This window comes from Rouxiella sp. T17, assembly GCF_036663475.1.
Classification (GTDB): domain Bacteria; phylum Pseudomonadota; class Gammaproteobacteria; order Enterobacterales; family Enterobacteriaceae; genus Rouxiella.
The window spans coordinates 1-230,686 of sequence record NZ_JAWUEA010000028.1 but is presented as its reverse complement, the minus strand read 5'-3'; the positions used below and the strand labels follow the sequence as shown (position 1 = coordinate 230,686).

The 230,686-nt window shown below is 51.3% G+C and carries 184 protein-coding genes and 2 pseudogenes (1 of these 186 cut by a window edge); 110 read left to right on the top strand and 76 right to left on the bottom strand.

Annotated elements, in window-relative coordinates:
* Positions 1–228: the 3' end of a urocanate hydratase gene (gene hutU, locus SC206_RS10085; RefSeq protein ID WP_332736735.1), read on the top strand. Its footprint begins 1,458 nt before the window's first position; 228 of the gene's 1,686 nt are visible here — the last part of the coding sequence; the start codon falls outside the window, past its left edge; the stop codon is at positions 226–228.
* Between the two features lie 136 nt (positions 229–364).
* Here hutU and SC206_RS10080 read toward each other — a convergent pair whose 3' ends face one another.
* Complete coding sequence (locus SC206_RS10080) at positions 365–1,213, bottom strand: nitrilase family protein (RefSeq protein ID WP_332736733.1); 849 nt, start codon at positions 1,211–1,213, stop codon at positions 365–367.
* 190 nt (positions 1,214–1,403) lie between these two features.
* On the opposite strand from SC206_RS10080, the gene SC206_RS10075 reads away from it, so the two are divergent.
* From SC206_RS10075 to SC206_RS10060, 4 genes are all read left to right on the top strand, one after another.
* Entirely contained in the window at positions 1,404–2,408 is a 1,005-nt protein-coding gene (locus SC206_RS10075) for an ABC transporter substrate-binding protein (RefSeq protein WP_332736731.1), read from the top strand.
* A 9-nt stretch (positions 2,409–2,417) separates the two neighbouring features.
* Positions 2,418–3,122 (top strand): M24 family metallopeptidase, encoded by a 705-nt coding sequence (locus SC206_RS10070; RefSeq protein ID WP_332736729.1) that lies wholly within the window; start codon positions 2,418–2,420, stop codon positions 3,120–3,122.
* Positions 3,123–3,244: 122 nt separating this feature from the next.
* Positions 3,245–4,042 (top strand): ABC transporter ATP-binding protein, encoded by a 798-nt coding sequence (locus SC206_RS10065; protein WP_332736727.1) that lies wholly within the window; start codon positions 3,245–3,247, stop codon positions 4,040–4,042.
* Positions 4,032–4,847: an ABC transporter permease gene (locus SC206_RS10060; protein ID WP_332736725.1), complete on the top strand. Its 816-nt coding sequence runs from the start codon at positions 4,032–4,034 to the stop codon at positions 4,845–4,847. Before SC206_RS10065 ends, SC206_RS10060 begins: the two co-directional genes overlap by 11 nt.
* A gap of 888 nt (positions 4,848–5,735) precedes the next feature.
* Here the strand turns inward: SC206_RS10060 and SC206_RS10055 are convergent.
* Positions 5,736–6,077, bottom strand: a pseudogene (locus tag SC206_RS10055) (helix-turn-helix domain-containing protein); the annotation flags it as partial.
* 116 nt (positions 6,078–6,193) lie between these two features.
* Between SC206_RS10055 and SC206_RS10050 the strand changes: the two are divergent.
* From SC206_RS10050 to SC206_RS10030, 5 genes are all read left to right on the top strand, one after another.
* The gene (locus SC206_RS10050) at positions 6,194–7,042 is read left to right on the top strand and encodes an AraC family transcriptional regulator (RefSeq protein ID WP_332736723.1); all 849 of its coding nucleotides are present in this window, start codon (positions 6,194–6,196) and stop codon (positions 7,040–7,042) included.
* Between the two features lie 89 nt (positions 7,043–7,131).
* On the top strand, positions 7,132–7,830 hold the full coding sequence (locus tag SC206_RS10045; protein ID WP_332736721.1) for an alpha/beta fold hydrolase: 699 nt from the start codon (positions 7,132–7,134) through the stop codon (positions 7,828–7,830).
* 38 nt (positions 7,831–7,868) lie between these two features.
* The gene (locus SC206_RS10040; protein WP_332736720.1) at positions 7,869–8,633 is read left to right on the top strand and encodes an IclR family transcriptional regulator; all 765 of its coding nucleotides are present in this window, start codon (positions 7,869–7,871) and stop codon (positions 8,631–8,633) included.
* A 245-nt stretch (positions 8,634–8,878) separates the two neighbouring features.
* Positions 8,879–9,913: a ketopantoate reductase family protein gene (locus SC206_RS10035; RefSeq protein ID WP_332736718.1), complete on the top strand. Its 1,035-nt coding sequence runs from the start codon at positions 8,879–8,881 to the stop codon at positions 9,911–9,913.
* Positions 9,910–10,659: an SDR family NAD(P)-dependent oxidoreductase gene (locus SC206_RS10030; RefSeq protein ID WP_332736716.1), complete on the top strand. Its 750-nt coding sequence runs from the start codon at positions 9,910–9,912 to the stop codon at positions 10,657–10,659. The genes SC206_RS10035 and SC206_RS10030 overlap by 4 nt, the downstream gene beginning before the upstream one ends.
* Before the next feature lie 104 nt (positions 10,660–10,763).
* Here the strand turns inward: SC206_RS10030 and SC206_RS10025 are convergent, their stop codons facing one another.
* Complete coding sequence (locus tag SC206_RS10025) at positions 10,764–11,030, bottom strand: hypothetical protein (RefSeq protein ID WP_332736714.1); 267 nt, start codon at positions 11,028–11,030, stop codon at positions 10,764–10,766.
* Positions 11,031–11,848: 818 nt separating this feature from the next.
* Between SC206_RS10025 and SC206_RS10020 the strand changes: the two genes are divergently transcribed.
* The 5 genes from SC206_RS10020 (at position 11,849) to SC206_RS10000 (ending at position 16,945) form a co-directional block, all read left to right on the top strand.
* Positions 11,849–13,051: an MFS transporter gene (locus SC206_RS10020; RefSeq protein ID WP_332736712.1), complete on the top strand. Its 1,203-nt coding sequence runs from the start codon at positions 11,849–11,851 to the stop codon at positions 13,049–13,051.
* Between the two features lie 75 nt (positions 13,052–13,126).
* A complete protein-coding gene (locus SC206_RS10015; protein ID WP_332736710.1) occupies positions 13,127–14,146 on the top strand; it encodes an isopenicillin N synthase family dioxygenase in 1,020 nt (339 codons plus the stop codon).
* 230 nt (positions 14,147–14,376) lie between these two features.
* Entirely contained in the window at positions 14,377–15,150 is a 774-nt protein-coding gene (locus SC206_RS10010; protein ID WP_332736839.1) for a MetQ/NlpA family ABC transporter substrate-binding protein, read from the top strand.
* 119 nt (positions 15,151–15,269) lie between these two features.
* Positions 15,270–16,286, top strand: a complete 1,017-nt coding sequence (locus tag SC206_RS10005; protein ID WP_332736708.1) for a methionine ABC transporter ATP-binding protein — start codon at positions 15,270–15,272, stop codon at positions 16,284–16,286.
* Entirely contained in the window at positions 16,286–16,945 is a 660-nt protein-coding gene (locus SC206_RS10000; RefSeq protein WP_332736706.1) for a methionine ABC transporter permease, read from the top strand. Before SC206_RS10005 ends, SC206_RS10000 begins: the two co-directional genes overlap by 1 nt.
* Before the next feature lie 72 nt (positions 16,946–17,017).
* On the opposite strand, the gene SC206_RS09995 is transcribed toward SC206_RS10000, so the two are convergent.
* Both SC206_RS09995 and SC206_RS09990 read right to left on the bottom strand, forming a co-directional pair.
* Positions 17,018–17,800 (bottom strand): hypothetical protein, encoded by a 783-nt coding sequence (locus tag SC206_RS09995; protein ID WP_332736704.1) that lies wholly within the window; start codon positions 17,798–17,800, stop codon positions 17,018–17,020.
* Positions 17,801–18,457: 657 nt separating this feature from the next.
* Positions 18,458–18,889 (bottom strand): MarR family winged helix-turn-helix transcriptional regulator, encoded by a 432-nt coding sequence (locus SC206_RS09990; RefSeq protein WP_332736702.1) that lies wholly within the window; start codon positions 18,887–18,889, stop codon positions 18,458–18,460.
* 66 nt (positions 18,890–18,955) lie between these two features.
* Here SC206_RS09990 and SC206_RS09985 point away from each other — a divergent pair, with 66 nt between their 5' ends.
* Entirely contained in the window at positions 18,956–19,693 is a 738-nt protein-coding gene (locus SC206_RS09985) for a siderophore-interacting protein (protein WP_332736700.1), read from the top strand.
* 131 nt (positions 19,694–19,824) lie between these two features.
* Here SC206_RS09985 and ptrR read toward each other — a convergent pair whose 3' ends face one another.
* Positions 19,825–20,691 carry a putrescine utilization regulator PtrR gene (gene ptrR, locus SC206_RS09980; RefSeq protein ID WP_332736698.1) on the bottom strand — a complete coding sequence of 289 codons (867 nt, stop codon included), beginning with the start codon at positions 20,689–20,691 and terminating at the stop codon, positions 19,825–19,827.
* Between the two features lie 190 nt (positions 20,692–20,881).
* Between ptrR and SC206_RS09975 the strand changes: the two genes are divergently transcribed.
* Entirely contained in the window at positions 20,882–22,315 is a 1,434-nt protein-coding gene (locus SC206_RS09975; RefSeq protein ID WP_332736696.1) for an aldehyde dehydrogenase family protein, read from the top strand.
* A 779-nt stretch (positions 22,316–23,094) separates the two neighbouring features.
* Here SC206_RS09975 and SC206_RS09970 read toward each other — a convergent pair.
* From SC206_RS09970 to SC206_RS09960, 3 genes are read right to left on the bottom strand one after another with little or no spacing between them, the layout of a single operon-like run.
* Positions 23,095–24,480 carry an efflux transporter outer membrane subunit gene (locus tag SC206_RS09970; protein ID WP_332736695.1) on the bottom strand — a complete coding sequence of 462 codons (1,386 nt, stop codon included), beginning with the start codon at positions 24,478–24,480 and terminating at the stop codon, positions 23,095–23,097.
* 3 nt (positions 24,481–24,483) lie between these two features.
* Positions 24,484–27,603 carry an efflux RND transporter permease subunit gene (locus SC206_RS09965; protein ID WP_332736693.1) on the bottom strand — a complete coding sequence of 1,040 codons (3,120 nt, stop codon included), beginning with the start codon at positions 27,601–27,603 and terminating at the stop codon, positions 24,484–24,486.
* Positions 27,603–28,763 carry an efflux RND transporter periplasmic adaptor subunit gene (locus SC206_RS09960; RefSeq protein ID WP_442976060.1) on the bottom strand — a complete coding sequence of 387 codons (1,161 nt, stop codon included), beginning with the start codon at positions 28,761–28,763 and terminating at the stop codon, positions 27,603–27,605. Before SC206_RS09960 ends, SC206_RS09965 begins: the two co-directional genes overlap by 1 nt.
* A 705-nt stretch (positions 28,764–29,468) precedes the next feature.
* On the opposite strand from SC206_RS09960, the gene SC206_RS09955 reads away from it, so the two are divergent.
* From SC206_RS09955 to SC206_RS09940, 4 genes are all read left to right on the top strand, one after another.
* Entirely contained in the window at positions 29,469–31,277 is a 1,809-nt protein-coding gene (locus tag SC206_RS09955) for a tannase/feruloyl esterase family alpha/beta hydrolase (protein ID WP_332736691.1), read from the top strand.
* A 195-nt stretch (positions 31,278–31,472) separates the two neighbouring features.
* Positions 31,473–32,423 carry a metallophosphoesterase gene (locus SC206_RS09950; protein ID WP_332736689.1) on the top strand — a complete coding sequence of 317 codons (951 nt, stop codon included), beginning with the start codon at positions 31,473–31,475 and terminating at the stop codon, positions 32,421–32,423.
* 401 nt (positions 32,424–32,824) lie between these two features.
* A complete protein-coding gene (locus SC206_RS09945; protein WP_332736687.1) occupies positions 32,825–33,109 on the top strand; it encodes a hypothetical protein in 285 nt (94 codons plus the stop codon).
* A gap of 532 nt (positions 33,110–33,641) precedes the next feature.
* Positions 33,642–34,304, top strand: coding sequence for a glycosyltransferase family 25 protein (locus tag SC206_RS09940; RefSeq protein WP_332736685.1), 663 nt, complete (start codon positions 33,642–33,644; stop codon positions 34,302–34,304).
* 141 nt (positions 34,305–34,445) lie between these two features.
* On the opposite strand, the gene SC206_RS09935 is transcribed toward SC206_RS09940, so the two are convergent.
* The 3 genes from SC206_RS09935 to SC206_RS09925 are packed head-to-tail and all read right to left on the bottom strand — an operon-like array spanning position 34,446 to position 37,410.
* Positions 34,446–35,792: an LLM class flavin-dependent oxidoreductase gene (locus SC206_RS09935; RefSeq protein WP_332736683.1), complete on the bottom strand. Its 1,347-nt coding sequence runs from the start codon at positions 35,790–35,792 to the stop codon at positions 34,446–34,448.
* Between the two features lie 45 nt (positions 35,793–35,837).
* Positions 35,838–36,401 (bottom strand): GNAT family N-acetyltransferase, encoded by a 564-nt coding sequence (locus tag SC206_RS09930; RefSeq protein WP_332736680.1) that lies wholly within the window; start codon positions 36,399–36,401, stop codon positions 35,838–35,840.
* A 10-nt stretch (positions 36,402–36,411) separates the two neighbouring features.
* The gene (locus tag SC206_RS09925; protein ID WP_332736678.1) at positions 36,412–37,410 is read right to left on the bottom strand and encodes an LLM class flavin-dependent oxidoreductase; all 999 of its coding nucleotides are present in this window, start codon (positions 37,408–37,410) and stop codon (positions 36,412–36,414) included.
* A 214-nt stretch (positions 37,411–37,624) separates the two neighbouring features.
* Here SC206_RS09925 and SC206_RS09920 point away from each other — a divergent pair, with 214 nt between their 5' ends.
* The gene (locus tag SC206_RS09920; protein ID WP_332736677.1) at positions 37,625–38,065 is read left to right on the top strand and encodes a hypothetical protein; all 441 of its coding nucleotides are present in this window, start codon (positions 37,625–37,627) and stop codon (positions 38,063–38,065) included.
* 16 nt (positions 38,066–38,081) lie between these two features.
* On the opposite strand, the gene SC206_RS09915 is transcribed toward SC206_RS09920, so the two are convergent.
* Complete coding sequence (locus tag SC206_RS09915) at positions 38,082–39,101, bottom strand: LacI family DNA-binding transcriptional regulator (protein WP_332736675.1); 1,020 nt, start codon at positions 39,099–39,101, stop codon at positions 38,082–38,084.
* A gap of 419 nt (positions 39,102–39,520) precedes the next feature.
* On the opposite strand from SC206_RS09915, the gene SC206_RS09910 reads away from it, so the two are divergent.
* The 5 genes from SC206_RS09910 (at position 39,521) to SC206_RS09890 (ending at position 44,470) form a co-directional block, all read left to right on the top strand.
* Positions 39,521–39,841, top strand: coding sequence for a PTS sugar transporter subunit IIB (locus tag SC206_RS09910; RefSeq protein ID WP_332736835.1), 321 nt, complete (start codon positions 39,521–39,523; stop codon positions 39,839–39,841).
* Positions 39,841–41,151 (top strand): PTS sugar transporter subunit IIC, encoded by a 1,311-nt coding sequence (locus SC206_RS09905; RefSeq protein ID WP_332736673.1) that lies wholly within the window; start codon positions 39,841–39,843, stop codon positions 41,149–41,151. Before SC206_RS09910 ends, SC206_RS09905 begins: the two co-directional genes overlap by 1 nt.
* 53 nt (positions 41,152–41,204) lie before the next feature.
* Positions 41,205–41,504, top strand: a complete 300-nt coding sequence (locus SC206_RS09900; protein WP_332736833.1) for a PTS lactose/cellobiose transporter subunit IIA — start codon at positions 41,205–41,207, stop codon at positions 41,502–41,504.
* A 14-nt stretch (positions 41,505–41,518) separates the two neighbouring features.
* Positions 41,519–42,958: a glycoside hydrolase family 1 protein gene (locus SC206_RS09895; protein WP_332736672.1), complete on the top strand. Its 1,440-nt coding sequence runs from the start codon at positions 41,519–41,521 to the stop codon at positions 42,956–42,958.
* Positions 42,959–43,033: 75 nt separating this feature from the next.
* Positions 43,034–44,470: a 6-phospho-beta-glucosidase gene (locus SC206_RS09890; RefSeq protein WP_332736670.1), complete on the top strand. Its 1,437-nt coding sequence runs from the start codon at positions 43,034–43,036 to the stop codon at positions 44,468–44,470.
* A gap of 143 nt (positions 44,471–44,613) precedes the next feature.
* On the opposite strand, the gene SC206_RS09885 is transcribed toward SC206_RS09890, so the two are convergent.
* The gene (locus SC206_RS09885) at positions 44,614–46,935 is read right to left on the bottom strand and encodes a glycosyltransferase (protein WP_332736668.1); all 2,322 of its coding nucleotides are present in this window, start codon (positions 46,933–46,935) and stop codon (positions 44,614–44,616) included.
* Positions 46,936–47,485: 550 nt separating this feature from the next.
* Here SC206_RS09885 and SC206_RS09880 point away from each other — a divergent pair.
* The 5 genes from SC206_RS09880 to SC206_RS09860 all read left to right on the top strand — a co-directional run bounded on the left by SC206_RS09880 (position 47,486) and on the right by SC206_RS09860 (position 54,145).
* On the top strand, positions 47,486–48,946 hold the full coding sequence (locus SC206_RS09880; RefSeq protein ID WP_332736666.1) for an AMP nucleosidase: 1,461 nt from the start codon (positions 47,486–47,488) through the stop codon (positions 48,944–48,946).
* A 249-nt stretch (positions 48,947–49,195) separates the two neighbouring features.
* Positions 49,196–50,089, top strand: a complete 894-nt coding sequence (locus SC206_RS09875) for an ABC transporter substrate-binding protein (RefSeq protein ID WP_332736664.1) — start codon at positions 49,196–49,198, stop codon at positions 50,087–50,089.
* Positions 50,089–51,033, top strand: coding sequence for an amino acid ABC transporter permease (locus SC206_RS09870; RefSeq protein WP_332736662.1), 945 nt, complete (start codon positions 50,089–50,091; stop codon positions 51,031–51,033). Before SC206_RS09875 ends, SC206_RS09870 begins: the two co-directional genes overlap by 1 nt.
* On the top strand, positions 51,026–51,787 hold the full coding sequence (locus tag SC206_RS09865; protein ID WP_332736660.1) for an amino acid ABC transporter ATP-binding protein: 762 nt from the start codon (positions 51,026–51,028) through the stop codon (positions 51,785–51,787). Before SC206_RS09870 ends, SC206_RS09865 begins: the two co-directional genes overlap by 8 nt.
* Positions 51,788–51,847: 60 nt before the next feature.
* Positions 51,848–54,145, top strand: a complete 2,298-nt coding sequence (locus SC206_RS09860) for a molybdopterin-dependent oxidoreductase (RefSeq protein WP_332736658.1) — start codon at positions 51,848–51,850, stop codon at positions 54,143–54,145.
* Between the two features lie 38 nt (positions 54,146–54,183).
* On the opposite strand, the gene SC206_RS09855 is transcribed toward SC206_RS09860, so the two are convergent.
* From SC206_RS09855 to SC206_RS09845, 3 genes are all read right to left on the bottom strand, one after another.
* Positions 54,184–55,539, bottom strand: coding sequence for an MmgE/PrpD family protein (locus SC206_RS09855; RefSeq protein WP_332736656.1), 1,356 nt, complete (start codon positions 55,537–55,539; stop codon positions 54,184–54,186).
* The gene (locus SC206_RS09850; protein WP_332736653.1) at positions 55,536–56,687 is read right to left on the bottom strand and encodes an amidohydrolase; all 1,152 of its coding nucleotides are present in this window, start codon (positions 56,685–56,687) and stop codon (positions 55,536–55,538) included. Before SC206_RS09850 ends, SC206_RS09855 begins: the two co-directional genes overlap by 4 nt.
* A gap of 152 nt (positions 56,688–56,839) precedes the next feature.
* On the bottom strand, positions 56,840–57,415 hold the full coding sequence (locus SC206_RS09845; protein ID WP_332736651.1) for a GNAT family N-acetyltransferase: 576 nt from the start codon (positions 57,413–57,415) through the stop codon (positions 56,840–56,842).
* A 344-nt stretch (positions 57,416–57,759) separates the two neighbouring features.
* Here SC206_RS09845 and SC206_RS09840 point away from each other — a divergent pair, with 344 nt between their 5' ends.
* The 5 genes from SC206_RS09840 to msrA all read left to right on the top strand — a co-directional run bounded on the left by SC206_RS09840 (position 57,760) and on the right by msrA (position 62,841).
* The gene (locus SC206_RS09840; RefSeq protein WP_332736650.1) at positions 57,760–58,833 is read left to right on the top strand and encodes an iron-containing alcohol dehydrogenase family protein; all 1,074 of its coding nucleotides are present in this window, start codon (positions 57,760–57,762) and stop codon (positions 58,831–58,833) included.
* Positions 58,834–58,970: 137 nt separating this feature from the next.
* Positions 58,971–60,275 (top strand): LLM class flavin-dependent oxidoreductase, encoded by a 1,305-nt coding sequence (locus SC206_RS09835; RefSeq protein ID WP_332736648.1) that lies wholly within the window; start codon positions 58,971–58,973, stop codon positions 60,273–60,275.
* Positions 60,276–60,359: 84 nt separating this feature from the next.
* Positions 60,360–61,577, top strand: coding sequence for an aminotransferase class I/II-fold pyridoxal phosphate-dependent enzyme (locus SC206_RS09830; protein WP_332736646.1), 1,218 nt, complete (start codon positions 60,360–60,362; stop codon positions 61,575–61,577).
* Positions 61,578–61,688: 111 nt separating this feature from the next.
* Positions 61,689–61,922, top strand: coding sequence for a tautomerase PptA (pptA, locus tag SC206_RS09825; RefSeq protein WP_332736644.1), 234 nt, complete (start codon positions 61,689–61,691; stop codon positions 61,920–61,922).
* A 187-nt stretch (positions 61,923–62,109) separates the two neighbouring features.
* Entirely contained in the window at positions 62,110–62,841 is a 732-nt protein-coding gene (msrA, locus tag SC206_RS09820) for a peptide-methionine (S)-S-oxide reductase MsrA (RefSeq protein ID WP_332736642.1), read from the top strand.
* 85 nt (positions 62,842–62,926) lie between these two features.
* Here the strand turns inward: msrA and SC206_RS09815 are convergent, their stop codons facing one another.
* Complete coding sequence (locus tag SC206_RS09815) at positions 62,927–64,066, bottom strand: MFS transporter (RefSeq protein ID WP_332736640.1); 1,140 nt, start codon at positions 64,064–64,066, stop codon at positions 62,927–62,929.
* 198 nt (positions 64,067–64,264) lie between these two features.
* Here SC206_RS09815 and SC206_RS09810 point away from each other — a divergent pair, with 198 nt between their 5' ends.
* Both SC206_RS09810 and SC206_RS09805 read left to right on the top strand, forming a co-directional pair.
* Entirely contained in the window at positions 64,265–64,882 is a 618-nt protein-coding gene (locus tag SC206_RS09810) for a TetR/AcrR family transcriptional regulator (RefSeq protein ID WP_332736638.1), read from the top strand.
* Entirely contained in the window at positions 64,875–65,780 is a 906-nt protein-coding gene (locus SC206_RS09805) for a LysR family transcriptional regulator (protein WP_332736636.1), read from the top strand. Before SC206_RS09810 ends, SC206_RS09805 begins: the two co-directional genes overlap by 8 nt.
* Before the next feature lie 130 nt (positions 65,781–65,910).
* Here SC206_RS09805 and SC206_RS09800 read toward each other — a convergent pair whose 3' ends face one another.
* Complete coding sequence (locus SC206_RS09800) at positions 65,911–66,690, bottom strand: L-threonylcarbamoyladenylate synthase (RefSeq protein WP_332736633.1); 780 nt, start codon at positions 66,688–66,690, stop codon at positions 65,911–65,913.
* Between the two features lie 216 nt (positions 66,691–66,906).
* Between SC206_RS09800 and SC206_RS09795 the strand changes: the two genes are divergently transcribed.
* From SC206_RS09795 to SC206_RS09780, 4 genes are all read left to right on the top strand, one after another.
* Positions 66,907–67,842 carry a LysR family transcriptional regulator gene (locus SC206_RS09795; protein WP_332736631.1) on the top strand — a complete coding sequence of 312 codons (936 nt, stop codon included), beginning with the start codon at positions 66,907–66,909 and terminating at the stop codon, positions 67,840–67,842.
* 53 nt (positions 67,843–67,895) lie between these two features.
* Complete coding sequence (locus SC206_RS09790; RefSeq protein WP_332736629.1) at positions 67,896–69,425, top strand: MFS transporter; 1,530 nt, start codon at positions 67,896–67,898, stop codon at positions 69,423–69,425.
* Positions 69,426–69,535: 110 nt separating this feature from the next.
* The gene (locus tag SC206_RS09785) at positions 69,536–70,588 is read left to right on the top strand and encodes an HlyD family secretion protein (RefSeq protein WP_332736627.1); all 1,053 of its coding nucleotides are present in this window, start codon (positions 69,536–69,538) and stop codon (positions 70,586–70,588) included.
* The gene (locus tag SC206_RS09780; RefSeq protein ID WP_332736625.1) at positions 70,585–72,000 is read left to right on the top strand and encodes an efflux transporter outer membrane subunit; all 1,416 of its coding nucleotides are present in this window, start codon (positions 70,585–70,587) and stop codon (positions 71,998–72,000) included. Before SC206_RS09785 ends, SC206_RS09780 begins: the two co-directional genes overlap by 4 nt.
* Positions 72,001–72,067: 67 nt before the next feature.
* Here the strand turns inward: SC206_RS09780 and fucP are convergent, their stop codons facing one another.
* Positions 72,068–73,312 (bottom strand): L-fucose:H+ symporter permease, encoded by a 1,245-nt coding sequence (fucP, locus tag SC206_RS09775; RefSeq protein WP_332736623.1) that lies wholly within the window; start codon positions 73,310–73,312, stop codon positions 72,068–72,070.
* Between the two features lie 520 nt (positions 73,313–73,832).
* Positions 73,833–73,970 carry a hypothetical protein gene (locus tag SC206_RS09770; RefSeq protein WP_332736621.1) on the bottom strand — a complete coding sequence of 46 codons (138 nt, stop codon included), beginning with the start codon at positions 73,968–73,970 and terminating at the stop codon, positions 73,833–73,835.
* Between SC206_RS09770 and SC206_RS09765 the strand changes: the two genes are divergently transcribed.
* Positions 73,969–74,751, top strand: coding sequence for a Cof-type HAD-IIB family hydrolase (locus SC206_RS09765; RefSeq protein ID WP_332736619.1), 783 nt, complete (start codon positions 73,969–73,971; stop codon positions 74,749–74,751). The two genes, SC206_RS09770 and SC206_RS09765, sit on opposite strands and share 2 nt — an antisense overlap.
* Positions 74,752–74,875: 124 nt before the next feature.
* Complete coding sequence (dld, locus tag SC206_RS09760; protein WP_332736617.1) at positions 74,876–76,570, top strand: D-lactate dehydrogenase; 1,695 nt, start codon at positions 74,876–74,878, stop codon at positions 76,568–76,570.
* A 5-nt stretch (positions 76,571–76,575) separates the two neighbouring features.
* Here dld and SC206_RS09755 read toward each other — a convergent pair.
* Positions 76,576–76,746 (bottom strand): annotated as a pseudogene (locus SC206_RS09755) (serine hydrolase); the annotation flags it as partial.
* Positions 76,747–76,955: 209 nt separating this feature from the next.
* The gene (gene mntR / locus SC206_RS09750) at positions 76,956–77,405 is read right to left on the bottom strand and encodes a manganese-binding transcriptional regulator MntR (protein WP_332736615.1); all 450 of its coding nucleotides are present in this window, start codon (positions 77,403–77,405) and stop codon (positions 76,956–76,958) included.
* 208 nt (positions 77,406–77,613) lie between these two features.
* Between mntR and SC206_RS09745 the strand changes: the two genes are divergently transcribed.
* From SC206_RS09745 to SC206_RS09725, 5 genes are all read left to right on the top strand, one after another.
* The gene (locus tag SC206_RS09745) at positions 77,614–78,555 is read left to right on the top strand and encodes a metal ABC transporter substrate-binding protein (protein ID WP_442976059.1); all 942 of its coding nucleotides are present in this window, start codon (positions 77,614–77,616) and stop codon (positions 78,553–78,555) included.
* Positions 78,552–79,355 carry an ATP-binding cassette domain-containing protein gene (locus tag SC206_RS09740; protein ID WP_332736613.1) on the top strand — a complete coding sequence of 268 codons (804 nt, stop codon included), beginning with the start codon at positions 78,552–78,554 and terminating at the stop codon, positions 79,353–79,355. The genes SC206_RS09745 and SC206_RS09740 overlap by 4 nt, the downstream gene beginning before the upstream one ends.
* Positions 79,352–80,209 (top strand): metal ABC transporter permease, encoded by an 858-nt coding sequence (locus SC206_RS09735; RefSeq protein WP_332736611.1) that lies wholly within the window; start codon positions 79,352–79,354, stop codon positions 80,207–80,209. The genes SC206_RS09740 and SC206_RS09735 overlap by 4 nt, the downstream gene beginning before the upstream one ends.
* A complete protein-coding gene (locus SC206_RS09730; protein ID WP_332736609.1) occupies positions 80,209–81,081 on the top strand; it encodes a metal ABC transporter permease in 873 nt (290 codons plus the stop codon). Before SC206_RS09735 ends, SC206_RS09730 begins: the two co-directional genes overlap by 1 nt.
* Before the next feature lie 1,491 nt (positions 81,082–82,572).
* Positions 82,573–83,352 (top strand): transporter substrate-binding domain-containing protein, encoded by a 780-nt coding sequence (locus SC206_RS09725; protein WP_332736606.1) that lies wholly within the window; start codon positions 82,573–82,575, stop codon positions 83,350–83,352.
* A gap of 12 nt (positions 83,353–83,364) precedes the next feature.
* Here SC206_RS09725 and pdxR read toward each other — a convergent pair whose 3' ends face one another.
* Positions 83,365–84,840 (bottom strand): MocR-like pyridoxine biosynthesis transcription factor PdxR, encoded by a 1,476-nt coding sequence (gene pdxR, locus SC206_RS09720; RefSeq protein ID WP_332736604.1) that lies wholly within the window; start codon positions 84,838–84,840, stop codon positions 83,365–83,367.
* 137 nt (positions 84,841–84,977) lie between these two features.
* Here pdxR and SC206_RS09715 point away from each other — a divergent pair, with 137 nt between their 5' ends.
* Positions 84,978–86,246, top strand: a complete 1,269-nt coding sequence (locus SC206_RS09715) for a 4-aminobutyrate--2-oxoglutarate transaminase (protein ID WP_332736600.1) — start codon at positions 84,978–84,980, stop codon at positions 86,244–86,246.
* Between the two features lie 74 nt (positions 86,247–86,320).
* Here the strand turns inward: SC206_RS09715 and SC206_RS09710 are convergent, their stop codons facing one another.
* Entirely contained in the window at positions 86,321–94,933 is an 8,613-nt protein-coding gene (locus tag SC206_RS09710; RefSeq protein ID WP_442976058.1) for a GH36-type glycosyl hydrolase domain-containing protein, read from the bottom strand.
* A 580-nt stretch (positions 94,934–95,513) separates the two neighbouring features.
* On the opposite strand from SC206_RS09710, the gene SC206_RS09705 reads away from it, so the two are divergent.
* The 6 genes from SC206_RS09705 (at position 95,514) to SC206_RS09680 (ending at position 99,226) form a co-directional block, all read left to right on the top strand.
* Positions 95,514–95,684, top strand: coding sequence for a general stress protein (locus tag SC206_RS09705; protein ID WP_332736598.1), 171 nt, complete (start codon positions 95,514–95,516; stop codon positions 95,682–95,684).
* A 323-nt stretch (positions 95,685–96,007) separates the two neighbouring features.
* Positions 96,008–96,559, top strand: a complete 552-nt coding sequence (locus tag SC206_RS09700; protein WP_332736596.1) for a YciE/YciF ferroxidase family protein — start codon at positions 96,008–96,010, stop codon at positions 96,557–96,559.
* A gap of 83 nt (positions 96,560–96,642) precedes the next feature.
* Positions 96,643–97,158: a ferritin-like domain-containing protein gene (locus tag SC206_RS09695; protein ID WP_332736594.1), complete on the top strand. Its 516-nt coding sequence runs from the start codon at positions 96,643–96,645 to the stop codon at positions 97,156–97,158.
* Positions 97,159–97,259: 101 nt separating this feature from the next.
* Positions 97,260–98,477 carry a zinc-dependent alcohol dehydrogenase gene (locus tag SC206_RS09690; RefSeq protein WP_332736592.1) on the top strand — a complete coding sequence of 406 codons (1,218 nt, stop codon included), beginning with the start codon at positions 97,260–97,262 and terminating at the stop codon, positions 98,475–98,477.
* A gap of 56 nt (positions 98,478–98,533) precedes the next feature.
* Positions 98,534–99,025 carry a 2-oxo-tetronate isomerase gene (locus tag SC206_RS09685; RefSeq protein WP_332736590.1) on the top strand — a complete coding sequence of 164 codons (492 nt, stop codon included), beginning with the start codon at positions 98,534–98,536 and terminating at the stop codon, positions 99,023–99,025.
* Between the two features lie 72 nt (positions 99,026–99,097).
* Positions 99,098–99,226: a hypothetical protein gene (locus SC206_RS09680; protein WP_332736588.1), complete on the top strand. Its 129-nt coding sequence runs from the start codon at positions 99,098–99,100 to the stop codon at positions 99,224–99,226.
* Positions 99,227–99,252: 26 nt separating this feature from the next.
* On the opposite strand, the gene SC206_RS09675 is transcribed toward SC206_RS09680, so the two are convergent.
* The 7 genes from SC206_RS09675 to SC206_RS09645 all read right to left on the bottom strand — a co-directional run bounded on the left by SC206_RS09675 (position 99,253) and on the right by SC206_RS09645 (position 109,881).
* Positions 99,253–100,446 (bottom strand): zinc-dependent alcohol dehydrogenase, encoded by a 1,194-nt coding sequence (locus tag SC206_RS09675; protein ID WP_332736586.1) that lies wholly within the window; start codon positions 100,444–100,446, stop codon positions 99,253–99,255.
* A gap of 322 nt (positions 100,447–100,768) precedes the next feature.
* On the bottom strand, positions 100,769–103,195 hold the full coding sequence (locus SC206_RS09670) for a membrane-bound PQQ-dependent dehydrogenase, glucose/quinate/shikimate family (RefSeq protein WP_332736584.1): 2,427 nt from the start codon (positions 103,193–103,195) through the stop codon (positions 100,769–100,771).
* A 185-nt stretch (positions 103,196–103,380) separates the two neighbouring features.
* Positions 103,381–104,580, bottom strand: a complete 1,200-nt coding sequence (locus tag SC206_RS09665; RefSeq protein ID WP_332736583.1) for a CynX/NimT family MFS transporter — start codon at positions 104,578–104,580, stop codon at positions 103,381–103,383.
* Between the two features lie 192 nt (positions 104,581–104,772).
* On the bottom strand, positions 104,773–106,362 hold the full coding sequence (locus SC206_RS09660) for an ABC transporter ATP-binding protein (protein WP_332736581.1): 1,590 nt from the start codon (positions 106,360–106,362) through the stop codon (positions 104,773–104,775).
* Entirely contained in the window at positions 106,359–107,198 is an 840-nt protein-coding gene (locus tag SC206_RS09655) for an ABC transporter permease (RefSeq protein ID WP_332736579.1), read from the bottom strand. Before SC206_RS09655 ends, SC206_RS09660 begins: the two co-directional genes overlap by 4 nt.
* On the bottom strand, positions 107,198–108,202 hold the full coding sequence (locus SC206_RS09650; protein WP_332736577.1) for an ABC transporter permease: 1,005 nt from the start codon (positions 108,200–108,202) through the stop codon (positions 107,198–107,200). Before SC206_RS09650 ends, SC206_RS09655 begins: the two co-directional genes overlap by 1 nt.
* Before the next feature lie 56 nt (positions 108,203–108,258).
* Positions 108,259–109,881 (bottom strand): ABC transporter substrate-binding protein, encoded by a 1,623-nt coding sequence (locus tag SC206_RS09645; protein WP_332736575.1) that lies wholly within the window; start codon positions 109,879–109,881, stop codon positions 108,259–108,261.
* A gap of 572 nt (positions 109,882–110,453) precedes the next feature.
* Between SC206_RS09645 and SC206_RS09640 the strand changes: the two genes are divergently transcribed.
* From SC206_RS09640 to SC206_RS09615, 6 genes are all read left to right on the top strand, one after another.
* Positions 110,454–111,620: an FAD-dependent oxidoreductase gene (locus SC206_RS09640; RefSeq protein ID WP_332736573.1), complete on the top strand. Its 1,167-nt coding sequence runs from the start codon at positions 110,454–110,456 to the stop codon at positions 111,618–111,620.
* 69 nt (positions 111,621–111,689) lie between these two features.
* Positions 111,690–112,520, top strand: a complete 831-nt coding sequence (locus tag SC206_RS09635; RefSeq protein WP_332736571.1) for a transporter substrate-binding domain-containing protein — start codon at positions 111,690–111,692, stop codon at positions 112,518–112,520.
* Between the two features lie 32 nt (positions 112,521–112,552).
* On the top strand, positions 112,553–113,593 hold the full coding sequence (locus SC206_RS09630; protein ID WP_332736569.1) for an amino acid ABC transporter permease: 1,041 nt from the start codon (positions 112,553–112,555) through the stop codon (positions 113,591–113,593).
* Entirely contained in the window at positions 113,590–114,480 is an 891-nt protein-coding gene (locus SC206_RS09625; RefSeq protein WP_442976057.1) for an amino acid ABC transporter ATP-binding protein, read from the top strand. Before SC206_RS09630 ends, SC206_RS09625 begins: the two co-directional genes overlap by 4 nt.
* Positions 114,477–116,519 carry an oxidoreductase gene (locus SC206_RS09620; protein WP_332736565.1) on the top strand — a complete coding sequence of 681 codons (2,043 nt, stop codon included), beginning with the start codon at positions 114,477–114,479 and terminating at the stop codon, positions 116,517–116,519. The genes SC206_RS09625 and SC206_RS09620 overlap by 4 nt, the downstream gene beginning before the upstream one ends.
* Positions 116,520–116,527: 8 nt before the next feature.
* Positions 116,528–117,361: a transporter substrate-binding domain-containing protein gene (locus tag SC206_RS09615; protein ID WP_332736563.1), complete on the top strand. Its 834-nt coding sequence runs from the start codon at positions 116,528–116,530 to the stop codon at positions 117,359–117,361.
* 142 nt (positions 117,362–117,503) lie between these two features.
* On the opposite strand, the gene SC206_RS09610 is transcribed toward SC206_RS09615, so the two are convergent.
* The 6 genes from SC206_RS09610 to SC206_RS09585 form a co-directional block, all read right to left on the bottom strand.
* On the bottom strand, positions 117,504–118,307 hold the full coding sequence (locus tag SC206_RS09610; RefSeq protein ID WP_332736561.1) for a transporter substrate-binding domain-containing protein: 804 nt from the start codon (positions 118,305–118,307) through the stop codon (positions 117,504–117,506).
* Between the two features lie 22 nt (positions 118,308–118,329).
* Entirely contained in the window at positions 118,330–119,013 is a 684-nt protein-coding gene (locus SC206_RS09605) for an amino acid ABC transporter permease (RefSeq protein ID WP_332736559.1), read from the bottom strand.
* Between the two features lie 148 nt (positions 119,014–119,161).
* A complete protein-coding gene (locus SC206_RS09600) occupies positions 119,162–119,893 on the bottom strand; it encodes an amino acid ABC transporter ATP-binding protein (protein ID WP_332736557.1) in 732 nt (243 codons plus the stop codon).
* 142 nt (positions 119,894–120,035) lie between these two features.
* The gene (locus tag SC206_RS09595) at positions 120,036–121,223 is read right to left on the bottom strand and encodes a MalY/PatB family protein (protein ID WP_332736555.1); all 1,188 of its coding nucleotides are present in this window, start codon (positions 121,221–121,223) and stop codon (positions 120,036–120,038) included.
* 72 nt (positions 121,224–121,295) lie between these two features.
* On the bottom strand, positions 121,296–122,432 hold the full coding sequence (locus SC206_RS09590) for a hypothetical protein (protein ID WP_332736553.1): 1,137 nt from the start codon (positions 122,430–122,432) through the stop codon (positions 121,296–121,298).
* 199 nt (positions 122,433–122,631) lie between these two features.
* The gene (locus tag SC206_RS09585; protein WP_332736551.1) at positions 122,632–123,543 is read right to left on the bottom strand and encodes a LysR family transcriptional regulator; all 912 of its coding nucleotides are present in this window, start codon (positions 123,541–123,543) and stop codon (positions 122,632–122,634) included.
* A 212-nt stretch (positions 123,544–123,755) separates the two neighbouring features.
* Between SC206_RS09585 and SC206_RS09580 the strand changes: the two genes are divergently transcribed.
* The 6 genes from SC206_RS09580 to SC206_RS09555 all read left to right on the top strand — a co-directional run bounded on the left by SC206_RS09580 (position 123,756) and on the right by SC206_RS09555 (position 131,587).
* Positions 123,756–125,288: an ABC transporter substrate-binding protein gene (locus tag SC206_RS09580; RefSeq protein WP_332736550.1), complete on the top strand. Its 1,533-nt coding sequence runs from the start codon at positions 123,756–123,758 to the stop codon at positions 125,286–125,288.
* Between the two features lie 25 nt (positions 125,289–125,313).
* Positions 125,314–126,240: an ABC transporter permease gene (locus tag SC206_RS09575; protein WP_332736549.1), complete on the top strand. Its 927-nt coding sequence runs from the start codon at positions 125,314–125,316 to the stop codon at positions 126,238–126,240.
* Between the two features lie 40 nt (positions 126,241–126,280).
* Positions 126,281–128,224, top strand: coding sequence for a dipeptide/oligopeptide/nickel ABC transporter permease/ATP-binding protein (locus SC206_RS09570; RefSeq protein ID WP_332736547.1), 1,944 nt, complete (start codon positions 126,281–126,283; stop codon positions 128,222–128,224).
* The gene (locus SC206_RS09565) at positions 128,217–129,329 is read left to right on the top strand and encodes an ABC transporter ATP-binding protein (RefSeq protein WP_332736545.1); all 1,113 of its coding nucleotides are present in this window, start codon (positions 128,217–128,219) and stop codon (positions 129,327–129,329) included. Before SC206_RS09570 ends, SC206_RS09565 begins: the two co-directional genes overlap by 8 nt.
* An 88-nt stretch (positions 129,330–129,417) precedes the next feature.
* A complete protein-coding gene (locus SC206_RS09560; protein WP_332736543.1) occupies positions 129,418–130,608 on the top strand; it encodes an NAD(P)/FAD-dependent oxidoreductase in 1,191 nt (396 codons plus the stop codon).
* Between the two features lies 1 nt (position 130,609).
* Complete coding sequence (locus tag SC206_RS09555; RefSeq protein WP_332736541.1) at positions 130,610–131,587, top strand: succinylglutamate desuccinylase/aspartoacylase domain-containing protein; 978 nt, start codon at positions 130,610–130,612, stop codon at positions 131,585–131,587.
* A 92-nt stretch (positions 131,588–131,679) separates the two neighbouring features.
* Here the strand turns inward: SC206_RS09555 and SC206_RS09550 are convergent, their stop codons facing one another.
* On the bottom strand, positions 131,680–133,962 hold the full coding sequence (locus tag SC206_RS09550) for an FdhF/YdeP family oxidoreductase (RefSeq protein WP_332736539.1): 2,283 nt from the start codon (positions 133,960–133,962) through the stop codon (positions 131,680–131,682).
* A gap of 358 nt (positions 133,963–134,320) precedes the next feature.
* Between SC206_RS09550 and SC206_RS09545 the strand changes: the two genes are divergently transcribed.
* Positions 134,321–135,043, top strand: a complete 723-nt coding sequence (locus SC206_RS09545) for a hypothetical protein (RefSeq protein ID WP_332736537.1) — start codon at positions 134,321–134,323, stop codon at positions 135,041–135,043.
* 120 nt (positions 135,044–135,163) lie between these two features.
* On the opposite strand, the gene SC206_RS09540 is transcribed toward SC206_RS09545, so the two are convergent.
* The 4 genes from SC206_RS09540 to SC206_RS09525 all read right to left on the bottom strand — a co-directional run bounded on the left by SC206_RS09540 (position 135,164) and on the right by SC206_RS09525 (position 140,341).
* Positions 135,164–136,636: a pyridoxal phosphate-dependent decarboxylase family protein gene (locus SC206_RS09540; RefSeq protein ID WP_332736535.1), complete on the bottom strand. Its 1,473-nt coding sequence runs from the start codon at positions 136,634–136,636 to the stop codon at positions 135,164–135,166.
* Positions 136,637–136,653: 17 nt separating this feature from the next.
* Positions 136,654–138,039 carry a diaminobutyrate--2-oxoglutarate transaminase gene (locus SC206_RS09535; RefSeq protein ID WP_332736533.1) on the bottom strand — a complete coding sequence of 462 codons (1,386 nt, stop codon included), beginning with the start codon at positions 138,037–138,039 and terminating at the stop codon, positions 136,654–136,656.
* Positions 138,040–138,541: 502 nt separating this feature from the next.
* Complete coding sequence (locus SC206_RS09530; protein WP_332736531.1) at positions 138,542–139,303, bottom strand: glycosyltransferase family 2 protein; 762 nt, start codon at positions 139,301–139,303, stop codon at positions 138,542–138,544.
* A gap of 237 nt (positions 139,304–139,540) precedes the next feature.
* A complete protein-coding gene (locus SC206_RS09525) occupies positions 139,541–140,341 on the bottom strand; it encodes a MetQ/NlpA family ABC transporter substrate-binding protein (protein WP_332736529.1) in 801 nt (266 codons plus the stop codon).
* A gap of 267 nt (positions 140,342–140,608) precedes the next feature.
* Between SC206_RS09525 and SC206_RS09520 the strand changes: the two genes are divergently transcribed.
* Positions 140,609–141,391 carry a DUF3750 domain-containing protein gene (locus tag SC206_RS09520; protein ID WP_332736527.1) on the top strand — a complete coding sequence of 261 codons (783 nt, stop codon included), beginning with the start codon at positions 140,609–140,611 and terminating at the stop codon, positions 141,389–141,391.
* A gap of 93 nt (positions 141,392–141,484) precedes the next feature.
* Here SC206_RS09520 and SC206_RS09515 read toward each other — a convergent pair whose 3' ends face one another.
* Positions 141,485–143,554 carry a glycosyl hydrolase family 18 protein gene (locus SC206_RS09515; RefSeq protein ID WP_332736525.1) on the bottom strand — a complete coding sequence of 690 codons (2,070 nt, stop codon included), beginning with the start codon at positions 143,552–143,554 and terminating at the stop codon, positions 141,485–141,487.
* 340 nt (positions 143,555–143,894) lie between these two features.
* Between SC206_RS09515 and SC206_RS09510 the strand changes: the two genes are divergently transcribed.
* Positions 143,895–144,167 carry a LysR family transcriptional regulator gene (locus tag SC206_RS09510; protein ID WP_332736524.1) on the top strand — a complete coding sequence of 91 codons (273 nt, stop codon included), beginning with the start codon at positions 143,895–143,897 and terminating at the stop codon, positions 144,165–144,167.
* A 359-nt stretch (positions 144,168–144,526) separates the two neighbouring features.
* Positions 144,527–145,504 (top strand): hypothetical protein, encoded by a 978-nt coding sequence (locus SC206_RS09505; RefSeq protein ID WP_332736522.1) that lies wholly within the window; start codon positions 144,527–144,529, stop codon positions 145,502–145,504.
* Between the two features lie 155 nt (positions 145,505–145,659).
* Here the strand turns inward: SC206_RS09505 and exaC are convergent, their stop codons facing one another.
* On the bottom strand, positions 145,660–147,180 hold the full coding sequence (gene exaC, locus SC206_RS09500) for an acetaldehyde dehydrogenase ExaC (RefSeq protein WP_332736520.1): 1,521 nt from the start codon (positions 147,178–147,180) through the stop codon (positions 145,660–145,662).
* 315 nt (positions 147,181–147,495) lie between these two features.
* On the opposite strand from exaC, the gene SC206_RS09495 reads away from it, so the two are divergent.
* The gene (locus tag SC206_RS09495) at positions 147,496–149,250 is read left to right on the top strand and encodes a sigma-54-dependent Fis family transcriptional regulator (RefSeq protein WP_332736519.1); all 1,755 of its coding nucleotides are present in this window, start codon (positions 147,496–147,498) and stop codon (positions 149,248–149,250) included.
* 39 nt (positions 149,251–149,289) lie between these two features.
* On the opposite strand, the gene SC206_RS09490 is transcribed toward SC206_RS09495, so the two are convergent.
* The 3 genes from SC206_RS09490 to SC206_RS09480 all read right to left on the bottom strand — a co-directional run bounded on the left by SC206_RS09490 (position 149,290) and on the right by SC206_RS09480 (position 152,100).
* The gene (locus SC206_RS09490; protein ID WP_332736518.1) at positions 149,290–150,174 is read right to left on the bottom strand and encodes a glyoxalase; all 885 of its coding nucleotides are present in this window, start codon (positions 150,172–150,174) and stop codon (positions 149,290–149,292) included.
* A 166-nt stretch (positions 150,175–150,340) separates the two neighbouring features.
* Positions 150,341–151,663, bottom strand: coding sequence for a PQQ-dependent sugar dehydrogenase (locus SC206_RS09485; protein WP_332736517.1), 1,323 nt, complete (start codon positions 151,661–151,663; stop codon positions 150,341–150,343).
* A gap of 11 nt (positions 151,664–151,674) precedes the next feature.
* On the bottom strand, positions 151,675–152,100 hold the full coding sequence (locus SC206_RS09480; protein WP_332736516.1) for a DUF2231 domain-containing protein: 426 nt from the start codon (positions 152,098–152,100) through the stop codon (positions 151,675–151,677).
* 206 nt (positions 152,101–152,306) lie between these two features.
* Between SC206_RS09480 and SC206_RS09475 the strand changes: the two genes are divergently transcribed.
* Complete coding sequence (locus tag SC206_RS09475; RefSeq protein WP_332736514.1) at positions 152,307–152,606, top strand: hypothetical protein; 300 nt, start codon at positions 152,307–152,309, stop codon at positions 152,604–152,606.
* Positions 152,607–152,638: 32 nt separating this feature from the next.
* Here the strand turns inward: SC206_RS09475 and SC206_RS09470 are convergent, their stop codons facing one another.
* A complete protein-coding gene (locus tag SC206_RS09470) occupies positions 152,639–153,742 on the bottom strand; it encodes an oxidoreductase (RefSeq protein WP_332736512.1) in 1,104 nt (367 codons plus the stop codon).
* A gap of 179 nt (positions 153,743–153,921) precedes the next feature.
* Between SC206_RS09470 and yqfB the strand changes: the two genes are divergently transcribed.
* Complete coding sequence (yqfB, locus tag SC206_RS09465; protein WP_332736510.1) at positions 153,922–154,227, top strand: N(4)-acetylcytidine aminohydrolase; 306 nt, start codon at positions 153,922–153,924, stop codon at positions 154,225–154,227.
* Positions 154,228–154,260: 33 nt separating this feature from the next.
* Here the strand turns inward: yqfB and SC206_RS09460 are convergent, their stop codons facing one another.
* A complete protein-coding gene (locus tag SC206_RS09460; RefSeq protein ID WP_332736508.1) occupies positions 154,261–154,902 on the bottom strand; it encodes an HD domain-containing protein in 642 nt (213 codons plus the stop codon).
* 137 nt (positions 154,903–155,039) lie between these two features.
* Between SC206_RS09460 and SC206_RS09455 the strand changes: the two genes are divergently transcribed.
* Positions 155,040–156,005: a GlxA family transcriptional regulator gene (locus tag SC206_RS09455; RefSeq protein ID WP_332736506.1), complete on the top strand. Its 966-nt coding sequence runs from the start codon at positions 155,040–155,042 to the stop codon at positions 156,003–156,005.
* Positions 156,006–156,038: 33 nt separating this feature from the next.
* Here SC206_RS09455 and SC206_RS09450 read toward each other — a convergent pair whose 3' ends face one another.
* Positions 156,039–156,608, bottom strand: a complete 570-nt coding sequence (locus SC206_RS09450; protein WP_332736504.1) for a DNA-3-methyladenine glycosylase I — start codon at positions 156,606–156,608, stop codon at positions 156,039–156,041.
* A 306-nt stretch (positions 156,609–156,914) separates the two neighbouring features.
* On the opposite strand from SC206_RS09450, the gene SC206_RS09445 reads away from it, so the two are divergent.
* Both SC206_RS09445 and SC206_RS09440 read left to right on the top strand, forming a co-directional pair.
* The gene (locus SC206_RS09445; RefSeq protein WP_332736502.1) at positions 156,915–158,456 is read left to right on the top strand and encodes a glucosyltransferase domain-containing protein; all 1,542 of its coding nucleotides are present in this window, start codon (positions 156,915–156,917) and stop codon (positions 158,454–158,456) included.
* Positions 158,457–158,505: 49 nt separating this feature from the next.
* Positions 158,506–160,041 (top strand): glucosyltransferase domain-containing protein, encoded by a 1,536-nt coding sequence (locus tag SC206_RS09440; protein WP_332736500.1) that lies wholly within the window; start codon positions 158,506–158,508, stop codon positions 160,039–160,041.
* Here the strand turns inward: SC206_RS09440 and xdhC are convergent.
* The 6 genes from xdhC to SC206_RS09410 all read right to left on the bottom strand — a co-directional run bounded on the left by xdhC (position 160,038) and on the right by SC206_RS09410 (position 168,519).
* The gene (gene xdhC, locus SC206_RS09435) at positions 160,038–160,826 is read right to left on the bottom strand and encodes a xanthine dehydrogenase accessory protein XdhC (RefSeq protein WP_332736498.1); all 789 of its coding nucleotides are present in this window, start codon (positions 160,824–160,826) and stop codon (positions 160,038–160,040) included. The two genes, SC206_RS09440 and xdhC, sit on opposite strands and share 4 nt — an antisense overlap.
* 9 nt (positions 160,827–160,835) lie before the next feature.
* Positions 160,836–163,304, bottom strand: coding sequence for a xanthine dehydrogenase molybdopterin binding subunit (gene xdhB / locus SC206_RS09430; RefSeq protein WP_332736496.1), 2,469 nt, complete (start codon positions 163,302–163,304; stop codon positions 160,836–160,838).
* Positions 163,297–164,820 (bottom strand): xanthine dehydrogenase small subunit, encoded by a 1,524-nt coding sequence (gene xdhA / locus SC206_RS09425; RefSeq protein WP_332736494.1) that lies wholly within the window; start codon positions 164,818–164,820, stop codon positions 163,297–163,299. The genes xdhB and xdhA overlap by 8 nt, the downstream gene beginning before the upstream one ends.
* Positions 164,821–165,044: 224 nt before the next feature.
* Entirely contained in the window at positions 165,045–165,674 is a 630-nt protein-coding gene (locus tag SC206_RS09420; protein WP_332736492.1) for a TetR family transcriptional regulator C-terminal domain-containing protein, read from the bottom strand.
* Positions 165,675–165,783: 109 nt separating this feature from the next.
* Positions 165,784–167,148, bottom strand: coding sequence for a guanine deaminase (gene guaD, locus SC206_RS09415; RefSeq protein ID WP_332736490.1), 1,365 nt, complete (start codon positions 167,146–167,148; stop codon positions 165,784–165,786).
* Positions 167,149–167,346: 198 nt separating this feature from the next.
* Positions 167,347–168,519 carry an ROK family transcriptional regulator gene (locus SC206_RS09410; protein WP_332736488.1) on the bottom strand — a complete coding sequence of 391 codons (1,173 nt, stop codon included), beginning with the start codon at positions 168,517–168,519 and terminating at the stop codon, positions 167,347–167,349.
* A gap of 322 nt (positions 168,520–168,841) precedes the next feature.
* Between SC206_RS09410 and SC206_RS09405 the strand changes: the two genes are divergently transcribed.
* From SC206_RS09405 to SC206_RS09385, 5 genes are all read left to right on the top strand, one after another.
* On the top strand, positions 168,842–170,089 hold the full coding sequence (locus SC206_RS09405; protein ID WP_332736827.1) for an extracellular solute-binding protein: 1,248 nt from the start codon (positions 168,842–168,844) through the stop codon (positions 170,087–170,089).
* A 67-nt stretch (positions 170,090–170,156) separates the two neighbouring features.
* Entirely contained in the window at positions 170,157–171,065 is a 909-nt protein-coding gene (locus tag SC206_RS09400; RefSeq protein ID WP_332736486.1) for a carbohydrate ABC transporter permease, read from the top strand.
* Positions 171,062–171,919 carry a carbohydrate ABC transporter permease gene (locus SC206_RS09395; RefSeq protein WP_332736484.1) on the top strand — a complete coding sequence of 286 codons (858 nt, stop codon included), beginning with the start codon at positions 171,062–171,064 and terminating at the stop codon, positions 171,917–171,919. The genes SC206_RS09400 and SC206_RS09395 overlap by 4 nt, the downstream gene beginning before the upstream one ends.
* A 40-nt stretch (positions 171,920–171,959) precedes the next feature.
* Positions 171,960–172,928 carry a carbohydrate kinase family protein gene (locus SC206_RS09390; RefSeq protein WP_332736482.1) on the top strand — a complete coding sequence of 323 codons (969 nt, stop codon included), beginning with the start codon at positions 171,960–171,962 and terminating at the stop codon, positions 172,926–172,928.
* Complete coding sequence (locus SC206_RS09385) at positions 172,929–174,077, top strand: ABC transporter ATP-binding protein (RefSeq protein WP_332736480.1); 1,149 nt, start codon at positions 172,929–172,931, stop codon at positions 174,075–174,077.
* A 248-nt stretch (positions 174,078–174,325) separates the two neighbouring features.
* Here the strand turns inward: SC206_RS09385 and SC206_RS09380 are convergent, their stop codons facing one another.
* Positions 174,326–175,402, bottom strand: coding sequence for an acyltransferase family protein (locus SC206_RS09380; protein ID WP_332736478.1), 1,077 nt, complete (start codon positions 175,400–175,402; stop codon positions 174,326–174,328).
* 261 nt (positions 175,403–175,663) lie between these two features.
* Between SC206_RS09380 and SC206_RS09375 the strand changes: the two genes are divergently transcribed.
* The 3 genes from SC206_RS09375 (at position 175,664) to ydfG (ending at position 179,136) form a co-directional block, all read left to right on the top strand.
* Positions 175,664–177,133, top strand: coding sequence for an MFS transporter (locus tag SC206_RS09375; RefSeq protein ID WP_442976056.1), 1,470 nt, complete (start codon positions 175,664–175,666; stop codon positions 177,131–177,133).
* A 51-nt stretch (positions 177,134–177,184) separates the two neighbouring features.
* Positions 177,185–178,246 carry an aldo/keto reductase gene (locus tag SC206_RS09370; RefSeq protein WP_332736474.1) on the top strand — a complete coding sequence of 354 codons (1,062 nt, stop codon included), beginning with the start codon at positions 177,185–177,187 and terminating at the stop codon, positions 178,244–178,246.
* A 140-nt stretch (positions 178,247–178,386) separates the two neighbouring features.
* Positions 178,387–179,136 (top strand): bifunctional NADP-dependent 3-hydroxy acid dehydrogenase/3-hydroxypropionate dehydrogenase YdfG, encoded by a 750-nt coding sequence (gene ydfG, locus SC206_RS09365; protein ID WP_332736472.1) that lies wholly within the window; start codon positions 178,387–178,389, stop codon positions 179,134–179,136.
* A gap of 163 nt (positions 179,137–179,299) precedes the next feature.
* Here ydfG and SC206_RS09360 read toward each other — a convergent pair whose 3' ends face one another.
* Positions 179,300–179,626 carry a YnfA family protein gene (locus tag SC206_RS09360; RefSeq protein ID WP_332736470.1) on the bottom strand — a complete coding sequence of 109 codons (327 nt, stop codon included), beginning with the start codon at positions 179,624–179,626 and terminating at the stop codon, positions 179,300–179,302.
* 164 nt (positions 179,627–179,790) lie between these two features.
* On the opposite strand from SC206_RS09360, the gene SC206_RS09355 reads away from it, so the two are divergent.
* On the top strand, positions 179,791–180,159 hold the full coding sequence (locus SC206_RS09355) for a DUF1283 domain-containing protein (RefSeq protein WP_332736468.1): 369 nt from the start codon (positions 179,791–179,793) through the stop codon (positions 180,157–180,159).
* 65 nt (positions 180,160–180,224) lie between these two features.
* A complete protein-coding gene (locus tag SC206_RS09350) occupies positions 180,225–180,524 on the top strand; it encodes a DUF1161 domain-containing protein (protein ID WP_332736466.1) in 300 nt (99 codons plus the stop codon).
* 59 nt (positions 180,525–180,583) lie between these two features.
* On the opposite strand, the gene SC206_RS09345 is transcribed toward SC206_RS09350, so the two are convergent.
* From SC206_RS09345 to SC206_RS09330, 4 genes are all read right to left on the bottom strand, one after another.
* The gene (locus tag SC206_RS09345) at positions 180,584–182,062 is read right to left on the bottom strand and encodes an MDR family MFS transporter (protein WP_332736825.1); all 1,479 of its coding nucleotides are present in this window, start codon (positions 182,060–182,062) and stop codon (positions 180,584–180,586) included.
* A gap of 84 nt (positions 182,063–182,146) precedes the next feature.
* Positions 182,147–182,809, bottom strand: a complete 663-nt coding sequence (gene bioD / locus SC206_RS09340; protein ID WP_332736823.1) for a dethiobiotin synthase — start codon at positions 182,807–182,809, stop codon at positions 182,147–182,149.
* A gap of 209 nt (positions 182,810–183,018) precedes the next feature.
* The gene (mlc, locus tag SC206_RS09335; protein WP_332736464.1) at positions 183,019–184,236 is read right to left on the bottom strand and encodes a sugar metabolism global transcriptional regulator Mlc; all 1,218 of its coding nucleotides are present in this window, start codon (positions 184,234–184,236) and stop codon (positions 183,019–183,021) included.
* Between the two features lie 210 nt (positions 184,237–184,446).
* Positions 184,447–185,355, bottom strand: coding sequence for a LysR family transcriptional regulator (locus tag SC206_RS09330; RefSeq protein ID WP_332736462.1), 909 nt, complete (start codon positions 185,353–185,355; stop codon positions 184,447–184,449).
* 209 nt (positions 185,356–185,564) lie between these two features.
* Between SC206_RS09330 and SC206_RS09325 the strand changes: the two genes are divergently transcribed.
* Positions 185,565–186,866 (top strand): MFS transporter, encoded by a 1,302-nt coding sequence (locus SC206_RS09325; RefSeq protein WP_442976055.1) that lies wholly within the window; start codon positions 185,565–185,567, stop codon positions 186,864–186,866.
* On the opposite strand, the gene SC206_RS09320 is transcribed toward SC206_RS09325, so the two are convergent.
* A complete protein-coding gene (locus tag SC206_RS09320; protein WP_332736460.1) occupies positions 186,821–187,633 on the bottom strand; it encodes an alpha/beta fold hydrolase in 813 nt (270 codons plus the stop codon). The genes SC206_RS09325 and SC206_RS09320 overlap by 46 nt on opposite strands.
* A 116-nt stretch (positions 187,634–187,749) precedes the next feature.
* On the opposite strand from SC206_RS09320, the gene SC206_RS09315 reads away from it, so the two are divergent.
* Together SC206_RS09315 and tus are read left to right on the top strand one after the other, a co-directional pair.
* Positions 187,750–188,634: a LysR family transcriptional regulator gene (locus SC206_RS09315; protein ID WP_332736458.1), complete on the top strand. Its 885-nt coding sequence runs from the start codon at positions 187,750–187,752 to the stop codon at positions 188,632–188,634.
* A gap of 213 nt (positions 188,635–188,847) precedes the next feature.
* Positions 188,848–189,783: a DNA replication terminus site-binding protein gene (gene tus, locus SC206_RS09310; RefSeq protein ID WP_332736456.1), complete on the top strand. Its 936-nt coding sequence runs from the start codon at positions 188,848–188,850 to the stop codon at positions 189,781–189,783.
* Between the two features lie 111 nt (positions 189,784–189,894).
* Here tus and fumC read toward each other — a convergent pair whose 3' ends face one another.
* Positions 189,895–191,292: a class II fumarate hydratase gene (gene fumC, locus SC206_RS09305; RefSeq protein ID WP_332736454.1), complete on the bottom strand. Its 1,398-nt coding sequence runs from the start codon at positions 191,290–191,292 to the stop codon at positions 189,895–189,897.
* Positions 191,293–191,583: 291 nt separating this feature from the next.
* On the opposite strand from fumC, the gene manA reads away from it, so the two are divergent.
* The 3 genes from manA to add all read left to right on the top strand — a co-directional run bounded on the left by manA (position 191,584) and on the right by add (position 195,712).
* Positions 191,584–192,762 (top strand): mannose-6-phosphate isomerase, encoded by a 1,179-nt coding sequence (gene manA, locus SC206_RS09300; RefSeq protein ID WP_332736452.1) that lies wholly within the window; start codon positions 191,584–191,586, stop codon positions 192,760–192,762.
* A 94-nt stretch (positions 192,763–192,856) separates the two neighbouring features.
* Positions 192,857–194,428: a YdgA family protein gene (locus tag SC206_RS09295; protein ID WP_332736450.1), complete on the top strand. Its 1,572-nt coding sequence runs from the start codon at positions 192,857–192,859 to the stop codon at positions 194,426–194,428.
* Between the two features lie 285 nt (positions 194,429–194,713).
* Positions 194,714–195,712 carry an adenosine deaminase gene (add, locus tag SC206_RS09290; protein ID WP_332736448.1) on the top strand — a complete coding sequence of 333 codons (999 nt, stop codon included), beginning with the start codon at positions 194,714–194,716 and terminating at the stop codon, positions 195,710–195,712.
* Between the two features lie 100 nt (positions 195,713–195,812).
* Here the strand turns inward: add and SC206_RS09285 are convergent, their stop codons facing one another.
* From SC206_RS09285 to SC206_RS09260, 6 genes are all read right to left on the bottom strand, one after another.
* Positions 195,813–196,616: a hypothetical protein gene (locus tag SC206_RS09285; protein WP_332736446.1), complete on the bottom strand. Its 804-nt coding sequence runs from the start codon at positions 196,614–196,616 to the stop codon at positions 195,813–195,815.
* 335 nt (positions 196,617–196,951) lie between these two features.
* Complete coding sequence (locus SC206_RS09280) at positions 196,952–197,995, bottom strand: oxidoreductase (RefSeq protein ID WP_332736444.1); 1,044 nt, start codon at positions 197,993–197,995, stop codon at positions 196,952–196,954.
* A gap of 99 nt (positions 197,996–198,094) precedes the next feature.
* Positions 198,095–199,015 (bottom strand): arabinose operon transcriptional regulator AraC, encoded by a 921-nt coding sequence (gene araC, locus SC206_RS09275; protein ID WP_332736819.1) that lies wholly within the window; start codon positions 199,013–199,015, stop codon positions 198,095–198,097.
* 140 nt (positions 199,016–199,155) lie between these two features.
* Positions 199,156–200,160: an L-arabinose ABC transporter permease AraH gene (gene araH, locus SC206_RS09270; protein WP_332736442.1), complete on the bottom strand. Its 1,005-nt coding sequence runs from the start codon at positions 200,158–200,160 to the stop codon at positions 199,156–199,158.
* A 141-nt stretch (positions 200,161–200,301) separates the two neighbouring features.
* On the bottom strand, positions 200,302–201,867 hold the full coding sequence (araG, locus tag SC206_RS09265) for an L-arabinose ABC transporter ATP-binding protein AraG (protein WP_332736440.1): 1,566 nt from the start codon (positions 201,865–201,867) through the stop codon (positions 200,302–200,304).
* 66 nt (positions 201,868–201,933) lie between these two features.
* The gene (locus tag SC206_RS09260; RefSeq protein ID WP_332736438.1) at positions 201,934–202,926 is read right to left on the bottom strand and encodes an arabinose ABC transporter substrate-binding protein; all 993 of its coding nucleotides are present in this window, start codon (positions 202,924–202,926) and stop codon (positions 201,934–201,936) included.
* A gap of 486 nt (positions 202,927–203,412) precedes the next feature.
* On the opposite strand from SC206_RS09260, the gene SC206_RS09255 reads away from it, so the two are divergent.
* From SC206_RS09255 to SC206_RS09205, 11 genes are all read left to right on the top strand, one after another.
* Positions 203,413–205,092, top strand: coding sequence for a ribulokinase (locus SC206_RS09255; protein WP_332736436.1), 1,680 nt, complete (start codon positions 203,413–203,415; stop codon positions 205,090–205,092).
* A 145-nt stretch (positions 205,093–205,237) separates the two neighbouring features.
* Entirely contained in the window at positions 205,238–206,743 is a 1,506-nt protein-coding gene (gene araA, locus SC206_RS09250) for an L-arabinose isomerase (protein WP_332736434.1), read from the top strand.
* 390 nt (positions 206,744–207,133) lie between these two features.
* Positions 207,134–207,574 carry a DUF2569 domain-containing protein gene (locus SC206_RS09245; RefSeq protein WP_332736432.1) on the top strand — a complete coding sequence of 147 codons (441 nt, stop codon included), beginning with the start codon at positions 207,134–207,136 and terminating at the stop codon, positions 207,572–207,574.
* Positions 207,575–207,654: 80 nt separating this feature from the next.
* Complete coding sequence (gene rsxA, locus SC206_RS09240) at positions 207,655–208,236, top strand: electron transport complex subunit RsxA (RefSeq protein WP_045047916.1); 582 nt, start codon at positions 207,655–207,657, stop codon at positions 208,234–208,236.
* Positions 208,236–208,802 carry an electron transport complex subunit RsxB gene (gene rsxB / locus SC206_RS09235; protein ID WP_332736429.1) on the top strand — a complete coding sequence of 189 codons (567 nt, stop codon included), beginning with the start codon at positions 208,236–208,238 and terminating at the stop codon, positions 208,800–208,802. The genes rsxA and rsxB overlap by 1 nt, the downstream gene beginning before the upstream one ends.
* 1 nt (position 208,803) lies before the next feature.
* Positions 208,804–211,191 carry an electron transport complex subunit RsxC gene (gene rsxC, locus SC206_RS09230; protein WP_332736427.1) on the top strand — a complete coding sequence of 796 codons (2,388 nt, stop codon included), beginning with the start codon at positions 208,804–208,806 and terminating at the stop codon, positions 211,189–211,191.
* Positions 211,192–212,244, top strand: coding sequence for an electron transport complex subunit RsxD (gene rsxD / locus SC206_RS09225; RefSeq protein ID WP_332736425.1), 1,053 nt, complete (start codon positions 211,192–211,194; stop codon positions 212,242–212,244). It abuts the gene before it with no gap.
* 9 nt (positions 212,245–212,253) lie between these two features.
* A complete protein-coding gene (gene rsxG / locus SC206_RS09220; protein ID WP_332736423.1) occupies positions 212,254–212,886 on the top strand; it encodes an electron transport complex subunit RsxG in 633 nt (210 codons plus the stop codon).
* Positions 212,879–213,586 (top strand): electron transport complex subunit E, encoded by a 708-nt coding sequence (locus SC206_RS09215; RefSeq protein WP_332736421.1) that lies wholly within the window; start codon positions 212,879–212,881, stop codon positions 213,584–213,586. The genes rsxG and SC206_RS09215 overlap by 8 nt, the downstream gene beginning before the upstream one ends.
* On the top strand, positions 213,586–214,221 hold the full coding sequence (gene nth, locus SC206_RS09210; protein ID WP_332736419.1) for an endonuclease III: 636 nt from the start codon (positions 213,586–213,588) through the stop codon (positions 214,219–214,221). Before SC206_RS09215 ends, nth begins: the two co-directional genes overlap by 1 nt.
* Before the next feature lie 754 nt (positions 214,222–214,975).
* Positions 214,976–215,149 carry a hypothetical protein gene (locus SC206_RS09205; RefSeq protein ID WP_332736417.1) on the top strand — a complete coding sequence of 58 codons (174 nt, stop codon included), beginning with the start codon at positions 214,976–214,978 and terminating at the stop codon, positions 215,147–215,149.
* A 29-nt stretch (positions 215,150–215,178) separates the two neighbouring features.
* On the opposite strand, the gene SC206_RS09200 is transcribed toward SC206_RS09205, so the two are convergent.
* Both SC206_RS09200 and SC206_RS09195 read right to left on the bottom strand, forming a co-directional pair.
* Complete coding sequence (locus SC206_RS09200; RefSeq protein WP_332736416.1) at positions 215,179–215,700, bottom strand: DUF2501 domain-containing protein; 522 nt, start codon at positions 215,698–215,700, stop codon at positions 215,179–215,181.
* A gap of 117 nt (positions 215,701–215,817) precedes the next feature.
* Positions 215,818–216,729 carry a LysR family transcriptional regulator gene (locus tag SC206_RS09195; RefSeq protein WP_332736414.1) on the bottom strand — a complete coding sequence of 304 codons (912 nt, stop codon included), beginning with the start codon at positions 216,727–216,729 and terminating at the stop codon, positions 215,818–215,820.
* Between the two features lie 149 nt (positions 216,730–216,878).
* Between SC206_RS09195 and SC206_RS09190 the strand changes: the two genes are divergently transcribed.
* Entirely contained in the window at positions 216,879–217,319 is a 441-nt protein-coding gene (locus tag SC206_RS09190) for a hypothetical protein (RefSeq protein ID WP_332736412.1), read from the top strand.
* Between the two features lie 104 nt (positions 217,320–217,423).
* Here the strand turns inward: SC206_RS09190 and dacD are convergent, their stop codons facing one another.
* Positions 217,424–218,593, bottom strand: coding sequence for a serine-type D-Ala-D-Ala carboxypeptidase DacD (dacD, locus tag SC206_RS09185; protein ID WP_332736410.1), 1,170 nt, complete (start codon positions 218,591–218,593; stop codon positions 217,424–217,426).
* A 348-nt stretch (positions 218,594–218,941) separates the two neighbouring features.
* Between dacD and SC206_RS09180 the strand changes: the two genes are divergently transcribed.
* Positions 218,942–221,248, top strand: a complete 2,307-nt coding sequence (locus tag SC206_RS09180) for an FdhF/YdeP family oxidoreductase (RefSeq protein ID WP_332736408.1) — start codon at positions 218,942–218,944, stop codon at positions 221,246–221,248.
* 91 nt (positions 221,249–221,339) lie between these two features.
* On the opposite strand, the gene SC206_RS09175 is transcribed toward SC206_RS09180, so the two are convergent.
* On the bottom strand, positions 221,340–226,559 hold the full coding sequence (locus tag SC206_RS09175; protein WP_332736406.1) for a hypothetical protein: 5,220 nt from the start codon (positions 226,557–226,559) through the stop codon (positions 221,340–221,342).
* 247 nt (positions 226,560–226,806) lie between these two features.
* On the opposite strand from SC206_RS09175, the gene SC206_RS09170 reads away from it, so the two are divergent.
* Both SC206_RS09170 and SC206_RS09165 read left to right on the top strand, forming a co-directional pair.
* The gene (locus SC206_RS09170; RefSeq protein WP_332736403.1) at positions 226,807–228,744 is read left to right on the top strand and encodes an exoribonuclease II; all 1,938 of its coding nucleotides are present in this window, start codon (positions 226,807–226,809) and stop codon (positions 228,742–228,744) included.
* Positions 228,745–228,971: 227 nt separating this feature from the next.
* Entirely contained in the window at positions 228,972–230,186 is a 1,215-nt protein-coding gene (locus tag SC206_RS09165; RefSeq protein ID WP_332736402.1) for an FAD-dependent oxidoreductase, read from the top strand.
* Positions 230,187–230,313: 127 nt separating this feature from the next.
* On the opposite strand, the gene SC206_RS09160 is transcribed toward SC206_RS09165, so the two are convergent.
* Positions 230,314–230,595 (bottom strand): hypothetical protein, encoded by a 282-nt coding sequence (locus SC206_RS09160; RefSeq protein ID WP_332736401.1) that lies wholly within the window; start codon positions 230,593–230,595, stop codon positions 230,314–230,316.
* Between the last annotated feature and the right edge of the window lie 91 nt (positions 230,596–230,686).

Here is a 230,686-nt window from a genome sequence, read left to right as displayed (position 1 = left end):
GGCGCGACGTGGGTGAGTTTGCACCATGGCGGCGGCGTAGGCATGGGCTTTTCACAGCATGCGGGCATGGTGATTGTTTGTGACGGCACCGAAGCCGCCGATGAACGTTTGGCGCGCGTGCTGTTTAACGATCCGGCGAGCGGCGTGATGCGTCATGCCGATGCAGGATACGAGCAGGCCATCGACTGCGCCAAGGCGCACCATCTGAATCTGCCTATGTTAGATTAAGTGACGTTGTCACACTAAATTTGCTCCTTTTTGCCCTTAGCTAATCGCTTGTTTTCATAGTCAAAAATTTAACAAGCACGTGCTTAAGGGCAAAAAGGGTTGGGCAAAAAGGTTGAACAGAATTGTTCGAACAGAACTAGCCGAGCTGATAAGTTTCAGGTCGGCGGTCTTTCAGCACCTGATTAAAATCGTTCCAATTGCGATGACGTTTGGCGTCGGCAAGATTGATGGTCACCATGATTATCTCTGGATTAGTATCACTGGCTGGGCCAGCAACCGGCCAGCCGGTGTAACTGGTAATCAGGCTTTGACCAATAAAAGGCTGTTCGCGCTCAACGCCTACGCGATCGGCGGCGGCAATGAACAGCGAGTTACTGTGTGAAGCGGCCATCACCAATATGTTGGCCATCGCTTCTCGCGAAGGGTCCTGACCCGGAATCGGCACCCAGTTGGTCGGCACGCAGACAATCTCTGCGCCTTGTAATGCGGCCATTCTGAAACTTTCCGGAAACCAGCAGTCATAGCAAATCTGACAACCAATGGTCCCAATTCGAGTTTTGAACACCGGGAAGCCTAAATTTCCTGGTTCAAAATAGAGCGCTTCATCGCCCCATAAATGGACTTTCCGATAACGACCAATAAAGCCTTCGGGTCCGATGATAACCGCAGAATTATAAAGATATTCGCCGTCTCGTTCGGTGATGCCTGCTACCAAATAAATGTTAAGGCGCGCGGCGCAGGCGATCCACGCCTCCGATGACGGCCCCGCAGGAATATTTTCGGCCAAAGAAAAAGCCTCGGCGCGAGAGGCAAAAACATAGCCGGTATTGCACAACTCAGGCAGCACCATCAGGTTTGCACCCTGCGCGGCGGCCTGCTCAATCATCTTGATCGACTCTGCGACGTTATGTGACGTTTCACCAAATCGCGGTTGCGTTTGCAGACAGGCCACGGTGACGGGTGCTTCATGCTGACGTGCGGGCATATTTCCCTCCCGGATAAACCGGCTTAAGTTAAGCGTTGCAGTGCTGTTTCAGGAAATAGTGATCGCACTTATCCGCTCATTATTCAAGCACAATAATACTTAACAAATTGATTGACATAAAATATTGCCGCGCCTCAATATGCTGAAGCATTTGACGATTAATTCCTCTAAACCTGCCGGAGAAATGAACATGAAAAGACGTACATTTTTAGCTGGGACCGTTTTGGCGGGCGCAACGCTGCTCAGCACCTTATTACCGGCAGTGGGAGGGATTTCGACGGCCTCGGCGGCTTCCCTGACCAAAGTCACATTTATTCAGGAATGGCCGGTGGCCGATGGTTTCTGGATCCCGTGGATACTCGGCAAAGAGAAAGGTTTCTATGCGCAGGAAGGCATCGACCTTGATATCGTCGCGCCGCCAACCGTCGCCGATACCATGAAATTCCTCGGCACGGGCCGGGCCAACGTTGCTTTCACTACTGTAATGGATATCATTTTTGCCAAAGAGCAGGGCGCGCCCGTTCAGGCGATTGGTCGCTACGGCAAAGAAAATAACTGGGGCATTATTAGTGCCGAAGGCAAGCCCTATACCGTCGCCGAGTTGAAAGGTAAGAGCGTCGGCATTTATAACGATGCCTGGACCAAAGCCCAGCTGGCGCTGATGTTGAAAAGCGCAGGCCTCACGTTGAATGACGTGCAAATGGTCACTGCGGCCGATGATACCGTGCCGCTGCTGCTGCAAAAACGCGTGGATGTTATTACCGGTATCACCAACGCCGAAGGCACGGAAATGACCACCACCGGCAAGCAAAAGCCCGAATTCCTGCCTGCGATTGCCCACGGCGTGCCGAATACGCCTATCTTCATGCTGGCCGGTAATCAGGAGTGGTTGAAAGCCCATCCAGATTTGGCGAAAGCCTTTATGCGCGCGACCGTGAAAAGTATCGCTTACGCGGTGCAGCATCCTGACGAAGGGGTGCAGGCTTTCGCCACGGCGTACAGCAAAGCTTACGATCCGACTTATATCAAACAGCAGTGGGCCGATACCGTGCCATTACTCGCGCCTGCCGACAGCAAATCTTTAGCGCAGGAAGCCGCTACATGGCAGAGTCTGCTGACCGCCATCAAGGCCGAAGGTATTGTTAAAGCGCCTCTGCCTGCGGACCAATATTTTACTAACCAATATCTGCCATAAGGAGGTCGCATGTCGTCTTCCTCAATGGAACCGGCCTGGAACTATCGTCCCGGGCCGGATATTGCCTTTGACGCGCCCGCCGGTTTGCGGGCGGCTCAAAAGTTGGCAAAAGCGGCCGCGCTGTCGGCAGTGGCCGCTGCGCGCGCCGGGATCTCAGAGCGTGATGTCGAAGAAATCGTGCACGACTATTTTCGCCAGCACGGCGCGGATGGTATCTGGACCATCACTAACGTCGGGCTTGGCGAAAACACCCGCGTCTGCTTTCCGACTCAGGGGCCAAGTGACAAAACGGCGCAAGAGCGTGACGTGTTAATGGTCGACGTGCATCCCATTACGGCTGACGGGTCGTGGGGCGATTGCACACGCTGCGCTGTTATTGGCGATTATCCCGAAGCCACTCAGGCGCTGCATGACCTCGAGCGCATTCATTATGAAACGATTGCGCTTTGCCGCCCCGGCATGCCCGCCAGCGAGCTGTTTGGCCTCTCGCATGAGCGCCTGACGCAGGAAGGTTTTATCCTGCTCGATCTGCTCGGAAATATCGGCCATTCGCTTACGGCAGGCGCTGCTTATACCCACGGTTTTATCGATGCCGGAAACGCCACGCCAATGTGGGGCGCGTGGGCTATCGAGCCCTTTGCCCAGCGCGGCGAGGTGGCAGTGAAAGTCGAAGACTTGGTGTGGTTTGGTCGCGACGGCTGCGAGATTCTATGATTTTATCAATTACATTGTCTTATCAATCACATTGTTAAGTACTCAGTATTAGCTGCGCATATTATTCAGAACCGCACGGCGTCTGAATGGCCACGAGGCCGACGACAAGGAGAACGCGTTTAATGAGTTATCCCAAGCTGTCATTGCAGCAGGTGACAAAAAGATTTGGCGAAATGACCGCGCTGGCTTCAACCGATCTTGAGGTCGAAGCGGGTGAGTTTGTCTGTGTCGTTGGGCCTTCCGGTTGCGGAAAGAGCACGCTGTTCAACCTGATCTCGGGGGTATTAACGCCTGAAAGCGGCAAGATTTTGATTAATAATCAAGACGTCACGGGCAGCAGCGGCCACGTTGGCTATATGCTGCAAAAAGATCTGCTGCTGCCTTGGATGACGGTTATCGACAACATCGTGCTTGGCGCAATTTTGAAAGGCGGCGCGAGCAAGGCGCAGCGTGCGGCAGGCGCGGCGCTGGCCGAGCGTTACGGTTTAGGCGAGTTTATCCATCATTATCCGGCAGCTTTGTCAGGCGGTATGCGCCAGCGCGTGGCCTTAATGCGTACTTTGGCGATGCAGCACGAAATCATGCTGCTCGATGAACCTTTTGGCGCGCTGGATTCACAGACGCGGCTGTCGATGCAGCAATGGTTGTTAACGGTGTGGTCCGAACAAAAACGCACGGTGATTTTCGTGACGCATGACATCGACGAGGCGGTGTATCTAGCCGATCGCGTGGTGGTAATGTCGCCAAGACCCGGGCGGATCCGCGAAATTCTGAAGGTAGATATTCCACGACCTCGACCTCTTTCCAGCCTCACCAGCCCCGAATTTACCGCGCTCAAGCGCAAGATTCTTGACCTGATTTACAACGAAAACCTTCTCACCGAAAACGAACCACAGGAGCCTCTTGCTCATGGCGCTTGAACGAAAGACGGACCTTGTTCGCAAACTGTTATTTCCTTTGGGGGGTCCGCTGGCGGCGTTGATTCTCGTGCTGGTGGTGTGGGATTTAGCGGTAAGAATTTACCAGATTCCGGCTTACGTGTTGCCGTCGCCGGAACAAACCTGGGATCATATGCTGTCTGACCTGCCGGTACTGTTGCAGGGTTTTCGCATCACTTTTGTCACCTTTTTGATGGGTTTTGTGCTTGGCGCTGGTGCGGGATTTATCTTTGCCGTGCTAATGGACGCCACGCCGTGGATTCGCTCGGTGCTTTATCCGATTCTGATCGCCAGCCAGGCGGTGCCGGTCATTGCTATCGCGGCGGCGCTGACTATCTGGCTCGGCTTTGGTCTGGCACCGAAGCTGGTAATTGTCGCGCTGGTGGTGTTTTTCCCCGTGGTGGTAAACGTGCTCGACGGACTCAACTCGGTTGATAAAGACATGCTGAATCTAGTGAAGTCGATGGGCGGCTCGCGCTGGAGCATTTTTCGTTTCGTAAAATTGCCCGCGACCTATACGCCGCTGTTCTCGGCTCTCAAGCTTTCGGCTACTTTCAGCGTGACTGGCGCGGTCATTGGCGAATGGACCGCCTCGACCAGCGGTGGATTAGGGGCTTATCTGTTGCAGGCTAACTCACGATTGAACACGGCGGGCACCTTTTCAGCCATCGCTTTTTTGGCCCTGCTAGGGGTGGTGAGCTTTTTGCTGGTGATCCTGCTGGAATGGTTGATGACGCCATGGAGGAGCGCGGTGAAAGCTCGAAAATGGGGGTTCTTTAGATTTTGAAAATCTAGAGGCAAAATTTTTCATTTAAGTTTAAGGTCAAGGTCAAGGTCAAGGTCAAGTTCAAGTTCAAGTTCTAAAGCATGCGCTTTGCTTACTGCGCGGCGGCGCAGACCGCCTCAAGGATGTTCCTAAGCGAACACCCTTGAGAATCCCGCGCTTTTTTTCCACAGATGTAACTTGAGGACTAAAAAGTTAAATCTTTCCAGATGCCGCAGCGTGTGGCGTAGGTCGCGCGGCTTCGCCGTTCCTTCGCTACGTTCACAAGCCAAAAACGTCTTGTTCACCTCCGCTCAGCGCCGCCCTGATACCGCCAATTACAGCACTTAAAGCAAGGGCGGAAACTCTTAGGCGGTCAAGGACCGATCGTTCTAATAAATAAAAATTTTGTTTGTTTGAGATGCCAGCAAAATAGGTTTCTTATTTCTGATGATTGTCATCTGAGTTTTTCCTGATTTTTTATCTGATGTTGCTGATTATTCAAACCAAGCCTGACCAATCGGTCCTTGACCGCTTAAGAGTTTTCGGTGTTTCTTTTGAGGCTGTAATTGGCGGCATCGGGGCGGCGCTTAATGGAGTAATTTGAGACGTTTTTGGCTCAAATTCGTAATGAGGGAAGCGCGAAGCGCCGCGACCTACGCCACTCACCAATGTGCCTGAAAAGATCTCACTTTTTCAGCCCTCAAGTTGCAACTGTGGATAAAGAGCTTGGGATTCTCAAGGGGTGAGCGACTGCGACCCTTGAGGCGGTATGGGCCGCCGCCCATTGAGCGAAGCGAATGCAGTTGAACTTGAACCTGAATTCAAATTTGAATTTAAAGATTTTAAAGAAAAATTGCCTTTAGATTCCAAATCTAAAATTGCCTCATTTGCAATCTCAACCTTGGAAATCATTCCTTGTTCCGGCCAGCTTTCCAAGCGCCGATACACCGCTGGGGTAATTTTAAACTGCTTTTTAAATGTGCGGGTAAACGTCTGCTGAGAGTCAAACTGGTATTTATCGGCAATTCGCAAAACCGAGTTTTGTGTAAGACGCAGCTCCGTCGCCGCCATGGTCAAACGACGCTGGCGCGTGTAAGTCCCTAATGTTTGACCCGTAAATGTTTTGAAGAGACGTTGCAGGTGCCATTTTGAGTAGCCCGATTTCGCGGCAATGGTGTCTAAGGTCAAGGATTGATCCAGATTGTCTTCAATCCAATCCAACAGTTCACTGACAATACTTTCGTGATACATATTTTCATTCTCCCCGTTAAGCCCGATATTTAGCCACCAGAGTCGCTGGACTACAATGCGCAATTCGGCCATATTATTTACCGTTTCAGCCAAATCCTTACGGAGTCTTAATAAAGATGCCCATCATCCAATGTCATCCCGGCGACTGTAATAAAGTTTCAATCGATTCAATCGACAGGCCGATCATCGCTGTAGGGGCCTCGCGCGCCAACGGAGCGTGGGAGCTCGCGATGCACAGTCATCGCAAAGCGCAGCTGCTTTATACACTCGAAGGGATTATCAGCTGTGAATTGGAGCAGGGGGTTTGGGTGGTGCCGCCGCAGTGCGCCGTGTGGATCCCAAGTGGACTAATGCACTCTGCGCGCGGCACTGGCGTCAATCAGTGTTACAGCCTGTTTGTTGAACCCGACGCTAACTTGTCGTTGCCGACCACCTGTTGCACGCTTTCCGTGAGCCCGCTATTGCGTGAACTGCTGCTGCACGCGGCGCATTTTCCGCTGCTTTATGATGAGCAAGGTCCTGAGGGAAAAGTGGTAAACGTCTTGCTCGATCAACTGAGCGTAGCCCGAGTTGAAGATCTTTATCTACCTTTGCCGAGAGACAGTCGCCTGCGCCAGCTAACCGATGGAATGCTGAAAGATCCCGCTGATAAATCGACACTTTCTGAATGGGCAGCTCGGATTGGCATGAGTGAACGCAGCCTGAGCCGCACTTTTACCCATCAGGTAGGCGTAAGCGTGCATCGCTGGCGCAAACAGCTGCATGTCATTCTCGCCTTGCAGAAACTTTCTGAAGGGACCAGCGTGCAAACCGTCGCGCTGGACTTAGGATACGAAAGTGCCAGCAGCTTTGTGACCATGTTTCGAAAAGCACAGGGAAAACCGCCTGCGCGCTATTTGTCGGACTGCGCCAACAGCCCGGAATTTCCGATTCGCGGCTTTTCACTCACCGAAAATGTGGCCTAACGTTGTTTATCATTAAAGCTGATTGATTAATGGTGTAAGCTCAATTAATAAAAGCTTTGTATTTCAATCATCAAGGAATCGACTGCACGATGTCTATCGGTAATATGGTGTTAATCCCGGGTTATATGACAGATGACCAACTGTGGGATGAGGTAAAAGAACCTTTAGAACAACAGGGCGCAATTCTCACGCTGGCAACGCTGGATAAGGGCGAAACGATGGCTGAAATGGCCGAACGCATTATCGAATCATGCCCGCCAACTTTTGTTTTGCTGGGTTTTTCGATGGGCGGTTATGTCGCACGTCAAATCCTGCAACGCATTCCTGAACGTGTTTCTGCACTGATTTTAGTAGCAACCTCTAGCCGCGCTGATTCAGACAAGCAGCAGCGTATCAAAGCCGCTGCGGCCGACGCCGTGACCGCGACATCTTACAATGGACTGAGTAATCAATCGCTTGGATACTCGTTGCACATCGATCGCAGCCAAGACCCAGAGCTGCTACATCGTTTAAAATCGATGGGCCAGCGCTTGGGGTATGGGGTTTTTGTGCGCCAATCCAAGCTGGACCGCAGCAGTGATACGCATAATCTTGCGCAAATCAGCTGTCCAACATTGATAATCGCCGCGCAGGACGATCGGATGCGCAGTTTCGAAGAGGCAATCGAAATGCAGGAGCGTATTGCAGGCTCCGTTTTGCGGGTCATTCCTGATTGCGGCCATATGATCCCGATTGAGCAACCCACGGCAATGTGTCAGGAAATTATCGACTGGCTAACAGAACCCTAATAATCAAGTTGAATCGAGCTGTTCCCAGGAGCTGTACCATGTCAGATGTTGTGAGATCCGCTGCACGCGCGCTTGATTTATTGGAGTTTTTCTCTAATCAATCGCACAGTGTTTCGTTGGCAAGCGTTGCAGCTCGTTTTGAGCTGCCAAAAAGTAGTGCGCTAGGTTTGCTGCGAACCCTCACCAGCCGTGGCTATCTATTAAAAGATAATCAAGGTTGTTATTACATTAACGAGGCGTTTAAGCAGCATGGATTTGGCTGGGGCGGCAGTGCATTACGCCGGCTGACGGCGGTGGCGCGACCCGCCATGGAAGAGATGGCGACGCAGCTGGGTGAAACGATCAGCATGGGCGTGTTGACTGAAGAAGGCAATATCAAGCTGATTTTACAGTCTTTATCTCATCAGCCAATTCGCTACGAGGCCGATTTGGCGCAGATTTTGCCCGTTCACTGCACCGCGATGGGACGCATTTTACTTTCGTATAAAAGTGAAACCGAAAGTCAGGCTTTACTGAAGGACGCGACCTTAACGCGCTACTCAGAGTTAACTATTACAGAGCCTGAGCAGGTTATGCAGCGGATTCATGAGGCGCGGCAGCAAAAATATTGTCAGGTGATTGATGAGTACGATGTGGGCGGAACAGGCATTTCTGTTGCGGTTTTGGACGTATACGAAAATCCTATTGCAGCACTCAATGTCTCATGCGTAACGGCCCGTTTTGCCGATAAAAAAAACGCGATCCTTGAATCGTTATTTAGCGAAGCCGCTAAGCTTAGCGCCTACATGAAATTAACTGCCTGATAAACTGATTTTTTCCTGATTTCGTCTTAAACCTCGAGCTGTCTCTCATCTTTGCGCGCTCTGAATCCTTTTAGAGCGTCATAACGAAATCCTATTGTCTTTAATTCCCACTAAAATCCCCCGCTGGACGATAAATGACCTGTATGTTAGGTTTTATTCGTATATAAAAATAGTGTTCATATATATGAACAAGATGGTTTGGGTATTTACTCGAGTAATAGGGTCATGCAATTAACGAGGGCGAAATGAAGAAAGATATTTTGATTTGGGGAGCGGGAGCCATCGGCGGCACGTTGGGCGCGTATCTCTTACGTGCTGGCTATGATGTCACTTTTGTCGATATTGACGAGGCTCATGTTGCTGCAATGAACGATCCGCAACAGGGGTTAACTATTTCTGGGCCTATCGACAATTTTACCCAACATGCTGCAGCTTTTACGCCAGCAACGCTATTAAAGGCTCACCCTGATACCCGCTGGTCACGTATTTTTCTGGCCGTAAAATCGCATCACACTCTTATTGCCAGTGAGACCTTGCAGCCTTTTCTCGCCGAAGACGGTTTTGTGCTTTCTGTCCAAAACGGATTGTGTGAAAAAACTATCGCATCAGTGGTAGGCAAAGCGCGCACGCTAGGTTCGTTCGTTAATTTTGGTGCCGACTGGACCGCACCTGGCCAAATTACCTATTCCAACCGGGCTGCCGTGGTAGTCGGCGAGCTCGATGGGCAAATTACTCCGCGCGTGGTCGCCCTGCATCAAGACATCTGTCACTTTGAACCCGACGCCATTTTAACCAGCGACATTAATGCCTATTTATGGGGAAAATTGGGCTATGCCTCTCTGTTATTTGCGCAGGCGGTGGGCGAGGTCGGCATTGCAGACTCTCTCGCTCGTCAAGAATTGTGGCCGTTATGGCGTGAATTAGCAGGAGAGGTGGTCGCTGTAGGGCGAGCAAATGGCATCGCGCTGAAAAGTTTTAACGGTTTCAACCCAGAGGCTTTCGATCCTGAGGCTCCGCTTTCATTAAGCGAGCAGAGCATTATCGATATGGTGGAATTCAATCGCCCCAATGTGAAAACGCATTCGGGTATCTGGCGTGATTTAGCCATACGAAAACGTACCACCGAAGTCGACGGCCAACTGGGTGAGGTTGTACGCATCGGCGCAGAGTTTGGAATCAAGTGTCCGAAGACTGAGGGCCTTATCCAGCTGATTAAAGAAATCGAACAAGGAAAACGTCCGCAGTCTGACTGCAATATTTTGGAGTTACTCGAAAAATGATGAATTTCAAAGGCATGAACATTGCCATTAGCGGCGCGGCGATCGGTTTTGGACGCGAAATAGCACTGCGTTTTGCCGAAGCGGGTGCCACCGTTTTTGGTTGCGACATTCAACAGCAAAAACTTGAGGATCTTAACGCTTTCGGCATTCACACCACCGTCGTTGACCTCTGCGATCGCCAAGCCGCGCAGCAGTGGATCGACAGCGTTAGCGAGATAACCGGCGGTAAAATTGACGCTTTAATTAACAACGCAGGCGGTGTCGTGGGTCAAAGCGGGCGACCTATTGAAGAAATCACTGACGAACAGTGGGACAAGGTGGTTGCCATTAACCTTGGCGCAACGTTTGCACTTAGCCGCGCGGTGGCGCCGATAATGAAGCAAGCCGGAAAGGGGGCAATTGTTAACATCAGTTCTGGCGCGGCTTTAAAAGCTTCGTTAACCGGCGTACAGGCTTACTGTGCTTCAAAACACGCGATTTTGGGGCTAACTCGTCAGTTAGCTCACGAGCTTGGGCCTTTCGGTATTCGGGTAAACTCAGTGGCTCCCGGTTTCGTGATAACCAACGAAGCCACACAAAAACAGTGGGACGCCATGGGAGAAGAGGTACAAAAACGCCTGCTGGCGGGTATCGCGCTTAGGAGGCTAGGGACAGCGGAGGAGATAGCCTCCACAACACTATTTTTGGCGTCGGAATACGCCGGATTCATTAATGGAGAGATTATCAGTGTCAATGGGGGGCACTGAGCTTGAACAAGCTCTTAGTTTTTAGATTTGGAATCTAAAGGCAATTTTTTTAAGTTCAAGTTTAAGTTCAAGTTCGAGTTCGAGTTCAAAAGCATGCGCTTCGCTTACTGGGCGTCGGCCCAGAAACACAGAGGCTTAACCGAGCCTTTGCGGTTTTTAAAGTCAAATGCATGCGCTTCGCTTACTGGGCGTCGGCCCAGACCGACCAAAGGCCCGCAGTCGCTCGAGCCTTTGGAATCCGAGCTTTTTTTCCACAGCTGCAACTTGAGGACTACAAAGGGAGATCTTTCCAGCGACCACAGCGCGTGGCGTAGGTCGCGGCGCTTCGCGCTTCCCTCGCTACATTCACAAGCCAAAAACGTCTTGTTCATCTCCGCTCAGCGCCGCCCTGATCCCGCCAATCACAACCTCTACGGCAAGGGCGAATACTCTTAGGCGGTCAAGGGCCGATCCCTCAACCCTCTACGGCAAGGGCGGATACTCTTAGGCGGTCAAGGGCCGATCCCTCAAGCTATTACGGCAAGGGCGGGATCTCTTAGGAGGTCAAAGGCCGATTCCTCAACTCACTCTTTCTAAGTTTAAAGCTGGTTATATATTTGTGCTAAGGCACCGATTGCTTATCCTTCTATCAATATTTAGTATCAAATAATGCAAAATCATATAAATATCAGAAATTAAATATATAAATACTTGATTTAATAATCTCAATATCAGCTAAGAAATTTATGCTTATTCTGGTAAAACAAACAAAAAGATTTTTACCTTTAAGGGATCGGTCCTTGACCGCCCAAGAGTTTCCGCTTTTGTAGTAAAAGCTGTAATTGGCGGCTTCAGGGCGGCGCGGAACGGAGGTGAAGAAGACGTTTTTGGCTTCTGAGCGAAGTGACGGGAGTGCGGAGCACCGCGACCCACGCCACACATTGGAGTTTGTGGAAAGATGTAACTTTCTAGTCCTCAAGTTGCAGCTGTGGAAAAAAAGCTTGGGATTCCAAAGGGGCGAGCGACTGCGCCTCTTTGGGCGGTCTGCGCCGCCGCGCAGTAAGCAAAGCGCATGCCCTTGAACTTGAACTTGAACTTGAACTTGAACTTGAATTCAAAACTAAATTTGAAATTAAAAAATTAAACCCTTTTAAAAAACTTTGCCTTTAGATTCCAAATCTAAATAATTTACCTGTTGGAAATAACTATTATGTCCCAATGTTCAACATTAAACACCGACCCCATTACTACCTCACTTCAACGCTGGCTCGCGGTGCTCTCACTCGCTTGTGGAACCTTTGCGTTAGTGAATACCGAATTTCTGCCTATTGGCTTGCTCTCTCCGATAGCCCACGCGCTCAACGTCTCCGAAGGGCAGGCGGGATGGGCGATTATGTTGCCGGGATTAGTCGCCGCCGTGGCCGCGCCGCTGATTATGCTGATTTCCCGCCAGCTGAACCGCAAAACCTTACTGCTGATCCTGTCGGGCTGTATCATTCTTTCCAACGCTATCGCCATGTTTGCGCACAGTTTTCCTGCGCTGTTAGTTGGGCGGTTGATTCTCGGATTTGGCGTCGGCGGCTTTTGGGCATTTGCTATTCCGGCGGGTAGAAGGCTGGTGTCAGAGGCGCAAAGCTCACGGGCAATTTCATTGATAAGCGCGGGCGTGGCAGTCGGCACCGTCGCGGGCGTGCCTGCGGGCGCCTTTATCGGCGAACTGTTTGGCTGGCGCATGGCGTTTACGGTTAATACCGTGCTGGCAATTGCCGTTTTCGTTTATCAATGGATCGCGCTGCCATCATTACCGGCGCAAAATTCATTGGGACTAGGATCCTTGCTGACCGTCGCGAAAATCAAAGGTGTACGACGCGGGCTGTTCATCGGCATCTTTATGGCCGCCGCACAGTTTTCTGCTTATACCTATCTCGAGCCGTGGTTGCGTTTTCAGGTCAAACTTTCAGCCTCCGATATCTCGCTGTTACTGATGGGCTACGGGATTGCCGGGCTGGTCGGGACCTTCCTGACCGAAATTACCGTGCGTGAATTCGGCGTTAAACGGGCATTTCTGGGCAATATTTTGCTGCTCGCATTTTCGGTGCTTATCGCTTCGCAACTCAGTAGCAGCGTAGTGGCGGCCTCGACGCTTATCGTTATTTGGGGTTTGGCTTTCGGTGCATTACCGGTTTGTCTGAATATCTGGATTTATCAGGCTGCACCAGCGATGTTCGAAAGTGGATCGGCATTGATGGTTTGCGTTTTCCAAATCGCGCTGGCGGCGGGTGCCTTTTTTGGCGGCGTTCTGGCGGATACGCAGGGCACCTCGGCGGCATTCGTATTAGGCGGCGTGCTGGCATTGCTGGCTGGTTTTAGCATTTTCGTTTCTAAACCGCAGAACAAGCAGGATCCTGCATAAGTAATGCATTTTAAATCCTTAAGGAGCCAGGATTCGTGGTGATAGAGTGGAATCAGATTAACTAGGGAGTCAGTTATGTCTCATTCTACAGCCTCTTCAATTCCTGTTATTGACCTGTCAAAACTCGACGGAACCCCAGAGCAGCGCGCGGAATTTCTACAAGAACTTCGCGTAGCTGCAAGGGATATCGGCTTCTTTTATTTGATAAATCATGGCGTTTACCTTACTTTGCTGACTGAGGTGCAAAATACCTCGCGGCAATTCTTTGCACTTCCGGAAAGTGAGAAAGATAAGGTGGCGATGATCCATTCGAAGCATTTTCGTGGCTATAATCGCGCAGCATCGGAACGAACCCGGGGCCAGCCTGATTGGCGCGAGCAGTTTGACCTAGGCGCTGAGCGTTTGCCTATTCCGCAAAACGAAAATTCTCCAGCATGGTCGCGTTTACAGGGACCAAATCAATGGCCGGACTCTCTTCCCGAGCTCAAACCGCTGCTGCTCGAGTGGCAGAAGACCATGACCGGAATGTCGCTGAAAATTCTGCGTGCCTTCGCTGAGTCACTCTCACTGCCTATCGACGCCTTTGACCCGCTTTATGGCGATAAACCTAACGAACACATCAAGCTGATACGTTATCCTGGACGCAGCGAGGGTGAAAGCAATCAGGGCGTGGGTGCGCATAAAGATTCTGGTTTCCTGAGCTTCTTATTACAGGATAAGCAAAAGGGGCTACAGGTTGAAGTCGACGAGGGGCATTGGGTCGATGCATTGCCAATCGAGGGCGCATTTGTGGTCAATATTGGCGAGCTTTTGGAACTGGCAACCAACGGCTATTTGCGAGCCACGGTTCACCGTGTAATAGCACCACCGGCGGGTCAGGAGCGTCTTTCGCTGGCATTTTTCCTTGGTGCAAAACTTGATGCCGTCGTGCCGGTATTCCAGTTGCCCGCCGAGTTGGCTGCGCAGGCAAATGGCCCCGAAAGTGATCCACAGAATCCGTTATTGCGAGACGTTGGCTGGAACTATTTAAAAGGGCGTTTGCGATCGCATCCTGACGTCGCCGAGCGTTATTACGCCGACATCTTAGTTTCATAATGCTCTGACATTACCTGTTCCATTATTAATTTAACTGCCAATTCCACTTTCGCCAGAGTTAGATAATAAATGACTTAGCTATGCGGTTTTTATTGTTTAGCTCCGGCGAGTCAATATGATTGGATAGCCCTTGACGATTAACAATCAAAATAGGGCTATTTTTTATGTCGATGTTCAAGAAAAATTTGGTGGCAACTTTACTGTTTATCACTGGCGGTATTGCTGGAACTATGGCCTTTACCTCCGCCGTTTATGCTGCTGATTCTGCGCAAAAAACGATAACGTTGGGCTTTAATCCGGGTCCATATCAAGAGCAGTTTGCCAAAGGCGTGGGTCCCTTTCTGGAAGCCAAGGGATATAAGCTGGTTTATAAAGATTTCAGCGACGGTATTCAGGTCAATAACGCGGTAGACAGCGGTGAGATTGACGGCAATATCATGCAGCATCCCATCTATTTACAGTCAATCAACGACCGTCTCGGCATAAATAATATTGGTATCGTTCAGGTGCCTACGCCGCCAATGGGGTTGTACTCCAACAAACATAAAGCCGGTGATAAACCTCAGCCGGGGGAAACAGTTTCGGTGCCAAATCAGGCATCAAACGAATACCGCGCGGCTCTGCTGTTGCAAGATTTAGGGTGGATAAAAATCTCGCCGAAATCCGATCCGGCCACCTTCTCGCAGAAAAACATCACCGAAAATCCGTATAAGCTGATCTTTAAAGAGATGGATAACGCTCAGCAGGTTCGCGCATTGCCTGATGTAGACTATGGTGCAATTCAGGGCAATTTTGCCGTCTCCAGCGGTTTGAAACTCAACAGCGCGCTGAAGCTTGAGAATCCGGTAAAAGGCTTTATTAACATTGTGACAATTGCCGGTAAAAATAAAGACGCGCAGTTTGCCAAAGACATTGTTGCAGGTTATCACTCTGCCGAATTCAAAAAATATATCCTTTCCAATGCGCAGTATCAGGGGTATTTGCTGCCCGATTATTTGAAGTAATCGCGGACTCACTAAAAAGATAAATTGCCAAGAAATTTGCAGTTTACCAATAAGAATCCATCGGCTCACCGGATTATTCGGTGAGCATTAGGGCAGTTAGTAATTTTCGGGGCGAGGCAATGATTGAACTGCACGACGTTGATAAGGTATTTCAACGAAAAGGGAAAATTACTCAGGCACTCAAGAATATCAATTTGAAAGTCGAACAGGGCGATATTTACGGCATTATTGGTTACAGCGGCGCAGGTAAAAGTACCTTGGTCAGACTCATCAATGCGCTCGAAGCGCCCAGCTCGGGCAGAGTAATCGTCAAAGACAAAGTTATTAGCGAATATAATGCCAAACAACTGCGGGAAATGAAGAAAGATATTGGCATGATTTTTCAGGGTTTTAATTTGCTGGAGTCAAAAACCGTCTGGAAAAACGTGGCGATTCCGTTGATTCTTGCAGGCAAAAACAAAGCATTTATTCATCAGCGGGTTAATGAATTACTTGAGCTGGTCGGGTTAGCCGATCGCGGTGGGAGTTATCCGGCCGAACTCTCCGGCGGGCAAAAGCAGCGTGTCGGCATTGCCCGCGCTCTGGCAACTAATCCTTCTATTCTGCTTTGCGACGAGGCCACCTCCGCACTTGATCCGCAAACTACCGTGCAAATTCTGATGCTGCTCAAGCGTATTAGCGAGCAGTTTAACGTCACGCTGGTGCTTATTACTCACGAGATGTCGGTGATTCAAAAGATCTGCAATAAAGTGGCGGTGATGGATAACGGTAGCATTGTCGAGCACGGAAATGTATTAGACGTATTTGGTCAGCCGCAGCATCCGACAACGCTCAATTTTGTGCGCACGCTTATTCGCGACAGTTTGCCGGAAAGCATAGAGCAAGCTTCCAATACGAATCAGCATATTCGCCGTTATCGTCTCGAATTTTTAGGTGAGACGGCAGGTCAGCCGGTGATATATCAAATGATTAAGACCTTCGATATTGAATTTAATATCCTGTTTGCCAGCATGTCGGAGGTTCAAGATACCGTGCTTGGCTTTATGATAATTCAGTTATCCGGCGACGCCGAGCTATTAGCCCGCGCGACAGATTTTCTCCAAAATTCAGGCGTTCGGGTTGAGGAGTTGCATTAATGTTTGAAACCGCCATTACTCTTGACCAGTTTCTGGCCGCCATGCACGATACATTGGTGATGGTCAGCGTCTCCCTGCTGATTGGTTCATTACTTGGAATCCCATTAGGCATTTTATTAGTCATTACCCGTCCCGGCGGGCTGGTTCACAATCAATTTTTCTATAAAGTGATTAACCCGATTATCAATGTTGTGAGGTCACTGCCTTTCATTATCCTGCTGATTTCTATTATCCCTTTCACTCGACTGGTGGTACATACGACGATCGGCACGGCAGGGGCTATTGTGCCGTTGATTATTTATATCGCGCCCTATATTGCTCGACTGGTGGAGAACTCTCTGCTGGAAATTAATCCGGGCATTATCGAAGCGGCAAAATCGATGGGTGCAACGCCTTTGCAGGCCATCTGGCATTTTTTATTGCCCGAGGCTTTGGCTTCTTTAGTCTTGGCGTTGACCACTGCAACCATCGGTCTTATTGGCGCAACGGCGATGGCCGGTACTGTAGGCGGCGGTGGGATAGGGGATTTAGCCATTACCTATGGCTATCAGCGATTCGATACCTTTGCCACGGTTTCCACGGCCATTGTCTTAATTATTGTGGTGCAGGGATTACAATCTTTAGGCAATGTTATTTCTCGCCGTTTACGTCGAGAATAGATTGCTAATCACCAATTGCATGAACAAGAAATTAACCTCCTCTACTGGCAGCAGTAGAGGGGGCAATAACCTTTAGTGGTGATGACTCAACGAAAGCGCAATCAATTTTAGATTAATCATTTCGAGACTGCGGCAATTATTGACAATGTCGTCACGGGTATCGGCAAAATATTGGGGTAAACCAGAGGCAAGAATATCTAGTGAAGCGACATTGTGCCGACAGGCGAGATCGTCTCTTGCGAGATGGTTCCTCGGCGTTAATCGGTCTACCGTTTTTCTGTGGTTATAAAATAGCGGATTCTGTGGCAGAGACGTATTACGGAAAGTTCGCAAGTCGTCATAGAGGCTATTATTTTGCTCTACCAGCTTATTACGCATTCCGCTTAAGCGCTGGATTTTATTTTCTAGCCTGACCTCCCTGTTATTTTGTCGTGCCTCTTTTACGGCTTCCTGAGGCGAATTGACTTGGCCGTTATATAAATTGACGCCAAACTGACTGTTACAGTGCGGGCTAACTCTCGCGACATAGCCGCTATAAGCTCTAATCCGTGATAACGTCTGCTCCTGTTTTAACCCCGCTGCACCTTCATTTTTACTCTCATCGGCAATGGCTTTCGCCATGTTTTTGAGATCTGCCACTCCTCGCAAACATAATTTTCTGCTTGATTGGCGCTCATCGCCAAATCTTTTCATTGCTCTATCCAATGTTGTTTGATAATTGCTCAACAGCTCTTTGTGCGTATTAGTTAACGCCTTTCCGCTACCAAAGGCAGAAATAATGCGTTCATCTTGCAAATTATTGAGGCTATTAGTTGGATTAGTTGGATTAATGGGTAGCAAGTCGACTCTAAACATTTTACCGTCCTTTTTTAAGTGAGGATGAAAGAGTTAGATAAAGAAACACTATTTTCCTAATCTGTAATTATTAAGAAAATATAGAAAAAACAGTGAGTTGGTTGGTACTAAATGACTTGGCTAAAATTGCACAGTGCGGTGGCTTAAGCAAATGCATTTTTTCTGATAAGTAAAGTTAAAAGGAATATTTCATTTACGCGGCGAATATTGTTTTACTGATTTCAGTCGACGGGGAATACGCCCCTAACGCAACCCGCAATAAGGAGTGAATAATGGCCAAAAATGTTTCCGCTAATTCCCTATGGCAACGTGTTAAACGTCGATGTTCTGCGACATTCTTTTCGCAGTCCACAGCGGACAGTTCACGTTTGGTCGAATCGCTTCTTGTAACAGGATCGTTATATGGCATCGAACTCGGAAATATTGACCCTTCCTGGTATCGCCAGAAGTAGTCAATATCAGCGGCTATTACGTCGCAGTTATTGGAATGAGCTGTGCTAAGCAGCTTTGCGGTAAGTGATTTTCTCCTGAAGTCAGAGCAGTAATGTTGTTGAGATCTCCCCGGTCTTGTCGAATGTGATTTTTATCCCACTTGTGGAGCCTATGACTTTCGAGTCATAGGTTTTTTTATTCGAAAGTCTTTCATTTGAAAAGCTTTCATTCGAAATTCTCATAAACCTTGTGCACCAACTTAAGTAACTGCTGGTGCTCTTCTTCGCTCAAGCCGGAAACGCCAAGCTCGGTCAAGCGTTTGCCTTCGCGTTTCATGATAGTTCTGATGTGATTACCGGCGTCGGTGAGGGTCAACCGCACGCTGCGGCGATCATCTGGATCCATCTCGCTGATTACTAGAGATTTATCGCGCAGCCCTTTGATTAATCTGGCTAATTGGGCTTTATCTCTCTCCATGAAGCGTGACAACTCTCCTTGCATCGCGCCCGGATGGCGGCCAACATAGCTTAAAACTTTGGCTTCCATGTGCGTGATGTCGTAGTTGCCGTCACGCAGCAGCTCAAACTGTTTGGCGCGGTAGCGATGCATGATCATGTGCATAATCCACATCACATCTTCATTGGGTGAGTCGGTCATTAGTTGACATTGTCTCCTATAAAATTTAGATTGTTGATAATATCAACTAAGCGGAAACATCTTACCATGACCGATAACACCTCCACTAGCCGCGTACAGCACATCCGCCACGAAATTGTTCGCCGCACGCTCGACGTTGTCAGCGTTGAAGAAATCAGCCCAAATTTCAAACGTATTATCCTGAGCGGTGATTCGCTCGACACGTTTATCAGCTCCTCTTTCGACGACCACATTAAATTTTTCTTTGATAACGGCACCGACGAACCCGCGATGCGCGATTACACCCCAAGAAGCTACAGCAACGAGAAAAAAGAGCTGGTGGTCGAGTTCGCGATGCATGGCGAAGGGCCGGCCAATGATTGGGCTGAAAAGGTCAAAGTGGGTGACATCGCCAAGATTGGTGGGCCGCGCGGCTCGCGTGTGATTCCGATGGACTATCAATGGCAGCTGATGTTTGGCGATGAAACGGCATTCCCGGCTATTTCCCGTCGTCTGGAAGAGTTACCGGCCGGTGCTCGCGTGACTGTCGTGGCGCTGGCCAATAATCCACAGGACCGCCGTGAATTCCCGACTCAGGCTGACGCAGAAATCATCTGGGTAGACTCTTCTGAGCAGTTGATTGAGTGGGCAAATCAACATCAGCTCGCCGCAGGTGAAGGTTTTGTGTGGTGCGCCGCCGAAGCCTCCATCATCAAGGCGCTACGAAATATTTTCGTGGAAGAAAAGGGCCATGACGTGAACGCCATCCGTACCTCTGCGTACTGGAAAATGCGCACCGCCGCCTTCCATGAAGAAGTGCAATAAATTCCTTTCATTCAATTAAAACCTGTTAGTTAAAAACAGTCAGTAAACGCTTGTCCGCTCGAGAAATTTTCCTGATGCACAAGCTTTTAACGTAGTTATTAACCAACGAGGTATCTAATTAACTCTGTACCTCAACGCGCGGATTGAGCCTCTAGCAGGCTTACCATCGCGCGTTGATTGGCTGATGCGGCTCCTTTGCGCCACATCAGCCAGATTTTTATTTTGCCCATTTCGTCGCCCAACGGATAGATTTTCACACCCGATTTGCCCGGCATACTGGCGAGCATGCTGGCCGGCACTAGCGCCAATCCCGCGCCCGCCGTGACGCAGGCGACAATACCGTGGTACGACTCCATCTCGTAAATTTTGCCGGGTACGGCGTTGTCCTGCGCAAACCAGTTTTCAAACAGGCGGCGATAAGAGCAGTTGGCGCGGAAGGCGTAAATCGTCGATCCTGAAATATCCCGCGCACGGCTAACGGTTGGGTGATTCAGCGCCGAAATTAATACCATCTCCTCATCAAATGCCGGAACGCCTTCAAGTTCGGGATGTTTTGGTGGACCATCGACAAAGGCAGCGCTGTATTGTCCCGCTAAAATTCCGTCGATCATATCGCCAGACGGACCGGTTGAAAGGTCGAGTTCTACGTCGGGATAAGCCTGATGATAGCGCGATAGAACCGGCGGAATGTGTACGGCGGCGCAGCTTTCAATCGCGCCCAACGTGAATATTCCGTTGGGTTTTTGCCCCGAAACGCTCTGTTTTGCCTCTTCGGCCAGTGCCAGAATGCGCCGCGCATAGTTTAAAAACGTCTTGCCCGGATCGGAAATGTGCAGCCGCAGTTTCTCGCGATGAAACAGCGGCGTGCCCAGTTCTTCTTCCAACTGTTTGATACGGGTAGAAATATTTGACGGCACGCGATGCATTTTATCGGCTGCGGCGGTGACGCTACCTTCATCGGCGACGGCAACGAATACTTCAAGCTGGGTCAAGTCCACGATTTACCTCCTGCCAAGACGTTTCAAACCAATCTTTATAAAACCAATCTTTATCAAAACAATCCTTCTCATATTGAGACGGTTATTTTCATTATTATTCATTTTTCAAAACGCTTTAACAAGCTTACTCTTGTCAGCAGATAGCAGTTTCGAAAAGAAAGTCCTCATCCTTATTAAACAGGTGGCCAAGATGACAAATTCAAATTCAGCTTCATTAGCGACAACAGAAAGAACAACGGCAACTCAGACGGCTCCAGTGGGCGCATTTTCGCGTAACCCAACGACGGGCGAGCTGGTAAAACAGTATCCGTTTGCGACCGCAGCCGAGGTTGATGCTGCCTTGCAGTGCACGCGCACGGCTTTCGATAGCTGGAAAAACACCGCGATGAGCGAACGCGTTGAACTGCTGCTGAACATCGCGCAAGGTCTGCGTAAACATGCGCGCGCACTGGGCGAAATGATGACGCTGGAGATGGGCAAGCCGATTACTCAGGCACTGGCCGAAGTCGAGAAAAGCGCCAAACTGTGCGAATGGTACGCCGAGCAGGGTCCTGCCATGTTGGCTCCTGAGCCGACGTTAGTTGAAAATGATAAAGCGTGGGTCAACTATTTGCCGTTGGGTCCGGTGCTTTCTGTTATGCCTTGGAACTTCCCAATCTGGCAGGTGCTGCGTGGCGCGGTGCCAATTATTCTGGCAGGCAACAGTTACCTGCTAAAACCGGCGCCAAACGTCATGGGTTCAGCTTATTTACTGCGTGACGTTGTCACTGAAGCAGGTTGTCCACAGGGTTTGTTTGACGTTTATAATGCAGATAACACTGCCGTTGCACAGAGTATCAAAGACGACCGTATTGCCGCGATCACGTTGACTGGCAGTGTGCGTGCCGGTGCTGCGATTGCTTCTATGGCGGGCGCTGCGCTGAAAAAATGCGTGATGGAACTGGGCGGTTCTGATGCGTTCATCGTTTTAGCCGACGCTGATATCGACGCCGCCGTGCAGGGTGCGATTGCCGGACGATTCCTGAATAACGGTCAGATTTGTGTTTCTGCCAAACGAATCATCGTGGCAGAATCCGTCATGGCCGAATTTACCGAGAAGTTCTTGGCGGCTGTTAAAGCGTTGAAAATCGGCGATCCGCGTGAAGAAAATACTTATCTCGGCCCAATGGCGCGTTTCGATCTCCGCGACGAGCTGGACGGTCAGGTCAAAGCCACGCTTTCTGAAGGTGCAACATTATTGCTTGGCGGCGAGCCTATTTCCGGCGAAGGCAATTATTACGCGCCTACAGTTTTAGGCAACGTTAAGCCCGGCATGACCAGCTTCACACAAGAGTTGTTTGGCCCGGTGGCTTCCCTGATTGTTGCCAAAGACGCTGCACACGCGGTCAGCATGGCTAATGATTCCGAGTTTGGTTTGGCGGGAAGCCTGTGGAGCCGTGACATTGAGGCAGCCAGAGCCTTGGCGAAGCAGATTTACACTGGCGGGATGTTTATTAACTCTCCAAGTTTCTCTGACCCAAGAGTCCCGATTGGCGGTGTTAAAAAGAGTGGTTTTGGGCGTGAATTATCACACTTTGGTATTCGTGAGTTTACTAATGCGCAGACGAGTTGGATCGAATCCTGATTTTAGATTTGGAATCTAAAGGCAATTTTTTTAGATTCCAGGTCTTTGACTTTAAATTCAAATTCAAATTTAACGGCATGCGCTTCGCTTACTGCGCGGCGGCGCAGACCGCCTCAAGGATGTTCCTAAGCGAACACCCTTGAGAATCCCGCGCTTTTTTTCCAAAGTTGCAACTTGAGGACGAGAAAGGGAGATCTTTCCAGTTATCACAGTGTGTGGCGTAGGTCGCGCGGCTTCGCCATTCCTTCATTACGGATTTGAGCCAAATACGTCTCAAATCACTCCACTCAGCGCCGCCCCGATCCCGCCAATAATAGTTTCAAAAGAAAAACCGATAACTCTTAGGCGGTCAAAAACCGATCCCTCAAACAATAAGTTTTAGGTTGAAGGATCGGCCTTTGACCGCTTAAAAGTATCCGTTTTTTCTTTTAAGGCTGTATTTGGCGGTATTGGGGCGGCGCGGAGCGAAGTGAAGAAGACGTTTTTGGCTTCTGAGGGAAGTGACGGGAGCGCGAAGCGCCGCGACCTACGCCACACTTTGAAGTCGCTGGAAAGATCTCACTTTTTCAGCTCTCAAGTTGCAGCTGTGGAAAAAAAGGCGCGGGATTCCAAAGGGTATGCGCCTTGGCATACCTTTTGGGCGGTCTGCGCCGCCGCGCAGTAAGCGAAGCGCATGCAGTTGACCTTAAAGACCGCAATGGCTCGGTCAAGCTTAGCGCCGCGCAGTAAGCGAAGCGCATGCTTTTGACCTAAAAAAATTTGCCATTAGATTTCCAAAATCAAACTCCTCCTCCTATAGACTCCCACAACGTAATACGATTTTCATAATCAATCTCCTGTAAGGATACAAGGTCAAGCTGCGTGGACCACAAAGTCCTTTGGTCTGTTAACACGGTTAAATAATCCCCCGTTCCGACTTCATAACTGCGTTTCGCCAAATCAAAGCTGCGTTGCGCAGACGCCACCGCCTGCTGCTGGGCGTCTAACTGCTCATCAAGCGTATTTCGGCGGGCCAGCGCGTTGGCGACGTCTTCAAACGCAGTCTGAATCGCCTTCTGATACGCGGCGACCAAACCCTTTTTCTCGGCCTGTGCGTAATGCAACTGCGCAAGATTGCTGCCGCCGGTGAACAACGGCAAGGTCACGCTAGGGGCAAATGACCAGACGTTCGCGCCGTGACTGAACAGGCTCGAGAGCGAGCTGCTGCCGACACCCGCGCTGGCAGTTAACGAAATCGTCGGGAAGAAATTAGCCCGCGCGGCGCCAATGTCGGCGTTTTCACTCAACAGATTGTGCTCGGCTTCGACAACATCAGGACGACGCAATAAGAGTGTCGACGAGGTGCCCGCCGGAACAATAGCGATCGCCTGCGGTGACAGCGTTTCAATAGTTTCAGGCAGCAGGTTGGCAGGCACCGTTTCGCCGACCAGCAAATTCAAGGCGTTAATGTCCTGTGCGACCAGCGTCTGATAACTCGCCACGCTGGCGCGCGCCTGCTGATAAGTCGTCATTGCAGAACTCACGTCACCGGCGGCGGCCGTGCCTTCTTTAAGTTGCAACTGAGTGATACGCAGCGTATCGGCGGCGCTCGCCATCGTCTGCTTACCTAACGCCAGATTACTGTTGTCCGCTGCAAGCGTTATCCACGCGGTGGTAGTTTCGGAAACTAACGTAATGCGGGTGTTCTGCGCCGTGGCTTCACTGGCAAGCCAGGTCTCTTTCGCCGCTCGCGCCAGACTGCGATTACGACCAAAGAGGTCGAGCTCAAAGCTGCTGACGCTGCCGTTGGCCTCTGAAGAACTGCTGATGCCTTCACTCGCGGTGCGGCTGCGAGTATGCGTCAGTTCGGCGTCAACGGTTGGGAACAGCGCCGCGCGTTCTTCGCCGTACAGGGCGCGCGCGGCCTCAATGTCGGCAATCGCCTCCTGCAAATCGCGGTTGCTGACCAGCGCGCGTTCAACCACTTTATTTAGTCGCTGATCGGCAATGACATGCTGCCAGTCAGTTAAAACGGTGGTCGCGGCGACGCTTTTTCCCTGCTGCGGCCAAACGGTTGGCACCGCCGGAGCCGGGCGCTGATAGTGTGGGTCCAGCGAGATACAGCCTGCCAATAACATTGACAGGGTGATAATACTTAAACGACAGAAATGCTTAGGCTCAAACATTCATTACTCCTCGGAATGATCACGGCGAGTGAAGAAGTGTTTCACCAGCACAAAGAAAAGCGGCACAAAGAAAATAGCCAGTAATGTTGCCGTCACCGTACCGCCAATAATCCCGGTACCAATCGCGATTCGGCTGTTGGCACCCGCGCCGGTAGAGAGCGCCAGTGGCATTACGCCGGCAATAAAGGCGATAGAAGTCATGAGGATAGGGCGCAGACGGGTTTTCGCCGCTGAAATTGCCGCCGCAGAAAGCGTCATCCCTTGCTTAACCGCCGCTTCGGCAAATTCAACGATCAGAATGGCGTTTTTCGACGACAGTCCAATAGTGGTCAACAGCGCCACCTGGAAGTAAATATCGTTGTTGAGTCCGCGCAGCGAAGCCGCGAGCGACGCACCCAAAATGCCGAGCGGAATCACCAGAATGACCGAGAAGGGCACCGACCAGCTTTCATAGAGCGCGGCTAAACAAAGGAACACCACCATAATAGAGATAGCGTACAGAATGCCGGTTTGCCCGCTCGCCAACTGCTGTTGAAGAGAGAGGCCGCTCCACGCGAAGGTCGAGCCTTTAGGCAGTTTTCCGGCCAGTTCGGCCATTTTATCCATCGCCGCGCCCGAGCTGTAGCCGCTGGTGTTTTCACCGTCGATCTCGAAAGCCGTGACGCCGTTATAGCGGGTCAACGTCTGCGGACCATAAGACCACTGCGTCGTCGCGAAGGAGGAGAAGGGCGTCATTACGCTGTCGCCGCTGCTGTTGGTGCCGCGCACAAACCATTTATTCAGGTCGCTGGGCTGCGAACGGAACTGGCTGTCGCCCATGATATAGACTTCTTTTACACGGCCGCGATCGATAAAGTCATCGACGTAGGTTCCGCCCCACGCGCTGCTCAAGGTGGCGGTAACATCGCTGAGATCCAGTCCCAGCGCGACGGCTTTGTTATTATCGATATTCACTTTTAACTGTGGCGTTTCCGGTAAATCGGCGGCGCGTACAGATTGCAGTTCAGGACTTTTATTGGCCTCGGCAATCAGCTGATCGCGCATTTTCAGCAGGTCATCGTGACTGGTGCCGCCCGCCGACATCAGCTCGAAGGTGAAACCGTTGCTTTGACCCATCCCCGACACCGCAGGCGGCGTCATGGCGATTACTTTCGCATCGGTCACTTTTGCCAACTCTTTATTGGCCCGTTCGACGATCGCCTGCGCGGTATTATTCGCGCCCGGACGTTTGTCCCAGTCTTTCAGCGCCACAAACGCCATGCCGACGTTGTCGCCGTTGCCGCTAAAGTTAAAGCCGGTGATAGAAAACACCACGTCGGTATTGGCTTTCTCCTGATTCAGGAACCAGTTGGTGACTTCGGTATTGACCTGATTGGTGCGATTAATCGAGGCCCCGGCGGGCAGGGTGAACTGCACCATGACCTGTCCCTGATCCTCGTTCGGCAGGAAGCTGGTCGGTAAGTGCAGCATCAGCATGCCCATCGCGCCCGCCAGCGCGGCGTAGCCAATCATCATGATCGCCGGACGACGCAGGCCTTTCAGCACGCCGTGCTTATACCGATGTTCGGTGCTGGAATAAATGCGGTTAAAGCCGCCGAAGAAGCCTTTGTTATGAGGCTTGCTATGACGCAACAAGGAGCCGCAAAGGGCGGGCGTGAGTGTCAGCGCGACCACGACTGACAGCGCCATCGCGGAAATCAGCGTGACGGAAAACTGGCGATAAATGACGCCCGTCGAGCCGCCAAAGAAGGCCATGGGCAAGAATACCGCCGACAGCACCACGGCAATCGCCACCAGCGCGCCCGAGATTTCGCCCATCGATTTTTCCGTCGCCGCCCGCGCCTTGAGCCCTTCTTCGCTCATGATACGTTCGACGTTTTCGACCACAACAATGGCGTCATCGACCAGCAAGCCGATGGCGAGCACCATCGCAAATAAGGTCAACGTGTTGATGGTATAACCCAGCGCCGACAGCACGCCGAACGTGCCAAGCAGAACGACCGGCACCGCCAGCGCAGGGATTAGCGTGGCGCGGATGTTTTGCAGGAACAGGTACATCACGGCGATGACCAGCGCGATGGCGATCAGCAGAGTTTCGACTACGTCCTGAATCGACAGCTTGATAAATTCGGTGGTGTCTTTCGGGTAGGCAACGTCATAACCGGCAGGCATGCTGCTGCGATATTTCTCGATGGTCGCTTTCACGGCGTTGGCGGTATCGAGCGCGTTGGCACCGGCGGCCAGCATCACGGCGACGCCCGCGGCAGGGTGTCCGTTCAGGCGCGACGAGGCGATATAATCCTGACTGCCCATTTCAACGCGCGCAACGTCGCCGATGCGCACCACTGAGCCGTCTGCCTGGCTTTTTACGATTATATTGCGGAACTGATCCGGCGTTTGCAGCCGCGATTCGGCCTGTACCGTCGCGGTAATTTGTTGGGTAGAAGAGGTCGGCGACGAGCCGATGCTGCCCGCGGAAAGCTGAATATTTTGCGCGGTGATCGCCGTTTCGACGTCGGAAGGCATCAGCGAGTAAGAGGCCAGCTTGGTCGGATTCAGCCAGATTCGCATCGCATACTGGTTGCCGAACACGTTGAGGTTACCTACGCCGGACACGCGCGCCAGCGGATCCTGCATGTTACTGACCAGCCAGTCGGCAATATCATTGCTGGTCGCTTTGTTGGTCTTGTCATACAGCGACATGATCATCAGGAAGTCGGACTGAGATTTGGTCACCGTCAGACCGGCTTCCTGCACCTCTTCCGGTAGGCGCGATTCTGCCTGCTGGAGTTTGTCCTGCACCTGAACCTGCGCGGTATCGGCGTTAGTCCCGAGCTTAAAGCTGACGGTAATCTGCACGGTGCCCGACGAGGAGCTGGTGGAGGTAAAATAGAGCAAGTTATCGAGGCCGGTAAGCTGCTGCTCGATAACCTGTGTCACGCTGTTTTCGATAGTTTGTGCCGAGGCGCCCGTGTAGGTCGCCTTGATCCTTACTGACGGCGGTGCAACCTCGGGATACTGCGCGACGGCCATTGATTTAATGGCGATTATTCCCGCCATCATGATTAATAAAGCGATAACCCAGGCAAAAACGGGGCGGCGAACAAAAAAGCTGGAGAACATCAGGCCGCTCCCTGTGTGGTGCTAGTTGCGGCTGGCTTAGCATTTAGCGTGCTTTCAACCGGTTTGACGACGTCACCCGCGTTGACTTTGCTGGTGCCTTCGACAATCACGCGATCACCTGCTTGCAGCCCGTTAAGGATTAAATAATCCTGACCCGATGGCGTGCTGGTGACCACATTTCGCAGCACCACTTTATTGTTGGCATCAACGACCAACGCCGTCGCATTGCCTTTCGGGTCACGAATAATCGCCTGCTGTGGCGCAAGAATCGCGTTTTCAATCACTCCCTCATCAACGCTGGCGTGAACAAACATGCCCGGCAGCAACAGGTGTTGCGGGTTAGGGAACACGGCGCGCAGCGTGACGGAGCCGGTAGCTTCATCGACGGAAACTTCGGTCAGCTCAAGTTTGCCTTTTTCGGCATAGGTCGAGCCATCTTCCAGCGTCAGCACAACAGAAAGCGTATTACTGTTGGTCGCCAGCGCGCGTTTGCGCAGCTCGAGCAGGTCAACGCTGGAACGCGTTAAATCGACATACATGCTGTCGAGCGCGGTAATGGTCGTCAGCGCGGTGGTTTGATCGGCGGTGACCAACGCGCCCGGCGTCACGGTTGAGATGCCAATCCGCCCAGAAATTGGTGCGTTAACGCGGGTCCAGTCGAGGTTGATTTTGTCAGACTCAAGCGCGGCGGCCTTTTCGGCAACGCTCGCCTTGTCTTCTCCGCAGGTGGCGGTGGCGTCTTCGGCGTCCTGTTGGGAAATGCCCTGTTCCTTAACCAGAATCGAATAACGACGCGCTTTTTGGCAGTCGGCAATCACCAGCGCCTTGGCACTTTGCAGCGCGGCGGCGGCCTGATCGTAAGTCGCTTTATAGCTCGACGGATCAATTTGATACAGCGGCTGGCCGGCTTTAACTTCGTCGCCTTCCTTGAATAGACGTTTTTGAATAATGCCGCCAACCTGAGGCAGTACGCTGGAGGTAAGGGTGGCGGTGGTTCGGCCCGTTAAATCACTGGAATAGGTAAAAAATTGGCCCTTTAAGGTCACTACGCCGACCTGAGTGGGCGCGGGTTTTTCCTGAGTGGTGGAATCATGACAGCCGGTAAGGCTAAGGCCGGAGAGGCCAATTAACGTTAAAACACACAACATGCGTAATGGCATAGCGAGAGTCCAAATTAATAGAGTGAATTCGTTTCGGCTTACAACAATCCCTGAGGCGGCGTATTTTTCGCCACGCACTTTTATTAGCCACGGACTTTTAAATGAAAACAGAACTAAAGGGCTTAAAAATAAAGCCATAAAAAGAAGGGGTAATCCTTTCTTAAAAGCTATGAGCCTCTATTAAAAGCGGTCTTGATTTAAAGTCGGCAAATAATTAATCGTCCGTGTGAGTACGCATATTTTAAGTTTACAGTAGCAAAATTACGATATATCTAAATGATGAGGCGGTCAAGGAGGGGGAAGTAAGCGGGTTGGCTTTTAACTCATTGAAATATATTATTTTATTTAATTGTGAAGTTACTGTGAGGTCCTTTTTTGCTTTAAGCAGACTCAAGCCGAGATGGAGGTTAATTTGTTGATTTGAGACGATAAAAAAATTCTTGGTCGCTGATATACCTTCTGACGAGTTTGGCTTAAAAAAGGGGAGTGTAAAGAAATCGCAAAGATTGCGCCGAAATATATTAAGGAGAGAAGACAAAGCGTGGCTGAAATAACGGGTTTGCGGCGTTAATTAATAATCCATTCACACTTTGTTTCATGCGCTGTAAGAAAAATTACCGTGAGCCGATAAAAGGCTATGATTATATTGTTTCAAAGTTCATATAATTGTTGGCAAATAACATAACCCATCAAGGAAGGGTGTTTATGAGTTTACAAGTTTTTAAAGCGCTAGGCCAAAGTCTGGCTACGTTGTCGCTGGTGATCGCCTGCGGTAGCAGTTTCGCCGCCACTTCACCAAGCGCAGCCGCGCAACCTGTAACAAATCGTGCCGAGTCAAATGTAACAGCCACCGGAGGCGTGACCTTGCCTGCGGTTAAACCTGTCGTCGCCTGTTCGACGCTGACTCAGGCAGATTTGTCATCGATTGGCGGCGCGGGAAGTCGCGTGACCTCAGCCAAAGAGGTCAAGCAAAACGGTGCTTCGTTCTGCCAAATAGAAGGGCAGTTAAAGCCGACTATCGGTTTTAAAGTGTTATTGCCAGCCGACAGTTGGGTGCAGCGTTACATGCAAATCGGCTGCGGCGGACTGTGTGGCAATATTGGCCTGCAAATTGGCGCGGCAGCAGGCTGTACGCCGTTAAATGCCAACGGTTTTGCCATCGCCGCGACCGATATGGGTCACACCATGCAGGAAGCTGATTTTGGTAAGAATCCGCAAAAGCGCGTCGATTTTGCCTATCGCAGCCAGCATTTGACTGCGCTGGTGGCGAAGCAGCTGATCGCCACCTATTACGGCCAGCAGCCTCGTTATTCCTACTTTAACGGATGTTCAGACGGCGGCCGCGAGGCGCTAATGGAAGCTCAGCGTTATCCTCATGATTTTAATGGGGTGATTGCCGGTGCTGCGGCGATGAACTTCCAGGTGCAAAACGCGGTTTATCACGCGTGGCAGGCGCTTTCCAATACCGGTCCGGATGGCAAGGCTGTTATTGTAGCGTCACGCCTGCCGTTGATTCATCAGGCCGTGCTGGCGCAGTGCGACGCGCAGGACGGCCAGCGCGACGGGCTTATCTCTGATCCGCAAAGCTGTCATTTTGATCCACAGGTCCTGAGCTGCAAGGCCGGAAGCACTGACACTAAAAACTGTCTGTCAGCTGCTGAAGTCACCACTCTGAAAAAACTGTATGACGGACCGCGTGATCCAGACACCGGCGAAAAGCTGACGATCAGCGGGCCAATGCCGGGTTCAGAGCTGGCTTGGGCGGGCGTGTTTGTGCCAGAAAAAGCTGACGATGGCATTTTCAGCCAAACCATTGCCATCTCTTCTTTGAAATATCTTAACTATGTAAAGAATCCTGCAAAAGATTTTACGCTGAAAGATGTGCGTTTCACCAAGGCGGCCTTTGCCGAGCTGGCAAAACTGCATCCTTTATATGACGCGACCAACCCGGATTTGAAAGCTTTTAACGAGGCGGGCGGCAAGCTGATTATCTGGCACGGCTGGGCCGATCCGCATATTTCGCCGTTGAACTCGGTGGCTTATCATCAGGCGGTTGGCAGCGTGATGGGCGCGGCGACGCGTGATAAATTCGAGCGTCTTTATCTGGTGCCGGGCATGCATCACTGTTCCGGCGGCGAAGGTCCGAGCCAGCTTGACCTGCTTAGTCCGATGATGAATTGGGTCGAAAAAAGTCAGGCTCCTGACGCCATCGTGACTTATCAGGCCGCGCAACAGGCGTCGACCGGTTTTGGTCAGCCGACGGGCGGCAAGGATTTACCAAAAGGCATGCCACCAAAAGGTATGAAGCCGATAGATCAAGGTTTGCAGCTTGAAACACTGGCTCCTAACGCGGCTTCGCGTCCGGTTTATCCGTATCCGCAATACGCCGTCTATAGCGGTAAAGGCGATGTCAACGCGGCATCAAGCTATGTGCATCAGCGTTTGAAAACCGTGCCTGAAAGCTATCAGTGGCTTGGCCAGGATTTCTACAAGCCTTATACCTTTATGAATTAAGTTAAACTATTAGTCATGATTCACCCGCGCCTCGTCAGAAATTTCACAACGACGAGGCGCAGTTTTCCCCGCCGTCTTGTCGTCATCATCTTTCCTTTATAAATTCTTCATAAATCCGTCATCTCGGCTGGTTAGCTTATGCCCATCATGCGTTGCTTCGCCGTGAGTCGGCATCCGTTAAGCAGGAGATTGATTATGACGATTCCATTAACCCTCGAACAGCAGCAGAAACTCGGCCATGTTAGCGTCTTATACAGCCCGCCAACGCTGGCGGAAACACCTCACTCGAATACCACGCTGCGCTTTGGGCTGATTGCCGACCCGCAGTATGCCGATGCCGAACCGGGCGTCACGCATCTCCGTTTTTATCGCAACAGTCTGTGCAAGCTCGAGAAAGCGATTACCGAACTCAACGATCATCGGCTGGAATTTGTGGTCACGCTGGGTGATTTGGTCGACAGAGAGTGGGAAAGTTTTGCCGCCGTGATGTCCGTTTACGAAGCCTTGCGTCATCCGCACGCCGTGGTGATTGGCAATCACGACGCGCAGGTGATTAGCGAACATCTTGCGCAGCAGGTGCCGGTTGCAGGATTACCCAAGAGTTATTATCAGTTTAGCCAGTCAGGTTACCGATTTATCGTAATTGACGGCAACGATCTGAGTCTGTACTGCAATGCCGGCAATGGCGAGCAGCACCAGCAGGCCAGAGCAATGTTAAACGTACTTGAAGAAGAGCAGCGACCTCAGGCGCAGCCCTGGAACGGCGCGGTAGGGCTTCGCCAGCTGGAGTGGATTGAGCAAACCTTGCAGCAGGCGAAGCGGCAAAATGAAACCGTTTTGGTGTTTGGCCATTATCCGTTGGCGCCAGACAACCGCCATAACTTGTGGAACTGTGAGCAGTTGGTTGAGTTGCTGTGCCGTTATCAGGTGCGCGCTTATTTTGCCGGTCATGACCACGAGGGGAACTATGCCAGAATCGGCAATACGGATTTCATCACCCTCAAAGGGATGGTGGATGGGGCCGATCGCCTGCCGTTTGCCATGATTGAAGTGAAAAACGGTGAGTTGACTGTAAATGGCTACGGCCCTGAAATCAGCCGTTTTCTGCCTTTGGAAGCACCGATTGTCTCCGAAACGTTCAGTTAACTCATAAAAGTGATCGGGTAGCTCGTTGAGTTAAAACGAACTATTCTTAAACTTGCAAATTGTTCAAAAAATCTGCAAAAAAGTGGCCTCAACCCCTTGCTAATGTATCAGCAGAGGAGTACAAATTATTAACGTGATAATCGTCACATTTATGTTGCTAAGCCTCATGACAATTGTGATCTGTCCTATACTTTGATTAGGGCAGAATTTGGCGCCAATCTAGTGTTTGAGCGCTTTCGTTGCCCAGATTGTTTGTTTAGAAATGCCGCATTCTTTTGAAGAAAGTTTTCAAAGTAAGTTTTTAAAGAGTGTTTTTTAAGATTCTGATTTAAAAATGAGAGTGTATCCGGTGAAAAGGGCTGTAACGACATTCAATCAAATGCTAGGAGGAGGAAGAAATAATGTCTGAATATCATTATTTGCTTCTGGGCGGAAGCCGCCACGGACAAAAACATGTCGATGAAAATCATCAATTTTCACTGTTCTTCCGCGGAGATGAAGCGGGGGAGTTGGCACAGGCGAAGGCAGAACTGTATGGCGTGCAGAACGAACGCTATAAAGTCTGCCCTGAGAAATGCGCAGACGGAAATTGGTACCTGATTGGTTATTGCGGTTCTTGCCCTGAGATACCAATCGACGAGAAAACGAATCTGTTGATTGATAGGCACATCAAACCGATGATGTGATGCTTCACCCAGATTGAGCTGTAAACCTAAACCTCGCGCTTGCGGGGTTTTTTGTTTTTGAATCTTTTTATTTCTCTTTGTAGTTTCCCTTCTTAATTTCAATGTTTTTAACATGGCAGGATTTAAGGATAAATGTATTTATCTTAATTAATCAACGATGTAATAATACTCGCCAGCTTGTCTGTTTGTTCATTTAATTAAAATCTACGCTGTAATTACTTTAGCGAATTTGCTGCGCGTGGCGACTTTTTATTTAATTAAAAGTAAGCGACACTGATTAAAGTTAGATAAAAATAAAACAACATAATGAGTAGGTTTTGAAATAAATAAAAATCACCAAGCCGCTTATTTTTAATTAAATTTAATGGGTTAAATTTTATAATAGACTTTTAAATTCTGTAGCCTTATTTATCATTTAAATTATTTATCATGTAAAAAATCTATCATATAAAAATATTTTATTGTCGAATATTCAATGCGTTGTGTTGGTAAATTATTGCACGATGTAAACCTGGGAAGATGCAATAACCTGATGAAAACATACGTTATAAGCCTTGAGAATGATTTTGATAAAAGAGCCGTGCTTTTATCGCAGTGTAAAGAGTTAGGACTCGAAGTGGAGTTATTCTATGCCATAGAGGGTGCGGCGCTTGAGCTTTCTTATATAAATCGTAACGTCGATAACTATCCTGACTGTAGGATGACACTCGGTGTAATTGGCTGTGCGCTAAGCCACTTGGCAATCTACAAAAAGATGATTGATGGTAATTTGCCAATGGCATTGATACTTGAAGACGATGCCCGTATCAGTACCCGAACGTTAGAAGTTTTAAAAGAGCTTGAAACCACATATAATAATAACGAGCGAGTCTATCTTTTAACACCACCAGAACATTATTGCCCGACGAAATCTATATCAGTGAGTCCTCACCTTAGCTTTTACCGCGTAAGCACCGCCTGTTCTACTGCCGGATATGTGGTGACTTTGCAGGCCGCAAAGAAGTTAATCAATATCAATATGCCTATTAAGTGGGAAGCGGACAGCTGGGCAATGTTCAGTTTCGTTCATGATCTTGAGATATATTGCTTAGTGCCTCCTGTCATCGCAGACGGCGACATCGACAAACGCGCTTCGACACTGGAGGTTGAGCGTGCAAAAATGCGCTTGAAAGAACCGAAATTTGTCATCAATTAAAAAGAAAGGCAAAAAATTATCAATTCCGGCGATGGCGTAAGATCTTACGCAAAAAGATCCAGCGGGAAGTGCGATACCAGGCGGAGTAAATAAAGAAGAGTAACCCTTCCTTCAAAAAGATTCGAAGGAAGGGGTTGGAGCTTAGGCCGTGACTTTTTCGGATTGAGCCGCTTCCTGCACCGCGAACTGGTTTTCTGGCTCGCGCAGGCCAAGATTTTCGCGCAGCGTGTTGCCTTCGTATTCGGTGCGATAAAGACCGCGCTGTTGCAGAATCGGGATCACCTGCTCGACAAAATCGTCAAACGCCGTTGGCGTGCCGCCGCGCACGATAAATCCGTCGGTCGCGCCTGAGGTGAACCAGTGCTCGAAACCGTCGGCGATATCTTCTGCCGTGCCCAGGAAAGAGGGGCGAGGCGTTGCCGCTTCAAGTGCTGCCTGCCTTAAGGTCAAGCCGCGCGCCTTGGCGTCATTTTTAATCGTGTCGGTGGTGCTACGGAAACTGTTTTGCCCCAAATCGCCAATTTCAGGGAACGGCGCGTCAAGGTCATGCTGACTAAAGTCGTAATGCTCGAAATAACGCCCGAGATATTCCAACGCTTTTTCAACCGTGACCAGCTGCGCCGTTTGCTGATATTTTTGCTCGGCATCTTCAACGCTGCTGCCAATAATCACACTGGTGCCCTGGAAAATACGAATATCTTCCGCATCACGCCCGCGTTCTACCAGCTGACGTTTTACATCCTGATAAAATTCGCGCGCCAGCTCGGGGGTTTCTTGACGGGTATAAATTGCATCGGCGGCTTCGGCGGCGAAGGTCTTGCCTTGCTCCGACGCGCCCGCCTGAAACACGATCGGACGACCCTGCGGCGAGCGGCCAACGTTTAGCGGACCCTGCACCGAATAATATTTTCCATGATGATTCAAGGTGTGCAGTTTGCTGGCATCAAAAAACTCGCCGGTCGCTTTGTTACGCACAAACGCATCCTCTTCCCACGAATCCCATAGGCCTTTCGCCACCTGCAAGTATTCGCTGGCGATGCGATAACGCTCGTCGTGTTCGGGATGTTTATCACGCGAAAAGTTTTTGGCCGAGCCTTCCAGCGGCGACGTTACCACGTTCCAACCGGCGCGACCGCCGCTCAAATGGTCGAGACTGGCAAACTGTCGGGCGACGGTAAAAGGCTCGCTATAGGAGGTTGACAGCGTAGCGACCAGCCCGATTTTATGGGTCACCAAAGAGAGCGCGGAAAGCAGGGTAATCGGCTCGAAACGGTTGAGAAAATGCGGAATCGATTGCGCGGTAATGTACAGGCCGTCGGCGACAAACAGAAAATCAAACTTTGCCTGCTCGGCCTTTTTCGCCAGATTCTGCACGAATTCGACGTTAATACTGGCATCCGCAACCGCGTCGGGATGACGCCACGCCGACATGTTGCCCGAAGGCCCTTGAATGATCGCACCCAAACGCAGCTGCTTTTTATTGCTCATGACGATTCCTTTTAAAGGCTTGAGAAGCTAAATCAGCTTATTCAGTTAAACCAGAGCGCGCGAATCAGCGATGGTGCGCACATACTCTTTCTGTTCGTGCTCGTCGAAAATTTCGGCATTGAGAATTTTGCGCAGATAAACCAGCTCGGAACCCAGCGGATTTGTGGCGGTATGAAAAGCTTCATAGCCGCGACGCTGGTAGAGCGCGGTCAGCCACGGATGATGAATGGCGGTAGCGAGATACACGGCGGGGGCTTTTAGGCTATCGCGTAAAAAATTCTCCTCGACGTGACTAATAATTTTGCTGCCGTAACCCTGACCTTTTGCCTGCTCATTCACGGCAAACCAATGAATAAACGGCCACGGCGCGGGCGAAGAATAGGGCGAAGAGGTCCAGGGAAAACGCACGGTGGTGGTGGCGGTAATGCCTAAATCGGTTTCAATCACAAAGGTGCTTTCACGGCGAATAACGTGACGGACTTCATCCACACTGGCGCGAGTAATGGTGAAATGAACGTTGTACTGCTGCAAAGAGGCGTAGGCCTTTTGCAGCATGGCGTGCAGCTCGGGGGCATCGGCTTCGGTAGCCTGACGAATAATTTCGCTCATCGACGTCTCCTTAAGCCAGCGCAACGCTGGCGGTAGCTAACAGTTCAAGCGATCGCAGACGGGCCTGAGACTGCACCACGGGCGAGTCGATCACGAATTCTTCAACGCCAAACTGTGCCTGCAGAGCCTCAAGCTGCTGATGCACCTCTTCACCCGTGCCCGCGAGCACGGAGGATTTACGTTCTTCAATTTTATGCGACGCGGCTTTCGACTGGCGAATGTAGGCCTCTGCATGTTCCAAGCTGCCGACGTTCACGCGTTGACCATCGCTTGCGATCACGCGATACAGCTGGCCTTCGCCGACCAATTTTTTGGCCTGTGCGGACGTCTCGGCTGCAATCACCGGCACCGCCAGAATGGCGCGACGCCCGTTGCTGTCGTGTGAATAGGCGGAAAGGGCGCGGGAAATCTCGCGCTCATCGGCATTAAGATGGGCGGCAAACACAAAGTTCCAGCCAAGTTTGGCGGCCAGACGCGCGCTCTCTTCGCTGGCACCTAACAGGAAACGCGAGGCGGTTTGCGGCGGCTGTGGTGTTACCGAAAGCGTGTCGCCATTTTGTTCGCGCACCGGCACGGAAAGCCAGTCATTCAGCAGCGCCAACTGCTCGGCGAAATCGCCTTTTTGAGTCGGATCGACAGCGTATTGCAGCGCGTGAGTAGAAAGCGGCAGCCCGCCCGGCGCTTTGCCAATCCCCAAATCAACCCGGCCCGGCGCTAAAGATGCCAGCTGGTTAAAGTTTTCAGCCACTTTAAACGGGCTGTAATGCTGCAACATCACGCCACCCGAGCCCACGCGCAGCTTGCGGGTGTGAGCCAAAATCCAGGCGATGACAATTTCGGGCGAAGAGATAGCTAGCTTGTCGGTATTATGATGCTCGGCCAGCCAAAAACGGTGATAGCCCCACTGCTCGGCCTTCTGCGCGAGTTCCAGCGTACGTTTTAGTGCTCCGGCGGCGTCCTCGTTGTCGTCGAGCGGGCTTTTGTCCAGCAAACTTAGACGGTATCCCATTCTTTTTCCTTAGCGTTTTTCGATAAATTGGAGTTAATTGAAAGCTGATAAGGAAGATTATTGGATTCAGGCCGCAGCGAAGTAAAACAACAATAGTTGCTATTAAGTTGCTTAAATTGAATTAACGACGGGGGAGGCGGTTTGCGGGGGAACGCAATTACGCTAAAGTGCCGAGAAGATTTTTATATCGCCACAATGATAATGGTAAAACAGCATGACAACTTTTCCGCGCAATGAAAGCGATACTGTTGATGAAAGTCGTGACGCTTTTGCGCAGCAACTGCTGAATCTGGCGCGTACGCTAAAAATCGACCCGTTAGTCGCCGAAAATCAGGTGCTGGATCGCGTAGCACTAAGCTTTCGCAAGCTGCTTAACTTTCTGGCGCAGCAGGCTGAGGCCACTGAAATGTATCTTTTGGCCTATCCGCCAGACAAAGTAAAGGCGCAGCTGGTGGCGACAATGCAGGAAAACTTTGCCGACGCGCAGCTTGGCGAAATTTTCCGTAAAGATATTCCGATTAAGCTGCTGGCAGAATTTTTTATCGCCATGCTGCTGCAACTCGCACAAATTCCGGCTGACCCGCAGGGGCGTCACCAGCAGAGCCTGGCGGCGACGCGGTTATTTTGCGAAGGGGCGTGGCTTGGAAAAGAATAACGATGAGTTTCTCTGACTAGCCTTTGAAATAAGGCCCTTTGGCCAACGAATCACGCACAATTAATTCACCGGCAAAGGGCTGAGGCGCGGCAAAACTATTACCTTCCATCATATCGACCAGCTGCTTTAAGGTGGTTTTGATCATCTCGGCTCTTGGCACTCGCACGCTGCTCAACGACGGAATAAAATAGGACGCCATCGCAATATCATCAAATCCGACCAGCGAGACATCCTGCGGAATACGTATTCCGGCGGCGTGTAGCTGATTCGCCGCGCCTATCGCCATATCGTCGTTACTGGCGACCAGCGCAGAAAACGTCACGTCGCGCGCGAGCAAGGTTTTCGCCGCTAATAACCCACACTGCGGCGTCCAGCTGCCTTCAACGATTAACTGCTCCCGGAAGGCAATGTTATTGGCTTCTAATGCCTGCCGATACCCTGCCAAACGGCTGTTTGCCGACGGCGAGCCGCTAATGCCGCTGATGAAAGCGATATCACGATGTCCCTGATTAATCAGATAGTTAACCGCATCGAAACTGTATTGCTGATGATCGGCATACACACAATGCTGCGGACTGCGGGCAAGCTGTCGATTGACCACGATAATCGGCTTGGGCGAGCTTTCAATAATAGCGGTCAGCTCGTCGGCATTCAAAAAACGCGGATAGACAACCAGCCCGTCACAGCGTAAATCGAGAAGGAATTCAATAGCCTGCCGTTCTTCAGCCGCCGAGTGTTTACCGTCGGCCAGCACCAACTGTCGGCCATAGCTTTCGGTTAACGTCGCGGTCTGAAATAACAGCTCGTTAAAATAAGGGCCATTATAAAGGGTATTACTGACCATCAGGCCAATGCTTTGCGACTTACTGGTGGCCAGGTTGCGTGCCAGGAGGTTAGGGCGATAACCCGTCTCTTCCACGGCTTTGAAAACGCGATCGCGGGTAGTTTTGCTGACATAGCTATTGCCCGCCAGAACGCGTGAAACCGTGGCTTTAGACACGCCCGCCTTATTGGCGACATCGAGCATCGTTATCATAATGTTTGCTCTAACATGTAATTGTTCCCGTTACTGCGTTATTCATCACACTATCGTACCTTGCTCGTCATAGCAGCCACAAGTTAGAAACGCTCTCTTAAACGCTGCACGAAGGGCTTTCAGCCAGAGAATAATAGCTTCTTCTTAACAATAAACTGACGAAATAGGCATTATTTATCTTGGTTAGTTAATGATTTTATCGATTGGGAAATTAAGTAAAGCGTTCTCGTAAACAATAAATAATTCATCGTTAATATTATTCCGAATGTCAGGCAATGCCACTCGGTAAGATGATTAATTAATAGAAAGTAGAACAATCGCGATCGTCATCACAAAGTAAGATAACTAATCTGAAACCGGTTGCAGTTTTATCTCTCATTTGTATATTTTAATTAAAACACCAAGCCGAGGGATAAATGATGACCAAGATCTTACTGTGCTGTGCCGCCGGAATGTCTACCAGTATGCTTGTCCAGCGCATGGAGAAATATGCCGCGCAAAACGCTATCAACGTTGAAATCAATGCCATTGCCTTCGATGAATTTAGCGAACAGCTTCCGAACTACGACTGCGTGCTGCTTGGCCCACAGATAAAATACAAGTTGGCCGAATTCAAAGTATTGGCCGATGAACTGAATAAGCCCATCGCAGTCATTAATACCATGGATTACGGCATGATGAATGGCGAGAAAATCCTCAACGAATCCTTAAAAATGATTGCCGTCAACGAGGAAAAATAATGAGCACAATCAGTGAGTCATTATTCGGCGTGATTGAAAACCGCATCAGCCCTATTGCGGCACGGCTTTCAAGTCAACGTCACGTGGTTGCCATCAAAGACGGTTTTATCTCTTCAATGCCGTTTCTGATCGTCGGCTCTTTTATGCTGCTGTTTGCCCATCCGCCGTTCAGTGCCACCAGCGATTGGGCCTTTGCCCAGTGGTGGCTGGGCATGGTCGAGCGACATACCGACCAGATTATGATGCCCTATAATATGACCATGGGCATTATGGCGGTCTATATTGCCGCCGCCATCGCCTATAATCTGGCGCAAAGTTATAAGATGAACGGCTTTATGGCGGCGATGCTTTCTTTAATGGCTTTTCTGGTTGTCGCCTCGCCGCAGAATAATGGCGCGCTGCCGGTGGGTTCGCTAGGAGGCGAGGGAATATTTACCGCAATCCTCGTCAGCCTTTACGCCACCGAATTAATGCACTTTCTGCAAAAGCATAATATCGGTTTTAAGCTCCCCGAACAGGTGCCGCCAAAAATACGCCAATCCTTTGACCTGTTGATTCCTATTCTGGCTATTTTCATTACCCTGTTTCCGCTAAGCCTCTTTATTCAGCATCAGTTTGGGCTGTTATTACCGCAGGCAATAATGTCGATATTTGCGCCGATTATTTCGGCCTCTGACTCGCTGCCCGCTATTCTGATTGCCGTGCTGCTGTGTCACCTGCTGTGGTTTGCAGGCATTCACGGCGCGGTGATTGTGGGCGGCATCTTGCAGGCGTTTTGGTTAACTAACTTGGGTATCAATCAGCAGGAGCTCAACGCGGGTCAGCCCATCACGCAGATATTTATCGAGCCTTTCTGGCAGTTCTTTATTGTGGTGGGGGGATCAGGCTCAACGATGGGGCTGGTGTTTCTCTACCTGCGCAGCCGTTCGGCGCACCTGCGCTCCATTGGCAAGCTCGGGCTGGTGCCTAGCATGTTCAACATCAATGAACCGGTGATTTTTGGTTCGCCCGTTGTGATGAATCCTCTGCTGTTCATTCCGTTTATTACCGCGCCGCTGGTGAATGCCGTGATTGCCTACACCGCGACGCGCACCAATCTGGTTAATCACGTTATTTCTCTCGCGCCGTGGACTACGCCGGGTCCGATTGGTGCCGCCTGGTCAACCGGTTGGGATTTCCGCGCCATTATTCTGGTCGGCGTGCTGCTGTGTGTGTCGACCCTTATCTATTATCCCTTCTTCAAAATGTATGAAAAACAGCTGCTTGAGCAGGAAGAGCCGAACTTGCAGCCTGCCGAAAACCCGTTATGAAACTGGACAAGGAGAACGATGTGGAACTGGATACGGAATTTGAGACCGTCGTTATGGAGCTGATTATTCACGCCGGTGAGTCGCGCTCCTGCTCAATGGAGGCGCTGAGAGCCGCGCGTGCCAACGATTGGGCATTAGCGGATCAACATTTGACCGCCGCCAAGATGGCCGCACGCGAAGCGCATTTAATTCAAACCAAGCTGATTGGGGCCGATGAAGGCGTCGGAAAAATTCCGGTCAGCCTGATTCTGGTTCATGCGCAGGATCATTTAATGAACGCCATGCTCTGTCGCGAACTCACGGAAGAGCTGATTCATCTACACCGCGAAATCTCGGTGTTGAAAAACCGTTAATCAAGGAGAGCGACATGAAACATCAGCAGGTCACACCTTTTCCGCAGGATTTTCTATGGGGCGCCTCGACTTCGGCCTATCAGGTTGAAGGCGCGTGGAACGAAGACGGAAAAGGGCCGTCGGTCATCGACAAGGCCATTTTCGACGCCGAGCTCAGCGATTTCAAGGTCACCAGCGACCATTATCATCATCTGGAACAGGACGTTGCGCTGTTTGCCGAGCTGGGCCTTAAAACCTATCGTTTCTCTATTTCATGGGCGCGACTGTATCCGCAGGGCAGCGGCGAGTTGAATCCGTTGGGCGCAGCTTTTTACGATCGTTTAATCGACCTGCTGGTGGCGCATCGCATCGAACCGCTAGTCACGCTCTATCACTTTGACCTGCCGTGGGCCTTGCAGGAGAAGGGCGGTTGGTCAGATCCCGCCACCATCGCCGCTTTCGAGCAGTATGCGCGTACGGCGTTTGAACGCTACGGCGATCGGGTTAAATATTGGCTGACAATTAACGAACAGAACATGATGATTCTGAAGGGCGAGGTGATTGGTACTTTGCCGCCGGGCACGCAAGATCCGCAGAAGGTGCTGTATCAGCAGAATCATCACATGATGCTGGCACAGGCTAAAGCGATGATCGCCTGCCATCAGCTGTTGCCAAACGCCAAGATAGGCCCTGCACCCAATATTTCCTGCGTTTATCCGGCTAGCGCGCGCCCCGAAGACGTGTTGGCGGCCAATAACTTCTCTGCAATCCGCAACTGGCTCTACCTCGACCTTGCCTGTTATGGCAAATATAACGCCGTGGCGTGGAGCTTCATGCAGGAGAAAGGCTATTTGCCACAGATTACCGACCAGGAAATGGCGATTTTGCGCGAGGGTAAACCCGATTTTATCGCCTTCAACTATTACGCCTCCGCTACCGTAGGCGCAGATCACTCCTCGGCAGAACGTGACGCAGGCGAGCCATCAAAGCTTGTCGATCAACAGCTTGCCGGTATCGACAGCAGCGTTTACGCCGGCATGGATAATCCGTTCCTTAAACGTAATCAATTTAACTGGTATATCGACCCCGTCGGTTTTCGCATCACCGCGCGCGAAATCTATGAACGTTATCGCCTGCCGCTGATTGTCACCGAAAACGGTCTAGGTGCTTTCGATACGCTGGAAGCGGGCAATAAAGTCTATGACGATTACCGAATTGCCTATTTGCGCCAGCATCTCGAACAGCTGCAATTGGCGATAAGCGACGGCGTTGAGCTATTCGGCTACTGTCCGTGGTCGGCGATCGACTTGGTCAGTACTCATCAGGGAATTGGCAAACGCTACGGCTTTATCTACGTCAATCGTGATGAAAAAGAGCTGAAAGATCTCGCGCGCTTTAAGAAGAAAAGCTTCTTTTGGTATCAGCGAGTGATCGCGAGCAACGGCGAAAATCTGGATCCCCAGATTGAATACTGAGTTTTTGTGAGTGAAACCTGATTTTTTTCTGATATTTCCTTATTTACCTCTAATTTTTTGCAACAAGGACGCGTAATGAATTCCAAACAGTTACCAGCAGATTTTTTGTGGGGCGGTGCCGTCGCGGCGCATCAGGTCGAAGGCGGATGGGATCAGGGCGGCAAAGGGCCGAGTATTGTCGACGTGCTTACCGCTGGCGCGCACGGCGTAGCGCGTGAAGTCACTGACGGCGTGCAGCCGGACCAGCGTTATCCGAATCATCAGGCCGTGGAATTTTATTCACATTTTAAGCAAGACATCGCGTTATTCGCCGAGATGGGCTTTAAGTGTTTTCGTACCTCGATCGCCTGGTCGCGTATCTTCCCGAACGGCGATGAAACGCAGCCCAACGAGGCCGGATTACAGTTTTACGACGAGATGTTTGACGAGCTGTTAAAGCACAATATCGAGCCGGTGATTACCCTGTCGCATTTCGAGATGCCCCATCATCTGGTTAAAGAATATGGCGGCTGGCTGAATCGCAAAGTGGTCGATTTCTTTGTCCATTTCAGCGACGTAGTGATGGAACGCTATAAGTCTAAAGTTAAATACTGGATGACTTTCAACGAGATAAACAACCAACGTAACTGGAAAATCCCGCTGTTTGGCTATTCCTGTTCGGGCGTGATTTTCCTCGACCAGCCAAATCCGGAGCAGGCGATGTATCAGGTGCTGCACCATCAGTTTGTCGCCAGCGCCAAGGTAGTTAAACGCGGTCATGCAATTAATCCCGACTTTAAAATTGGCTGCATGCTGGCAATGGTGCCGGTCTATCCGTGGTCCTGCGACCCTGATGACGTAATGTTTGCACAGGAACAAATGCGTCAACGCTACCTGTTCGGTGACGTGCAGATGCGCGGCTATTATCCGGCCTATATCTTGAAAGAGTGGGAAAACAAAGGCTATCAGATTGAAATGCAGGCCGAAGATGCGGCGACGCTGCGTGAAGGCTGCACCGATTATCTGGGCTTCAGTTATTACATGAGTAATGCCGTGCAATACGCGGCGCGCGATACGCAGGGCGGCATCGAGTCAGTCGAGGGCAGCAAGCGTAATCCGCACGTGGCGGCGTCGGAATGGGGTTGGCAGATTGATCCCGTTGGCCTGCGCTACACCTTGAACGCATTGTATGAACGTTATCAAAAGCCCCTGTTTATTGTCGAAAACGGCTTCGGCGCGGTAGATAACGTTGAGGCCGATGGCAGCATAAACGATGACTATCGCATCGATTATTTGCGCGCCCACGTTGAACAGATGAAAAAAGCGGTGCTTGAAGACGGCGTCGACCTGATGGGCTACACGCCGTGGGGCTGCATCGACTGCGTATCTTACACTACGGGGCAATACAGCAAGCGCTACGGGTTTATTTATGTCGATAAACATGACGACAACAGCGGCAGCCTGAAGCGCTCGAAGAAGAAGAGTTTTAACTGGTATAAACAGGTCATCGCCAGTAACGGAGGAGATCTCTGAGTTCCGAGTCTCCTCCTGATGACGCTACGTTACGTTACGCTACGTTTTAAATGAGTAAATGAGTAAATGAGTAAATGAGTAAATGCAGCGGCTACGTTTGATTAGCTGATTATCCCGCTAATCCATAAAAGTAAATGAAAACGTTAGCTGCTGCGTTTTAGCCAGCTGCTCGCCACTTCGGTCAGTGAGAAAATTGGCGACTTTTTATCATTCATTTCAATAGCCTGATTCGGCTCCTGCGCGGTGGATTCCTGCGCGGTGATAGTGGCGTTTTCTATCGCGCCATTCATCAGCGCCTTCATCTGCTGTGCGGTGCTGTCCCAGGATGTCAGACTGACAATCTGCTTCATCCGCTGCGTCATCCTCGCCGTTTCGGCTCCCGTCAGTGCTAGCGCGCGCTCGCAGTGAGTGATAAAACTCGCCGCATCTTTGCCGATAAACACCACGTCACCATAAGGTTCGGCCACGTCTTTAATCGGCGTGCTTACCACAGGCAACGCGCCAGCCATATATTCCAGCACTTTGGTCGGGCTAATGAACTTGGTTGATTCGTTCAACATAAACGGCATCAGGCAGACGTCCCAGCCGGCCAAAAACTGCGGCAAGGCCTGATAAGGCTGCTGACCAAAATAGTGAATATTGTCACGTACAGGCAGGCTGGCCGGATCGATTTTCACCACCGGCCCGACGCAAACTATCTGCCATTCTGGGTGCGCATCGGCCATTTGCGCCAGCAGTTGCGTGTCCATCCGCTCATCAATCACGCCGTAATAACCTAAACGCGGATGCGCAAGGTGTTCCTGCAACGGATGTTCGTTGCTTCTATCCAAAGCCTGCTCGAAATGCACCACGTCAACACTGCTCGGGAAACAATAAACGTTGTCATGACGATCTTTTTTGGCGGCGTAAAGGCTCGGTCCACCGGTAAATACCAGCGAAGCGCGTTTCAGCAGGGCGGATTCACGTTGCAACAGTTGGCGTGGCGCGTTGGCAAAGGCCGCCAGCTCGTCCATGCAGTCGTAAATCACCGCCGCCGCATTGAAATTGGCCAGCAAAGGCAGCGCCATCGGCGTGTAAAACCACACCAGCGGCTGTTCGTCTTCATGACACAACTGCTCCATTAATGGCTGAAGCTCTACCAGCTGATCGTCATGAAAACCCGGCTGATGAATACTGGTATGTGGCCGTGCGACCGTAATATTTGCGGCAGGATAGGAGAAATGAAACGCCGCTTCTCCGGGTTGATAAACGGGCTCCTCAATAAAGATAATCTGATAATGGCGGGCAAGGCGGGTCAGCAAATGCTGAGGGCGCTGAAATACAAAGTCCCAGCGGAGGTGAGAGAAAACAATTAATTTCTGGACGGTCATAGGCTTATCCTCGTCGCTATTCCGTTTATCTAGCTGGTCAACAAATTGACGCAGCGACGCTTGTGCTTCCTTAATAGCAGCCGCATAAGGCGGATTAATAACCCTGATAAAATCCTGAGTTGTGTGCCCGGCAACATCCCATAAACCGCTCTGGTGCCACCTGTTATTATCTTCCCAATCCGGCCTGTCGATAATTGGATAAAGACAAATGCCGGTAATTCGTACCCCGTTAAGCATCGCCTGCGCAATTTCGCCGGCAATATGATTAATCCACGCGCCGCGACCACTGCCTACGTGGCTGGTTTCGGCCAGTAAAATAGGGCGACCGTAGCGTTGATGTAATTGATGCAGCATTTGATGCAGCGGCGCGCGGCGGGCGTCACCCAAGTGCCACCACAGTTTGCGATGCGTTATCATTTCCCACTGATTGTCGTGATAATAGTTGGCGCCGATCAGGTCGAGATAACGCGGCGCGCCGCCAAGTTCGGGAGCAAGTTTGCCGCAAATCATGTCCCAGGCCTGATATTGCGCCAGAGAGTGCTGCTCGGCCTCATGCTGTAAATGCGGCTCTGAATTGGGCGGTACAATATTTATAATCGGATCACAGTGCAGAATTCTCGCTCGCGGATCGGCATGCCAGATGGCGTCGCAACCTGCGAGAGTGGCTCTAACCAGCTGGCGTTTACTCTCGATACCGGCTTCGTGGCTTGGCTGCCAAGACGAAGGGAAAAAGCCGACCGAAATCGCCCAACTGGTAAAAGAGATTTCATTGACGGGAGAATAGACGGGCGGTCGGTCATAAAACGGCGCCAAATAGGTCGCCAGTGCGCCACAAAAACGGCCAAAACGGGAGACAAAATCGTTGGCGAAAACGTCGGTATCTTCGGGCCAGCCGTAATGGCAAATTGTCCAGCTGATTTCAATACCCGCGCGTTTAGCCGCCGTCATGCGTATATCAACCGAACTAAAATCATAGCCTTCAGGACGTTCACATAAACGCCAACCCACGCTTTCGCGAACGGTTTTAATACCAAATTCCCGTAATGCGTTGTAATCCTCAAATACTTTTTGCAAATGTCCGTTGGATTCGGTCATTGAAAGGGGGACATTATGTCTTGTTATATAATCTGCGCCTTCAAACCCTCCCTGCCAAAATGATGCAAACTCAGTCATAAAGTCATTACTCCGTTCGTTGGTGTTTAATCGTGGAATGCAAAGGTAATAATTAGCCACAGTTTGCCGCGTCTGTTATTTAACAGACTCTAGATAGAGTTAAAGGCAATACGAAGACACTGGTTAATAATAGTCGAATATTTTTATAACGCGCCAGATTTAGGTTTACTTAATATATCTCAGTTGAACTTATTAATTGCGCTTACCTATTAACCTCAAATGGTTACCTTTATTGCCGCTGGACTCTTTCTTAAATTTTTTATCTGACTTGAATATATATAAAATTACGCTAGCAAGGTTTGGATATATTTTTATTCGTGATATTTAATTCTGAGTTAATTAAACTATTGACATGATTTTCAACAAAGTTTTATTGAAAAGCATTCGTTGGGTTTACCTTTCAATGCTCGAGTAAGCTATGATGAAAACGAGTCAAAGCTTAAATAAACGATCATCGCGTCAGGGAGATAGCATGGATAATCAAGAAACTACGACGTACCTCAATGCTTCGGAGGCGATAGACCGTCTTGAGAGTTTGTATGAGGCCTCGCTCGTTGCGCTTCGTGGGGCGATTGCGCAATATATCGACAACGGCACGCTGCCCGATTTGCTGGCGCGCGCCGACGGGCTGTTTGCTTATCCGCAGCTTGAGGTCAGCTGGGACGGCAGCGCGCAAACGCCTTATCGCACGCGCGCCTACGGCCGTTTTGCACATCCGGGGAAATATGTCAGCACCATTACCCGCCCGGCGCTGTTTCGCAACTATCTGATGAGCCAGCTTAAAATTCTGGAAAAAGACTACGGCGCCTCTTTTATCGTCAGCCCGTCGCAGCAAGAGATGCCTTACCCGTTTGTGATTGACGGCTCTGACCTGATTTTAGACCGTTCAATGACCGCCGGATTGGCGATGCATTTTCCGACCACCGATTTAGCCAAAATTGTCGATGACGTCACCGACGGCGTGCAAACGTCGGTCGACAGCTTCCCGTTGTCACATTTTGACGCGCTGCGCACTGATTTCTCGCTGGCGCGCCTGAAACATTACACCGGCACACCGCCCGAGCATTTCCAGCCCTACGTGCTATTTACCAACTATACCCGCTACGTTGACGAGTTTGTTAGCTGGGCCTGCGAGCAGATTCTCGACCCGGCGTCGCCTTATCAGGCGTTGTCGTGCGCGGGCGGCAACTATTTCACCGCCGAAGACAGCGACCCGTCGCGCACGGCCTCAGACTTGGCGTGGAAGAAACACCAGATGCCGGCCTATCATTTGATTGCTGATAACGGGCAGGGGATTACGCTGGTTAATATCGGCGTCGGGCCTTCCAACGCCAAGACTATTTGCGATCACCTTGCCGTGCTGCGCCCGCACGCGTGGCTGATGATTGGTCACTGCGGCGGGCTGCGCGAAAGCCAGACTATCGGCGATTACGTGTTGGCTCACGCCTATTTACGTGACGATCACGTTTTAGACGCCGTCTTGCCGCCGGATATCCCGATCCCAAGCATTGCCGAAGTACAGCGCGCACTTTATGACGCCACCAAACTGGTGAGCAATATGCCGGGCGAAGAGGTTAAACAGCGCCTGCGCACGGGCACGGTGGTGACGACAGACGACAGAAACTGGGAGCTGCGTTTTTCCGCCTCCTCGCGACGCTTTAGTTTGAGTCGCGCCGTGGCGGTGGATATGGAAAGCGCCACCATTGCCGCGCAGGGTTATCGTTTCCGCGTTCCGTACGGCACGCTGCTTTGCGTTTCCGATAAACCGCTGCACGGCGAGATAAAACTGCCGGGTCAGGCCAATCATTTTTATGAGGGTGCCATCTCGGAACACCTGCAAATAGGCATCCGCGCGATTGATTTACTGCGGGCCGAGGGCGACAAGCTGCATTCCCGCAAGCTGCGTACCTTCGACGAGCCGCCGTTCCGCTAGAACGAAAGGTTATGGCTTAGATATTATTTAATCAAAAGCAGGGGGCGCTATTCGGCTCCCCTTTATCACAATGCGTAGTGTATCCCCTTGTCCTGCATCAACTTTCCCTTTCACTAACTACAAAACCTCATCCTTTAGAACATAATTGGATAAGCTTATCTATTTTTAGCAGTTGAAAGGGTTGAGCCGTCCATTGAAAATAAATTGTCTGCATTTTTTGTGTATTTTCACCAGGAAAAAGGTTTAGAAATGAAGTTATTAAACATGCTGCTTCCGCTCGTGATTGCCGGAAGCGTACAGAGCGTCTGGGCCGCCGATCAGAATGTCCCATTTTCACCCTCATTCCACGTCTCGGCTGATAATGCATTAAAAAGCAAAGTACCCGCTGATATCTTGAAACGCGGCTACATTATTGCCGGCACTAACCCGAATACGCCGCCTACCACGTTCTATAAAGAAGATAACAAAACGTTGGCCGGCCGCGAAATCGACATCATGAGCGCCGTCGCCGAAAGACTGGGCGTGCCTGTGCAATGGCGCGACACCGGCGGGTTCGACAATATTATTCCCGGCTTGAAATCGGGTCGTTATGACGTCGCGCTCTCTAACATCAACGCGACAAAAGCGCGTCTGAGTCAGGTTGATTTCATCGGCTATTTCGACGCCTCGCGTCTGGGCATTATCTCGCGCAAAGACGCGAACATTGCTCCGTTTACTTCGCTGCAAGACGTTTGCGGCAAGCAGGTTGGCGCTGGTGCGGGCACCACGCAGCTGCTGCGTCTGGATGAAGCCAGCAAAAAATGTGTCGCCGACGGCAAGCCGGCCATTAATATCGCCACCTTCCCGGATCGCCCGGCGGGCGTGCAGGCCGTGGTGAGCGGTCGTGCTGCGATGTTCTTCGGCCCGTATGAAGGCCTGACCTATCAGGTCAGCAAAGTGCCTCTTCTGACCATGAGCGGTCAAATTACGGTTAACGATGCACCGGTTTCTATTGCCTTCCCGAAAGAGTCACCGCTGGAAGATGCCGTGCAGGCCGCTTTGAACTCGCTTATCAAGGACGGTAGCTACCAGAAGATCCTCGACAAGTGGAACATCGGCTACGGCGCGATGAAAGAAGCAAAACGTAACGAAGAGATTTTTTAATGCCTAATGCAACACCTGAATCGCAGGATGCACTGCGCATTATCAGTAAAAAGTATTACGGGCGCTGGTTCAGCGCCTTTATCGTTTTATTGATTCTGCTGGCAGTTGGCAACTCGGTTATCAATAATCCGCGCTTTGAATGGCACGTCATTGCGGCCAACTTTACCGAAGCGTCCATTTTGCAGGGCGTGCTGATGACGCTGCAACTGACGGCGATTTCCGTGGTGCTCGGCTTTGCGGGCGGCACGGTTTTGGCGTTGATGCGCCTGTCGTCGAATCCGGTATTGTCGTCGGTGAGCTGGGCTTACACCTGGTTCTTCCGCGGCGTGCCGATGCTGGTGCAGCTTTTTCTTTGGTACAACGTCGCCGCACTCTATCCGAAAATCACGCTGTCGCTGCCGTTTGTCGGCGAGCTGTGGACCGCCAACGCCAACTCGCTGATCAGCCCGTTTAGCGCGGCGGTGATTGCGCTGGTGATGCATCAGTCTGCCTACGCCGCCGAGATTGTGCGTGCGGGGATTCAAAGTGTGAATCAGGGCCAGCTCGAAGCCGCGAAGGCGTTGGGTTATCGTCCGGCGCAGATTTTCCGTCACACTGTGCTGCCACAGGCGATGCGCGCCATTCTGCCGCCGGCGGGCAATGAAGTGATCGGCCAGCTTAAAACCACCGCCGTGGTTTCAGTGATCGCGCTGCAAGATGTGCTGTATTCCGCGCAGATTATTTATCAGCGCACCTATGAAGTGATTCCGCTGCTGCTGGTCGCGACCTTGTGGTATCTGCTGATGACCTCCGTCTTGTCGGTGGGTCAGTATTACATCGAGCGTTATTTTGGTCGCGGCACCGTGCGCAACGAAAAACAGTCGTGGATTAAGCGCAAAGTGGCTGCAAAGTCGGCGAATCAAGACATGTCGGTCAGTCAGGAAAAGGTGGGCAGCAATGGCTGAATCAATCGCGTTACGTAATATCACCAAACGTTTTTCGGGCAACACGATTCTGGATGGCATCGATCTGGACATTGCCGCCGGGTCGGTGACGGTGATCCTCGGGCCGTCCGGCTCGGGAAAATCCACCTTGCTGCGCTGCATTAATCACCTCGAAAAGCTCGACGGCGGCACGATTCGCATCGGCGAAAGCCTGGTCGGTTATCGGCAGAAAGGGCACGCGCTGTACGAGCTGAACAGCAAGCAGGTCGCGGCCCAGCGTGCCAAAATCGGCATGGTGTTTCAGCAGTTCAACCTGTTCCCGCACCGCACCGTGCTGCAAAATATTATCGATGCGCCCGTGCGCGTGAAGAAACAGCCGCGCCAGCAGGCGATTGAAAAAGCCCGTTCGCTGTTGCAGCAGGTGGGTTTGGCGAATCGTGAAAATGATTGGCCGTCGCAGCTTTCCGGCGGACAGCAGCAGCGCGTGGCCATTGCCCGTGCGCTGGCGATGGACCCAGGCGTTATGCTGTTTGACGAACCGACCTCAGCACTTGATCCCGAGTTGGTCGGCGAAGTCTTGCAGGTCATCAAAAAGCTGGCACACTCGGGCATTACCATGGTGATTGTGACCCACGAAGTCGGCTTTGCGCGTGAAGTGGCAGATAATATTGTCTTTATGGAAGAGGGCAAAATAGTGGCAGCCGGACCGACGCAGGCCGTGCTCGACGACAGGGAAAACGTCCGCGTTCGCGAATTTTTGTCAACGGTGCTGTAGAGGCTAATCCCCGCTATTCGTCCGTTGTTGGCCCTCTTTCCGCCAGGACAACCCGTTATAATGACTACAAAATCAACGACTCACAGCTCCCATTGGGGAGCTTTCACCGCCGTTTTGAAAGACGACAAACTGGCGGTGACGCCTTTCTCGGGCGATCCCGATCCCAGCCCTTTGCTGCAAAACTTTGAAAACGCCTTGAATCACAAGGTGCGCATTGCCACGCCGATGGTGCGTCGCGGCTGGCTTGAAAACGGGCCTGGACCTGACGACCGTCGCGGTGCCGATGAATATATCGCCATCACGTGGGAAGAAGCCTATGCGCTGGCGTCGGGCGAATTGTCGCGCGTGGCAAAAGCGCACGGGCCAGAATCGGTATTCGGCGGCTCTTACGGCTGGTCGAGCGCGGGACGTTTTCACCACGCGCAAAGTCAGGTCCACCGCTTCTTGAACACCACCATCGGCGGCTACGTTCGTTCGGTCAACAGCTACAGCTCCGGCGCGGCGTCGGTGATTCTGCCGCACATCGTCGGCGACATGAATGAAATCGCCCGTCGCGGTGTGAGCTGGGAAGAGATCTCTGAACACACCGATCTGATGCTCTCGTTTGGTGGCTTGGCGTTGAAAAACTCGCAGGTCGCCAGCGGCGGGTTGAGCGAGCACACCGAGCGCAGGTTTATCGATAAAGCCGCCAAACGCGGCACTCAATTTATCTCCGTCAGCCCGTTGGAAAGCGATCTGCCTGAAGAAGCTCACGGCGAATGGCTGGCGATTCGACCGGGCACCGACGCCGCGCTGATTCTGGCGCTGCTGCACGAACTGAAAGCTAATAACTTTACCGACGAAGATTTTCTCGCGCGCTATTGCGTCGGCTGGGACAAGCTGGTTGCGTATATTAATGGCGAGGAAGACGGGCTGGTGCGCGACGCCGCGTGGGCCGCCGACATCTGTGGCATTAGCGCGACACGCATTCAAACTCTCGCCAATGAGCTGCACGGCAAACGGGTCATGATCTCTGTCGCTCACGCGCTGCAACGTGCCGAACACGGCGAGCAGCCCGTGTGGCTTGGGCTGGTGCTCTCCGCCGCGCTGGGTCAACCGGGCCTGCCGGGCGGCGGTTATGGCTATGCGCTGGGTGCGCTCGGGCATTACGGCAAGCATCATAATCAGGTCTCTTTCCCGGCTTTGCCGCAGGGAAAAAATGGCGTGAAAGACTTTATCCCGGTGGCGCGTATCTCAGATATGCTGCTGCATCCGGGCGAAAGCTATCGTTATAACGGCGAAACGCGGCAGTACGCCGACATCAAACTTGCGTGGTGGGCGGGCGGTAATCCGTTCCATCATCATCAGGATCTCGCCCGTTTACGTAAGGCGTTTAACCAGCTCGATACGCTGATCGTCCACGAAATTGCCTGGACCGCTACCGCGCGTCACGCCGATATCGTGTTGCCTGCCACCATGACGCTGGAGCGCGAAGATGTCGGCGGCGCGCCAACCGATCGCAATCTGTTTGCCATGAAGCCGGTCGCCAAGCCGTTTGGTGAAGCAAAAGATGATTACACGATTTTTGCCGAGCTGGCTAAACGGCTGGGTCGTGAAGAGGCGTTTACCGAGGGCCGCACCGCCAAGCAGTGGCTGGAGCATTTGTATCAGCAGATGCAGGAAAAATGCCAGCAGCAGAATATTGAGGTGCCTGAGTTCGCCGAGTTTTGGGAGCAGGGGCATGTGCAACTGCCGCAGCTAAAAGACGGTGGCCGATTGTTGCGTAATTTGCGCAACGATCCCGAGAAATATCCGCTGCCGACGCCGAGCGGCAAAATCGAGATTTTCTCGCAGACGATCGCCGATTTTGGGGATGCCGATTGTCCGGGGCATCCGGTGTGGCTTGAGCCAACGCAAAAGCCAGACGGTGAAAACCCGCTCTATTTGATAGCCAACCAGCCAGCCACCAAGCTGCACAGCCAGCTAGATTATGGTCAGCACAGCGTATCTAAAAAGGTTGATGGCCGTGAAATCTGTCGCATTCATCCTGTTGACGCGCAGTCGCGAGGCATCAAAATCGGCGATACCGTCGTGATTGGCAATTCGCGTGGCCGCGTGCTGGCAAGCGTGGAGATTAGCGAGCAGATTATGCCGGGCGTGATTCAGCTGCCGACCGGTGCGTGGTATGACCCCGTTGATCCGCAGGCCGCGCAGCCGTTGTGTCGTCACGGTAACCCGAATGTATTAACGCTGGACGTTGGCACGTCATCACTGGCGCAGGGCTGTTGCGGACAGATAACCGTCGTCGACGTTAAGCGCTATCAAGAAAAACCGCCGGCAGTGCAGGCTTTCGAACCGCCGGTGATTGTTTATAGATAATCAGTTTATCGATAACCTTTCTATCGATACTGGAAGTCTTAGAGTGTTTTAAACGACGTCAGCCGCTTTGCCAATTCAGGCAGGGCGGCAGGCGTTGCCAACTGACACAGAGCCTCAATTTCTGCCCATTCCGCCGCCGAGCTTTTCGACAGACAACTTTGCAGTTTTAACGACTGATCGACACCTTTTGCCACGCTTTGCTTGCGCGTAACTCGCGACACCCAAACTTCGCCGTTTTCGCGTGACAACGTCACCTCATGAAAGCGTTGAGTCGGATCGATTTCATCGCGGGGCGCGGTTTCATCAGGCTGGCGAATCACTTTGCGTGCCAAGCTCATAATTTCATTATTAACCGGCCGTTCATCAAAGTCTTCGAGACTTAAACGATTGTGAAGCAGCACGGCGGCAATGACATATTCCAGGCTAAAACGCGCTTCGATTCCGGTCGCTGGATTGCGCACCGACGCGGCAATATCGCCGCCCGAGGGGAAGGCAACCACGATACGGCTGATATCTTCTGCTAGTTGATTCAGTGGCTTACCACTGTCGGCGAGCCAACGCGCGCGAAGCTCAAAAGCGGCATCGGCGGCGCTGTGAGTTCCCGCGCAGGTCGGGTATGGCTTGAACTCAAGACCCGGCGTGATAATTCGCCAAGGCTGCGCCCAATAAGCGGTTAATTTTTCAGGCTGCTGCTTGCCGCCGCCGTGACTCGATAAAAATGCCTCAATAACATGGGCATTTTTGCCGTCGAATCCGGCAAGGGCGAGTTGAGTGGCTACCACGGCCGTTTCGGCGGCATAACCGGCGTGCAGCGGTTTTACCGAAGATCCAAACTGCGCGCGCAGTCCGCTGGCCCGCGTGGCGGCGATGCCCAGAATCACTGCGGTTTGCGCGACGTCAGCTTGGATAAATCGCGCGGCTGCCGCAGCGGCGGCAATAGTGCCTAATGTGGCGGTATTGTGGAAACCGGCCTGATAGTGCTGAGCTCCGGCGGCTAAGCCAAGTCGACCGGCGACTTCAACGCCAATCACGTAGGCATCGAGAAAATGTTCGCCGTTGAGTGAGTGACCCTGATGAACTGAACAATCACGCGCCAGAGCAAACAGCGCGGGCAAAATCACCGCCGACGGATGCCCGTGAAATTGCTGGTGAAAATCGTCGAAATCCAGCGTGTGTCCGGCATAACCCAACAATAATGCCCAACTCTGAGCGTTTTGCTGCTGTGAAAAAACCGCCAGCAGGCTGCGCAACGGTTTATCTTCAATCTCGCCCAAGACAATGGGCAGCGCCACGGAAACGTAATCGAGCACGCCCGCACGGGCTTTTTCCCGCGCCTCGGCAGACGGCGTTGAATGGACAATAAGGTCGGCAAGCTGCTCGCGTGGCTGACTCATTGCAGTTTCTCGAGCGCGTTTACCGCTAGGCGTTGCAGGTAATCGGCGGTTGGGAACAGCGCGCGATCGTCGACGCGAAACGCCGGATGGTGCAGGGCGTAAGGGCCGCCAGAGCCGATCATGATGAATGCGCCCGGAATTTTTTGCTGGTAGAACGCGAAGTCTTCGCCAATCGGGCTGGCGGCGACGGTCAGTGGCTCAAAGCCCGCTGCCGGGGCTTGTTCCAGCGCGAAATCGACCCATTCGGCGTCGTTGACTACCGACGGCGGACCCGGCTGCCAATTCAGCTCGATTTTAGCGTCGAAGGCGGCGGCAATGCCTTGCAGCAGCTGGCGCAGACGGCGTTCAATCAGCTCGCGAGTCTCCTGATTAAAGCTGCGCACGGTGCCTTCCAGCCATGCGGCTTCAGGAATAACGTTCCACGTCGAGCCGCTGTGAACCTGCGTTATCGAGACCACGGCGTTGTGGTCGGACGGCACGTTGCGGCTCATCAGCGTTTGCACCGCGCCAATCACCTGACCCAAAATAATGATGGGGTCATTACCGTCGTGCGGGCGCGCGGCGTGGCTGCCGATGCCGGTAATCGTGATGTCGAAACGATCGACGCCAGCGGTTAGCGCTCCGGCTTTACTACCCAGCTGGCCAACGGGCAGCGTAGGGTCGTTGTGAATGCCAAAGATAACCGCCGCGTCGTCCAGCGCGCCGGTCGCTAGCAGCGCGGGCGCGCCTTGGCCAGTCTCTTCGGCCGCCTGGAACAGAATTCGCACGCGGCCCTTGAGCTGGCTCTCTTTTTGCTTCAGCAGAATCGCCGCGCCAAGCGCCGCAGAGGCGTGAAAATCGTGCCCGCAGGCGTGCATCACGCCCGGATTTTGCGACACATAATCGACGCCCGACTGCTCGTCGATCGGCAGGGCGTCGATATCAGAACGCAGCACCACCAGCGGCTCTGCGTTGGCATCGCCCAATTCTGCAACCAAACCGGTCGCTAATGGCAGGTCGAGCACGCGAATCTGATGCTTCTCCAGCACGGCTTTAATCCGCGCCGTGGTCTCGAATTCCTGATTCGACAACTCCGGAAAACGGTGCAGCTCAAGGCGAAACGCTTGAATGAACTGAGCAATATCCTGATGTTCTGGAAGAATCTTCATTAATTAGGTTCCTTGGTTCAGACCTGCAAAGCGCAGAAAAAATAGTGTCTAAGAAAAAATTGTGGTTGAGAAAATAGTGGCTAAAGGGTTTCAGTGTCAGCACGCAGTTTGCTGTTGATTGATGACTTTTAATGATGACCCTTTTTTGATGACTAATGATTAGCTTGACGTGCCAGCCACTGTTGATGGGCTGAAGGGTCGAGAATTTTTTTCATATAAAGGGTGATGTGGCCCTTGCCGAGATCTTTTTCATGCATTGGCTCAAAGCCGCGCTTTTGATACATCTCTTTCAACCACGGATGGCTGGTGGCCGTGCCCAGCGAAACGGCGGGCGACCTGAGCTGCTTAATCAGAATCTCCTGCTCGACCCAATCCTGAAGCTGTTTGCCCCAGCCGTGGCCGCTGTAATCAGGGTGCGCGCCAAACCAGCCGATGTGCGGCAGGCCAAACGGACCGGGCAACGGGCCCCACGGATAACGCAGCGTTAACGATGCCACCATTTTCTGGTCGACAAACAGCGCATAAACGCCGTGTTCCGAAAGGTGGCGGGTCACGCGGGCCAAGTCGGCGGTCGCTGCATCGAAATGAATACCCAACTCGCGAATCGGCGCGTAGGCAGCCAGCATCAGCTCGAGATAAGCGTGATTATCCTGTGGCGTTAACTGCCTGAACTCTTTATCTACAACGTCGGTATTAACAAACTCGCTATTTATCGATGAGGAATGCATGAGATATCTCGGTTTACGCAGTGAAAAGGCCAAGGCTTTTTATGGGTTTTTCTCATTATCTTTTCTTTATGCCGTTATTCATAGCAAGCTTTGTTATTTACTTATCTAAAAAACGCATAAGTTATTGCGAATTATGGAATAGCAATCCCACACTCGGTTATTGCTTATTTTCAAAATTCTCGTAGCATATTTCCTAACAGAATCAATGTCATAAAGCGTAGGTTATCCTTTTACTGCGACCCTAGCGAAACGTGCTGATTATCAAAGAGATACGGCAGGTTTTATCATTTAGAGCCCGGCATTTAGCGCTTGGCCTTTCAATAATAAATGAACAGGTTATCGACGTGCTTGCTATTAAATCTCCTCAGACTTATCACCATCAGCCAGGTATTCGCGCCAACGCAGGGGAATATATTGCCCCGCTGTCAAAACAGATCGCGATTATCACTACTATAAGCGCATGGAAAGCGGTTAATCCCGAGCTGGAAGAGAGTTTAAAACAGCACGGAGTGGCATTCAGCGTCGATTTTCTGGCGGGCGAATGTACGCAGGAGGCGATTACTGAACACACCGCGACGGTAAAAGCCAGCGGCGCATCGCTGGTGCTAGGCATTGGCGGCGGGCGCGTGCTGGACACCGCAAAAGGCGTGGGTAATCGGCTCGAAGGCGTGGCGATTGTTACGTTTCCGACCGTCGCGGCAACCTGCGCGGCCTGGTCGCCCATTACCATCATTTATAATGCGGCAGGCGGCCATGAAAGCAGCCAGCCGTTGACCAAAATGCCCGCGCTAGTGCTGGTCGACAGCGAAATTATTGCCCGCAGCGACGTGCGATTCCTGAAGGCGGGGATCGTCGACGCGCTGGCAAAATGGTATGAATTCCGTCCTTATCAGCAGCAAAACGGCGACAATCTGGCGCTGAATCTCAAGGTGCAGGCCGCGCGCTTTGCCGTCGATACTTTTATCGAGTTTGGTCAGCAGGCGATCGCCGACAACCAGCAGCAGAAAGTCAGCACCGCGCTGATTAAAGTGATTGATGCCAACATCGCCGTTGCGGGTATGGCGAACAGCATGCGCGATGATTTTCCGGCACCGGGCGTGGCGCATGCGCTGCACAATCGCATGACTCATCAGCCGGAGCTGCACGATTGGCTGCACGGCGAGAAGGTAGGGTTTGGGCTGCTGCTGCAATCGATTCTGGAAAATAACGGCGGCGAACCTGACGCCACGCTGCTCGCGCTGCTCAAACAGTTCGACGCGCCGTTGCAACTGCCAGACACCTTCGGCAATCGCGAAGAGACGATGCAGGCGATGGCGCAAGAGGTGAAGTTCTCGGATCAAAACAAGGCGCGCCTGCCGTTTACGCTGTCGGCGAGCACCATTTTGCAGGCTCTACAAGCCACCGATCGCCCGTATTAATGGCGTTTATCACGAAAATTTACCAATTTGCCTGACCCAACGGCGGTATGCACGACAGAAGGCATCATCGCCGCTACGCTTTATAATAATTTTATAGTGACTAATAGTTCACATTTCGACTTAGCTTAAGGATTACCATGACCAGGTCCTCAACTCCTTCTCGTCAAATGCGCCTCGGCCTGTTTGTGCAACCTCTTGGCCACCACGTGAGCGGCTGGCGTTTAACCCAGCGTCTCGGCTCGCCAACGGACATCGACTGGCTGATCAGCATCGCCAAAAAGGCCGAAGAAGGCATGTTCGACATGTTCTTCGTCGGCGACGCGCTGGCAACTAACGTCCACCGTTTGCCGTCAACCATGGCGCGCCTCGAGCCGCTGACGCTGCTTTCTGCCGTCGCGGTAAACACTAAATACATTGGTCTGGCCGCCACCGCGTCGACCACCTTCAGCGATCCGTTTACGCTGGCGCGCAGCTTCTCTTCGCTCGATCACATCAGCCGTGGCCGCGCCGCGTGGAACGTCGTGACCTCTTATTCCAACGATGTCGCACGTAACTTCAGTAAAGAAGATATGCCGGGCCACGCCGATCGCTACGCCAAAGCCACCGAATTCCTCGAGGTCACCAATAAACTGTGGGAAGGCTGGCAGGAAGGCGCGGTGATAGCCGATAAAGAGAGCGGGCAATATTTCGTCGACGGCAAAATCAACGCCATCGATCACCGTGGTGAGCACTATCAGGTGCAGGGCCCGCTGAACATCACCCGTTCGCCGCAGGGCAAGCCGGTCATTATCGAGGCGGGTTCCTCAGCCGACGGACAAAAGCTGGCGGCCGCGACAGCGGAAGTCGTGTTTACCGCGTCGGCGAGTCTGGAAGAGGGTCAGGCGTTTTATCGTTCGCAAAAACAGCAGGTTGTGGAAGCCGGTCGTCATCCGGACAGCCTGCTTATCCTGCCGGGCGTGATGCCAATCGTGGGCCGCACGCGTGAAGAAGCGAAAGAGACGTGGCGTCAGCTGAATTTGCTGGTGGATATCGATAACGGCATCAAGCAGCTTTCTGCCCGTTTTGATCTCGACATGAGCCAATTCCCGCTCGACGGTCCGGTACCGGAAATTCCTGCGGTGCAGGGCAATCAGAGCCGCGTCAAGCTGCTAACCGATTTGGCCGAGCGCGAAAATCTGACTCTGCGCGAGCTGGCGGCAATTGCTGCGGGTTCACGTGGACACCGGGTGATTGTCGGCACCGCCGAAGATATCGTCGACGACCTGCAACAGTGGCACGAGCAGCAGGGCGCGGACGGGTTCAACATCATGCCGGCGATTATTCCGGAACAGCTGGATCTGTTTGTCGAGCTGGTGATCCCAGAACTGAGAAAGCGCGGCCTGTTCCGCGAAAGCTACGAATTCACTACGCTTCGCGAGAACCTCGGCCTGCCGTTGGTTTAAGGCTTTTTTTTACACGCAAATCCTAGCGTCGGAACCGTATTGATAAACAAGACGGATAAAACGGACAAAACGGACAAAGAGAACATGAGCGTTTCAAAAAGCACTATTCAGTTGTCGGATCGCGTGCAGCGAGTTGCCATGTCGCCCAACGCGGCGGCCAAACAGCTGACCAACAGCCTGAAAGAGGCGGGCGTCGACATTGTCGATCTCACCACGGGCGAGCCGGATTTCGACACGCCGGAGCACATCAAACAGGCGGCCTATGCCGCCATTGAACGCGGTGAAACCAAATACACGCCAACGCCTGGCATTAAGCCGCTGCGTCAGGCGGTGCAGCGCAAGCTTCAGCGCGAAAATGGTTTAGCGTTTGACGCTGAAAATATCGTGATTGCCAACGGTGCCAAGCAGATTATTTTCAATGCTTTTGCCGCCACGTTGAACGACGGCGATGAAGTATTGGTGCCGGTGCCTTACTGGCCGACCTTTCCCGACAGCGTGCGTTTTAACGGCGGCACGCCAATATTCCTGAATTGCACTCTCGATCAGCAATATAAACTGACGCCGAGCCAGCTGGAGCAGGCGATTACCGCCAAAACGCGCTGGCTGATTCTCAATAATCCCGGCAATCCGAGCGGCGCGGTGTATAACGCCAGCGAGCTTGCGGCATTGGCCGAGGTGCTGCGTCGTCATCCGCAGGTGTTGATATTGCTCGACGAGCTTTACGAGCACGTGCTGTTCGACGGGCGCGAGCATCTCAGCCTGCTGAATATTGCCGATGATTTGCGTGAAAGAACGCTGCTGGTCGGCGGGGTGTCAAAAACTTACGCCATGACCGGCTGGCGAATTGGCTACGGCGCAGGGCCGAAAGTGTTGACGCAGGCGATGGCGGTGGTGCAGTCGCAAAACAGCTCGGGCGCATCATCGGTAAGTCAGGCGGCGGCGGTTGCCGCTTTTGATGGCGGCCTCGAGTTCATCAAACCTCAGGTAGCGGCGTATCAGGCGCGTCGTGACGTGTTGGTCGATAGATTGCAACAGGTTGAAGGTTTACGTCTATTGCGTCCGGAAGGCGCGTTCTTCGTATTTATCAATTGCGAAGGGCTGATTGGCCGTCAACGCGCCGATGGCAAGCTGATAACGTCGGAACAAGACGTAGTCGACTTTATGCTGGAAAGCGGCGTCTCAGGCGTTGCGGGCAGCGCCTTTGGCCTCTCGCCGTACTTCCGCCTGTCGATTGCCACCGATTTGGCGACCGTCGACGAAGCCGGTAAACGCATCGCGGCGGCCTGTCACTCGCTAAATTAAGAGCAATGAAATAAGACGTCGCTCTCGCACAGAGTGATCGTTTTTTTCTGCGTTATCCCTGTAGGATATTCAATAACTTTATGGGGATAACCCCTTACTCGGAGAATAGTCATGCCACACGTTGATTTGAAGTTTATTACTCGTAACCTGACCGAAGAGCAGCAGAACGCGATTTCAGAAGACATCGTTGGCGTGCTGAAAAAGCATTTCGGCAGCACCGATGATTCGGTTTCCATCCGCCTGAATGAAATTCCAAAAGATGACTGGAAGGGCGAAGTTTACGATCCCATCATCAAGGCCAACCTCGATAAGCTGGTGAAAAAGCCCGGCTATTCAATGGATTGATTTAGCTTGATCCTCGGAAGCGGCGCGGGTAATTTCGTGCCCGCTGCTCTTAAACCGATCATGACAAAATTGTCATGATCGGGTCATCGTATTAACCCGATTTAGCTGCCATCTTTGATGTATCTGCCGAGGAAACAGGGCCGCCAGTGCGGTCGAATTATCCGGCGACTTCCCCGCGAGGTACATTATGCAAGCCACTCAGAAAAGATTCTCAGCCTTACGCCGCTCCGGCCCTTGGGGCGCGTTGATTGCCATTACTGCGTTACTGTGGTGCAGCATTGCCTATTCGTTTGGCGGCGCTGAACCGGCTGTCTCAATTCCGGCCCCTCAACAAGATGAAACGCCTGGCACCTCGCATTCAGAAACCGCGCTTTTCGCGGGCGGCTGTTTTTGGGGCGTAGCGGGCGTGTTTCAGCATGTGAAAGGGGTGACCAAAGTGGTTGCTGGTTACACGGGCGGCGCGGCTGATGATGCACATTACGAAATAGTCAGCTCCGGTGATACGGGCCACGCCGAATCGGTGCAGGTCACGTTTGACCCAACACAAGTCAGTTACGGCGCGCTGTTGCAGGTTTTCTTTTCTGTCGCCCACAATCCGACCGAGCTAAACAGGCAGGGCCCCGATTCCGGCACTCAATACCGTTCGGCACTCTTTCCATTGACTGATTCTCAAAAACGGGTCGCGCAGGCTTACATCAAACAGCTTGATGCCAGTAAAGCCTTCGATGAACCGCTGGTGACCAAGGTGGAAGCGCAAAATCATTTTTACCCTGCCGAAAGTTATCACCAGAATTATCTGGTCGAAAACCCCGACGCGCCGTATATCGCTATTAATGACATGCCGAAAATTGGTCAGTTAAAACAGCTGTTTGCCACCCGTTATCGCACGGAACCTTTGTTGACGCCGGTTTCGGGTTAGTGCTGAAGGCCTTCCTGCTCCTTACCTAGGTAAATAAACAGGAAGGCCATACTTTTAGATTAAGGCGGAAAGCAGTTCAGGATTGTTACGCTGCGGCCGATCCGTGTTTTCTTTCGCCTGACGGGAAGCCATGCTTTCGGGCGCGCGATGCAATCAGATAGCCGAGTAGAGCGAGCACCATTACGACCCATGAGAAAGATTGCGCGCCTGAATGACTCAGGATCAGGCCGCCCACCATGCCGCCAAGTGCAATCGCCGAATTCCAAATCACAACGTTTAAAGAAAGAGCGATATCAACGCCATTCCCGGCAGCATCGGCAAGCGCCGTTTGCAGCAGCGTTGCCGCACCACCAAAGGTGACTCCCCATATCGCCACGCCGCAGAAAATAACCACAGGTGAAGTCGATGCGAGGGCAAATGCCAGCGCCGTTAAAGCAAATACGCCTAAACTCAACAGCACGCTACGGCGTAGAAAACGTTCAACGAATCGTCCAGTAATAAAAATGCCAACCAACGCGGCAACACCAAAAGTAAGCAGCACGAGGTCAACTCGCGCACTGAGTCCAGCCTGCGCGACAAAAGGAGAGATGTAGGTGTAAAGAATGTTATGAGCCAGCATCCAAACCATCACCACGGCCAATACCGAACGCACACCGGGCATTAACAGCACTTTTTTGACGGATAATGATGATTTTTCAGACTCTCCGGGGAAATTCGGCACTGAGAGCAAAATCCACGCCATTAGTATCAGTGAAAGCACCGACATCACCCCAAAAGTGAGACGCCATCCCAATAAATCACCCATCCATGTCCCGAGCGGAACGCCAAGCGACAGCGCAATAGGCGTGCCCACCATCGCAATGGCCATTGCCCGACCCTGAAGTGAGGGCACAACCAATCGTCTGGCATACCCCGCCAGTAAACTCCAGGCAAGTCCGGCAGACGCGCCGGCCATAAAGCGCACAAACAGGGTAAAGGAGTAGTTTCCGGAAAGCGCAGTAAGGCTGTTAAATATCAGAAAACCCAAGACTGTCAGGAGGATAACGTGACGACGCGGCCAGCGCCGAGTTAGCACCGTCAGGGGAATGGCGGCGACAAGCGACCCCGCCGCGTAGGCAGAAATGAGCTGTCCTGCGTATGAAATTGAAACGTTCAGACCGGCACCAATTTGCGGCAGCAAACCAGCCGGAATGGTTTCGGTCATAATGCAGATGAATCCGGTCATTGCAAAAGCCAGGAGTGGCATTATCGGTAATGATTGCGAAGGAGCGTCGGGTGATGATGAAAAGCGGGGAATACGGGCCATTGTTTTTTCACTTATGTAACGATCAGTATATAAGTTTTGTCATGGCAGGCAGGTATTGTCAATGATTTATATATCACTTAGTATATAAGTCATGATTTGCCGCAGGAGTATAAAAAAATGAGAACCGGACGCCCAAGGCAGTTTGACCGTAATCTTGCCGTGCAGCAGGCAATGCACCTCTTCTGGCAAAATGGCTATGAATCTACTTCTCTGACACAGCTTAAAGCTGCCATTGGTCAGGGCATTACGGCACCGAGTTTTTATGCAGCTTTCGGCTCAAAAGAAGCTTTATTCAAAGAAACCGTGAGTTGCTATATGAATTCACATGGTCGAGTTACCGAACCACTCTGGGATAAAACGTTGTCTGCGCGTGAAGCTGTCGAACGCACTTTGCGGCAGTCAGCACGCATGCAATGTGAGCAGACCCATCCACCGGGTTGCATGGTAGCACTGGGCGTAATGTCAGCCTGCTCGCAGGAAAATCAGCAGGTTATGAAAGTGTTTGAAGATTCTCGCAATCATAATCGGCAGGGGCTTAAAGCCTGTATAACACGCGCAATTGAAGACGGTGAATTACTCTCCTCTACAGATATTGCAGGGCTTACCGCGCTCTTTGACAGTTTTTTACTGGGAATATCGACATTGGTGCGTGACGGTGTCACTCTTGATGCCATTGAAGCCGGTATCACGCAAGTCATGAAACTGTGGGATGTAAATAAGCAGACTTATGGATAATATTGAAAATCTCACCGCGATGGTGGTGTTTGCCCGCGTGGTTGAAACCCTGAGCTTTACCGAAGCCGCGAATACGCTGCGGATGTCGAAATCGTCGGTGAGCCGTGAGATTGCCAGCCTTGAAGTCAGACTCGGCGCGCAGCTGCTGACCCGCACCACGCGTAAAATTGCGGTGACCGACGTCGGCCTGCGCTATTACCAATTCTGCAATCGCATTCTCAATGAAATCAAAGGCGCCGAGCACTTTATTCGTCATTTTCACGAAGAGCCGATAGGCAATCTGCGGCTTACCGCGCCGGTCACCTTTGGCTGCCAGTGTGTCGTGCCGGTACTTAATCACTTCATTAATAACAATATTCACGTCAACGTCGATCTCGATTTAACCGATCGTCCGGTCAATATGGCCGACGAGCTTTACGATTTGGCCATCGTCATTACTCGAGACAAGCCCGACACCACACAGCTAAAGCCGCTGATTCCGATCACCTGGGGGCTTTACGCCGCGCCGAACTATGTCGCGCGGCTGGCTAAAATAGATCATCCGGAAGATTTGCCGCGTCACGACTACATTCTGTTTCGCGGTCCGGCGCACACCATTTCGCTGCCATTTTATAAAGACAAGCAGAAGCTCGACATCGACGTGCGCAGCCGTTTTCGGGTCAATAACAGCGTAGCGTTGATGAGCTCGGCAATCGCGGGCGGCGGTATTGCTTATCTGCCGGATTATATTGCGCAGGAATCGGTGAAAGAGGGCAAGCTGGTGCAGCTGCTGCCTGACTGGAAGATGGACACCTATCATTCGTGGGTGCTGTTTAAATCGGAGAATATGCTCTCGGCGCGCGTGCGGCTGTTTGTTGACGATCTGGAACGTAAACTTCGTCAGACCTATTTTCGTTAATAACTTCTTATGAGAATAAACAGCAAAACGGGCACCCTTGGACGCCCGTTTTCAATTTAATCTATCAACTTTCAATACATTAAGAACGCAATACTCGTTCTTGAAACTTAGTAGTGATTACTTTGATAAATTAATAGTAGTTACCCTGACGGTAATCCCAAGTCAGGAAGATGTCTGACATGATGGACATAATCTTGTCAACATCCAGACCTTTACGGATCAGGATTGGGCAAGGCGTCACGCTGCGTTGACCATTTTGCTCAGGCACCAGCGTGCCGTTTTCGTCAACCATCGACACCATCACGCCCTGCTCGTAGCGCGTCTTTTCGGTTTCGTTTGGCTGAATAGAAGTTACATATTCGTTAGCTTCGATAATCAGGTCAGCGTGAGATTCGATACGCTCGCCGATACCTTCAACTTTGCCGCGGTTGCCTTTGCCTGATGGATTGGCAGAGCTGGCGAAGGAGAATTTACCGTGGTTTTCCCACAGCTCTTTAGCCAGAATTTCGCCCGGCTTGCCGAATTTGATCACGAAGCAGCTGGTGTCGCGCTTGTCCATCATCATGGTTTTAGAGCCGTCATCAGGAATACGCGCCTTGGCGTCTTCTTTCCATGGCAGGATGCAGCCCAGCAAAATGTCTTTGTCCCAGTGTTGCTGATACAGCGCTTCGATTTCCGGATTCAGCTGAGCCAGTGATTTCAGCTGCTCCAGCGAGCCGCACAGCACAACGCCCGGCTTGTTGCGGTTACGCTCTTTGGCTTCGAATTTACGATCCAGACCTTTTGCGTCGGAGGTCATGATGATGTAACCCACTTTGGTTGGGCAAACGATCATTCCGCCTTCGTTAGACAGGATTTCAACTGCTTCCGGCTGTAACGCACCATTCCATTGAATTTTTTTGCTAGACATTTTTGACCCTTCCAAAGCAAGTGATTAAGTATGTTCGGTGTTGCCGAACCAGTGAAATCATCCTACCGTATTTTTGCTAAACGGGAAGTATCAAAGTAAATTTATCAACATTGTTTCACCCTGGGAACAATAGGTGCAGAAGGGGCGTCATTCCAGCTAGCTGACGGCGATGAGCCGTGTTATAAAAATCTAATCCTATTGAAATGACTGATAAAAATGAAACTTCCGGATTTAAATCTGATCATTGCCTTGGACGCACTGCTGGAAGAGGGAACCGTGGTCGGCGCAGCGCGACGCATGAACCTAAGCCCGCCCGCCATGAGCCGCACGCTGGCGCGAATACGCGAGCAGCTTGGCGATCCGATTTTGATAAAAGTCGGGCGGAAAATGGTGCCAACGCCGCGCGCTTTGGCCCTTCGCGAGCAGGTGCAGCTTACGTTGAACAGCGCGGTGAGCCTGCTGCAACCTCAGGACGATCTCGACCTGGCGCAGCTTTCGCGCACCTTCACCCTGCATGCCAACGACGTTTTTATCAGCGCCTTTGGAGCCGACCTGCTCAGCCGCTTGCGGCAGGAAGCGCCCAATGTCGGGCTGCGTTTTACCCCTGAAAGCGGCAGCGACGAAAATTGCCTGCGCGACGGCAAGGTCGATTTATACATCAGCGCGGTGCGTCCGCTCGGCGATGAAATTCATCAGCAAACGCTGTTTACCACGCGTTTTATGGGGTTGGCGCGGGAAGGGCATCCGATTTTTGACCAGCCAATAACGCCGCAACGTTTTGCCGCCTATGAGCAGATTAGCGTGTCGCGACGCGGCCGAGCGCGCGGGCCGATCGACGAACGCCTCGCCGAATTGGGGCTGGTGCGCCACATCTCGCTGGTCGTGCCGACTTTTCATACCGGCGTCTTCTCTGTGGGTCACTCCGATTTGATTCTTCCGCTGCCAGAACACGTGGTGCTCGCCGTGCAAAAAATGGGCGTCCGTTTGCGGAGTTTTGCGTTGCCCATTGAAGTCGACAGCATTCCCATCGTGCAGGCATGGCATCCACGTTTTCAGCGCGACGCGGCGCATCGCTGGTGTCGACGTCTCGTGCATGAACTCTGCATCAGTGCGCCAAACGCACGCCTCGCGTGCATAGATAGCAATTTTTGAATTCCTAAACTCTCCCTAGACTGAGCCTCTCAATCAACGGGAGAGGAAAAATAATGCACACCACAGCGCAACCCAAGGCGATTCCGCCGGTCGGGAACTTTTCGCTGCGCATCATGACAGGGCTGGTCGGCGTGTTGCTGGCGTCTCTGGTTGCCGGACTCAACGAACACGTCACCGATATCGCGATGATAGATGTGCGAGGCGCGATGTCGATCAGTTATGACGAGGGCAGTTGGCTGACCACGCTGTACGAAGCCACGCAGGTGGCCGCGATGGCGTTTGCGCCATGGTTTTCGGCTACGCTGTCGCTGCGACGCTTTACACTCGGCGTCACCAGCGCCTTTATGCTGCTCGGCATTCTGTGTCCGTTTGCGCCAAATCTATCCACACTTTATCTGCTGCGTACTTTGCAAGGCCTGTTCGGCGGCTGTCTGCCGCCCATGCTGATGAGCGTCGCGCTGCGTTTTCTTCCTCCTTCGATCAAGCTTTACGGCTTGGGTGCCTACGCGTTAACGGCGACCTTTGGCCCGAATTTGGGGCTGCCGCTCGCCGCGCTGTGGACCGAATATGTCGGCTGGCGCTGGGCATTTTGGCAAATCATTCCGCTCTGCTTGCTGGCGATGACCGCCGTATGGTGGGGGATTCCGCAAGATCCGCTTCGACTGGAACGTTTTAAACAGTTTGATTGGCGCGGCGTTTTGTTGGGCTTGCCGGCAATTACCTCGCTGGTGGTGGTTCTTGAACAGGGCACGCGTCTCGGCTGGCTCGATTCGCCCTTTATCTGCCATCTGTTACTGCTCGGTTTAACCAGCCTGACGCTGTTCATGATCAATGAATGGTTTCATCCGCTGCCTTTTTTCAAGGTGCAACAGCTGGCGCGCCGCAACCTGACGTTCTCGCTCATCACGCTGGCCGGCGTGCTGGTGATTCTGGTCGCCGTGCCGGGCATTCCTGCAGGCTATCTGGCCGAGGTTCAGGGTTATCGACCTTTGCAAACCGCGCCGTTGGCGTTGTACGTGGCGCTCGGTCAGCTCGTCGCGCTGCCGCTGGTGTCGGCGCTGTGCAATATTCCACGGATTGACTGCCGCTGGGTGCTGGCCTTCGGGCTGGGGCTGATTGCCGCGACCTGTTATCTCGGCAGTGAAATGACCTCGGACTGGATCCGCAATAATTTTTACGGCCTGCAAATGTTGCAAATTCTGGCTCAGCCCATGGCGGTGATCCCTTTACTTCTGCTGGCAACTCATGGCTTGCCGCCCATCGAAGGGCCTTCTGCGTCGGCCTGGTTTAACACGGTAAAAGGAATGGCGGCGGTGGTCGGTACGGGCGTGCTCGAAGGCATAACCACCCAGCGCGAGCATTTTCATTCGAATGTGCTGGTCGATCAGTGGGGCAATCGCGCACCGTTTGATGGCTCAGGTTCCGCGCTGGCCTTGATGGCGGAACAGATTCGCGCGCAGGCTTTTGTGCTGGCCTCGGCGGACCTTTATCACATCATGGCGCTACTGACGTTGGCATTAATCGTTTTTATCCCGCTGATGGCGACGCGCGTTTATCCGCCACGTCCGGTTGCAGGTGCCTAGTTTTTAAGGGCGTATTTTTCAAGGCCTTAACTTTCAAGGCCTTAGCTTTCAAGGCCTTAGCTTTCAGGTGATTAGTTTTATAAATAAGGGATGACTAAAAGGTTTTAACGATGACAAAACAGATATTCAAGAAAAATAGCCTGCTGGCGGCGATAGTGCTCGGGGCAATGGTGGTGGTATTGAGCGGCATGAAGTTGATCTCCAACGGCCAGAATCAAACCACTAACGACGCCTTTGTCAGCGCAGATTATACGCTGGTTACGCCGCGCATTACGGGCCAGATTGAAAAGGTCAGCGTAAGTGATAATCAGTTTGTGCATCAGGGGCAGCCGCTGGTCGAGATTGATAACCACGACCAGCGCGCCGCATTAAACGCCGCGCAGGCCGACGTGCAGGTTCAGCAGGCGATGGTGGTTAACGCGCAGGCCAGCTTGACCCAGCAGCAGTCGATTATTGCGCAGGCGGCCGCCACATTGGCCGCGAGTCAGGCTAATTTTGTCTTTGCCAAAGCTGATTTGGCGCGTTATCTCGATTTGGCTGCGCAGGGAGCGGGCAGCCAGCAAAACGCCCAGTTAGCGCGTTCGCGTATTGATACCGCGCAGGCCAACGTGGCGCGCGATACCGCAACGCTAAAAGCCGCGCGCGAGAAAACGGCAATTTTACGTGCCGAATGTGAACGGGCTGCGGGTGAATTAAACAAAGCGCAGGCCACGCTGGAGATGGCGGAGCTTAATCTTTCTTATACCAAAATCGTTGCGCCGATTGACGGCTGGGTGGGTAAAAGGGTGGCGCGTGAGGGCGCCTACGTCACGCCGGGTAATCCGCTGCTGGCGCTGGTGCCGCTTAATCGTGCCTATGTAATCGGCAATTTTCAGGAGACGCAGCTCGAGCAGGTGCGCGCGGGCCAGCCGGTAGATGTGCGAGTCGACAGTTTTGGTGGGGCCACTTTGCACGGCAAGGTCGACAGCTTTGCACCCGCGACAGGGCTGACCTTCTCTGCAATTACGCCTGATAACGCGACCGGCAATTTTACCAAGGTGGTGCAGCGTATTCCGGTGAAAATCCTGCTTGATGCGGGTCAGCAGCAGGCCGAGCGTCTGCTGGTGGGCATGGCGGTCGAGGCGACCATTCATACCGGCGCGGCGCAAGAGGATAAACGATGAAAACGGCCTGTTTAGTTATCAGCATCTCGCTGCTGTCGGGCTGCATGGTCGGACCCAATTTTACGCCGCCAAAAAGCGAAACTCCGGCCACATGGAGGCAAGGTAAGGCCGAAAGCCAGACGGCAGCAACGGAAATCTCTGCACAGTGGTGGTCACTGTTTCACGATCCGCTGCTCACGCGGCTGATAGAACGTGCTTCGCAGAGTAATCTCGACCTGCGCGCCGCCAGCGCAAGACTGCTTCAGGCGCAGGCGGCGCGGCAAATTATCTCGGGTGACAGCACGCCGACGGTGACGGGCGCGGCCAGTTATCAACGCGCGCGCAACAGCCAGAAGGGGCTACAGGATATTTCCGGGCTTGACGGCAAAAAAGCCTACAGCGTCTGGCAGCCGGGCGTTGATGTCTCTTGGGAGCTGGATATGTGGGGCCGCGTGCGACGCGAGCTGGAGTCGGCCAATGCCAGCGTTGAAGCCAGCGCCGAGCTGCGCCGCGACGTGCAGCTATCGATTCAGGCGGAAACGGCGCGCGACTATATTCAGCTGCGCAGCGTGCAGGCGCAGCGAAACACCACCGAGCAAAATCTGGCGTTGGCTCAGCACAGTCTCAAACTGACCGCAGTAAAAATGCGCGACGGCGTAGCAACGCGCCTCGAAGGTGCCGAAGCGCAGGCGCAGGTGGCGCTGATTCAGGCTCGATTGCCGATTCTTGACCAGCAACAGTCGCGGCTGATCAATGCGCTGAGCTTCCTGTTGGGCGAGCAGCCGGGCGCGCTTAACGCCGAGCTTTCAGCGGTGAAAGCGTTGCCGTTGACGCCTGCTAAAGTGCCGGTGGGTTTGCCTTCGGAGCTAACGCGTCGTCGGCCTGATATTCGCGCCGCGGAGGCGAAGCTGCACGCCGCCACGGCAGACATTGGCATCGCCACGGCAGATTTTTATCCGCGCCTTACGCTGTCGGGTGATGTCGGACTACAGGCGATGCAATTCAGCCAGTTAGGCAGTTGGGGCGCGCACTATTTCAGTTTCGGTCCGAGCCTGACTTTGCCTATCTTTGAAGGCGGCCGCCTTCGTGGACAGTTGGCTTTGCGAAAGGCGCAGCAGCAGGAGGCGGCGAATCATTTCCAATCGACGGTTCTGAAAGCCTGGCATGAGGTGGATGACGCGATGGTTGATTACGATACCTATCAGCAGCAGCGTAATCAGCTGAAAATCATGGTCGATAACGATCGCCTCGCGCTTAACGCCGCGCAGCAGCAGTATGTTGGGGGCGCTACGGATTTTCTTAATGTGTTGACGGTGCAGAAAGAGTTGCTTAATGCCGAGAAGGCGCTGGTTGTCAGTGACGCTGAGGTTTCACTTTCAATCGTGCAGCTTTACAAGGCGTTGGGAGGCGGTTGGACGACAGAGCAGGGTTGATGACAAAAATTTGCGGCTCTCGTAATGAGAGCCGCAAGGCGCATTTCTTTAGTTAATTTAGCAAAAATTAATGGCTCGGTTTATAGCCTTTACAGCCGTACCAGGCGATGTAGAGGTAACACACCAGCGGTACGACAAAAGAAACCAGCAAAGAAACGTGGTCGGCGACGGCAGCCTGAACGATTGGCATAATCGCGCCGCCCACAATCCCCATGCACAGTGCGCCAGACGCGCGGCCCGTCAATCCGCCCAGACGATTCAGCGCCAGCGAGAAGATAGTCGGGAACATGATGGAGTTGAACAAGCCAACAGAGAGAATCGCCCACATGCTGAACGTGCCGCGCATCAGAATCGCCGAGGCAATCAGCAACACCACGATAAACGCGTTAAACGCCAGCAGACGGTTGGCTTTGATACGGGTCATCAGCACGCTGCCGATGAAGCGTCCGACCATTGCGCCGCCCCAGTAAAGCGCCAGCTTGTGGCTCGCTTCTACCGCAGAAAGTGCTGCAATATCAGGACGTTCCAGCAGGCTTATCAGGTAGCTGCCAATCGACACTTCTGCACCCACATAGGCAAAAATACCGATTACGCCCAGAACCAGATGCTTCTTCTTCCAAAGCGAATGGTCTTTACCATCATCCTGTTCAATCTCATTGCTCAGCACGGGCAACTTGCTGAATTTAATGACGATAGCGATCAAGATCAGTAAAGCAGTCAGCACCAGATAAGGCATCTGTACCGAAGACGATTCGCTGGCGTAATACTGTTGCAGCTGGTCGGCTGGCAGTTGATTAATCTGATCCGCGCCAAGCACTACCGCAGAAAGAATAAACATGCCGCCCAAAATGGGACCGATAGTGGTGCCGAGGGCATTAAAAGCCTGCGTCAGGTTCAAACGGCTGGCCGCAGATTCGGCGCTACCGAGTGAGTTGACATACGGGTTGGCAGCCACCTGCAGCAGGGTCAGGCCGGAGGCCAGAATAAACAGCGAGAGTAAAAATAGTGGATACGAACGCAGCGAAGCAGAAGGGTAAAACAGCACGCAACCCGCTGCGGCAACCAGCAAGCCAATAATGATCCCGGCCTTATAGCCAAATTTACTGACCACCTTGCCCGCAGGGTAAGACATCACAAAATAGGCAACGAAGAAGCAGAATTGAACCAGCGAGGCCTGAACGTAGCTTAATTCGAACAGCGATTTCAGGTGCGGGACCAAAATATCATTCAGCGAGGTAATTAATCCCCACATAAAGAATAACGCCGTTAGCAGAGCCAAAGGCCCTTTGTAACTTGTAGTTTTGTCGTTCATGTAAATTCCTGTTACCTATAACTGTCAGATTATCCGACCCGAAGGCGCTTCTGACTTGACGATAAAATGCCGATGCTGAGTGAGCATCGTTATCTGACCCTGATGGCTTTCTTTTAAGTGGTAAAAATTTGTGCCCGCTGAAAAGTGACGTAGCGCACATTTTTTTGCGAGCGAAAGATTACATAAACTTTAATGTAAGACAAGCGATGGCAATAATTGGCGACACTTAAAATAACAGGCTCGAACTTTAAAATGGCTCTATAAAACAGAGGGTTAAATGGCAATCGTGGCTCTAGCTCTATTGCCGGGTTGGTAGCTATTATTATAAATGTGATCTGGATCTCATTAAGCCCAGTGATGACAATAAATAAGCGGGAAAATATCGCTTAAATAAAAGCCAAAATGCGGGGGCAAATCAAACAAAATTCAGAGGCTGCCAAGTTTTGCTTAGAGGATTAACAGGGGGTTTGCTACTCTCTGACCTCACGTTGACTCAACGATCAACGAATTTAAATCTTATTTAATTTGCCACCGATGGAATCCCTATGCCGACACTCAAGCCATTAAACGAGCCAACGACTACTCCAACAAATGATCCAACAACTAATCCAACAGCTAATCCAACAACTAATCCAATAAAGTTGATCGCTGTAGACATGGACGGCACCTTTTTAAACGACGAAAAACAGTATGACAAAGCGCGCTTTCTAGAGCTTTATGCCGAACTCAAGGCGCGAGATATCCGCTTTGTGGTCGCCAGTGGCAATCAGTATTACCAGTTGGTGCATTACTTTCCCGAAATTCAGCATGAAATTGGCTTTGTCGCCGAAAACGGAGCCTACGTGGTAGACGCTGGCGAAGAGATTCATTGCGGAAAATTCGCCGATGAAGAGGTCAGCCGGATCCTTGAATTGTTGGCCGACATTCCCGAGATTAATCTGGTGGTTTGCGGCAAAAACAGTGCCTACGCGCATTCCAGCATGCCGCAGGAGATCGTTGAAAAGATGTCGAATCACTACCGTCGGCTGAAAAAAGTCGAGGATTTCTCGACGGTTGAAGATGTTATCTTCAAGTTTTCACTGGGCGTGCAAAACGATGTTATCCCGACCTTACTGAAAAAGCTGGCGCTTGAAGTCGGCGATATTACGCAGCCGGTGAGCAGCGGTTTCGGCTTTATCGATCTCATCGTACCCGGTTTGCATAAGGCTAACGGCCTGAGTTTGTTGCAGGCGCGCTGGGGAATTCATGAAGATAATGTGGTCGCTATCGGCGATAGCGATAATGACATCGAAATGCTGCGTCACGCGGCTTTCAGCTTCGCGATGGCCAATGCCAGCCCAGCGGTGGCAAAGGTTGCGGCCTATTCCACTGAAAGTAATAATCAGCAGGGTGCGTTAAATGTGATCGCCCGCGTATTAAAGGGTGAAGCGCCGTTTTAGTTTAAATAAAGTTTTCAGAACATCTTATGGTTGATTGGATTGTTAATCGGCTGATAGAAAAGTAAATCGGCTGTTAAAGCATTACACTCGCCGCGAGCATGACGCGGCCTTTGGAGAAGGTCTTATGGAGAAGGACAGAGATATTATTTCGCAGCTGCAGCAAATACTTTCGTCAGAGCAGCTGATCACCAATGAAAACGACAAACTTTATTACACCAAAGGTTATCGCGTGGGGCACGGACAGGCGCTGGCCGTCGCGATCCCCAATTCGCTGCTGCAACTGTGGCAGGTGCTGAAAGCCTGCGTCGCGTGCGATAAGATTATTTTAATGCAGGCGGCCAATACCGGCGTAACCGGTGGCTCTACACCCGATGGCAATGATTACGACCGTGAAGTTGTCATCGTCAGCACGCGCCTTATTAAAGGTGTGCAGGTTATCGACGACGCACAGCAGGTGATTGCCTTTCCGGGCAGTACGCTGACGGAGCTAGAAAAAGCCCTTAAGCCTCATCAAAAAGAGCCGCATTCGGTTATTGGCTCCTCCTGTATCGGCGCGTCGGTAATTGGCGGCGTGTGCAATAATTCGGGCGGTTCGCTGATTCGCCGTGGTCCAGCCTTTACCGAAAAATCGCTGTTTGCGCAGATTAATCAGGATGGCAGCCTCTCGCTGGTCAATCACCTTGGCGTGTTCCTTGGCAATACGCCCGAAGAGATGATAGCGAATTTAGAAAAACAGGCTTACACCACCGGCACGGAACCGGATTGGGACGGCAAAATCTGGGCCGACGACTACGCCACGGTTATCCGCGATGTTGAGGCTAACAGCCCGACGCGGTTTAACGGCAACGTGCAATATTTGCATGACAGTTCGGGCAGCGCGGGTAAGGTTGCGGTATTCGCGGTACGCCTTTCAACTTTTGATCGTGGCGATGAAACGCAGACTTTTTATATCGGCACCAACGACGAAAAAGAGCTGGTCGATCTGCGCCGTCTGTTGCTGCAAAACTTACAAGAGTTGCCACAGCAGGCAGAATATATCCACCGCAACGGCTTTGATTTAACAGTTAAATATTCCAAGCACGTCTATTGGGCTATCGATCGTTTAGGGCCGGAGTCTTTGCCTTCGCTGATGGCCAAAAAAGCCCAGTGGGATGTCAGAGTCAAAAAAGCCAAATTCCTGCCGCTTAACTTTGTCGATAAAGTGTTGCATCAGGTCAATAATCTGACCCCGAAGCGGGTGGCAAAACGCATTCTGGATTATCGCGATAAGTTCGAACATCATTTAATGATTAAAACGGAAGTGCGCTATGCGGGCGAGCTTCAGCGTTTATTGGGGCAATTCTTTGCGGCTAAAAGCGGTGAGTTTTTTGCCTGTAACGAACGCGAAGAAAAAGACGCCTTTTTGGTGCGTTTCGGCGTTGGCGGCTGCACGGTTTCGTATTGCGACTACATGGGTATCGATGCCAATGAACGTTTAATGGCGTTTGACGTAGCGCTGCGCCGCAACGACGACCAATGGCGCATCGTTTTACCGCCGCACTTACAGGCTCAAGTGTTGGAAGACGCCTGCTGCGGCCATTTCTTCTGCTTCGTCAATCATCAGGATTACATTCTCAAACCCGGCGTCGATCCGGTGCAATTCAAGCACGAGGTGCTGGAATATCTCGACCAACGCGGCGCGAAATATCCGGCCGAACACAATGTCGGCCACCAGTATTACGCCTCGAATGATTATGAACAGCACCTGCGCCAGCTAGATCCGACCAACAGCTGCAACCCCGGAATAGGTAAAACCAGCAAGAATAAATACTGGTCTTAACTCTGCTAAAAACCGTGATTAAGGGCCGCCAAAATCTCATAGGCGGCCTTTACTCGCGCCTCGTTTGGATAAGCCTTGTTGGCCAAAATCACGATGCCCATCTCTTTGACCGGCACAAACAGCGCATAGGTTGAGAATCCGCCGGTTGAACCGGTTTTATTGTAAATCGCCTGTTCCAATGGCGTTTTCCCACATCAAATCCTGCGTAAAACCCGACTTTTCAACGACCTGATAATACCCAACGTGGGTCGCATCAACGGCGTTTTGTTAGCTGACAAAATTCTATCACCTTGAATAGCAAAAAAGTCAGGAAGGGTGCTGATGCCTTCCTGACTTTTTTCTGATTTTTCATTAATTGTTCAGAAGAGTTTACACTGATACGGGATTATTTCGCCGCGTTTTGCTGTTCAGTGAAACGTTTAAATACGCCGAGCGTTTCGTCGCTGACATGATGCTCGACACCTTCAGAATCCAAACGGGCGGTTTCGGGGCTGATACCCAAAGCAATAAAGAAATTCTCAACGATGTTGTGTCGTTCACGGTTTTCAGCCGCCAGCTTTTCCCCTTCAGGAGTAAGAAAGGTGCCGCGATAAGGTAATTGGCGAACCAAACCCGCGCTGGCCAAGCGTTTTAACGTTTTAGCTACAGTCGGCTGGGAAACCCCCAGGCGCGCGGCCAAATCTACCTGTCGTGCTTCACCAAATTCCTGAATCAAATCTGAAATCAGCTCAACATAATCATCCATTAATTCCCGACGATGCGCCTCGCGCACCTGTAAAAAGCCCTGAGCGTGCTCTTCCACATCCAGCAATGGACCTACTTTTTTATTTTTCACTACGCCCGCCTTTTCTTGCTCAATGGCTTTTTACTTTTTTTTGACCTCAATTACACGCCTAAACATCGCGGTAATGCAAAGCATTGTAAACCAAGTGCGACCAACCACCAATTTTTGATAACTTTGCTTTGGCTAACTAATATAGCCTATGCTATACATGTTCAATAAATCCTCGTTTTATCGCATGCAAGGTGCAGGGAGCGTTATCATGAAAAACGGCACTATCTTGAAAATGTATGGTCGTTCACCGTTTCAACTGCGGTTGTTCCTGCTGGGCCTGATTGTCTCGATGATAAGTGGCAATGCGATTGCCGAGGACGGCAAAGAAAAAAAGAAGTTTAAGGTCGTCACCACCTTCACGGTGATTCAGGATATCGCGCAAAATGTGGCAGGCGACGCGGCGATAGTAGAGTCAATCACCAAGCCGGGCGCTGAAATCCACGATTATCAGCCTACGCCGCGCGACATTGTTAAAACGCAATCGGCTGATTTGATCCTGTGGAATGGCTTCAATCTTGAACGCTGGTTTGGCCGTTTCTTTGAAAATATCAAAAACGTTCCTTCCGCTACGGTCACCGAAGGCATAGCGCCGCTACCCATTAAAGAAGGTCCGTACCTCGGCAATCCTAATCCTCACGCCTGGATGTCGCCGAAAAACGCGGGAGTCTATGTCGAAAATATTCGCGCTGCGCTGGTGAAATACGATCCTTCCAACGCGGCGACCTATAACCAGAATGCCAAACTTTACGCCGAAAAACTTAGCCAGCTGGATACGCCGCTGCGAGAAAGGCTGGCCAAAATTCCCGCCCAGCAGCGTTGGCTCATCACCAGCGAAGGGGCGTTTAGCTATTTGGCAAAAGATTACGCGTTGAAAGAAGCCTATCTTTGGCCGATTAACGCCGAAGAGCAGGGCACGCCGCAGCAGGTTAAAAAGCTGATCGATTTGGTACGCCAGCAAAATATTCCCGTAGTGTTTAGTGAAAGTACGATTTCAGATAAACCGGCGAAACAGGTGAGTAAAGAAACGGGCGCGAAATATGGCGGCGTGCTTTATGTGGATTCGCTTTCTAACGAAAACGGCCCGGTTCCTACCTATATCGATCTGTTAAAAGTGACCGTAGGCACGATTGCAGAAGGGTTTGGACAATGAACGAAGCCAGGCTTGACCTCAATGTAGACAATATCGGCGTGACCTATAACAACGGGCACATGGCAATCCGCGACGCCAGTTTCCAGCTGAGTGGCGGCTCGATTTGTGCGCTGCTTGGGGTGAACGGCAGCGGAAAATCGACCTTGTTTAAAACGATAATGGGTATTCTGCGACCTACCACAGGGCGCGTCACGCTCGACGGCGTTTCAGTGTCCAATGCATTGAAAGATAATGTTATTGCTTACGTACCACAGTCGGAAGAAGTTGACTGGAATTTCCCGGTGCTGGTGCAAGATGTCGTCATGATGGGTCGTTACGGCAAGATGAATTTCATGCGCATTCCCGGCAAAGAGGATAAGTATCAGGTGGCGTCGGCGCTTGAGCGAGTCGGGCTGAGTGAGTTAGCGCAGCGACAAATAGGTGAACTGTCGGGCGGACAGAAAAAACGGGTATTTCTGGCCCGCGCACTGGCCCAGCAGGGGCGAGTAATGTTGCTTGACGAGCCTTTTACCGGTGTTGATATCCAAACCGAAAACGCAATTATTGCTCTCCTTCGCCAGCTGCGCGAGGAGGGGCATTTGATTCTTGTCTCGACTCACAATATCGCCAGCGTGCCGGAATTCTGCGATCGCGTGGTGCTTATCAATCAAACAGTGATTGCCAACGGGCCGCTCGACACCACATTCACCCGTAAAAATCTTGAAGATACCTTTGGCGGCGCGCTGCGTAACATGGCCTATTTTGCGCCTGAAGCCGCAACTATTGATGAAACGGCGTCGCCGGTAAGGTTGGTCAAATGATCGAACTCTTGCTGGAGCCTTTTCAATACAACTATATGCTCAAGGCCATTTGGGTAAGTGCAGGCGTGGGCGCGGTGTGTGCATTTCTTTCGGCCTATTTGATGCTAAAAGGCTGGTCGTTGATGGGCGATGCGTTATCACACTCCGTGGTGCCAGGCGTGGCGGGGGCTTACGCGTTAGGATTTCCGTATGCAATTGGCGCATTTTGCACGGGCATTTTAGCCGCGCTTTCCATGACGCTGTTGCGCCATTACACCCGGCTGCGAGAAGACGCAATTATTGGTTTCGTTTTCTCAACCTTTTTTGCGCTTGGCTTGCTGCTGGTGTCGCTTAATCCCACGGCGGTTAACGTGCAGTCAATTTTATTTGGCAACATTCTCGGCATCGACGAGGCCGACATTTTACAGGTGCAGATTATTGTCGGCGTCTCGCTGCTGGTGTTGTGCGTGGTGTGGCGTGATTTGCTGGCGGTATTTTTTGATGAGGCCCACGCGGTGTCAATCGGCCTCTCGCCACTCAAACTCAAAATTATATTCTTCTCCCTTTTTAGCGCCTGTAGCGTGGCGGCGTTGCAAACCGTAGGCGCCATTCTCGTCATCGCAATGGTGATAACGCCCGGAGCCATCGCTTATCTGCTTACCGATCGCTTTTCACATTTGTTGATCATTGCGGTCACCATTGGCGCGATAAGCAGCGCGGTGGGTGCGTGGTTAAGTTATTTTCTTGACGGCGCGACGGGCGGGGTGATTGTCACGCTGCAAACTGGCCTGTTTATTCTGGCGTTTCTGTTTGCGCCGAAACGCGGCTATCTAATTAATCATTTTCGTCTTCGCGATGCCAGAAGGAGAGCCTGATGATTGAGTGGATCATGGAGCCAATGAGCTTTCCATTTATGCAGCGTGCGTTGATAACCGCCGTTGCGACCAGCATTGTCTGCGCAATATTCTCCTGTTTTCTGGTGCTGAAGGGCTGGTCGTTGATGGGCGATGCCATCTCGCATGCGGTGTTACCCGGCGTGGTGCTGGCATTTTTGCTTGGCATTCCATTGGCTATCGGTGCATTCGTTTCAGGGCTATTTTGCGCCGTCGCCACCGGATTCATTAAAGAACACTGCCGAGTAAAAGAGGATTCGGTGATGGGCATCGTGTTTTCTGGCATGTTTGCAGCCGGCTTGGTGCTGTTTTCACGCGTGAACACTGAACAGCATCTCAGCCATATTCTGTTTGGTAATGTGCTAGGCGTCACCGATGGCGAAATGCTGCAAACGTTGATCATTGCGGGCGTTGTCACACTGATAATTTTACTGAAATTTAAAGATTTGATGCTGTTTTGTTTTGATCCGATCCAGGCCCGGGTAGTCGGGCTGCCGGTCCGTTTTTATCATTATACGCTGCTCTGTTTACTGGCGATGACCATTGTCGCAGCACTGCAGGCAGTGGGCGTGGTGCTGGTGGTTGCGATGCTGATCACACCCGGAATTACGGCTTTTCTTCTGTGTAAAACGCTGAGTCGAATGATGATGATTGCTGTCACCGCATCACTGATGGCCGCCATAGCGGGCACCTTCATCAGCTTTTATATTGATGCCGCGACGGGGCCGACCATCGTCGTCATTCAATCTGCACTGTTCCTGCTGGCGCTTGCCATAAATTTGCTGCGCAAGAGTGCGTCGATTCGCGCGTTACGTCAGCAGAGTATTGTTGGAAAACCGCGCACCATAAATTGAATTCCTGACCTCCCATATAAAAAAAAGCCAGCCCGAAGGCTGGCGAAAGGATTAACGGGTGCTTTTGGACCTATGTCACACAACTTAAGAGTATTTTGCCTCCTAACTGGCGGGAGCGAACCCCCGCCGTTATGTTGCGTTACCTCACAGGTTTGGGAACGTATAATGCGCCAATCTCAATCCAACCGATTTTGACTTTGATCTCCTGAAGCTCTTGCCCCCCTAAATTAGTGAAGACAAGTAAACCTCCAAAGACAAAGGCCACAATCATAACCGTTGCATACGACATATACCGCATTTGTATCTCCTTCTACTTGCATTTAAGCACGTGAGGCGATACCTTAAGTTTGTGGACTGAAGGGACCGCCTCGAGTTAATGAAAATTAATTCGGGGCTTTTCTCTTTCTGGTCCCTGCAAACTTCTTTACTCAGTAATACTTAATAGAATAAAAAATACAACTTACTCAAAACAGAAAGATCCTGAGCACCCGCGCGCAGTGTAACAGCCTTTTTTCGTAATAAAACAAATATCACCTCCTAATTGTCTCATCAAAAAAATTAAAATCTAACCGATTCAATTTAGTATTTATTATTTATTATATTAAAAATATCTACACTAAATTAGCTTTGTAGACTTATAAAATGAATAAAATTTAATAGCGATTTTTTGTGAAATAAAAAGAGTGTAATTAATATTTAAAATATGAAAAAAAAGCCAGCCCGAAGGCTGGCGAAAGGATTAACGGGTGCTTTTAGACCTATGTCACACAACTTTAAAGTAACTTACCTCCCAACGTGCGGGAGCGAACCCCCGCCGTTAAGTTGCGTTACCTCACAGGTTTGGGAACGTATAATGCGCCAATCTCAATCCAACCGATTTTGACTTTGATCTCCTGAAGCTCTTGCCCCCCTAAATTAGTGAAGACAAGTAAACCTCCAAAGACAAAGGCCACAATCATAACCGTTGCATACGACATATACCGCATTTGTATCTCCTTCTACTTGCATTTAAGCACGTGAGGCGATACCTTAAGTTTGTGGACGTAAGGGACCGCCTCGAGTTAATTAAAATTAATTCGGGGCTTTTCTCTTTCTGGTCCCTGCAAACTTTTTATTCAGTAAAACTTGTTTAAATAAAAAATACAACTTACTCAGAACAGAAAGATCCTGAGCACCCGCACGCAGTGTAACAGCCTTTATCCCTAATGGAATAAATGAATGTCGGAATTAATTTTATTAAATAATACAAAATAAAATAAATTAAATTTATTGTTAGTTTTTTAATTTAATTAAATGGTGAGTCTGAGTGAAAGTTATTTTCAAATAATACTCAATTAAAATAGGCAGAATTAGTAAAGTAAGATTTTCCACTCACTTCCCCTCTGGTCATAAGTTAAGCCTATTACCTCTCTGTTACCCATCACGCTATGTTAATCAAGCCGTTTTCAACGAATTTTGCGTTTTAACAAACGAATCCGAGGTAGTAGATAAATGAAGAAAGTTTCACTGCTTGTGTTGATGATTGCGGCCAGCTGTAAAGTCTTCGCTGCGCCGGTTGCGACAGAACTAAAATTGGGGATTGACCCGACGTTCCCGCCTTTCGAATCGAAGACGCCACAGGGGCAAATTGTCGGTTTCGATGCGGATCTAGGACGCGCTATTTGCCAGAAGATGCAGGTGAAGTGCGTATTTGTAGAAAACACTTTTGACGGCCTGATCCCCGCCCTTAAAGCCAAAAAATTTGACGCAATCCTCTCTTCGTTGTCAATTAATGAAGAGCGTAAAAAATCAATCGATTTCTCAACCGCGCTGTTTAACACGCCGGTTTATTTGATTACGGCTAAAAATTCCGGGCTTTCAGCGACGGCTGAAGGATTGCAGGGCAAGCGCGTCGGCGTACAGCAGGGCTCGGTTTTTGAAACCTATGCCAACCAATATTGGCGGCCAAAAGGGGTGGAAATTGTCTCTTATCCGTCACCGGATCAGATTTATGCTGACTTGGCACTAGGCCGTTTAGATGCCAGTTTAGATGACGCCGCCTCTGCCACTGCGTCATTCCTGGAAAAGCCTCAGGGCGCAGGTTTTGAGTTAAACGGTAAAGAGGTTATCGATAAACCTCTGTTTGGGAATGGTGCGGGTTTAGGATTAAGAAAGGGCGACGAGCCGCTCAAAGCCTCGATTGATAAAGCCATTGCCGATATCAGGGCCGACGGTACTTACGCCAAACTCAACAAAGAGTATTTCAAGTTTGACGTCAGTCCGAAAAGTTAGCTTAACTAAACGCTACAGCCGCTGCTTGAGGCAGGCACATAGAATATTAAACGCCGCTTCCATTTGCGGAATGTCGACACAGCCGTAACCGAGAATTAGCCCGCGACGCGAGGTGCTGCGCATGTAGTAGCCAGAAAGCGCGCGGGTCAGTACGCCTTTTTGTTCCAATTCTGCGCTGAGCGCCACGTCGTCAATTCGTTCAGGCAAGGCTAAAATGAGGTGTAATCCGGCGCTGCTAAATTCACACAGAAACTCTTTCCCTAACTCTTGTTCAATCATCTTCGCCAACGCGTTTCGTCTTTTACCATAGGATAAACGCATGCGCCGAATGTGCGCGCCATAATGGCCTTCGCGAATAAATTCGGCCAGCGTGAGCTGAGTTAACCCATTGCCGCCGCGATAAAGTTCTGAATGTGCAATCTTCAGTTTGGCCGCCAACCCGCGCGGCAGCACGACGTAACTGACACGCATACCCGGAAACAGCGTTTTGCTAAAAGTGCCGATGTAGATAACCGGCGCGTCGGGCTGCAAACCTTGCAATGCGGGGATCGGGCTGCCTGAATAGCGAAACTCACTGTCGTAATCATCTTCAATAATCCAGCTGCCGTGTTGAACGGCCAGCGATAACAGCCGCTGTCGCCGCGCAAGGCTCATCACCGAACCGAGTGGGTATTGATGTGACGGTGTCACGCAAATTAGCCGCGGCGGCGTTTGGTTTTCCGCTATGTCGGGCGGATCCATGCCGTTTTCATCTACTGGAATGGGCTGCATCACAACGCCGTTTATCGACAAAATATTGCGGATCCCCCAATAGCTCGGCTCCTCAATCCATGCAGTATCGCCCTGATCGCAAAGCACTTTCGCCAGCAAATCAATTGCCTCGTGAGATCCAGCCGTAATCAGGATTTGTTCCGGCGTACAGTTAACGGAACGCGCAACGCGCAGATAGTCGGTCAGCGCCTGCTGCAAAGCTAAACCACCGCCGTGGCGAGAATAGCTTAGATAACGAGGATCCAATTTGCGATTCAGCCGGTTTTGCAGTTTGCGCCAAATTTCATGCGGAAAACGGGTAACGTCAGGCACGCCGGGCATAAACGCACCCCATTGATGTGGCGCAACGCCCGTGCGGCCCAGCAATTTTGCGCCGCGCTCTGAAAGTTGTCCGAGATTAGCTGACGACGAATGCTTGGCCGGCACTGCCTCCGCATTAATACCGTCTTCCGGTAAATCGGCATTAACGAACGTGCCACTGCCCGCACGAGTTTGAATGTAACCTTCCGCCTGTAACTGCTCATACGCGGCAAGCACCGTATTGCGCGAGATTTCAAGCTGCGCGGCCAAATCGCGCGAAGCAGGAAGTCGACTACCCGGCGTGATGCTGGCATCCAGAATGGCCAGTCGCAGTGCCTGATACAGCCGCTGATGTAGATTGTTGCCTGTTGCCTTTTCGAGACGATGCAAAATCAGGTCAGAAAGAAGCGATCGCAATTGGTACCTCAAAATAAAAAGAACTGGCTCTGTATTATAGGACCGGTTTAGCGGTAAAAAAGTAACACAGAAGATTGGGGTTTCGCAGCGAAAACGTTTCAGTTGTATTTTCAAATGATAATGAATCGGAGTTCAGCATGGATCAGAACGAATTAGAACAGCGTCGCAAGGCCGCTACACCGCGCGGCGTGTCAGTAATGTATGACTTCTACGCCAGCAAAGCGGAAAACGCGACGCTGTGGGACGAGCAAGGCCGCGAGTTTATCGATTTCACGGCGGGCATTGCCGTATTGAACACCGGGCATCGTCATCCGAAAGTGGTGGAGGCGGTAAAAGCCCAGCTCGACCTCTTTACTCATACCGCCTATCAAGTGGTGCCTTACGCTAGCTATGTCACGCTCGCCGAACGCTTAAACACGCTTGCACCTATCGACGGCGCAGCCAAAACTACTTTCTTTACCACGGGCGCTGAAGCGGTTGAGAATGCGGTAAAAATTGCCCGCTCAGCCACCGGACGCTCCGGTGTGATCACTTTTTCTGGCGCATTTCATGGCCGTACTTTGCTGACCATGGCCTTAACCGGCAAAGTGTTGCCCTATAAAAAAGGCTTTGGCCCGTTCCCAGGCTCCGTTTTCCACGCACGCTATCCGAATGCCCAACAGGGCGTTAGCGTAGAAGAAGCGCTGGAAAGCATTGAATATTTGTTCCGCGCTGACATTAGCCCGCAGGACGTTGCCGCCATCGTTTTCGAACCGATTCAGGGCGAGGGCGGTTTCAATATCGCACCGCAGGCGTTTGTCGATGGCCTTCGCACAATCTGCGATCAACACGGCATTTTGCTGGTGGCCGATGAAGTTCAAAGCGGCTTCGCGCGCACCGGCAAAATGTTTGCGATGGAATACTACGGCAGCACCAAGGCTGATCTGATCACCATGGCGAAAAGCCTCGGCGGCGGATTACCTATTTCTGGCCTAGTGGGTCGTGCAGAAGTCATGGACGCGCCAGAGCCGGGCGGACTCGGCGGCACCTACGCCGGTAACCCGCTGGCCGTAGCCTCGGCGTTGGCCGTATTAAATATTATCGAAGAAGAACAGCTGTGTGAACGCGCGCAAAAACTTGGCGCCGAGCTGGTTGAAGTGCTGCAACAGGCGAAATCTGGCTGTCCGGCAATGATCGACATCCGCGCGCGTGGCTCGATGGTTGCCGTCGAATTTAACGATCCGCAAACGGGCAAACCATCGGCGGAGATCACTCGTCGCTATCAAAAAGCCGCGCTTGACGCCGGTCTGATGCTGCTAAGCTGTGGCGTCCACGGCAACGTGATTCGTTTCCTGTATCCGTTGACCATTCCAGATGCGCAGTTCAAGCAGGCGCTGGGCATTCTCCAGCAGGTGCTCAAGGATTAAAAAGAAGCGGCTCATCGCATGGAGTACTGCATGAAACAACGCATGGAACACCATGCGGTGAGCACGATAATTTTTTATACCACCCACACCTCGACAACGTGCGTTTCTCCATCGTCATTTATCGGGATCAACAGGTCGGGCAAGGTTTCACCGTCAATTACCACGCTGGCGTCGCCTTCGGCACGTTTAACCGTGATTTGATACTGGCTACTGCCTTGTTGATAATTAAGGGAAATCTCGGGCCAGTCGGCAGGTAGTCGCGTGTTTATTGAAATAAATGCGCCGTGACGTTTAATGCCTAACAGTGATTCGGTGAGCAGGCGATAGGCCCAGCCCGCCGAGCCGGTGTACCAGCTCCAGCCGCCACGCCCGACGTGCGGCTCTACGGAATAGATATCGGCGGTCATAACATAGGGTTCAACTTTGTAACGATGAACGCGATCGGCATCAAGGCTATGATTTATCGGGTTTATCGCCGCAAAAAGTTGCCATGCGCGTTCAGTTTCACCCATTTCGGCGAAGGCCATCACCGCCCAAATCGCGCCGTGCGTATACTGGCCACCGTTTTCACGAACGCCCGGCAGATAGCCGCGAATGTAGCCCGGATTCGGCCCGTTATCGTTGAACGGAGGGGTAAGCAGCTTGATAATGCCGACCTCTTCGTCGACTAACCGATGTTCAAGTGCATGCATCGCCTGACGACTGCGCTCGGGGTCTTCCGCGCCCGCCAACACTGACCAGCTTTGCGCAATCGCATCAATTTGGCACTCCTGATTGTGGTGAGATCCGAGCGTTTCGCCGCTGTCAAAGAAGCCGCGCAGATACCATTCGCCGTCCCACGCGTGGTCATAAAGGTTCTGTTTAAGCTGTTTGGCCTGACTAGAGCAAAGCGCTGAAATGTCATGCTGGCCGAGCTGTTCCGCCAGCGGTGCAAAGCGTTGCAGCACGTTGAGCAGGAAGAAACCGAGCCAGACACTTTCGCCTTTGCCTTTAATGCCGACCAGATTCATGCCGTCATTCCAGTCGCCGCTGCCCATCAGCGGCAATCCATGCTCGCCAAAGTTCAGCCCGTGTTTAATCGCGCGTACGCAGTGCAGGAACAGCGTTTCGCTCAACGCACTGGGCTGTGGCTGGCCGTAGAAAGACTCTTCCTCCGGGCCTAACAGCCGCGTCTCAAGATACCCCACCAGCTGGTCTGCCACCTCCGTATCATGGGTGACGTCAATGTAATGACACAGCGCCAGCGGCAGCCACAGATAGTCGTCGGAACAGCGCGTCCGCACGCCTCTACCCGTCGGCGGATGCCACCAGTGCTGAACGTCGCCCTCGACAAATTGATGTGCGGCGCAGAGTAGAATCTGCTCGCGCATGCGTTCGGGCGCGGCGTGGGAAAGGGCCAACGTATCCTGTAATTGGTCACGGAAACCAAACGCGCCGCCGGACTGATAATAGCCGCTGCGCGCCATGATACGGCTCGACAGAGTCTGATACAGCAACCAGCCGTTGACCAGCAGGTTAACCGCCGGTTCTGGCGTAGTGACGGCTATTTTATCGAGACGCTGATGCCAATAACGATGCACGCGGTCAAGCTCGCCACGCGCCGCCTCTTCCTGCATAAATTGCTGGATAAGCTGCTCGGCATGCTGGCCGTTTTGGCCTAATCCGAGCACAAAGATAAAGGTGCGCTGATCGCCATCGATAAGCTTGGTGGCTGACTGCACCGCCGCGCAAGGGTCGAGGCCGGAACCGGTTTTATCGGGCAGCCTTTCAACCAGCAAGGCAGCGGGCGCGGTGGTGGATCCGTTACGGCCTAGAAAATCGCGGCGATCGCCAGACACCGAACAGTGCACGCCGGTGACGGCAAAGAAGGCTGTGCGTTCGCTGTCGCTTTCGGTGTAGTGATTGGTCGCCAACACGCCACAGCCGCCGTTAACCCGCGCCGGTCGGGTCGCAATGTGCATGGCGGATTTGGAACGCAGGTCGCTCATGACCCATTCCACATAGCCGGTAACCGATACTCTGCGCGTTCTGCCCGACACATTGCTCAAGGTGAGAATGAAAATTTTGACCGGCGCTTCTTCGGCCACCAGCACGGTAAGTTCGCTGTCGATGCCGAGATGACGGTGCTCGAATACGCTGTAACCGAAACCGTGACGACTGAAATACTCGTTTTGCGTGCGTACCGGAAGCGGCGTAGGCGACCAGATTTCGCCATTCTCTTCATCGCGCAAATAGAAAGCTTCGCCGCTGCCATCGCTAATCGGGTCGTTTTCCCACGGCGTGAGTCGATATTCGTGGGCGTTTTCAAACCAGGTGTAGGCCTGCCCGCTTTCTGAAATCACGCTGCCGAAATTATCGTTGGCGATCACGTTGGCCCACGGCGCAGGAGTGTTTTGATCCTGAGTTAAACGAATCTGGTATTCGCGGCCGTCAGGTGAGAATCCGCCAAAGCCGTTGAAAAAGGTCAGATGCTGAGGATCAAATTCGCGCGGTGGAGCATTAAGCGGCGGAAGGTTACTAAAGGGCACCAGCTTGGACTGAATGCTCTGCGCCGGTTGAACCTTTTTATTGAGCTGGTCGATCAGCTCGCCATTGCGATCGTCAATCACAATCGCCGCCACGCTCATGAATAAAATCAAATCCTCAGGCGCAACGTGCTCGCTGGTGCGGACATAAATACCGCCATTTTTGTCGATTAAGCTGGCTTCCGCGCCAGAGGCGACGCGATGCAAAATCTGATTATGCAGGTCTTGCTGATAACCCTCGTGAGAATCGTTGAGGATGAGTAGGTCCACCGCTAGCCCTTTCAAGCGCCAATAGCTGTGTGCCTGAATCAGCGTGCTGACCAGCGCAATATTCTCACTACGGGTAATCACCAGCAGCACGATAGGCAGGTCACCCGACAGCGAATGGCTCCACAACGCAGACTGGCCGCGTCGATTACGGTCAAGTACCTGCGTATTCGGACGCATCTCGGGACTAGGAAAAATCACCGAACCGGCCAACTGATTATAAAGATTGGCCTGCTCTTCATTGGCATTGATTTGACGCAGCGTGACCTGACTGTGCGAACGGGCAAAGGCAAACACGCGGTCGGCGATATTGTGATCGCGGTACTTTTCCATCATCCCAAGACTCTGCTCGCGAGTTTCGCCGATGCCGTAAATCAGGTCGATCACCAGCGGCACGCCCGGCTTTAACTCAACGCGTTGACGAATGGAAAGAATAGGGTCAAGCACCGGCCCGGCGCTGTTATCCAGCGCGCCCGGATGATTCATGGTCTGCGGCGCAACGGCGGTATGCCCGCGTCCGATAAATGCCGCGCGATCGGTAGCAAAAGAGGTTTGCCTGTCGGTTTCACCATGAATCGCCGTGGTATGAAACAGCCATGGGCAAGCTTCGTGCTCATCGCGTGGCCGACGATGGCAGAGAATACCTTCACGATCGGCGACCAGCTCGGTTTGTACGAACAAATTGCTAAACGCCCGATGGGCCAAATCGTTGGCAAGTGGTGCAAGCACGACCTCGGTATAGGTGGTGATTTCAAGCGTGCGCGGCTGCTTGCCGCGATGCGTGAGCGTTAAACGACGAATTTCGACGTCATCTTCAGGTGAAACCACGATTTTCGTATGGACCGTCAAGGTGCCATCAACGCGAGTAAATTCGGCGGCGGCGTCGGTAAATACCGCCTCGTAGCTGCCTTTTTTACCTTCAATCGCCTTGCCCGCAGGTTGCCAGGTATTGTTGATGAATTCGCCCGAATGCGGATCGGCGATATAGCAGAAGGTGCCGTAATTATCGCGGGTTCCGTCGGCGCGCCAGCGGGTCAGTGCGATGTCACGCCAGGTGCTGTAACCGCCGCCAGCTTGCGTCACCATCAGATGATATTGGGTGTTGGAGAGCAGCTGAACTTCAGGCGTTGGGCTATCAACGCGACTAAACTGCCGATAAGACGCACTGACAGGTTGCAGCGCGTCGACCGTATCAAACTGCCGACGCGGACTGTACATCGTTGGCGTGTCTGGCACTCTTTCCTGCAATAACGGCAGGGCAGATTGCAGCCACGGATTTGCCACAAAGCGCTCGACCATCGGCGCATTAAGCAGCGTATGCGACAGCGCCAGGAAACTCATTCCCTGATGGTGCGCCATATAAGTGCGTACCAGCGAGAAGATCTCGCCGTGATTCAGTCGAGAACGGGAGTAGTCAAGCGCCTCATAAAAACCGTATTTACCGCGCGCACCCAGAAGATCGAGCCGCTGCAAGTTTTCGCAGGCCTCCTGCGGCTCAACTACCAACGCCATCACCGACGCGTAAGGCGCGATGACCATATCTTCGCCAAGCCCGCGTTTCAGGCCCAAACCGGGCACGCCGAATGCGCGATACTGATAGTTTTGGCCCGGATCAAACGCGGCATAGGCGGATTCGGAAATTCCCCACGGCACGCCGTTTTCTTTGCCCCAGGCGATTTGCCGATTCACCGCCGTGCGGCTCATTTGCAGCAGCAAAGAGCCGGGATAAACCGGCATCACCAACTGCGGCATCAAATATTCAAACATCGAGCCGCTCCACGACATCAGCGACGGCTCCTTATCCACCAGCGTAAACAGCCTTCCAAGCGCAAACCAGCTTTTCAGGGGCAGCTGATTAGTGGCGATGGCTAAATAGCTGGTCAGGCGGATCTCGGAAGGCAGCAGATCGTAGCTTCCGCTGTCCAACTTGTTGTTTTCACAGTTATAACCCACGCTCAGCAGCTGCGTTTGCTTGTTATAGAGGAATTTAAAGTCCATCCGCGCATGATCTTTTAGACGCAGCTCCAATTCGTTGATCACTGCTAGCCGTTTTAGGGCGATATTCGCCGCGAGGCCGATTTTCTGTTGATCCAGATGGGCATTTTCATTGACCTGCGCGACCAGCGTCATTTGCGAAATCAACAGCAGAGAAGGCATTTTGTCGTCTAAAGGCGCTGCAATCATCCAGTCGAAAAGCAGCGTCCATTCTTGAATAAAATCAGCTAATTGCGCATTCAATTCAGTTAACCAATGGCCATTAATACTGCTGTGTTGCAGCAAATCGGTGACGCGCTGCTGCATCTCCTGAAGCGGCGTCATGAGCTGATGAATCGGCATTTCTGCCGCCTGTTGCCAGAAGCGGCGAATTTTGAACAAACCGTCACGCATGGCGGGCGTCGCTTCGCCTTCACACAGCAGCAGCGTGTCTTCAAGACCCGCCAGCAGTTGCGGTACGTCGAGCGCGGGCTGATTTCGCAAACGCGCGATCCCCGTGGCTAGCACTAGCAAATGACCGGCCAGATTGCCGCTATCAACGCTGGAAATATAACGCGGATTTAACGGCGCCAGCGTGCGCGTGTCGTACCAGTTGTAGAGATGACCGCGATAATGCTCGAGTTTATCTAGCGTATCCAGCGTGTTACCGGTTCGTGTGAGCATGCTTCCCTGCGACAGATAACCAAAATCCATCGCCGTCAGGTTGGCTAATAAGGAAAGACCAATGTTGGTCGGCGAAGTGCGATGAGCAATTTTAGGCTCGGGAATTTCCTGAAAGTTATCCGGCGGCAGCCAGTTTTCCTGAGGCGTCACAAAGGCCGAAAAATAGGACCAGGTTTCGCGACTAACCCGACGCAGGAAGGTGCGTTGAGTTTGATAAACCTTGGGAGCGGGTTGCTCGGGCGTTCTGCTCATCCAGCCGACTAACAGTGGCGCAACTACCCACAGCACGCCCAGCGGAATGGCAGCCGTTAAACAGGCGGCATCGTGATTGCGGACTAACGCTATCAGCAAGACACCGGCCAGCGGGTTAAACCACATCACGCGATAAAGATTCGTCGTCGACAGCGAAAAATAAGGCTTGCCGGTTTCGCCGCTGCTAGTCCACTCCTGTAAATGACGATGGCTGATAGTTAAGCGCCACAGGGTCACAAAAATCGCTTTCAAGGTGTAGGCGGTTTCGTGTGGCAAGGTGGCAATATAGAGCCCGATGCGCGCAAGTCGCGAGAGAATGCCGTTGCTGACGGATTTAAAGTGCGGCATCAAATGGATGTGCTTGCCTTTATTCATCAGGTTTAACCCTAAGGCAATTGCGCTCGGCAGCAACAGCAAAACAGTTATAAATAGCAGCCAATACAGCGAATTAGGTGCCCAAAGTATTGCAGTGAACAGGATCAGTAAAAACGAAGGCGCGACCAGACTGCGGCGCAAATTATCGAGCAGTTTCCAGCGCGAAAGCACCGATAAAGGGTTAGCGCAGAAGGTGCCGTCGGCCTGACGTACGCGCAGTCGAAGCCAGTTAAGCAACTGCCAGTCGCCACGTATCCAGCGACTGCGGCGCGCTACGTCGATTAAATAACTTGAAGGATACTGCTCATAAAGCACCACGTCGCTCAACACGCCAGAGCGAGCATAACAGCCTTCCAGCAGGTCATGGCTGAGCACCAGATTATCGGGACAGGTGTTGTCATTGGCGAGGGTGAAAGTATCAATGTCGTAAATACCTTTACCGATAAAAGAGCCTTCGCCGAATATGTCTTGATAAATATCCGAAGCCATCGATGAATAAGGATCGGTGCCGGGCTGGCTGCTGCTCACGGCGGCATAGCGGCTTTGCCCGTAACGCGGGATCTCTTCGGCAAGCCTAGGCTGTAAAATACCGTAGCCTTTAACTACCCGATGCAGCGCGGCATCGTAAATTGGGCGATTAAGCGGGTGCGCCATCGTGGCAATCATCTGGTGCGCGTGATCGCGAGGCAAGAGCGTGTCGCTGTCGAGCGTGATGACATATTTAACTGCCGAAAGCTGCTGCTGAGTTGCCCCGACGCAGGTAGTGAACTCATCTGGCGCGCCGCGCAGCCAGCGATTTAACGCCGCCAACTTGCCGCGTTTGCGCTCCTGACCCATCCAGACACCTTCAGAAGTATTAAACAAACTGTCGCGATGCAGCAGGCTAAAGCGATTTTCCGACGAATCAGTGCTTTGCTCGTAGCGGCGATTTAGCTGAATAATTTTGCTGCTGGCATAGGCGAGCAGCAGGTCATTGTTTGGGCTTGCCGCACTGTCGCTATCCAGAAAATCAGCCACCAGCGCGAAATAAACCGTCGGGAAACTATTGCCGAGATAACAGATTTCGAGCGAGCTAGTTAACCGATCAACCCCTTCGCGGCTGCTAAGCAGGCAGGGAACGGCGACCAACGTGCTGTACTCGGCGGGAATATGCTGCGAAAAATCCATTCTGGGCAAGGGACTTGGCGTGCGGCTGCGGGTCGCCGTTTCATTTAACAAATCCAGCGTAAACTGGCTGCATAAAATCGCGATAGGGATAACCAGCAGCCATAGCGTCCAGCCCATGCCGCTTAAACGCGTTTCAAACAGCAGGTTGGCCGTCAGCGCGGTGATCAGCAGGCTCAGACTGCCGAGCCACGAGAGCAGCGGCGTTTTGTTCATCTGATGGCGGAAATAGTTCATTCGGGTGTAACGAATATTGAGCGTGCTTTCAAGGCCGCTGCGGCCGTTATCGACCAGATAATAGCCCACGTGGCGCTGCTGGCTGCCTTCTTCCGCTACGTTGCATAAAGCGATAACGCGGCGGGCGATCTCCTGCTCGCTAAAGTGGCAGTGGCGGGCCAGTTTTTCGATAACATGTCGGTAGTTGTCGCGGGTAGCGAATGACATGGCGGGATAAATACCTGCGGGATCTTGATGGAGTACTTTCTCCACTTCACTCACGCTTTCGGCAAAATCGGCCCAGTTCATTTCATTCAGCTTTCGCAATCCGGCGATGCTGTTACTGACCGACAGTTGGCTAAGCGCCAGCTGCTGGTTAAAACGGTTGATCATTTCGGTGGTCGTCAGGCCAACGTCGGCCAGTCGCTGCTCAATCCAGGTTAGCGGCAGAGCCAGCATCGAGCCGTGACCTTGCAGCCTGCGCACTAATTCGGCCACGAAAGCGCTGGTACGCGGCGGATTGGTGCGCGCCATGTCGGCAATCACGATAATGAGATCGGCAGGGCGTTCTTCAGCGGTTTCCTGAATTTTGTTAGCCCAATACTCGGCGAGATTACGCTCCTGCTGCGCCTTGGTGACTTCGATACTGATGCGACGCAAATTTTCGATTAACGCCAGACGTAACATGCCCGGAAAGGCCCACAGTTCGCCGAGCGTTAACGTGGTCACTTTCTGATAAGAGAGAATAAAGCGTATGAGGGTGGTTTCGTCCCAATGGCCGTCGCTGTGGGCGATCGCCTCGGTGGCTATGTCGTAAACGCGTGGACAACTTTGCGGACTGACAAGCGTTGGCAGACCCTTACCGAAATTTTTAGGCAGCAGCTGACGTACCAGACGAATGTGCTCTTCAATTAAATAGAAGTTATCCAGCAGCCATTCGCCCGCTGGCGCTATGCTTTTTTCGCCGCCAGCAGAAAGAATATTACAGTTATCAGAAAGGATTTTTTCACTTTCAGTCAGGCGGTTAAGTAAATAGTAGGGCGCTTTTTTAGTGGAAAGCTTATGCGATTTGGCAAGTTTGGCCCCAAAACGCTCCATTTGCTCGGCAGAGAAAATTTCGGCGGCGATAGGGATAATCTCGCGCTCGTCATCACTATTCGTTGACGCTATTCCCGGAGAGGCGTGGAGATCCCTGCGATTCTTAAGCCATGGAACGAAAGCCATTTTCACTTAGGTGTTTCCTCGTGCGTACACAAGAGGATAAACAAGAGCTTGGGTTGGGCACGCACAGTAAAGGATGAGTAAAGCCGAAGAAGGCTGGCCTCACGGGCGGCTAGTTCAAAAAATAGCCAGTCAGAGCAAGTTTAGCAGCAAAAGTGGTTTAGCTGACGGCTGATTTCAGTTCTTCGCCTGCACTCAGTCTGATAATGCGCACTGCTTTGATCAAGCCAAGTATTCTATTACTGGCGACGGCTATTAACTACAAACAAATCTATTATTTCGATAACTATAAATCTTATTTGCTAACACGCGGATAACCTTATCAAATATGCCGATAATAAGGTTTTGAGTAATTAATGTTCAGTGTTTTGAGTAAAGGATTAATAAAATATTTAGATAAAAAATTTACGAAAAATTAAGGGTTTGTGGATGTTAACTCAAAAAACTTAACTGCAATTTTTGACATAATTGGACCGTGCACTATCATTAATTCCGAGCATCGTGCTCTTCATTCGGGACAATATCAGTGGTTACTACTGAATACGTTGAGCCCAACCAAAATGAAAGAACTATCCGATAGGAGGATATAATGGCCAACCATCGCAATGGATCAGGTAATTTTGCAGAAGACCATGACAAAGCATCAGAAGCAGGTAAGAAAGGCGGCAAAAATAGCGGCGGCGGTAATTTCGCAGACGACCGCGAACGCGCCAGTGAAGCCGGTAAAAAAGGCGGCAAGAATAGCCACGGCGGTCACTAATCCAAACAAATCATTTGGTTAGATGATTGCAGGCACTGCCACCCAGCCCAGAGGATCTCTCTGGGCTTTTTTGTGTCTATAAATTGGCAAATATTTATCTATTAATGAAACGGCATTGAAAAGCTTATTCTTATTATCCGTGAGTGTAATTTTTATTACCTTTCTTCGTAAGATAACTCCTAAAACCTTGATGTGCTGCGATCGTGGACTATTATTTCTCATGTGTGTTTTGTATCTATTTTAGATGTTTAATTCAGAAGTTAACGTTCATACATTAACAGTGTAATTGAAAACTTATTTACCTTTTTCCTTTGGAGTGAGACATGGCTATTACAACGTTGAAAGAATTGTTTATTCACGATCTGTCCGATGTATACAGTGCCGAACGTCAAATAACCAAAGCATTGCCGAAAATGGCGCGTGCAGCGACCGATCCAAAATTGGTTGAAGCCTTTAAATTGCATCTCGAAGAAACGCAGGGGCAAATAGAAAGACTCGATAAAGTGGTCGAGTCCTCCGATGAACTGCGCATCAAACGTATGAAATGCCATGCAATGGAAGGGCTGGTGGAAGAGGCGCAAGAGCTGATTGAATCCGTAGAAAAGGGCGAAGTGCTGGACGCCGGTCTAATAGGCGCAGCGCAGAAAGTCGAACATTATGAGATTGCCACCTACGGCACGCTGGCCGCGCTTGCCAAGAAATTAGGTTATACCGAAGCCGCGAAGCTGTTGCTTGAAACCCTGCAGGAAGAGAAAAGTACCGACGAAAAACTGACCTCCATTGCTGAATCGCAAACGGCAGGATCACAACAAGCAGGCTTACAACAAGCAGGTTCGGAAAAAGCAGGATCACAAAAAGCGAAAGCGCAAAAGTAAAATTTGCCTAGACGTTTATTTATCGACATTCATGTTCGACCACAAAAAGTTCGACAACTAATAGACTGACAAGAGGGCCTATTATGAGTAATCAAAAAGCTTACGAAGATTATATCGACTGGGTACGCGACGCGCATGCCATGGAAGAACAGGCTGAAGCGATGCTGAAAAAAATGGCCGACCGCCTTGAACATTACCCGGTATTGCAAGAAGGCATAACCCGACATATTACCGAGACGCAGGATCAGCAACGTCTGGTCAAATCCGTACTCGACCGCCTTGATACCTCAAGCTCCACCTTCAAAGACGTGGCGGGTAAAGTTGCAGCCGCAGGTCAAGCATTTGGCGGCATGTTTGCCAGCGATGAGGTCGTCAAAGGGAGTATCAGCGGCTATGTGTTTGAGCATCTCGAAATCGCCTCTTACTCAAATCTGATTGCTGCCGCAGAATTCGTGGGCGATATGGATGGTGCACAGGTCTTCCAGCAGATTAAAAAGCAGGAAGAAGCCTTTGCGCAATGGCTTTCCGAGCACAGCCCGGCCGTGACCAAAGAATATCTGGCTCGTCTGGAAAATCCGGATCAGGAAAGTAAGCGTTAATCATTTTACTAACCCGCTTAACGGCGGGTTTTTCTCTCTTTACACCGTCGATTAGCTTTAAATAAACAAAACACTAAATCATCAAAACAGAAGGAGAGCCCATGAAAGCACTCGTCTGGCATGCCGTCGGCGATATTCGTCGTGAAGAAGTTGCCGATCCGGCAATTCAAGCCCCCACCGATGCCATAATCCGTCTGACAGCGTCGGCCATTTGTGGGACCGATTTACACTTTGTTCGCGGCACCTTTAGTGAAATGAAACCCGGCACTATTTTAGGTCATGAGGGAGTAGGCATCATCGAGGCACTTGGCGATGACGTGCGTAACTTCAATATTGGCGATCGGATGGTAGTTTGCTCAACTGTTTCCTGTGGATATTGTCCGCCATGTCGCGAGGGCAATACGGCGCAGTGTGATAATGCCAATCCAAACGGCGCCGATGCAGGGACCTGTTTCTTTGGCGGTCCGGCGGCGACGGGTCCTGTTAATGGCCTTCAGGCCGAAAAAGCGCGCATTCCTTTTGCCTCCAACACTCTGGTTAAAATCCCGGATGAAGTGACAGACGATCAGGCATTAATGATCAGCGATATTTTTCCGACGGCGTGGTTTGGTGCCGAGCTGGCGAACATTGGTAAAGGTGACGTTGTCACGGTGTTTGGTTGTGGCCCGGTTGGTCAATTCACCGTCGCCAGCGCTTTGCTACAGGGCGCGTCCAAAGTTATTGCCATCGATTGTCATGAAGATCGCCTCGCAATGGCGCGTAAACAGGGTGCATTTACCGTTAATTTTGAGAAAGAAGATCCGGTCGAGACGATTAAACATCTCACTGGCGGTATTGGAGCTGATGCGGCAATAGATGCCGTAGGTATTGATAGCCAACATGCGCATCACGGACCAGCCAAGCAGGAAGCCGATGAAAAAGCAGATAAATTCCAGCAGGAAGTGGATGAGATAACGACTGACGGCACAAACGTGCAGCACGGAAACTGGGTTCCGGGTGATGGTCCTACTCAATCGTTGGAATGGGCAATCGAAACGCTTAAGAAAGCGGGACGACTCTCCATCATTGGCGTTTATCCACCGACCGCAGAAACCTTCCCGATTGGTAAGGCGATGAACAAAAATCTGACCATTAAAATGGGCAACTGCAATCATCACACGGTTATTCCAGGTTTGATGGAGCTGGTGCGAATGGGCGCGATTGATCCCGAATTTGTATTGACCAAAGTCGAACCGTTAAGCGATGTGGTTGAAGCTTACGAGGCATTCGACAAGCGCCAACCCGGCTGGATCAAAACTGAACTGGAGCCGCAGGCCTGATAAACGGTTGACCCTCTATCGACGTTGAGAAAGTCAGTATTTAAAGGAGCAACCAAATGGATAAGGAGCTCGTTGCAGCGGCCGAGAAATTGGGCCAAGTCCTGCTACAAAACGATCTCAAATTGACGTTGGCCGAATCCTGTACGGGCGGGCTGTTAGCTACTGCGCTGTGCGCCACTGAAGACAGCGGCACGTTTTTTAGCAGCAGTTTTGTTACTTATACTGACAACGCCAAACAGCGCATTCTCGGCGTAAGCGAAGAAACGCTGCGCATTTACACTGCTGTAAGTGAAGCGACGGTCAGAGAGATGGCTTTGGGCGCTGCGAGAGTGGCAGGCGAACCTGTCAGTATTGCGGTGAGTGGTTACGCCGGACCCGCTGATGGCGACGACGGCACGCCTGCCGGAACCGTCTGGTTTGCCTGGCATTTGCCGGGCGCAAAAATTCACAGCACCGTGCGACGTTTTGAAGGTGACTGCGAGCAGGTTATTCATCAGGCCGCCTTATTCGTTTTGCAGCATCTCTGTGAGTTATTGTCTGAGGAATAAGAAGAGGAAGAGGAAGAGGAATAAAGTTTTTTTATTAGTTTACACAATCCATTAATTAATTACGGAGCAATCATGAGTAAACATAAAGAGTTTGATAATACTGATGAGGATCTGAAGAGAGTTAAAGATAATCCTCAGCCGGATTTACCTAAAGACGATCCGCATAGCGCGCCAGAGTCAGGCGATAAAGAGCCGCAATAGCGCGGCTCCTTATTCTGCACCATGTATTAAATGGCTCCCGCCGCTGGAGCCATTCCAGGCACCAGGATTATTTTCCGGCAATCTTCCTTACGCTTCTCGAATATTTCATAACCCCGCGCGGCATCTTCTAGCGGCATGTTATGCGTGACTATTTCCTCAGGCTTCAAATGGCCCTGTTCAATTAATTCCAGCAATTCTGGCAAGAATTTGTGTACGTGGGTTTGACCCATTTTAAAGGTCAGCCCTTTATCAAAGGCATCACCAAACAGGAAGCCGTGAATAAAGCCGGCATAAACGCCCGGAACGCTGACAATACCCCCTCGACGAACGGCCGCAATACACTGGCGTAACGCTTTGCCGCTGCTGCCTTCTAATTTTAAATTGGTCAAAATCGTTTCAGTCATGCTGCCTTTGGCTTCAAAACCAATGGCGTCAATAACCGCGTCAACGCCACGGTGATTAGTGGTGTGCTCGATAATATAAGCGGCCGGATCATCGTTTTCATCAAAGTTAATAGGGATTACGCCATATCGTTGCTGAGCAAAGGCCAGCCGATACGGATGATGGTCAATCATGAATATCTTCTCTGCACCCAGGTAACGCGCGCAGGCGGCAGTGAGCAGGCCGACAGGACCCGCACCGAAGATGGCGACGCTAGAGCCTTGTTTAACTTCGGCATTTTTAACGGCTTGCCACGCGGTGGGAAGAATGTCGGAAAGAAAGAGCACCTTCTCGTCAGGTAAAATATCCGGCACTTTAAATGGACCCGTATTGGCTTTCGGCACGCGAACATATTCCGCCTGTCCTCCAGGCACGCCGCCATATAAATGGCTGTAACCAAATAGCGCGGCGGGAGGCGTGATACTTTTGCGATTTAACGCCGCGCCTTTACCCGTATTTGTAGTCTCACAGGCTGCAAACTGATTTAAATGGCAGAAGAAACATTCGCCACAGGCGATAACGAAAGGAATTACCACGCGATCGCCTTTTTGCACGGCCGTTACGCCCGCGCCCGTTTCAACGACTTCACCCATGAATTCGTGACCGAAAATATCACCGTGTTCGGTGCCGGGTATTTTTCCACGATATAGATGTAAATCCGATCCGCAAATCGCGGTAGCGGTAACTCTGAGGATAATATCATCGGCGGCTTCAATAGAGGGGTCAGGCATATTATCGACGCTGACTTTATGCGGGCCATGATAGGTAAGTGCTCTCATATTAAGGTTCCTTAAGGCTGAAGGAGTAAACAATAGCTTTGCAGCAAAGGCAAAGTGCTGATTCAACATCATGCTCAAAGAGTGAGTACGTTAGATTATAGAACACATAAAACTGTTCTATTGAAAACTAGGCGTTTTTAAATAGATTAAGAGAGTCAGGACTACGACTTTAACACGCTATTATTCATTAATGAGAGCTGTAACCAATATTGCCCTTTGAATTGAAAGCTATTCAGTGCCGCTGTTAATTGGATATCAAGTAATCCGAAATCATGACGCAGGAAAAATAATCCCTCCAAAGGGAGGGATTAAGGTGAGTAAACTAACTCTTGTTGGCGGGTAAAGCATAAGCCATTAATGAATCACCCGTTGGCGTGCCCAAACCACCGTGACCACCTGCGGCAATAACAACATACTGTCGGCCATCGTCGCCGGTATAGGTCATTGGCGTCGCCTGTCCGCCCGCAGGCAGTCTGGCGCGCCACAGCTCACGGCCCGTGGTTTCATCAAAGGCGCGGATATAGTCGTCCGCCGTAGCGCCCATGAAAATCACGCCGCTTTGGGTAATCACATTGCCGCCCATGGTAAAGATGCCGGTTGGCAGCGGGGCGTTAGTGTGGGTGCCAAAAATATTCATATCACGCGTAGTTCCCGCCGGGCGCTCCCAGGCAATTTTGCGCGTATTCAAGTCGATAGCCACCAGCTTACCCCAAGGCGGCGCGCTGCAAGGCGCACCCAGCGCGGAAAGCCACGGCTTGACCACGGCGGCCCACGGCGTGCCGTATTCAGGTCCGACGGCGAACTCCTTTGGTTTCGGATAAGGCTGATTACTCGCCCATCCCGCCCATTTTTGCATCAGCCCCTGTTTAATCGCCTCATCGCCTTTCATCATTTCCATGGTAAACGGCACATAGCTGGTATTGGCAATCATCACGTGACGACGCGGATCTACCGACGCGCCATACCAGTCCATCACGCCATCAAAGGCCGGATAGGCGATTGACGTGCCTTCGGCTGGCGGCGTGTACTGGCCCTGATAGCGATAACGGTGGAACTGAATGCGACAATAAAGCTGGTCCAGCCCGGTCGCGCCCCACATATCCGTCTCTTTGAGGTTTGGCGGAGAGAGATTTGGCATGCCAACCGAGTCGGGCTGAGTAGGCGAAAGACGCTCACCCGGCAGCGAAGGCGAGGTTGCCACCGGTTTTTCATTAACCTGCGCCAGCGGCTTGCCGGTGCGTCTGTCGAGCAGGAAAAGCTGGCCCATTTTGGTGGTCTGCACCAGTGCGGGCACGGTTTCACCTTGAGCAGACGGCAGGTCAACCAGCGTCGGACCAATCGGCAGGTCAAAGTCCCACACGTCGTGATGTACAGTCTGGAAATGCCAGCGCTCTTCGCCGGTGTGGATATCCAGCGCCACTATCGATGAAGAGTATTTATCGTCAAAGGGCCTACGCTGGGCGCCATAATAGTCCGGGGTGGCATTGCCCAGCGGAATATATATCAAGCCAAGTTTAGGGTCGGCAGTATAGGTTCCCCAGCCATTTGGCGTGCCCCGCGTATACTCTTCGCCCGGTTTCAACGGCGCGTTTTGCGGATTGCGACCCATGTCCCACGCCCATGAAAGCTGGCCGCTGTTGACATCATAGGCGCGCACCACGCCCGAAGGTTCGCCGGTAGTTTGGTTATCATAAATCCAGCCGCCTAGCACAACACGCCCGTCCATCACCAAAGGCTGAGAGGTGATGTAGTGAAAACCCGGTGGAACCTTGCCCATGTGATCGGTCAGGCTAACGAAACCGTTTTGACCAAATGAGGCGCACGGTTTACCCGTGTCGGCGTTAAGTGCCACCATGCGCGCATCGGCGGTGGTGGTGATAATCTTGGCCGGACAGGTTTTGTCGGCGGAAGATTCACTGTAGGCCACGCCGCGACAGGCCAGATATTCGTTGGCCGAGGTGTCGGATTTCGGGTCAAATTTCCACTGTTGCTTACCCGTGGTGGCATCCAGCGCGATAACCTGACGGTGCGGCGTACAGATAAACAGCCGATTGCCAACCTTGATAGGCGTAACTTCAAAGTTAAACTCGCGTCCGGCCTTGTCTTCGCCTTTACGCAGCACGTCGCCGGTATTGTAGCGCCAGGCGGGCTGTAAATTACTGACGTTTGCAGGCGTAATTTGTGTTAACGGCGAGAAGCGCTGGCCCGCAGGCGTACGGCCATAATAACGCCAATCATTTTCCGGCACGGCATCGGGCGCGGGCGTTGTTGGCGTCGCGTCAGCGGCAGGTTCCGCAGGGAAATCCTGTTGGTGAACAAAACGCGAATCGGTGACTTGCCAGCCGGAATAGAAAATCCCACCCAGTGTTAAAAGATAAAACAGACCGGCAAAGGTTCCTGCGCGATGCTGATTACCCATCACCGGACGCGTGACCCACGGCAGGCTGCACCAGACGCCTAAAATCGCCATCATTAATAATCGCGGCATTAACTGCCAGCCGTCAAGACCGACTTCTTTAAGTGCCCAAATTACGCAGATAATAAAGGCGATAAGATAAAGCCAAATACCGGCGGCGCGACGTTTGGCTATCAAGATGCCGCTAATAAAGAATCCGGCACCGAATAAAAGATACCAAGGCGTGCCGCCCAGCGAAGCCAGCCACCCTCCAAGCCCTAGATAAGCCAGCCCAATAAGCGAGACAATAAGTCCCGTAATAAAAGGCCATAATAAAAGTGAGTTTTTACGCATAGTTATCGTCTTTATTAGATAAGGTTAACTAAGCATATAAGGCAGTATTATCTGTGATTGAGGCGGTAACGAATTTGAGTGAGCCGAGAGATAAAGATAATTAAAATCAAGAGGAAAGGACGTTGAATTAATTGTCTCAAAACTTTACAGGCCGTTTACAAAGACGCACTCGAGCTGATTAAGCGCTAACCAATTTGCCTTGCTCTGCCTGCCAGCGGGGCGAGGATCAGCTGGAATAAATGGCAGGCCAATAATAGGGCGAGAGGAAAAGTCCAGTTGCCGCTGTACTGATGAATAATGCCGAAAATCAATGGGCCGAGCGCTGCGATGCCGTAACCAACACACTGCGCCATGCCCGAAAGCTGCGCCGCCTGACGATGATCGACCGCGCGAAGGTTAAATAATGACAGGCAAATCACCATCGATGCACCCGCGCCAAGTCCGGCAATGATAAGCCAGAGTAGCGCGATTGCCGGAGCAAACAATAAACCCGCTAAACCGATGCTGATCGCTAGCGAGGCGATAAAGCCGATCAGCCGCTGATCTTTCATTCTCTTCAACGCCGACATGCAGCCCAGATTGGCAATAATTGCCACCGCCTGATAAACAAACAGCAGCCAGCCTGCGCTCGCCTGACTAAAACCGTGGCTCTGCGCAAACGGCGTGAACCAGTCGATCAGGGTATAAAACACCATGGATTGCAGTGCCATAAACAGCGATACCTGCCAACCCAGCGCAGAACGCCACGGCGATTTCAAGCGCGCGCCGTCAGTCATTGCGTTTAACGGCCTTGGCGTGCGCGCTTTCTTCACTAAGGGCAGCCAAACCACGGCGGCGATTAGCGCGGGAATGGCCCAAACGCCAACTGAAAGCTGCCAGCCAATATTTCCCAAGCTCGCCAGCGGCACGGCAATTCCGGAGGCAATACTGGCAGTGATCGCCATTGTCGAGGCGTAAAGCCCGATATATTTGGCCGTGTGCTGGGTAAAGTCGCGCTTAATCAGCGGCGGCAGCAGCACGTTTGAAGCCGCAATGCCGGTGCTCAAGATAATCGTCCCCAACCACAGGCCACTTTCGGCGGGCAAAATACGCAGCACGGAACCCAGCGCTATTAAACACACCGCACTCCATAAACTTTTTTCAAGCCCGATGCGATTCCCTAGCCACGAGGCAATGGGCGCGATTGCCGCAAACAGCATCAGCGGAATAAAATTGAGCACGCCGGCTGCGGCGGCACTCAGGCCAAAGGTAGCGCGGATATTATCGAGAATGGGTCCGGTGGCGGTGATTGGCGTGCGCAGATTAGCTGCTGTCAGCAGCACTAAAAACAGGAAAAAGCCGGAGCTTTGAACAACGGAAGAACGCGTGGGAGAGGGCTGAGTCATGGGATCACCGCACTATGGGCAACGTGTACTTAACATAAAGTACTGCCGATGGTGCGTTGGTTGACGTTAACGCTTACGCAAAAGGGCGATGACCCTAATGTCTGGGCGAGGATGTTACCGAGTGACAGGTTTTTTGTAAAGCCTCCACGTATAAGGAGGCTTGGGCAAGGTGTTGGGTGAAGAGTTAACGCGTTAGAAGGTCGGCAGCGAGGCGATAAGCTGGCGGGTCCAGGGATGCACAGGGCGATGAAATACGTTATCGACCGGCCCGTGCTCGACCACCGCGCCGTCTTTCATCACTACCACGCGATCGGCGAGATGATGCACTACGCCAAGGTCGTGCGAAATAAACAGCAGCGCTGTTCGGTGCTCGGCCTGCATTTCGGCCAGTAAATCGAGCACCTGCGCCTGCACCGAAACGTCGAGCGCGCTGACCGGCTCGTCGGCAATCAGCAGCGCGGGATTAGGCGCAAAAGCGCGGGCAATAGCGATTCTTTGGCGCTGTCCACCTGAAAGCTCGCGCGGATAACGCCGCAGAAAGCTGTCGCCGAGCTGCACTTCATCAAGCAGTTGGCGAATGCGACGCAGACGTTCATCACCAAAAATCCCGACGCTGTCGAGACTCTCGCCAATGATTTTCTCGACGTTATAACGCGGGTCAAACGAGCTGAGCTGGTCTTGCGCAATCAGCTGAATGCCGCGTCGGCGCAGGCGGCGATCGGCTTCGCTCACCTGACTCCAACGCTCGCCTTGCAGGGTAATTGTGCCGCTGGTGGGTTCGGTCAGGCCCATCACCATGCGCGCGACGGTGGTTTTACCCGATCCCGATTCGCCCACAATTCCCAGCGTCTCGCCCACGGAAAGTGAAAAACTGACCTGATTGACCACAGTTTTCTTCGCATACTGTTTGTTAAGCGCACGGACTTCCAGCAGCGGCTGCCCGCTGGCGATCTGTTTGATGGGCAAAGGCACGCCGCGCTCGCCGGAAAGTTTTAGTCCGCGCGTGGCGGGGCTTGGCACCGCCGCCAGCAGCTGTTGGGTGTAAGGATGTTGCGGCATTTTTAACAGCTGATGAGCGCTGCCTTGCTCTACCACTTCCCCATTTTTCATCACTAAAATCCGGTCGGCAAGTTGGCCAACCACTGATAAATCATGGCTGATCAGCAGCAAACTCTGGCCGTTATCGCGGCGTTTTTGCAGCAGATCCAGAATCTGCTTTTGCACCGTCATATCCAGCGCGGTCGTCGGTTCATCGGCAATGAGCAGGCTGGGTTTACCCGCCAGCGCCGTGGCAATCAGCGCCCGCTGGCGTAATCCGCCCGAAAGCTGGTGCGGATAGGCCGTCAGCCGCGTTTCTGCCTCCGGAAAGCCGACCGATTTGAGCAGGGCGACAGCGTGCTCGCGCGCCGAACCCTTAGCCTGACTTTGACTAGCGGCGAGAGCATCTTTGACCTGCTGGCCGATTTGTCTGAGTGGATCGAGCGAGACCAGCGCGTCTTGCAGCACGTAGCCAATCTGCCGACCCCGTATCTTGCGCCAGCGTCGTTGGCTGGCGTTTAACATATCCTCGCCGTCGATGAAAAACCGGTCCGCAGTGATCCGCGCTTTACTGTCTTGCAGGCCAATCAAACTGCGCGCCGTGACCGTTTTTCCCGAACCGGACTCACCCACGAAAGCCAAGGATTCGCCGTGTTTGAGCTGTAAATCCACCCCTTTGACCACCGTTTTATCGCCAAAGCGCACGGAGAGATTTTTAATGTCGATAAAAAGTGCGTCGCTCATGGCTGTTTTCCTTCAAAAGCGGCCTGCCAGTAGCGGCCGATTGTGTTTACAGAAATAACGGTCAGCGTAATGGCCACGCCCGGCCAGACGGCAATCCACCAGGCATTACGCAGATAGTTGCGGCCTTCCGCCAGCATCAGCCCCCATTCAGCGGTCGGGGGCTGAGGTCCCATCCCCAAAAAGCTCAGGCCAGCGGTGCCGATAATCGCGGTGCCTAAACCCAACGTTGCCAGCGCGGGCACGTGCGCCACGGCGTGAGGTAACACGTGTCGCCAAATCAACACGCGGCGTTTCAGTCCAAAGGTTTTAGCTTGTTCAACGTAGCCGGATGACATCACCACAAAGGTCTGGGCGCGAACCACGCGGGTGAAGCGCGGAATAGATGCCACGCCCAGCGCGAAAATCAGGTTGGTGGTGCCGGGGCCGGTGAAGGCAATCAGCATGAGCGCCAGCAGCAAGTCCGGAAAGGCTGAAATAACATCCACGGCGCGGCTGATAAATTCGTCCAGCGGGCCTTTTGCCAGTCCGGCGAGCAGGCCAAGCAGGCTGCCAACGCTGACGGCGATAGCCATTGATGCAAGACTGATCAGCAACGAATAACGGCTGCCGTAAATAATGCGTGTCAGCACGTCGCGGCCAAGCTGGTCGGTGCCGAGCCAGTGTTGCCACGAGGAAGGCAGCATCGAATTTAACGGATCGGCGTTCAGCGGGTCGTAGTGACTTATAAAGGAGGGCAGCAAAACCGCCAGCAGTACTAAAAACAGGTAGAGCACTGCCAGCCCGTAACCGACTGAATAATGGCGCTTTGGGGCGATACTCGCTAAAATCTGGCTCATCAGTTCTCCTCCGTGGCGGCATCGCCATCGCGCAGGCGCGGGTCGATCAGTAGATAGAGAATATCCACCAGCGTACTCATCACCACATAAACGAAGGCGGAGAATATCGCCACCGCCAGCACTACCGGCAAATCTTTACCCAGCACGGCATCGACGGTAATTTTGCCCAATCCCGGACGGCCAAACACCTGCTCGGTAATCACCGCGCCACTGAGCAGCCCGCCAATCAGCCAGCCCGTCAACGTGACGGCGGGAAGCGCGGCGTGGCGTAGCGCGTGACGTAAACGGATGGTGATATTTCCGACGCCCCACGCCCGCAGCGTCAAGGCAAACGGTTCATCAAGCGCGTCTTCCAGCCCGCGGCGCAGCACCTGTGCGACCACGGCGCCCTGGGCTAATCCCAACGAAAGCGCAGGCAATACCAGCGCCGAAAAGCTGCGATCCCCCGCGACCGGGAACCAGCGCAGGGTAAAGCTAAATACGAACAGCAGCACAATGCCGAGCCAAAACGACGGCGTCGAGGCCAGCAGCAGCTCGAGCGAACCCGCAATACGGCGGCCCCATCGACGATGGGCGGTTGCCACGGCCATGATGACCGCAAATACCAGACTTACCACCAGCGCCAGCGCGGTCAATTTCAAGGTAGGCCACAATTGGTTCAACACCAGCGCGGTCACATCCGTATTGAGCAGATATGAACGACCAAAATCGCCGTGCAAAATGCGCCATAAATAGTGCAGATATTGCTGATAAAGGGGCTGATCCAAGCCCCATTCCGCGCGGATCGCAGCTTCTACTTCAGGCGTTCGCACCTGCTCGCCAATCAGCAGGCTGACAATGTCGCCGGGCGCCAGATAAACGCTGATAAAAGAGAGCGTCACGGCCGCCCACAGCACCAGCGCGCCGCTTAAAATCCGTCTCGTGATGCGGTTTGCCAGCATGGGCAGGCGGGAATTAGCGGCCTTGGGCTGCTTTTCCGCCGAGTAGGTGCTATCGACTGACATAGTATGCTTCCTCAAACATGACTTCGTTCCTTGCGCGTAATCAGTGAACTATTCGATTAGTGCTTGCTGAGCCAGACGTCGTAGGTGTTCTCCGGCATCTGTTTGAAAGGCCGGAAACTGATGCCGTGAACATAGCTGGCCGCGGCAATCTGGTCTTCAGGCTCGTAAAGAGGGATCGCCAGCGCCTGCTGCACGATGGCGATATTTTGGAGCTGCGCATAAAGTGCCTTGCGCTTGGCGTTGTCCTGCGTCTGCCACGCGCCTTGCAATAACGGCAGCAGCTGCGGGTCATCGGTGCGACTGTAGTTAATCGACCCGCCCGCATTGATTGGCAGGTAGTGATTTTCGATATCAATGCCGTCGGTCGGCGTATTGGAGTTGGCGATCGAGCCGAATTTGCCGTTATTGCGCACCTCGGTATAGGTGCCAGAGTCGACATAGCGAATCTTTAAATCGACGCCCAATTTTTGCCGCGCCTGCGCTTGCAAGGCCTGTAACAGCACGTCGCGCTGGTCGCGGACGGTGGCCTGCGCCTGCACGATTTCGATGGTCAGCGGCTGGCCAGCTTTGGTGCGAATGCCGTCGCTGCCTTTGGTATTCCAGCCCGCTTCGTCGAGCAATTTGTTGGCCAGCGTCGGGTTATTGCCGTATTTGCCTTCCAGGCTGTTGTCATAGAGAGGGTCCAACGGCGAGGTAATCCCCCAAACGCGGGTGCGCTGGCCGCGATAAATCGATTGCAGCAGCGGGCCAATATCCAGACCTTGTAACAGCGCCTGACGAACGTTAACTTCCTGCGTTGGACCATATTTCACATTCAGGAACAGCGAATACGGCGTGCCGGTATTCAACGCATGCTGATAGGTAAAGTCCGGCGTATCTTTAAATTGGCTAGCGTCGTTGCCTGAAATCCCTTCAATAACATCCACCTGACCAGAAAGCAGCGCGCCCGTGCGCACGGAAGATTCCGGCAGGAAACGGAAGGTGACGCTATTAAGATAAGCCGGGCCCTGATGTTTGGCGTTGGCCGACGCCCAGTGATAGTCCGGATTGCGCACGAACTCGATCTGCTGGCCTTTTTCATAGCGTTTAAGAATAAACGGGCCGGTGCCGATAAGTTCGGGGCCGCCGGCTTTTAATTTTGGTGACTGCCAGGACTGGGGTGAAATTAGTTTCAAGCTGCCGGCAAACGACAGAAACGGGCTGTAAACCTCGTTTAGGGTAATGACTACTGTGTTTTCATCAGGGGTGGCGATAGCGGCGATGCGTTTGCCAAAGATGCTCAAGCTGGAACCGGCGGTATAGGCAGGGTCTTGCAGATGACGGAAGTTATCGGCGACGGCGGCGGCATTAAATTTTTCTCCGTTGGAGAATTTCACATCGTCGCGCAGGGTAAAGGTATACGTTTTGCCGTCATCCGAGACTTTAAACGCTTTCGCCAGCCACGGAATATAGCTGCCATCGGGTTTGCGGGCGAATAAAGACTCATAAGAGGCGCGCAATAATAGTTCGGTTTTGTCCTGCCCATTTAATTGAGGATTTAGCGTGCTAGGCTCGGTTTCAACGCCCCACGTCAGGTCACCTCCTTCAACTGGCTTATCTGCGGCATGAAGAGGCTGAGTCGCTGAAATGATTAATAAGGCTAATGCCGAAAGAGAAGGTATTACTATCGCAGTCTTCATAAATTTCCCGTGTAGGTATTACTATTCAAGATAAGAGAGCTGAAGGCTTTAAGCGTTTATATTCAGCGCCTTCAGAAGGTCAGGCGAGTTGATTATTAATGGAGGGCGAGGGCGATGTAAAATCACATTGATTGCTTAAGAATGAAAGGAATTGGCTTAGTGGCCTGAGGCTTGCTGCATATGGGTTAGGCTTGGTACACGAATCGCTCACTACTCAAATCGTTAACCACTTAAGTCGCTAAACAAAGTTAAAATAAGTATTTTGACTCTTTCAGTGACTGCGGTTTACTCAATGGGCAGCAGTAGTAGGCACGCACAAATTTTAGATAATGATATAGCAACGTTAGCTTAGCAATAAATCAATAAATCAATAAAGTATTAAGCATTGAATGAAAGTTCATCAAGCATGACTGAAATATAAAGTCTGAGCTAATAAAGAGGGTTCAAAATAAAGGGTGATGGTCCTTTTTTTGAATCCTTTTTATTGCCTGCGTGTTCGCAGGATATTAAGGCGTTATTAAAAGTCAAAATTTAATTTGCTGTTTCAGCATTTATTCTTCAGCGGAAGTTCTATGTCACAGCTAAAAATTGCCGTTATTGGGCTTGGCGCAATCGGGAGTGCAACTTTATTAGCCCTCGCGCGTCTCGGCATAAAAGCCGAGGGATTTGAGCAGTATCGCGTCGGCCATGAGTTTGGCGCTTCCGGCGGCAAAACGCGTCAGTTTCGGTTTATCTATGGTGAAGGCGACGTTTATACGCCCTTGCTAAAGCGTTCTCGTGCTTTATGGCAACAGCTTGAACAAGAAGCAGAACAGCCGCTGTTTTATCCGTGCGGATTTTTGACTATCGGCACGCCTGACAGCCCGTGGTTTCAGGCTTGCTTACAGTCGGCGCAGCAGCAGGGTTTACCGCACTCGGTTTTAAGCCGCGAAGATATCGCTCAGTGGTATCCACGTTTAAATCTCGATGCTGACGAAATTGCCCTTCACGATCCCGCCGGTGCCATTTTATTGACTCATCAAACGATTATGTCGTCCGTGAGACGTGCCGAAGCCCTAGGCGCACGCGTTAATGAAAAGGCCAAAATCACGGGAATTACCCAAGTAGAACAGGGCATTCATCTTGAGGTAAATGGCGACGTTCTTCACTTTGATCGGGTGCTTGTGACCACAGGCGCGTGGGTGCGCGATATTCTGCCTGCTACCGCCGTCGCTTCTCGACGCCTTGGCATGACTTTTCATCTGGCGGAAAAGAGCGGTTTTGACATAGCGCAATTTCCAGCCGTTATGCGCGTAACACCGGGGCGGGCGATGTGGAATACCCAACCCATGCCGGATGGCCAATCGTTCAAATTCTTTGTTGGCGATGCCGAAATCGACGAGCAAAAAGATCCGTCTGTTCGCGCCGTATCAGGTTCAGCTGCCCTGAGTGAAACTATTATCGAGCGCATTGACCGCATCTTACCTGAAGCCGTGAACGGCGCAGAGCGTGCCATCGTTGGCGGCGCAACTTATCCCGAAGCTTACACCTTTGATCAAGCCCCCATTTTAGGCAATAGCGCCGACAAACCGGACCTCTTTTTGGGTGTCGGACTGTCGGGTCACGGCTTCAAACTCTCTCCCGCACTTGGCGAACTATTAGCACAGGCGGTGACCGGAAGAATCGATTTGGCGAGTGAATGGCCGCTTTTCGATCCAGAAAGAAGCTTCGCTGAGCCGACCGCAGCCTATTCGCGATAAATGCGCGTTAAAGCATCGCATTAAAAAAACAATTAACACTCTTTTGTGGAACTGTTTCCCGGGAAATGTATGAACATCAACAATAAGTTAATAAATTCAACCTTAGCCGCCGCGCTGGTTTCATTTTCATTCGGCAGCGTCAACGCGGCACAAACGCTCGATACACCGCTCAAGGGTAAAGCTCTCAACGGCATTATGCAGAATGACTATGAGCCCGTGGTGTTCCTTGATGAAAATGGCCATAACAGCGGCTATTTCTATGACATTGTCGCGGCGGCGGCGCAGCGTCTCGATGCAAAAATCGACGTGAAAAACGGCACCTTTGACAGCTTTATTCCGGGCCTGCAAAGCAGGCGTTATGACTTTGCGCTTGGCACCGACGCCACGGTCGAGCGGCAAAAAGTGGTCGATATTATCCCGCTGATTGATGCCGCGTACTCTTTTATTACTGCCGCTCAGGGCAAGGTCAACATTGGTCAGCAACTGTCGGCGCTCTGCGGACATAGCATTGCCGCACTGGCTGGGCAATCGACGCTGGTGGAGTTAAGTAAGCAGGCTGAACAATGCGTGGCCGAGAAAAAAGCGCCGCTAAAGATTGCGATTTTCCCGTCGCGTTCCGCTGCGTGGCTGGCTGTGAAAAGCGGTCAGGCCGAACTGACGCCAGTTTATACCGGCGAAGCGGGCTGGATTATCAAAAAGGATCCCACTTGGCGCGTGACGGGGCCGAAGTTTGATGAAGGGCAGTCTGGCTTTGCGGTGAACAAGCAAACGGGTCACGCTCAGGCTTGGGCCGACGCGGTGAATGCACTGATTGACGACGGCTCATATCTGAAAATTCTGCAAAAGTATGGCGTCGAATCGGTGGCGCTGAAAAAGGTGCAGATTAATCCAGCCCGCTAACCTTGCACCTATTGACTCTACTGGAGGACGCGATGTCAGACGTCGGTACAGAAAAAAATATCCGCCTGATTGAAGGCGCACGCGCATCACAGCCAAACAAATTTTCGCCGGGATTTACTCGCGATGATTTAATTATCGACACTTTAGTTGGCAAAACACGAGGTGACAAAGCACGCCAAGAGAAGGATTTTTTGGCACTGGTGGAGCTAGAGAAACAGCAGGGCCTTGCACAACGCTTTCCCGTTGGACGCTGGATCCTCGCTGCTGTCGTGCTGCTATTGGTCATTGGTTTTGTCATTTTGTCTGCGCAGAATCAGGCTTTTGATTGGCCGCTGGTTGGCCGATATCTGTTTGATAAACAAATATTAAATGGGCTTTACACGACGTTGTGGCTTACAGCGCTGGTGACCTTTTTAAGCCTGATTTTTGGCGTGGTGATTGCCACCATGAGACTGTCGAAAAACCCGATAATCTCGACCTTAGCCTGGTGTTATATCTGGCTATTTCGCGCCACGCCGCTGCTGGTTCAGCTGCTGTTCTGGTTTAATATCGGCTATCTGGTGCCTACGCTAAACATCGGGCTGCCGGGGTTGGAACCTTGGCTGAGCATTCCGACTAACAGTCTAATCAGCGCGCTCGGCGCCTCAATTCTGGGTCTGACTATGCACGGCGTCGCTTATTCGGCGGAGTTTGTGCGCGGCGGTTTACTGTCAGTGCCGCAAGGCCAGCAGGAGGCGGCACGCATGCTGGGCCTTTCTCAGTTGCAAATCTTTCGCAAAATCGTGTTTCCACAATCGCTGCGCACCATTATTCCCGCACTCGGCAACCTCCTGATAGATAACCTGAAAGGCACGTCGATTATCTCCGTCGTGGCGGTAACCGAGCTGCTTTATTCCGCGCAGCTTATCTACAACCGCAACTATAAAATCATTCCGCTGCTGCTGGTTGCCACGCTGTGGTACGTATTCATCACGTCACTGCTGTCACTGCTACAACACGCAATCGAAAAACATTTTAATCGCGGTTATCAGCGTAAAGCCTCAACTCGCACGGAAAAGGGAGGTGAAAAATGAGAGCGACTCCTCAATCACGGTTATCCACAACGACCCCATCATCTAGGGCGGCATCCAAGGCAGCGACAGTTAATGCGCAAGAGTCCGCTTTTTTACGGCTGCGCAACGTGCAGAAAAGTTTTGGAGAAAATCAGGTGCTTAAAGGCATCGATTTGGATATCGAAAAAGGTCAGGTGGTATGTCTTATCGGCCCTTCCGGATCGGGTAAAAGCACGCTGCTGCGCACCATAGCCACGTTGGACACTCTCGATCACGGCGTAATTCTGTTTGACGGTGCGCCGCTGGGTATTGAGGTGAAGAACGGTAAGTTGTATACCGCCAGAGAAGCCGTTGCCCGCCGCGAGCGCGATAAAATCGGCTTTGTTTTTCAACAGTTTAATCTGTTTCCGCATCTTACCGTGCTGCAAAACATAACTCTCGCACCTTCACTGCTCAGTAAACAACAAGATCATCTGGCGCAGGCAAGGGCGTTGCTGCAACAAGTTGGATTAGCGCATAAGGCCGACGCCTATCCGGGTGAGCTTTCAGGCGGGCAGCAGCAACGGGTAGCCATTGCCCGTGCGTTGGCTCGTAAACCACAGCTGATTTTGTTCGATGAGCCAACCAGCGCGCTTGACCCCGAGCTAGTGGGGGAAGTGCTGGCGGTAATTGCTTCACTGGCATCGTCGGGTATCACGATGATGATCGCTACTCATGAAATGGGCTTCGCACGACGCATTGCCGATCGCGTTGCCTTTCTGGATAAAGGCACAATTATTGAATACGGCCCGCCAGAGCAGGTACTCGAACATTCAGTACATCCGCGTACACGTGAATTTCTTCAGCAGATAGTGACTGATTCGTTATCCATGCCTACGAGCACCACGCAAACAAGCGAGCCGCTATGACTGACTCTTCGCAATTACATACATCAGGATCGTCGAGCTTTACGGCACTCTTTACCCCGCTAAAAGTTGGCGGTCTGACCTTGCGTAATCGCATTGTCAATTCGGGTCACGGCACCAGTTTAGGTCCCGGCACGCATAATGAAGACCTACTTTCATATGAGGAAAGGCGCGCGCAGGGCGGCGCTGCAGTCGTGATTACACAGGCCAACGCCGTGAATGCCAAAGTCGGCGATTTTTATGTCGGCCACGAGGCGAAGACGGGCAAGTATGATGAGTTAGCGCGCCGGATACACGCCCACGGTGCACTCTCTTTTGTGCAAATTAATCATCCTGGCCGACAGGCACATATCGGGCCAAATAGTTTTAATGAACTCATTTATTCCTCTTCGGCGGTGCCGCAGCGGGAATATGGCGCGAAGGTAAGAGTACCTCGCGCATTGACTCATCATGAGATTTTGCAGGTGATCGATGATTTTGGTGCGGCCGCCGAGCAGATTGCCGAGACCGCCGTCGACGGCATTGAGATTCATTTTGCACACGGCAATTTGGTGCAGCAGTTTCTTTCGCCGGAGCTTAATCATCGACAAGACCAATGGGGTGGCGATGCAGAAGGTCGTAACCGGCTGGCACTAGAGATTTTACGCGAGGTGCGTCGACGGATAGGCCAGCGGCTGGTGGTGGGTGCGCGCGTTAATCTTGAGCTGTCACCGCAGGAGGATCAGCAAAGCGAGCTCACCGATCAGATTCTAGCGTTAATAGAGAGTGGTTTACTGGATTATGTCTCGGTTAGCGGCGGCAATTTTTCCAGCCTTTGGGGCGTAGCGACTAATCTTCCCGATGCCAGTTTTCCGCCTGCGTTGTGGCGTGAAGCTGCGAGAAAGCTGAAGCAGGGTCAGAAAAATCAAGGCAAGCAAAATGTGCCTATCTTTTTGGCAGGTCGTGTATTGACGCCTGCATTGGCTAATCAATTAATTAATGAAGGTTATTGTGACGTTGTCACTATGGCTCGAGAGTTGGTCGCGGATCCTGACCTTCCTCGCAAAGCCCACCGTGGAAAAGTCGAAGATATCCGACCGTGCGTCGGCATTCAGTCTGGCTGCTGGCAGCGCGTCGCCGATGGTAACCCAATTCATTGCGCATTTAATCCCGTTGCCGGCCGTGAAGCCGATGAACGTGATAACAAAGCCGGGATAACCAAAAATCCTTTGTCGATAGCGGTGGTAGGCGCGGGTCCCGCCGGACTTGAAGCTGCGCGATCGGCAGCCTTGCTAGGGCACAAGGTCACACTATTCGATAGGCGGCCGACTTTGGGTGGACAGCTTACGCTGATTGAAAAAGTGCCGCACCGGCAAGATTTAAGCAAAATTATCGATTGGTTCGCACGAGAACTTCACACTTCGGGTGTGAACCTGCGTCTGGGCGAAGAGGTCAATCTTGATAAGCTGCTGGTGCTTAAACCCGACGCAGTCGTGATTGCGACCGGCGGATTGGAAACCATTCGACCAGAGTGGCAAGGCATTTTTGAAGGCCCTATTTATACCATTAATGAGACGTTGGCTCAGGAAGTGGGCGGCCAGCAGCAGGTGTTGGTTTATGACGAATGGGGTGGACGTGCAGCGCTAAGCGCCGCCGAATTTTTGCTGGCACAAGGTCATAATGTCACGTTTGTAACCTCGTTAACTTACGCTGGAGAGGGCCTTAATAACACGGTGCGCGTTCCTGCATTGTCACGGCTAGCGCGCGGAGGTGTTGAATTTATTGCCGATCACCAATTAATGGTCGAGAGCGGCCAGCTACGACTCTTTAACTCATATTCAAAAAAGTTCACCGATTTTCCACTAAGCACTCTGTTGGTGACTTCTCTTATCCCGAGCGGCAATAACGCTCTGTACGACGCGTTGCTTGAAGCCGGAATTCACACCCAAATTATTGGCGATGCACGTACGCCGCGCGGCATTACCGAAGCCACGCGCGAAGGCTACTTAGCTGCTCGCACCTTTGGTCAAGCCGCTTTTACTCACCCGTGGTCCTTAACATGAGATTCAATATGAAACCTGTTGCATTGTTTATCAGTAGCTTGGCAATCGTGGCCAGCGGTTCTTCAGCGATGGCGGCAACGTCACCCACGCTTATCGCGAATTCCCCCTATGTGGGTAAAACGCTGGTGATGGCGATTCAGTATGACTGGGAACCCTTGTCCTATAAAAGTGATGCAGGTGAGCCGAGCGGCTATTTTTATGATATTGCCACAGCTGCCGCCGCGCGACTTGGCGCAAAAATAGAGGTTACCAGCGGTGATTTTGCCGCGGTCATTCCGGCCATACAGTCAGGGAAATTTGCGCTTGCGGCGGGTTTAGACGCCACCGCTGAGCGTCAATCGGTAGTGGATATTGCCTCGACAGTGAATGCTGGTTATCAAATCATCGTGCTCAAAAAGTCTGCTGTTGCAGAAAACGCCACCCTGAATGATTTCTGTGGCAAAACTATCGCGCTTCTTGCCAGTCACCCATCGACTAAAACGTTTGAAGCACAGTCGGAAAAATGTGTCGCTGAAGGTAAAAAAGCCATTACTGTCAGCCAATTCCCAGACAGGGGCGCGACCTGGTTAGCGCTACGTTCCGGACGCGCCGACGCCACGCTGGGCTATACCGGCGAAAACGGCTGGTTATTGAAGAGTCAGTCAGATTTAAAACGCGTGGGTCCCATCATTGATACCACCTATGCCGGTATTCCGATCAGCAAACAGTCAGGAGACGGCAAATATTGGGTCGAGGCAATCAACTCACTGATTGAAGACGGCACTTACCAGAAGATTTTGGCGAAATATGGCGTGCCCGAAGTTGCGATCCCTCGTTCTCAGCTTAATCCTGTAAAAAGCTAAAATGGTTGAGTATTTATAGGGCCAGCGACTTAGTCGATAGAAGGCTGTTAGGTTGAACTTAGGTTGAACTTAAGTTGAAACTGCCTAACAGCTTCTTTAAAAGGCTTTGCTCAAGATTGTCGTTAATGAAGATTACAGGCAATTACCCCTTCGTCGGGATCTGAGCATCAGGATCGGTGCTTAGGTCATACTCGAACCACTTTTCCGAGATCTTTTTCAACGTGCCGTCTTCACGCAGCTGCTGGAGGGCAGCATCTGACTTCTTGCGCAGCGCTTCGCCACGGGCATCTTTGCGGAATGGCAGGGCGACAGGTTTAACGCCAAACGGCTGGCCTACGACTTTTAACGGCAGATGTTTGTGTTTGATTTGTCCGAGCAAGATGACCTGTCCTGAAACGAAAGCATCAACCTTTCCCTGCACCACGGCGTTGTAAATCACATCCTCTCCTTCGAAACGCACTAGCTTGATTTGATTTTGCGGGTCATTTTCCTTGAGCGTATTGGCAAAGTTTGAACCCAGCGACGCAGCCACGGTTTTACCTTTCATATCCGGCAAGCCGTGAATGGTAGTGTTATTAACGCTGACCGCCAGCTGGGCCGCAGAATAGTAATAGGGCGTCGTAAAATCGTATTTCTTACGGCGCTCGGGCGTGTCGGCAAAATTCCCGACGGTATCAACCTTGCCCGTTTCCAGCGAGCCGAGCGCGCCGACCCAATCTGAAGTCACCCACTGGATTTTGTAGTGCATTTTCTCGGCCATTGCGTTGAGAATATCGACGCTAAAGCCCTTATTTTCGTCTTTATCCTTAAAGAAATGCGGATAACCGTCTGGCGTCACGCCAACGCGCAGAATGGGCGTTTCATCTACCTGCGCGGCGGGTTTGTCACAAGCGTTGAGCAGCAGCACTGAGCAGGCGACCAGCGCCAGTTTACAAGCCTTCATCATGTTTCCTCTGCTTTGACGTCTTTTAATGGACGTAGGGTTTATTAAAAGATTTTTCGAGGCGACGCTGTAATTCGCTAAGCACGATGGTTAATGCCCAATAAATCAGGCCAACGGCGAAATAGGCTTCGAAATATTTAAGGGATTCGGTCGCCGCCAGTTTTCCGGCGGCCAGCAGTTCGCTAACGCCCAGAGTGAAAGCGAGTGAAGAGTTTTTTATCAGGCCGATATAAACGTTGCCGGTTGCGGGAATGGCGTTGCGGCAGGCCTGCGGGAAAAGAATGCGTCGTGAAGCCTGAGAGAGTGTCAGCCCGGATGCCAACGAAGCTTCTAACTGGCCTTTATCAACCGAATCGATGGCGGCGCGAAATATTTCAGCCAGATAGGCCGAGGTATTCAAGCTCAAACCCAGGATCACGGCGTTTATTGCGCTCATCGAATTAAGCGCCGGAAACAGCTGCGGCAGGCCAAAATAGATGATTAACAGCTGCACCAGCACAGGCGTGCCGCGAAAGAAAGAGATATAGAGATGCGCGAAACCGACGACAATTCTGCCAAAGCCTCTGTTTTCAATGCGTAGTAATAGCGCGAAAATCAGCCCCAGCACGGTAGCCAATAAAATCGACAGCAGGGAAATAAGCAGGGTAATCGGTAAATAGCCGAGTATTTGCGGGATAACGCTCAGCATATAAGAAACATCGAAATTCATAATCAGCCGTTCCGTTAGGTTCTTAAAAGATAAAAATTGGCTTAAACGCCATATAAGGGTCTGGATCTACGTGTTAAGCAAATAAGATTTTGGCAAACAACAATTTGGCAAACAACAATTTGGCAAACAACAATTTGGCAAATAAAAGTTAGGCGAAGTCATGGAGAAACGTACGGGTGCGATTTTCGGTGGAGGCGGTGAAAATCTGGTTTGGTTTGCCCTGTTCAATGATTTTCCCTTGTTCCATAAAGAAAATTCGGTCGGAGACGTCGCGGGCAAAGCTCATCTCATGGGTCACTATCATCATGGTGAGATTTTTATCGGCGAGGGAAGCAATCAGATTCAAGACTTCGCGGCGAATTTCAGGGTCAAGCGACGAGGTCGGTTCATCAAGCAGAATAACCTGCGGCTCCACGCTTAGGGCACGCGCAATGCCAACGCGCTGCTGCTGGCCGCCGGAAAGGGTAGCGGGATAAGCGTCGGCCTTGTGCGCTAAACCCACCTGCGCCAACAGTGCCATTCCACGCTCTTTGGCCTCGTTTTTCTTAACACCGTGGGTATAAATCAGGATTTCAGTGATGTTTTCCAGCGCGGTCTTGTTTTTGAACAGGTTGTAATGCTGAAAAACCATTGAGGTTTGGCGGCGAAAGGAGGCGATTTGCTTACGTGTAAGACTTTCAGCCTGAATTTGCTGATTACCGATTTGCAGTGTTCCGCTGTCGGGTTTGACCAACAGGTTAAGCGAACGCAGCAGGGTGGATTTACCAGAACCGGACGGGCCGATAACCGACACTACCTCACTGCGTTTGATGCTGAAATTGACCTCTGAAAGGGCTTTAAAATGGTTGAAATGCTTGTTCAGTCCACTGACAGTTATCATGCTGGCTCCGAGGATTTTACATGCGTTAAAGGCTTTCTCAATCTAGAAAGCTGTCGCTAATCAACGGATTATTATCTGCCTCGCCAGCAACCACAAATGCTTATAATGGCAATGGTTATGTGCTTTTCATCAACTCTATTTATCAAATGAAGCAGCGCTGTAATCTCTCAATGACTTTCACCAATTCTGCACGCGGTAACGCAAAGTTGAGTCGCATGAAGCCTGCGCCCGCCGCACTGAACTTCAATCCGTTGTTCAGCTTTACCCCGGCTTCGTTTAAAAGTTTATGCTCCAACTCGGAAGGGTTTAATCCGCTGTTTCTGAAATCCAGCCAGGCAAGATAAGTGCCTTCAAGCTTGAACAGCGAAACGCTGCGCATTGGCTGAAGCGCGTTGTCGAGGAGCGCGTAATTCTCACGGAGATAAGGCAGCAGGGCTTCAAGCCACTTTTCGCCGTGACGATAGGCCGCGTCGCAGGCGGCGATGGCAAGAATGTCTGGCTGGTGGACACTCAGCTGGTAAAGTTCATGGCGCAGCTTTTCGCGTATTTCAGTATTCTTGACCACCAGCTGGGCGACGGGCAAACCGCTGAGATTGAAAGTCTTGCAAGGTGACGTAAACGTAATTGTGAAATCCGCGTAGCGTTCATCCAGCGCGGCCACGGGCGTATAGCGCGTATTACCCAAGATAAGCTCTTGATGCACGTCATCAGAAATCAGCAGCAGGCCGTGGCGCTGACAAAGTTCGGCAATTTGGGTTAACTCTTCAACTTTCCATACCTTGCCAATCGGGTTATGCGGATTACAAAGAATCAGCATTCGGCTGCGCGGGGTGAGCTTTGCCTCGATGAGGGCGACATCCAGCTGATACTGCAAGCCGTTTTCGACCAGCGGCACTTCAACCACGTTTCTGCCCGTGTGGTTGATAACCCGGTTAAAGGTGCCAAAACCTGGGGAGAGCACGATTACCTCGTCGTCAGGCTCACTATAAGCGCGAATAATAACGTCAAGCGCCGTTATCACCGACTGGCAGGAAAGCAGCCATTCAGGGTTGATACTCCACTGATGCCGAGAAGCCTGCCATTGGCAGAATACCTGCGCGAAATCTGCTGGCCATTCGCTGTAACCTAAAACGCCGTGATCCAATGCGTCACGAATAGCGGCCAGCACGGGCTGCGGCGACGTAAACTCCATGTCGGCAATCCACAGCGGGATCACTTTCTCGCTACCTGACGTAGCGAGCTGTTCTACCTCGAGCCATTTGGTGGCGCGTTGCGAACGGCGGTCAATGACAGCGTCAAAGTCGGGCTGCGTTGTGTGTTCAGGTATCAATCGGGTTCTCCAGTTCAACATAGGGTCGGCAACTCTCTAGTATAGAGAACTCTTATCATGTGTTAACAGCCGCTAGGTAAAGTTAATTTCGTTTTTATCAAACGAACCAAAGAGATACGGATAGACGCCTTCCTTTAAGAAGCAATCGAGATTATCAAGGCTGAAATCATAGTCAGAGACGTAGAAATGCCGTCCGCTCAGCCCTTGATCGCCAATTTTACCAAGATACTTTTCTAGCGCCTTACTGACGTGTTCCAGGCTTACAGGCTGTTCAAGCAGCCGGGCAATATCGTGCATCCGATCAATAAACGGCTTTACGGATTGGTTAAGCTGCTCGCCGTCATCGCACAGCCCGTATTCAATCTGGCAGCGATTATGCTCATCCAGTTTAAGTTTTAAGGCGCTGCTCGAGACCACTACCTTGTCGCCCGTCAGCAAGCCTTGATAGGCTTTTTCAAGTTTGCCATTGTGCGCCACTTTGGAAACCAGAAGATAAACGCCGTTTGCCTTGCTGCTGTCTTCAATGGGTCGGCCACGAATGGTGATGTACCTCATCAAATTCGCGGCGCTGATAGTCGATATGTCGAGCGCGGTAGGCGGATCGATGGCGAGTAAAATGGTCGCGCCACGCAGGCGATCATGGTTTGCTTGCGACGGACAGGCTTGAGAATAAGCTGCTTGCGGCAGACTGGCCTGTGAATAAGCCCGTTGCGGCACGCTTTTACCCGCTTCGCCCAGATAATCCTGCTCGGTAACGTAATGGCGCACCTCGGCATTTACCTTCTCTTCAAATGCGCTTAATGCCTCTGTATACCCCGTTTGCTGATAATCGTAATCGATTAAACGCCATTGAATGTCATCATAACCTGCCTTCTTAAGCTGAAAGTCGATGAGTCGCTCAGTAAGCAGGCCGCCAGACCCTAACGAAACCAGCGTGATAGGCGTGTCCCTGAGCGGCAAATTGTTAACGACGTGCGCCGTGAGTCCGTTAATAAACTCGACGCGATGACCCAGCGACGCCACGGGTTGGCTCTCTGCCCATGAAAACGGCCCCATTCGACGAGTATTTTGCAGGAGATCCGGCTCGATATAACTTTCTTTCAACACCTGACGCAGCGTTAACGGTTCGAGTGGCTCATCAACGTGAGGAATTTGCCGCGGCGTGCTGGTGGCGTGACTACGGGTAACGTGACTCATTGAGGGGATCATGGGCGCTTACTCCTTGGCGTCAGGTCTGATTGAGCTGTTCGGGTCGATTGCCAAGGAGTGTAGGACGCGCGTTAAAGCAAATCTGCTTCTTGTCTCATTTTTGCGGCATGTCTCGATAGAACAAACAATTCAGACAAAATGACGCAGCCAACTTTAAACACGCTTATCTAAAAAAAGTAATTTGAAATACGATGAAACGTTATCTGCGCCGTGTGGTGAGCATAAAATCGATAAACAGTTCGATTAAACGATTATGAGGTTGATTACGCGCGCGAATAAGATAGATAGGCACTGACACGCCCGGATGAAAGGGAATGAATTTCACCGCGCCAGACGCACTGGTGCCTACGGAAGCGCTGCCTACAGAATAAAGCCGCGCGGTTTCATCATCGACAATGCCTATTCCGCAGCCTTGCTGCACCATCGCGCACAGCGCCTCGCCCAGCGAAATATCAATCGTCGATTTATATTCAATGCCGGCCTGCGCCATCACGCGATCAAAATTCTGGCGCAATCCGTCACCCGCGCCGAGCGAAATAATATTTTCATCGCGTAAATCCTCAGGCATCACCTTCTGATGCTTCGCCAGCCGGTGATCTCTTGGCACGGCAATAAGCCCCTGCATCTCAAACAGCTTGTCGCGCAGCAGGGAATGATCTTCTGTGCGCGCCTGCGCAATGCCGACATCAATTTGCCCGTTGCCTACCAGCCGCGCCATGTCGTTGGAAGAGGCGGTCAGCAGCGACAGCGAAATTTGCTGATACCGCGCGCTGAATTCTGCCATTGCAGTCGGCATCCATTCACGGCCAAAGGTGTGCATGACGCCAATCACCAGCCGACCCTGCTTAATGTGCTGCAAGGTTTTGCCAAAACGCTTGAGATTTTCGAAACCGAGAGCCACGCGTTCAACTTCGGTATAAAGCGAGCGCGCCTCGTCGGTAGGTAAAAGCCCCTTCGCGGTGCGCGTAAACAGCAGCAGGCCGAGATCCTGTTCCAGCGTTTTCAAGGTCTTGCTCACGGCGGGCTGGGAGACGTGCAAAATCTCGGAGGCGTAGGTAATAGACCCACTCTGCATGATGGCTTTAAACACCTGCACCTGACGGTAATTCATCGGACTCTCCTCAATGGGCGGATCATTTTGGGGCACGCGATATAACCTGAAGTTAACAAGCTATCAATAATATGAAATTGACGCAAAGGGGCTTTTCCCATTGAATGATTTCTCGACAAAAGGACGTATCGCTCTCCCATAAGGGTGCTAAAAATCCTTATTCTTCATTGGTATATCAGTATTTACTTTTATCACCTGACAGAGGAAAAGAAATGAGTCTGATCACCTGCGTTCGCTCCTCCCTGTTTTCGTTATCCCTGCTGGCGCTTGCCACTTCCGCCGCCTACGCTGCGCCCACGCAGACTCTTCGTGTCGCCGTCGGTGCTGACCCAGCCACGCTTGACCCGCAATTTAATGACCTGCCTACCGGCGATACGGTTGAAGGGCTGGTCTATGAAGGGTTGTTCCGTCTCGATGACAAAAATGCCGTGCAAAAAAGTCTGGCAACCGATTATCACTTTTCGGCCGACGGCAAAGTCTTAACCGTGAAGATTCAAACGGGCCACGTGTTTAGCAATGGCGACCCGCTGGATGCCGCCGCCGTGGTGACGAGCTTCAATCGTCTGCTGTCGGAGAAGAACGGCTCTATTTATCGCGGCATTTATACCGCGCTCGGTACGGTGAAAGCCGTGGGTGACGATACCATCGAGTTTCATATGTCGGCGCCAAACGGCCACGTGCTGCTGTTGCTGGCCAATGAAAGTGGCAGCATTGTGAATGTGAAGGCCGCAGACAAGATGGGCGCGGAGTATGGTCATAAGCCGATTGGTAGCGGACCGTATCTGGTGGATTCGTTCATCGGCGGGGAAAGTTATCGTCTGGTGCCGAATCCGAAATATCAGGGCGATCGTCCGGCAAAACTGAAATCGATTGATTTTACCGTCGTCCCTGAAGACGCCTCGCGGATGGCGCTGCTTGAAACGGGCGATACCGACATCGTTGAACGCGTGCCGCCAGAGTCCGTGGCGCAGATTAACGCGCTGTCGACCGCCAAGGTCATCATGCCGCCGAGTATGTTCTCCATCAATATGGAAATCGTGATGCGCGGCCCGCTGCAAGATTTACGGGTGCGCAAGGCGATGAATCTGGCGATTGACCGCGCGGGCATTATCAAGGGCGTGCTGGGCGGAATGGCCATTCCCTCTGTGGGCATGGTCGGGCCGGGCACGCAGGATTCGCTGCGTAAGACCTTCGAGCCGATCCCGTTTGACCCCGCGCAGGCCAAGAAGCTGCTGGCGGAGGCCGGTTATGGGCCGGGCAAACTGGCGATTACGCTGACCTGCCCGACGGGGCGCTATATCAAAGATGCCGCCGTGTGTCAGGCCGTAGCGGGTTCGCTGCAAAACGTCGGGATTAAAGCGACGGCACACGTGGTGGATCGCGGCACCTGGACGCAAATCGTCTCTCTGCCGCCGGCAAAACGCCCGGATAATCTTGGCATGTTGGGTCGCGGTACTGCCGGCATGGACTATACGCTTTACCGTCTCTTCCATACGGGTGTAAGCGCCAATACCAGTGGTTTTAGCGACCCGAAAGTCGATGCGCTGCTGGATGAAGGACGCGCAACCACTGACCCTGACAAGCAGAAGCAGATTTATGGCGAGATCCAGACCATCGTCTGGCAGCAAATGCCGTTTATCTTCCTGTGGTATCAGAATCAGGCACTTGGCGTCTCGAATAAGGTGCAGGGCTTTAAGGTGCGCCCGGATGAAACCATGGATTTCGATCAGGTCACGTTGAACTAATTCCACACCAGCCCAAGGGGAACGCATGTTTATTGTGAAACGTCTGCTTTCGGCGGTACCGACGGTGTTTATCGTCTCGCTGCTGGTGTTTTTTCTGGTGGATTTTATCCCCGGCGACCCAGCGCGCATGCTGGCGGGTCAGATGGCGAGTAATGAAGAGGTGGCGGTTATCCGCGATTCGCTTGGGCTTAACGATCCGCTGGTGGTGCGTTATGGGCGATTTTTACAGGGCATGGTCGATCCGTCGGTCATGACCTCGTTTCGTACTCATCGGCCCGTGGCGGTCGAGATTGAATCGCGACTGCCGAATACCCTGATTGTCGCCGTGGGTGGCCTGCTGGTGGGGCTGCTGCTTGGCACTATTGGCGGCATTGTCTGTGCGCTGCGTCAGGGCGGGCTGCTGGATACGGTTATTACGCTGTTAACGCTGGCCGGAATTTCAATGCCCATCTACTGGCTCGGCCTGCTGTGTATCTGGTTCTTTGCCGTCTGGCTCGGCTGGCTTCCGGCGGCGGGCGCCACGACCTGGAAACACTTTGTGCTGCCGATTATGGTGGTGGCTTCACGTCCGGCGGCGATGTTTAGTCGGTTGGTCACGGCCAGCCTGCTCGAGGCGATGAGTAAAGATTATCTGGATACCGCCCGCGCCAAAGGGTTGAGTGAAACACGGGTGATTCTGTTTCACGCGCTGCGTAATTCTCTGATTGCCGCCATTAGCGTGATTGGCGTGCAGTTCGGCGCGATGCTGGGCGGCTCGGTAGTGACGGAAACGGTATTTGGCGTGCCGGGTGTGGGGCGTCTGCTGGTGGATTCCGTCTCAAGCGCCGATTATCCGGTGATTCAATATACCATTCTGCTGTTCTCGGTATTTTTCGTGTTGATTAATCTGGCGACCGATCTGCTCACCCTGTGGCTCGATCCGCGCGCGTCCCTGCAAAGTGAACGGGGTTAAGATGATTACAGAGAGTAAGAAAACAGAAGGGCGACTGTTCGTGAGCCCCGTAAAAAATCCTGCCGCGACAGCTTTTCGCCGACCTTCGCGTTGGACGGCACTAGGCGCTATTTATCGTCAGCCTAAAGGCGCTATCGGCCTGACGCTGGTTATCTGCTACGCCTTGCTGGCGCTGTTTGGGCCAATGATCGCGCCTATCGATCCTCTCGCACAAGATTTTGCGGCGACGCTGCAAGGGCCGACGATGCAACACTGGTTTGGTACCGATCAGCTTGGGCGTGACGTATTGAGTCGTATTCTGACCGGCGCGCGTACTTCAATTGGTATTGGTATCGGCGGCGTGCTGCTGGCCTTTGTGATTGGCGTGCCGCTGGGCGTGCTTTCTGCCTGGAAGGGAGGCTGGATAGAATCGCTGGTGATGCGCGCGATGGACGTGCTGCTGAGTTTTCCGGATATTATTTTTGCGCTGGCGGTGGTGGCTATTTTTGGCGCCAGTACGCAGAACATTATTATTGCCGTCGGGCTGATTTCGGTGCCGGTGTTTGCCCGCTCTACGAGGGCGATTACCCAAAGTACGCTGGCGGAACCCTATATAGAGGGAAGCGTGTCGCTGGGTTGTCCGCCGCTGCGCGTGGTGCTGCGTCACGTGATGCCTAATATTAGTGGTCCCTTGCTGACACTTTCCAGCCTGCTGTTTGCCTCCACGCTGCTTTCGGCCTCGGGTCTCGGCTTTCTTGGGCTGGGCGTGCAGCCGCCGGATCCGGAATGGGGCACTATGCTCGGGGAAGCGCGCTCCTATATTCGCAGTAATCCCTCACTGCTGGCGTTTCCGGGCGTATTTCTGGCGCTGTCGGCGCTGGCCTTTAACCTGCTCGGCGAGGCGCTAAGAACGATTTACGATCCGCTCTCGAAACGTATTCCTTCTCGTCCGTCGCTGCTTAAACAGCTCATTGGCAAGGGCAAGAACGGGCCGCTGACGCCTTCCTCTATTCCTCATCCCGCTCACGTCGTTGAAGTTAAAGATTTGCAGATTGCCTTTAGAACGCCGAAAGGGCTGCTGGACGTGGTGCGCGGTGTCGATCTCACCCTTGAACGCGGGAAAACGCTGGCGGTGGTGGGCGAATCGGGTTCCGGTAAAAGTACCTTGCTGCGGGTAATTGGCACGCTGATTAATCCGGGGGAAGTGTCGATTGTCGCGGGAAAGGTTGATATTGACGGGCAACCTACTCAGGGACTGTCAAATCAGGCGATTCGTGCGCTGCGTCGAGAGAAAATCGGCATTGTGTTTCAAGATGCCGCCAGCGCGCTTAATCCGGTCATGACTATTGGGGCGCAGCTTGCCGAGGCGGTGAAAACGGTCGAAAAACTGACGCGCGTTCAGATTCGTCAACGCTGTATCGCGCTGCTGCGTGACGTCGAAATTTCGGATCCGGAAAAGCGGCTCGATATGTATCCGCATCAGTTTTCCGGCGGTATGAAACAGCGCATCGTGATTGCTATCGCGTTGGCGCAGAATCCCGCCGTGCTGCTGGCCGATGAGCCAACCAGCGCGCTCGACGTGACTATTCAGCAACAGTTGCTGCTGTTACTGCGCAAAATTCAACAGCAACGCGGGATGGCAATTCTTCTCGTGACGCACGACCTTAATCTGGTGGCGCGCTATGCCGACAGCGTCGCGATTATGTATGCCGGTCGGCTGGTGGAGACGGGCGCGGTTGAAACCGTTTTTCGTCAGCCGCTGCATCCGTATAGCCAGGCGTTGCGCGCCTGCACGCCTCACGCCGGTGAAAATGGGGCCGAACGTTTAACCACGATTTCGGGCGAGCCGCCGTCGATTGGTCCGCTGGTGGAAGGATGCGCTTTCCTCAGTCGCTGTCAACGCAGCCGTGGCCGCAGCGCCTGTGCTGCATCGGTTCCGCCGGCGAGAATGTTGCTGGCGCGTCAGGTGGCGTGCGTGTTCGCCGAGGAGGCTTCTCATGTTTAATCGCCCATCGTCTATCCAATCAGAGTCAACAGAGAAGGTCGCGCAACGCTGGCCAGCCAAGGGCGAAGATTTGATTATCGCTGAAAGTGTCAGCCGACATTTTACCGGCGCGCGGCAATATTTCACCGCCGCGCCAAGGCCGGTGGTGCGCGCGGTGGATAACGTGTCGTTTACCGTCAAGCGCGGCGAATGTTTCGCGATTGTCGGCGAATCGGGTTCCGGCAAGAGTTCACTGGCGCGGCTGGTGGTTGGGTTACTGGATCCGACCGAGGGCGAGGTCAAAATCAACGGCGTGTCGCAGTCAACGTTAACGCCAAAGGCACGAAGGGCGATGCGGCGTTCCGTGCAGCTGGTGTTGCAAGACCCACGCGCGTCGCTGGATCCGCGCATGACGGTATTCGACACGCTGCGCGAGGCGTTGCAGGTTCACGGTTTGCATCCGCAAAAAGAGGCCAGAGTTCAACGGATTGAAACGGTGATCCGCCAAGTTGGCCTCAGCGTGCAGCATTTGCCGCGCTTTCCACACGAACTGTCGGGCGGACAGCGGCAGCGCGCCGCCATCGCGCGCGCCATTATCTGCGAACCTGAAATTCTGGTGCTCGACGAGCCGGTAAGCGCGCTTGACGTCTCCGTGCAGGCGCAAATCATTAATCTGCTTCAGGATTTACAGCGCGACCTCGGACTGACCTACGTGATGATCACCCACGATTTGGCGCTGGTCGCGCACATGGCCGATCGCGTCGGGGTGATGTATCTCGGGCGTTTCGTTGAACAAGGCAGCGTGCGCGAAGTCTGTGGCGCACCGCGTCATCCTTATACCCAAAGCCTGATGTCACTGGTTCCCGAGAGCGACCCGTTGGCGCTGCGCGACGTTGCCCCGCAGGTGTTGCGCGGATCGATTCCCAGTCCGCTGGCCGTGCCCACGGGTTGTGCATTCCATACTCGCTGCCCGAAAGCGCGACAGCTGGCATTGTCGGGCGAGGTGCAGGGCGTGGTCGCGACGCCTGAAGGTGAAGTGCCACGCTGCTGCGCGGAAGATTCACCCGCCGTCCATCGGCTTGCCGGTCGTGACGACGCCGCCCTGTGCCATTTTGTCGCGGTTTAGCCTATGCGCTAGCCACTGTAATCACCACTGTAATCACTCAGAACACTCAACCTCATTGAGCCATTTTACTGAAAAGGAAGGAACAGCCATGTCCAGTCAAGCAAGTGAATTCGTTATCGTCGGTGGGGGCATTTACGGTTCCAGCCTCGCGTATCAGCTCGCAAAAGCGGGCAAAAGCGTGCTGCTGCTCGAAGGCGGCGAGATTGCGTCGGGCGCATCGGGCGGTCCGGGCGAGCGCGGCGTGCGGGCCAATCGTCGTGATCCACGTGAATTACCCGTCGCCGCCGTCGCGTTGGCGCTGTGGCAAAAATACCAGCAGGAGTTTGAGCACGGCGTAGGCTATCGCCGGATCGGCGGCCTGCAGGTATTCGACGTGCCTTACGGTTATCGTGAGCACGAAGTTCGCGGGCAAATGGAGGCGATGGCGCTGACGCAAACTCGGCTCGGCGCGCCGTCTGAAATTCTCAATCTCGAGCAAACTCTTGAGCGCGAGCCAGAGCTGACGCGCTCGCTGATTGGCGCCATTTATTGCCCCAATGACGGCGTGTGCGACCACACCTTTGCCACCCAGCAGTTTGCCGCCGAGGCGATAAAAGCGGGCGCGGTAATTCGCACTGGCGCAAAAGTCTCGGAGATTCTGGCCGAAGGTGGTCGCGCAACGGGCGTTAAGCTTGAAAGCGGTGAAACGATTGCCGTGGGCAGCCAGCTGATTTTGACCGCCAACGCGGGCACGCAGGCGCTGCTCAATCCGTATCTGCACGAAAAAGAGAAAGCGCCGCTGTGGCACTTAATGCCGCAGATGATTTACGTCACCAATCCGCTGAACAAAAAGATTAATCATCTGCTGTCGCACGCGCATCGCAAACTGGCGGTGAAGCAGATTGTCGACGGCACGTTAATGCTTTCGGGCGGCGCGAGCGTGAGCTATACGGCAGAAGGATTGTGGAAAGGCTCGTTGAGTTCTACCGCCAATAATCTCGCTGATGCGATCGCCGCGTTTCCGTTTATCGATAACTCCTCGTTCGTTAAAGCCGATGCCTCGCGCGTAGAAACGGTCTCTATCGACGGGATCCCGGTGGTCGATAAACCGCTGGCGCTGGAGAACACCCTTTACGGTTACGGCTGGACCGGCCACGGTTTCGCCATTTCATTGGGTATCACCCAATTCATGAGCGAATGGCTGATTAAAGGCGAGCGTCCGGCGGCGTTGGCGGCGTTTACCTCGGCGCGCTTTTACCAGCCGATGACCCTGATTAACGATGCTTTGGAAGGATTATAAGATGGCTAACACTTTTGATATTAATAAAGCGGGCAAACATTTCTTTGATTTATCGACGATTGCCGGCGAAATTTCGGGAAAAGGGATCAATGTTCAAAGCGATTTCTTATGTTGCATCAACAATGGCGCAGGCCCGACGGTGCTGCTGTGCGCGGGAATTCACGGCGATGAATACGAGCCGCAAACCGTGCTGCGTCATCTTGCCGAATCCCTTGAAACTGAGCAAATTACTGGCCGACTGATCATCATTCCGGCCATTAACTACCCGGCGGCGCAGAGCGGGGCGCGCGTTTCACCTGTCGACGGGCAAAATATGAATCGCGTTTTTCCGGGCAAAGCCGACGGCACGCCAACAGAGCGTTTAGCGGCTTTTATCACCCGTGAGGTTTTCCCGTCGACCGATTTACTGATTGACGCACACACGGGCGGCAATGACATCAACGTGGTGCCGATGATTTTCGGTTTTAGCTCAGAGAGTTGCAAGGTCAGCGACGCAGAATTAACAACCATTATGGAAGCCTGGGGCTACCGTTATGTGCAGCACGTAACGGGCGTCGACTCGACCATCTGTGGCGCGGCGTTGGCGGCGAATATCGCCTCGGTTGAAATTGAAGGCGGCGGCGGAGTGCTGCGTGCGGAAGAGTTGTCGACTATTCACGACGGAGTTTTACGCGCACTTACGGCGGCGGGCGTGCTGCAAACCCTCATCGAGCCACAGCCGTTTACCGGTCTGCATGTTAACGCCGGGCCTGAAGCTCAACTGCTTGCGCCACAGCAGGGCGTGATTGAACATCTGGTGAGTTTGGGTGACAGTGTCACACAGGGTGAGCCGGTTGCCTTGCTTTATCCTTTAAGTGGCAAGGCTGCCGCACCGCGGGAATTGGCCGCACCGGTTAGTGGCGTAGTGTTACGTCAGGCGCGGAGCGCTTATATGAAAGAGGGGCAATTAGTGATGAATCTGGGCGTGCTTATCTGCTAATGCTTATCGGCTAATGCTTAGCGGCTAATACTTATCAATAAAGGCTTAGCGCTAAACCTCACCTCCGTAATTACGGAGGTGAGGAGGCGGTATTAACTGGCGATAGCGTGTTTGATAACCCGAACCGGGGCCGATTTATAAGAAGGCGTGCCACTCTCCTTATCATAATAACTCAGCGGAATTAATACGTTAGCCTCAGGATAATAGGCACCGACAGAGCCGGGCGCAATGTCGTAAGCGACAACGGTGATATTTTCCAGTCGCAAATCACAGCCTTCAACTCGCGATTCAATATCGACCAAATCGCCGTGCTCCAGCCCTCGCTGCTCTAAATCGACATCATTCATAAACAAAATGTCGCGACGACCAAACACGCCGCGATAGCGATCGTCCATGCCATAAATCGTGGTGTTGTATTGATCATGGCTGCGCAACGTCACCATGCGCAGCACGTCATCGCCTTCCACCACCTGATCTTCATTAACGCCTTCGAAAACCGAGAACATCGCCTTGCCGGTTGGCGTCGGCCACTTTCGTTCGGTAGGCGGCAGCGGCATTCGAAAACCGTTTGGCTTATCGATTCGCGCATTGTAATCGTCGAATCCCGGAATGGTTTTCTCAATCAAATCGCGGATCAGACGATAATCGGCAACCAGCTCCATCCACGGCACTTTGGTTTCTGGAAGCGTAGCTTTGGCCATACGCCCGACGATATCAATTTCAGAAAGCAGCTGCTTTGAGGCGGGTTTTAATTTTCCGGAAGAGGCGTGAACCATCGACATCGAATCTTCTACCGTGATCGCCTGACGGCCGCTGGCTTGCAGATCCAATTCCGTACGACCCAAGCAGGGGAATACAAAATGTTCTTTGGCGACAAGCAAATGCGAAAGATTTAGCTTGGTGCCTACCTGAACACTCAGGTCGAGCGCCTTCATGGCTTTAAAGCTCTTTTCTGGGTCGGGCATGGCAACGGCAAAGTTACCGCCCACGCAGATAAGCGCTTTAGCCGTGCCCGCCACCATCGCTTCCATCGCTTTTACGGCGTCATGCCCGTGTTCTTTCGGTGGTTCAAAACCGAAAACCTGCTCAATTTTTTCCAGAAACGCGGCCGTTGGCTTCTCGGTAATGCCGACCGTGCGGTTTCCCTGCACGTTGGAATGTCCACGAAGCGGGCAAATTCCCGCGCCCGGCTTGCCAAAATTACCGCGCAACAGCAGCAGGTCGGCAATCAACCGCACGTTGGCGGTGCCTTTGTTATGTTGGGTAATGCCCATGCCGTAAGTAACAATCGTAGCGTTTGATTTGGCATAAAGCTCGGCGACCTGTTTAAGCTGATCACGGGTCAGGCCAGACTCTTTCTCGATGCCTTGCCACTCGGTGGTTTTCATATCCAGCGCGAGCAGGTCAAATCCTTGAGTGTGTTCAGCAATAAACGCGTTATCGAGCAGGTTGCCGGTTTCAGCATCCATTTCCAATAGGGCTTTCATTATCCCTTTGATGGCCGCCGCATCGCCGCCGGCTTTCACTTGAAAATAGGTCGAAGCAATATTGGTCGAACTGTAGGTCGCCATCTCCCTAACGTTTTGCGGATCGGCAAAACGTTCAAGCGCGCGTTCTTTCAACGGATTGAAAACGATAATCGGCACCTTGCGCCGCGCGGCTTCGTGAAGGGTGCCCATCATGCGCGGATGGTTAGTACCAGGATTGTGACCAATCGAAATAATCAGCTCGGTTTTGTCGAAATCTTCCAGCGAAACCGTGCCTTTGCCGATGCCGATAGACTGCGGCAGCCCGACGCTGGTCGCCTCGTGGCACATGTTGGAACAGTCGGGGAAATTGTTGGTGCCGAATTCGCGGGCAAACAGTTGGAACAGGTAAGCGGCTTCGTTTGATGTTCGGCCCGAAGTATAAAACTCGACGCTATCGGGTGAAGGCATGGCGCGCAATGCCTTGCCGATTCGTTCGAAAGCGTCAGGCCATTCGATAGGGCGCAGAGTATCGGTTTCGGCATCGTAACGCAGCGGATGGGTGATGCGTCCGTAATCTTCCAGTTCAAAATCGGATTTCTCGAGCAGGGAGGTCACGGTATTTTTTGCCAGAAACTCTGGCGTCAGGCGTTTGCTGGTCGCCTCCCAGGTAACCGCTTTGGCCCCGTTTTCGCAAAATTGGAAAGTGGAGTGCTGCTCTTTATCTGGCCACGCACAGCCGGGGCAGTCAAAACCGTCGGGTTGGTTGGTTCGCAGCAAAGTAGCAGGGGCAGTTAGCGTATCCATTTGATTACGAACGGCAATCGCCGTAGCTTTAAGCGCTCCCCAACCGCCTGCCGGACCGTCGTAGGGATGAATGCCGGGCACCGAGCGTCGTTTAGTGGTCATTGGAGACTCCTGATTTAATGAAACAAATACCTTAATAAAGATAAGTGTAATCACTCATTCAGAACTTGCCGGTTTGAGAGGGTGCAATATTGTAAGCGGATTTTGAATCGCATTTTTATAGTTACAACATTCAAAATTACTTAATAATCCCTTATACAAACCTTAGAGATAAAAACAATCAATAAAAGCTTCTTATAAAGCGTTAACCATAGATTTGATGAATAAAAGGGTGACCGAAAGAGGTGTTAGACCGCGTTGAAATTTGCCAGGACAATAAATATTGGCTAGCTTTAATTAAGATTTACTTATGTATTAGTCGTTAAAGCTTTTCAATGTCAAATATGTGGAGATTTATCCTATGCCTGCATTCAAATTGTACTATAAAACTCATTATCAATCCGAAGCGAGCTTTGAGGGAACGATTGAACCTGATGGCGCTACGGGCTATAAATTTTCTGGAAAACTGACCGCTCACTGCCCATTGAACCGTTCAGGGGAAAGTTTTAGCAATACGGTGCGCCTAGGTCATGGCGGTTATTCGGATGAATTTACTTATCAGGAATTCACACTCGAGGGTGGAAGCGATAATACTTTTAACGTCGAAGGGAAAGGCAGAAGAGTATCAAATGAAGAGGTGGATTTTCGGTTGGGGTTCAATGAAGGTCTAAGTGGTCAATATGACTATTGCGACAAGATAACGGTTGAGGCGGGCGGCCCATGGCAAGCGCTGAAACCGACTTATATCACAGAAGACTGTTTCGAAAACACCAAGTATGACGTTCGCCTTGAAGGCAGAGTGCGCGCAGATGGCCCTACAGGTTTTGTTTTTGAAGGTGAGTTATCAGCTTATTCAATGGCCGGGGCATTAACGACGCAACGCGCGACGTGTGGTTATAAAACTTCTAGCGGAAGCTGGGAATATAAAACCTACGACTGTGAGGCTACTCCAGAATCATTCAAAGTTGTAGGTCGTCGTAAGGCAGGCGAAAAATTCCATGTCTGCGTTGGTGCAACAAGTGGGGTAGCGAATATTTACGGCTACAGCGGTGAACTCAGCACCGAATTGCCGGAGAAGTTCTAAAATGCTTAATACGTTTTGATACGTTTAATAAGTTCTAACGCACTTAAAAAGAAAAAGCCGATAACGGTGAGGTTATCGGCTTTCAAACGCTATCTAAGAAAACGTATTTTCAAATGAAAATTACGCGTTCAGCAGCTGTTTTGCGGTGGTATCGACCAGCGCCAGCAGAACTTTGATATCTTCCAGCGTGACCGTTGGGTTCAGCAGAGTCAGCTTCAGGCAGGTTACACCGTTGTGCTCTGTCACGCCTACGTTAGCGCGGCCAGAATCCAGCAGGGCATCGCCGATACGCTGGTTAAACAGCGCAATTGCTGCGTCACCGCTGGTTGCCATCGCTTCTGGACGATAACGGAACAGCACGCTCGCCAGCTGTGGCTTCATCACCAACTCAAGCTCTGGCTGTTCGATAACGTACTGTGCAACGTCCTGCGCCAAAGTGACACCGTGATCGATAATCTCGGCATACTGCTTCTGACCCAGCGCTTCCAGACCCATCCACAGTTTCAATGCATCGAAACGACGAGTGGTTTGCAGCGATTTAGAGACCAGATTCGGCACGCCCTGAGCTTCGTCAAATTCTGAGTTCAGGTACGCCGCCTGATAGCGCATCAGCTCGTAGTGACGGGCTTCTTTCAGCAAGAATGCGCCACAGCTGATGGTCTGGAAGAACTGCTTATGGAAGTCCAGAGTGATGGAATCCACGAGCTCGATGCCGTCCAGATAGTCACGATATTTTTCAGACAGCAGAAGGGCGCCGCCCCATGCTGCGTCAACGTGCATCCAGATGTCATGCTTCGCCGCCAGACCTGCGATTGCGCGCAGTGGGTCGATAGCGCCGGCATCGGTAGTACCCGCCGTCGCAACGATAGCCAGAATCTGTTCGCCGTTCGCCTGTGCCTGCTCGATTTTCGCGGTCAGATCGTTAAGATCCATACGCGAGAATTCGTCAGTTTTAACCAGAGTGACGGACTGATAACCCAAACCAAGCAGCGCCATGTTCTTCTGCACGGAGAAGTGTGCATGTTCAGAACAGAATACTTTGATTTTCTTGAGATTACCGGTCAAACCATCCTGCTGAACTGAGTGACCCTGGCGCGCAAAGAATGCGTCACGCGCCAACATCAGACCCATCAGATTGCTCTGCGTGCCGCCACTGGTGAATACGCCAGCGTCGCCAGGCTGATAGCCAACCTGAGTACGCAGCCATTCGATCAGTTTCATTTCGATAATGGTCGCGGACGGGCTTTGGTCCCAGGAGTCCATGCTCTGGTTGGTCGCATTGATCAGCACTTCCGCTGCCTGGCTAACAACCAGGCTTGGGCAGTGCAGGTGCGCCACACACTGAGGGTGGTGAACTGACAGGCTATCTTTTAAAAAGTACTCAATTGCACGCTCAATCGCAGCCTGGTTGCCCAGGCCTTGAGGATTGAAATCCAGCGTGATGCGTTCACGCAGTTCTGCAACGGATTTTCCCTGATACATTTCAGGCTGTTGCAGCCACTGCACGACGGCCTGGCTACTCTGAGCGATAGCTTGCTTGTAGGCTTCAGTGCTTTGCGCAGAAGCGGCCAGGATCGGGTTCAACTTAGACATCACGAAACTCACTTCACTTAAAGAGGTTTAATGCCAGCACACAGCAGGGCGTTTTCGAATTTATCCAGGAAGATTTCCAATTCAGCATTGGTAATCAACAGGGAAGGCAGCAGACGCAACACCGCGCCATGACGGCCGCCGCGCTCGAGAATCAGCCCGTTTTCGAAACATTTTTTCTGCAGCAGAGCAGAAAGCGCGCCGTCGGCAGGGTATGAACCCATGTGATCCGGAGCTTCGTTTGGTTTAACAATCTCGATACCGAGCATCAGACCCAAGCCGCGCACGTTGCCCAGCACTGGGTAGCGTTTTTGCATCTCGGCCAGTTTGCCTTTCAGCCATTCACCCTGAGCAGCAACTTTCTCTGGAATGTTGTTGTCTTTCAGGTGTTGCAGAGTGGTCAAACCGGTAGCCATCGCCAGCTGGTTGCCGCGGAAGGTGCCAGTGTGGTGACCTGGTTCCCACGCATCGAACTGTTTTTTGATACCCAATACGGCCAACGGCAAACCGCCGCCCACTGCTTTGGACATCACGATAATGTCTGGCTCGATGCCAGCGTGTTCGAAGGCGAACAGCTTGCCGGTACGGCCAAAGCCAGCCTGAACTTCATCGATGATCAGCAGAATGCCGTGTTCCTGAGTCACTTTACGGATGCGCTGCAACCATTCGACCGGAGCCGGGTTCACGCCGCCTTCGCCCTGAACGGCTTCAAGAATAACGGCCGCAGGTTTGCGCACGCCACTTTCGACATCGTTGATCAGGTTTTCGAAGTAGTAAGTCAGTGCTTTCACGCCCGCGTCACCGCCAATGCCCAGCGGGCAGCGGTACAGGTGCGGATAAGGCATAAACTGGACTTCTGGCATCATGCCGTTTACGGCTTCTTTCGGTGACAGGTTACCCGTTACCGCCAGCGCGCCGTGGGTCATACCGTGGTAACCGCCGGAGAAGCTGATTACGCTGGTACGGCCGGTATATTTTTTAGCCAGCTTAAGTGCGGCTTCAACTGCGTCAGCACCGGAAGGGCCGGTGAACTGCAGGCAATACTCTTTACCCTGACCTGGCAGAATTGACAGCAGGTAATCAGAGAACTTATCTTTCAACGGCGTTGTCAGATCAAGCGTATGTAACGGCAAGCCGCTAGTAATGACATTTTGGATGCTTTGCAGTATGTCAGGGTGATTATGTCCAAGCGCAAGCGTACCCGCACCGGCCAGGCAGTCAAGATATTGATTATTCTCAACGTCGGTGATCCACACGCCTAAAGCTTTCGCGATCGCGAACGGCAACTTGCGTGGATAACTCCTAACATTCGATTCAAATTCAGCTTGTCTCGCCAAATAGGTTTCATTGTTTTGGTTTAATGAATTAGCACCTAAAGTATCAATACGGACTTTATCCGTCATCATATCTCTCCTACAACCGAGGTTTTTACAAACATCACGGTTGAATAAATGAATTAAAAAGGTAACTGCTGTTGTTAAAGCGCGGCCAATATAGGGCTTTTTGACCCATGACTCAATCAATAATTTTGTGTATAGATGTTTACGCTTTTCCATTGGTAATCAATAGGTAGTTGATTAAATGGGCATTAACTCAAATTGAGTTGCCCTACGTGATTTCTGCTGACCAAGAGGGGCAAAAGAATTTCAGATTTCACGTAGCGCGATCAGTTTAGTTCAAAAAACGCGCGATATGAGGGGTTATTTTCTAATCGTTAGGTAAAGGTTTGTTGAACGAAGAGGTTCAAGTGCGCAACTGTTGTACAATCAGGGTGTTAACAGAGGGTAAATAGGGGGTTAAGAGAGGAAAAATATTATCCGCCAGCGTTAACTGGCGGCGAGATGCTCAAAGAATCGTTTAGCGATTTGCGAGGAGCGTTATCTTACGCGTGAAGGCTTTCAACAAACTTTAGCGATGGTTTTTATATTCATCCGACAGGTAGGTAATGCCAGCGGTTTCATATTTTTCGATGTCGCGGTCGAGCGAACCATACTGTTTGGCATAGTAAGGGCCAACGGCGTGGAAACATTTAACGTCTTTAATCACGCCAGATTTTTTGCCGAGCCTTCTGAAGTAGCGAGAGATAACCGCGTCTTCGCCATTGTTGAAGCCCAGCTTAGTGAACTTCTCAAAGATAAACGAAATGATACGATAATCTTTTCTTCGAAAACCGGCACACCATCCGCCGGTAGGACCAATCTGCACGGTAAGCCCATCGACTGAAAAATCGTGATACTGATCTTCTGGCGGTTTAGCGCCGTTGGTGTGTTCATTTTTGACCACATCAAGGCAAAGGAAACCGAATTTTTTGAAGGTGTTGAGATATTTTACAAACACATCGTCGACAGCATCGGGGAATTCGAGCACGTCATCATCAACCTCGATGATATAGTCACCCTTGGCCATCGGCATCAGCTGCTTATAAGCATTGAGTCCAAGGTTTGTGGCATTATTAACCACTCTGATTGTGATACTGTCCTGATATTTTTCCTTAAAGGCTGCCAGTATGCTTGGGGTATTATCGGTCGATGCATTATTGAAAATAATGATTTCCGACTGCTTCTTGTCATTGATTGAGCGATATAACGCTTCTAGACAAACAGGAAGCATCGCTCCTCGATTCCATGTCAAAATAACAAAGGATGTTCTCATAGTAATCTCGTCAGTCATTTACATTTGCTGTAAGTAAACTTACAAAAGTTTCTGGATACTAACATGCAAAAATCAGACGTGGCTATGAGATTAATGTGACTCTAGGATTAATGCGACTCTAGGATTAATGCGACTCTAGGATTTATGCGAACCTAGGATTAATAGTACGTTGAGATTGATAAGGTTCCAAGACTACTCGTCGCTATAACTAATCCGACAGCGTTCACTGCCGGATTAAGAATTATTGGGTAGGGCTTACCAGGCTGGAATAGCGTCGCCTTTATAAACTTCTTTGGCTTTTTCTGCGACGGCCGGATTTTTAAACGCTTCCGTCAACTCTTGCAGCTTCTTGCTGTCTTTATCATCTTCGCGGGCAACCAGCGCATTCACATACGGAGATGCCGCGTCTTCCATGAATAGACCATCGCGCGAAGCGGACAGGCCAACCTGTGAAGAGAAGTTAGTGTTGATGATAGAGAGCGTAACGTTAGGATCATCAAGCGTGCGCGTCAATTGCGGGGTATCTACTTGAACCAGCTTAAGATTTTTTGGATTCTCGGTGACGTCAAGTGTAGTAGGCAGATAGCCGACACCGTCTTTCAACTTGATAAGACCTTGAGCTTGTAACAGCAGAAGGCTGCGGCCAAGGGTGGTCGCTTCGTTGGAAATAGTAATCGTCGCGCCTTCTGGCAGATCTTTGATGTTTTTGATTTTCTTGGAATAGGCTGCAATCGGGAAAATAAAGGTTTTGGTTAGAATCGCAAAGTGATAACCGCGCTCTTTAGACTGCGCTTCGAGATAAGGCAGACTTTGGAATGCGTTGGCATCAACATCTTTGCTGTTCAAGGATTCATTCGGCAGAACATAATCATTGAAAGAGACGACATCAACGTCCAGATTATATTTATCTTTGGCCACTTTCTGTACCACTTGCCAAATAGCCTGATCAGGACCGGTATTAATGGCGACTTTTACTTTGTTATCGTCAGCCTGTTTGCAGGCGGAGAGCATAACGACGGAGGTAGCGATGAGCGCGGATAACAGCAATTTCTTCATGAATACGTATCTCTTATATTTGAAACATGCTTATTCGAAACATGCTTTTTTGAAATATAGTCAAATAATGTGCAGCGAGAATACTATACAGAGATTCCTATAGTCTTATCCATTGATATCTAGTGAAATATGTTCATTTTAACTGCGCAATTTACCGCCAGTGGGCGTTTGTTTCATAAGCACTTTATATGGCTATTTCGTTAACTTGCTACAGCCCTTTTTTTATCCTAGGGTTTAAAGACATTCTAAGGAATATGTGAAAAATCTATGACTTATCTTAAATGGTTTGGCCTATGTTACCTGTGTATTTTATTGCTCTCCTTTGGTTACAGTTATGCCAAAGCTTCTCAAACCAAAGATGAACCGATAAGCCATAATTGGTCGACCACTCGTCGTGATTCTGCCTCGTTAGCGCCCGATCCTGTAAAGCTGCGCGACACGGCGATTGTCGAAATTTATACCGCGCCTACCTACGGCTGGCGTGGACTGTTTGCGGTGCATCCGTGGATTATTTTCAAACGAGCCGGAGAAACATCGTATACCCGTTACGACGTAATTGGTTGGGGAAGGGATGACGTGGTGCGTCAAAACTATGCCATTCCCGACGGTTACTGGTTTGGCTCAAAGCCTAGAATTCTGGTTGATCATAGAGGTGCGGCCGCCGAAGCGATGATCCCGAAAATTGAAGCAGCGATTAAAAGCTATCCGTTCCCACATTCTTACCATGCCTGGCCAGGACCTAACAGCAACACCTTTATGGCGCACATTGGCCGCGAAGTGCCTGAACTTAAACTTGATTTGCCGTCGAACGCTATTGGCAAAGACTATCGTCCATTGAGTCATCCGGTGGGTTTGCCGCCGTCAGGGAAGGGGGTTCAAGTTTCTGCGCTGGGAATTTTAGGCGTGACGGTCGGTTCGCAGGAGGGCTTTGAATTCAACGTGCTGGGGCTTAATCTTGGTATCGATTTCAAACATCCGGCGCTGCGTTTGCCGTTTATCGGACGCGTTGGTTTTGACAGCCAAAATGGTGTCGCGGTTAAAGATATCTAGGCCGCGTTAAGCATGGAGTGGCAGCAATATAAACGTGAAACCCGGCGCAGATGGCCGGGTTTCTTTTATGCGTCTAGATTTTCAATTCTCTTTTTAAGCAATCGGCTGCCATAAAGTGAAAGCAACACCGGGTGCCCAGCCTGAATTAGACGTATGTGGATTTATACAAAGATAAGTTACGCCGCCAAACGAAACTTTATTACCTTTGCTATAAACATGGCTTTTTTCGTCCCAAGCCGAGCAATTGCCATTAGGTTTAGTATCGGTATTATCAATAGGCTTTTCATTGACAGGTTTTTCATCAATTGGCTTTTCATCAACAGTAATGTTGTCCATGGAATTTACGACATTGAGAACATAATAGGGGTTGTGTCGTGCAAAGTTTTGCCTATCTTCAACATTCAATTGGAAGGTTAATTGAGTAGGTACAGTAACCTTAGGCACTTTTATTTCGATTGTGTGTGTTGATCTTTCTGTTGTAACAATGCCTTGTGGTTTAATCCATTGGTAAGTTAATCCCGCACCTTCATAGCCTTTTGCAGTGAGTTGAATGGAAGCACCTCCTACTACGGTTAATTCGATAGTGCCTTTTACGAAAGGGTTGATGACTTCATTAACAGGTTTGGTTTCATCAACTGGCTTAATCGCATCCTTAACAACATTAATCCCTTCAAAATAGAAAGGCTGCATATCAATAACTTCACTTTCTATTTCATAACCCAAACCTTCGCGGGCAGCATTAATCAGAACGCCGTTATCCTGATCGATAGTCCAGGTAAATACGCCACCCAGATTATGTTTAGCGGCATATTCACCCTTGGCTTTGACCGTGCGAGGGGTATCAATCGACATAAAGAACTTACTACCTTTATTATAAAGGTAGTCGGCATCAGCAACTTGGTCGGTATAAACATCAAAGCCGTTACGGCCGCACTGATTTTCCAGATCTAGATAATTATAAATAATATCGGCCCAAACTGAGGTGCCTGATTCAAGAGTACCCGTGGTTTTTTTGTCAGCTACAGGTTTATAGGTGCCTTTCAACGGTGACAACGTCTCGATTTCGGCATTTTGAGCATTGCGCGAATAACCGGCATAACCAATATTAATATTCTCGGAAGCAACGCCTTGTTCAATCAAATATTGAATAACGGTATCTACTGCATCACCGTCAAGTTCAGAAGGTAACAGATTAGTATGATGCGCTAATTTGGTGGCCCAAGGCGTCCCGAAGTAGTCGTAGGTCATGAGATTGATACCATGCAAACCAGCATGAATTAATTCTTTAATTTTACTATGCTGAATTTTAGAAATAACAGCGGAAGCGGCAATGCTGATTTTGATGTGAGCAATATTCGCTGCAACAAATTGTCCCTGCAACTCTCTAATTAACGCTACATAATTATCGCCATCTTCAGGACCAAACGGATTATTATTACCTTTATCACCCGGGTATTCCCAATCTATATCAAGTTCACTAAACATCGGAAATTGCTTGAAGAGCTTAACTACGCCTAAAGCAAAAGTAGTGCGGCCAGTAGGTGTTTTTGCCAGTTCGTGGAAAGCATGACTCATGGTCCAGCCGCCAATACTCATCGAAAGTACCAGCTCGTGACCTACAGTTTTGGCTTTCTGTTGGAGATCACGCAGCCCGCCAAGCACGCCTTTTGAGTTCTCCTGGGTTACAGTAGCAACATCGATTTCACCGCCTCCTGCCGCTAAACCGCAATTGCGATAAGACTGGAAATCACCCCAGGGATCAAGGAAAGTCGGTTCATGCAGTACCTTATTTTGTTGGGCGGCAGCTTTGGCAATGACGGCCGCTTTTTCACCTTGGTCACCCACAATTCCAATAAAGCCAAAAATGATTTTATCAAAAGCGGTAGCGGGGAGGTTGGCTAAATCGTAGCCTGCGCCACAGTCATCTTCGCCGAATTTATCCTCCAATCTTCCGTCATATTGTGACCAGTCAGTGTAGTAACCAAATACCTTAGTTTTGGCTGAGCCTTTTTTATACTTGTTATAAACCGGTTTCATCACACGAGCCGAAGTATAACTATATTTTTCTGTTTCTGTCTTGGGATGGAAGGAGTTAATGGCGTAGGTTGTTTCTGTTAGGTCATCTTTCTTTATAATTTTGCTGTTTAACGTTTTGTCGTTCATTGAATAGTATCTCTTAGTGTATTTGAATTTCTAATGGCGATAGCCAGCGGCATTAAGCATTTTCCCTGCTGGCTTAAACGCTACGCCGGATACTTGAGTGCGTATATTTCAATTTTTGGAACGCCAGCGTTAAATTGATCTGGCAATCAAGCCCGGAATAATATTAAGAGACCAGGAGGGCAATCATTTTTCTCAGTAGAAAACTTCTACGGATAATATTTATCACATTCAGGTTATTAACATTCTTGGCCTCGAATTTCGCGCGCTAAAAAGTGAGTATGACTGCGAAGAATAATAATTTTCACAGGCTCACATACTGTGTCAGAAAGAGGTGTCGTTAATGATCAGTAAAAGACTCAGCTCGTTTATAGTCACGGTTGAAGAAGGCACGCTGTCAAAAGCGGCGGCAAAGTTATTTACCACAGCGCCGCCATTAAGTCGGCAGATAAAGCTGCTGGAAGATGAAGTGGGTTTTAGTTTGTTTACGCGGAGTCACGCCGGGATGAAACTGACCAGACAGGGAGTTATTTTTTACGAGCAAATCATTCAGGCCTACAATCTATTGTCGAGCTATGCGTTGAAGGGCAAAACCTCCAATCGCCTTGAACGATGAAACAACAGCGCAAGGCTGGGTAGGGAACGGATAAAACGGCTAGGTGTAATAGAATCGTCTCAACCAACTATCAAGATCCCATTTAACATAATATACATTATGCGCACCTAGGTAACGCTACGTGGATTCTGTACTATTGAGCTTCGTTCTCGGGTTCATAAAGATCCTCATATCCCGACCTTTTTTAGCCATCCTGTTCTCAGCTGCTACAGTTATAAGACGACCTTTTTTTGGAGCCGTTTCTAATGCCTGATTGTTTTACTCGTCGAAAGTTTTTGCAACTCTCTTCTCTAACTGCCGCATCGATGCTCGTACCTTCCGTTTATGCCCAAACCTCCGCGCCCAAAGGTGAACCTCATATGTCTCAAGCTGCTATCAGTTCGTCTGCCACCGCCGTGCCGTTATCACAAGCCAACGCTATCGCCGTGGTACAAAAAGAGATTTGCAGTCTTGGCGTCTACAGTCTTGCCGACGGAAAAAGTCTGGCGCAACTTCCGCTGCCCGAGCAAAGTCACGAGCTGGTCATTACTGCGGATAACCGTCATGCTTTCATTGCACAATACGGCGTAAAAAAATGGCTGGCACCCGGCGTTGGTGGCAATGTTATAACTGTTGTTGATATGCAGCAGTTAAAGGTGATCAACACCATCGACTTAACTCCCTATCATCGCCTGCACGGAATTCGACTGGATGATAAAGGTCGCCTGTTTGTGCTGAGTGAAACCAGCTCGGTGCTTATTCGCTTCGACGATCCGGTTAACAACGATGAGCCAGATGCCATCATTCCCGTCAACGGTGCGCGCAGCCATTACTTTGTGCTAAACAAAGCCGGCGATCGCGCCTGGGTTTCTGATACTTTGAGCGGCATGGCCATTTCGGTCAATACTGAAGATCCGACCCAGCCTGTACATAAAGTGTTGAATGGCAAAGGCCCCGAAGGCTGCTGTTTAAGCCCTGACGAGAAGCGTTTCTATATTATTAATCGCTACGGCAACGCGATTAAAGCTTATGAAGCGACATCGATGAAATTGCTGCATCAGGCTGTAACGCAAGGAGAAAGCGTTCGCGTCGTCGCGCTTAAAAACGGCAATTTGGTCGTTGCTAACTCAGCGCGTAAAAGCCTGCTGATTTACAGCCCGGAACTCAAATTTATCAAAGAAATTGCCTTATCGGCAGCCCCGACGGCTATCACCTTGACCGATAATGATGAACGGGTCATCACATCTACCGAAGATAACAAGCTGACGTGGGTCGATATCGGACAGGGAAAATTGCTTAACATCATAAACACCGACAAAGGCGCCGATGCTTCCGTACTGTTCAATCATGCCGTGTAATATACATTAAGTTTCTGATAGGTAAGTAAAAATAGAAATTTAAGGTAAAAAAATGAGGCCCCATTTGGAGCCTCATTATGTGATAAGCCTTGTAGCACGGCTTATCACCCTACTCTTTTCACCTTAACTTTTGACCCTAACTTTAACTACCAAGCTTAAAACAGGCCTAAGGGTTTGGTGTCGTAACTAACCAGCAAGTTTTTGATTTGCTGATACTGGCTCAGCGCCATTTTGTGAGTTTCACGGCCAACGCCGGATTTTTTATATCCACCAAACGCCGCATGAGCCGGATAAACGTGATAACAGTTGGTCCAAACGCGGCCCGCTTTAATGCTGCGACCCATGCGATACGCCAGATTTGTATCACGCGTCCATACGCCAGCGCCTAAGCCAAACTGCGTTTCGTTCGCAATTTCAAGGGCTTGTGCTTCATCTCTAAAGGTGGTGATGCCAATTACCGGCCCAAAAATTTCTTCCTGGAAGCAACGCATGTCGTTCTCGCCCTTGATTAACGTTGGCTGAATATAGAAGCCGTTATCAAGCTCAGGTTTTACCGATGCGCGCTCGCCGCCGACCAAAATCTTGCCACCTTCCTGTTTGGCGATATCAATGTACGACAGGATCTTGTCAAACTGTTGACGCGAAGCCTGCGCGCCGATCATGGTGTCGGTGTCCAACGGATCGCCACGGCGAATGGTCGCCACTTTGGCCATCACCCGTTCCATGAAAGATTCATAAATTGATTCGTGGATCAGCGCGCGTGACGGACAAGTACAGACCTCGCCCTGATTGAAGAATCCGAGCACCAAACCTTCTACTGCTTTTTCTACAAACTCTTCTTCCGCGTCCATCACATCGGCAAAGTAAATATTTGGCGACTTGCCGCCAAGCTCGACGGTACACGGAATAATATTTTCTGCGGCGCAGGCCATGATGTGGCGGCCAACCGGCGTCGATCCGGTGAAGGCAATTTTAGCGATGCGTTTGCTGGTCGCCAGTGCTTCACCCGCTTCTTTGCCATAACCTTGCACCACGTTCAGCACGCCCGCCGGGAAAATATCGCCAATTAGTTCGAGCAATAAGGTGATGCCTAACGGCGTTTGTTCAGCAGGTTTTAACACTACGCAGTTACCCGCCGCCAATGCGGGAGCAAGTTTCCAAGCCGCCATTAACAGTGGGAAGTTCCACGGAATGATTTGTCCTACTACGCCGAGAGGTTCATGGAAGTGATAAGCCACGGTTTTTTCATCAATTTCTGCGGCGCTGCCTTCCTGCGCGCGCAAACAACCGGCGAAATAACGGAAGTGATCGACGGCCAGCGGCAAATCGGCATTCAGTGTTTCACGCACGGGTTTACCGTTGTCCCAACTTTCGGCCACGGCCAGATATTCGAGATTAGCTTCAATGGTATCGGCGACTTTTAACAATAAATTCGAACGTTGCTGAACGCTGGTTTTGCCCCAGGAGTCAGCCACGCGATGCGCTGCGTCTAAAGCAGCATCAATATCTCGGCCATCGGAGCGCGGAAACTGTCCGATATCGCTGCCGTCAACTGGCGAGGTATTCATAAAATATTGGCCATTTAATGGCTCGATGAATTTGCCATCAATATAGTTGCCATAGGTCGCTTTGAGGGTAAACAAAGCGCCCGGTTTGCCGGGATGTGCGTATTGCATTGCAAACTCCTTATGTAGGGTCGATCTCGTAGGGACATTGGCCGTTCAGCTTCTCTTATTGGGCTAGATACGGGCTTCTGTAAAACTAATGCAGTGATAACTATCCAGTGATAACTAAATGCAGCATGCGTGCCACTCTTGATAGCACGGCGAAGATAATAAATTATTGTTCTATTTCATCAGGTTACAAGGTTGAAGCGAGTGAGGTTAATCCTCTGCGACATAAATTTCATTAACTGTGTTGCAAATCGCAACACCTCAAAATTCAAATCGCTACAATATTGAAACACTTTCGCTACAACTTTGAGGTGCCGTATGCGCGATACCCTTTTCAATCCTCTGCTGCATGATTCCTGGGGGCGCAGTGCGCGTTACGGTTTGGATCGTTTAACCAATGATTTCCCTTCGATTCGACAGAATGAGCTGGTCGACGTGCTGGCCAGCAATGCGGCGCTGCAACAGTTTGCACAACCTGCGGTAAAGGCTTTGGCTGAAAAAATCGCCGATAAACAGTCGGTTGTGATCCTGTCAGATGCCAGAGGCATGGTGCTCAATACCGTAGGTGACATGCAGGCGCTACAAAAAGCCGAGCGTTTTGCCCTCGCGCCCGGCAATCTGTGGAGCGAATGCGGACGCGGCACCAACGCCATTGGCACAGCGCTGGCAATCGATGACGGCTGCGAAATTCTTGGTCATCAACATTATTTGACCAGTAATCAGGGGCTTTACTGCGCCGCCATGACCTTGCAAGCCCCAAACGGCCAAGTTGCTGGCGTGCTGGATATTTCCGGTCCGGCCAATTTTTCGCATCCGCACACGCTGGAGTGGGTCAAAGACGCGGCCAAAAATATTGAATATCTCTGGATGAAACAGAGCCTGCATGCCGATCAGTGGCTGATGAATTTGCATCCGCAGATACAAGGGCTGGATAATCTCGACGAGTTACTGCTGATTTTCTCTGATAACGTACTCATGGCGGCTAACCGCGCGGCGATGCAAACGCTGTCAATTAACGCCGACAAGTTGTCAAAAATAACCTTCCAGGAGATTTTCCCAACGGGCGAGCAGGTTGAAAATAACGTTCCGCAAACCCTTTATTGTTATCGACAGCAACGGTTTTTCTATCGCCTTCGCGCGCCGGCACGGGTTATTTTCCCTGTTGCATCAACGCCCTCCTCGCCGCTTTGTCCCGCATTACGCGGCGACGTCGCTAAAATGATTAAGCTGCTCAATGCCGGAATCTCCTTGGGAATCAATGGTGAAACCGGAAGCGGCAAAGAGTACGTCAGCCGCGCCCTGCATCAGCAAAGCCGCTGGCGGCAAGGTAAATTTGTTGCCATTAACTGCGCGGCCATTCCAGAATCTTTGATTGAGTCTGAACTGTTTGGCTATCAGGCTGGGGCTTTTACGGGCGCGAGCAAAAACGGATACATCGGCAAAATCCGCGAAGCTGACGGTGGCGTGCTGTTCCTCGATGAAATTGGTGACATGCCTCTAGCATTGCAGACTCGCCTGCTGCGCGTGTTGCAAGAAAAAGAGGTCGCGCCGCTTGGGTCGAGCCACAGTTGGCCGGTGAATTTTGCCGTCATCAGCGCAACCCATCATGACCTTGGGCAGTTAGTGGCCGAAGGGCGTTTCCGAGAAGATTTAGTTTACCGGCTTCAGGAATTTTCCCTGACTATTCCGCCCCTGCGCGAATGGCCCGCGCTCTCCTCCTTTATTACCCAACTGTGGCAAGAGTTGGGTGGCGAGCGGCGAGGCATTTATTTGCATCACGCGTTGACGGAAACTCTCGCCGTGCATAGATGGCCAGGCAATGTTCGCCAGCTGCGCAGCTTGTTGAAAGTGCTGCTGGCGCTGGCCGACGACAATGAAATTTTGACCGTCGATAAGCTTCCCGTTCAGTATCAGCGTGTGGCCGATGAGGTCGTGCCCGTATTGCAGCAGCATGACGATCGATTAATTGCCGAAACGTTGAAGCGATTCAGAGGAAATATCAGCAAGACGGCTAAAGCCTTGGGCATTGCGCGCAGCACGCTGTATAGGCGCGCCGCGCGAGTAAAGGCTTAAAACTTAAAGAAAGGCTTTAACGCATAATACGAATTCAGCCTAAATCTGATGAATTTCAGCGATATAACCGCCGGGGAATTGCACCATCGCCAAATGTTTCGCCTCAGCCTGAGTGCTTTGCCAGAGAACTTTTGCGCCCGAGGACAACGCTTTGTCTAGCGTGGTGGTCAAGTCTTTGACGGCGTAACCGGTTTTTTCGAGGCCAAACGGATAATTAAGTTGCCCGTTGGTCACGAAGATTTGAGTTTTACCAAAGGTCGATTCAAGCTCAACCTCCCTCACCTGCTGTTTTTGGCCCATATAAGCGGCATCGATTTTGCGATCGCTAACCACATGTCCTTTTGAAAAACTGAGGAAACTTTTAATAAAATCGTCGACGCGATATTGTGAAATATAGAGCCTATTTTCGGGAGTGTTGGTCAGCGGGGTATATTTCGGTGCTGTCGTATGCCAATAAAGCTGGGTATTTACGCCGCCTGGCCATTGAATAACGGCGTCGCGACCAATAGGATCGTTGAAAGGCTCAACTAATACATCGGCACCCGCCTGTTTAGCTTGCGCAATGGCACTATCTAAATCCTTTACTAAAAATCCGTTACGTTCCTGACCAAACGGATAAGGCGCTGGCGTAGTGAAATCAAACACGGAAAATCCGCCCGCTGGCGTCAGAATCAACTGTGACCACGTCTGGCTTGGCGTTGGCGTAACGTCAACGTTAACGCGCTTAGTCACTGTTCCACCAAAGGTTTTTAAGATGCTATCTACAAAGGCATCCATCTTTCCTGGCTGGACATAAACATGGGTCGTATCATATTGCGCGCCTACGGCCACGGGCTGATTGTCGGCCCAAGAGGCAAATGGTGCAGCAATAAATAACATTGAGGAAAGAGTGAAGGCAGATATATGGCGGCGTTGACTATTCATTTGCAGACCCCTGTAGAATAAATAAGTTAAGTTGCGAACTGCGACTTTATTTATCCTATAGCATCGGCCTAATAATGATATTTCAATTTTTCATACAACATCAGCAATTATTTTGGGTAACTCTACCGGCTCTTTATATAAGAGCGCGGTAGAGAAAGATGAGACATTATTGGCTGTTTGCCGCCGTCACGCGCCAAATAGTATTGCCCGCGTCGTCGGCGATCAGCAGGCCGCCCTGTTTATCCATCGCTAAACCAACGGGTAAACCCCGCACCTCTTTCTGATCGTCGGTCAAGAAACCGGTGACCACAGGTTTAGGTTGTCCGACCGGTTTGCCATCCTTAAACGCGACGTAAACTACCTGATAACCATTGAGCGGTTTGCGGTTCCAGCTACCGTGTTCACTGACGAACGCGCCGCCGCGATATTCAGCCGGTAAATTGTTGCCGGTATAGAACAGCAAGCCTAAAGGGGCAACGTGCGAACTTAGCGCATAGTCTGGCTTAATGGCTTTTTCAACTAAATCAGGGCGTTGTGGACTGACACGTTCATCGACATGCTGGCCGTAATAGCTGTATGGCCAGCCGTAAAAACCGTGTTCCTGTACTGAAGTCATGTAATCGGGCACCAGATCGGCACCAATTTCATCACGTTCATTCACAATGGCCCAAAGTTTGCCACTTTGCGGCTCCCACTGCAGGCCCGTTGGATTACGCAACCCGCTGGCGAAAATACGGCTCGCCCCTGACGCGACGTCAACTTCAAGGATATCGGCGCGGCGATATTCAGCCTGAATGCCGTTTTCGGTAATGTTACTGTTTGAACCAATGCCGACATAAAGCTTGCTGCCGTCAGGGCTGGCGAGCAGGGATTTCGTCCAGTGATGGTTAATCGGTCCGCCCGGCAAATCGGCTAACTCCGTACCCGGATCGGTAATGTGCGTCGCGCCGGACTCATAGTGATAACGCATCAACCCGTCGGCGTTGGCGACATAAAGTTGGTCACCAATTAACTGTACGCCAAACGGCGAATGCAGATTTTCGAGGAAAATGTGTTTTTCCCACGTCTTGCCGTCGCCGCTGACATTTCTAAGCAGTGTAATGCGATTACCGCCCGGCCCCGCTTTCCCAGACGCTTTCTGCACCAGTCCCATAATCAATTCTTTGGGTTTACTGGTCACGCCCGGAGGACTGTTGGCTTCAACGACCAGCACGTCGCCATTGGGCAACACGGTAATCTGTCGCGGATGCATAAAACCATCGGCCATTTTTTCAATTTTCAGACCAGCCGCCACTTTCGGCGTTTCGCCCGTTTTCCACGGCGTGCCGCTCGGGACCTGCATTGGCGGCAGCAAGAAGTTCTGCGCCGGTGGCAATTTAGGGTCGCTACCCGTTTGTTGATCGGGAGAAATTTTTGCGGCGTTATCGCAGCCGGTAAGCAGCAGCGGCAGAGTCAACGCCAGCGCGGAGAGTGCATAAAATCTTTTCATTTGGCTTCTCCTTAAGCAGTGCGATCGCGCAGGGCGAGTTGCAGGTTGGCGATAAGCAGCAAAATCACCACGATCGTGGATAACGTCACGCCGGTTGGCACCACGGCAAACGCATCGCGGCTATGAATAAAGGCATTGAAGATAGAAATGATTATTGCCAGCAGGCTGAGCCAAAAATGCAGCTTTATTGGCGAGTTTTGCGCAAATGAAGTCCCCACCCAAACCTGCACCAGATTAATAACACGAGGAATAATGGCGATAATCAAGCCTAATACGATGAGCCAGCTCGCCGCTTGGGTCCAGGCTATTTCAGTACTAAAGATATAGATGATGTCGAATATCCAGGCCGCGGTAAAAAATCCGATGGGTAATGGGTCGAGCAGCGCCACAATACCAACGGCGACAGAAGAATTTCTCGGGGATCTTAGGGACGTCATTCACAGGCTCCTTATGAAAACGGGAAACAGAGCGCACCAAATCTTGAGGCCGCTCTCACAACACCTGTAAAATTTTAGTTAGTTTTATGAGTTTATGTGGCTGTTGGTGAGATAAAGTGACGATTAAATTCAGTTAAGCTAATCTGAACATTGCCTTTTATTGAGAAACAGATTATTTGTTAGGATTAATCCTAAGGAGGTAATCTATGATCTTGCGTGCTCGCTCCCTCTATTTAGCTGCTCTCTTCGCCCCGCTTTTATTCAGTCACAGCGCCTTAGCCAAAGGAAATTCCCCTTCGGATGATGCCGTAAAACAATCTATTATTGATGAGTCAATCGCCTCTTATCCCGGCACTTGCGCCTGCCCTTTTAATTCGGCAAGAAATGGCAGCAGTTGCGGCCAAAGAAGCGCGTGGAGCCGTGCCGGCGGATATTCCCCGACCTGCTACAAAAAAGAAGTCACTAAACAGCAGGTAAAAGATTGGCGAGAGTCTCACGGCGGATAAGACTCTCTTTACCCTAACGCTTATTTAGGCGATCAACGCACCTGCTTCTCGACATATTCCAGCGCGGCGCGCAGCGATGCGGCATTTGGATTATTCGGCAGCAGGTGAATAGATTCCGTGGCCTGTAAGGTGCGGGCAATAATACGGCTTATCTGCCCTTCGTCGTGAATATCGACCTCTAATTCAGCAAGACTGACCGGTAATTCCAGGCGTTGATAAAGCGCAATCAGCTGCGCCACCACGTCATATTGCTCGAGCAATGCGCTCTGCACTAAAATACCGTAGGCAACTTTTGTACCATGCAAAAAAGCGTCGGTGTGTGGCAGCGCGGTCAGTCCGTTATGCACGGAGTGTGCCGCCGCGATACGGGTAAAGCGTTCGCCAAGACCGCCCACCAGCCCGCCGCCTGCAATAATCGCGTCGATTACGTTAATCAGCGGTTTTGTCAGTTGCCCTTCTGCCTGCGCTTGTAACGCCGCCTCGCTTTGGTTCAACAGAACATCACGAATGGTCAGCGCCGTATTCAGGCCCAGCTGCGCGGTGAGAGGAATTTTTTCTGGCTCAGGTGATAACACCGCCGCTTCGTACCACTTCGCCAACGTATCACCAATGCCCGCCAGCAAATAAGCTTTCGGCGCCTGCTGAATGATGCGCGGCTCAACGACAACCAGATGATTGGCGTCGTCGAAAATTTCATAATGCAACGCGGTGCCTTCGTCGCTATACCAGACAGAAAGCGGCGTCCAGGCCGCGCAGGTAGCGGCAATAGTCGGAATCGCCACCACGTTTACACCTAACCGGCGAGCCACCACTTTTGCCGTATCTAATACCGCACCGCCACCAATTCCAATGACTACCTGACTATGTTCGGAGCTACTATTGTCGGCAGCGATAGCCACCAGCCTATTAACTTCAGTTTCACTGCAATGGGCATTAAAAAGCGCATGTTTCGCCGTTGGGCTAGTAAATTCAGCAGGCAGATAATCTTTAGCCGCCGCCAATGCGCGCTCGCCAAAAATCCACAGCGCGTGTTCCAACTGTTCGGCAGAATAGAAATCTTTAATTCGTTCGATAGCACCCGGGAAAGAGAAATAGTTTGCGGGGCCAGTTACCACGCGAATATTTGTGTCGCTCATCTTTTGTTCTATCCCTATTAGCTTTCAAGCTTTAATGAATACTTGGCTTTTATCAGTATTTACAGAATAGCCTTATCCTACATCTAGACGTCCAGATGGATAATAACTTTTTTGCATAACGATATTCTTTGCGGCTATCTTATTAGCCTATTCCGTTAATCCATTACTCAGAGCAAAAGATGAAAAAGATTACTTTTTACGGGCGATTTGCCGAAGATATTCTTTCAGGTCGAAAGACGATTACTTTGCGTGAGAAAAGTGATGCGGATTTTGAGGCGGGAGATAAGGTTGAGGTGTCAGGTTATGAGGATAACATTCCTTTCTGCCATATAGAGGTGTTGGAGGTGTCGCCAATCAGTTTTGATCGGTTGAACGACACGCACGCTCAACAGGAGAACATGACCTTGGAGCAGTTAAAGGCGGTGATCGCCGAGATTTACCCAGGGATCACCGAACTGTTTATGATTAGGTTTACGCTGCTTTAGCCGTTGCTGATGCCGACCTATTAAAATGTAGGTTTAGGCCGACCAATGCGAGTTTCGAATAATCGAACAGAAATTGCCTTTATCGAAACCGGGTTGCTTATCGGCAATAACGTCGGCTTTAACGTTTCCAAAAGTAGTCTGTGGCTTATCCTTAATACCGTGATAAAAGGCATTGATAATGTCTTCTTTAAACTGCGGCGTTCTCGGATGCGCACTCACTACCGCGTCGCGTAATTCTGGGCTATAACCCTCATAGTTAATCCCCAGCACGTCCATTTCCACGCCGGCCGTCACCAGCGCAATCACCGGATCCATAAATTCTGGAATGCCCGGCGTAGTATGCAGCGCAATGGCCGTCCACACTTTATCGATATCCGCCTGGGCAATGTGATGCTGCTGCATAAAGTCGCGCGCGGCGTTGGCGCCATCGACTTCAAAACGTTTATCACAGCTACAATGATCTTGAGTAAGCCCCATATCGTGGAACATACAGCCGATATAAAGCAGTTCGCTATCAACCACCAGCCCGCGCTGTTGCCCTGCCAGTGCTCCCCAGTAATAGACTCGCGAAGAGTGATTAAACAGCAACTCGCTTTCTGTATCGCGAACCAATTCCTGTGCTTCGCGGGCCATTTTACTGTCGGGAATTCGAATACCTTGAATGTTCAATGTCATGATCGGTGCTTCCTGAGGTCAGAGAGAAAGTGTCGTAGTGTGTGTGCAATCACAATAAAACAGCGCGCCAATGTCTTCAATCGTAGTAACATGACTAATTAAGACATTGCGACTCACTCGGACATAGGAACGATCAAATGATCAAAAGCGTGCAGATTTTGGCGATCCCGGGCGTGCAAATGCTGGATGTTTCAGGTCCACTCGACGTTTTTGCCGAAGTGAATCAGCTAATGGGCCGGCCTATTTATCAGCTTGAAGTATTAGCGCTCGACGAATTGAAAATTGTGACTTCGTCAGGTATTTGCCTGTTAGCAGAAACGCGGCTTTGCGAGAACTTGCCGAAAAATAGCGATACCTTTCTCATTGCCGGTTCTCCCGACATGGCCTCGTTTAATCCAACAGGCTCACAGCTCGAGGCAATTTCCCAACGTGCCAAGGTGAGCCGTCGTTATGGCTCCGTGTGTACCGGCGCATTGCTGCTCGCGGCAACCGGTCTGCTTGAGGGGCATCGCGTGACAACTCACTGGTCAATTGCTGAAACGCTGGCCGCCCGTTACCCAACTATTCAGGTCGATGCCGACGCAATTTATATTGCCGAGGGGCCGTTGCGTACAGCGGCGGGCGTAACGTCGGGGCTAGATCTCGCGCTAATGATGGTCGAGGAAGATTTAGGCCGCGAGGTGGCAATGTCTGTTGCCGCGCAGCTGGTGATGTTTTTCAAACGTCCGGGCGGGCAGATGCAGTTCAGCCGCGTAGGAAAAAGTTCGCTCTCAGGCCGTTCTGCGTTACAAGAATTGCTGCGTTGGGTCACCGCTAACCTGCACACTACGCTGTCGGTGCAGATAATGGCTGACCATGTCGGCATGAGTTCGCGTCATCTCACGAGAATGTTTAGCCAGGAGATTAACCAGACGCCGGGCGAATGGCTGGAACAGGCAAGAGTAAATCACGCAAGGCATCTGCTGGAATCTTCCGACCTTACGCCGAAACAGGTCGCCGCGCGCTGTGGCTATACCAGTATCGATATACTGCGGCGGGCTTTCATTCGACAATTGAAAGTAAGTCCCGCGCAATACCGGAGTCGTTTTAGAGTAAAGGTGTAGCCTTTATATATGAAAGCCTAGCTTTTCTGAAAGTCATGACACCTGATGACGGCGAAAACAGTCTGGCCGATGACTATTAATAAGCCCCGTCGCTTCCATCCATGCATAGACGATGACCGGACCCACAAAGCTAAAGCCTCGCCGTTTCAGCTGCTTGGCAATCTTTTCCGAAAGCTCGCTGCGGGTTGGAATAGGCCCGACATGTTGAATGGGTTTGCCACCAACCTGTTGCCAGACCCAGCTGGCAAAATCTTCGCCCGCTTCCTGCATCCGCAGATAGGCACGAGCATTATTCACCACGGCCCTGATTTTCATTCGCGAACGGATAATCTCCGGATTCACCGCCAGCCTTTCGATGTCATCCTCAGTGAATGTGGCGACCTTTACCGGATCGAAACCGCAAAAGGCGTGCCGAAGCGCGTCACGCTTGGTGAGAATGATGCGCCACGAAAGTCCGGCCTGAAAGCCGTCGAGCATCAGCTTTTCCCATAAAGCGCGACTGTCATAAACCGGCACGCCCCATTCGAGGTCATGATACTGCTGCATTATGGGATCGTTGCCCCCCCAGCAGCGTACAACCTCTTTTCCCGCATTATTAATCATAATTAAAACCTCTCCGTGACACATCTCTAAGCAAACAGGTCTCCCTACAGATAGGATAACCTAATGTTGTCGAAGCGAAAGTGCTCGAGGGTCTAGGTGGATGAACAAACCATCAGAAACAATTTCTAAGTTATTTCCGAATAAAGTTGCTTGATTCTGAAAAGTGCGGTACTTATTTATAAAGAGGTGTTAACAGCGAGTTAAAAGTATCTTGATAGCGCGTAATTTAGCGAAATAAAGTCATGCTCACCCTTCCGGGATAATGACCCCAGCAGGCCAAAATGCCGCATTATTCCTTGGAAAATTATGACTAACGTACTCGTTAATGAGCCTGTCGTGCGCCGCCACCAGCAAATTTTGATGACCTTTATTATAGGATTGCTGGCTACCGTGCCGTTATGGACGAACAAAATCTATTATATCGATGACTACTTTCGCCTATTTACCGGAGATAGTCATTACTGGATTAGCAATGGTCGGCCTCTCACTACCGTCTTGAATGTAATAATGCGCTTCAGTACAGTGAGCACTGATATCTCACCCCTGCCGCTCCTACTCGGCATCTTGATTCTTTCATGCGCCAGCGTTGTTTATTGCGAGAAGTTATCCTTGCCGCTAAAAGGCTATTGGCAATGTGTTCCCCCTTTGTTTATTCTGCTGAATCCCTTTCTCGCCCAATCGATGTTGTTTACCTACGACTCATTAACCATTCTACTCTCTGCCGCGCTTGCCATGACAGCTAGCCTGAACTTTGGAAGGATTAAGGGGCCGATTAAAGGACGGATAACATTTACATCAGTTTCATTGACCACCGTGTTAATGCTGTCCGTATTTACTACCTACCAAATAGGGATAAATATATATTTTGGCTTGGTGATTTTAGTGGCAACCACTCGATGGGCAACAGGTGAACCTATTGGCGCTTATCTGCTTGAGAAATGTGCATGTTCATTAGCGGCTATAGTGATTTACAGATATCTCATTGTGACAATCACGGTTCATGACCCTTATACCTTAAGTCACAGTGGAATCTTGACGCCGAGTAAAGATGCCGCAGTTGCCGTGCTTAATAATGTGCGTATACTCTATCTGACATTTGCCAGCGCATTTCCGGGGTATCGCCTTTTATTCGTTATCCTTCCCCTAATCGTTAGCTATACGGGACTTTGGGTTCTCTATCAACGTCACCGCCGCCATAAGAGTCAATCATTACCGAATTCAGCGGTGAGTGTGATTGTTCTCTCTGTAATTCCGATAATGATGATGTTGATCGTGCCTGGACTCTCCAGCGTCTTAACCAGCCCCGTCTATTATCCGCGCGTATTAAGCGCGTGGGGATGTTTGAACCTGTTTTGTTTTTGCATCACAGTAATGGCTTATCCTACTTTGGGCCGTTGGATTACAGGGTTATATCTTATCTGCCTGTTTTATTGCCTTATCGTTATGTTGACAATGTTTAACGCCGTAGTGAATGAACAACAGCATATGTTAAGCATTGCTCAGCACATGAAAATTGACCTCGCGTTATTGCCGCCTTCGCAAGTAAAGCATATTGCCATAATCGATCAGCCTTCTGCATCACCCATAGTCAGAGTAGCGAAAGGTGCGTTGCCAATAATCGGTCTTCTGAAAAGCAACTTGGACAACAAGAGTAATAGCTGGGCTTTTGAGTCAATATTAACGCTGGAAGGGATTATAATACCGCCAAAAATTACGGCAACAGCCGAGATGAAAGCCTTTATTCCTCAACAGTATGTCTCGCAAAGCTGCGATTATCGGCTGTTTATTTATGAGGGAACTGCAGTGTTCGACCTTAGGAATTTGCACACAACCTTAAAATGCCGCTAATGGTTAATGCTGAAATCATTATAATTTTTATCGGGAGTAATGGATAACTATGCGGGACACATCAGGACTTATAGCCCTATCCAATAGGCAAATAATTATTGCTGTGACATTTTTATTTGGTTTGGTTGCAACATTGCCTCTCTGGACTTATAAAGTTTATTATCGGGATGATTATTTGCGTCTTGTCACCGGAGATAATTTCTCTTGGCTCACTAATGGCAGGCCGTTGACTGTGCTGATAAATATGGTGCTTAGATTCAATTACTATTCTAACGATATTACGCCTTTACCCCTAATACTGGGGTTGATGGTACTCTCTATAGCCGCTGTTATATACGTGGAGAAACTGCAATTAGGTCTTAAAGGATTTTGGCAATGTATCTCCCCCTTGCTTCTCATCCTTAACCCTTTTCTGACCCAACCTTTTCAATACTCTTTTGATTCATTAACTATTTCCCTCGCTATCGCGTTAGGTTTACTCGCCAGTTTTACTTATCAGGTTAGGTTACTCGTGAACCTGTTAATTACCTGTCTGATATTATTGATGATGTTGTCAATTTATCAAATTGGGACCAACATTTTTATTAGCGCTGTTATCTTACTATCCCTAGCAAAATGGCACAGACAAGAATCAATAAAGTATTATTTATTAGAAAAGGCGTTAGCCTGTATAACTTCGCTGCTGATTTATAAATTACTGGTCGCTAACTTCCTCATTGGTGGCTCATACACGATGAGCCACAGTGAATCATTACCTATTGGACGAGCAACGCCACAGATAGTTTGGACCAATCTGCAAGATTTTTATAGCATGTTTATGCTGGCATTTCCGGGATTAAAGGTCCTCTTTTTAATTATTCCTCTAGCAATGGCATTCGGCGGACTTGCCGTTTTATTCATAAAAAATCAAGTAATTAATAAAGCAATGCTGGGTAATTACCCTGTCAGTAAAGTCCTGACAACGGGAGGAGTACTCATGCTACTTCCGCTAATGCTCATCGTATCGATTGCTGGAGTTTCATTATTACTGCTTAATCCTGCATTTCAAATCCGAGTACTGCCTGCTTATAGTGGCTTGGCACTATTTTGCTTTTACGTAAGTATTCAGGCGTTTCCGAAGTTTAAATATTGGATTGCCGGGCTACAACTGATTGTATTGTTTTATAATTTGGTGTTGATGGTTTCATGCTTTAACGCATTGGTTAACCAGCAAAGCCATATTCAAGAAACCTTAGAGCGGATTAAAATCGAAATTTCCCACCTACCTATAAATGAGGTGACTAATATCGCTTTTATAGGGCAATTGCGACCTTCTCCAGATATTATCACCACATTGAATAATTTTCCTATCGCTGCAAAAATTACTAATGATTGGGGAATTATTGACATGGTATTACGTGCCAATCTTTCGCTAAAACTCACTCCGGTAACAGAAGCTATGGCAATGTATATTCCCGATCACTATATTTCGCAAGACTGTGAATATTCTTTTTTCCTTTATCAAGGGGTTGCGGTCATTGATTATCGAACGAATACTAGACAAAAAGCAGAGTTCAACTCACGAGGATGCCAATATGCCCCCTAATTTGCAGAACTATTTGCTGAATAGTAGGCAGCGATAAACTCTCCGGCAATCGCCACGGCTATTTCCGCGGGTAATTTGCCTTTTACATCGGGTAAGCCAACGGGACAACGCATTTTTGCCAGCGTTTGCTCACTGATCCCCTTGCCCGCCAGCCGGTAATCGAACCTTTTACGCTTGGTTTCAGAACCGATTAGCCCGAAATAACTGAAATCATCGCGCTTGAGGATTTTCTCGCTCAGAGCTAAATCCAGCTGATGATCGTGGGTGAGCACCATAAAATAACTGCTTACGGGCATTTGCTCCACCGTCGCTTCGGGTTCTTCATCAACAATACAGTTAATTTGAGGATCCACGTGCGGCGGAAACTCGCTGGCGCGGGCATCAACCCAGGTAATCTGGCAAGGCAATGTTGCAAGTATTGCCACCAGCGCGCGGCCCACGTGACCTGCGCCATAAACCACAACATGGGGCTGATGCTGACAAAGCGGCTCAAAAAGTACTGTTGCAACCCCTCCGCAACATTGCCCCAACCTCGCGCCGAGATTAAAACGTTCCACTCGGCTTTCATTCGCAAATGAAGTCAACATCTCTCGGGCAATGGCTATCGCTTGAAACTCAAGATTGCCCCCACCGAGGGTGAAATATTGGCCCGTTGAAGTGACCAGCATCTTGCAGCCGCTGTTACGCGGCGTTGAACCTTGATGTTCGATCAGGGTCATTAATACGCAAGACTCACGGCGAGCCTGAAGCTGGCCAAGCTGAATTATCCAATCATCGGTGCGCATATTACCCCCTTATTTAACCGCAAGGACGTTAACAAGACCGGCTTTGTCACTGCTGGTAAAATCAGATTCATCTCTTTCCGTGACGTTGTCACGCCCATTCAAAGCTTGCTGGAGTAATGTCACTCCGCGCAATACGCGTTCAGGCGTAGCCGGTGCATCGAGCTGCGGATGAATTTGATAGTTACCCAAGCTGGCGATGGCATCTTTGATTGCGCACCACACGGCAATGCCCAACATAAACGGCGGCTCACCGACGGCTTTCGAATGAAACACAGTCTGCTCGGGGTTTTTTCGATTTTCGACCAGCTTTACCCGTAAATCATGGGGCACATCGGCGATAGCCGGGATCTTGTAGCTCGCCGGTCCGCTGGTTTCAAGACGCCCTTTTTCACTCCAAACCAGCTCTTCACAGGTGAGCCAGCCCATGCCCTGCACAAATCCGCCTTCAACCTGACCAATGTCAATCGCCGGATTCAGCGAGTCGCCCACGTCATGCAGAATGTCGGCACGCAGCAGTTTGTATTCGCCGGTAAAAGTGTCAATCAATACTTCCGCACAGGCCGCCCCATAGGAGAAATAGTAGAACGGATGGCCGGCCGCTTTGGAACGGTCGTAGAAAATTTTTGGCGTTTTATAGAAACCCGTTGCTGAAAGCGAGACCTGATTTAACCACGCTTCAGTCACCACCTGCTGGAAGGTGAAATAGTGCTCTTTGACCCGTACCTGACCATTACTAAACGCGATGTCGGCTTCCTGCGCGTCATAGTTGCGCATCAGCATGTCAACCAGACGACCTTTCAACGTTTCAGCAGCATTCTGCGCGGCTTTGCCATTGAGATCGGCTCCGGACGAGGCCGCGGTTGGCGACGTGTTAGGGACTTTGCCGGTATCGGTGGCGGTAATTTGAATCAGATACAGTGGCACCTGAAACACTTCGGCCACCACCTGCGCCACTTTGGTATTCAAACCCTGGCCCATTTCTGTGCCGCCGTGGTTAAGCTGAATGCTGCCATCGGTATAGATAAGTACCAGCGCACCGGCCTGATTCAGAAAGCTGGCCGTAAAGGAGATACCAAATTTTACCGGCGTCAGCGCCAGACCTTTCTTTAAATACGGGTTGTGCTGGTTAAACTGTTGAACAGCTTCTCGGCGCGCCGCATAGTCAGCACTTTGCTCCAGCTCGGCGGTCATTTCATGCAGCAGATTTTGTTCCACCGGCTGATAATAGTGGGTGATGTTACGGCCTTCTGTCCCATCCTCTTTGCCATAGTAGTTCAGCTTTCGAATCTCTAACGGATCCCGTCCGAGCTCGCGGGCAACGTGATCGATAATGTGTTCAATCGCCACCATGCCCTGTGGTCCACCGAATCCGCGATAGGCAGTATTGGAAGCAATGTGAGTTTTGCAGCGATAACCGGTAATGGTGGCATCGCCGAGGTAATAGGCATTGTCGGCGTGAAACATCGCGCGATCGATTATCGAACCCGAAAGGTCGAGCGAATAACCACAGTTACCGGCCAGCTTAATATCTACGCCGTGCAGCCGCCCTTCGGCGTCAAAACCGACATCGTAACGGACATAAAATGGATGCCGTTTACCCGTGATCATCATGTCATCCTGTCGCGACAGGCGCATTTTTACCGGCCTGCCCGTAAGGTGCGCCGCCAGTGCGGCCAGACACGCCGTGCCCGCCGCCTGCGTCTCTTTGCCACCAAAGCCGCCGCCCATTCTTCGCATATCGACGACGACTTTATGCATCGGCAGATTCAATACGGAAGCGACCAGCTTTTGCACTTCGGTTGGATGCTGCGTCGAGCTATAAACCAGCATTGCGCCATCTTCGCCTGGCATGACCGACGCGATTTGCGTTTCCAGATAAAAATGTTCCTGACCGCCGATCTCAACCTCACCTTGTAAACGATGGGTTGCATTCGAAAGCGCAGTCACGGAATCGCCGCGCTGATGCACGTGAGGCTCTTCGACCCAAAACTCCTGCTCCAACGCCTGTTTAACGCTGAGTACGGCAGGCAGCTCGCGGTATTCGATAATGGCGGCAGCAACAGCCTGACGCGCTGCCTCCTCACTATTGGCTGCCACCACCAGCAGCACCTGACCATAATATTCAATACGGTCCTGCGCCATTAACGGGTCGCCTTCGGTGAGCGGCGCGATATCCAGTTCGCCCGGCACGTCTTTGGCAGTAATAACCCGCACCACGCCCGGAATGGCGTAACAGGGTTCGACATCAATTCGCACTATTTCGGCGTGCGCCACGTCGCTAAGACGTGGCACCAGATGCAGCTGGTTCGGAAACTCCAGCCGATCGTCGATATAAATAGCTTCGCCGCTGACGTGTTTATCGGCACTTTCGTGCTTCATGCTTTTGCCAACGCCGCTGCTCAAACCTGCGGGAGCGAGTCCGGCGCGAAACAGCGCGGCCAACTCATCTTGTGACGGAGCTACGGGGGATTTAGACATATTGAGTCACCCTCATCATCGTCTCTTTTGACGTAGTTTCGATTAAGCAACGGCGCAGCAGATTTTTCGCTACCTGCATTCGATACTCACGGCTAGCGCGAAAATCACTGATGGGCTGATAATCCGTTTCCAGGGCAAGGCAGGCGCGTTCGACGCTTGAGGCTTGCCACGGCTGACCCAGCAGCTGTGTTTCACAGTGCGACGCGCGTTTGGCTATCGCTGCCATGCCGCCGAAGGCTATCGAAACATGTGTCACTACGCCGTCGGTGACTTCTATATGAAAAGCACCGCAAACGGCAGAGATGTCGTCATCCAGGCGTTTCGACACTTTGTAGACTTTCAAAATGCGGGTCGACTCTTCGGCCACGCGAGGAATGATAATCTGCTCGATAAACTCGCCCGCCTGTAAGGCAGTTTGTCGATAACCGAGATAAAACTGTTCAAGCGGCAGCGTTCGCTGGTCTGCGCCACGGCGTAATACCAGCGACGCACCCAGCGCAAGCAGCACCGGGCCGCCGTCGCCAATGGGCGAACCGTTGGCGATGTTGCCACCAAAAGTGCCCTGATTGCGGATTTGCTGTGAGGCAAAACGTTCGAGCAGCGCACCAAAATCCGCAAACTCTCTTTCTAACAGCGGCATACAACTGCTCAGCGTGGCGGCGGCACCTATAATCAGTGCCTGATCCGTTATCTCGATATTTTTGAGCTGTGGAATATGGCTGATAGCAATAAGTTGCGGCAAACGACGATGACGTTGTGTCACCTCCAGCGCCAAATCTGTTCCTCCGGCCACCAGCTTGGCTTCGGGGTTAGCAAGATAAAGGTCGGCTAACTGCTTAAGAGTCGTGGGTATAAAACCGAGCTCATCGTGATGAAGCGTGTTTTGATTTTCATGCAAAAGGCTTTGCGGCGCTATCGCCTGCAAACGTTGCAAGGTGACCGTTTCGGCACGGTCGAACTGATCTTCATCTGAAAATTCGCAGGCGGACAAGGCAGCATCGACTATCGGACGATAACCCGTGCAACGGCAGAGATTACCGGATAACGCGTGCAGCACCTGCTCACGATTTACCCCGTTTTTGATAGCAGAATGGTTTCTCTGCGCGGCGGTCTCTTTCTGTGAAGCCATATCTTGTTGTAAAGCAGCGTCTTTTTGTAAAGCAAACAACGACATCACAAAGCCCGGGGTACAGAAGCCGCACTGTGAGGCATGGTTATCGACCATCGCCTGCTGCACGCTATGCAGCTGTCCCTGATGTTTAAGGTCTTCGACGGTGATCAGCTGCTTGCCCTGCAAGGCAGAGATAAAGGTTAGACAGGCGTTTATTGGCGTGTAACGCAGCGTGTCACCCTGTGGCTCGGCGATAACCACGGTACAGGCACCGCAATCACCCGATGCGCAACCCTCTTTGGTGCCACAGCGACCGGCGTCACGGCGCAAATACTGCAACACCGTGGTATCTGGTGGCAGCGTAGTTTCTTGCTGCAAACGGTCATTCAAAAGAAATTGGATCATAAAGCCACCCTGCTACTTAAGATTTTTTAATTAGCTTTGGGAGTTCAGCAAACTCGCAAGGCGATTAATAAACCAATCGATTTGTACAACTGGTCAAATTTAATAAATAGGAAGCAATATTGATGCCAACAAACTCTCATTTCTAAACGAAAATCTTCACTCCATCTAAAGCCTAATTCGAAACTCAGTTCTAAACTCAGCTCCAAACGAAATCCAAAACTACGTTATCGGGCGCAGCCGCGAAGTATCAACGTGGTAACCTCTTCGATAATGTGCTCGCGATTAGCGTTGTCGCTGCTGATATCGCGATACATCTGGTTAACCTGCACGGCAAAGTCGGCGTAATACTGGGTGAGCGCCCAAATGTTCATGATAAACAGCCGCGCGTCGAGCGGACGAATTAATCCCTTTTCAATCCATTGATTTATCAGCTTTTCTTTATTAACAATGTTGGCGATCGCCTCAGGCCAGTACTTGTTAAGATAATGTCCGCCGCTTAACACTTCGCTGGTGAAAATCCTCGATAATTCAGGCTGTTGAAATGAAAATTCCAGCTTATTGCGAATATAGCGGGTAAGCACGGCTTCAGGCTCTATAAGAGTGTCGTCAAATTGAATGATTTCAGCCCAAACGCTCAAGACCTTTTGCAACAGCTCTTCATAAAGCTCCTCTTTTCCGGCGATATAATAATGCAGCTGAGTCTTTTTCATTCCTGCACGCTGCGCAATCGCTTGCGTAGTTGCGCCTTGAAAACCTTTTTCGCTGAATTCAGCGATCGCTGCGGCATGAATATTTTCAATTGTGCGTTCTCGCGCGACGCGGACGCGGCTGGTACTGATTTCTGTGTTCATCATTGGTGCGTTTTTCTCCAAATTTGCCTTTAAATGAGGCAAGGGTGCCATTTTCTCGCACCCCTGATATTTATACAGTAGTTTTATTTATGGGAGATAAGTTGGCCATTTTTCAGGCTCGAACAGATTCAGTTCGTGAATACACCACTTTCCCGTCGACTATCGTTTGAAAAACGTTTCGATCGTCACCTAGGGTCATCAACACAAACAATTTTTCGGCCAGCGTTTTGCAATTTCCGGCACGTAACTGCTGCAACGCCGTAGCATTGGGGTCAAGCACAACAATATCGGCCTCTTTACCGGCTTCAAAATTCCCTAACTTTTCATCTAGATGCAGAGAACGCGCGCCGCCGAGCGTGGCGTGATAAAAAGCTTCGAATGCAGACAAACGATATTTTTGCAATTGGCCGACTTTATACGCCTCGCCCAGCGTTTGCAGCATGCTGAAAGAAGTGCCCGCGCCAACGTCAGTGCCCATACCTAAACGCACCTGTTTCTGCCAGGAAGTGCCGATATCAAACAGGCCGCTGCCAAGAAACAGGTTGGAGGTCGGACAAAAAGCGATGCTGGAATCCGTATCGCGTAGGCAGTCCCATTCTTGTTCGTGAATATGCACGCAGTGGGCAAATACGCAGCGCGCGCCGGTAAGCTCATAGTCATGATATACATCGAGATATCCTTTATGTTCGGGATAAAGCGCCTTCACCCACGAGATTTCATCGACGTTTTCGCTAAGGTGGGTTTGCAGATAAATATCGGGATGCTGTTGCTTGAGCAATCGGACTTTTTCAAGCAGTGCGGGAGATGACGTGGGCACAAAACGCGGGGTCAACGCATAGCTCAGGCGTTTGTGATTATGCCAACGGTCGATCAGCGTGCGGGTATCGCGCTCACTTTCTTCAGGCGTTTCAAGCACTTCTTCTGGCGCATTCTGGTCCATCATCACTTTGCCGGCAATCAGTCGCATATTCAGCGCGGCCGCCACGGTAAATAGCGCGTCAACCGATTGCGGATGCACCGTGCCAAACACCAGCGCCGTCGTAGTGCCATTATTTAGCAGCTGATTGATGAAAAATTTCGACATCTTGTTAGCGTAGTCGAGGTCGTGATACTGCGCTTCGGCCGGAAAAGTGTAGTTATTCAACCACTCCAGCAGCTGCTCGCCATAGGCACCAATCATTTCCGTTTGCGGATAATGAATGTGAGTATCGATAAAGCCCGGCACCAGCAGCTTGTCCCGGTAATCGTCCAGCGGCACAGGATAACTGAGGTTCATCAGCGCGCGTTCGCCCTCTTCCCGACTTCCTAACCACAGTATCTCGCCGCCACTGAGTAACATCATCCCGTCTTCTATATAACGAGCCTGGCTCTCTATCTCTTCAGGGGCGCTGGCAACGCCTTTAATGTCGAAAAAATTGCCTCGCAAGGCGCGTGTTACAGGCTTGGTGGCAGTGAATGGAGGCGTTTTGCTGGTCATGATTTATCCCTTGGCTAACATCGGCCGCGCAAAGGCACGGCGTTAGAAAATGTTTATAGTCATTAACATTAATTGTCACTAACTTTAATATTCACTAACTACTAGCAAGGGTTGTGCCAAAGTTTGACCGATTGGTCAATCCGGTTGAATGACTTTTGTAGAGAGTAAGTTGATAGGTAAAAGCTTAGGCGCCAAAGCCTATTTAAGTAACACCTCATACTGCGGGTTAAATTCATCAAAAATTGGCAGCGCGGCGGCGCCCAGTGCGGCGGTATCAGTGCCGGTCATGCCGATTCTTAAGCGCGCGGTGGTGGGATAACGACTACGAACGGAACTGTAAAGCGGCGTCAAACGGGCAATCAGCCTTTCGACCAACGGCTGCGGCATCATACCGCCGATAATCACGCTTTGCGGATCGAAAACGCACTCCATAATATTGATAGCCTGGAAAGCGGGTTCGATAGCGCTGTCCAACCATCGTTCGAAAATCTCCTGCTTTACGCCTAATAGATCTTCGGGCATTGCCGTATTAGGGTCTAATCCGCATCCTTCGTAGGCCGCCTGCAAGGAAAGATAACGCTCGAGACAGCCGTGATTACCGCAATAACAGGCGCGGCCACCCGGTTGCACCACCATGTGTCCGACTTCGCCCGCGTTATGTGCATGGCCGGTATAAATTCTCCCTTCGGTAAAGAGTCCCGCGCCCAAACCGGTGCCGATATAAAGATAAACAAAAGAGGTCAGCTGCTTGGCGACGCCGTGAAAACGTTCGCCAATTGCCGCCACCGTAGCGTCATTTTCCAGCGTCACAGGCCAGCCGGTTTCGGCGCTGAGCCGCGCCACGACATCGACATTGTCCCAGCCGTGCAAGGTGGTCGGCCCCTGTGAAGAGATCCCCTCTACGCCAAAAGGCCCGGGCATCACGATGCCGACCCCCAGCATCTTGCGCCAGTCGATTTTCACGTTTTGGCGCATTTCTTGCAGCGTTTGCACGATGAGTTGTAGCGTGGATTCGGGTTCAGGTTTCTGAACCTTGATCAGACGACGAAAACGCACCTTGCCCGTGAGGTCAACCAGCACCACCAGCAGCGTTTGATGATCCAGATGAATGCCAATCGAATAGGCGCTGTCGGGATTGAGCGTTAACGGCGTAGCGGGCTGACCCCTTCCGCCAAAGCGGCGCGGTAGATGGGAAGAGACAATGCCCGCCTGCTCAAGCTCGGTGGCAATATTGGAAACGGTTTGCGGTGTCAGTGAGGTCAGGCGCGCGATTTCAGCTCGCGTAAGTTCGCCGTTAAGACGAATTGCTTCAATAACAACGCGACGATTGTGCGCCCGTGCGTGTTCGAGATTAGTACCAGACGTTGCCATAACTGCCTATCCACCAAGGAGAAAGCCTGTCAGCAGTATGCTTCCGCTGATTAAAGCAATCAAATTGATTTTATTAATGCAGTCAGCATCACAGCGTTTTCTTTTTAAACGGAGTAAACGTAATTCTTCAAAGTTAACGCCATTAAACGAATAGAACGTAATCACTGCCGTTCTACCGATTAGGAAAGGTTTTGGATTAAAAATTTAACATCGATTAAAGCAATCAAATTGACTTAATGCTCTTTTGTTCGCCCAAGTTCTTTCAATTACCCAGGTTCTTTCATTTAGACCAACGCCGCGAGGCTTCGACCGGAGAGAAATGATGATAACAAGATTACGTCCTACCAGCCTGTGCGTGCTGTCCGCCCTCGCCTTTGGCTTCTCGGCTAACGCGCTGGCAGACACCACGCTCAGCGCACTATTTATGACTCAGGCCGCCTATTCAGAAACGGATATTCGCGCCATGACTGCCGAATTCACCAAGGCGCATCCCGACATCAAGGTCAATCTGGAGTTTGTGCCTTATGAGGCGTTGCACGACAAAATCGTTGCCGCGCGCGGTGCAGGCGATAAGGGTTACGACGTGGTGCTGTTCGACGCCATCTGGCCCGCCGAATTTACCAAGTTTGGCCTGTTGCAAGACGTGAGCTCGAGGATCAGTAAAGAAGAAGCAGGCAAAATCTTTGATGGCGCAATTTCTACCGTGACCTATCAAGACAAGCGCTGGGGCATGCCGTGGATCCTCGATACCAAATATCTCTATTATAACAAAGCGATGCTGGCAAAAGCCGGAATTAGCGCCCCGCCAACCAGCTGGCAGGAGTTGGAGCAGCAGGCAGAAATCCTTAAACAGAAAAACGTGGTGAAATATCCGCTGGTCTGGAGTTGGTCACAATCAGAAGCGTTGATTTGCGATTACACCACGCTGGTTTCAGCCTTTAAAGGTGATTTTTATCAAAACGGCAAGCTCAATTTCACCAATCCCGGCGCGATGAAAGCCATCAATTATATGAAAGAGACGCTGGATAAAGGCCTGACTAACCCGAATTCCCGCGAATATCTCGAAGAAGACGTGCGTAAATCATTTTCGAATGGAGATGCAGCTTTCGCGCTTAACTGGACCTACATGTACAACATGGCCAACGATCCGAAACAGAGCAAGGTTGCCGGAGACGTGGGCGTGGTGCCAGCGCCGGGCGATGCGGCCGGACAAGCTTCGGGCGTTAATGGTTCGATGGGATTGGGCATTGCCAAAGCCAGTACTCACGCGGATCAGGCTTGGGAATATATCTCTTATATGACCTCGCAGCCGGTGCAAAATAAATACGCCAAGCTGAGTTTGCCTATCTGGAAATCGTCGTATGACGATCCTGACGTGCAAAAAGGTCAGGAATCATTGATTGCGGCGGCGAAAACCTCGTTAAACGTGATGCTGTCACGTCCGGTGACGCCGAGCTATTCGCAGCTCTCGACCATTTTGCAGCAAAACGTGCAGAGCGTGTTGCAAGGTAAAGCGCCTGCCACCGATGCCATGGCGGCAGCGACCCAAAGCGCCGATCGCCTGCGTTAAGCTTGAGATCTGTAGCGTAGTTATTAGATAACTTTCTATAAATAAGTTAAAGAAATCAGGGTTCACTATGCTCTCTTTGCCACAACGTGAGCGTCGTCAGGCATGGGTGTTATTGGCACCCATGCTGGTGATGATGTTTGTGCTAACCGCTTGGCCGCTGGTTCGCACTATTTGGCTCAGCTTCACCGATGCCGGGCTGATTGGCGACGGCGCGGCTCCGAAGTGGGTCGGCGTCGACAACTTTATTTATGCGCTCACCGACCCGGATTTTCGCGCGGCGCTGTGGCGCACGCTCTATTTCACCGTGGTGTCGGTGGTTATCGAAGGGATAATCGGCGTGCTGGTTGCGCTTTTGCTTAACCAGAAATTTTGGGGGCGGAGTGCGCTGCGGGTGCTGGTGATTTTGCCGTGGGCGCTGCCGACTATCGTCAACGCGACGATGTGGCGGCTCAATTTTAATCCGGATTATGGCAGCATCAACGCGCTGCTTTCCCAGCTGGGCCTGATTGAACATTATCGCAGCTGGCTTGGCTCGCCCGACTCAGCCATTAACGCAGTGATGTTCGCCGATATCTGGAAAAACTATCCGCTGGTGACGCTGCTCACCCTCGCCGCGCTGCAAACCATTCCCGAGGATTTGTTTGAAGCGGCACGGCTCGACGGTGCATCGGCATGGCGTCGCTTTCGAGCGATAACCTTGCCGGCCATTGCCGCGCCGCTCGCGGTGGCGCTGATTTTACGCACTATCGACGCGTTCAAAATTTTCGACATTATCTATGTCATGACCCGTGGCGGACCGTTGGACAGCACTAAAACGGTGAGCTTTTTTGTCTATCAGGAATCGTTTAGCTATCTGCGCGCAGGCAGCGGAGCAGCTTACGCCGTATTGATGACTTTCATTTGTGCGCTGATGATTGTTGCTTACATGCTGCTATTAATCAGCCAACGTAAACGAAAACGGGGAGTCAGCGAATGAAAAAGTCGTTTTCGACTAAAAACCAGTGGCGCCTATTGTTGCGTTATTTCGCCGCGCTGCTGGTTGCGGTGTCGATAATCGCGCCCATGCTGTGGCTGTTTTTGATGAGCGTGAGTTCAAGCACCGACTTGGCGAGAGTGCCGCTGCGCTGGATCCCAATGCAGTGGGATTTTAGTCGTTATCTGCATCTATTAACCCTTGAAGCCGGTCAGCCGGGAGCGCTGTTCCTGCACGCGCTGGGTAACAGCGTGCTGGTTGCAACTGGCGCGACGCTGATTTCACTGTTATTGGCGATTCCGGCGGCGTTCAGCTTTTCGCGTTATCCGGGCCGCGATGGCTGGCTGTATGGCAGTTTGGCGATTTATATGGTGCCGCCGGTGGCTTTCGTGCTGCCGCTCTATTTTATTCTCGAACGCGTCAGCCTGCTCAACACCCATCTTGGGCTAATTCTGGTCTATTGCTCGATGATCCTGCCGTTTCTGACCTGGATGTTGAAAAATCAGTTCGACGCTCTGCCCCTGGATATTGAACAGGCGGCGCGCCTCGACGGCCTGCGTTATTGGCAGGTTTTGCTGCGGATCACCCTGCCGCTCGCCAAACCCGCATTGGGCGCTTCGGCGATGTTTGGTTGGCTGCTCGCCTGGGACGAATTCTTCTACGCGCTGCTGTTTACCAACAATATTGATGCTCAAACCTTGCCGGTTACCATCGCCGGATTCACCGCCGGACGCGCGACCGACGACGGACTGATTGCCGCCGTAGGTATTTTAGCCGCCGTTCCGCCGCTTTTTATCGCTCTTTGGTTGCAAAAAACCTTGGTCAGCGGCTTAACCAGCGGCGGCAGCAAAGGTTAAAGACGAAAGCAAAAGTGCAAAATTTAATGGAACCGCATCAATGATAAAACCTGATACTTCCGCGCGACTTTATGTGGTCGGCAATATAAATGTTGATTTGATCATGAGCACGCTCGACGTGTGGCCGCAAAAAGGCACCGAGGCGATGCTGGAAAGCAGCTCCCTGCGCCCGGGTGGTTCTGCCGGAAACTGCGCGTTGGCGCTAGACGCGCTTGAAACGCCTTATCGGCTAGTGGCTAATCAGGGCAACGACCAGTTTACGCCATGGCTGGCGCAGCTGTTTGCCGACAGCGCCGCGCAGTGGCCGCAGTATGCCTGCGAAACTTCATTAACCTTCGGCGTGACACATTCGGATCATGAACGGACTTTCTTCAGCAATCAGGGGCACATTGTGCGCCTGAGTCTGGATGACGTTTTGAACCAGCTTCCGGCTCAGGCGCAGCGCGGCGACTGGGTGCTGCTGTGTGGCACTTTTCTCTGCACGGCGCTATTTGCTGTCTATCCCTCGCTACTTAAGGCATTGAAAAATAGAGGCTATCAGGTCGGGATAGACAGCGGCTGGCCGCCTGCGGGCTGGAGTGAAAGTTTGCGTCAGCAAATTTATGCCTGTTTGCCAGACTGCGACGCGCTGCTGCTTAACGAGGTTGAAACGCTGGGCCTTGGCGGTCGCGATACGTTGCCAGAATCCGCCCATCATTTACTTACTTTAATGGCCAAAAATGCCGTGGTGGTGGCCAAGTGTGGCCCGGACGGCGCAACGCTTTGGACCGCCGAACAAACGCTGCACACGGCGGCGGAGGCGATTGAGGTGGTTGACACCATTGGCGCAGGCGACAGCTTTAATGCCGGCTATTTTTCGGCGCTGATTTATGGACAGAGTCTGCAAACAGCGCTGGACTGGGGCGTGCGCGTCGCCAGTGCGGCGATCAGCAGCTCGCCACGTCGTTATCCAGATTGGCAAACCCTTTTCACGCCGACTCAGCGAGTCACAAAGCAGGAGCAGCAATAAATGGCGAGCGTTGAGTTAATTGAGGTAGCGAAAAGCTACGGCAAGATGCAGGTTTTAAAACCGCTAAATCTTTCGATTGAAGATGGCAGCTTTACCGTGCTGGTGGGGCCGTCGGGCTGTGGCAAATCGACGTTGCTGCGTCTATTGGCCGGGCTGGAATCGGTAAGTGACGGCGATATTTTGCTCGATAATAGGCAAATCAATAATCTGGATCCCGCCGATCGTGACATTGCGATGGTGTTTCAAAGTTACGCGCTCTATCCGCATCTTACCGTCGCCGAAAATATGGCCTTTCATATGCAAGTCAAACGGGTGCCGAAAGCCGAGCAGCAGGCCAAAGTATTGCAGGCAGCGAAAGTGTTGGCTATCGATCATCTGTTGCAGCGACTGCCGAAAGACCTCTCGGGTGGGCAGCGCCAACGGGTAGCGATGGGTCGCGCGCTGGTGCGCAGTCCGAAAGTGTTTCTGTTTGATGAGCCGCTCTCCAACCTTGATGCGCAGCTACGCATGGAGCTGCGCGCGGAAATCAAATCGGTCCACCAGCAGTTTCGCACCACGACGGTTTATGTAACTCACGATCAAATCGAGGCCATGACCCTCGCCGATCGCATTGTGGTCATGAAAGATGGCTACATTGTGCAGCAAGGCGAACCGCTGGAAATTTATGACCGGCCGGTAAACACTTTTGTGGCGCGATTTATTGGTTCACCGCCGATGAATCTGTTTAACGGCGTGTTTGCGCCTCGCGCATTTGCCGATGATTCGAAAATAAACAGCGATGCGCAGCAACAGCTTGGCGTACAGTGTGACGCGCTGTGGTTTGCGCTGCCCGAAAAATGGCGGCAGGCGGCGGAAGGCAATGCGGGTAAACCTGTTACGCTCGGCCTGCGCCCGCATGACATCTTTATCGCTCGGGCCGCAAGTGAAAATGATGCTCAAGAGGCTCAGCCTAAGGCGACATTACGCCTGCTCGAAGTCACGGGAGAAAGCAGCCTGATGCACATCGACTGGTGCGGATTCGCCCTTCACGTCCAGTGTTCAGGACGCGTTCAGGTCAGCGTCGACGCACCGATAGCGCTGGATATTCGTCACGAAGGTATTCATTTATTTGACAGTGAAAACGGCCAGCGCTTACAAGAAAATGCTTAGGCGTAAGTATCAACAAAGCGTAAAGAATAGTTAAGAGACGTGATTGAGAATAATGCCAATCGCACCGGCTAACACAGCCAGTATTATTAGTGAAAGCCGTTTTGAAAAGCTATTTAGTAAAGATTGGCTTTTCAACAAAGTTCGATTGGCATTAGCTCTTGGTGATTAATTCGTGGTGACTACTCCTTTGTCATTTGATGAGTCACCGCGAACACATTAACCGCCATAATATAATAGATGAAGGGGAATTAACGTTTAAAGCTCATCCACTGATTGAGGCGTTGCCTAAAACCTTGTGGTCGCAACTCAAATTTCTGAATGGCTTTAGTTATCCTTTTCTCGACGATTGAATAGAAAAGACAGCCACAAACAATACAGATAATGCTTAATGTGATGCCATAGAGATCTTTATTGATTTTCGAGTGGTAGAAGATAATTCCGCCGCAGACTTCGATAAAGAAATGGGTCAGGTAAATACTGTAAGAGGCGTTACCGAGATAAACCAGCAGGTTATAACTCTTTTTCTCGGAGGGTTTCATCACGCTAAAAAGAAAGACTATCGCCATGGCGGGCAGGCCAAAACTGAAAAATCGCGGTGCCCCTTCAGATGAAAGCCACATACCAAACACAAAGATGGCGCCGATTAACAGCGAGGAAACAAGAATCGAGATGCGCAAATGCTGTAGCTTCAAAAACAGCTGCGAAAACAGGCAGCCCATCGCGAAGTTAATCATCAACGGATCGCCAATCATGTGGCTGAAATTGACCATCCCAAGTTCAGGCCCTTGAAGCGAAAGCGCTTTTACGCCTAACACCATGATGATAAGCAACGAAGAAGAGTAAATAATCAGCTGCTTTTTACTGTTCGCCAACAGCATGATCGCGGCATAAATAATATAGAAGAACATTTCATAGACCAGCGACCAGGAAGGACCAATCAACATATGGTACTGCGGGTTATTATTAAATGACGGTAATAAAAGAATATTACCTACAATCTCATACAGGCTAAAAGGATGAGTTTGCTTAAGATAAATTAATATAAAAGGCACAAGAACAATCAGTAAAATAGGATAAATACGCTCTATGCGTTTGCGGATAAAATCAAAAGCGGTTGAAACGCCGAGTTTTGAATCGTCGCGCGTTTTATATCCCATGATAAAACCGCTAAGAATAAAAAAGGCGTCAACGCCGAAGTCTCCGATATATTCCAGACCAAACTTCATGGCAAAAGCCGTTTTTGAATCTCCCCATAAATGATTGATGACCACTAAAATAGCGGCAAAAGCACGCAATATTTGCAGCGAGGCTATTTTTGATTTCATTGTCTTTGACCGAGTAATTATTATCTGAAATGAATATTCACACTGCTTCCCATAAGGCGACCCGGTTGGCCGCCCTGCTTTCACTTTAACGCATATTTTCGCATTGACCCGCAGTTTGGATGCGTTATGCTCAAAGCGCTATTATTCAAAAATCGTTTTTTTGCTTGAATCTGCAAATAAATAGCTAAAAATTAGCTAGTTAACAAGGATGCCTTGAATGTTCACTCAATGGATTTTCAGATATAGTCGAGTGCTATGCCAATGAAAAAAATCTCTCTTCCGGGCGGTTCTGCGCTGCCATTATTAGTCGCAGGCGCGATGTTTATGGAAAACCTCGACACCACGGTGATTGTGACGGCGCTGCCAAAAATGGCCGCCGCCTTTGGGGTACACGCCATCGATTTAAACATCGGCGTTTCAGCTTACATTCTTACCCTCACGGTATTTATTCCCGCCAGCGGCTGGATAGCCAATCGTTTAGGTACACGCAGCGTATTTTCCGCCGCCATCTTGTTGTTTACCTTGGCGTCTATTCTGTGCGCCATGAGCGTCAGTTTAACGACCTTTACCGCCGCGCGAATGCTGCAAGGTTTCGCGGGTGCGCTGATGGTGCCTGTCGGCAGGTTAATTGTGCTACGTAATATCGCCAAAGCCGATTTAATCAAAGCTTTTGCCACCATAACCTGGCCCGCGCTGGTGGCACCTATTTTAGGCCCGCCGTTGGGTGGATTCATCACCACCTACGCGTCATGGCATTGGATTTTCTTGCTGAATGTTCCGCTTGGCGTTATCGGACTGATTCTCAGTCTAAAACTTATCCCCAATGAAAAGGGCGCGTCCGCTATTCCTTTCGATCTAATTGGCTTTGTCCTGACGGGGGTTGCCTGTCTGGGTCTGATATTTGGCCTTGATATGTATAATAAAAGCGCTACAGGTTATGGATTGCCGACCTTGATGGTGCTTGGCAGTGTGCTTGTCGGTGTGTTGGCTTTTAAACATTTTTCAACCACCCGCCATCCACTGTTGCCACTGATGGCATTAAAAATCAAAAGTTACGCTGTCACGATAGTAGGCGGTTCCCTTTTCCGTATCGCCATTGGATCTGTGCCTTTTTTGCTGCCTTTATTATTCCAGCTGGGTTATGGCATGAGCCCTTTCGAAGCAGGTTTATTGGTACTTACCGTGTTTGCCGGTAATTTGGCGATGAAACCTTTTACCTCCGCCATCATGTTCCGCTTTCCATTTCGCACGGTATTGGTGGTCAATGGGCTTATCAACGCATTGGCAATCTTTGCCTGCGCTTTTCTGACCCCTTCGGTGCCCATGGCATTGACCGTTGTGTTGCTCTTTATAAGCGGGATGACGCGATCCATGCAGTTTACCGCGGTCAATACGCTGGCTTTTTCACAGGTTCCGAATACGCTCATGGATGGAGCCAACGCGTTGTTCAACACGGCATTACAGCTTGCTTCAGGTTTGGGGATTGCTATAGGCGCCCTTGCTCTACGTATAGCGCAAAATTTTGAACCTGCGGCGCAAAGTGGAACGTCGCTCGGCAGCTTTAGAATCGCTTTCATTATGGTCGGTTGTATCGCCCTCTTAGGCATGCTCGACAGTTTAAAACTCAGCGTGACTGACGGTGATGAAATTCGGCAGAAAAAAAGAAAGGCAGCTGAAAACAAAGTAGATTCTTCGCACACTAATGAGACGCACGGCGGAGAAAAGTCATAATCCTTTCCCGTCAATCGTCGTTTAATGCAAATAAAGGTAAGGAGACACAAGATGGAATATCGTCAACTTGGCCGTTCGGGACTCAAAGTATCTGCCCTGAGTCTGGGTACCATGACCTTTGGCGGTCAGGGTAAATTTGCGAAAACCGGACAGACTGATGTCGCAACCGCGCGGCGCCAAATCGCGCTGTGCCGCGAAGCCGGAATCAATCTTTTTGATACGGCCGATGTCTATTCGGGCGGCCTTTCAGAGCAGATCCTCGGCGAGGCGCTCGGCAAAGAGAGGCACGAGGTGCTGATTGCCAGCAAGGCGCGATTCCCGATGGGTGAAGGTCCGAACGACGCCGGTCTGTCGCGCCATCATATTTTACGTGCCTGCGAAGCCAGCCTGAAGAGGCTCAATACCGACTATCTCGACCTTTATCAACTGCACCAATGGGACGGCCTGACGCCGCTCGAAGAAACGCTGCGCGCGCTGGAAGATTTGGTCTCCAGCGGCAAGGTGCGTTATGTCGGCCTGTCAAATTTCTCGGCCTGGCATTTGATGAAAACGCTCGGCGTAAGTGAGGCGCATCATTGGATTCGCCCTGTCAGCCAGCAGATTCATTACACTTTGCAGGCGCGTGAGGCGGAGTACGAACTGCTGCCAGTGAGTCACGATCAGGGGTTGGGCGTGCTGGTGTGGAGCCCGTTGGCGGGTGGATTGCTTTCCGGGAAATATCGCCGCAATCAGCCACAGCCGGAAGGCACCCGTCATCTTGCCGAATGGGGCGAGCCGCCGGTGCGCGATGAAAATAAACTCTACGATATCATCGACGTGCTGGTGGAAATTGCCGAGGCGCGGGGCGTTTCGGCGGCGCAGATTTCGCTCGCCTGGCTGCTGGCAAAACCGGTTGTGACCTCGGTTATCGTCGGCGCGCGCAGTGAAGAACAATTGAAGGATAACCTGCTGGCGGCGCAAATTACGCTAACCGCTGACGAGCTGGAAAGGCTCGACAAGGTTAGCCAGCCACCACTGCTTTATCCGTATTGGCATCAGGCGCAAACCGCCAGCGATAGGCTCTCGCCTGCCGATCTTTCACTGATTGCCCCGTATTTATCCAAGAAAGATTAAAACCGAATTTAAACGATAGCTAACCACGTGCAGCATCACAGGTCTGGTCGCGAGTGTCAGACTTGTGGTATTGATGTTTTGGTCATTCGTATGTTGTTCACTTTACCCTTTTTCAGGGTTTACTCTTTAAGGAAGCACAGATGATTGTTTTTGTAACCGGCGCAACAGCCGGCTTTGGCGCGGCAATTGCCCGCAAATTTGTTAATGCGGGTCATCAGGTTATCGCTACCGGACGTCGTAAAGCGCGTTTGGACGATTTAAAAGCTGAGCTCGGCGACGCACTGTATGTGACCGAGCTGGACGTTACCGATCGCGCGTCAATCGACCGCGCCATCGCATCCCTGCCTGCCGATTGGCAAAATATCGACGTGCTGGTCAACAACGCGGGCCTTGCGCTCGGCATTGAAACCGCCGACAAAGCCTCGCTGGACGATTGGGAAACGATGATCGACACCAATACCAAAGGTCTGGTTTACGTGACTCGCGCCGTATTGCCGGGCATGGTCGAACGCAATATTGGCCACGTGGTAAATATCGGCTCCATCGCGGGCAGCTGGCCGTACAGCGGCGGCAATGTTTATGGCGCAACCAAGGCGTTTGTTCGCCAGTTCAGCCTGAACCTGCGCACCGACCTTTTCGGCACCAAAGTGCGCGTAACCAACATCGAGCCGGGCCTCTGCGGCGGTACCGAATTTTCCAACGTGCGCTTCAAAGGTGACGAGGCTAAAGTGGATCAGGTTTACGATAAAACCAATCCGCTGACGGCGGAAGACGTGGCCGAATCCGTGTTCTGGGCTGCAACACTGCCCGCGCACGTTAACATCAATTCAATTGAGATGATGCCTGTCAGCCAGTCGCAGGCAGGTTTGCGCGTTAATCGCGACGAGTAATCAGTCAAGCGTTTGATACGGCAAGGTAAAATGCCGACCGTTAAAAACTAGGCATCGAATTTGCGATGCCTTTTTTATTTCAATTTTTATCGGTCGAATCCTTATTAAGGAGTCTAAATTCCTTATTAAGACCTCCAAATTCCTTATTAAGGCCTAAAAAGAATCAATAGGATTTCCAGCCAGAAATAATAATCAGCATGCCTGCCAGCGCGACGCCCGCGCCAATCCAGTCCGTCATCGCCAACTTTACCCCGTCGACATAGCGCAACCACAGCAGCGCGGTCATGACGTAAACTCCGCCATAGGCCGCATAAACGCGTCCGCTTGCGGCTGGATGCAAGGTTAGCAGCCAGACAAATAACGCCAAACTGAGCGCGGCGGGCAAAAGAATCAACACGTTGGCGCCCTTTCTCAGCCAGAGATAAGGCAGAAAACAGCCGATGATTTCGGCCAGCGCGGTGAGGAAAAACAGCAGCGTGGTTTTTAACATTTTCGGGGAGTATCCATACAAGCAAATAGGGTCGACACATTAAGTCGAACATAATAAGTCAATCAACAATAAACCGATTTCCTGTCGCGACGTGACGTATACGGCTGGAGTGGTATAATTTCAAGAATCGCGTTGGCGATGTGTAAACCTATAAGGATGAACCAATGAAAACAATCGTTATGTCTCGACTGCTGCGCAAGATGCTGCCTGTCGCCCTGCTGGTGCTTTCCGGAACCTGGCAGGTTTCGGCCCATGCCGCGACCAACTGTGCTGGCGGAACCTGCGTTTTTGGTAGCAATGGTGACAGCGCATTGAGCACTGAGGAAGCACGTCAAAGCAAAGAACAGTGGAATGCGACCCGCACCCTGCGCGAACAGCGAATCAATCGCGAGCAGAAAGATAATCAGAAATATGATAACGCCACCGCACTGCGCGATCGCTGCAACGCCAGTACCAACGTTAACGCCTATTGGGAACCCACCACCGAGCGCTGCCTGAATCGCCGCACCGGAACCCAGCTGCTGGCACCTTAATCTATTGAAAATTGGCAATTAACGGCTACGCTTTAAGCACATGCTTTTCAAATAAGGACGAAATCATGAATAAGACTTTATTGGTAGGTTTGACTTTATTGTCTCTGTCTCCGCTGGCCGCGATGGCTTCCTGTGACAGTGTTAAAGCGGATATCACGCAGAAAATTGTGGCAAACGGCTTACCCGAGTCCAACTTCAAGCTGGATATTGTCGCCAACGATCAGGCGGATCAGGCTGGCGGACAGGTTGTAGGTCACTGTGACAACGACACGCAGAAAATCGTTTATACCAAGCTCTCGAACAGTGGCGATGAATCGACGGCCAGTCCGAAGACCGGCACCAGTCAAGACGCTACGGCGCAATAACTGACGACGGTTTCGTCTTTATCGGCAACTGTCTCACCAAGGCCTGAACACTAATTCGTTCAGGCCTTTTTTGTTGGCCTGTCGCCATGCGGAACCAGCAAAACGGCGGCAAAAACTATCACCGCAATGATGGCGGCCAGAATAAATACCCAGTGCAGCGAGGCTGAAACCTGCTCGACAATATGGTGGAGATCGTGCTCGGATAGCTGCTGTCGCCGTGATTTTTCCATCAGCGTTTGCACAGGATCGCTCAAAGAAGGCAGTCGATGCTGCAAATTCAGATTCAGGGTCGCGCCAAGCAACGCGGTGCCAATGGCCGAACCCAGCATGCGGGTAAACAGCGTCGAGGCAGTCGCAATGCCGCGCACGGAGGCGTCAACGGAGTTTTGCACCGAGACAATAAAGGTCGTATTGCACAGCCCCATTCCGCAGCCGATTAAAAACGAGGCCAATCGCGCCCACCAAAGTCCCGAATCAGGAGACAAGAGCAGCAAAGCCAAACTGCCCGCGACCAGCGACAGCGCGCCGATAAAAACGGTAAAACGGTACGAGGTCGCCGCCATAAGTCGGCCGCTCAAGGTGCTTGCCAACGGCCAGCCAATCGACATCAATGCCAGCGTGGTGCCCGCCTGTAAAGGGGATCCGCCCAACACGCCCTGCACGTAAGTCGGCAAAAAGGCGCTAATGCCCATCATGCTGGCACCCAGAATCAGTCCGCCGACGTTTGACGCCACCACAATTTTGCTTTGCCATAATGACAGTGGAAACAGGGGCTCTGGCGCGTGTCGCTCCTGTCGAATCAGCCACAGCGCGGCAGCCACGGCAACGGCGATCAGCAGCAGCGAGTAATAGCCCAATACTTCGGCCTGCAACAGCGCCAGTAACAGTGCCGCCACGCTTAACGACAGCAGCGCAGTGCCCGCGAGATCCAGCGAATGCGGCTTTTTGGCCTCGTCGGCAGGTAAATAGCGCGCCAAAATAACCATCGCGATAAGGCCGATCGGCAGGTTTATCCAGAAGACAATTGACCAATGGAAATGCTGGACGATAAACGCGCCAAGCAGCGGGCCGATAATCGCCGACACGCCCCACACGCTACTCAAATAGCCCTGCGCTTTCGCTCGTTCGTGCGGGCCATAAATATTGGCAATCAACGTTGTCGCCACGGGCGTAATCGCCCCCGCGCCCAACCCCTGCAAGGCACGGAAGGCAATCATCCATGTTAATGACGGCGCGAACCCGCAGAGTACCGACCCCAGCAGAAACAGCAACGTGCCGATAAAAAACATGCGTCTACAGCCGTATAGATCGGCAAGTCGGCCATAGATAGGCACTGTAATCGCCTGAGTTAACAGGTAGATAGCAAAAACCCAGCCCAGCAAATTAAACCCGCCGAGGTCGGCAATAATCGTCGGCATTGCGGTTGCGACAATCGTCACCTCAACCGCCGCCATAAACATCGACAGCATACAGGCGGTCAGCACCAGCGGACGATGCCGACTGTCGACGTGAATATCGGGTAAAGTATTGGAAGTAATAGCCGTTCTCCTCTGCAATTAGCCGTTCATTCTGTTGCCAATGAGTATACCAGCCGAGGAGAAAATGCCCTGCGCCGAACGCATTTAGAGCACAGAAAGATCCAGATATTGCGATAGCTCTCGAGATTCTGCGCGTGGCAGATACGGAATTTCACCCAGTAACGGCGCGTGGATATTTTGCGCCAACACGGCGATAGTCTCGGCATAGTGTGCCAGACACGGGTTTATTCGGTTGGCGACCCAGCCGACCAGCTCGACGCCGTCGGCAATTATCGACTGCGCGGTCATCAAGGCCTGATTGACGCAGCCCTCCTGAATGCCAACCACCAGTATCACCGGCAGCCGGTTTTCAATGACCCAGGTTGAATAAGATTGTAACGGCGAGACCAGCGTTCTCCAGCCGTCGCAGCCTTCAACCACTACGGTATCCGCGCCCTGCTGTAAAAAGTAGAGGCCGTCAGTCATGCGAATGAACAGGTCGGAAGGCAGTTCGCTGGTGAAAATTTCTTCATCGGATAAGGCAAAAGGAGTGATTTTGGCGAGAGGATACGCAACAGAAGAAGAGTGCTGGAGCGTGACGGCGTCTTGATTGCGTACGCCGTCGGCCAGCGCCTGACTGCCGGTGGCGATCGGTTTATAGCCTAAAACCGTTTTTCCCTGCGCCGCCATCGCCTGTAACAATGCGCGGGAAACGATTGTCTTCCCGACGCGCGAATCTGTACCCGTAACAAATACCTGCGTTAACATATTCATTCTGCTCCCGAATAATTCCATGTCATCATCAAAACCAATGAGTTAGCGGCACGATGATCCGTCGAAATCGACTAAATATTGTTCGAGTCTAGGGGAAGCCACGGTGGAACAGTTTGCGTTAGCGCAATGTTTTATCAGGTGAAGACGGTGTTACAGCCTTATTTGTAAATGGGAACAATCAGTTTGCCGAAACCGGTGAAACATTAACCTTGCAGCAACTTCACCAGCAGCGAACCTTTATACAGCGCATCTTTAATCAGCGCCGCGCCGGGCATGGTGCCGTGGTTGTCAAAATAGGTGGATTCAAGTTGAATGTGTTCACTGTAAGCCGGCAGCGACTGTTGTTGAATACAGGACATTATCGCCGGATGCAGCGTTGATTTGGCAAGATTAAGCGGCGAACCAATCAGGATTTTTTCCGGATTAAACAGGTTAACCATAATGGCAACAATTCGGCCTACGTTTTGACCTACGCCGATGATAATGTCGCGCGCCAACGCATCGCCTCGATTAGCCGCGTCGCAGAGTGTTTCAACCGTAACCGGCTGATTATTGAGGAGGGAATTCGGCGTGAGTGTTAAGCGCTCTTTGACCAGCTCGAGGATATTGTCGATGCTGGCCAAGGTTTCGAGACAGCCGTGATTGCCGCAGTAACAGCGTTTGCCGTAGGGATCAATCTGCGTGTGACCAATTTCGACCACGCTACTGGTACGGCCGTGCAGAATTTGCCCGCCGGTAATCACCCCTGCGCCGACGTTGTCGTCAATCACCACTTGAATGACGTTCTGAAAACCGCGCGAGGCGCCATAAAGTGATTCGGCTTTGGTCCACGCGGCAATGTCGTGCTGCACATAAACGGGCAACCCGCTGCGCTCGGCCAGAGCCGGACCTATCGCCACGCTTTCTACCGGATAGAAAGGCATTTTCTGAATCACGCCCTGCGACGCATCAATAACGCCGGGCAGCGTAATCGCGATGGCGGTCAATCGCTCAAGCAGTTTTTGATGTCGGATAAAGAATTGATCGATAAGGGCAAAAAAGCGCTCGAGAAAAGTCTCGGGACCTTCGGCGGGCAGTGGCAGCTGGTCTTCTGCTACTAGCTTGCTGCTGAGATCGCGCAGGCTGAGCGTCAAAGTGCCAAGGCTGATGCGCGCAGATAAAAAGTGCCACGCTTTGGTGTCAAGAATCAGGCCAATCGCCGGACGGCCTCGACTGCCAGGCTCCTGATATTCAGTCTCTTGCACCAAATGAGCCTGCACCAACTCGCGAACTATTTTCGTAATACTGGCCGGTGCGAGCTGAGCTTTTTTAGAAAGTTCGATACGGGAAATTGGACCAAACTGGTCTATTAGTCGGTATACGGTACCGGCATTGATTTGTTTTATCTGATCGATATGACCCGGCTGCCCTTCCACTATCACTCAACTTGCCTCGTTATTTTTCGCGCTCCGAAATAAAGAGTAAAGGTTATAAGCCGTTTTTGTCACATATCCTCAACTATTTGATTCGATATGTGATTTAGAGCACATATTACTGCGTTTTGTCAGCAAATTTGCCCACAATTCCGCCTCGTTAATCTCATATTAACTGAGTCTTAAATTTCTCAGTTTTCAACATCTCACCTTTTAACTTCACGATTTAGCCTCATCCTCCATTAACATTCGCGCCAGCGTCAGCGCGGGTGCAGAGAGTGGCCGATGGCGATGACTGACCAACCAAACCTGGGTATTGACCTGCTCATCTTTGAAGGAAAGATATTTCACGCCATCGACCTGAATACGTTTATAGGAGGCGGGTAAAATCGACACCCCCAAACCTGCGGATATCAGCCCGATAATCGTCAGCGCCTCTCCGACTTCCTGCGTGATAAAGGGGGTAATTCCGGCGTGCGCTAAACGTTGCAGAATATCGTCGTAAAGCGAGGTGCCAACATCTTTCGAGAAGAATACGAAAGGCTGATCGGCCAGATGACTGAGGGTCAATTCGCCGGGCGGCAATTCGGTAAGCGGATGATTTTCGGGCACTACGGCAACCAGCGGCCCCGTGTGCAGGACGTGATGCTGCAAAACGTCTGGCAGCACGCCATTGCGCATGACGCCTAAATCAAACTTCCCCTTAACCAACGGGTCGATTTGCTGCTTGCTGTTCATCTCTTCAATGCGAATATTGACCTGCGGATGGGCCAGCCGAAAACGCTGAAAAGTGCGCGAGATTTTCTTCACGAACGGCGCAGACGAGGTCAGGCCGATGGTCAGTGTCCCTTCTTCGCCGCGATGAATGCGCGCCGCCTGCTCGGAAACATCCTGCACCTTACCAACAATACTTTTCGCTTCTTTTAAAAACATTTCGCCAGCCTGCGTCAGGCGCACGGTGCGATTGTTTCTGTAAAGCAGAACTGCGCCAATTTGAGTTTCTAAAGATTGGATTTGCTGGCTCAGGGGCGGTTGAGAGATATTGAGTTTTTCCGCCGCGCGGCCAAAATGCAGCTCTTCTGCCACGGCGATAAAGTAACGCAAATGGCGTAATTCGATATTGTGCACAGGATCCTCATTGATATCTTTAAAGTATCAAAACAGCGTAATTAATATATTAGATAATAGATTTAAACCTGAGTAAAATTTTTTGCAGGCCAAGCTTTCCGTTTTGAATATCGATGTCGTTTTGATTATCGATTTTCATTCGATTGCGTAAATCTATTGCCCATCCACATTTCCTGCATACCATTTTATAAATTTAAAAAGGACCTAACGTGACCTCCACACGTCGGCAGCCCGCAAACACTGCGGCAGGCCATTCGGTAAACGATGACGAACTGCACACTCCAGCTCAGCAGACCGCACCGCAAGTTAAAGGGATTTATATCAAGCGCGGCACACCGCAATTTATTCGCGTTACGCTCGCGCTATTTTCTGCGGGTTTGGCGACGTTTGCCCTGCTCTATTGTGTGCAGCCGATCATGCCGGTTCTTTCACAAGATTTTGGTGTGTCGCCAGCGGCCAGCAGCCTGTCTCTTTCGGCGGCCACGGGCTTGATGGCTATCGGATTACTGTTTACCGGCCCAATTTCCGACGCGGTGGGCCGTAAAAATGTCATGGTAGTAGGCCTGATGCTGGCGGCGCTCTTTACGCTGATTTGCTCGGTGATGACCAGCTGGCAGTCGATTTTAGTGATGCGCGCGCTGGTTGGGCTGTCGTTGAGTGGCGTGGCCGCCGTCGCGATGACTTACCTCAGTGAAGAGATCCACCCTAGCGTGGTCGCCTTTTCGATGGGTCTGTATATCAGCGGCAACTCAATTGGCGGTATGAGCGGGCGTTTGATTACCGGCGTGCTGACCGATTTCGTTTCATGGCGGGTGGCGATAGCGATTATCGGTATTTTTGCCCTGCTTTCCGCCAGCATGTTCTGGAAAATTTTGCCGCCTTCCCGTCATTTTCGCGCCAGCTCTTTGAAACCGCGCAAGCTGTTTATCAATTTCAAATTACACTGGCGCGATAGCGGACTGCCGCTGCTGTTTGCCGAAGGTTTTCTTTTGATGGGTAGCTTCGTGACCATGTTTAATTACATTGGTTATCGTTTGTTGGCGTCGCCTTATCATATGAGCCAGGCGATTGTCGGTATCTTGTCTATCGCTTATTTGATGGGCACCTACAGTTCGCCGAAAGCGGGCGCGCTGACTGCGGTTTATGGCCGTGGTCCGGTATTAATTGGCGCGTTACTTCTGATGCTGGCAGGCATTTTGCTCTCATCCTTCTCGCCAGTGTGGCTGATTTTCATCGGTATGGCGATGGTGACCGGCGGCTTCTTCGCGGCGCACTCTGTCGCCAGCGGCTGGATTGGCAAACGCGCCCGTCGCGCAAAGGGTCAGGCCTCTTCCTTATATCTGTTCTGCTATTACGCAGGTTCCAGCGTGGCCGGAACCTTGGGTGGCGTATTCTGGCATAACTTTGGCTGGGCCGGGATTACGGGTTACATCTGCGTCATGCTGGTTATCGCCATCGGCATTGGTTACCAATTAATGCATTTGCCTGAGTCTAAAATTGCGCGCGTTTGAATAAACTCTTTGATGAGCCCCGCAACCTGTTGTGGGGCTTCGAGAGGCAGCAAATGGCCTTTTCCAGATAAAATATGCACCGGCGCGGCCGGAAAAGCAGGCGCGATATGCTGCTTAACTACCTCGACCGGATCCACTTTATCCAACTCTCCCGCCATAATTAACACGGGCGCCGTAATGCTAGCGGCCACGTGGTGTAAGTCTTCTTTTGATCCGACATCAAGCCAACCGTTAACCGCGCGAGGATTCATTTGGGTGGTATCTTGCACAAGCTGCTCCAGCGCTTCCTCCGTGATGTTGTCGGCAGTTAATACATTTTCAACCGTCCAGTTCACAGCCTCACGACTGGCGTAAGCCTGTCTCATCATTTCGCGCTGCTCGTCTCCAATGTTCATAGGCACTAATGGCGAAGAGGCCACCAAAACCACGCCCTGTAACCCTGTTGGGTTTGTACTGGCAATGAGCTGTGCGGCTTTGCCCCCCATAGAATGGCCAATAATAATATAACGGCTTAAATTTAAAGCCTTTATTACCGCCAGCGTATCCTTTGCGTGGTCATGAGTGCTGTACCCACTCACCGGGGCCGCAGATAAACCTGCGCCTCGGGCATCAATCCTTATACAACGATACTCATCGCCAAGCTGCGCCACCACCTGATTCCACGTTTGTGACGACCCGCCCCAAAAGTGCAGGAATATCAACGCGGTTTCCCCTTCACCGGAATCTATAACATTCAATTCAGTGTGATTAGCCATCATTTTCATCATCCATCTCGCTCAGTTAACCTTCATTTCGAATGAGAGAGATCTTGCCGGATTGCATCAAGATAGGGAATATAGTCAAAAGTGTATGGGATACATACTCTACGTATATAGGAAGGCAAATGGACCGATTTACTGAGCTCAACGTTTTTGTGGCGGCGGTCGAGGAAGGAAGCATTGCGGCGGCGGCGCGGAGGCTGGGGATTTCTGCCGTCATGGCCGGGCGCTATTTGTCATCGCTGGAGCAACATGTTTCTGCAAGACTGATTGAACGAACCACGCAGCGGCTTAACCTAACGGATGCCGGGTTGCGCTATTTTGAACGGAGTAAAAGGCTGCTTGAAGAGTTCGCCGAGGCTAATAAAGAAGCCGCCGACATCCACGATGCGCCACGAGGTACGCTGCGCATTGCGGCGCCGATAACCTTTGGCACTCTTTTTTTAGGGCCGTTAATCGCAAAATTTATGGCTGATTATCCCGCCGTAGATATTTCGTTGCAGTTACAGGACCGTTTTGTCGATTTAGTTGAGGAAGGCATCGACGTCGCGATAAGGGTCGGTAATCTCAAAGATTCCGATTTTGTGGCCCGCAAAATTGGCAGTACCTCGCTGCTCGCCTGCGCATCATCGGGTTATTTAGCGGGTAATCCGCCGCCCGTTTCCCCCGCCGACCTTCAGTCGCATACGCTTATTGGTTACTCCGCACCATTAACGACCACGCCCTGGACCTTCATTGATGAATGGGGTGAAACCACCATCGTTAAAAGTGACTGCCGCTTTATGGCTAATAACACCGCAATTTTGCTGGAAGTCGCCTTGGCGGATGCAGGCATCGCGTACGGTCCTGATTTTGTATTCTCCAATGAGCTAAAGAAAGGCAATTTAATTCAGCTACTTACGGACTATGCTTGCCCTGCGCTTCCTATTCATGCCATCACGCCAAATGCAAAATATGTTAATACCAAAACGCGGCTGTTCATACAGCGTCTGATTGAGGCGTTTCGATAAGGTGTTTTGACTCACCTTATAAACTGTTCAGCTTTTAAACTAAACGCCTTAAAAATACGTCGTCCAAATTAATGAGGCTTTGTAAGTGATCACCTTTTTTTATTGCAAGGCTAATAAACTATTTTCTGCAATTAAAGGCGAAATCTTGAGCCGAAGGATGCACCAATTCATTTAATAATATAAAATATATGTTGTAACTAATAAGGAGGGTGAATGCCAAGCTACGATTTGAAGTTGCGGATGAATGAATGCTTCAAGGATTTGGAGCTGTCGACGGCTGATTTGACGCGGTTTCTAAATCAGCTCGAACTGCTGCAGGGGCGGGTATTTTCACTGCCTGAAATCGAGAAAGGAGCCGAAGAGGACCCCGCATCGATTATCCACGTCACGCCTCATCAAGGTGAAGAGGCCCACCAGCTGGCGATGCAGCATTTTCAGAAGCTGTTTATTCATCACAATCGCGAAAATATCAGCAGCAAAGCGGCCGTCAGATTACCCGGCGCGCTGTGCTACGCTGTCGACCCCTCTGAATATCAGGCCGCTAAACTACTGATTCAGGAGGTGAATAAGCTAAAAAGCGAGTTGGAGCAGATAATCACCGTTGAGTCAGGCTTAGCTCCCGAACAGCGTTTTGAATTTGTTCATAGCCAGCTGCGGGGTCTTATCACCCTCAACGCCTACCGCGCGATTAATGTGCTTTATGAGCCTGACTCAGTGAGATTTGGCTGGGCAAACAAGCACATCATTAAAAATCTGAGTCGCGATGAGCTGCTGCAAAAGCTTGAAAAGAGCCTCAATGCCGGGCGCGCCGTGCCGCCTTATACGCGCGAACAGTGGCAGCAAAATGTGACCCGCGAAATCATGGATGTTAAAAGAGTGCCGGAACACGCCATTTTGAAAATTAAACGTCCGGTTAAAGTTCAGCCGATCGCCCGCGTGTGGTATCAAAATAGTCAGAAACAGGTGCAACATCCCTGCCCTTCGCCATTTATTGTGCTTTGTCCGCGCGAGCCTGTCTTGCAGATCCCAAAAATGGGCGAGTTAACGGATTACGATGCCGCCGCCGTTAAACACAAATACAAGCCGGAGTCGCAACGATTAAACTTGCTGATAAAACGTCTGCATTTATATACGGATCAGCCGGTTTGAAATCCGGCCATAAAAAAAGCTCTGCCTAAAAAAGCAGAGCCTGATTTATCGTTTAACAGTTTGTTTTCGCTAAAAACTTAGGGTCTATAAAAAGTTAGGGTCTTTGAAAACCTAGCTTTTCATTGATCCGACCATCTCTTCTGGACGAACCCATTCATCAAACTGTTCTTCGGTGAGGTAGCCCAGTTTCAGCGCGGAGGCTTTCAGAGTCAGCCCCTCTTTATGCGCCTTCTTGGCAATTTCTGCCGCTTTGTCATAACCAATGTGAGTGTTCAATGCGGTGACCAGCATCAAGGATTCGTTTAACAGCTGCGTGATACGATCGCGGTTTGGCTCGATGCCAATCGCGCAGTGCTCGTTGAATCCGCGCATACCATCGGCCAGCAGGCGAATAGATTGCAGGTAGTTGTGGATAACCATCGGACGGAACACGTTCAGTTCGAAGTTGCCCGAAGCGCCGCCGATATTTACCGCAACGTCATTGCCCAGCACCTGCGCGCACAGCATGGTCATGGCTTCACACTGCGTTGGATTGACTTTACCCGGCATGATCGAGCTGCCCGGTTCGTTTTCAGGAATCGAAATTTCGCCGATGCCGCTACGTGGGCCGGAAGACAACCAGCGCACGTCGTTGGCGATTTTCATCAGCGATGCAGCCAAGCCTTTTAACGAACCGTGGCCGTGAACCAGCGCGTCACAGGTTGCAAGTGCTTCGAATTTGTTCGGTGAAGTCACGAAAGGCTGACCGGTCAGGCTGGCGATTTCTTTGGCCACGCGAACGGCGTATTCCGGATGCGTGTTCAAACCGGTGCCCACGGCGGTGCCGCCCAGCGCCAGTTCGGCAATATGCGGAAGGCTAGCTTCGATGTGAACCAGATTATGTCCGAGCATGGCGACCCAGCCGGAAATTTCCTGACCTAAAGTCAGCGGCGTGGCGTCTTGCAGGTGAGTACGGCCAATTTTAACGATATCTTTGAAAGCTTCAGCTTTATCAGACAGCGTTTTATGCAGCGCTTTTAATTCTGGGATCAGGTCTTGTTGAACAGAAACCACGGCAGCCACGTGCATGGCCGTTGGGAAAACGTCGTTGGAGCTTTGGCTTTTATTCACGTCGTCGTTAGGGTGAATCAAACGACCTTCGCCACGTTCGCCGCCAAGAATTTCGCTGCCACGGTTGGCGAGCACTTCGTTCATGTTCATGTTGGTCTGGGTACCGGAACCGGTCTGCCAGATTGAAAGCGGGAATTCGGTGGTGTGTTTGTCGGCGAGAACTTCGTCGGCGGCGGCGATAATTGCATTACCACGATCGGCTGGGAGCAAACCTAAGTCCATGTTGACGCTCGCTGCGGCACGTTTGGTCTGAGCAAGAGCATGAATTAGCGCGGTGGGCATTTTTTCTGAAGAGATACGAAAATGCTCTAGTGAACGCTGAGTTTGTGCTCCCCAAAGCTTATCTGCCGGTACTTCAATCGGCCCCATTGAGTCTTTTTCAATGCGATGAGCTGCCATTACTGTCTCCTTACGCGGGTTCTTCAATAAAATTTAAAATTGCAGGGTACCGACGACGCTCCCAAGGCTGTGCCGACGGATAGGCAATTATATACATAAGGTTAATGACATGCTTTGGGAATTATGTGATTTGCCAGTGACCGCACTTTTTATATAGTAGATGTTGATAATTATTTGGCTGTTGCTGTCGATAATCTCCGAGATGTTGTGAATAATCTGGCAGATGTTGCTAAATCGACTTTACTCATTGTTTATTAACTCGCATTTTCACTGTCACAACGGATAAATTTAATGCAAAAGATGCATAACAGTGTTCAAAATTATGCGTGGGGAAGCGTTGACGCGCTGACTCGCCTTTACGGTATCAGCAATCCTCAGGGACAACCGATGGCTGAACTGTGGATGGGCGCCCATCCGAAAAGCCCGTCAAAAGTCGAAAATTCAGCGGGCAATACGCTCTCTTTGCGCGACGTTATCCAGCAGAATCTGGCCGATAATGTCGGCGAGAAAGTGGCCGCGCGCTTTGGTGAATTGCCGTTTTTGTTTAAGGTGCTTTGCGCCGATCAGCCGCTTTCGATTCAGGTGCATCCGAGTAAAAGCAACGCCGTGGTAGGTTTCGATAAGGAAAATCAGGCGGGAATTCCGCTCGACGCTGCCGAACGAAACTATAAAGATGCCAACCATAAACCCGAGTTGGTTTATGCGCTTACGCCTTTTTCTGCCATCAACGGCTTTCGTGAATTAAGCGAGATTCAGTCGCTGCTTCAGCCGGTTTCAGGCGCGCATCCCGATATTGCCCATTTTCTTTCGCATCCGGACATGGCCCATTTGAAAGCCCTGTTTACCGCGCTGCTGGTTATGAAAGATGAAGAAAAATCGTTGGCGCTGGATATTCTGAAAAACGCCCTACAGAGTCAACATGGCGAACCTTGGGAAACGATTCGCAGCATTGCCGAACATTATCCTGATGACAGCGGCCTGTTTTCACCCCTGCTGCTCAACGTGATTGAGTTACAGCCGGGTGAAGCGATGTTCCTGTATGCCGAAACGCCGCACGCTTATTTGAAAGGTGTCGCGCTTGAGGTGATGGCTAATTCCGACAACGTGTTACGCGCGGGTTTAACGCCTAAATATATCGATATTCCAGAGCTGGTGGCTAATCTCAAATTCGAGTCCAAGCCCGCCGACACCTTGCTGACCCAGCCCGAACAGCATGATAACACGCTGGTATTTCCTATCCCGGTTGAAGATTTTGCCTTTGCCATACATAGCCTGAGTGCCGAACCGCAGTCGTTTTCACAGCAAAGCGCAGCGATTGTCTTTTGTATCGAAGGCCAAACGATACTGCAAAATGCTAGCCAGCAAGTGGTGCTGCATCCGGGCGAATCGTGCTTTATTCCGGCCGTCGACTCGCCGGTCAACGTTAGTGGAAATGGCCGCGTTGCCCGGGTGTTTAACCAGCTTTCGTGATATTTGCTGCTAAACTTGTTACGCTTGATGGACTTATCTTTAGACTCATTTATTGAAAGTTTTCAGAACGTAGTTAAAAAGGATGAACAGAACTATGAAAAAATCGTTAGTCGCTGTAAGCGTCATAGTCGTACTTGGCGCAGCCTGGACAGGCGCTTCCTGGTACACAGGAAAAATGCTCGAGCAACATATGGGTGACATTGTTGCCGATGCCAACACGCAGCTGAAAACACATTATCCGCAGTCTGGAGCCAAGCTGGTTTATCAAGATTTCCATCGCGGTATCTTCAGCAGCCGTGCACGTTTTGTGGTGCAACCCGACGGCACTGCTCCGAACAGCATGCTGCAACAGGGTGATGAAGTGGCGTTTATCGAAACCATCGATCACGGCCCTTTCCCCGCCGCACAGCTTAAAAAATTCAATCTGATCCCAAGCATGGCGTCCGTTCATTCCGAGTTGCAAAACACGGCGACAGTAAAAGGTCTGTTTGATTTGACGCAGGGTAAATCGCCGGTTGTTGCCGACACACGTATTGGTTACGGCGGCGACACCGCGTCAGTGGTTGATTTACTGCCAATCAACTATCAGAAAAACACCAGCAAGTTAGAATTTGCGGGCGGGACCATCAATCTCGACGTCGCGAAAGATATGAAGCAGGTCGATTTGGATGCCAAAACAGGCAGCCTCGCCTTTACCTCACCAAACCAGTGGGGCCAGCTTGAAAAAGTGACCCTGAGCGGTGTTGATCTCAAAACCAACACGCATAAAGGCAAGTTTGATGTTTCGCTTGGCAAAGGCGGTCTAAACGTCGATAACATTGGCGTGAACATTGATGGCAAAGAGGCTGCACAGCTGGCTGGCCTGAAAATGAACACCAATTTTGATGAAGATCAGCAGAATCTCAAGGGCCAGATTGATTACTCGCTCGACTCTCTGAAAATTCAGGGCGCTGATTTTGGCTCCGGCAAGCTGAGTATCAAGCTTGACCGTCTCGACGAGCAGGCAGTTAAAGAATTTGGCGACAGCTATAATAAAGAAGGCATGCAGCTGATGCAGCAGTCGCAACAGCTGGCTCCGGAAGTTTATCAACAACAGATCACAGCCCTGCTGCTGTCGAAATTGCCAATCTTGCTGAAAGGCAATCCGAGCATCACTATCGATCCGCTAAGCTGGAAAAACAGCAAGGGTGAGAGCACCTTTACCCTGAAGCTGGACCTGAAAGATCCTGCTGCTGCACCTTCCACGGCGCAAACGCAAGACCAGCTGATTTCACAGTTAGTGAACAACATTGATGCCAAGCTAAATATCCCGTTGGATATGGCGACGCAGATGACCACGCAGATTGCTCAGGTTGAAGGTTACACCGGCGACGACGCTGAAAAACTGGCTAAACAGCAGGTTCAGGGTCTGGCCGCGATGGGTCAAATGTTCAAAATTACGACGTTGAAAGATAATGCCATCACCAGCACCTTCCATTTCGCCGATAATCAGGTTGATTTGAACGGTCAGAAGATGAGTCTGCAACAGTTCGCGGGTCTCTTCGGCGTGTTTGGCGGTCCACAGGTTCCTGCGGCGACCGCGCCAGCACAGCCTGAAACGCCAGCCTCTCCGGCTGTACCGGTTGTACCTACAATTCCTGGCGCACCGGCTCAGCCCGCGCAATAGTTTGTAGACAGATGTTTGTCGACAAATTGTTTATGGACAGCCTGTTTGTAGATAGATTGTTTGTAGACAGATTGTTCGAAGATAATTAGTTTGTAGATAGATAATTAACAGAAACATTGTCATCACGGCGCAGAGTTAACACTTTGCGCCGTTTTTTATTCTCCTCAATGCCTTCTGGTTGACCATTTGGGATGCAATTCCAGCAGTTAATCGACTACCCAGTGCCAGCTCCCATCAAAAACGCTATAATACTTTGCACTTTATCGACACAAATGGGTGCTGCCAATGATTGACTCTCGACTTCCGCTTACTGATATTCACCGCCACCTTGATGGCAACATTCGCGCCCAAACTATCCTCGACTTAGGTCGTCAATTTAATCTTACCCTGCCCGCCAACGATCTCGAGACTTTGCGTCCTCACGTGCAAGTAACCAAAACCGAACCTGATTTGGTGAGCTTCCTGCAAAAACTGGATTGGGGTGTAGCGGTATTAGGTTCTCTCGATGCCTGTCACCGCGTTGCGCAGGAAAATGTGGCCGATGCCGCTCAAGCGGGTCTACATTACGCCGAGCTGCGTTTTTCGCCTTATTATATGGCGATGAACCACAAGCTGCCGATTGCAGGTGTCGTCGAAGCCGTGATTGATGGCGTTCGTCGCGGCTGCCGTGACCACGATATTGATGTCAATTTGATAGGGATCTTAAGCCGGACATTTGGTGAAGATGCTTGCGTGCAAGAACTCGACGGCCTGCTGGCACACAAAGACGGCATCACCGCGCTAGATCTCGCCGGTGACGAATTAGGCTTCCCGGGCAGCTTGTTCCTTGACCATTTCAATCGCGGACGCGACGCCGGATGGCGCATTACGGTCCATGCGGGTGAAGCGGCCGGCCCAGAAAGCATCTGGCAGGCAATCCGCGAACTTGGGGCAGAGCGTATCGGCCACGGTGTGAAAGCAGCCGAAGATCCTGAGCTGATGGACTTCCTGTTCAAGCACCAGATTGGCATTGAATCTTGCTTAACCTCGAATATTCAGACCAGCACCGTTTCCTCGTTGGAAAAACACCCATTGGCCGCCTTCTTGCGCCACGGCGTGCTTGCTTCAATCAACACCGATGACCCTGCTGTTCAGGGAATCGAAATTGCTCACGAGTACAACGTCGCTGCTCCTGCCGCCGGTTTAACGCCTGCTGAAATCCGCCAGGCTCAGGAAAATGGCCTGACCATGGCGTTTCTGAGCGATGCCGATAAGCAGCGTATCCGAGTGAAAGTTCAAGGTTAACCAGCTCGTTAGATATTCCCATCAAGGCCACACTAATGTGGCCTTTTTTATAACTTGAATCTGCAAACACTCATATTTAAGCGTGTTAATTAATTCATCATTATTTTAAGTAATCAGCAAAAGCCAACATAGCGATTTGATCATTCGTGTGTTCAGTATAATCGAGTTTGCCTGCTACAACCTCTTTCAAGATTTCTGCCTGTTTAATAAAATCACGAGCTTTAGATAAATCTTGTTCCGCGTACTTTAAAAGTGGCCCTTCTTTCCCGAGTGACGTCCAGGTAGAGAGTGAATCATCAGGCTCGAACTTCCAAACATAGGCCTTCCCTTTTAGTACCTTAGTCGATTTTGTAGGGAAAAACTCTTTAGCCACGCCGGAGTCCGCATCGAATTTTGAATAATTTTCCGTATCGATAAAATGCCGTGCTTGCTGTTGTATTAGCGCAGTTGGCAGCTGGGTAATAGTATTACGAACAGAAAATTTACAGTCTGCTAATTTTTGGGTTAACTGGGGAATATGATTTATTATTTTGAATAGCGCGGTTTTAATTTCCTCTTCCGCTTTCATTTTGGCCTCATTAAATAGGGCGTTATCTGCCTCTACGGTCAGCTGTTTATTTATCCTTTCCAATGACTTAGCCACTAATCGAGATTTTTCAAGACTGGCTCTATTAGGTTTGACCGGTAATATTTGTGAGATTCTTTTCAGATTAGCCTTCATGCTTTTGAATTCAAAAGAAGAGAGTTTGTGCTCGGAGCATTCGATTCTATTCAATAATTTTGTTACGTTTGATAGCGTTACCCTACCCTTATTTTCAGCTTTGTCACAGGCGCGCTGAGAATATTGAACAATGTTTAAATTAGATGAGTTAGGAAAGCTTGATGTAATATCGTTAATGGGCACAATGACCTCGCCAATAGTAGGTTAGAATAATTATAATGAATACGCCTATAATAATTACTCGATTTCCCAGATAATTCTATCAAAAACCGTTCATTGTTTAGGTATCCTTCGCCATTGATTGTTTTTATTTAATTAAATTTAATTAACTTCAAATAACTCGGGTTCTTATTGAATAATAAAAAGTGATATGTATATTGCTCTTATATAGAAATATAATTTAGCTTTAGTTGTGGGGAGTTATAAATGTCAAAGATATATTTTAATGATTAAGTGAAGGGATTTTTAAATAAAAACGCCTGACTCATATCAGGCGCATAAATCTGCAAAGATTAACATCACTTAGGCACGATCAATGCCTTCTGCTGCTGGGCCGACTCAATACCTAATTCAATCAGCTCCATGACTTTTATTGCCTGTGATGCACTGACCGGATTTTCACCCTGTCCATTAATGGCATCGCGCACACCCGCGTAATAAGCCGGATAATTGCCCGGAATAGTCAGCAAGGTTTTTTCGGCCATGACTTCATCGTGGCTCATTGTCACCACGCCATCGCGCATGTCATAACCCCAATCTGGCTGCGGTAGGCGTTCGCCCGATTTAAGCCGGTCTTCCTGTGGGTCAAGACCAAATTTTACATAGCTGCCCTTTTCGCCTTGTAATACAAAGCGTGGCGTCTCGGCGGCGGCGTATACGGAGGCATGTAACACGACTCGGCTACGTGGATAGGTCAACACCGTATGAAAATAGTCGACCGCCTGAGCGCCCGGGCGGATTTTCGCCTGATCGGAATAGATAGTCTCCGGCACGCCAAACAGTTCCAGAGCCTGGTCGAGCAGATGCGAACCTAGATCGTACCAGATGCCGCTGCCAAGGTCGGCAGACTCACGCCAGCGGGTTTTCACCTGTGGACGAAAACGATCGTAATGTGATTCGAAATAGACTATTTCGCCAAGCGAACCTTCTTTAATCAAAGCCTTTATCGTTAGAAAATCAGCGTCCCAGCGGCGATTATGAAATACCGATAACAGCTTCCCCTGCTCCTCGGCGAGGATATTCAGCGAACGCGCCTCACCTAACGTTACCGTGAAAGGTTTATCGACTACCACGTGTTTACCTGCTTCCAGCGCCTGCTGCGCCAAAGGGAAATGCGTAGTGTTGGGAGTTGGTATTACCACCAAATCGATAGTGGGATCGGCAAAGACCTCTTCCGGAGTGGCCACAACGTGAACCGAGGGCCAGTCTGCATTGACTTTCGAAGCATCACTACTCGAAACCACCGCCAATTCCAAGCCCGGCGTTCCCGAAATAAGGGGAGAATGAAATGTCTTACTGGCGAATCCGTAGCCAATAAGCCCAACGCGAAGTGCAGCTGTCATAATTTTTCCTTTTTGTATCATTACTCGTTACAAATCTGACGTGAAATCAGGGAATAACGATTATCGAACATCAATAGATGAATTATCGAATTTAAGATATCAAAAACTGTAGCTGGCAGCGTTTTCATTTTCGCGATACGGCTTGGCCGGATAGTTAATTTCTATGCTGCGACGACGGAAATCACTCGGGCTAACGCCAACGCGTTTTCGAAACACGCGTGAGAAATAGAGCTGATCGTCATAACCCACCACGCGACCAATGGTCGCGATGGACTCCTGCGTCGTTTGCAGCAGCAGCTTGGCGCGGATCACCCTTTGGTCTTCGCGCCAGCGCAAAATATTGATGCCAACCTGTTCGCGGAACAGGTGCGCGAGACGCGACGGTGACAGGCAGACGTGACGCGCGACCTCATCAATGCGCAGCTCTCCAGCCAGATTGCCGGTAATAAACTGGCAGGCTTCGATAACGCGCGGGTCCATGATTTTTTGCGGGCTCTGCGGGTCCTCTTCCATGGCACGAAGCAGTAAACGTTCCAGCAGATTCATCCCTAACTCTTCACCAAATCGACGCCCGGATTTTTGGGTTTGTTCAATATTGGCAAACAGCCGATCGAACTCCAGCAGCAGCGTATTATTCGGTAACGACAGGCGTCCGACTTCACGCGTTTTGCTATGCCATTCCAGCCAGTCGGCCCAGTAAGCGCGCGGGCGGAAATAGACCCAGCGATGATACCAGCAGTCGCTGTTGGCCGAACGCGCATAAAGGTGGCGCGCTTTCGGCGGAAATAGCAGCAGATCGCCTGGATTACAGTAGAAAGTGTCTTCACCATCAAACACTTTGCCTTGGCCCTTGACGGTCAGATTAAGAATGTAACCTTTCATGCCGCCGGGGCGGTCAATCGAAAAGTCGAGCGGACCGTCGGCCAGAATCGGCGTCATACCGGCTACCAAATAGGCATTAAAGCTGTAGCCCGGAAGGAGCGGATTGGACTGCTGGTCCTGAATCATGCGGTGATACATCGAGCCTCCTAAAATCATCACGCCTGGTCCTACCATTCTATCGGGCAATAAAATAACTGCCCGTTTGTGTTAAAGAAATGTGAAGGAAACGCCACTTTATGGACAAATTTCCTTCACAGCGGGGTAAAAAATGGTATCGCTTACACTGCGCGCTTGGCTTTTTGTTTGTAGCGATCGAAAATCACCGCCGCCAGCAGGATCATGCCGCGCACCACGTATTGCGAAAAAGGTGAAATGTTCAGCAGGTTCATGGCATTTTCGACCGTACCTAAAATCAGCACGCCCGCGACTACATATGAAATCTTGCCAATCCCGCCTTTCAAGGAAACGCCGCCTAATACACAGGCTGAAATGACGATCAGTTCATAGCCCAGCGAGGTCATCGGCTGACCACTGGTCATGCGCGAGGCCAAAATAATGCCCGCCGCCGCCGACACCAGCCCCGACAAAACGAAAATGATGATTTTCGTGCGGACGACTGGCACACCCGCCAGTCTTGCCGCCTCTTCGTTACCGCCAATTGCCAGCGTGTTGCGACCAAAGGTGGTTTTGTTGAGCAGCAGACCAAAGGCAATCAGGCAGCCCACGGTTATCCAAATTGGCGCGGGCAGTCCAAGCCAATTGGCGTAGCCCAGCTCAAAAAAACGTTCGTCTTCAATGCCGACCGCCTTGCCGTCAGAGATAATGTAAGCCAGACCGCGCACAATCTGCATCGTCGCCAGAGTGGTAATCAGGGCGTTGATTTTCAAACGGGCAATCACGAAACCGTTGACCAACCCAGAAAGTACGCCAAGCAAAAGTCCGGCACCGACGCCAATCCACAGGCTTTCGGTCATATTAATCACTACCGCCGTGGTCACACCGGCACAGGCAATGACAGAGGCGACAGAGAGGTCGAAATCACCGGAGGCCAGACAAAACAGCATGCCGCAGGCGACCATTCCCGACATCGAAATCGCCAGGCCAAGGCCTTTCATGTTGATAAAGGAGCTGAAGTTAGGCACGAAAATCGTGCAGGCGAGGAACAGCGCGGCAAACACCACCAGCATGCCGTAGCTGTCCCAGATACGCATCAGGCTTTGCCCACTGCGTGCGGCGGCGTTAGGCTGCTCGGGTTTGGTTGAATTGGTTGTCATACTGGACATCGTCTCACTCCTGCTCGGGCCGCCCGCTGGCGGCATTTGCGACTGTTTGGGTTTAAAGGTTTTTGGTGCTGTATAAATAAGGCTTTCAGGTCGTGCCAAAGATTCGGTTAATTCTTTCAGCAACAGATTTTCATTCGAAAACTAATGCAGCTCTGGCGTGCGTAACATCGCCATGCCCAGCGCCTTCTCCTCTGTGGCTTCGCTGTGAGTGAGTTCGCCGGTTATTTCGCCTTCGCGCATCACCAAAATGCGGTCGGCGAGACCTAACACTTCCGGCAGGTCGCTAGAGGCAAACAGCACCGCGATGCCCTGTTTTGCCAGCGCGTAAATCACGTTATAAATCTCATGTTTCGCGCCCACGTCGATGCCGCGCGTCGGTTCATCGAGCAAGATCACTTTCATCTCCTCTGAAAGCCAACGTCCGAGAATCGCTTTCTGCTGGTTGCCGCCCGACAGATTCATAATCAGTTGTTCAGGACCCGGCGTTTTGATATTCAGCGCAGTGATTTGTTTTGCAGCATTAATCGCTTCCCAGCTGTTGTTAATCAAACACCCGGCCTTCACGCTTTTTCGCCGTGCGCTGATGTTGATGTTGTCCCGCACCGAGTGAACCGGAATAATGCCGTCGGCTTTGCGGTCTTCCGGACACAGCATGATGCCCTGTCGAATCGCGTCTATCGGTGAGGTGATTTTCATTACGTTGCCGTCGAGCAGCACGCGGCCAGAAGTGATTTTCGTTCCGCCAAACAGCCCTTTCATCAGCTCGCTGCGGCCCGCCCCCACCAGCCCAAACAGGCCAACAATCTCGCCCTGCCTTACCGTCAGGCTAATAGGCGTTTTCACGCCGGGCGCTTTAACTTCATCCAACTCAAGACGCACGTCACCCAGCGCGCGCGGTTGATAACCGTAAACATCGCCGAGGTTGCGCCCGACCATCGCCTGCACCAGAATGTCGTGATTTACCTGCTGCATCTCTTTGAAAGTGCGTACATAACGACCATCTTTGAATACGGTAATCGCGTCGCTCAAAGCGAAAATCTCCTCCATGCGGTGCGAGACATACAAAATGACGCGCCCCTCGGAACGCAGCTCGCGGATGACGCGAAACAGCTGCTCGATTTCACGTGCCGACAGCGAACTGGTCGGTTCGTCAAAGGCGATAACCTTGGCATTACGCGCCAGCGCCTTGGCGATTTCCACCATCTGCCATTGCCCAATCGAGAGATATTTCAATGGCGTATCGGGATCAATATCCAGCCCTAAATGTTCGAGTTGCAGCTTGGCCTCGTAGCGCAGCAGCTTGCGATTGACCCATCCACGACGGCTTGGCAGTTGGCCGAGGTAGATATTTTCGGCCACCGTCATTTCAGGGACCAGATGCAGCTCCTGATAGATAATCGCCACGCCCGCATCAAGCGCGTCGGTGGTGTGGGTAAAGGTCACCGGCTGACCTTTGAGTAAAATTTGCCCCTGAGTTGGCGAATAGTTACCGCTGAGGATCTTCAGCAGGGTCGATTTTCCTGCCCCGTTTTCGCCCATCAGCGCGTGAATTTGTCCGGCATAGCAATCGAAACTGATGTTATCCAGCGCCTTGACGCCGGGAAACGTTTTGCCGATGCCGTCAAACGTCAGATAAGGCTGGCGATGGTCAAACTCTTCCAGCGACGGCGCGGGCACAGTGGACGAGGTTAAAGAAAGCGAAGACATAGCGGTAACCCTTTGTCGATTAAAAATTTATTAGGGATGCGCCCGAGCTGGCGCGCATCCGGCCTACTATTTGCCGCCGAGGCCTTTTTTATCCAGCTCGGTTTTAAAGTTGTCGCGCGTGATCAGCACCACGTCGGTCACTTCGGTAAATTTCGGTGGCTCCACGCCTTTGGTGACCCAGTCATTCAGCATCTGAATACTTTTGTAACCGTGAACATCGGGGCTTGGCAGCAGCGAGCCGTAGAATCCGGTCTGCTCTTTTTTCGACAGTTCGTTCACCGCGTCAACGCCGTTAATGCCGATACCGATCACGTTTGGCGCCTTGAATCCCTGCCCTTCAGTAGCACGCACGCCGCCGAGCACGGTATTGTCATTCATGCCTAAAATTAGCCAGTTTTTAACGTTAGGATGCTGCACCAGCAGTGAGTTACCAGCGTCGAGGGCGCCAGGAATGTCATTCGATTTGGTCGGCACCTTGTAGATTTGCGCGGCTGGGAAACCCGCGGCTTTCAGGGCATCCATCGAACCGGTCGTGCGGCGGCGCGCGGTGTCCAGCTCATCGGCAGTAATCGCCATCACGCCGGTATCAGCCACTTTCCAGCCTCGTTTTTGCATCTCTTTATACAACTCCTGCCCCTGACGCTCGCCAATTTTGGCGGCCGCCATCATCACTAAAGGCACGTCTTCCATCGGCTTGCCCTTGGCATTCACGAACTGGTCGTCAACGGCAATGACTTTCAAGTTGTAGCTGCGCGCCTTAGCCATAATGGCTGGCCCCAAACGCGGGTCTGGCGTACAGATAACAAAGCCTTTCGCCCCGTTGGCCGCCAGACTGTCAATGGCGTTCAAGGTTTTTTCGCCGTCGGGCACGGCAATTTTAATCACTTGGAAATTAAGGTCTTTCCCTGCTTTATCGGCAAACTTCCATTCCGTTTGGAACCACGGCTCCTCGGGCTGCTTGACCAAAAAGCCTAATTTCTCGGCGTCTGCTGCCATAGCCGAATGTGACATAACGGCCGCCAGTCCAACTGCTGCCAGCGCCTTAGTGAATTTATGCATGATGCTCTCCGACTTTTTATTGTTGTTACCCACGGTTATTGCCGCAGTCATGAAAACGTTATCAGTAGGGTAAATCGCCATCAAAAACGCCTATAAACCTCGTGTTAATGTCATTCCTTACTGGAATCAGAAGCGAATACAGAAGCGCATTGAGATAAGACGAGGTAAGTTTTAGCCTGAAAAATCGATGAATATGTAGAGCGTTATCACAAATTAAAATTGCAGCTAATCCGTGCATATATTTAGCAAATTTCATCAAGCTGCCAGTTTATGACCGGCTTCACATATCCCCTGTACGGAGCAGGAAAGTACATACTTCCAGCAGATGCCTCCTCACCCTCGCCGTGCCGCCTCTCCTATCGTTAGGTACAGCAAAAGTCGGCGATATTCTTTTCGTATGAATGTGTAGGAACACGAATGAAAACGTTCGTCGACTTCTTAGACTTTTGAAAATGATCGATTCGATAACCACGAGGGAGAGGAACCATGGCACAAGGTGCGATTGCTCTTGGTCTGGATTTTGGAAGTGACTCGGTGCGAGTACTGGCCGTGGATTGCCACAGTGGCAAAGAGATAGATACCGACGTGGTCTATTACCCTCGCTGGCAGGAAGGCCTCTACTGCCACGCGGGCAAAAACCAGTTTCGCCACCATCCTCTTGACTATATAGAGGCCATGGAAAGCGCCATCGTAAACGTAGTCAGCCGCCTTGGGCCCGAATTGAGTGCGCAGATTATCGGCATCGGCGTGGACTCTACCGGCTCAACGCCCGCGCCCGTCGACGCGCAGGGACAGGTGCTGGCGCTGCTCCCAGAGTTCGCCAATAACCCCAACGCCATGTTTGTGCTGTGGAAAGATCACACCGCCATCGCCGAAGCCGAAGAGATAAATCACCTGTGCCGCAGCGGACGTTTCCCAGATTACAGCCGTTACATTGGCGGCGTGTATTCGTCTGAATGGTTCTGGGCCAAGATCCTTCACGTTTCGCGTCAGGACAGCGCGGTCCGTGAGGCAGCGGCCTCGTGGGTCGAGCTGTGTGACTGGGTTCCCGCGCTGCTTTCGGGCACAACCGCGCCACAGCAGATTGCGCGCGGACGTTGCAGCACGGGTCATAAAATGCTCTGGCACCCGTCCTGGGGCGGCTTTCCGCCACGCGAATTCTTTGCCGCGCTGGATAGCTGTCTGGTCGATGACTTGCCCTATCCGCTGTTTATCGACACGCAAACCGCCGACAAACCGGTCGGCACTATCAGCGCAGAATGGGCGCAGCGCCTCGGATTACCCGCGACCGTTGTGATTTCGGGCGGCGCGTTTGACTGCCACATGGGCGCAGTCGGCGCAGGTGCGCAGCCCTACACGCTGGTCAAAGTCATCGGCACCTCGACCTGCGATATTTTAATCGCCGATAAAGAACGCGTGGGTGACCGGGCAATTGCCGGTATCTGCGGCCAGGTTGACGGCAGCGTGGTGCCCGAGATGGTCGGGATGGAGGCCGGACAATCGGCGTTTGGCGACATGTACGCATGGTTTAGCCAGCTGCTGAGTTGGCCGCTGGTTCAGCTCGGCAATGCACATCCTGAACTCAAACCGCAGATTACGGCGATGAAAAAAACGTTGCTGTCTGACTTAACGACCGCGTGGGCGGCGAATCCGACTCTCGACAGTCTGCCGCTGGTGCTTGACTGGTTTAACGGCCGCCGCACGCCGTTTGCCAACCAGCGTCTGAAAGGCGTGATTACCGATATTAATCTCGGCACTCAGGCGCCCGAGCTATTTGGCGGCTTTATTGCGGCCACCGCCTTTGGCGCGCGCGCGATTATGGAGTGTTTCGAGCAGCAGGATATTCCCGTCGAAAACGTGCTGACGTTAGGCGGTATCGCACGAAAATCACCGGTGATCATGCAGGTTTGCGCCGACGTAATGAACCGACCATTGCAAATCGTGGCTTCCGATCAGTGTTGCGCGCTAGGTGCCGCCATTTTTGCCGCCTGCGCCGCCGGAGAGTTTGCCTCCGTGCCCGAAGCCCAGCAATCGATGGCCTGCGCGATTGAAAAAACCTTATTACCTGACCCCGAGCGCGCGGCGCAGTTCCAGCGACTTTATGAACGTTATCAGCAGTGGTGCAAAGCCTCAGAGCCATTATTCGCGGCTTCCACGCCACTGTAGTTTTGTGACGAACTAATTTTGCGTCGACATGATTTTCGTGACGGCCTGATTTTCGTGAAGATCATGTCGGCCCCGTATCACCTTTCATTCATGGTCTATAAATCGTGGGTCATGATCCCTGATCAAAAGCAGCAGGAGTTTTAAAATGGACGCATTCAAACAGCTCGAAGTGTGGTTTGTTATTGGCAGTCAGCATCTTTACGGCGCAGAAACGCTGCGTCAGGTGATGCAAAATGCTGAAAACGTCGTGCAGGGTTTAAACGGATCGGCGGGACTGCCCGTGAAGCTGGTGCTGAAGCCTCTGGCGACCACGCCCGATGAAATCACTTCCGTCTGCCGCGACGCCAATTATCATCAGGACTGTATCGGCATCATCACCTGGCTGCACACCTTCTCGCCGGCGAAAATGTGGATTGCCGGCCTGAGCATTTTGCATAAACCGCTGATGCAGTTTCACACCCAATTCAATGCCACCATTCCGTGGGATACCATGGACATGGACTTTATGAACCTCAACCAGACCGCGCACGGCGGCCGCGAATTCGGCTTTATCGGCGCGCGGATGCGCCAACAGCACGCCGTAGTGACAGGGCATTGGGAGGATCAGGAAAGCCATCGTCGCATTGCTCAGTGGATGCGTGTCGCAGCGGCCAAAAACGAAGGCCAGCACCTCAAATTGGCACGTTTCGGCGACAATATGCGCGAAGTTGCCGTCACTGAGGGAGATAAAGTCGCGGCGCAGATGACCTTTGGTTACACCGTCAGCGCCTATGGCGTAGGCGATCTGGCAGCCTCGATTGACGAAGTCAGCCGTGGTGACGTCGACACATTAATAGAAGAGTACGAAGCGACCTATCAACTAACCGATGCAGTTAAACTTAACGGCGACAAACGCGAAAACCTGATTGACGCCGCACGCATCGAGCTTGGCATGACTCGCTTCTTGGAAAAGGGTGGCTTTAAGGCCTTTACCACCAACTTCGAAAACCTTTACGGCATCAAACAGTTGCCGGGTATTGCCGTGCAGCGCCTGATGCAGAAAGGCTACGGTTTTGGCGGCGAAGGCGACTGGAAAACAGCCGCGCTGCTGCGCATTATGAAAGTCATGGCTTCAGGTTTGGAAGGCGGCACCTCCTTTATGGAGGATTACACCTACAACTTCGAAAGTGGTAACGATTTAGTGGTTGGCTCGCACATGCTGGAAGTCTGCCCAAGTATTGCCACCTCTCAAAAACCGATTGTCGATGCGCAGTTCCTGGGCATAGGCGGCAAGGCGGACCCCGCGCGACTGATTTTCTCGACGCCAGCGGGCCCGGCGATCAACGCTACGGTAGTCGATATGGGCGACCGTTTCCGTATGATAGTGAATCTGGTCGATACCATCGAGCAGCCTAAATCATTGCCGAAACTTCCGGTGGCGCGGGCAATCTGGAAGGCGCAACCTTCGCTGGCGACGGCGGCGGAAGCGTGGATTTTGGGCGGCGGCGCGCACCACACCGTGTTCTCGCAGGCGTTGGACGTCGAGTATTTGCGTTTGTATGCCGAGATGCACAACATTGAAATGCTGGTTATCGATAACGATACCACGCTGCCAAACTTCAAAGATTCGCTGCGCTGGAATGAGGTCTATTACAAGCTATGTGCTAAATAAGGCAAGCTATGCGCAAAATAAGGCAAGATTTGCGCGAAATAAGCCAAGCTATGCGCAAAATAGCCGAATGATTTTCGAATAAAAATGCACTAAAAATCAGCAAGTTTTCGCTGCCGAGCGTTTGGGGTAGAGCCGTTTTCTGCCCCCTTTTTACCCTTCCTCTATTCTTCCTCGCTGTTATCACCCTTGCCGCCGCGCCTGTTCGAATCAAAAAAAAGCAAAAAGTGATATTTTTTACGCTGTTGCACTGCAATCACATGATCTCGATAGAGACGAAGCCCTTCACGCGTTAAGCTATCGCGCCTTGAATGTCCTAATCCGCTTTACATTGCAGGTTTTAACTTTTTGCCTGCCGTGGATTGTCATCAACTTGATTGAATAAGGTTTTTTATGTCGCAAACTTCTGGCTCTCAGCGTATCGGAGGTTGGTTACTGGCCCCGATGGCTTACCTGATTGTCAATTTGCTGAGCGTGGTGCTGATGCTGTTCCTCTATTCGATGGCAATTTTCAAGCCCGAATCGCGGGAATATCTGGTGACCAACTCGCAGGCATTCACCTTGCAGTGGTATTTTTCGGTAGTCACCACACTGGCAATGGGCGTGTTTACCGTCGCCGTGCTGTGGCAATTTTGTCGCAAAATCAAAGCACTGCCAAAAATGTATATCATTTGGCTGCTGGTTACCGTGCTGCTGGCGGTGAAAGCCTTTGCGTTTTCGCCTATCACCGATGATTTGGCGGTGCGCAATCTTTTATGGCCACTGATGGCCACGGCGCTTTTAGTGCCCTATTTCAAACGTTCGCGACGGGTTAAACAGACTTTCACGCGCTAACGTAGCAACGAATTAGTTTATGTAGGCAGCAACGAATAAGAAGTTTTAGCTTTCTGGTTTTCAATATTAGGCACTCTCTCATGACATCATACTTATTACTGTTTATCGGTACCGTGCTGGTAAACAACTTTGTTTTGGTCAAGTTTCTTGGGCTCTGTCCGTTTATGGGCGTGTCCAAAAAGCTGGAATCGGCGATTGGCATGGGGTTGGCAACCACCTTCGTGATCACCTTGTCCAATATCTGCTCATGGATTGTTAACACCTTTATATTGATGCCGTTGGGTCTGGTTTATCTGCGTACCATGGCGTTTATTTTAGTGATCGCCGTGGTCGTGCAGTTCACCGAGATGGTGGTGCGTAAAACCAGCCCGTCGCTGTATCGCCTGCTCGGCATCTTTTTGCCGCTGATAACCACCAACTGTGCCGTTCTCGGCGTGGCGCTGCTTAACATCAACCAACAGTTTAACTTCATGCAGTCTGCGCTGTACGGATTCGCCGCGTCGCTCGGTTTCTCGCTGGTAATGGTGCTGTTTGCCGCCATTCGTGAGCGTCTAGTCGTGGCCGACGTGCCTGCGCCTTTCCGTGGTTCATCCATCGCTTTAGTCACCGCCGGCCTGATGTCACTGGCCTTTATGGGCTTCACAGGGCTGGTGAAATTCTAATGTTCGAATTATGGGTTGCTATTGGTGCACTCAGCGCGCTGGCGTTGGTGTTCGGATTACTGCTGGGTTACGCCTCGCGCCGTTTTGCGGTCGAGGGCAATCCGGTGGTCGATCAAATTGACGGTATTTTGCCACAAAGCCAGTGCGCGCAGTGCGGCTATCCGGGCTGCAAGCCTTACGCCGAAGCCGTCGCCAACGGCGATAAAATCAATAAATGCGTGCCGGGCGGCGAGCCAGTCATGCTCAAGCTGGCTACGTTGCTTAACGTCGAGCCACAGCCGATGGACGGCGATGCGGTCGAAGCCGTGCCCGTGCGCAGAATCGCCTATATAGATGAAAGCAACTGTATCGGTTGCACCAAATGTATTCAGGCCTGTCCGGTCGATGCCATCGTTGGGGCGACCCGCGCGGTACATACCGTGGTATCCGACCTGTGTACCGGCTGCGACCTGTGCGTCGCACCCTGCCCAACCGACTGCATCGAAATGCTGCCGATCAAGACCACCACCGCTAACTGGAAATGGGATCTGAATACCATTCCAGTGCAAATTATTCATGCGGAGTAACATGTTCAATCTGTTTGCTGCGCTCAAAAAAGAGAAAATCTGGGACTTCGACGGCGGCATCCATCCGCCGGAAATGAAGACCCTGTCGAGCCTGGTGCCGCTGCGCCGGCTGCCTCTTCCAGAGCGCTTTATCATTCCTTTACAGCAGCATTTGGGGCCTGAAGGCGAGCTTTGCGTTAGCGCGGGCGAGCAGGTATTCAAGGGCCAGCCGCTGACCGTCGGACGCGGGCGTACCGTGCCGGTTCACGCGCCAACGTCTGGCGTGATTACCGCTATCGAGCCACACATCACCGCGCATCCGTCCGGTTTGAAAGAGCTGTGTGTAATTATCGAAGCCGACGGCGAAGACCGCTGGGGCGAGCGTGAATTTGTCGAGGATTACACCCAGCTCGATGCCGCCGCGCTGAATCAGCTGATTCATCAGGCCGGAATCGCTGGTCTTGGCGGCGCGGGCTTCCCGACCGCCAGCAAGATTCAGGGCAATCTCGACAGCACCCGCACGCTTATCCTCAATGCCGCTGAATGCGAACCATACATCACCGCCGACGATCGTCTAATGCAGGAGCACGCCGACGAAATTCTGGCTGGCACGCGTATTCTCTGCCACATGCTGCATCCCGAGCAGGTATTAATTGGCATCGAAGACAACAAACCCGAAGCGATCGCCGCGTTCAAAAAGGCGATTAAAAACGAGCAGCATCCGGGCGTTAAAATCGAGCTGCGCGTGGTGCCAACGAAATATCCTTCCGGCGGTGCCAAACAGCTGACCCGTATTTTGACTGGCAAAGAGGTGCCGAAAGGCAAACACTCCTCCGCGATTGGCGTGCTGATGCAAAATGTCGGTACGGTTTTTGCCATCAAACGGGCCATTATTGACGCCGAGCCGTTAATCGAACGCGTAGTAACGCTCACTGGCGAAGCCGTGAAAAAACCGGGCAATGTCTGGGCACGATTAGGTACGCCGGTGGCGCATCTGCTGCGCGAAGCGGAATTCACCCCGCCGAACCAGAAGAAGATGGTGATCATGGGCGGCCCGCTAATGGGCTTTACCCTGCCTTCGCTCGACGTGCCCGTGGTTAAAATCAGTAACTGTTTGCTCGCACCTTCTGAAAGTGAAATGAGCGAACCCGAGCCGGAAGAAGCCTGCATTCGCTGTAGCCTGTGTGCCGAAGCTTGTCCGGCGGGCCTGCTACCGCAACAGCTTTACTGGTTCAGCCGCGGTCAGGAACACGAAAAAGCGCGTAATCACAATCTTTTCGACTGCATAGAATGTGGTGCCTGCGCCTACGTTTGTCCGAGCAATATTCCGTTGGTGCAGTATTACCGTCAGGAAAAAGCTGAAATCCGCGCCATCGATCTCGAAGCCTCGCGCGCTGCCGAAGCCAAAGCACGTTTCGAAGCTAAACAGCTGCGCATGGAACGCGAAAAACTGGCGCGTGAAGAAAAACACAAGAAATCAGCGGTTAAGCTCAGCGATGAAGAGACCGCCGCGCTGCAACCACGGGTGAGTGCCGTGGCTAAAGCAGCAACCACTGACGCTAAAGCGGCCGAATCTGCGCCAGCGGCCGATGCTCGACAGGCTGCGCTTGCGGCCGCCATTGCGCGAGCGAAAGCTAAAAAGGCCGAAGTCAGCAAAGACGTTGAAGATGTGCCGGTTTCAAACGAACCTCTCGCCACGCCTGCGGAAATGCCGGTTGAAGGCGACAGTCGTAAAGCCGCCGTTGCCGCCGCGATTGCCCGGGCGAAGGCCAAAAAAGCTGCCGCTGCGGCTAATCCAGAATCTGTCTCTCAACCTTTGGTTGAAAAACCGGTCACGGAAGCGGCTGCTGAACCTGCGAATGAGGCGTCGCCAGAAGACAAGCGCAAAGCCGCCGTTGCCGCCGCCATTGCTCGCGCCAAAGCTAAAAAAGCGGGCGTTGAGCCTGTAGCGCAGGAAAAAGCAGCGGCTGAACCAGTTAAAGAGGCTTCGTCTGAGGCATCGCCAGAAGACAAACGCAAAGCCGCCGTCGCTGCTGCCATTGCTCGTGCGAAAGCTAAAAAAGCGGGCGTTGAGCCCGTAGCGCAGGAAAAAGCAGCGGCTGAACCTGTTAAAGAGGCTGCGTCTGAGCCGTCGCCAGAAGATAAACGCAAAGCCGCCGTTGCTGCCGCCATTGCTCGTGCGAAAGCTAAAAGGGCAGGTGACAACGTCACGCAGGAACGCCAGTCAGTGACACCGTCACCTGTTAGTGATGAAAAAGTTGAACCTCAGCCCGTTCAAAAACAACAGGCAGAATCACCATTAGAAGGCGATCCACGTAAAGCTGCCGTAGCAGCAGCGATCGCCCGCGTTAAGGCCCGCAAAGCCGCTCAAGCTCAGACGTTGTCGAGCGAAATGTCGAACGAGGAATAGATGGCCTTTAGAATCGCAAGTTCTCCTTTTACCCATAATCGGCAGAGCACCAGCTCAATTATGCTGATGGTTGTTTTGGCCTGTATTCCCGGCATTGTCGCGCAGGTCTGGTTCTTTGGTTATGGCACCCTGATTCAGATTGCGCTGTCGATTCTCATCGCGGTACTAGCAGAAGGCGCGGTGTTACAGCTGCGTAAAATGCCGGTTAGCAAGCGTCTGGGCGACAATACTGCCCTGCTGACCGCCGTGCTTTTGGGCGTCAGTCTGCCGCCGCTCGCGCCGTGGTGGATGGTGGTCATCGGCACGATCTTCGCCATTATTATCGCTAAACAGCTTTACGGCGGACTCGGCCAGAACCCGTTTAACCCTGCGATGGTCGGCTATGTCGTGCTGCTCATCTCCTTCCCGGTGCAGATGACGACGTGGCTGCCGCCCGAGGCTTTGCAGGCGCATCCGGTCGGGTTTGTCGATTCGCTGCTGACCATTTTCAGCGGCCATGATTCGCAAAACATGACGGCTTATCAACTGCAAATGAACGTCGACGGCATTACACAGGCGACGCCGCTCGACGGTTTTAAAACCGGTTTGCGTTCAGGTCACACGGCGGCACAGGTGCTTAAAGAGCCGATGTTCAGCGGCGTGCTGGCCGGTTTGGGCTGGCAGTGGATTAACCTCGGCTTCCTGGCGGGCGGACTTTATTTGATGTGGCGTCGGATCATCAGCTGGCATATTCCGGTCAGCATGCTGGCGATGCTAACGTTTTGCGGCGGGCTGGCGTGGTTGCTGGCACCGGGTGCCTATTCGCCGCCGATTATTGGCCTGTTCTCGGGCGCAACGATGCTGGGCGCGTTCTTTATTGCTACCGATCCGGTCACGGCGTCTACCACGCCAAAAGGTCGTTTGATTTTCGGTGCTCTGATCGGCCTGCTGGTGTGGTTGATTCGCGCGTACGGCGGTTATCCAGACGGTGTAGCTTTCGCCGTGCTGCTGGCCAACATTACCGTGCCGCTCATCGACCATTACACTCAGCCTCGCGTTTACGGCCATCGTTAAGGAAAGATTATGTTAGACACTATGCGCCGCTACGGCCTGACGCTGGCCTTCTTCGGGATACTCATGACGGGAATGACCGCGCTGGTTAACCTGTTGACCAAACCGACGATTGCCCATCAGGCATTGTTGCAGCAGAAAACGTTGTTCGATCAGGTCATTCCAGCCAGCGAATATGACAACAACATGCAGCAGGAGTGTTACAACGTCACCGATGAGTCACTCGGCACCGCGACGCCGCACAACATGTACATTGCGCGCAAAGGCGGCAAGCCGGTCGCGGCGGTTGTTGAAACCACAGCACCGGATGGCTATTCAGGCGCTATCCAACTGTTGGTTGCTGCGGATTTTCATGGCAAGGTATATGGAACACGCGTTCTTGAACAACATGAAACGCCGGGCTTGGGCGACAAGATTGAAGTACGCATTTCCGACTGGATCAAAAGCTTCGCCAATCAAACGGTTAATGGCCCTAATGATGCACGTTGGGCAGTGAAGAAAGATGGCGGCATGTTTGACCAATTTACCGGGGCGACAATTACCCCTCGCGCCGTCGTGCGTTCTGTAAGACGAACCGCGCTGTTTATCGAAACTGTGCCTGCGCAGCTTTCCCACCTCACCCCTTGTGGAGCACATAATGAGTGAAGCAAAAACACTAATCGTTAACGGGCTGTGGAAGAACAACTCCGCGCTGGTGCAGCTGCTGGGCCTTTGCCCTCTACTGGCGGTAACGTCTACGGCGACCAACGCCCTGGGTTTAGGTCTCGCGACCACCATGGTATTGACGTGTACCAACGCGATGATTTCGGCTTTCCGCCGCTGGGTGCCGAGCGAAATCCGTATCCCGATTTATGTGCTGATTATCGCCTCTGTGGTTAGTACGGTGCAGATGTTGATCAACGCCTACGCCTTCGCGCTTTATGAGGCGCTCGGGATTTTTATTCCGCTAATTGTGACCAACTGTATTGTTGTCGGTCGCGCGGAAGCCGTTGCTGCCAACAGCCCCATCCATCTCGCCGCGCTCGACGGCATGATGACTGGCCTTGGTGCTACGGCCGCGATGTTTGTGCTGGGTTCGATGCGCGAAATTCTGGGTTCGGGCGTGCTGTTTAACGGCGCAGACCTGCTGCTCGGCCCGTGGGCGAAAGTGCTGCGGGTTGAAGTCGTGCATCTCGATAATCCGTTCCTGCTGGCGATGTTGCCCCCTGGCGCGTTTATCGGTCTTGGCATGCTGTTGGCCGGTAAGTATCTGATTGATCAGCGGATGAAAGCCCGTGCCGCTGCACGCGCTGCGCATACGTTGCCGCAGGGTGCCTTATCTCAAGGCAATAACGGTAAAAGTTAATGAACAAGGAAAAACGCGTCAGCATTCTTGAGCGCCTGCGCGCCAACGATCCGCACCCAACCACGGAGTTGGTATACACCACGCCGTTTGAACTATTAATCGCCGTTTTGCTTTCGGCGCAGGCCACCGACGTCAGCGTTAACAAGGCAACGGCCAAGCTCTATCCGGTAGCTAACACGCCGCAGGCTGTCTGGGATCTCGGCGTTGATGGCGTGAAGGTGTACATTAAGACTATCGGTTTGTTTAACGCCAAGGCTGAAAACGTCATCAAGACCTGCCGCATTTTGCTGGATAAGCATCAGGGCGTGGTCCCCGAAGACCGCGCCGCGCTTGAAGCCCTGCCCGGCGTTGGCCGCAAAACTGCCAACGTGGTATTAAATACCGCTTTTGGATGGCCCACGATTGCCGTCGACACGCACATTTTCCGCGTCTGTAATCGCACACGTTTTGCCCCCGGCGAAACGGTGGAAAAAGTCGAAGAACGGCTATTAAAAGTCGTCCCAGCGGAGTTTAAATTAGATTGTCATCATTGGTTTATCCTGCACGGGAGATATACCTGTGTGGCACGGAAACCTAGATGCGGATCATGTTTGATAGAAGACATATGTGAGTACAAGGAAAAGACTCAGATTTAAAAGGGGTTTTTTCTTTTAGATTTGGAATCTAAAGGCAATTTTTAAATTCAAGTTCAACTGCATGCGCTTCGCTTACTGCGCGGCGGCGCAGACCGCCTCAAGGATGTTCCTAAGCGAACACCCTTGAGAATCCCGCGCTTTTTTTCCAAAGTTGCAACTTGAGGACGAGAAAGTTACATCTTTCCAGCGACCACCGCGCGTGGCGTAGGTCGCGGCGCTCCGCGCTTCCCTCGCTACGTTCACAAGCCAAAAACGTCTTGCTCAACTTCGCTCAGCGCCGCCCTGATCCCGCCAATCACAGCCTCAAAAGAAAAAACGGATACTTTTAAGCGGTCAAGGGCCGATCACTCAGGCCTAGTTAAGGTAATCAGCAACATCAGATAAAAATCAGGAAATAATCAGTTTTAATTTGCACGAATACTCGTCTAAAAGTTTGAGTTGCCCGGTAAAAACAAAGAATTTTAATCTTGGACAGATCGGTCCTTGACCGCCTAAGAGTTATCGGTTTTTTATTTTTAGCTATTATTGGCGGTATCGGGGCGGCGCTGAGTGGAGTGATTTGAGACGTCTTTGGCTCAAATCCGTAATGAGGGAACGGCGGAGCCGCGCGACCTACGCCACACTTTGAGGTCACTGGAAAGATCTCCCTTTGTAGTCCTCAAGTTGCAACTTTGGAAAAAAAGCTCGGATTCCAAAGGCCCGAGCGACTGCGGGCCTTTGGGCGGTCTGCGCCGCCGCGCAGTAAGCGAAGCGCATGAATTTGATTTTAAAGATTTTGACCCAAAGAAAATTGCCTTTAGATTCCAAATCTAAAACCGAATCCGGGCCTTTGGGCGGTCTGCGCCGCCGCGCAGTAAGCGAAGCGCATGCATTTGATCTTGAAGTTGAACTTAAAAACTCATTTTGCAATAAAAAATTAAATTCTTAAGAACCCGAAATTTTCCAATTTCAAATTTCTTACAAGAAAGATTTAGCCTGCTTCAACACCACATTGCATGCTTTGGTCTTCACTTTCTCTTTAATCTGCGTCATGCCACCCGAGCTCAGCGTGCTCAAATCGACATTTTGACCATTACCCGTGTGCAACAGGCCGTTAATCCCATCCTGATAATCGGTTTTCTGCGCCGCCGCCGTTGAATCTTGCAGGCCAAGCTTGTTCATCAGCTTATCTTTAACCGATTCCGTGCTGGTCGCGGAGAGCACGTTGTTTTTTACACAGTACTCAAGAATACCGGCCGCGTTAGTGCTGCTCTTGGCAGTGAGGTTATTATTGCTGCCATTGAGTAATGTAGTCAGCTGGCCAAGGGAGTTGGTATTAGTGGTATTAGCAGCACCCGATGTGGTGCTAGAGCCGCCGCCGAGCTGCTGATTTGCAGCGTCGGTCAGCGAGCCGAGCAAATTGTTTGCCGCCTGCGCGCCGCTTGCCAACAGGAATCCACTCGCCGCCAAGGCTAAAACCGTGCTCTTAAATGCTTTCATTTTTGCTCCATTATTCTGCGGTTAACATCTCAATTTCACGCAATTCTGCGCATTTCCTTACATAATCTTGGCGTGTTGAGTAGGCGTTCGCAATAGGAATGCGTCGCATAATGCGGATTAACTCAGGTTTCCGCGATCGGCCAACCATTGGCTTGCAGCACCGAAAAAATGTTGTGCCAGCGGTGCCGCCCTTCCCGCTTCGGCCACCACCAGCGCAGCGTGGCGACTCATTGGCGCGATGTCGAGCGGACAACGTTTTAAGGCGGGCGTCATTTCATCAATCAGATGACCGCGTGGCACCAAAGCGCAGCCTAGGCCAACGAATACACCCTGCATCAACTGAAAAATCGAGCTGCTTTCCAGAATTGGATGTAATTCAAGGCCGTTGGTTCGGAAATAGTTATCGAGATAACGGCGGAAATAACGGCTCGGTTCCGATAAACATAGCGGCAGCGCGGCGACCTGCGCGGCATCAAGCGTGGAGAAATTTTCGAGCTGTGGAAAATGCGCGGGATGATAAACCAGATCAACGCCGCCGTCCTGCAACGGAAACAGCTGGAATCGCAGCTCGTTAAGAGTCGAAAATTCGAAAAAGCCGATGCCGATATCAACCGCGTGGCTGCTCAGCGATTCGATGAGCTGGTCGGCGCTGACTTCGGAAACGCGATAATCCAGACCAGCATGCGTTTCGCCAATCCCCTTTAACAGCGCCGACAGCGAAAGGCTGCACTGCGGCATCACGCCAATTCGCAACGTGCCGCTGAGTCCCTGCTTCAACGAGGCGACTTCCAGCTTGAGCCCCTCATAAACCGATACTATCTCGCGGGCCCAGCTTAATACGCGCACGCCTTCCGGCGTAAAACCTTCGAAGTTATTGCCGCGATTGATTAAATTAAGGTCCAGCTCTTTCTCGAGATTCTTAAGGCGCATTGATAGGGTTGGCTGGCTGACAAAGCTGGCTTCCGCCGCGCGACCAAAATGTTTTTCTCTTTCAAGGTTACATAAATATTGAAGTTGCTTGATATCCATGAATATTGGGCTGGCCTGCTGAGAATGAGTAGCGAAAGTATAACAAATATGCAAAAACGATGACGATTAACACTGGCATTAAACATGAAACTTTACTTAACTGAACGATAGGGTAAAGTTTAATTCTTCCTTCTAGAGAAGTGTTTAATATGACCTCTGACATTAGGCGTTTTATTAGTGGAACCGTTGTATTACTGCTGGGGTCGCTGCAAATGGCTCAGGCAAGTGATGCGTTGGATAGAACCATTGTCTCACCACAGGGAGAACACGTTGCCACTTCGACTCCGTCAATCGGCGATATCTATCGTCAGTGTAATAACGGGGCCGATTATGTGGGTACAAAAGCGTCGGAAGCGCAAAGGCAACTTTGCATAGGCTTTATGGCCGCTGCCGCGCAGTCTGCGGCGCAAGGTGCATCAGGCACCTGTCCGCCAGTTTCCTATCGACAAATATTGGCAAAAGTGAACAGTAGAATCAGCAATGCCGATGAATGGAAACAACCTGCACTCCCATTTTTAGTATCTTCGTTACAAGAGCTAGGCTGTACTGATAAACCTGTTCCGCAAAAACCGGTGACGCAACAGCAATAAAGAGCAAAAAATAGCCTGCACTTTGCGGTGCAGGCTATTTACTGTTTCAACTGATCTCGAGTTTCAACTCATCTGGCTTTTCAAGTTATCGAGATCACAGCTGCTTAGATTTTCAGCTTAATGTAGTCGATAGCGCGGCTAACAATCCCACCCTTCGGCGTATCTTCCAGCGCCACCAGCGGAACGGTCTTGATGACTTTGCCGTTATCAACAATATTAATGGTGCCAACGCTCTGGCCTTTCGCCAGCGGCGCATCAATCTGCTGATTATTCAACACGTATTGGGCTTTAACTTTTTCGCTGTCAGCCTGCGGAATATTCAGATAAACATCGTCCAGACTGCCGACTTTGACCTGTGATTTATCGCCGTACCAGACTTTTTCATTGGCAACGGTTTGACCCGCTTTAAACACCTGCATGCTGGTGAATTCGCGGAAGCCCCAAGTCAGCAGTTTGCGCGCCTGCTCTTCACGGCCTTTCGAGCTTTTACCGCCCATCACCACCGCAATCAGACGACGATTACCTTCGGTCGCGGAGGCAATGATATTAAAGCCTGCCGATTCGGTGTGACCCGTTTTCAAACCGTCGACGTGCAGATTTTTATCCCACAGCAGGCCGTTACGGTTTTGCTGGGTGATGTTGTCATAGGTCAGCGATTTTTCGTTATACATCGCATACTCTTCCGGCTCGCCGCCGATAATCGCGCGCGAAAGCTTGGCCAGATCGTAGGAAGTAGTGAACTGTCCCGGCGCATCGAGGCCGTGAACCGTTTCGAAATGCGAGTTGGTCAGACCCAGTTTCTGCACGTACTGGTTCATGATGCCGACGAACGAATCCTGACTGCCGGCCACGTAGTTAGCCATGGCGACACAGGCGTCGTTACCGGAATCGATAATAATGCCGCGCACTAAGTCACGCACGGAAACGCGGTCGCCAGGTTTCAGGAACATCAACGAAGAACCGGCAAGGCTTTTATTACCCGCGACCCAGGCTTCCTGCGGCACGGTAACCATGTCATTCATCGTAATTTTGTGCTGATCCAGCGCGCGGTCGATGACATATCCTGTCATCAATTTTGTCAGGCTGGCAGGATTGCGGCGCTCGTCAGGATTGCCGGAAGCCAGTACGTCACCGGAAGCGTAATCCATGAGAACAAAAGAAGCAGCGTCAATGCTGGGCGGCACGACCTGAAAATCGATGGGTGCAACAGCCCACGCGTTACTGGCAGAAACACAGATTACACCGGACAAAATACTTAATACTAAACGCTTCACTTAATCATCCTCAAACGCTTCTTTTAAATCAGCCAAACCCGAATCCTGCGGCGGCCAAACAAGGTTGAATTGTACCATTGGCGGCATAGGGTGCATTAATTAACGTGCAAGCTAAACAAGAAGAGCTTTGCAAAAAGTTTCATAATGAAACCATTTACTTACATTTTATCGGCCATTTAAAAGAATTTATCCATCATTGATGCGCTCTATCCCACGATTGCAACATTCGATTAGACTGGATCTCAAAACCCTCATAAAATTGTGACATATTATTAACATCACTGTTAACTTCCTGATAATAAGTCGCCTAGAAGCGATGGACTCACTCAAACCTGCGAAGACAATCACATGAAATTTAAATCCGAGATTAAACCTTATACCGGCGCGGCTGGCGGTTGGGGATCGCTGGAAGCGACCACCCGCTATGTGTTCGACAGTAAAAAAGTGTTGTCCAATCTGCGCAACCTAATGCGCGTAAATAAAGGTCGCGGTTTCGACTGCCCGGGCTGCGCATGGGGCGATGACAACCACAGCACCTTCAGTTTTTGTGAAAACGGCGCCAAAGCCGTCAGTTGGGAAGCGACGCGAAAAGCGGTCGAGCCAGAGTTTTTTGCCCAGCACAGCGTCAGCAAACTGCGTGAACAAAGCGATTATTTCCTTGAGTATCAAGGACGTTTAACCCACCCAATGCGTTACAACCGCACCACCGATCACTATGAACCAATCTCGTGGGACACCGCCTTCTCGCTGATCGCCAGCCATTTAAACGGCCTCGAAAGCCCCGATCAGGCCGATTTCTACACCTCTGGCCGCGCCAGTAACGAAGCTTCTTACCTTTATCAGGTATTTGGCCGCATGTTCGGCACCAACAACTTCCCAGACTGTTCAAACATGTGTCACGAAGCCAGCGGCGTTGGCCTCAAACAGAGCATTGGCGTGGGTAAAGGCACGATTCGTCTCGATGATTTCGAGAAAGCCGACGCAATTTTCGTTTTCGGTCAGAATCCGGGCACCAACCACCCGCGCATGTTGCACAGCCTGCGTCACGCCGCCGATCGCGGAGCCAAAGTGGTGAGTTTCAATACCCTGCGTGAACGCGGCCTCGAGCGTTTTGCCGATCCGCAAAAGCCTCTTGAAGTGATGACCACCAAAGCGGGCCGCATCAGCTCGGCGTACTATCAGCCAAATCTTGGCGGTGATATGGCGGCGATTCGCGGCATGGTTAAAGTGCTGTTGCAGACTCATCGCCAGCGTATTGCTTCGGGCGAACCTTCCCTGTTTGATCAACAGTTTATCGACCAAAACTGTCACGGCGTTGACGAGTATCTGGACATCGTTGACCTCACCTCCTGGGAGCAGATTACCCGCCAATCTGGTCTGACCGAGGTTGAAATTCGTGAAGCCGCGACCCTTTACATGAACGCCGAGCGCGTGATTTGTACCTGGGCGATGGGTGTGACTCAGCATAAACACTCCGTGGCAACCGTGCGCGAAATTACCAACCTGCAACTGCTGTTTGGCCAGCTCGGCAAGCCGGGCGCGGGCCTGTGTCCGGTGCGTGGGCATAGTAATGTGCAGGGCAATCGCACGATGGGCATTGATGAAAAGGCCCCAAAACCGCTGCTCGACAACCTTGAGCGCCACTTTAAATTTACTCCGCCGCGCGAGCCGGGCCACAATACGGTTGAAGCGCTTGAAGCGATGCTGCGTGGCGAAGCCAAAGTGCTGATTGCGCTGGGTGGCAATCTGGCCGCCGCTGCGCCGGACACGCCGCGTACAGAGCAGGCGTTAAGCAATTGTGACCTGACCGTGCAGATTAGCACCAAGCTTAACCGCAGCCACTTAACTCCGGGTCGCGAAGCGCTGATTTTACCGACGCTGGGTCGCACCGAGCTGGACATGCAGGCTACGGGTTCACAATTCATTACCGTTGAAGATTCTTTCAGCATGGTGCACGCCTCCGAAGGGGTTGGCATTCCGCTGTCAGACCAGCAACGTTCTGAAACCGCTATCGTTTGTGGTATCGCCGACGCCGTACTAGGCAAGCGTTATCTCGACTGGATGGCATTGGCCGATGATTACAACCTGATCCGCGACCACATCGAAGCGACCATTCCCGGCTTTAAAGATTTTAATGCACGCTGTGATATCAAAGGTGGTTTCTATCTGGGTAATGCCGCCGCCGAGTTGAATTTTAATACGCCAACCGGCAAGGCTAACTTCTCGGCTGCCCCGCTGCCTGAGCGCGTTATCCCGATGGAAAACGACGAGGCGCCGTTTACCTTGCAGACGCTGCGTTCGCATGACCAGTACAACACCACTATTTACGGCCTTGACGACCGTTATCGCGGCGTTTATGGTCAGCGCGAAGTGCTGTTTATTCACCCTCAGGATCTCGCAGATTTAGGCATGCAGGACGGAGAGCTGGTGGAAATCGAAACCCTATGGAGTGACGGTATCGAACGAAAAGTCAGTGGATTCAAGCTAGTTAGCTATGATATTCCGCGCGGTAATCTGGCGGCCTATTACCCAGAAACCAACCCGTTGGTTCCCCTGTCGAGCTTCGGCGATCAGACCCATACGCCAACCTCAAAATCGATTCCGGTCGCGATTCGTCGCTGTGAAGCCGTAGTGGATTCACGCCGTATTGCCTGATTATTAGCTCTCAGTTAATAACCAGCAATTGGGTTCGTCCACTTACTTGATAAATGAAAGGTACGCTTCGGCGTACCTTTTTTGTTGCAGGTCATAGCGAGAAATCGGGCGGCAAGATGTTGCCAAACCGTGTCTGGCGATAGGCGTCGAATTCAATACAGGCTTCCGCCGGCCAATAATCTGGAAAGGCGATGAGCGTGTTATCCGTCTGATCTTCTAACGCCTGTTGTAACGTCACTGTAGCGCTGGTGTAACTATCAATAAGGGTGATCAATACTTCAGGTTTGATAAAGTCACTTGCCGAATACTTCAGGGAAATCTTCAGAATAAAATCAGTTGCAATGATTCGATTACTTCCGTTTCCACTATAAATCGCCTGATATAGCGCACTGTTTTTTCGTTCGTTCTCGCGATCGGCATCACTCGCTGACAGGTAACCTTCAATTTCTCGTCGTAGCATGGCATTGCCGCGTAAAATAATGTTACTTTGAAGTTGCACAGCCAGTTTTCGATGCAGCACTTCAAGCAGGCCGACCTCCCTGCACTGCCCGAGTTGGCAATGTTCAAAGGTCATGGCCATGAATTCTTCACGGTCAAAACCGTAACGCACCACTCTGCTCGAAAGAAACAGCGCGGCAGGCAGCGAAAAGTAAGGTGTGTAAAGTGACTTAACCATGCCGATGCCTAAACCTGCACGGCGATTATTAGTAAGCCGGGTTGCCCGTTCGCTTAATAACTGTTCGGGCGTAGCATTGAGATACTGATGGAGCAAAATCATTACGTTGGCCGGTATTTCTTTGGCGAAGATAAACTGCGGTTTGCCGTTATATTTTTGCTTTACCGCATAGCGCTGCGAAATAGCCTGCTCGAGCGTCAACGTTGAAACAATAAACGGATGCCAGTCGATACGGGTTATCTGAACACCTGAAATATCGACGCTACAATGATTTACCAGATAGTGTTGTAGCTGAGCAAAGTTAAAATTTAGATAGCTCAGGTGGCTTAGCGCTATATATTGCAGCCGGTGCAGCCTATTAGTCTCCATGACATAGTTCGTCGCAGTGGCGTGGCGATAACGTTCCAGCGCCTGCATAAGGGATTGCTCAATAAAGGCCGGATAAATTATTTGGCTATTCTCAAACTGGGGCAGGCTTAAGGCATCAATAACCCGCGTAAAGTGGGCGGATTCACTCGCGTAAGTATGCGGAATTTGCCAGCTGATTATCTCGGCTTCCCCTAATGAATAATCAACCTTATACAACCAGCTCAATAAAGCGAGATAACTTTTTGCGTCTAACGTGAGTAGTTTAAGATAGATAAAAGGCTGCAGGCTGTTCTCTTCCGTATGCTCCACTCCCCTTAAAAAATTGGCAGAATCTGGCAGACGGCGATGTTTTGCAGATGCCGCTCCTGCCGCCGAGACAGGGATGCCGGCTAATAAACGGTCCATGATCGCGCGATTAACGTGCCAGCCCGCCAGCTCTTCGTCATCCAACACAGTCGCTTTTATCTGCTCGTTCTGTGGCATTTTCACCAACCCTTGATGAGTGAAGGCTGCCGCTGTCGGTTGATCGAGCCGGGTTTCATGGCGAATACGAGTTCCGCCCTCTTTACTCGAAAACTCCAGACTCAGGCGATTGCTATCAATGAACTTTAATTTGAAGTCGTCTATCAGCGTATCCTGATATCCGCCGTGCTTAAACTCATTGTAAGCCGCCAATATATAGGCCTTAAAGGTTTCAATGGTCGCTATTAACAAAATTGCCTGTAGGACTAACTTTAACCCGGCTTTTTTAAGCAGCAAGCTGGGGATATTACCCAGCAAAGCATCCGTGGTTTCGGCCAATATCACGAGACTGAGCTGTAAAAATTGCCATTGTCTTTCCTTGACTCGATCATTCAATACGCCAAGAAAGCGCATAATGTCATCTTCACGAGGCAGTAAATTTTCGCTGGGGGAACGCAGCAACGTATTCATACTCAGTTGACCACGTAAACTGGTGGTCGAACTATAAATGTTTTCGATACTGGCAGAGGTCTGCAATTTATTTATCGGTACTCCCTCTATACTTAAGCCCTCAATGGGCGTGCCTGCGCCTGATGCGAAATAACAGCTGGAACGGCCTAACGTTCCCACGCTTGAAAAAGATTCCACGCTCGAACCGTGTATTTGGGTGATCATGGCAGAGGCCGAATCAGTCCGAATGGTGTGAGACGCCGGGGAGATAGCAGCAGAGAGTATTTCAGTCGATGCTTCGGAAGCGACATAAATACCGTGTCTGGGCGATACAAATAAGGTTCGCAGTGAACTTACCGAGTCGCTGAGATCGGTAAATAGGTCCTGAGGCGAAAAGTAAAAACTGCTTCTAAGGGCCTTGATTAATTCGCCGCTTTTTTGCACCAGTAGCGTAGCCGTTGGCGCTTCAATACTACAGACAATCAGCCTTTCTATTTCGTCCTGCTGCTTGTCCTGCAAACTCTCATAACAGCCCCACAGTGGAACAAAAAGTTCTAATGACAAACCGCTATACCAGGTTTTCATGCGGGTACCAAAGGTACTTCCAAGCAGCTTATTTTTGCGTGGCGTCGTAAAAGCGATGTTATCCACAAAGGCCACCGCTACCTGCTCCAAGAATCCGTTTTTATCACTCTGTGAAAGCGGGCCGAACTGTTTAAGCTGTTCGAAGGATAAATTCAGACCGCCATCAATGTCGCTGAGTTCATAGCCCGTGGTGGTAAAAAAGACTTCGTTGATATTGCCCTCGCGATAAAACTTCTTATTGCTCAAAAGTTCATTAATAGCCTGAGCTTCACTGCTCGCCAGATAAGAGCACTCTCCTGATTCATCAATGAAAAAAAAGAAGGTCGCCTGATTAAATTCGAATCGGAACGCCCCGCCCTGAAATAGAGTCTGTCCGGCCAGCTGCTTTGAGGCGGGCTTTAGCCAGCAGCTAAAATTTATGCGTAATACGCTAACTTTCAGGCGTGCTAAAGAAGACTGATAAAACCAGTTGCTCAAGATAAACTTTAGAGTAATTGCCGTAGAGCTGACTAACGAGCTTCTTATAGTATCGACATTACTCTGCTGAGTTTGCACATCGGTACGTCTTTCTAACGCATGCAGCCTTTCAACCACGGCCCGACTGCCCATCGATAATATTTGGTAGCGTAATACTTCCTGCTGCCTAAAAGTAGAAAGTAAATCTACAACCCTATTGCTTTGATTATCGGTGAGCTTTTCATGTAACAGATCAAGGGTCATAAGCTCGAAAACAAAAATCAGCGGCGGCTGATTCAATAAATTAATTATCTTGGATTTGTCTTGGCTGTTTCTCAGTCCATCACCTAAAAGATTAATAAAATCATTGGCGGTATCGATCGGTTTACCGCGCAAACGAGCGGGGAAATATTGCTCAAGGCAGAGGCCAAAGAGGATTTTCCAACCGCGCATTTCATGGCTGGTGTAGTTATCTTGGGCCACGTGCTGTAATGGAAAGCTGAGATGCAAAATAACTCGGCGCAGTATTTCATCTAAATTTTGGCTACCGCTATTTGGCTTGATAAAAGCCGCAAGCTCTCTGACAAAGTCTTCATCAAGCGGCTGCAAACGACCGAGCAAGCTATATAAGGCGTTGTGATCCTGCGGTTGAAATACGCAATCCACATTCAGCTGATGAAGCAGGTATTTGAAAAAGCCGTTAACTATCCAACTCTTAGGTTGCTGCGTAATCTCGAGTTTTGCACTGCGATAATAGTTTGCGATGGCGTTGGGCAGAGCTCCATCTTTTGGGTCGAGAAGATAGCTTTGTGTTTCCTCCGTCAGCAACGCTTCTACCCATTGAAGCACCGTCATGCTCGCGTCATTCGGTGACATTAATCGCTTCAGTCGGCGGGTAATATCGAGATACTGATAGTCATCAGGAAAGAACTTGTCGAGAGTCAGTGGCTTCTGAATCAAGGTGGCCGCTATTTCGCGCGGCCTTCGCGCTATTGGATTCCAATGCGGATGAATTACCTCCTTTATCTTGCCCGCTTCTGCCACGGGTAAAAGGCTGGTATGACTATCCAGCCAGACTAATGCCTGCGTAATTACGCGAATCCCCTCGTTAATTAGCGAAGAACTTGGGTGGCTTGCTGAAAGATTATCGGACGGCGCGGCGCAAGTGAGTGCAGATTCGGCGGTGCTTGATTGCGTGACTAATTGCGTGACTAATTGCGTAAATAATCGCGTGATTAGCACATGTGCCGTGGACAGGTTTTTATTGAATACTTGCTTGTTATTGAATACTGGCGGGCTGTTATTTCCTAAATAAACGACCGGCCTGTCTCCCCGAGTACAGAGGGTTATCTCTTGCTGTGCAGTCACGACGGCATAAAACAGCTCTCCGCTGGCAGGATAAATTCGACCAAAAAACTGGGTGGCATTGTTATGCTTGGCATTATGGTCTGAGTTATCTACAAAATGTCGAACAGCCTGCATCGGCTTATTGGCGGCAGATCTTTCGCCCTGCCCAATTAAATAAGCGCTTGAAAACAGCGTAGTCGTAAAAGGTGTTAGCCGATAAGTCTTGTCTTTACGACTTGGCCCAAAATAAGGTTGCATGCCGGGTAAAGCGAGCGCTGCACTCGGCTTTACTACGCGAGTTAACGCTTTTGGCTGTCGAAAATAGGCGTGCGGCGACTCCGCAAGCAATTCCTGAGACGATTCCGCAGACAATTGCGCAAACAATAGGCGCAGCGGCTGGCAGGTCAGTATTTGATATAGCGCGGTGCCAAGACCCGGCACGACATTATTGAGTTGCTGACTTAGTGGACAGACGGCCGCAATTATCATCGATAAAGTAAAATACGAACCGCGATAATGGCGGGCGAAATATTGCAGTAACCACGCATCGTCTTGTGGCCCCAGATATATTCTTGCCTCACTAAGAAGAACTTTAAGCTGGGCCAATACCGCCAGATTGACCGGCGCGGGAATACCGATTGTAGCCAGGCCGGAAAGCTGGAGAAAATCGGCAACCTCCCGAGATAACTCTCCTTTTAATGATTCTGGTGGTGGCAAACGCGAGGGTCGATATAACGCGTCAAGCAGCTGCTGGCTTTCGGCCGAGTCCAGAATGTCGCCTGTTTGACGCATTGGCGAGAGAATCGGTTGCCACCCCGATAATAACCTCACCGGCGCATTGCTTATCGAGGCTATAAAGCGAACAAAGTCATTATAGTGGGCGAGCGCCCTTGTTATTAAGCGGTTAACTGAAAAATCAGGGTGATTGGCGGGTAAATTTTGTGACAGTGAATGGCAAGGTGGCATGGCTATCATCCTAAACAGGAATCAGGCGATCCCATGTGCGGCTAGTTAGCTGTTTTTAAATGTTGAGCGCGTTCTGCGCAATCATATTGCGCTCATGGTCGCCGTGATCGACAGCAAATCGGGCGTTATCTGTTAATGACGCGCCGAATCCGGGCAAAATAGGCAGATGCCCCTTGCCCACAATGGCCGATTCGCGTAAAACTGTCTGCCGCTAATCGAACCACTCTAACCTTATTCTCTGGACGATATGTTTCAAGATAACCCGCTGCTCGCACAGCTAAAACAGCAACTTCACTCTCAGACTCCGCGTGTCGAAGGCATTGTTAAAGGTACTGAGAAAGGCTTTGGCTTTCTTGAAGTAGACGGCCAAAAAAGCTATTTCATTCCGCCTCCGCACATGAAAAAAGTCATGCACGGCGATCGGGTCATTGCCTCGGTACAAACGGAAAAAGAGCGTGAAATCGTTCAGCCAGAAACGCTGGTCGAGCCTTTCCTGAGCCGCTTTGTAGGCCGCGTGATTAAAAAAGATGATCGTCTTTCCATCATGCCTGACCACCCGCTGCTGCGTGACGCCATTCAATGCCGCACCGGCCGTAACTTCAATCACGAAGTTAACGAAGGTGACTGGTGCGTGGCCGAAATGCGCCGCCACCCGCTGAAAGAAGGCGACCGTGCATTTCAGGCCGAGCTGACCGAGTGGATCACCACCGGCACCGACGATCTGGCGCCTTGGTGGGTAACACTGGCACGCCACAACCTCGAGCGTAACGCGCCTGAGTTTAACGTGACCGAGCTGCTGGATCAGGGCTTGACCCGTGAAGACCTGACAGCCCTGCCTTTTGTTACCATCGACAGCGCCAGCACGCAGGATATGGACGATGCTCTCTACGTTAAAGATAACGGTGACGGCACCCTGAACCTGACTATCGCCATTGCAGACCCGACCTCATACGTCACCGAAGGCAGCGACGCGGACAACATCGCCCGTCAACGCGCTTTCACCAACTATCTGCCTGGCTTCAACATTCCAATGCTGCCGCGCGAACTGTCTGACAACATCTGTTCACTGTTGCCAAACGAGCGCCGCCCAGTGCTGGCCTGCTCCGTCACCCTGTCTGCCGACGGCGCGCTGGGCGATGATATTCGCTTCTTCGCCGCGTGGATCGAGTCAAACGCCAAGCTGGTTTATGACGAAGTCTCCAACTGGCTGGAAGATACTGGCGAGTGGAAACCGCAGAACGACACCATCGCCGAGCAGATCCGTCTGTTGAAACGCGTCTGTGACGTTCGCAGCGCATGGCGTACCGCAAACGCGCTGGTGTTTAAAGATCGTCCTGATTTCCGCTTTGTGCTGGGCGAAAAAGGCAACGTGCTGGAAATTATTGCCGAGCATCGTCGCATCGCCAACCGCATCGTTGAAGAGTGCATGATTGCGGCCAACGTCTGCGCCGCTATCGCGCTGCGTGACAATCTTGGTTTCGGCGTTTACAACGTTCACACCGGCTTTGATCCCCTGCTGGTCGATCAGGCTGTTGCCGTGCTGGAAGCCAATGAGGTTGAAGCCGATGGCCCAACGCTGCTGACACTGCCGGGCTTCTGCGCGCTGCGTCGCAAGCTCGACGCGATGCCGACCCAGTTCCTTGACAGCCGCATTCGTCGTTTCCAGACGTTTGCCGAGATCAACACGGTGCCGGGTCCACACTTTGGCTTGGGTCTGGAAGCGTACGCGACCTGGACTTCTCCAATCCGTAAGTACGGCGACATGGTTAACCACCGTTTGCTGAAAGCGATGATCACCCAGCAAAGCGCCGAGAAGCCGCAGGACGAAATGACCGTTCAGCTGGCCGAACGCCGCCGTCTGGGCCGCATGGCCGAGCGCGACGTCGGTGACTGGCTGTATGCTCGTTATCTCGAAGATAAAGTCGGTACCGAAGTTAAATTCAGCGCCGAAATTATCGACGTGACCCGTGGCGGTCTGCGCGTGCGTCTGCAAGATATCGGCGCGGTTGCCTTCATCCCTGCTCCGTTCCTGCACGCCGTGCGCGACGAGCTGGTATGCAGCGTAGACACCGGCACCGTGCTGATTAAAGGTGAAGTTGCCTATCGTCAAAGCGACATTATTGACGTCAACATTGCCGAAGTTCGCATGGAAAACCGCAATGTGATCGCCAAGCCAGCAGCTTAACTCTTCGCTACTTGCCACGATTTACGAGCAACAAAATAGAAACCTGTTGGTTAACGCCGACAGGTTTTTTTTCGCCATTAAAATCTCTGCAAAGCCTATTGGGTAAGCTTCTGATGCGCTAACGGTGGCAGAGCGCGTGTGGCAGGAGTAAAGTAGGCCTCTTGATAAAAATTAAATGATTATCATTATTTTTTACTTTTGGCCTGACACTGAGGAATCCCTTCGCTATGAATACCCCCGTCGAACGCCCGCTGCCTCTCTCGACAAGCTGCTGTATCGTTGGCGGCGGACCTGCCGGACTGATGCTTGGCTACCTGTTGGCGCTAAAAGGCGTTGAGGTCGTCGTTTTAGAAAAGCATAGCGATTTTCTGCGTGATTTTCGCGGCGACACTATCCATCCTTCAACGCTTGAAATCATCTGGCAGCTCGGTTTTCTTGATGAATTTTTAGCTCTGCCACACCAGCGTGCCGAAAAATTGTATGGTGAAATCGCCGGTAGAGAGGCCACGCTAGCCGATTTTTCGCGTCTGCCGACCCGCTGTAAATTTATCGCTTTTATGCCGCAGTGGGATTTCTTGAATTTTATCAGCGACAAAGCCCGCCAATTGCCTAACTTTTCACTGCATCAGAATGTCAGCGTCAATGACCTGCTCGAACAGAACGGCAAGGTCAGCGGCGTACGCGTCTCGCAAAACGGAATCGACAGGCAAATCACCGCCCAGCTGGTGGTTGGCTGCGACGGTCGACATTCTATCGTCCGAGAAAAAGCAGGATTAGAGGTGATGAACTTTGGCGCACCGCGCGACGTGCTGTGGTTGAAAATCACTAAATCCGCCGATGACCCAGAGTGGTCGACCGGCCATCGCGGCCCTAAAAAGGGCTTCATCATGATCGATCGCGGTGATTATTGGCAGTGCGGCTACTCCATCACCAAAGGATCGCTCGACGAGCTTAAACTGCGCGGGCTGGCTGCACTTATTGCTGACGTCGCCGAAATTTCACCTTTTGACGCCGCGCGTTTGCAGCAGGATCTCACTGATTGGGACAAGGTTAAATTACTTCAAATCCGCATTGATCGTCTTAAGCAGTGGTCAAAACCCGAGCTGTTGTGCATTGGCGACGCCGCGCATGCAATGTCGCCAATTGGTGGCGTGGGCGTCAATCTGGCCATTCAAGACGCCGTCGCGACCGCCAATATTCTTGCTCCGGCCTTATTAAAAGGTAACGTGACGCTGCGACATTTGCAGAAAGTCCAGCGCCGCCGCACCTTCCCGACGTGGGCGACCCAGTCTTTGCAGGTGATGATAAGTAAGGCGAGTCAGAAAAAGCGCACAAAACCGCCATCCGGGGTGGAGCTGTGGGTACGACAGCGAGCGTTTATACCGTTTTTGTTTGGGCGATTAATAGGTATAGGGTTTTTTAAAGAAAATTTCAGGAAATGACAATTTGTTTAGCTAGACCGAGCTAATACGGTTTTGGGGAGGTCAACGGATTTTGACCGTTAATCTTTGAGTTCAAATTCAAGTTCAAGTTCAAGTTCAACTTCAAATTCAACTGCATTCGCTTCGCTCAATGGGCGGTGCTGGGCTTGACCGAGCCATTGCGGTTTTTAAATTCAACGGCATGCGCTTCGCTTACTGCGCGGCGCTGAAGCTTAACCGAGCTTTGGCGGTTTTTAAATTCAACTGCATTCGCTTCGCTTACTGCGCGGCGCTGAAGCTTAACCGAGCTTTGGCGGTTTTTAAATTCAAGTGCATGCGCTTCGCTTACTGCGCGGCGCTGAAGCTTAACCGAGCTTAGCGGTTTTTTAGATTCAAAAGCATGCGCTTCGCTTAATGGGCGGCGGCCCATACCGCCTCAAGGGTCGCAGTCTGCACTGAACCCCAAAACTTGGACACCTGTTTTTATTACAACTTTTCACTATGAACCCGGTATTCCACCG

Excerpts from the sequence above, each read along its gene's own strand:
- SC206_RS09815 (WP_332736640.1), bottom strand. The coding sequence starts at position 64,066 with ATGACCGGATTCATCTGCATTATGACCGAAACCATTCCGGCTGGTTTG.
- SC206_RS09745 (WP_442976059.1), top strand. The coding sequence starts at position 77,614 with ATGAAAAACGGCACTATCTTGAAAATGTATGGTCGTTCACCGTTTCAA.
- SC206_RS09535 (WP_332736533.1), bottom strand. The coding sequence starts at position 138,039 with ATGATGACGGATAAAGTCCGTATTGATACTTTAGGTGCTAATTCATTA.
- fumC (WP_332736454.1), bottom strand. The coding sequence starts at position 191,292 with ATGGCAGCTCATCGCATTGAAAAAGACTCAATGGGGCCGATTGAAGTA.
- SC206_RS09975 (WP_332736696.1), top strand. The coding sequence starts at position 20,882 with ATGACAAATTCAAATTCAGCTTCATTAGCGACAACAGAAAGAACAACG.
- araH (WP_332736442.1), bottom strand. The coding sequence starts at position 200,160 with ATGTCCAGTATGACAACCAATTCAACCAAACCCGAGCAGCCTAACGCC.
- SC206_RS09445 (WP_332736502.1), top strand. The coding sequence starts at position 156,915 with ATGACTAACGTACTCGTTAATGAGCCTGTCGTGCGCCGCCACCAGCAA.
- SC206_RS09665 (WP_332736583.1), bottom strand. The coding sequence starts at position 104,580 with ATGACTCAGCCCTCTCCCACGCGTTCTTCCGTTGTTCAAAGCTCCGGC.
- SC206_RS09640 (WP_332736573.1), top strand. The coding sequence starts at position 110,454 with ATGTCACAGCTAAAAATTGCCGTTATTGGGCTTGGCGCAATCGGGAGT.
- SC206_RS10065 (WP_332736727.1), top strand. The coding sequence starts at position 3,245 with ATGAGTTATCCCAAGCTGTCATTGCAGCAGGTGACAAAAAGATTTGGC.
- SC206_RS09610 (WP_332736561.1), bottom strand. The coding sequence starts at position 118,307 with ATGATGAAGGCTTGTAAACTGGCGCTGGTCGCCTGCTCAGTGCTGCTG.
- SC206_RS09495 (WP_332736519.1), top strand. The coding sequence starts at position 147,496 with ATGCGCGATACCCTTTTCAATCCTCTGCTGCATGATTCCTGGGGGCGC.
- SC206_RS09380 (WP_332736478.1), bottom strand. The coding sequence starts at position 175,402 with ATGAAATCAAAAATAGCCTCGCTGCAAATATTGCGTGCTTTTGCCGCT.
- rsxC (WP_332736427.1), top strand. The coding sequence starts at position 208,804 with ATGTTCAATCTGTTTGCTGCGCTCAAAAAAGAGAAAATCTGGGACTTC.
- SC206_RS09945 (WP_332736687.1), top strand. The coding sequence starts at position 32,825 with ATGTCTGAATATCATTATTTGCTTCTGGGCGGAAGCCGCCACGGACAA.
- SC206_RS10015 (WP_332736710.1), top strand. The coding sequence starts at position 13,127 with ATGTCTCATTCTACAGCCTCTTCAATTCCTGTTATTGACCTGTCAAAA.
- SC206_RS09845 (WP_332736651.1), bottom strand. The coding sequence starts at position 57,415 with ATGCATTCCTCATCGATAAATAGCGAGTTTGTTAATACCGACGTTGTA.
- guaD (WP_332736490.1), bottom strand. The coding sequence starts at position 167,148 with ATGACCAGCAAAACGCCTCCATTCACTGCCACCAAGCCTGTAACACGC.
- SC206_RS09605 (WP_332736559.1), bottom strand. The coding sequence starts at position 119,013 with ATGAATTTCGATGTTTCTTATATGCTGAGCGTTATCCCGCAAATACTC.
- SC206_RS09970 (WP_332736695.1), bottom strand. The coding sequence starts at position 24,480 with ATGTTTGAGCCTAAGCATTTCTGTCGTTTAAGTATTATCACCCTGTCA.
- SC206_RS09510 (WP_332736524.1), top strand. The coding sequence starts at position 143,895 with ATGATCAGTAAAAGACTCAGCTCGTTTATAGTCACGGTTGAAGAAGGC.
- SC206_RS09960 (WP_442976060.1), bottom strand. The coding sequence starts at position 28,763 with ATGCCATTACGCATGTTGTGTGTTTTAACGTTAATTGGCCTCTCCGGC.
- SC206_RS09635 (WP_332736571.1), top strand. The coding sequence starts at position 111,690 with ATGAACATCAACAATAAGTTAATAAATTCAACCTTAGCCGCCGCGCTG.
- SC206_RS09675 (WP_332736586.1), bottom strand. The coding sequence starts at position 100,446 with ATGAGAGCACTTACCTATCATGGCCCGCATAAAGTCAGCGTCGATAAT.
- SC206_RS09200 (WP_332736416.1), bottom strand. The coding sequence starts at position 215,700 with ATGAAAGCATTTAAGAGCACGGTTTTAGCCTTGGCGGCGAGTGGATTC.
- SC206_RS09850 (WP_332736653.1), bottom strand. The coding sequence starts at position 56,687 with ATGAAGATTCTTCCAGAACATCAGGATATTGCTCAGTTCATTCAAGCG.
- SC206_RS10010 (WP_332736839.1), top strand. The coding sequence starts at position 14,377 with ATGGCCTTTACCTCCGCCGTTTATGCTGCTGATTCTGCGCAAAAAACG.
- SC206_RS09455 (WP_332736506.1), top strand. The coding sequence starts at position 155,040 with ATGATCAAAAGCGTGCAGATTTTGGCGATCCCGGGCGTGCAAATGCTG.
- SC206_RS09835 (WP_332736648.1), top strand. The coding sequence starts at position 58,971 with ATGACCAGGTCCTCAACTCCTTCTCGTCAAATGCGCCTCGGCCTGTTT.
- SC206_RS09985 (WP_332736700.1), top strand. The coding sequence starts at position 18,956 with ATGACCGATAACACCTCCACTAGCCGCGTACAGCACATCCGCCACGAA.
- SC206_RS09935 (WP_332736683.1), bottom strand. The coding sequence starts at position 35,792 with ATGAGCAATAAAAAGCAGCTGCGTTTGGGTGCGATCATTCAAGGGCCT.
- msrA (WP_332736642.1), top strand. The coding sequence starts at position 62,110 with ATGCAAGCCACTCAGAAAAGATTCTCAGCCTTACGCCGCTCCGGCCCT.
- SC206_RS09530 (WP_332736531.1), bottom strand. The coding sequence starts at position 139,303 with ATGACTGACGAGATTACTATGAGAACATCCTTTGTTATTTTGACATGG.
- ydfG (WP_332736472.1), top strand. The coding sequence starts at position 178,387 with ATGATTGTTTTTGTAACCGGCGCAACAGCCGGCTTTGGCGCGGCAATT.
- rsxD (WP_332736425.1), top strand. The coding sequence starts at position 211,192 with ATGGCCTTTAGAATCGCAAGTTCTCCTTTTACCCATAATCGGCAGAGC.
- SC206_RS10060 (WP_332736725.1), top strand. The coding sequence starts at position 4,032 with ATGGCGCTTGAACGAAAGACGGACCTTGTTCGCAAACTGTTATTTCCT.
- SC206_RS09690 (WP_332736592.1), top strand. The coding sequence starts at position 97,260 with ATGAAAGCACTCGTCTGGCATGCCGTCGGCGATATTCGTCGTGAAGAA.
- exaC (WP_332736520.1), bottom strand. The coding sequence starts at position 147,180 with ATGCAATACGCACATCCCGGCAAACCGGGCGCTTTGTTTACCCTCAAA.
- SC206_RS09930 (WP_332736680.1), bottom strand. The coding sequence starts at position 36,401 with ATGAGCGAAATTATTCGTCAGGCTACCGAAGCCGATGCCCCCGAGCTG.
- SC206_RS09625 (WP_442976057.1), top strand. The coding sequence starts at position 113,590 with ATGAGAGCGACTCCTCAATCACGGTTATCCACAACGACCCCATCATCT.
- SC206_RS09700 (WP_332736596.1), top strand. The coding sequence starts at position 96,008 with ATGGCTATTACAACGTTGAAAGAATTGTTTATTCACGATCTGTCCGAT.
- SC206_RS09725 (WP_332736606.1), top strand. The coding sequence starts at position 82,573 with ATGAAGAAAGTTTCACTGCTTGTGTTGATGATTGCGGCCAGCTGTAAA.
- SC206_RS09545 (WP_332736537.1), top strand. The coding sequence starts at position 134,321 with ATGCCTGCATTCAAATTGTACTATAAAACTCATTATCAATCCGAAGCG.
- SC206_RS09350 (WP_332736466.1), top strand. The coding sequence starts at position 180,225 with ATGAATAAGACTTTATTGGTAGGTTTGACTTTATTGTCTCTGTCTCCG.
- SC206_RS09800 (WP_332736633.1), bottom strand. The coding sequence starts at position 66,690 with ATGTCTAGCAAAAAAATTCAATGGAATGGTGCGTTACAGCCGGAAGCA.
- SC206_RS09280 (WP_332736444.1), bottom strand. The coding sequence starts at position 197,995 with ATGACAGCTGCACTTCGCGTTGGGCTTATTGGCTACGGATTCGCCAGT.
- SC206_RS09205 (WP_332736417.1), top strand. The coding sequence starts at position 214,976 with ATGAATTTGATTTTAAAGATTTTGACCCAAAGAAAATTGCCTTTAGAT.
- SC206_RS09810 (WP_332736638.1), top strand. The coding sequence starts at position 64,265 with ATGAGAACCGGACGCCCAAGGCAGTTTGACCGTAATCTTGCCGTGCAG.
- rsxA (WP_045047916.1), top strand. The coding sequence starts at position 207,655 with ATGACATCATACTTATTACTGTTTATCGGTACCGTGCTGGTAAACAAC.
- SC206_RS09590 (WP_332736553.1), bottom strand. The coding sequence starts at position 122,432 with ATGATCCCCTCAATGAGTCACGTTACCCGTAGTCACGCCACCAGCACG.
- SC206_RS09915 (WP_332736675.1), bottom strand. The coding sequence starts at position 39,101 with ATGATAACGATGCTCGATGTCGCCAATAAGGCGGGCGTGTCTAAAGCC.
- SC206_RS09485 (WP_332736517.1), bottom strand. The coding sequence starts at position 151,663 with ATGAAAAGATTTTATGCACTCTCCGCGCTGGCGTTGACTCTGCCGCTG.
- SC206_RS09540 (WP_332736535.1), bottom strand. The coding sequence starts at position 136,636 with ATGTCTAAGTTGAACCCGATCCTGGCCGCTTCTGCGCAAAGCACTGAA.
- SC206_RS09550 (WP_332736539.1), bottom strand. The coding sequence starts at position 133,962 with ATGACCACTAAACGACGCTCGGTGCCCGGCATTCATCCCTACGACGGT.
- SC206_RS09785 (WP_332736627.1), top strand. The coding sequence starts at position 69,536 with ATGACAAAACAGATATTCAAGAAAAATAGCCTGCTGGCGGCGATAGTG.
- SC206_RS09560 (WP_332736543.1), top strand. The coding sequence starts at position 129,418 with ATGTCCAGTCAAGCAAGTGAATTCGTTATCGTCGGTGGGGGCATTTAC.
- SC206_RS09660 (WP_332736581.1), bottom strand. The coding sequence starts at position 106,362 with ATGAGCGACGCACTTTTTATCGACATTAAAAATCTCTCCGTGCGCTTT.
- SC206_RS09195 (WP_332736414.1), bottom strand. The coding sequence starts at position 216,729 with ATGGATATCAAGCAACTTCAATATTTATGTAACCTTGAAAGAGAAAAA.
- SC206_RS09990 (WP_332736702.1), bottom strand. The coding sequence starts at position 18,889 with ATGACCGACTCACCCAATGAAGATGTGATGTGGATTATGCACATGATC.
- SC206_RS09645 (WP_332736575.1), bottom strand. The coding sequence starts at position 109,881 with ATGAAGACTGCGATAGTAATACCTTCTCTTTCGGCATTAGCCTTATTA.
- SC206_RS09940 (WP_332736685.1), top strand. The coding sequence starts at position 33,642 with ATGAAAACATACGTTATAAGCCTTGAGAATGATTTTGATAAAAGAGCC.
- SC206_RS09525 (WP_332736529.1), bottom strand. The coding sequence starts at position 140,341 with ATGAAGAAATTGCTGTTATCCGCGCTCATCGCTACCTCCGTCGTTATG.
- dld (WP_332736617.1), top strand. The coding sequence starts at position 74,876 with ATGGAGAAGGACAGAGATATTATTTCGCAGCTGCAGCAAATACTTTCG.
- SC206_RS09170 (WP_332736403.1), top strand. The coding sequence starts at position 226,807 with ATGTTTCAAGATAACCCGCTGCTCGCACAGCTAAAACAGCAACTTCAC.
- SC206_RS09875 (WP_332736664.1), top strand. The coding sequence starts at position 49,196 with ATGAAGTTATTAAACATGCTGCTTCCGCTCGTGATTGCCGGAAGCGTA.
- SC206_RS09740 (WP_332736613.1), top strand. The coding sequence starts at position 78,552 with ATGAACGAAGCCAGGCTTGACCTCAATGTAGACAATATCGGCGTGACC.
- SC206_RS09180 (WP_332736408.1), top strand. The coding sequence starts at position 218,942 with ATGAAATTTAAATCCGAGATTAAACCTTATACCGGCGCGGCTGGCGGT.
- araA (WP_332736434.1), top strand. The coding sequence starts at position 205,238 with ATGGACGCATTCAAACAGCTCGAAGTGTGGTTTGTTATTGGCAGTCAG.
- SC206_RS09670 (WP_332736584.1), bottom strand. The coding sequence starts at position 103,195 with ATGCGTAAAAACTCACTTTTATTATGGCCTTTTATTACGGGACTTATT.
- SC206_RS09315 (WP_332736458.1), top strand. The coding sequence starts at position 187,750 with ATGGACCGATTTACTGAGCTCAACGTTTTTGTGGCGGCGGTCGAGGAA.
- SC206_RS09950 (WP_332736689.1), top strand. The coding sequence starts at position 31,473 with ATGACGATTCCATTAACCCTCGAACAGCAGCAGAAACTCGGCCATGTT.
- SC206_RS09630 (WP_332736569.1), top strand. The coding sequence starts at position 112,553 with ATGTCAGACGTCGGTACAGAAAAAAATATCCGCCTGATTGAAGGCGCA.
- SC206_RS10005 (WP_332736708.1), top strand. The coding sequence starts at position 15,270 with ATGATTGAACTGCACGACGTTGATAAGGTATTTCAACGAAAAGGGAAA.
- SC206_RS09830 (WP_332736646.1), top strand. The coding sequence starts at position 60,360 with ATGAGCGTTTCAAAAAGCACTATTCAGTTGTCGGATCGCGTGCAGCGA.
- SC206_RS09190 (WP_332736412.1), top strand. The coding sequence starts at position 216,879 with ATGACCTCTGACATTAGGCGTTTTATTAGTGGAACCGTTGTATTACTG.
- SC206_RS09790 (WP_332736629.1), top strand. The coding sequence starts at position 67,896 with ATGCACACCACAGCGCAACCCAAGGCGATTCCGCCGGTCGGGAACTTT.
- xdhA (WP_332736494.1), bottom strand. The coding sequence starts at position 164,820 with ATGATCCAATTTCTTTTGAATGACCGTTTGCAGCAAGAAACTACGCTG.
- SC206_RS10000 (WP_332736706.1), top strand. The coding sequence starts at position 16,286 with ATGTTTGAAACCGCCATTACTCTTGACCAGTTTCTGGCCGCCATGCAC.
- SC206_RS09385 (WP_332736480.1), top strand. The coding sequence starts at position 172,929 with ATGGCGAGCGTTGAGTTAATTGAGGTAGCGAAAAGCTACGGCAAGATG.
- SC206_RS09320 (WP_332736460.1), bottom strand. The coding sequence starts at position 187,633 with ATGATGAAAATGATGGCTAATCACACTGAATTGAATGTTATAGATTCC.
- SC206_RS09890 (WP_332736670.1), top strand. The coding sequence starts at position 43,034 with ATGAATTCCAAACAGTTACCAGCAGATTTTTTGTGGGGCGGTGCCGTC.
- SC206_RS09910 (WP_332736835.1), top strand. The coding sequence starts at position 39,521 with ATGACCAAGATCTTACTGTGCTGTGCCGCCGGAATGTCTACCAGTATG.
- SC206_RS09515 (WP_332736525.1), bottom strand. The coding sequence starts at position 143,554 with ATGAACGACAAAACGTTAAACAGCAAAATTATAAAGAAAGATGACCTA.
- SC206_RS09900 (WP_332736833.1), top strand. The coding sequence starts at position 41,205 with ATGGAGCTGATTATTCACGCCGGTGAGTCGCGCTCCTGCTCAATGGAG.
- SC206_RS09160 (WP_332736401.1), bottom strand. The coding sequence starts at position 230,595 with ATGGGCCGCCGCCCATTAAGCGAAGCGCATGCTTTTGAATCTAAAAAA.
- SC206_RS09575 (WP_332736549.1), top strand. The coding sequence starts at position 125,314 with ATGTTTATTGTGAAACGTCTGCTTTCGGCGGTACCGACGGTGTTTATC.
- SC206_RS10070 (WP_332736729.1), top strand. The coding sequence starts at position 2,418 with ATGTCGTCTTCCTCAATGGAACCGGCCTGGAACTATCGTCCCGGGCCG.
- SC206_RS09405 (WP_332736827.1), top strand. The coding sequence starts at position 168,842 with ATGATAACAAGATTACGTCCTACCAGCCTGTGCGTGCTGTCCGCCCTC.
- SC206_RS09470 (WP_332736512.1), bottom strand. The coding sequence starts at position 153,742 with ATGAGCGACACAAATATTCGCGTGGTAACTGGCCCCGCAAACTATTTC.
- SC206_RS09685 (WP_332736590.1), top strand. The coding sequence starts at position 98,534 with ATGGATAAGGAGCTCGTTGCAGCGGCCGAGAAATTGGGCCAAGTCCTG.
- SC206_RS09870 (WP_332736662.1), top strand. The coding sequence starts at position 50,089 with ATGCCTAATGCAACACCTGAATCGCAGGATGCACTGCGCATTATCAGT.
- SC206_RS09730 (WP_332736609.1), top strand. The coding sequence starts at position 80,209 with ATGATTGAGTGGATCATGGAGCCAATGAGCTTTCCATTTATGCAGCGT.
- pptA (WP_332736644.1), top strand. The coding sequence starts at position 61,689 with ATGCCACACGTTGATTTGAAGTTTATTACTCGTAACCTGACCGAAGAG.
- SC206_RS09805 (WP_332736636.1), top strand. The coding sequence starts at position 64,875 with ATGGATAATATTGAAAATCTCACCGCGATGGTGGTGTTTGCCCGCGTG.
- araC (WP_332736819.1), bottom strand. The coding sequence starts at position 199,015 with ATGTATCACCGCATGATTCAGGACCAGCAGTCCAATCCGCTCCTTCCG.
- SC206_RS09860 (WP_332736658.1), top strand. The coding sequence starts at position 51,848 with ATGACTACAAAATCAACGACTCACAGCTCCCATTGGGGAGCTTTCACC.
- nth (WP_332736419.1), top strand. The coding sequence starts at position 213,586 with ATGAACAAGGAAAAACGCGTCAGCATTCTTGAGCGCCTGCGCGCCAAC.
- SC206_RS09565 (WP_332736545.1), top strand. The coding sequence starts at position 128,217 with ATGTTTAATCGCCCATCGTCTATCCAATCAGAGTCAACAGAGAAGGTC.
- SC206_RS09175 (WP_332736406.1), bottom strand. The coding sequence starts at position 226,559 with ATGCCACCTTGCCATTCACTGTCACAAAATTTACCCGCCAATCACCCT.
- SC206_RS09885 (WP_332736668.1), bottom strand. The coding sequence starts at position 46,935 with ATGACCGAATCCAACGGACATTTGCAAAAAGTATTTGAGGATTACAAC.
- SC206_RS09375 (WP_442976056.1), top strand. The coding sequence starts at position 175,664 with ATGAAAAAAATCTCTCTTCCGGGCGGTTCTGCGCTGCCATTATTAGTC.
- SC206_RS09780 (WP_332736625.1), top strand. The coding sequence starts at position 70,585 with ATGAAAACGGCCTGTTTAGTTATCAGCATCTCGCTGCTGTCGGGCTGC.
- SC206_RS09770 (WP_332736621.1), bottom strand. The coding sequence starts at position 73,970 with ATGTCTACAGCGATCAACTTTATTGGATTAGTTGTTGGATTAGCTGTT.
- yqfB (WP_332736510.1), top strand. The coding sequence starts at position 153,922 with ATGAAAAAGATTACTTTTTACGGGCGATTTGCCGAAGATATTCTTTCA.
- SC206_RS09655 (WP_332736579.1), bottom strand. The coding sequence starts at position 107,198 with ATGAGCCAGATTTTAGCGAGTATCGCCCCAAAGCGCCATTATTCAGTC.
- SC206_RS09705 (WP_332736598.1), top strand. The coding sequence starts at position 95,514 with ATGGCCAACCATCGCAATGGATCAGGTAATTTTGCAGAAGACCATGAC.
- SC206_RS09260 (WP_332736438.1), bottom strand. The coding sequence starts at position 202,926 with ATGCATAAATTCACTAAGGCGCTGGCAGCAGTTGGACTGGCGGCCGTT.
- SC206_RS09585 (WP_332736551.1), bottom strand. The coding sequence starts at position 123,543 with ATGAATTACCGTCAGGTGCAGGTGTTTAAAGCCATCATGCAGAGTGGG.
- SC206_RS09255 (WP_332736436.1), top strand. The coding sequence starts at position 203,413 with ATGGCACAAGGTGCGATTGCTCTTGGTCTGGATTTTGGAAGTGACTCG.
- SC206_RS09410 (WP_332736488.1), bottom strand. The coding sequence starts at position 168,519 with ATGGCAACGTCTGGTACTAATCTCGAACACGCACGGGCGCACAATCGT.
- SC206_RS10035 (WP_332736718.1), top strand. The coding sequence starts at position 8,879 with ATGAAGAAAGATATTTTGATTTGGGGAGCGGGAGCCATCGGCGGCACG.
- SC206_RS09390 (WP_332736482.1), top strand. The coding sequence starts at position 171,960 with ATGATAAAACCTGATACTTCCGCGCGACTTTATGTGGTCGGCAATATA.
- SC206_RS09355 (WP_332736468.1), top strand. The coding sequence starts at position 179,791 with ATGAAAACAATCGTTATGTCTCGACTGCTGCGCAAGATGCTGCCTGTC.
- bioD (WP_332736823.1), bottom strand. The coding sequence starts at position 182,809 with ATGTTAACGCAGGTATTTGTTACGGGTACAGATTCGCGCGTCGGGAAG.
- manA (WP_332736452.1), top strand. The coding sequence starts at position 191,584 with ATGCAAAAGATGCATAACAGTGTTCAAAATTATGCGTGGGGAAGCGTT.
- SC206_RS10020 (WP_332736712.1), top strand. The coding sequence starts at position 11,849 with ATGTCCCAATGTTCAACATTAAACACCGACCCCATTACTACCTCACTT.
- SC206_RS10030 (WP_332736716.1), top strand. The coding sequence starts at position 9,910 with ATGATGAATTTCAAAGGCATGAACATTGCCATTAGCGGCGCGGCGATC.
- SC206_RS09580 (WP_332736550.1), top strand. The coding sequence starts at position 123,756 with ATGAGTCTGATCACCTGCGTTCGCTCCTCCCTGTTTTCGTTATCCCTG.
- SC206_RS09165 (WP_332736402.1), top strand. The coding sequence starts at position 228,972 with ATGAATACCCCCGTCGAACGCCCGCTGCCTCTCTCGACAAGCTGCTGT.
- SC206_RS09480 (WP_332736516.1), bottom strand. The coding sequence starts at position 152,100 with ATGACGTCCCTAAGATCCCCGAGAAATTCTTCTGTCGCCGTTGGTATT.
- SC206_RS09680 (WP_332736588.1), top strand. The coding sequence starts at position 99,098 with ATGAGTAAACATAAAGAGTTTGATAATACTGATGAGGATCTGAAGAGA.
- xdhB (WP_332736496.1), bottom strand. The coding sequence starts at position 163,304 with ATGTCTAAATCCCCCGTAGCTCCGTCACAAGATGAGTTGGCCGCGCTG.
- SC206_RS09715 (WP_332736600.1), top strand. The coding sequence starts at position 84,978 with ATGGATCAGAACGAATTAGAACAGCGTCGCAAGGCCGCTACACCGCGC.
- SC206_RS10045 (WP_332736721.1), top strand. The coding sequence starts at position 7,132 with ATGTCTATCGGTAATATGGTGTTAATCCCGGGTTATATGACAGATGAC.
- araG (WP_332736440.1), bottom strand. The coding sequence starts at position 201,867 with ATGTCTTCGCTTTCTTTAACCTCGTCCACTGTGCCCGCGCCGTCGCTG.
- SC206_RS09905 (WP_332736673.1), top strand. The coding sequence starts at position 39,841 with ATGAGCACAATCAGTGAGTCATTATTCGGCGTGATTGAAAACCGCATC.
- SC206_RS09460 (WP_332736508.1), bottom strand. The coding sequence starts at position 154,902 with ATGACATTGAACATTCAAGGTATTCGAATTCCCGACAGTAAAATGGCC.
- fucP (WP_332736623.1), bottom strand. The coding sequence starts at position 73,312 with ATGAACGACAAAACTACAAGTTACAAAGGGCCTTTGGCTCTGCTAACG.
- rsxG (WP_332736423.1), top strand. The coding sequence starts at position 212,254 with ATGTTAGACACTATGCGCCGCTACGGCCTGACGCTGGCCTTCTTCGGG.
- SC206_RS09490 (WP_332736518.1), bottom strand. The coding sequence starts at position 150,174 with ATGAATAGTCAACGCCGCCATATATCTGCCTTCACTCTTTCCTCAATG.
- SC206_RS09475 (WP_332736514.1), top strand. The coding sequence starts at position 152,307 with ATGATCTTGCGTGCTCGCTCCCTCTATTTAGCTGCTCTCTTCGCCCCG.
- SC206_RS09505 (WP_332736522.1), top strand. The coding sequence starts at position 144,527 with ATGTCTCAAGCTGCTATCAGTTCGTCTGCCACCGCCGTGCCGTTATCA.
- SC206_RS09695 (WP_332736594.1), top strand. The coding sequence starts at position 96,643 with ATGAGTAATCAAAAAGCTTACGAAGATTATATCGACTGGGTACGCGAC.
- SC206_RS09245 (WP_332736432.1), top strand. The coding sequence starts at position 207,134 with ATGTCGCAAACTTCTGGCTCTCAGCGTATCGGAGGTTGGTTACTGGCC.
- SC206_RS09995 (WP_332736704.1), bottom strand. The coding sequence starts at position 17,800 with ATGTTTAGAGTCGACTTGCTACCCATTAATCCAACTAATCCAACTAAT.
- add (WP_332736448.1), top strand. The coding sequence starts at position 194,714 with ATGATTGACTCTCGACTTCCGCTTACTGATATTCACCGCCACCTTGAT.
- tus (WP_332736456.1), top strand. The coding sequence starts at position 188,848 with ATGCCAAGCTACGATTTGAAGTTGCGGATGAATGAATGCTTCAAGGAT.
- SC206_RS09615 (WP_332736563.1), top strand. The coding sequence starts at position 116,528 with ATGAAACCTGTTGCATTGTTTATCAGTAGCTTGGCAATCGTGGCCAGC.
- SC206_RS09855 (WP_332736656.1), bottom strand. The coding sequence starts at position 55,539 with ATGAGTCAGCCACGCGAGCAGCTTGCCGACCTTATTGTCCATTCAACG.
- xdhC (WP_332736498.1), bottom strand. The coding sequence starts at position 160,826 with ATGCGCACCGATGATTGGATAATTCAGCTTGGCCAGCTTCAGGCTCGC.
- SC206_RS09400 (WP_332736486.1), top strand. The coding sequence starts at position 170,157 with ATGCTCTCTTTGCCACAACGTGAGCGTCGTCAGGCATGGGTGTTATTG.
- SC206_RS09520 (WP_332736527.1), top strand. The coding sequence starts at position 140,609 with ATGACTTATCTTAAATGGTTTGGCCTATGTTACCTGTGTATTTTATTG.
- SC206_RS09295 (WP_332736450.1), top strand. The coding sequence starts at position 192,857 with ATGAAAAAATCGTTAGTCGCTGTAAGCGTCATAGTCGTACTTGGCGCA.
- SC206_RS09895 (WP_332736672.1), top strand. The coding sequence starts at position 41,519 with ATGAAACATCAGCAGGTCACACCTTTTCCGCAGGATTTTCTATGGGGC.
- SC206_RS09795 (WP_332736631.1), top strand. The coding sequence starts at position 66,907 with ATGAAACTTCCGGATTTAAATCTGATCATTGCCTTGGACGCACTGCTG.
- SC206_RS09965 (WP_332736693.1), bottom strand. The coding sequence starts at position 27,603 with ATGTTCTCCAGCTTTTTTGTTCGCCGCCCCGTTTTTGCCTGGGTTATC.
- SC206_RS09955 (WP_332736691.1), top strand. The coding sequence starts at position 29,469 with ATGAGTTTACAAGTTTTTAAAGCGCTAGGCCAAAGTCTGGCTACGTTG.
- SC206_RS09735 (WP_332736611.1), top strand. The coding sequence starts at position 79,352 with ATGATCGAACTCTTGCTGGAGCCTTTTCAATACAACTATATGCTCAAG.
- SC206_RS09395 (WP_332736484.1), top strand. The coding sequence starts at position 171,062 with ATGAAAAAGTCGTTTTCGACTAAAAACCAGTGGCGCCTATTGTTGCGT.
- SC206_RS10080 (WP_332736733.1), bottom strand. The coding sequence starts at position 1,213 with ATGCCCGCACGTCAGCATGAAGCACCCGTCACCGTGGCCTGTCTGCAA.
- SC206_RS09865 (WP_332736660.1), top strand. The coding sequence starts at position 51,026 with ATGGCTGAATCAATCGCGTTACGTAATATCACCAAACGTTTTTCGGGC.
- SC206_RS09215 (WP_332736421.1), top strand. The coding sequence starts at position 212,879 with ATGAGTGAAGCAAAAACACTAATCGTTAACGGGCTGTGGAAGAACAAC.
- SC206_RS09370 (WP_332736474.1), top strand. The coding sequence starts at position 177,185 with ATGGAATATCGTCAACTTGGCCGTTCGGGACTCAAAGTATCTGCCCTG.
- SC206_RS10040 (WP_332736720.1), top strand. The coding sequence starts at position 7,869 with ATGTCAGATGTTGTGAGATCCGCTGCACGCGCGCTTGATTTATTGGAG.
- rsxB (WP_332736429.1), top strand. The coding sequence starts at position 208,236 with ATGTTCGAATTATGGGTTGCTATTGGTGCACTCAGCGCGCTGGCGTTG.
- SC206_RS09440 (WP_332736500.1), top strand. The coding sequence starts at position 158,506 with ATGCGGGACACATCAGGACTTATAGCCCTATCCAATAGGCAAATAATT.
- SC206_RS09360 (WP_332736470.1), bottom strand. The coding sequence starts at position 179,626 with ATGTTAAAAACCACGCTGCTGTTTTTCCTCACCGCGCTGGCCGAAATC.
- SC206_RS09650 (WP_332736577.1), bottom strand. The coding sequence starts at position 108,202 with ATGTCAGTCGATAGCACCTACTCGGCGGAAAAGCAGCCCAAGGCCGCT.
- SC206_RS10025 (WP_332736714.1), bottom strand. The coding sequence starts at position 11,030 with ATGAACAAGACGTTTTTGGCTTGTGAATGTAGCGAGGGAAGCGCGAAG.
- SC206_RS09765 (WP_332736619.1), top strand. The coding sequence starts at position 73,969 with ATGGACGGCACCTTTTTAAACGACGAAAAACAGTATGACAAAGCGCGC.
- SC206_RS10075 (WP_332736731.1), top strand. The coding sequence starts at position 1,404 with ATGAAAAGACGTACATTTTTAGCTGGGACCGTTTTGGCGGGCGCAACG.
- SC206_RS09880 (WP_332736666.1), top strand. The coding sequence starts at position 47,486 with ATGGATAATCAAGAAACTACGACGTACCTCAATGCTTCGGAGGCGATA.
- SC206_RS09600 (WP_332736557.1), bottom strand. The coding sequence starts at position 119,893 with ATGATAACTGTCAGTGGACTGAACAAGCATTTCAACCATTTTAAAGCC.
- SC206_RS09555 (WP_332736541.1), top strand. The coding sequence starts at position 130,610 with ATGGCTAACACTTTTGATATTAATAAAGCGGGCAAACATTTCTTTGAT.
- SC206_RS09925 (WP_332736678.1), bottom strand. The coding sequence starts at position 37,410 with ATGGGATACCGTCTAAGTTTGCTGGACAAAAGCCCGCTCGACGACAAC.
- SC206_RS09620 (WP_332736565.1), top strand. The coding sequence starts at position 114,477 with ATGACTGACTCTTCGCAATTACATACATCAGGATCGTCGAGCTTTACG.
- SC206_RS09420 (WP_332736492.1), bottom strand. The coding sequence starts at position 165,674 with ATGATGAACACAGAAATCAGTACCAGCCGCGTCCGCGTCGCGCGAGAA.
- SC206_RS09920 (WP_332736677.1), top strand. The coding sequence starts at position 37,625 with ATGACAACTTTTCCGCGCAATGAAAGCGATACTGTTGATGAAAGTCGT.
- SC206_RS10050 (WP_332736723.1), top strand. The coding sequence starts at position 6,194 with ATGCCCATCATCCAATGTCATCCCGGCGACTGTAATAAAGTTTCAATC.
- SC206_RS09450 (WP_332736504.1), bottom strand. The coding sequence starts at position 156,608 with ATGATTAATAATGCGGGAAAAGAGGTTGTACGCTGCTGGGGGGGCAAC.